The organism is Candidatus Saccharimonas sp., assembly GCA_015256915.3.
GTDB lineage: Bacteria > Patescibacteriota > Saccharimonadia > Saccharimonadales > Saccharimonadaceae > Nanogingivalis.
In genome coordinates, this window is record CP076101.2 from 346,029 (window position 1) to 576,714 (window position 230,686).

205 protein-coding genes, 20 tRNA genes, 3 rRNA genes and 1 other annotated feature (2 of these 229 only partly in view) are annotated in these 230,686 nt (G+C 35.7%); of the genes, 46 read left to right on the forward strand and 182 right to left on the reverse strand.

The window, feature by feature from the left end:
* The 32 genes from HXL38_001835 to HXL38_001990 all read right to left on the reverse strand — a co-directional run.
* Window positions 1-2,471, reverse strand: the 5' portion of a protein-coding gene (locus HXL38_001835; protein QWB90718.2) for a hypothetical protein. 358 nt of this gene lie to the left of the window's left edge; the window shows 2,471 of its 2,829 coding nt (coding positions 1-2,471); the start codon lies at window positions 2,469-2,471; the stop codon falls past the left edge of the window.
* Window positions 2,472-2,799: 328 nt separating this feature from the next.
* The gene (locus HXL38_001840) at window positions 2,800-3,792 is read right to left on the reverse strand and encodes a DUF3644 domain-containing protein (protein ID QWB90719.1); all 993 of its coding nucleotides are present in this window, start codon (window positions 3,790-3,792) and stop codon (window positions 2,800-2,802) included.
* A 49-nt stretch (window positions 3,793-3,841) separates the two neighbouring features.
* Complete coding sequence (locus HXL38_001845; GenBank protein QWB90720.1) at window positions 3,842-4,993, reverse strand: hypothetical protein; 1,152 nt, start codon at window positions 4,991-4,993, stop codon at window positions 3,842-3,844.
* 42 nt (window positions 4,994-5,035) lie between these two features.
* Complete coding sequence (locus tag HXL38_001850; protein ID QWB90721.1) at window positions 5,036-5,614, reverse strand: CAP domain-containing protein; 579 nt, start codon at window positions 5,612-5,614, stop codon at window positions 5,036-5,038.
* Window positions 5,615-5,682: 68 nt separating this feature from the next.
* Entirely contained in the window at window positions 5,683-6,081 is a 399-nt protein-coding gene (rpsI, locus tag HXL38_001855) for a 30S ribosomal protein S9 (protein ID QWB90722.1), read from the reverse strand.
* 2 nt (window positions 6,082-6,083) lie between these two features.
* Complete coding sequence (gene rplM, locus HXL38_001860) at window positions 6,084-6,530, reverse strand: 50S ribosomal protein L13 (protein QWB90723.1); 447 nt, start codon at window positions 6,528-6,530, stop codon at window positions 6,084-6,086.
* The gene (rplQ, locus tag HXL38_001865; GenBank protein ID QWB90724.1) at window positions 6,531-6,914 is read right to left on the reverse strand and encodes a 50S ribosomal protein L17; all 384 of its coding nucleotides are present in this window, start codon (window positions 6,912-6,914) and stop codon (window positions 6,531-6,533) included.
* Between the two features lies 1 nt (window position 6,915).
* Window positions 6,916-7,839, reverse strand: a complete 924-nt coding sequence (locus HXL38_001870; GenBank protein ID QWB90725.2) for a DNA-directed RNA polymerase subunit alpha — start codon at window positions 7,837-7,839, stop codon at window positions 6,916-6,918.
* 23 nt (window positions 7,840-7,862) lie between these two features.
* Window positions 7,863-8,480: a 30S ribosomal protein S4 gene (rpsD, locus tag HXL38_001875; protein ID QWB90726.2), complete on the reverse strand. Its 618-nt coding sequence runs from the start codon at window positions 8,478-8,480 to the stop codon at window positions 7,863-7,865.
* A 2-nt stretch (window positions 8,481-8,482) separates the two neighbouring features.
* Window positions 8,483-8,869, reverse strand: coding sequence for a 30S ribosomal protein S11 (rpsK, locus tag HXL38_001880; protein ID QWB90727.1), 387 nt, complete (start codon window positions 8,867-8,869; stop codon window positions 8,483-8,485).
* Between the two features lie 20 nt (window positions 8,870-8,889).
* Window positions 8,890-9,276: a 30S ribosomal protein S13 gene (rpsM, locus tag HXL38_001885; protein ID QXT26501.1), complete on the reverse strand. Its 387-nt coding sequence runs from the start codon at window positions 9,274-9,276 to the stop codon at window positions 8,890-8,892.
* A gap of 2 nt (window positions 9,277-9,278) precedes the next feature.
* Complete coding sequence (gene rpmJ, locus HXL38_001890; protein ID QWB90728.2) at window positions 9,279-9,395, reverse strand: 50S ribosomal protein L36; 117 nt, start codon at window positions 9,393-9,395, stop codon at window positions 9,279-9,281.
* A gap of 101 nt (window positions 9,396-9,496) precedes the next feature.
* Window positions 9,497-9,718, reverse strand: coding sequence for a translation initiation factor IF-1 (gene infA, locus HXL38_001895; GenBank protein QWB90729.2), 222 nt, complete (start codon window positions 9,716-9,718; stop codon window positions 9,497-9,499).
* Between the two features lie 265 nt (window positions 9,719-9,983).
* Entirely contained in the window at window positions 9,984-10,685 is a 702-nt protein-coding gene (locus tag HXL38_001900) for a class F sortase (protein QWB90730.1), read from the reverse strand.
* A gap of 12 nt (window positions 10,686-10,697) precedes the next feature.
* Window positions 10,698-12,104, reverse strand: a complete 1,407-nt coding sequence (gene secY, locus HXL38_001905; GenBank protein QWB90731.1) for a preprotein translocase subunit SecY — start codon at window positions 12,102-12,104, stop codon at window positions 10,698-10,700.
* A 46-nt stretch (window positions 12,105-12,150) separates the two neighbouring features.
* Window positions 12,151-12,978, reverse strand: a complete 828-nt coding sequence (locus HXL38_001910) for an undecaprenyl-diphosphate phosphatase (GenBank protein QWB90732.1) — start codon at window positions 12,976-12,978, stop codon at window positions 12,151-12,153.
* A gap of 110 nt (window positions 12,979-13,088) precedes the next feature.
* Window positions 13,089-14,273 carry an elongation factor Tu gene (gene tuf / locus HXL38_001915; GenBank protein ID QWB90733.2) on the reverse strand — a complete coding sequence of 395 codons (1,185 nt, stop codon included), beginning with the start codon at window positions 14,271-14,273 and terminating at the stop codon, window positions 13,089-13,091.
* 131 nt (window positions 14,274-14,404) lie between these two features.
* A complete protein-coding gene (locus HXL38_001920) occupies window positions 14,405-15,484 on the reverse strand; it encodes a hypothetical protein (protein QWB90734.1) in 1,080 nt (359 codons plus the stop codon).
* Window positions 15,484-16,629, reverse strand: a complete 1,146-nt coding sequence (locus HXL38_001925) for an aminotransferase class V-fold PLP-dependent enzyme (protein QWB90735.2) — start codon at window positions 16,627-16,629, stop codon at window positions 15,484-15,486. The genes HXL38_001920 and HXL38_001925 overlap by 1 nt, the downstream gene beginning before the upstream one ends.
* A gap of 88 nt (window positions 16,630-16,717) precedes the next feature.
* Window positions 16,718-17,296, reverse strand: a complete 579-nt coding sequence (locus HXL38_001930) for a hypothetical protein (protein QWB90736.1) — start codon at window positions 17,294-17,296, stop codon at window positions 16,718-16,720.
* A 118-nt stretch (window positions 17,297-17,414) separates the two neighbouring features.
* A complete protein-coding gene (locus HXL38_001935; protein ID QWB90737.1) occupies window positions 17,415-17,813 on the reverse strand; it encodes a hypothetical protein in 399 nt (132 codons plus the stop codon).
* Between the two features lie 77 nt (window positions 17,814-17,890).
* Window positions 17,891-18,901: an aminoacyltransferase gene (locus HXL38_001940; protein ID QWB90738.1), complete on the reverse strand. Its 1,011-nt coding sequence runs from the start codon at window positions 18,899-18,901 to the stop codon at window positions 17,891-17,893.
* A gap of 99 nt (window positions 18,902-19,000) precedes the next feature.
* A complete protein-coding gene (locus tag HXL38_001945; protein QWB90739.1) occupies window positions 19,001-19,438 on the reverse strand; it encodes an HU family DNA-binding protein in 438 nt (145 codons plus the stop codon).
* A gap of 265 nt (window positions 19,439-19,703) precedes the next feature.
* On the reverse strand, window positions 19,704-21,965 hold the full coding sequence (locus HXL38_001950) for an AAA family ATPase (GenBank protein QWB90740.1): 2,262 nt from the start codon (window positions 21,963-21,965) through the stop codon (window positions 19,704-19,706).
* A gap of 4 nt (window positions 21,966-21,969) precedes the next feature.
* The gene (locus HXL38_001955) at window positions 21,970-26,208 is read right to left on the reverse strand and encodes an Eco57I restriction-modification methylase domain-containing protein (protein ID QWB90741.1); all 4,239 of its coding nucleotides are present in this window, start codon (window positions 26,206-26,208) and stop codon (window positions 21,970-21,972) included.
* Between the two features lie 14 nt (window positions 26,209-26,222).
* A complete protein-coding gene (locus HXL38_001960; protein QWB90742.1) occupies window positions 26,223-27,101 on the reverse strand; it encodes an SAM-dependent methyltransferase in 879 nt (292 codons plus the stop codon).
* An 86-nt stretch (window positions 27,102-27,187) separates the two neighbouring features.
* On the reverse strand, window positions 27,188-29,278 hold the full coding sequence (fusA, locus tag HXL38_001965) for an elongation factor G (GenBank protein ID QWB90743.2): 2,091 nt from the start codon (window positions 29,276-29,278) through the stop codon (window positions 27,188-27,190).
* Window positions 29,279-29,756: 478 nt separating this feature from the next.
* Window positions 29,757-30,173, reverse strand: coding sequence for a ribonuclease HI (locus HXL38_001970; protein ID QWB90744.1), 417 nt, complete (start codon window positions 30,171-30,173; stop codon window positions 29,757-29,759).
* Window positions 30,173-30,709, reverse strand: coding sequence for a DUF3592 domain-containing protein (locus HXL38_001975; protein ID QWB90745.1), 537 nt, complete (start codon window positions 30,707-30,709; stop codon window positions 30,173-30,175). Before HXL38_001975 ends, HXL38_001970 begins: the two co-directional genes overlap by 1 nt.
* Before the next feature lie 94 nt (window positions 30,710-30,803).
* Entirely contained in the window at window positions 30,804-34,511 is a 3,708-nt protein-coding gene (gene rpoC / locus HXL38_001980; GenBank protein QWB90746.2) for a DNA-directed RNA polymerase subunit beta', read from the reverse strand.
* Entirely contained in the window at window positions 34,512-37,859 is a 3,348-nt protein-coding gene (locus HXL38_001985) for a DNA-directed RNA polymerase subunit beta (protein ID QWB90747.2), read from the reverse strand. It lies immediately after the preceding gene.
* A 179-nt stretch (window positions 37,860-38,038) separates the two neighbouring features.
* A complete protein-coding gene (locus tag HXL38_001990; protein QWB90748.1) occupies window positions 38,039-38,200 on the reverse strand; it encodes a hypothetical protein in 162 nt (53 codons plus the stop codon).
* A 123-nt stretch (window positions 38,201-38,323) separates the two neighbouring features.
* Between HXL38_001990 and HXL38_001995 the strand changes: the two genes are divergently transcribed.
* On the forward strand, window positions 38,324-38,962 hold the full coding sequence (locus tag HXL38_001995) for a hypothetical protein (protein QWB90749.2): 639 nt from the start codon (window positions 38,324-38,326) through the stop codon (window positions 38,960-38,962).
* Between the two features lie 27 nt (window positions 38,963-38,989).
* On the opposite strand, the gene HXL38_002000 is transcribed toward HXL38_001995, so the two are convergent.
* Window positions 38,990-39,589 carry an ATP-dependent Clp protease proteolytic subunit gene (locus tag HXL38_002000; GenBank protein QWB90750.1) on the reverse strand — a complete coding sequence of 200 codons (600 nt, stop codon included), beginning with the start codon at window positions 39,587-39,589 and terminating at the stop codon, window positions 38,990-38,992.
* Between the two features lie 9 nt (window positions 39,590-39,598).
* Window positions 39,599-42,085 (reverse strand): ATP-dependent Clp protease ATP-binding subunit, encoded by a 2,487-nt coding sequence (locus HXL38_002005; GenBank protein QWB90751.2) that lies wholly within the window; start codon window positions 42,083-42,085, stop codon window positions 39,599-39,601.
* 104 nt (window positions 42,086-42,189) lie between these two features.
* Between HXL38_002005 and HXL38_002010 the strand changes: the two genes are divergently transcribed.
* Complete coding sequence (locus HXL38_002010) at window positions 42,190-42,696, forward strand: methylated-DNA--[protein]-cysteine S-methyltransferase (protein ID QWB90752.1); 507 nt, start codon at window positions 42,190-42,192, stop codon at window positions 42,694-42,696.
* Window positions 42,697-42,724: 28 nt separating this feature from the next.
* Here HXL38_002010 and HXL38_002015 read toward each other — a convergent pair whose 3' ends face one another.
* From HXL38_002015 to HXL38_002040, 6 genes are all read right to left on the reverse strand, one after another.
* Window positions 42,725-43,675: a hypothetical protein gene (locus tag HXL38_002015; protein QWB90753.2), complete on the reverse strand. Its 951-nt coding sequence runs from the start codon at window positions 43,673-43,675 to the stop codon at window positions 42,725-42,727.
* A 102-nt stretch (window positions 43,676-43,777) separates the two neighbouring features.
* Window positions 43,778-44,974 (reverse strand): transcription termination factor NusA, encoded by a 1,197-nt coding sequence (gene nusA, locus HXL38_002020; protein QWB90754.1) that lies wholly within the window; start codon window positions 44,972-44,974, stop codon window positions 43,778-43,780.
* Window positions 44,975-45,067: 93 nt separating this feature from the next.
* Window positions 45,068-47,119 carry an ATP-dependent DNA helicase RecG gene (gene recG / locus HXL38_002025; protein QWB90755.2) on the reverse strand — a complete coding sequence of 684 codons (2,052 nt, stop codon included), beginning with the start codon at window positions 47,117-47,119 and terminating at the stop codon, window positions 45,068-45,070.
* A gap of 157 nt (window positions 47,120-47,276) precedes the next feature.
* Window positions 47,277-49,352, reverse strand: coding sequence for a ribonuclease J (locus HXL38_002030; GenBank protein QWB90756.1), 2,076 nt, complete (start codon window positions 49,350-49,352; stop codon window positions 47,277-47,279).
* Window positions 49,353-49,485: 133 nt separating this feature from the next.
* Complete coding sequence (locus HXL38_002035) at window positions 49,486-50,277, reverse strand: hypothetical protein (GenBank protein QWB90757.1); 792 nt, start codon at window positions 50,275-50,277, stop codon at window positions 49,486-49,488.
* 367 nt (window positions 50,278-50,644) lie between these two features.
* Window positions 50,645-51,397, reverse strand: coding sequence for a hypothetical protein (locus HXL38_002040; protein ID QWB90758.2), 753 nt, complete (start codon window positions 51,395-51,397; stop codon window positions 50,645-50,647).
* Window positions 51,398-51,478: 81 nt separating this feature from the next.
* Between HXL38_002040 and HXL38_002045 the strand changes: the two genes are divergently transcribed.
* On the forward strand, window positions 51,479-52,576 hold the full coding sequence (locus HXL38_002045) for a GTP-binding protein (GenBank protein ID QWB90759.1): 1,098 nt from the start codon (window positions 51,479-51,481) through the stop codon (window positions 52,574-52,576).
* A 36-nt stretch (window positions 52,577-52,612) separates the two neighbouring features.
* Here the strand turns inward: HXL38_002045 and HXL38_002050 are convergent, their stop codons facing one another.
* The gene (locus tag HXL38_002050) at window positions 52,613-55,144 is read right to left on the reverse strand and encodes a M1 family metallopeptidase (GenBank protein QWB90760.1); all 2,532 of its coding nucleotides are present in this window, start codon (window positions 55,142-55,144) and stop codon (window positions 52,613-52,615) included.
* Window positions 55,134-56,894 carry a phospho-sugar mutase gene (locus HXL38_002055; GenBank protein QWB90761.1) on the reverse strand — a complete coding sequence of 587 codons (1,761 nt, stop codon included), beginning with the start codon at window positions 56,892-56,894 and terminating at the stop codon, window positions 55,134-55,136. The genes HXL38_002050 and HXL38_002055 overlap by 11 nt, the downstream gene beginning before the upstream one ends.
* Before the next feature lie 93 nt (window positions 56,895-56,987).
* On the opposite strand from HXL38_002055, the gene HXL38_002060 reads away from it, so the two are divergent.
* Window positions 56,988-57,272: a hypothetical protein gene (locus HXL38_002060; GenBank protein ID QWB90762.1), complete on the forward strand. Its 285-nt coding sequence runs from the start codon at window positions 56,988-56,990 to the stop codon at window positions 57,270-57,272.
* Window positions 57,273-57,303: 31 nt separating this feature from the next.
* Here the strand turns inward: HXL38_002060 and HXL38_002065 are convergent, their stop codons facing one another.
* Window positions 57,304-60,054, reverse strand: a complete 2,751-nt coding sequence (locus HXL38_002065) for a penicillin-binding protein (protein QWB90763.2) — start codon at window positions 60,052-60,054, stop codon at window positions 57,304-57,306.
* Between the two features lie 123 nt (window positions 60,055-60,177).
* On the opposite strand from HXL38_002065, the gene tyrS reads away from it, so the two are divergent.
* On the forward strand, window positions 60,178-61,386 hold the full coding sequence (gene tyrS / locus HXL38_002070; protein QWB90764.1) for a tyrosine--tRNA ligase: 1,209 nt from the start codon (window positions 60,178-60,180) through the stop codon (window positions 61,384-61,386).
* A gap of 43 nt (window positions 61,387-61,429) precedes the next feature.
* Here tyrS and HXL38_002075 read toward each other — a convergent pair whose 3' ends face one another.
* The 15 genes from HXL38_002075 to gap form a co-directional block, all read right to left on the reverse strand.
* Window positions 61,430-61,768, reverse strand: coding sequence for a YtxH domain-containing protein (locus tag HXL38_002075; protein ID QWB90765.1), 339 nt, complete (start codon window positions 61,766-61,768; stop codon window positions 61,430-61,432).
* Entirely contained in the window at window positions 61,768-62,025 is a 258-nt protein-coding gene (locus tag HXL38_002080) for a hypothetical protein (protein ID QWB90766.1), read from the reverse strand. The genes HXL38_002075 and HXL38_002080 overlap by 1 nt, the downstream gene beginning before the upstream one ends.
* Before the next feature lie 106 nt (window positions 62,026-62,131).
* Window positions 62,132-62,506 carry a hypothetical protein gene (locus tag HXL38_002085; GenBank protein QWB90767.1) on the reverse strand — a complete coding sequence of 125 codons (375 nt, stop codon included), beginning with the start codon at window positions 62,504-62,506 and terminating at the stop codon, window positions 62,132-62,134.
* Complete coding sequence (gatB, locus tag HXL38_002090; GenBank protein QWB90768.2) at window positions 62,507-64,024, reverse strand: Asp-tRNA(Asn)/Glu-tRNA(Gln) amidotransferase subunit GatB; 1,518 nt, start codon at window positions 64,022-64,024, stop codon at window positions 62,507-62,509.
* Complete coding sequence (locus HXL38_002095) at window positions 64,024-64,437, reverse strand: hypothetical protein (GenBank protein QWB90769.2); 414 nt, start codon at window positions 64,435-64,437, stop codon at window positions 64,024-64,026. The genes gatB and HXL38_002095 overlap by 1 nt, the downstream gene beginning before the upstream one ends.
* Window positions 64,437-65,837, reverse strand: coding sequence for an Asp-tRNA(Asn)/Glu-tRNA(Gln) amidotransferase subunit GatA (gatA, locus tag HXL38_002100; GenBank protein ID QWB90770.1), 1,401 nt, complete (start codon window positions 65,835-65,837; stop codon window positions 64,437-64,439). The genes HXL38_002095 and gatA overlap by 1 nt, the downstream gene beginning before the upstream one ends.
* 7 nt (window positions 65,838-65,844) lie before the next feature.
* Entirely contained in the window at window positions 65,845-66,138 is a 294-nt protein-coding gene (gene gatC, locus HXL38_002105; protein QWB90771.1) for an Asp-tRNA(Asn)/Glu-tRNA(Gln) amidotransferase subunit GatC, read from the reverse strand.
* A 69-nt stretch (window positions 66,139-66,207) separates the two neighbouring features.
* Window positions 66,208-66,417 carry a hypothetical protein gene (locus tag HXL38_002110; GenBank protein QWB90772.1) on the reverse strand — a complete coding sequence of 70 codons (210 nt, stop codon included), beginning with the start codon at window positions 66,415-66,417 and terminating at the stop codon, window positions 66,208-66,210.
* Window positions 66,418-66,424: 7 nt separating this feature from the next.
* Window positions 66,425-68,401, reverse strand: coding sequence for an excinuclease ABC subunit UvrB (gene uvrB, locus HXL38_002115; GenBank protein ID QWB91281.2), 1,977 nt, complete (start codon window positions 68,399-68,401; stop codon window positions 66,425-66,427).
* 61 nt (window positions 68,402-68,462) lie between these two features.
* A complete protein-coding gene (locus HXL38_002120; protein QWB90773.1) occupies window positions 68,463-69,071 on the reverse strand; it encodes a hypothetical protein in 609 nt (202 codons plus the stop codon).
* Between the two features lie 10 nt (window positions 69,072-69,081).
* Window positions 69,082-69,534 carry a hypothetical protein gene (locus HXL38_002125; protein QWB90774.1) on the reverse strand — a complete coding sequence of 151 codons (453 nt, stop codon included), beginning with the start codon at window positions 69,532-69,534 and terminating at the stop codon, window positions 69,082-69,084.
* Complete coding sequence (locus HXL38_002130) at window positions 69,531-70,499, reverse strand: carbohydrate kinase family protein (GenBank protein QWB90775.1); 969 nt, start codon at window positions 70,497-70,499, stop codon at window positions 69,531-69,533. Before HXL38_002130 ends, HXL38_002125 begins: the two co-directional genes overlap by 4 nt.
* Before the next feature lie 2 nt (window positions 70,500-70,501).
* Complete coding sequence (locus tag HXL38_002135; GenBank protein QWB90776.1) at window positions 70,502-71,149, reverse strand: hypothetical protein; 648 nt, start codon at window positions 71,147-71,149, stop codon at window positions 70,502-70,504.
* On the reverse strand, window positions 71,150-71,605 hold the full coding sequence (locus HXL38_002140; protein QWB90777.1) for an RpiB/LacA/LacB family sugar-phosphate isomerase: 456 nt from the start codon (window positions 71,603-71,605) through the stop codon (window positions 71,150-71,152). It abuts the gene before it with no gap.
* Between the two features lie 8 nt (window positions 71,606-71,613).
* Window positions 71,614-72,621, reverse strand: coding sequence for a type I glyceraldehyde-3-phosphate dehydrogenase (gap, locus tag HXL38_002145; protein QWB90778.1), 1,008 nt, complete (start codon window positions 72,619-72,621; stop codon window positions 71,614-71,616).
* A 157-nt stretch (window positions 72,622-72,778) separates the two neighbouring features.
* Here gap and HXL38_002150 point away from each other — a divergent pair, with 157 nt between their 5' ends.
* Both HXL38_002150 and HXL38_002155 read left to right on the forward strand, forming a co-directional pair.
* On the forward strand, window positions 72,779-73,165 hold the full coding sequence (locus tag HXL38_002150) for a hypothetical protein (protein ID QWB90779.1): 387 nt from the start codon (window positions 72,779-72,781) through the stop codon (window positions 73,163-73,165).
* Window positions 73,166-73,220: 55 nt separating this feature from the next.
* Entirely contained in the window at window positions 73,221-73,412 is a 192-nt protein-coding gene (locus HXL38_002155; protein QWB90780.1) for a hypothetical protein, read from the forward strand.
* 47 nt (window positions 73,413-73,459) lie between these two features.
* On the opposite strand, the gene HXL38_002160 is transcribed toward HXL38_002155, so the two are convergent.
* The 5 genes from HXL38_002160 to HXL38_002180 form a co-directional block, all read right to left on the reverse strand.
* Window positions 73,460-75,016: a RelA/SpoT family protein gene (locus HXL38_002160; GenBank protein QWB90781.2), complete on the reverse strand. Its 1,557-nt coding sequence runs from the start codon at window positions 75,014-75,016 to the stop codon at window positions 73,460-73,462.
* A gap of 107 nt (window positions 75,017-75,123) precedes the next feature.
* Window positions 75,124-75,654 (reverse strand): inorganic diphosphatase, encoded by a 531-nt coding sequence (locus tag HXL38_002165; GenBank protein ID QWB90782.2) that lies wholly within the window; start codon window positions 75,652-75,654, stop codon window positions 75,124-75,126.
* A 55-nt stretch (window positions 75,655-75,709) separates the two neighbouring features.
* Window positions 75,710-76,597 (reverse strand): hypothetical protein, encoded by an 888-nt coding sequence (locus HXL38_002170; GenBank protein ID QWB90783.2) that lies wholly within the window; start codon window positions 76,595-76,597, stop codon window positions 75,710-75,712.
* 8 nt (window positions 76,598-76,605) lie between these two features.
* Entirely contained in the window at window positions 76,606-77,967 is a 1,362-nt protein-coding gene (gene radA / locus HXL38_002175; protein QWB91282.1) for a DNA repair protein RadA, read from the reverse strand.
* Window positions 77,968-77,994: 27 nt separating this feature from the next.
* On the reverse strand, window positions 77,995-78,987 hold the full coding sequence (locus HXL38_002180) for a hypothetical protein (GenBank protein QWB90784.1): 993 nt from the start codon (window positions 78,985-78,987) through the stop codon (window positions 77,995-77,997).
* Window positions 78,988-79,010: 23 nt separating this feature from the next.
* On the opposite strand from HXL38_002180, the gene HXL38_002185 reads away from it, so the two are divergent.
* A complete protein-coding gene (locus HXL38_002185) occupies window positions 79,011-79,688 on the forward strand; it encodes an HNH endonuclease family protein (protein QWB90785.1) in 678 nt (225 codons plus the stop codon).
* Here the strand turns inward: HXL38_002185 and HXL38_002190 are convergent.
* A complete protein-coding gene (locus HXL38_002190; GenBank protein ID QWB90786.2) occupies window positions 79,685-80,674 on the reverse strand; it encodes a ribonuclease HII in 990 nt (329 codons plus the stop codon). The genes HXL38_002185 and HXL38_002190 overlap by 4 nt on opposite strands.
* A 214-nt stretch (window positions 80,675-80,888) precedes the next feature.
* Here HXL38_002190 and HXL38_002195 point away from each other — a divergent pair, with 214 nt between their 5' ends.
* Entirely contained in the window at window positions 80,889-81,227 is a 339-nt protein-coding gene (locus tag HXL38_002195; protein QWB90787.1) for a hypothetical protein, read from the forward strand.
* 125 nt (window positions 81,228-81,352) lie between these two features.
* Here the strand turns inward: HXL38_002195 and HXL38_002200 are convergent, their stop codons facing one another.
* From HXL38_002200 to rplJ, 3 genes are all read right to left on the reverse strand, one after another.
* Window positions 81,353-81,853, reverse strand: coding sequence for a hypothetical protein (locus tag HXL38_002200; GenBank protein QWB90788.1), 501 nt, complete (start codon window positions 81,851-81,853; stop codon window positions 81,353-81,355).
* A 184-nt stretch (window positions 81,854-82,037) separates the two neighbouring features.
* Window positions 82,038-82,403: a 50S ribosomal protein L7/L12 gene (rplL, locus tag HXL38_002205; GenBank protein QWB90789.2), complete on the reverse strand. Its 366-nt coding sequence runs from the start codon at window positions 82,401-82,403 to the stop codon at window positions 82,038-82,040.
* 45 nt (window positions 82,404-82,448) lie between these two features.
* A complete protein-coding gene (gene rplJ / locus HXL38_002210) occupies window positions 82,449-82,958 on the reverse strand; it encodes a 50S ribosomal protein L10 (protein ID QWB90790.1) in 510 nt (169 codons plus the stop codon).
* Between the two features lie 80 nt (window positions 82,959-83,038).
* Window positions 83,039-83,126, reverse strand: a sequence feature (ribosomal protein L10 leader region).
* A gap of 533 nt (window positions 83,127-83,659) precedes the next feature.
* Between rplJ and HXL38_002215 the strand changes: the two genes are divergently transcribed.
* Window positions 83,660-85,609: a sulfatase-like hydrolase/transferase gene (locus HXL38_002215; protein QWB90791.2), complete on the forward strand. Its 1,950-nt coding sequence runs from the start codon at window positions 83,660-83,662 to the stop codon at window positions 85,607-85,609.
* 44 nt (window positions 85,610-85,653) lie between these two features.
* Here the strand turns inward: HXL38_002215 and HXL38_002220 are convergent, their stop codons facing one another.
* From HXL38_002220 to HXL38_002230, 3 genes are all read right to left on the reverse strand, one after another.
* Window positions 85,654-86,157, reverse strand: a complete 504-nt coding sequence (locus HXL38_002220; GenBank protein QWB90792.1) for a type II secretion system GspH family protein — start codon at window positions 86,155-86,157, stop codon at window positions 85,654-85,656.
* A 112-nt stretch (window positions 86,158-86,269) separates the two neighbouring features.
* Complete coding sequence (gene rplS, locus HXL38_002225) at window positions 86,270-86,686, reverse strand: 50S ribosomal protein L19 (protein QWB90793.1); 417 nt, start codon at window positions 86,684-86,686, stop codon at window positions 86,270-86,272.
* 75 nt (window positions 86,687-86,761) lie between these two features.
* Window positions 86,762-88,390, reverse strand: a complete 1,629-nt coding sequence (locus tag HXL38_002230; protein ID QWB90794.2) for a GspE/PulE family protein — start codon at window positions 88,388-88,390, stop codon at window positions 86,762-86,764.
* Window positions 88,391-88,487: 97 nt separating this feature from the next.
* On the opposite strand from HXL38_002230, the gene HXL38_002235 reads away from it, so the two are divergent.
* Both HXL38_002235 and HXL38_002240 read left to right on the forward strand, forming a co-directional pair.
* Window positions 88,488-88,829, forward strand: coding sequence for a hypothetical protein (locus HXL38_002235; protein ID QWB90795.1), 342 nt, complete (start codon window positions 88,488-88,490; stop codon window positions 88,827-88,829).
* Between the two features lie 67 nt (window positions 88,830-88,896).
* Complete coding sequence (locus HXL38_002240; protein QWB90796.1) at window positions 88,897-89,454, forward strand: TrmH family RNA methyltransferase; 558 nt, start codon at window positions 88,897-88,899, stop codon at window positions 89,452-89,454.
* Here HXL38_002240 and HXL38_002245 read toward each other — a convergent pair whose 3' ends face one another.
* From HXL38_002245 to HXL38_002255, 3 genes are all read right to left on the reverse strand, one after another.
* Window positions 89,455-89,991 carry an NUDIX domain-containing protein gene (locus HXL38_002245; GenBank protein QWB90797.1) on the reverse strand — a complete coding sequence of 179 codons (537 nt, stop codon included), beginning with the start codon at window positions 89,989-89,991 and terminating at the stop codon, window positions 89,455-89,457.
* Entirely contained in the window at window positions 89,992-91,311 is a 1,320-nt protein-coding gene (locus HXL38_002250) for a UDP-N-acetylmuramoyl-tripeptide--D-alanyl-D-alanine ligase (protein ID QWB90798.2), read from the reverse strand.
* A 181-nt stretch (window positions 91,312-91,492) separates the two neighbouring features.
* Entirely contained in the window at window positions 91,493-92,305 is an 813-nt protein-coding gene (locus tag HXL38_002255; protein ID QWB90799.1) for a histidine phosphatase family protein, read from the reverse strand.
* 114 nt (window positions 92,306-92,419) lie between these two features.
* On the opposite strand from HXL38_002255, the gene HXL38_002260 reads away from it, so the two are divergent.
* The gene (locus tag HXL38_002260) at window positions 92,420-93,235 is read left to right on the forward strand and encodes an alpha/beta hydrolase (GenBank protein QWB90800.1); all 816 of its coding nucleotides are present in this window, start codon (window positions 92,420-92,422) and stop codon (window positions 93,233-93,235) included.
* A gap of 25 nt (window positions 93,236-93,260) precedes the next feature.
* Here HXL38_002260 and gltX read toward each other — a convergent pair whose 3' ends face one another.
* The 3 genes from gltX to HXL38_002275 all read right to left on the reverse strand — a co-directional run bounded on the left by gltX (window position 93,261) and on the right by HXL38_002275 (window position 97,344).
* Complete coding sequence (gene gltX, locus HXL38_002265; GenBank protein ID QWB90801.2) at window positions 93,261-94,718, reverse strand: glutamate--tRNA ligase; 1,458 nt, start codon at window positions 94,716-94,718, stop codon at window positions 93,261-93,263.
* A 67-nt stretch (window positions 94,719-94,785) separates the two neighbouring features.
* Complete coding sequence (locus HXL38_002270; GenBank protein QWB90802.1) at window positions 94,786-95,790, reverse strand: hypothetical protein; 1,005 nt, start codon at window positions 95,788-95,790, stop codon at window positions 94,786-94,788.
* Window positions 95,791-95,895: 105 nt separating this feature from the next.
* Window positions 95,896-97,344, reverse strand: coding sequence for a sortase (locus HXL38_002275; GenBank protein ID QWB90803.1), 1,449 nt, complete (start codon window positions 97,342-97,344; stop codon window positions 95,896-95,898).
* A 71-nt stretch (window positions 97,345-97,415) separates the two neighbouring features.
* Between HXL38_002275 and HXL38_002280 the strand changes: the two genes are divergently transcribed.
* Window positions 97,416-97,503 (forward strand) — tRNA-Leu (locus HXL38_002280).
* A 350-nt stretch (window positions 97,504-97,853) separates the two neighbouring features.
* On the opposite strand, the gene HXL38_002285 is transcribed toward HXL38_002280, so the two are convergent.
* The 5 genes from HXL38_002285 to HXL38_002305 form a co-directional block, all read right to left on the reverse strand.
* A tRNA-Gly gene (locus HXL38_002285) sits at window positions 97,854-97,929 on the reverse strand.
* A 48-nt stretch (window positions 97,930-97,977) separates the two neighbouring features.
* Window positions 97,978-99,123 carry a M20/M25/M40 family metallo-hydrolase gene (locus HXL38_002290; GenBank protein QWB90804.1) on the reverse strand — a complete coding sequence of 382 codons (1,146 nt, stop codon included), beginning with the start codon at window positions 99,121-99,123 and terminating at the stop codon, window positions 97,978-97,980.
* An 8-nt stretch (window positions 99,124-99,131) separates the two neighbouring features.
* Window positions 99,132-100,076, reverse strand: coding sequence for a hypothetical protein (locus tag HXL38_002295; protein QWB90805.1), 945 nt, complete (start codon window positions 100,074-100,076; stop codon window positions 99,132-99,134).
* A 46-nt stretch (window positions 100,077-100,122) separates the two neighbouring features.
* On the reverse strand, window positions 100,123-100,863 hold the full coding sequence (locus tag HXL38_002300) for a hypothetical protein (GenBank protein ID QWB90806.1): 741 nt from the start codon (window positions 100,861-100,863) through the stop codon (window positions 100,123-100,125).
* 147 nt (window positions 100,864-101,010) lie between these two features.
* A complete protein-coding gene (locus tag HXL38_002305; protein ID QWB90807.2) occupies window positions 101,011-102,465 on the reverse strand; it encodes a PEGA domain-containing protein in 1,455 nt (484 codons plus the stop codon).
* A 97-nt stretch (window positions 102,466-102,562) separates the two neighbouring features.
* On the opposite strand from HXL38_002305, the gene eno reads away from it, so the two are divergent.
* Window positions 102,563-103,840: a phosphopyruvate hydratase gene (eno, locus tag HXL38_002310; protein ID QWB90808.2), complete on the forward strand. Its 1,278-nt coding sequence runs from the start codon at window positions 102,563-102,565 to the stop codon at window positions 103,838-103,840.
* Between the two features lie 54 nt (window positions 103,841-103,894).
* Here eno and dnaE read toward each other — a convergent pair whose 3' ends face one another.
* From dnaE to HXL38_002355, 9 genes are all read right to left on the reverse strand, one after another.
* Window positions 103,895-107,662 (reverse strand): DNA polymerase III subunit alpha, encoded by a 3,768-nt coding sequence (gene dnaE, locus HXL38_002315; protein QWB90809.2) that lies wholly within the window; start codon window positions 107,660-107,662, stop codon window positions 103,895-103,897.
* An 86-nt stretch (window positions 107,663-107,748) separates the two neighbouring features.
* Window positions 107,749-107,857: ribosomal RNA gene (gene rrf / locus HXL38_002320) — 5S ribosomal RNA — on the reverse strand.
* A 190-nt stretch (window positions 107,858-108,047) separates the two neighbouring features.
* A 23S ribosomal RNA gene (locus HXL38_002325) occupies window positions 108,048-111,144 on the reverse strand.
* A gap of 387 nt (window positions 111,145-111,531) precedes the next feature.
* Window positions 111,532-111,608, reverse strand: a tRNA-Ile gene (locus HXL38_002330).
* A gap of 53 nt (window positions 111,609-111,661) precedes the next feature.
* Window positions 111,662-111,736: transfer RNA gene (locus HXL38_002335), tRNA-OTHER, on the reverse strand.
* Between the two features lie 260 nt (window positions 111,737-111,996).
* Window positions 111,997-113,523 (reverse strand): 16S ribosomal RNA (locus HXL38_002340).
* The 16S, 23S and 5S rRNA genes sit together here with 2 tRNA genes alongside, the layout of an rRNA operon.
* Window positions 113,524-113,752: 229 nt before the next feature.
* Window positions 113,753-114,103 carry a hypothetical protein gene (locus tag HXL38_002345; protein ID QWB90810.2) on the reverse strand — a complete coding sequence of 117 codons (351 nt, stop codon included), beginning with the start codon at window positions 114,101-114,103 and terminating at the stop codon, window positions 113,753-113,755.
* A gap of 185 nt (window positions 114,104-114,288) precedes the next feature.
* Complete coding sequence (locus HXL38_002350; protein QWB90811.2) at window positions 114,289-115,821, reverse strand: lysine--tRNA ligase; 1,533 nt, start codon at window positions 115,819-115,821, stop codon at window positions 114,289-114,291.
* A gap of 657 nt (window positions 115,822-116,478) precedes the next feature.
* Window positions 116,479-118,275: a glycogen/starch/alpha-glucan phosphorylase gene (locus HXL38_002355; protein ID QWB90812.1), complete on the reverse strand. Its 1,797-nt coding sequence runs from the start codon at window positions 118,273-118,275 to the stop codon at window positions 116,479-116,481.
* An 82-nt stretch (window positions 118,276-118,357) separates the two neighbouring features.
* Here HXL38_002355 and HXL38_002360 point away from each other — a divergent pair, with 82 nt between their 5' ends.
* Window positions 118,358-118,642, forward strand: coding sequence for a hypothetical protein (locus HXL38_002360; protein ID QWB90813.1), 285 nt, complete (start codon window positions 118,358-118,360; stop codon window positions 118,640-118,642).
* 76 nt (window positions 118,643-118,718) lie between these two features.
* Here the strand turns inward: HXL38_002360 and rpsP are convergent, their stop codons facing one another.
* Complete coding sequence (rpsP, locus tag HXL38_002365; protein ID QWB90814.1) at window positions 118,719-119,057, reverse strand: 30S ribosomal protein S16; 339 nt, start codon at window positions 119,055-119,057, stop codon at window positions 118,719-118,721.
* 148 nt (window positions 119,058-119,205) lie between these two features.
* On the opposite strand from rpsP, the gene HXL38_002370 reads away from it, so the two are divergent.
* Window positions 119,206-119,562 (forward strand): hypothetical protein, encoded by a 357-nt coding sequence (locus HXL38_002370; protein QWB90815.1) that lies wholly within the window; start codon window positions 119,206-119,208, stop codon window positions 119,560-119,562.
* A gap of 16 nt (window positions 119,563-119,578) precedes the next feature.
* Here HXL38_002370 and HXL38_002375 read toward each other — a convergent pair whose 3' ends face one another.
* The 7 genes from HXL38_002375 to HXL38_002405 all read right to left on the reverse strand — a co-directional run bounded on the left by HXL38_002375 (window position 119,579) and on the right by HXL38_002405 (window position 124,283).
* Entirely contained in the window at window positions 119,579-120,496 is a 918-nt protein-coding gene (locus HXL38_002375; GenBank protein QWB90816.1) for a RimK family alpha-L-glutamate ligase, read from the reverse strand.
* Window positions 120,496-120,942 (reverse strand): RimK/LysX family protein, encoded by a 447-nt coding sequence (locus HXL38_002380; GenBank protein ID QWB90817.1) that lies wholly within the window; start codon window positions 120,940-120,942, stop codon window positions 120,496-120,498. The genes HXL38_002375 and HXL38_002380 overlap by 1 nt, the downstream gene beginning before the upstream one ends.
* 74 nt (window positions 120,943-121,016) lie before the next feature.
* Window positions 121,017-122,378: a flavohemoglobin expression-modulating QEGLA motif protein gene (locus HXL38_002385; protein ID QWB90818.1), complete on the reverse strand. Its 1,362-nt coding sequence runs from the start codon at window positions 122,376-122,378 to the stop codon at window positions 121,017-121,019.
* A 3-nt stretch (window positions 122,379-122,381) separates the two neighbouring features.
* Window positions 122,382-123,098 carry a ribonuclease III gene (gene rnc, locus HXL38_002390; GenBank protein QWB90819.1) on the reverse strand — a complete coding sequence of 239 codons (717 nt, stop codon included), beginning with the start codon at window positions 123,096-123,098 and terminating at the stop codon, window positions 122,382-122,384.
* Complete coding sequence (locus tag HXL38_002395; GenBank protein QWB90820.1) at window positions 123,098-123,595, reverse strand: NUDIX domain-containing protein; 498 nt, start codon at window positions 123,593-123,595, stop codon at window positions 123,098-123,100. The genes rnc and HXL38_002395 overlap by 1 nt, the downstream gene beginning before the upstream one ends.
* On the reverse strand, window positions 123,576-124,031 hold the full coding sequence (gene nusB, locus HXL38_002400; GenBank protein ID QWB90821.1) for a transcription antitermination factor NusB: 456 nt from the start codon (window positions 124,029-124,031) through the stop codon (window positions 123,576-123,578). Before nusB ends, HXL38_002395 begins: the two co-directional genes overlap by 20 nt.
* A gap of 72 nt (window positions 124,032-124,103) precedes the next feature.
* Window positions 124,104-124,283 (reverse strand): hypothetical protein, encoded by a 180-nt coding sequence (locus HXL38_002405; GenBank protein ID QWB90822.1) that lies wholly within the window; start codon window positions 124,281-124,283, stop codon window positions 124,104-124,106.
* 127 nt (window positions 124,284-124,410) lie between these two features.
* On the opposite strand from HXL38_002405, the gene HXL38_002410 reads away from it, so the two are divergent.
* On the forward strand, window positions 124,411-124,962 hold the full coding sequence (locus HXL38_002410; protein ID QWB90823.1) for a hypothetical protein: 552 nt from the start codon (window positions 124,411-124,413) through the stop codon (window positions 124,960-124,962).
* A gap of 28 nt (window positions 124,963-124,990) precedes the next feature.
* Here HXL38_002410 and leuS read toward each other — a convergent pair whose 3' ends face one another.
* The 10 genes from leuS to hisS all read right to left on the reverse strand — a co-directional run bounded on the left by leuS (window position 124,991) and on the right by hisS (window position 134,417).
* Window positions 124,991-127,432 (reverse strand): leucine--tRNA ligase, encoded by a 2,442-nt coding sequence (gene leuS / locus HXL38_002415; GenBank protein ID QWB90824.1) that lies wholly within the window; start codon window positions 127,430-127,432, stop codon window positions 124,991-124,993.
* Window positions 127,433-127,474: 42 nt separating this feature from the next.
* Entirely contained in the window at window positions 127,475-127,948 is a 474-nt protein-coding gene (locus HXL38_002420) for a hypothetical protein (protein ID QWB90825.1), read from the reverse strand.
* Window positions 127,938-129,959: an NAD-dependent DNA ligase LigA gene (gene ligA, locus HXL38_002425; GenBank protein QWB90826.1), complete on the reverse strand. Its 2,022-nt coding sequence runs from the start codon at window positions 129,957-129,959 to the stop codon at window positions 127,938-127,940. Before ligA ends, HXL38_002420 begins: the two co-directional genes overlap by 11 nt.
* Complete coding sequence (locus HXL38_002430) at window positions 129,946-131,025, reverse strand: hypothetical protein (protein ID QWB90827.1); 1,080 nt, start codon at window positions 131,023-131,025, stop codon at window positions 129,946-129,948. The genes ligA and HXL38_002430 overlap by 14 nt, the downstream gene beginning before the upstream one ends.
* Window positions 131,025-131,897, reverse strand: a complete 873-nt coding sequence (locus tag HXL38_002435) for a M48 family metalloprotease (GenBank protein QWB90828.1) — start codon at window positions 131,895-131,897, stop codon at window positions 131,025-131,027. Before HXL38_002435 ends, HXL38_002430 begins: the two co-directional genes overlap by 1 nt.
* Before the next feature lie 26 nt (window positions 131,898-131,923).
* Window positions 131,924-132,487: a LemA family protein gene (locus HXL38_002440; protein QWB90829.1), complete on the reverse strand. Its 564-nt coding sequence runs from the start codon at window positions 132,485-132,487 to the stop codon at window positions 131,924-131,926.
* A gap of 30 nt (window positions 132,488-132,517) precedes the next feature.
* Window positions 132,518-132,605: transfer RNA gene (locus HXL38_002445), tRNA-Leu, on the reverse strand.
* 50 nt (window positions 132,606-132,655) lie between these two features.
* On the reverse strand, window positions 132,656-132,967 hold the full coding sequence (locus HXL38_002450) for a hypothetical protein (GenBank protein QWB90830.1): 312 nt from the start codon (window positions 132,965-132,967) through the stop codon (window positions 132,656-132,658).
* 24 nt (window positions 132,968-132,991) lie between these two features.
* Window positions 132,992-133,065, reverse strand: a tRNA-Cys gene (locus HXL38_002455).
* Window positions 133,066-133,118: 53 nt separating this feature from the next.
* The gene (hisS, locus tag HXL38_002460) at window positions 133,119-134,417 is read right to left on the reverse strand and encodes a histidine--tRNA ligase (protein ID QWB90831.1); all 1,299 of its coding nucleotides are present in this window, start codon (window positions 134,415-134,417) and stop codon (window positions 133,119-133,121) included.
* Window positions 134,418-134,536: 119 nt separating this feature from the next.
* Between hisS and HXL38_002465 the strand changes: the two genes are divergently transcribed.
* Window positions 134,537-135,742 (forward strand): replication-associated recombination protein A, encoded by a 1,206-nt coding sequence (locus HXL38_002465; GenBank protein ID QWB90832.2) that lies wholly within the window; start codon window positions 134,537-134,539, stop codon window positions 135,740-135,742.
* 337 nt (window positions 135,743-136,079) lie between these two features.
* Window positions 136,080-136,379, forward strand: a complete 300-nt coding sequence (locus HXL38_03255; protein ID QXT26502.1) for a CPBP family intramembrane metalloprotease — start codon at window positions 136,080-136,082, stop codon at window positions 136,377-136,379.
* On the opposite strand, the gene sbcB is transcribed toward HXL38_03255, so the two are convergent.
* Entirely contained in the window at window positions 136,376-137,824 is a 1,449-nt protein-coding gene (gene sbcB / locus HXL38_002475; GenBank protein QWB90834.1) for an exodeoxyribonuclease I, read from the reverse strand. The genes HXL38_03255 and sbcB overlap by 4 nt on opposite strands.
* Window positions 137,825-138,001: 177 nt before the next feature.
* Between sbcB and HXL38_002480 the strand changes: the two genes are divergently transcribed.
* Complete coding sequence (locus tag HXL38_002480) at window positions 138,002-139,264, forward strand: insulinase family protein (protein ID QWB90835.1); 1,263 nt, start codon at window positions 138,002-138,004, stop codon at window positions 139,262-139,264.
* Here HXL38_002480 and obgE read toward each other — a convergent pair.
* From obgE to HXL38_002540, 12 genes are all read right to left on the reverse strand, one after another.
* Window positions 139,202-140,506 (reverse strand): GTPase ObgE, encoded by a 1,305-nt coding sequence (gene obgE / locus HXL38_002485; protein ID QWB90836.1) that lies wholly within the window; start codon window positions 140,504-140,506, stop codon window positions 139,202-139,204. The genes HXL38_002480 and obgE overlap by 63 nt on opposite strands.
* A gap of 78 nt (window positions 140,507-140,584) precedes the next feature.
* Window positions 140,585-141,640: a CHAP domain-containing protein gene (locus tag HXL38_002490; GenBank protein ID QWB90837.1), complete on the reverse strand. Its 1,056-nt coding sequence runs from the start codon at window positions 141,638-141,640 to the stop codon at window positions 140,585-140,587.
* Between the two features lie 378 nt (window positions 141,641-142,018).
* A complete protein-coding gene (gene mltG, locus HXL38_002495; GenBank protein ID QWB90838.1) occupies window positions 142,019-143,188 on the reverse strand; it encodes an endolytic transglycosylase MltG in 1,170 nt (389 codons plus the stop codon).
* Entirely contained in the window at window positions 143,188-143,604 is a 417-nt protein-coding gene (gene ruvX / locus HXL38_002500) for a Holliday junction resolvase RuvX (GenBank protein QWB90839.1), read from the reverse strand. The genes mltG and ruvX overlap by 1 nt, the downstream gene beginning before the upstream one ends.
* The gene (locus HXL38_002505; GenBank protein QWB90840.1) at window positions 143,601-145,211 is read right to left on the reverse strand and encodes a baseplate J/gp47 family protein; all 1,611 of its coding nucleotides are present in this window, start codon (window positions 145,209-145,211) and stop codon (window positions 143,601-143,603) included. Before HXL38_002505 ends, ruvX begins: the two co-directional genes overlap by 4 nt.
* A gap of 12 nt (window positions 145,212-145,223) precedes the next feature.
* The gene (locus HXL38_002510) at window positions 145,224-146,483 is read right to left on the reverse strand and encodes a rod shape-determining protein (GenBank protein ID QWB90841.1); all 1,260 of its coding nucleotides are present in this window, start codon (window positions 146,481-146,483) and stop codon (window positions 145,224-145,226) included.
* Between the two features lie 80 nt (window positions 146,484-146,563).
* Entirely contained in the window at window positions 146,564-148,447 is a 1,884-nt protein-coding gene (locus HXL38_002515) for an alanine--tRNA ligase (GenBank protein ID QWB90842.1), read from the reverse strand.
* A 391-nt stretch (window positions 148,448-148,838) separates the two neighbouring features.
* A complete protein-coding gene (locus HXL38_002520) occupies window positions 148,839-150,122 on the reverse strand; it encodes a hypothetical protein (GenBank protein ID QWB90843.1) in 1,284 nt (427 codons plus the stop codon).
* Window positions 150,123-150,132: 10 nt separating this feature from the next.
* Window positions 150,133-150,900 (reverse strand): triose-phosphate isomerase, encoded by a 768-nt coding sequence (gene tpiA / locus HXL38_002525; GenBank protein QWB90844.1) that lies wholly within the window; start codon window positions 150,898-150,900, stop codon window positions 150,133-150,135.
* A gap of 41 nt (window positions 150,901-150,941) precedes the next feature.
* Complete coding sequence (locus HXL38_002530) at window positions 150,942-152,258, reverse strand: phosphoglycerate kinase (GenBank protein ID QWB90845.1); 1,317 nt, start codon at window positions 152,256-152,258, stop codon at window positions 150,942-150,944.
* A gap of 423 nt (window positions 152,259-152,681) precedes the next feature.
* Entirely contained in the window at window positions 152,682-154,508 is a 1,827-nt protein-coding gene (typA, locus tag HXL38_002535) for a translational GTPase TypA (protein ID QXT26503.1), read from the reverse strand.
* Window positions 154,509-154,580: 72 nt separating this feature from the next.
* Window positions 154,581-155,030 (reverse strand): hypothetical protein, encoded by a 450-nt coding sequence (locus HXL38_002540; protein QWB90846.1) that lies wholly within the window; start codon window positions 155,028-155,030, stop codon window positions 154,581-154,583.
* Between the two features lie 129 nt (window positions 155,031-155,159).
* On the opposite strand from HXL38_002540, the gene HXL38_002545 reads away from it, so the two are divergent.
* From HXL38_002545 to HXL38_002560, 4 genes are all read left to right on the forward strand, one after another.
* Window positions 155,160-155,236, forward strand: a tRNA-Val gene (locus HXL38_002545).
* Window positions 155,237-155,432: 196 nt separating this feature from the next.
* Window positions 155,433-155,846: a hypothetical protein gene (locus HXL38_002550; protein ID QWB90847.1), complete on the forward strand. Its 414-nt coding sequence runs from the start codon at window positions 155,433-155,435 to the stop codon at window positions 155,844-155,846.
* A 263-nt stretch (window positions 155,847-156,109) separates the two neighbouring features.
* Window positions 156,110-157,507 (forward strand): hypothetical protein, encoded by a 1,398-nt coding sequence (locus HXL38_002555; GenBank protein QWB90848.1) that lies wholly within the window; start codon window positions 156,110-156,112, stop codon window positions 157,505-157,507.
* Between the two features lie 220 nt (window positions 157,508-157,727).
* Window positions 157,728-159,962 (forward strand): DUF11 domain-containing protein, encoded by a 2,235-nt coding sequence (locus tag HXL38_002560; protein QWB90849.1) that lies wholly within the window; start codon window positions 157,728-157,730, stop codon window positions 159,960-159,962.
* 76 nt (window positions 159,963-160,038) lie between these two features.
* Here the strand turns inward: HXL38_002560 and HXL38_002565 are convergent, their stop codons facing one another.
* The gene (locus tag HXL38_002565) at window positions 160,039-160,890 is read right to left on the reverse strand and encodes a bifunctional 5,10-methylenetetrahydrofolate dehydrogenase/5,10-methenyltetrahydrofolate cyclohydrolase (GenBank protein QWB90850.1); all 852 of its coding nucleotides are present in this window, start codon (window positions 160,888-160,890) and stop codon (window positions 160,039-160,041) included.
* 97 nt (window positions 160,891-160,987) lie between these two features.
* Here HXL38_002565 and HXL38_002570 point away from each other — a divergent pair, with 97 nt between their 5' ends.
* Window positions 160,988-161,539 (forward strand): hypothetical protein, encoded by a 552-nt coding sequence (locus HXL38_002570; GenBank protein ID QWB90851.1) that lies wholly within the window; start codon window positions 160,988-160,990, stop codon window positions 161,537-161,539.
* Window positions 161,540-161,594: 55 nt separating this feature from the next.
* On the opposite strand, the gene murB is transcribed toward HXL38_002570, so the two are convergent.
* The 4 genes from murB to HXL38_002590 all read right to left on the reverse strand — a co-directional run bounded on the left by murB (window position 161,595) and on the right by HXL38_002590 (window position 165,728).
* Window positions 161,595-162,641 carry a UDP-N-acetylmuramate dehydrogenase gene (gene murB, locus HXL38_002575; GenBank protein ID QWB90852.1) on the reverse strand — a complete coding sequence of 349 codons (1,047 nt, stop codon included), beginning with the start codon at window positions 162,639-162,641 and terminating at the stop codon, window positions 161,595-161,597.
* Window positions 162,642-162,693: 52 nt separating this feature from the next.
* A tRNA-Arg gene (locus tag HXL38_002580) sits at window positions 162,694-162,770 on the reverse strand.
* Between the two features lie 42 nt (window positions 162,771-162,812).
* The gene (locus HXL38_002585) at window positions 162,813-164,405 is read right to left on the reverse strand and encodes a glycosyltransferase family 39 protein (protein QWB90853.1); all 1,593 of its coding nucleotides are present in this window, start codon (window positions 164,403-164,405) and stop codon (window positions 162,813-162,815) included.
* 51 nt (window positions 164,406-164,456) lie between these two features.
* Window positions 164,457-165,728, reverse strand: coding sequence for a serine hydroxymethyltransferase (locus HXL38_002590; protein QWB90854.1), 1,272 nt, complete (start codon window positions 165,726-165,728; stop codon window positions 164,457-164,459).
* Between the two features lie 150 nt (window positions 165,729-165,878).
* Between HXL38_002590 and HXL38_002595 the strand changes: the two genes are divergently transcribed.
* Window positions 165,879-167,408, forward strand: a complete 1,530-nt coding sequence (locus HXL38_002595) for a UDP-N-acetylglucosamine 1-carboxyvinyltransferase (GenBank protein QWB90855.2) — start codon at window positions 165,879-165,881, stop codon at window positions 167,406-167,408.
* A gap of 28 nt (window positions 167,409-167,436) precedes the next feature.
* Here HXL38_002595 and HXL38_002600 read toward each other — a convergent pair whose 3' ends face one another.
* The 3 genes from HXL38_002600 to HXL38_002610 form a co-directional block, all read right to left on the reverse strand.
* Window positions 167,437-167,856 (reverse strand): hypothetical protein, encoded by a 420-nt coding sequence (locus tag HXL38_002600; protein QWB90856.1) that lies wholly within the window; start codon window positions 167,854-167,856, stop codon window positions 167,437-167,439.
* Between the two features lie 93 nt (window positions 167,857-167,949).
* Window positions 167,950-168,026 (reverse strand) — tRNA-His (locus tag HXL38_002605).
* A gap of 45 nt (window positions 168,027-168,071) precedes the next feature.
* Window positions 168,072-168,539 carry a hypothetical protein gene (locus tag HXL38_002610; GenBank protein ID QWB90857.1) on the reverse strand — a complete coding sequence of 156 codons (468 nt, stop codon included), beginning with the start codon at window positions 168,537-168,539 and terminating at the stop codon, window positions 168,072-168,074.
* 79 nt (window positions 168,540-168,618) lie between these two features.
* Between HXL38_002610 and HXL38_002615 the strand changes: the two genes are divergently transcribed.
* From HXL38_002615 to HXL38_002625, 3 genes are all read left to right on the forward strand, one after another.
* A tRNA-Gly gene (locus HXL38_002615) sits at window positions 168,619-168,693 on the forward strand.
* Window positions 168,694-168,803: 110 nt separating this feature from the next.
* A tRNA-Arg gene (locus HXL38_002620) sits at window positions 168,804-168,880 on the forward strand.
* Between the two features lie 581 nt (window positions 168,881-169,461).
* Window positions 169,462-169,538 (forward strand) — tRNA-Lys (locus HXL38_002625).
* 61 nt (window positions 169,539-169,599) lie between these two features.
* Here HXL38_002625 and HXL38_002630 read toward each other — a convergent pair.
* Together HXL38_002630 and HXL38_002635 are read right to left on the reverse strand one after the other, a co-directional pair.
* Window positions 169,600-171,969, reverse strand: a complete 2,370-nt coding sequence (locus HXL38_002630; protein QWB90858.2) for an ATP-dependent Clp protease ATP-binding subunit — start codon at window positions 171,967-171,969, stop codon at window positions 169,600-169,602.
* The gene (locus HXL38_002635) at window positions 171,966-172,433 is read right to left on the reverse strand and encodes a hypothetical protein (protein QWB90859.2); all 468 of its coding nucleotides are present in this window, start codon (window positions 172,431-172,433) and stop codon (window positions 171,966-171,968) included. Before HXL38_002635 ends, HXL38_002630 begins: the two co-directional genes overlap by 4 nt.
* Before the next feature lie 188 nt (window positions 172,434-172,621).
* Between HXL38_002635 and HXL38_002640 the strand changes: the two genes are divergently transcribed.
* Both HXL38_002640 and rny read left to right on the forward strand, forming a co-directional pair.
* Window positions 172,622-173,329, forward strand: coding sequence for a DUF3450 domain-containing protein (locus tag HXL38_002640; protein QWB90860.1), 708 nt, complete (start codon window positions 172,622-172,624; stop codon window positions 173,327-173,329).
* A 124-nt stretch (window positions 173,330-173,453) separates the two neighbouring features.
* Window positions 173,454-174,959, forward strand: coding sequence for a ribonuclease Y (gene rny, locus HXL38_002645; GenBank protein QWB90861.1), 1,506 nt, complete (start codon window positions 173,454-173,456; stop codon window positions 174,957-174,959).
* Between the two features lie 46 nt (window positions 174,960-175,005).
* On the opposite strand, the gene HXL38_002650 is transcribed toward rny, so the two are convergent.
* The 10 genes from HXL38_002650 to HXL38_002695 all read right to left on the reverse strand — a co-directional run bounded on the left by HXL38_002650 (window position 175,006) and on the right by HXL38_002695 (window position 187,595).
* On the reverse strand, window positions 175,006-176,226 hold the full coding sequence (locus HXL38_002650; GenBank protein QWB90862.1) for a hypothetical protein: 1,221 nt from the start codon (window positions 176,224-176,226) through the stop codon (window positions 175,006-175,008).
* A 2-nt stretch (window positions 176,227-176,228) separates the two neighbouring features.
* Window positions 176,229-178,712 carry a hypothetical protein gene (locus HXL38_002655; GenBank protein QWB90863.1) on the reverse strand — a complete coding sequence of 828 codons (2,484 nt, stop codon included), beginning with the start codon at window positions 178,710-178,712 and terminating at the stop codon, window positions 176,229-176,231.
* A complete protein-coding gene (locus HXL38_002660; protein ID QWB90864.1) occupies window positions 178,713-179,135 on the reverse strand; it encodes a hypothetical protein in 423 nt (140 codons plus the stop codon). It lies immediately after the preceding gene.
* Between the two features lie 106 nt (window positions 179,136-179,241).
* Window positions 179,242-181,824 carry a DNA polymerase I gene (polA, locus tag HXL38_002665; protein ID QWB90865.1) on the reverse strand — a complete coding sequence of 861 codons (2,583 nt, stop codon included), beginning with the start codon at window positions 181,822-181,824 and terminating at the stop codon, window positions 179,242-179,244.
* Window positions 181,825-181,893: 69 nt separating this feature from the next.
* Window positions 181,894-182,835 carry an FAD-dependent oxidoreductase gene (locus HXL38_002670; protein ID QWB90866.1) on the reverse strand — a complete coding sequence of 314 codons (942 nt, stop codon included), beginning with the start codon at window positions 182,833-182,835 and terminating at the stop codon, window positions 181,894-181,896.
* Window positions 182,828-183,517, reverse strand: a complete 690-nt coding sequence (locus HXL38_002675) for an FKBP-type peptidyl-prolyl cis-trans isomerase (GenBank protein QWB90867.1) — start codon at window positions 183,515-183,517, stop codon at window positions 182,828-182,830. The genes HXL38_002670 and HXL38_002675 overlap by 8 nt, the downstream gene beginning before the upstream one ends.
* An 8-nt stretch (window positions 183,518-183,525) precedes the next feature.
* On the reverse strand, window positions 183,526-186,021 hold the full coding sequence (gene pheT / locus HXL38_002680) for a phenylalanine--tRNA ligase subunit beta (GenBank protein QWB90868.1): 2,496 nt from the start codon (window positions 186,019-186,021) through the stop codon (window positions 183,526-183,528).
* Window positions 186,018-186,257 (reverse strand): hypothetical protein, encoded by a 240-nt coding sequence (locus HXL38_002685; GenBank protein QWB90869.1) that lies wholly within the window; start codon window positions 186,255-186,257, stop codon window positions 186,018-186,020. Before HXL38_002685 ends, pheT begins: the two co-directional genes overlap by 4 nt.
* Window positions 186,258-187,277, reverse strand: a complete 1,020-nt coding sequence (locus HXL38_002690) for a hypothetical protein (protein QWB90870.1) — start codon at window positions 187,275-187,277, stop codon at window positions 186,258-186,260. It lies immediately after the preceding gene.
* A 51-nt stretch (window positions 187,278-187,328) separates the two neighbouring features.
* A complete protein-coding gene (locus HXL38_002695) occupies window positions 187,329-187,595 on the reverse strand; it encodes a hypothetical protein (protein ID QWB90871.1) in 267 nt (88 codons plus the stop codon).
* 78 nt (window positions 187,596-187,673) lie between these two features.
* Here HXL38_002695 and HXL38_002700 point away from each other — a divergent pair, with 78 nt between their 5' ends.
* Window positions 187,674-188,510, forward strand: coding sequence for an aquaporin (locus HXL38_002700; protein QWB90872.1), 837 nt, complete (start codon window positions 187,674-187,676; stop codon window positions 188,508-188,510).
* Window positions 188,511-188,562: 52 nt separating this feature from the next.
* On the opposite strand, the gene HXL38_002705 is transcribed toward HXL38_002700, so the two are convergent.
* Both HXL38_002705 and HXL38_002710 read right to left on the reverse strand, forming a co-directional pair.
* Entirely contained in the window at window positions 188,563-189,663 is a 1,101-nt protein-coding gene (locus tag HXL38_002705; protein ID QWB90873.1) for a DNA recombination protein RmuC, read from the reverse strand.
* Between the two features lie 177 nt (window positions 189,664-189,840).
* Window positions 189,841-190,305 carry a GreA/GreB family elongation factor gene (locus tag HXL38_002710; protein QWB90874.1) on the reverse strand — a complete coding sequence of 155 codons (465 nt, stop codon included), beginning with the start codon at window positions 190,303-190,305 and terminating at the stop codon, window positions 189,841-189,843.
* Between the two features lie 102 nt (window positions 190,306-190,407).
* Here HXL38_002710 and HXL38_002715 point away from each other — a divergent pair, with 102 nt between their 5' ends.
* Complete coding sequence (locus HXL38_002715; GenBank protein QWB90875.1) at window positions 190,408-191,007, forward strand: AAA family ATPase; 600 nt, start codon at window positions 190,408-190,410, stop codon at window positions 191,005-191,007.
* 40 nt (window positions 191,008-191,047) lie between these two features.
* Here HXL38_002715 and argS read toward each other — a convergent pair whose 3' ends face one another.
* Window positions 191,048-192,733: an arginine--tRNA ligase gene (gene argS / locus HXL38_002720; protein QWB90876.1), complete on the reverse strand. Its 1,686-nt coding sequence runs from the start codon at window positions 192,731-192,733 to the stop codon at window positions 191,048-191,050.
* A 56-nt stretch (window positions 192,734-192,789) separates the two neighbouring features.
* Here argS and HXL38_002725 point away from each other — a divergent pair, with 56 nt between their 5' ends.
* From HXL38_002725 to HXL38_03270, 7 genes are all read left to right on the forward strand, one after another.
* Window positions 192,790-195,147, forward strand: coding sequence for a cation-translocating P-type ATPase (locus tag HXL38_002725; GenBank protein ID QWB90877.1), 2,358 nt, complete (start codon window positions 192,790-192,792; stop codon window positions 195,145-195,147).
* Window positions 195,148-195,172: 25 nt separating this feature from the next.
* Entirely contained in the window at window positions 195,173-195,526 is a 354-nt protein-coding gene (locus HXL38_002730; protein QWB90878.1) for a KH domain-containing protein, read from the forward strand.
* A 205-nt stretch (window positions 195,527-195,731) separates the two neighbouring features.
* Complete coding sequence (gene trmD / locus HXL38_002735) at window positions 195,732-196,373, forward strand: tRNA (guanosine(37)-N1)-methyltransferase TrmD (GenBank protein ID QWB90879.1); 642 nt, start codon at window positions 195,732-195,734, stop codon at window positions 196,371-196,373.
* 62 nt (window positions 196,374-196,435) lie between these two features.
* Window positions 196,436-196,512: transfer RNA gene (locus tag HXL38_002740), tRNA-Pro, on the forward strand.
* A 130-nt stretch (window positions 196,513-196,642) separates the two neighbouring features.
* The gene (locus tag HXL38_03260) at window positions 196,643-197,062 is read left to right on the forward strand and encodes a hypothetical protein (protein QXT26504.1); all 420 of its coding nucleotides are present in this window, start codon (window positions 196,643-196,645) and stop codon (window positions 197,060-197,062) included.
* A gap of 48 nt (window positions 197,063-197,110) precedes the next feature.
* Window positions 197,111-197,311 carry a hypothetical protein gene (locus tag HXL38_03265; protein ID QXT26505.1) on the forward strand — a complete coding sequence of 67 codons (201 nt, stop codon included), beginning with the start codon at window positions 197,111-197,113 and terminating at the stop codon, window positions 197,309-197,311.
* 51 nt (window positions 197,312-197,362) lie between these two features.
* Entirely contained in the window at window positions 197,363-197,563 is a 201-nt protein-coding gene (locus HXL38_03270; GenBank protein ID QXT26506.1) for a hypothetical protein, read from the forward strand.
* A gap of 110 nt (window positions 197,564-197,673) precedes the next feature.
* On the opposite strand, the gene HXL38_03275 is transcribed toward HXL38_03270, so the two are convergent.
* From HXL38_03275 to HXL38_03290, 4 genes are all read right to left on the reverse strand, one after another.
* Window positions 197,674-197,847 (reverse strand): hypothetical protein, encoded by a 174-nt coding sequence (locus HXL38_03275; GenBank protein ID QXT26507.1) that lies wholly within the window; start codon window positions 197,845-197,847, stop codon window positions 197,674-197,676.
* A 170-nt stretch (window positions 197,848-198,017) separates the two neighbouring features.
* The gene (locus tag HXL38_03280) at window positions 198,018-198,302 is read right to left on the reverse strand and encodes a hypothetical protein (GenBank protein ID QXT26511.1); all 285 of its coding nucleotides are present in this window, start codon (window positions 198,300-198,302) and stop codon (window positions 198,018-198,020) included.
* A gap of 385 nt (window positions 198,303-198,687) precedes the next feature.
* Entirely contained in the window at window positions 198,688-198,957 is a 270-nt protein-coding gene (locus tag HXL38_03285) for a hypothetical protein (GenBank protein ID QXT26512.1), read from the reverse strand.
* A complete protein-coding gene (locus HXL38_03290; GenBank protein ID QXT26508.1) occupies window positions 198,921-199,112 on the reverse strand; it encodes a hypothetical protein in 192 nt (63 codons plus the stop codon). Before HXL38_03290 ends, HXL38_03285 begins: the two co-directional genes overlap by 37 nt.
* A 119-nt stretch (window positions 199,113-199,231) precedes the next feature.
* Between HXL38_03290 and HXL38_002755 the strand changes: the two genes are divergently transcribed.
* A tRNA-Glu gene (locus tag HXL38_002755) sits at window positions 199,232-199,306 on the forward strand.
* Between the two features lie 194 nt (window positions 199,307-199,500).
* On the opposite strand, the gene HXL38_002760 is transcribed toward HXL38_002755, so the two are convergent.
* The 7 genes from HXL38_002760 to HXL38_002790 form a co-directional block, all read right to left on the reverse strand.
* A tRNA-Gln gene (locus HXL38_002760) sits at window positions 199,501-199,575 on the reverse strand.
* A 42-nt stretch (window positions 199,576-199,617) separates the two neighbouring features.
* On the reverse strand, window positions 199,618-200,358 hold the full coding sequence (locus tag HXL38_002765) for a glutamine amidotransferase (GenBank protein QWB90881.1): 741 nt from the start codon (window positions 200,356-200,358) through the stop codon (window positions 199,618-199,620).
* Complete coding sequence (locus HXL38_002770; GenBank protein QWB90882.1) at window positions 200,355-201,641, reverse strand: DUF1727 domain-containing protein; 1,287 nt, start codon at window positions 201,639-201,641, stop codon at window positions 200,355-200,357. Before HXL38_002770 ends, HXL38_002765 begins: the two co-directional genes overlap by 4 nt.
* The gene (gene tsaB / locus HXL38_002775; GenBank protein ID QWB90883.1) at window positions 201,641-202,018 is read right to left on the reverse strand and encodes a tRNA (adenosine(37)-N6)-threonylcarbamoyltransferase complex dimerization subunit type 1 TsaB; all 378 of its coding nucleotides are present in this window, start codon (window positions 202,016-202,018) and stop codon (window positions 201,641-201,643) included. The genes HXL38_002770 and tsaB overlap by 1 nt, the downstream gene beginning before the upstream one ends.
* Complete coding sequence (gene tsaE / locus HXL38_002780; GenBank protein QWB90884.1) at window positions 202,018-202,440, reverse strand: tRNA (adenosine(37)-N6)-threonylcarbamoyltransferase complex ATPase subunit type 1 TsaE; 423 nt, start codon at window positions 202,438-202,440, stop codon at window positions 202,018-202,020. Before tsaE ends, tsaB begins: the two co-directional genes overlap by 1 nt.
* 170 nt (window positions 202,441-202,610) lie before the next feature.
* A complete protein-coding gene (locus tag HXL38_002785) occupies window positions 202,611-203,906 on the reverse strand; it encodes a ComEC/Rec2 family competence protein (protein QWB90885.1) in 1,296 nt (431 codons plus the stop codon).
* Entirely contained in the window at window positions 203,906-205,162 is a 1,257-nt protein-coding gene (locus tag HXL38_002790; protein ID QWB90886.1) for an MFS transporter, read from the reverse strand. The genes HXL38_002785 and HXL38_002790 overlap by 1 nt, the downstream gene beginning before the upstream one ends.
* A gap of 85 nt (window positions 205,163-205,247) precedes the next feature.
* On the opposite strand from HXL38_002790, the gene HXL38_002795 reads away from it, so the two are divergent.
* Window positions 205,248-206,543, forward strand: a complete 1,296-nt coding sequence (locus tag HXL38_002795) for a hypothetical protein (protein QWB90887.1) — start codon at window positions 205,248-205,250, stop codon at window positions 206,541-206,543.
* Window positions 206,544-206,621: 78 nt separating this feature from the next.
* Here HXL38_002795 and HXL38_002800 read toward each other — a convergent pair.
* The 21 genes from HXL38_002800 to HXL38_002900 all read right to left on the reverse strand — a co-directional run bounded on the left by HXL38_002800 (window position 206,622) and on the right by HXL38_002900 (window position 224,340).
* Window positions 206,622-206,708 (reverse strand) — tRNA-Leu (locus HXL38_002800).
* 24 nt (window positions 206,709-206,732) lie between these two features.
* Complete coding sequence (locus HXL38_002805) at window positions 206,733-208,571, reverse strand: hypothetical protein (GenBank protein ID QWB90888.1); 1,839 nt, start codon at window positions 208,569-208,571, stop codon at window positions 206,733-206,735.
* A gap of 12 nt (window positions 208,572-208,583) precedes the next feature.
* Window positions 208,584-208,811, reverse strand: coding sequence for a preprotein translocase subunit SecG (gene secG / locus HXL38_002810; GenBank protein ID QWB90889.1), 228 nt, complete (start codon window positions 208,809-208,811; stop codon window positions 208,584-208,586).
* Window positions 208,811-209,170, reverse strand: coding sequence for a phage holin family protein (locus HXL38_002815; protein QWB91284.1), 360 nt, complete (start codon window positions 209,168-209,170; stop codon window positions 208,811-208,813). The genes secG and HXL38_002815 overlap by 1 nt, the downstream gene beginning before the upstream one ends.
* A gap of 75 nt (window positions 209,171-209,245) precedes the next feature.
* Window positions 209,246-209,322: transfer RNA gene (locus HXL38_002820), tRNA-Lys, on the reverse strand.
* 45 nt (window positions 209,323-209,367) lie between these two features.
* Window positions 209,368-209,832: a hypothetical protein gene (locus tag HXL38_002825; GenBank protein ID QWB90890.1), complete on the reverse strand. Its 465-nt coding sequence runs from the start codon at window positions 209,830-209,832 to the stop codon at window positions 209,368-209,370.
* 116 nt (window positions 209,833-209,948) lie between these two features.
* Window positions 209,949-211,049, reverse strand: a complete 1,101-nt coding sequence (gene dnaJ, locus HXL38_002830; GenBank protein ID QWB90891.2) for a molecular chaperone DnaJ — start codon at window positions 211,047-211,049, stop codon at window positions 209,949-209,951.
* A gap of 41 nt (window positions 211,050-211,090) precedes the next feature.
* The gene (locus HXL38_002835; protein ID QWB90892.1) at window positions 211,091-211,411 is read right to left on the reverse strand and encodes a hypothetical protein; all 321 of its coding nucleotides are present in this window, start codon (window positions 211,409-211,411) and stop codon (window positions 211,091-211,093) included.
* A 39-nt stretch (window positions 211,412-211,450) separates the two neighbouring features.
* Window positions 211,451-211,618 carry a hypothetical protein gene (locus HXL38_002840; protein QWB90893.1) on the reverse strand — a complete coding sequence of 56 codons (168 nt, stop codon included), beginning with the start codon at window positions 211,616-211,618 and terminating at the stop codon, window positions 211,451-211,453.
* Between the two features lie 39 nt (window positions 211,619-211,657).
* Entirely contained in the window at window positions 211,658-212,041 is a 384-nt protein-coding gene (locus HXL38_002845) for a hypothetical protein (GenBank protein QWB90894.2), read from the reverse strand.
* Window positions 212,042-212,148: 107 nt separating this feature from the next.
* Complete coding sequence (dnaK, locus tag HXL38_002850) at window positions 212,149-214,047, reverse strand: molecular chaperone DnaK (GenBank protein QWB90895.2); 1,899 nt, start codon at window positions 214,045-214,047, stop codon at window positions 212,149-212,151.
* Between the two features lie 616 nt (window positions 214,048-214,663).
* Window positions 214,664-217,030, reverse strand: coding sequence for a phosphoketolase family protein (locus HXL38_002855; GenBank protein QWB90896.1), 2,367 nt, complete (start codon window positions 217,028-217,030; stop codon window positions 214,664-214,666).
* Between the two features lie 225 nt (window positions 217,031-217,255).
* Complete coding sequence (locus tag HXL38_002860) at window positions 217,256-217,783, reverse strand: nucleotide exchange factor GrpE (GenBank protein ID QWB90897.1); 528 nt, start codon at window positions 217,781-217,783, stop codon at window positions 217,256-217,258.
* Between the two features lie 15 nt (window positions 217,784-217,798).
* Complete coding sequence (locus HXL38_002865; protein ID QWB90898.1) at window positions 217,799-218,542, reverse strand: transcriptional regulator; 744 nt, start codon at window positions 218,540-218,542, stop codon at window positions 217,799-217,801.
* A 216-nt stretch (window positions 218,543-218,758) separates the two neighbouring features.
* On the reverse strand, window positions 218,759-219,487 hold the full coding sequence (locus HXL38_002870) for a hypothetical protein (protein ID QWB90899.1): 729 nt from the start codon (window positions 219,485-219,487) through the stop codon (window positions 218,759-218,761).
* A 12-nt stretch (window positions 219,488-219,499) separates the two neighbouring features.
* Complete coding sequence (locus HXL38_002875) at window positions 219,500-220,078, reverse strand: hypothetical protein (GenBank protein QWB90900.1); 579 nt, start codon at window positions 220,076-220,078, stop codon at window positions 219,500-219,502.
* Window positions 220,066-220,749: a DUF2268 domain-containing protein gene (locus HXL38_002880; GenBank protein ID QWB90901.1), complete on the reverse strand. Its 684-nt coding sequence runs from the start codon at window positions 220,747-220,749 to the stop codon at window positions 220,066-220,068. The genes HXL38_002875 and HXL38_002880 overlap by 13 nt, the downstream gene beginning before the upstream one ends.
* Window positions 220,750-221,140: 391 nt before the next feature.
* Window positions 221,141-221,851, reverse strand: a complete 711-nt coding sequence (locus HXL38_002885) for a YebC/PmpR family DNA-binding transcriptional regulator (GenBank protein QWB90902.1) — start codon at window positions 221,849-221,851, stop codon at window positions 221,141-221,143.
* A 110-nt stretch (window positions 221,852-221,961) separates the two neighbouring features.
* Window positions 221,962-223,335: an FAD-dependent oxidoreductase gene (locus HXL38_002890; GenBank protein QWB90903.1), complete on the reverse strand. Its 1,374-nt coding sequence runs from the start codon at window positions 223,333-223,335 to the stop codon at window positions 221,962-221,964.
* 10 nt (window positions 223,336-223,345) lie between these two features.
* On the reverse strand, window positions 223,346-223,609 hold the full coding sequence (locus tag HXL38_002895; GenBank protein ID QWB90904.2) for a hypothetical protein: 264 nt from the start codon (window positions 223,607-223,609) through the stop codon (window positions 223,346-223,348).
* A 2-nt stretch (window positions 223,610-223,611) separates the two neighbouring features.
* Window positions 223,612-224,340 carry a hypothetical protein gene (locus tag HXL38_002900; protein ID QWB90905.2) on the reverse strand — a complete coding sequence of 243 codons (729 nt, stop codon included), beginning with the start codon at window positions 224,338-224,340 and terminating at the stop codon, window positions 223,612-223,614.
* Window positions 224,341-224,679: 339 nt separating this feature from the next.
* Here HXL38_002900 and HXL38_002905 point away from each other — a divergent pair.
* A tRNA-Met gene (locus HXL38_002905) sits at window positions 224,680-224,756 on the forward strand.
* Between the two features lie 101 nt (window positions 224,757-224,857).
* Here the strand turns inward: HXL38_002905 and HXL38_002910 are convergent.
* Both HXL38_002910 and HXL38_002915 read right to left on the reverse strand, forming a co-directional pair.
* Window positions 224,858-224,935: transfer RNA gene (locus HXL38_002910), tRNA-Met, on the reverse strand.
* 52 nt (window positions 224,936-224,987) lie between these two features.
* Window positions 224,988-225,428 (reverse strand): hypothetical protein, encoded by a 441-nt coding sequence (locus HXL38_002915; GenBank protein QWB90906.1) that lies wholly within the window; start codon window positions 225,426-225,428, stop codon window positions 224,988-224,990.
* A gap of 40 nt (window positions 225,429-225,468) precedes the next feature.
* On the opposite strand from HXL38_002915, the gene HXL38_002920 reads away from it, so the two are divergent.
* Window positions 225,469-225,544 (forward strand) — tRNA-Ile (locus HXL38_002920).
* 84 nt (window positions 225,545-225,628) lie between these two features.
* Here the strand turns inward: HXL38_002920 and HXL38_002925 are convergent.
* The 3 genes from HXL38_002925 to HXL38_002935 form a co-directional block, all read right to left on the reverse strand.
* A complete protein-coding gene (locus HXL38_002925) occupies window positions 225,629-225,835 on the reverse strand; it encodes a hypothetical protein (GenBank protein ID QWB91285.1) in 207 nt (68 codons plus the stop codon).
* Window positions 225,836-225,904: 69 nt separating this feature from the next.
* A complete protein-coding gene (locus tag HXL38_002930; GenBank protein ID QWB90907.1) occupies window positions 225,905-226,588 on the reverse strand; it encodes a hypothetical protein in 684 nt (227 codons plus the stop codon).
* Window positions 226,589-226,624: 36 nt separating this feature from the next.
* Window positions 226,625-228,184: an excinuclease ABC subunit UvrC gene (locus HXL38_002935; protein ID QWB90908.1), complete on the reverse strand. Its 1,560-nt coding sequence runs from the start codon at window positions 228,182-228,184 to the stop codon at window positions 226,625-226,627.
* A 466-nt stretch (window positions 228,185-228,650) separates the two neighbouring features.
* Here HXL38_002935 and HXL38_002940 point away from each other — a divergent pair, with 466 nt between their 5' ends.
* On the forward strand, window positions 228,651-229,538 hold the full coding sequence (locus HXL38_002940; GenBank protein ID QWB90909.1) for a helix-turn-helix transcriptional regulator: 888 nt from the start codon (window positions 228,651-228,653) through the stop codon (window positions 229,536-229,538).
* A gap of 58 nt (window positions 229,539-229,596) precedes the next feature.
* Here HXL38_002940 and HXL38_002945 read toward each other — a convergent pair whose 3' ends face one another.
* On the reverse strand, window positions 229,597-230,686 hold the 3' portion of the coding sequence (locus HXL38_002945) for a fructose-bisphosphate aldolase class I (GenBank protein QWB90910.1). The gene runs 809 nt beyond the window's last position; only the last 1,090 of its 1,899 coding nucleotides appear in the window; the start codon falls outside the window, past its right edge; the stop codon is at window positions 229,597-229,599.

Genomic DNA, 230,686 nt, shown 5'->3' on the forward strand with positions numbered 1-230,686 from the left:
GTATATTGAGCAAAAGCTTCTGGTCGGCCAAGCGCCATTTGTTCTAAGAGATCATATTCATCTTCATCCATCTCATCATATAGCTTAGGATTTCGCATAATCTCATCCATTCGCTTATTAGCCATAGCTTGAAGCTTGTCTGATTCTTGCACTGAAACAGTGTTTTTGTCATTTCTGCGAGTTTCAAGAATGTTATCACCATATTTATGTGCTGTATCTAAATTATCTGTAAAGAATGCTCCGTTTTCATAGTTGCCAGAATCTGCAAAGTTAGTTTGATTCTTAATAATCCCCCTACCAGTTTGTGCTTGACCACGATAGATTGGTGTTCCTTCGGTTTCGGTATAGTTAACTTCTGGTAAGTTAGAATTGTCGTTTGGTAGTCTATATTTTACGCTATCATTGACTTTTTGGTCATTTCGTGCTAAACTATCACTAGAAACATCGGAATAGGATCCAGTGGATGAGTTTTCTCTGAAGTTGGAAGTTCCGGTGTTTTCTTTTGTTGTAATTCCATATAAAGAATTTATATTTTGAGCATTATTTTTAGCAATATTTAAAGTATTATCAAAGCTTTTGCCGGCATATCGAGATTTTATATTTCGATAATCAAAACCATCTGGTGCTATACCATGGGCTTTAGAATCATCAGCACTATGTAGATATTGCGATTTTTCAATTACATCTTTTATTCTTGGCACTAGTCGTTGCTTAGCGATAAATTCAGTATCTGTACCTGTTCCAGTGGTGTAACTGGATATTTTTTTATTCCCCTTATTAGTCAAGCTAATTTCTTGCCCATCACCCGTCACATACGGATTATTCGCCCGTAAATCTTGAAGCATATTAAAGCTACGCTCACTCATTCGTTTGCGAGTATCACCTGTAAATCTACCAATTAGCTCATCTTTAGTAAAGCCTAACTGATCGCTATCTAAACGACCAATGTTTGTTTCTCTCCTTGGGGTATATTGCAAGTCTCCACCTCGGTTTTGCCTCTCCGCTTCTGCGAGGGTGATTTTTTCGCGCGTTGGAATTGTTGCATTTCTTTCTGCCTCATATAATGCTTTAGGATCATAATAGGTGTTTCTTTTAGTGTTGCCTAAAACTGCATCTGGGTGAAGTTTAGAGATACTCACTTCGCCATCTGCCATATTGTTGCTTTTATATGGATTCTTAACCGATTCCATTCCACCGAAGGCCATTTTGCCAGCTCCGCCCATAATTCCACCCATTAAAGCACTTTCAGCGACACCTTCGTGAATATCTTGTTTGTTGTCGAAAAGCTTTTTGGTGAAGTTTTCGGCATATTGTTGTGCACCTTCTTCACCAGCTTCGCCCAATGCACCAGTAATAGCTCGCCCAACCATATTTTTTGCAAATTTACCGCCAATTTTACCAGTAAGGTTATCAATTCCAAGCTTTTCAATTGCGGCTTGCACTCCAGCGTTAGCAGTTGAAGCTAAATAGCGCGAAGTAAAGCTACTTGGTGTGTATGTTTCACCTTTTGCTGCTGTTTCAGCCTTTTTGCGAGCTTCAATGTTGTCTAAGTGGTCCATCATATCTGAATGTGCCTCAACACCATGTACTACCGCTGGGGCGATACCACCAGTCACGGGGGTCATTGCAGCATCGATCGCCATTCTTGCTCCAGAACTACCTAAGCCATATGCCATTTTATTATCTTGATCAGTTAAGCCTGTTGCATCATTGAGTGTTTTTCGCACAATGTTCTTTTCACGGTCTGCTCGCACCCGTTTAATTAAATTGTTTGCAAATTGGTTGTCTTCATCAAATAATTTAATTGTATTAGCCCCAAATTCTGTAAGCGCTCCAGAAGTTTTCGGCACAAATTCTCCCACGGTATTAACTGCACCTTTCACTGCTGATACTGGCACAACAACTGTTTGTTGAAGATTATCATTATAATTTTTAGTGAAATCACTCACCGCTGTAGCATTTTTATTGATATTCTGGCTAGTTTGCGCAATATTTTGCTTCGCTTGCTGATCATCTGGTCCATATTTTCGGAGCATTTCAGCGTTCACCCGGTTTTGAATATTCTGGTTAATGGTGTTTTCTCGCATTTGGGCTGTTTTACCACCACTAAAAATATCATTCAAAAAGTTCGCCGCATGGTCTGACCCTTGGTTGTAGCGGTCTGTTTCTTCTTGCCGATACTTATCCGCCAACTGCTGGCGTTCTTGGTCTCGGTTCATTTGTGGTTGTGGTTGAATGGGTTGCACCGGTTTCACTGGGTTTAAGTCCACCGAACTCTTCGCAAATTCTTTTGGCTGTTGTGGCTGGGTGGGGTTGCTTAAATTATTCGCAAAATTATCTCCCAGTTTTGGTATGCTATTAAAACTCACCGCAGATTGTTGTTGCTGTGGTTGCTGTTGTTCATCTTCTCGCTTTTTCTTTTGGCCAAAAAGTCCACCAAAAAAGTCGCCAATACCTTTGAAAATATCCATCTCTTCTCCTTATCTTGTCGCTGCAAAATAAAAAACTGAGCGACGCAAATGTTAATATTTTGCTAATCGCTCAGCGCTCTGAGTGGATTATTTTATAATTTTATTATAACACAAAACCCATGTCTCTAACAATTTTTATTCTACTTATGTTTTGTCAATACCTTTTTTGGGCTTTTTTCGCCAATTTTATATCTGTAATTTGACAAAATGTATTGATTATTTTTTAATAGTGTGGTATAATAGAAACATAAAGATAGCCTGTAAAGGAAAAAAGCTGAGTTCCCGAATGGGAGTAAGACAACGGTCGAGAATTCTCATGCTCCTGGGGCTATTTTTCTTTTAGCTCTTCAATTGATCGCTTAAGATTTTCTATAATATTTTCAGGATCTTTTTTTATAGCTTCTATGATAATATTTACGAATTTATCCGAGTAAGCAAATCTATTCAGCCATTTAAAGCAATATTCGGGATTATCTTTAGCATTATAAAATTTCACAAATAACTGAAAATCATTAGTAGTAAAAATAGAGTTTATTCTCTCTTCTCCTTTTATTTTAGTTATTTTTATATTTTCGTTCTTTAACGCTTTATTCACCAAATTAACCACATTATTCGTAAAGCGTGGGTGAGTTTTCCGCGGATCAAGGATCTTATTAACCTGAACTACCGAATCGTCAGCATCTAGGCTAACAGATACAGACCAGTCAGCTTCGTCTTCATTCTTAGTGATAAATATTTTTGACTCGATCGGTATAGCAAATTTATCACCACTACTTTGAATTTCCTGTTCTATCTGATGTTTTTCCGATAATATCTTTTCGGCCATCTCTGGTGAATATTTGGCTCGGATCTCTTCATCTGTTGCTACATTTACTTGAGCAGATAACATAATAAACCCATGCGGTAAAATATTCAAAATATCTATCCCGTGATATTCTTTCATTTTATCTATATAATCGATAACATTTCGCTGAAAAATTTGAACATACATAGACTCGTGGTCTGTTGTAATAAAATGACTGCTCTTATTGCGCAGATTATTTATTGTATTTATATTTTTACGAAGAGGAGAATTCTTATTTGTTATAACTCGCTTAAGAGACTCTGGTAAAGAAAGCGTATTATTACTATTTTTGTAGTAGATAGGTTTTTCATCTTTTAATAATTTAGCTTTCAGCATAAGTTCCCAAGCATTGCATACGAAAAGAGCAAACCCCTCAACTCTATATTTAATAGTTGGTTTATTATAGATTTCTAAAGCCATAGTAAAAGCTTCAATACTTTTTTCTATCATTTTTTCAGAAAGTTGTTTATTATTCATACCTACTATTATACCATAACCAAAAGAAAGCCCTTTCGAGCTCCCTTTTCTACACCTGCAAATCCTTTTTCTTCTTATTTGGATCAAGCAACGCAGCAAGTCGTGGGTCAAGCTGGTCTTGGAGTCCCGCCTGATCCGGATTTCCGCTGTCCACTTTCACACCTTGCACATTTTCGCTATAATCGCTAAGCTTTGGTGCTTTAAATTCCACTTTTTCAAGGGCTTTTGGTGTTTCCTTGCTCAAATCCAAAATCTTGTTCTGGCTGTTGCTAATCTGGTTAGATAGATCCCGTGTTTGGTCTATCGCACTCTGCAACCCTTGGCCATTGGCAGTCTTCTGTTTCTGCCTTGCATCCATAATGCGGCTATTCAAGTCAATTCGGCTACTTTCAATTTGTGAGTCAACATTATTTAACGCATCTTGGCGGTTAGTTTCCCAATCTTTCTTGTTCTTATTGTACGCATTAGTTGCGCTAGCAAACTCCAAGTCTTGGTTTCGGCGATCTCGAGCGAAAGCATCTTGTGCGCTTCCAGCGTTTCGGCTCGCCTCCAAACCAACTGCCCAAGGAGCGACAATTTGTGCTGCGCTTGAATCTCCCGCTCCACCTGCTGCAAACATTTGGCGCAAAGCGTTGGTTTGATTGTTTGCATCTTCCATGATTTGTGAACGCACTGCACGGTTTTGGGCTTCTGAGTCTCGTTTGTTCATCTCATATGCGCCCTTGCTTTGGGTATAGCTGTTTTCAAGGTCATTTAGCTGGTGGGCGTAGTTATTTTCAACATTACCACGCCAAATATCTCGTTGGCGATCCAATCTGCCCAAACCTTCAGTTGCCACTCGTTCTTGCTCACGGTATTTCGCAATTTCATCTGCTCTTGCTTTTGCTTGAGGGTCGTAGGTTCCGCCTTGGCGTGGGTCTGAGTAGACTGGATCTGGTTTCTCCCTCTTGTTTTGATTTACATTATTCTTTTTCCAGTCATTATATAATCCCCTTACAACATTGCTAGTTCCAGCGTATTCAAACCCTAGGTCGTTAGCATCATTAAAACCAGTTCCGTCAGGATGATTAGCCCTAATTAGAGCATTTCTATCTACGCCACCGTCATTTCCGGTATATTTCAAGAAGTTATTAAAACCGTTCGCAGCCAAAAAACCACGAAAGTCATCCTTGCCGTTATAATTATTGTAGTCTAAAGCCATATCTTCCTCTATATGTTATTTGGGAGATAATGTTTGGCTTAGTTATTTTTTTTGACAAAAATGTTGAACAGCTATAGTATGATAATGCTTCTCTCTTCCACCGCGCGTTACATACATTCCAGCGTGCGTAAATTTAGGGTTTAAAATATTCTCTTTATGTCCTTGACTACCCATCCAGCCATCTACGAGTTGTTTTTCTACAGGGTAGTTCCAAGAGATATTTTCCCCAAGCCAGCTACACCTTAAATTAGGGTTTAAATCTACGATATAATCCATCCCATCATATCCGGTTTGCGGGTCTACATGGTCGGTGTTCTGAATATCCTGCATACGCTTAGCTTTTGTTTCGGCAGAAATATCAAGTTCATGAAGCCTTACTAAAGGTTTAACTCCAGCTTTAATTCTTTCTTCATTGACAAGCCTGAAGAGTTCGTCAGAGCTCAATTCTTTAAAAGTGTAATCTACTTTGGGCTCTTCTTTTTTCGCACATGTACCAGATAAGCAGTTGTTTATAAAATACATCGGAACGGCTATCAATACCACAGGTATCATAGCTATAGCTAAAATCATAAAAAATACTTTAAGCATTCTTTTTATAGCTATCTTTTGCACATCTTTCATATCTTGATATTACTCCATTTAATTCAAAAAACAACCACCCATAAAATGAACGGTTGTTTTTTTGTATATTAACGCTTTGAGAACTGTTCTCGTTTTCGAGCAGATCGCAAACCGTATTTTTTGCGTTCCTTTTCGCGAGGGTCGCGTTTTAGGAATTCAGCCTTTTTAAGAACTGGTCGCAAGTCAGCATGAGCAATAGTTAGAGCTTTCGAAATAGCAAGCTTAATTGCGTCAACCTGACCAGCCAAACCACCACCGTTAACCTTTACAGTAATATCAAAATCAGCTTGTTTACCAACTAAGGCGAGCGGATCTGTGATCTCAGCAAGCATAGATTTATTACCATCAAGGTATTCAATTGCAGTTTTACCATTAATAGTTAAATTACCTTTTCCAGCATATAGTCGAGCGCGAGCTGTTGCAGCCTTGCGTCGGCCAAGACCGTAGAAATATTTAGCTTCAGCCATAATTATTTAACCTCAACTTTCTCTGGTTTTTGAGCAGCGTGATTATGTTCAGCACCAGTATAAACTTTCAAACGTTTCATTCGATCTGCTTGAAGTTTATTCTTTGGAAGCATTCCATAAACAGCTTTTTCGATAATCATTGCAGCGTTCTTTTCACGCAATTCTTTTAGTGAAGCTTCACTCAAACCACCAGGGAAACCACTGTGTCGGTAATACATCTTAGCTTCTTCCTTATTGCCAGTAACTTTAACTTTTTCAGCATTAATAACAATCACATAATCTCCACCATCTGTGTGTGGGGTGTATGTTGGTTTATTTTTGCCTGTTAGTAAAGTTGCAATTTTTGCACTAAGTCGACCAAGTGTAGCCGATTCCGCAGCGTCGATCAATAGCCACTTTCGCTCAACTTCAGTTGGTTTTTGTGAATAAGTTTTCGCATTAACAGCCATTTACTTATCCTCGCTTTCATGTTTAATTTCATCAACAAACTCAATTGTAGCCATTTGAGCAGCATCACCGCGACGAATTCGAGTTCGTTCAATTCGCAAATGACCACTATTTCGCTTCGAAAGTTGTGGAGCAATAATGTCTACTAATTTATTTGCTGCGTCAATATTACCAAGTTTGGCCATAACTTGACGACGGTTATGTAAATCACCTTTTTTAGCTTTAGTGATAAGCTTTTCTGTGTAGCGCAAAGTCTCTTTGGCTTTTGGCAAAGTTGTTTCAATTTTGCCATGAATGACTAACGAAGTCGCTAAGCCTTTGAGGAGCGCACGGCGTTGGTCGCGTTCACGACCAAATTTTCGCCCTTTATATCCATGTCGGTGCATATTATAAATTTAACTCCGCTATTTTATCTTTTACTTCATCCAAAGCTTTGCTTCCAAAGCCTTTAAGTTCACGCAAATCTTGTTCGGTAAGGTTTACTAGGTCGTGAACAGTGCGAATGTCATTATTAACAAGCGCATTTGTTGTTCGAGCTGTCAAGTTTAAATCTTCAATTGATGTGTGAAGTTCACTTGCTTCATCCTCAAATTCTTCACCTAAAGCTGGAGCAGCTTCAATCGTTGTAGAACCAGCAAGTGCCGTATATTGATTTGCTAAAATTGCCGATGCTTGTTCGAAAGCTTCCCGTGGAGAAAGCGATCCATCGGTCTCGATAGTTAGATCTAATCTATCAAGGTTCGAAACCTGACCAACACGAGTATTATCAACTTTGTATCGAACTCGCAAAACTGGCGTGAAAATTGCATCAACCGCAATCATATCACTATGAATTCGGTCCTCACTAGATTCTTCAATAGTTTTATAACCATGACCAGATTCAACTACAATATCCATTACAAATTTAGTCTTTTTATCGTCAATAGTAGCGATAACTTGATCTGGATTTACTACTTCCATATCAGCATTTGTTTGAATATCACCAGCAGTAATTACGCCAGCACCAGTTTTTTCCAATCGAAGTTCAACAGGCGAATCAGTGTGAGCCTTAAATTTTATATTCTTAAGATTTAACATTATATCAACCACGTCTTCTTTCACACCTTCAATTGATGTAAATTCATGGCTAACTCCGTCAATCTTAAAAGCAACTATTGCTGCACCATTAATACTCGAAAGGAGCACTCGGCGCAAGCTATTTCCAAGCGTATTACCGTATCCAGGCTCAAGCGGCTTCACAACAAAAGTTGCAACATTTTCGCTTAAGTCTTGAATTTCAGCAAGCGCTGGGTTATGAATTAATTTTGACATATAAACTTTTAGCTCCTTACCTTTTATCGTGAGTAATATTCAACGATTAGCTGTTCATTAATTCCAGCTTCTGCCTCTTCTCGTTTAGGAAGACCTGAAATAGAAACTGTCATTTTCTTACTGTCAGCTTTTAACCAGCTAAGTGGAGCTGGGGCTGCATCAGCAACAACATCTTCAAGATTTGTGAAATAGCCAGATTTTTGGCTCTTTGGTCGAACAACAATCTCGTCGCCAGCTTTTAGTCGAATTGAAGGAATATCAACTCGTCGACCATTCAACAAGAAATGTCCGTGGCTCACCAACTGGCGAGCTTGTCGTCGTGAAGTTGCGAAACCTGCTCGATAAATAGCATTATCTAAACGAAGTTCCAAAAGCTGTAGTAAGTTTTCACCAGCCAAACCTTCACGGCGTGACGCTTCTTTCATCAATCGTGCAAATTGCTTTTCGAGAAGTCCATAAAGTCTTCGAACTTTCTGCTTTTCGCGCAATTGAACTGCATATAAACTTGGCTTTCCCTGTCGAGAACCTGAATGTTGACCAGGAATTCCACTTTTACGTGCCATAATTTTAGCAGCTTTTCGATGAAGGGCATAGCCTTCTCGGCGTGATTGTTTAACAATCGGAGATCTATCTCTCGCCATAATTAAGCCCTCCTTGCTTTCTTAGGACGAACGCCACCGTGTGGGACGCCAGTCACATCTTTAATACTTTCAACATTAATGTTTACATTCGAAAGTGAGCGAATCGCTGAATCGCGACCAAGTCCAACACCTTTAACGAAAACATCAACTGATTTTAGCCCATAAAGAGCTTGTACATTTTCGGCTGCTTTTTCAGTTGCAACCTGCGCTGCATAAGCTGTACCTTTTTTGCTTCCTCGGAAGCCACAAGCACCAGCACTTGCTGCCGCTAAAGCGTTACCTTTTTTATCCGTAAAAGTAATGATTGTGTTGTTAAAGGTTGCTTGAATATGCATTTGACCTGATGGAACAGATCGGCGCTGTTTTTTACGACTAACTTTTTCTGCCATTTTTCTATCCCTTTCCTAAATCAAGTCTTGCTTGCTGCTTTTGGCTGTGCTCCACCAACGGCGATTGCGCGACCCTTTCGAGTTCGTGCATTCGTTCGTGTGCGCTGACCGTTTACAGGCAACCCTGATTTGTGTCGCATACCTTTATAGTTGTTAATGTCTTTTAGACGTTTAATATTATTTGCCACGAGGCGTTGCAGATCACCTTCTACGGTATAATTATTATCAATAATTTCACGTAGTTTCTGTTCTTCAGCCTCGGTGAGATTTTTCACCCGAGTGGTCGGCTCAATATTAGCCGCCGCAAGGATGGTTCGCGAAGTTGTTTCACCAATACCATAAATGTAGGTAAGAGCAATCCAAACTTGCTTTTCTGCTGGGATTGTTACCCCTGCGATTCGAGCCATACTTAACCCTGCCTTTGCTTATTCTTAGGTTTTTTCTTATTGATAACACGAAGTCGACCTTTTCGGCGAACTAAAATGTCATCTGGACTGATTTTTTTAACACTTGCACGAACTTTCATAAGTGTATAAAAACTCCTTATCCTTTAGGTTTATATTATCTGCAAATCCCCATAGAAATAATAAGCCATTTCGAAAGCTGGCTTTTTCTATTTCGAACTTGCTAATCTCTTAGGCGGAAGCTGATTCTTCCCTTAGTAAGGTCATAAGGGGTCAACTCTACTTCAACCTTGTCGCCCGGCACCAATCGAATATAATGCTTTCGCATCTTTCCACTGATATGAGCGATGATTGTATGCCCATTCTGAAGTTCAACTTTAAACTGCGTGTTTGGCAAAGCCTCCACGATTCGTCCTTCCAATTTTATTACTTCCTTTTGAGCCATAAATCTATACCATTCTACATTATACTACTCAAAAAGTCAAGCCCTTTTTATAACTTTCTTAAAATTAAAAAGAACATTAAGTTATCAGTCTTCCTTTTTCTTTCGGAGATAATCGTAAATTTTAAATACTCTAGATCATATATTTCTAACGAGTTATTCTATCGATATTAAAAAAAACGATATTTTGCTTTGGCATATTTTCCACCCCTAAATTAAAAATGTACTACTTAATTGTAGTAGTACATTTTTAATATTTTTATTAATTTCAAGACTTTCTAACAGCCCTTAGCACCACTCGTTTATTGAAGGTATTTTTCGAATAATCCCAATCACCAACACATGTTATGATGTTCAATCCTTCTTTTGAAGACTCAAATGAGTCAAGCATCGTGCTCATTCCAAATTTATTATTTTCATCATTAATTTCATCAACAGTCATTTCACGGACATCTTTAACTTCATAAGTTATTTTTTGTCCATCACCCCTTTCAACTATTATATCTGAACCTTTCAAAAGGTTGCCAAGATTTTCGAAAATGCCCCCTTTAGTTGGACCTCCATTATGCCCATCTATGAGAAGTGCGCCTTTGGAGTTTCCCGGTAAGGCACTTTTCATATACCAACCAGCATCATGAATTGAAATTGGCGAATCGAGTTGGTTGGTATTTTTTATTAGTCCCAATTGAACAACACGAGCATTTGAGATTTTTAAGTTAGGGATTGATAAAAATCTCGGGAAAAGTGGATTAGGAACTTTATAAGAGTTTTTTTTCTCTTCAGTAACTTCAGTTTCATCAACTTGGTGAGTTAATGCTGAGCCACCTGGAATTTTCTGCTGATTTTTTTTAGGCTGTAGAAAATTATTGTATACATAAACTCCAGTATAGCCTATTAAACAAACCCAACAAATTATAAGAACTACAGACAATATTTTTTTAGCTTTTTTTCGAGAATTTTTAATCTTCATTTAAAGATCTCTTTATTTGTAATCGTCGTAAGTAACCATCAACGCTCGCGAATTTATCTGTCTAATAGTCTCGAGAGCAACAGTTACAATAATCAAGATTCCAGTTCCACCAATTGAAAGATTACTATTTTGAATTGAAGCTAGGTTATATAGGAGATAATCTGCAACAAATGGTAATAATGCAATCAGACCAAGAGCTACTGCACCAAACAAATTTAAGCGATTAACCACTTTATTTAAATAGTTTGCTGTCGAAATACCGGGGCGTATACCCTCAATAAATCCACCTTGTTTTTGAAGATTGTCAGCGATTTCATTCGAGTTAAATACAATCGAAGTATAAAAATATGTAAATACCACGATTAAAACAAAATATACGGCCGGATAAATAAACGACTCAGGAGAAGATCCGGTAAAAGTTCCTTGATTTGGGGCAGAAAACCATTTAATTAAGTTTTCAGCCAATGAAACATTAACTTTAGCATTCTTCATCACCTGACCAATAAACGCAGGAAGACTCAAGAATGAAACAGCAAAAATTACTGGAATAACACCGGCAACAATAAGTTTTACTGGCAATATACTTTTTATTCCACCATAAGATGAATTTCCATGAACTCGTTTTGCATAATTAATAGTAATAACTCTTTGCGCTTCATTAATCTTAACTAAAATATAAAGAAGAATTAAGCTTATTACTAGAAGTATCAATGTAACCATAAATGCAATACGATTAACAGGCAAAGTAAACCAACCGAAAACATCAAAAGCACCATCTTTAGTATCTGTAATTGAAGAAATTAGAGTTGCTAATGTTGTTGGTAGCTGTGAAATAATACCAGCAAAAATAACTAAGGAAATTCCATTTCCAACGCCTTTTTCTGTGATAATTTCACCAATCCACATCAAAAGAACCGAACCGGCGACCATTGCAGTTACGGCAACAATCCAGTTAGACAAACTCATGCCTTTGAAGCCCGCAGAGTTAGATTGAAGAACGGTTGTCTGCAATATGAAAATATAAGCAATAGATTGAATGATTGCCAAAGGAATAGTTAAAATTCGCGTCCATTGATTAATCTTTCGTCGACCAGACTCGCCATCATTATTTAGCTCTTCTAGTGATGGGATAGCTTTTGTCATTAACTGAGTAATAATTGAGGCAGTAATAAATGGGCTTAGACCAACAAGCATAATTGAAAAGCTTGTCAAAGCACCACCAGTTAGCAGATTGATAAATCCTCCTAAATCGGTGCTCTTAATAGCAGATTCAACAACCTCTTTCAAGTTTCCCGCATTAGCAAGAGGAATTGGCACATGTGCCAAGAATCTAAAAATTATTAAAAGACCAACCACTCCAAAGACACGCTTTTGCATATCTTTATTTTTCATCGATTTAACTATTATTTTCCAATTCATAATAACTATTTTACCATACTTTCAATCTTATTTAAAGATTCAATTCCTATTTAATTAAAAAATACCCAACTATTAATATTGCTAATAAAATTCTATACCAACCAAACATTTGAAAATCATTATTCTTAAGATAGTTAACTAGAGACTTTATAACAAACATTGAAACGACAAATGTTAAAATTAAGGCAACTGATAGGTAGAAAATCTCAGTATTAGAATATTTAAAGCCATGTTTAACAATCTTAAGCATACTCGAACCTAGCATGATAGGAATGCCCATAAAAAATGAAAATTCTACTGCGATTTTTCTTGAAACTCCCGTCAATAGCCCACCAATTATTGTCGATCCACTTCGAGAAGTTCCAGGAATAAGTGCTAAAATTTGGTATCCACCAATTTTAAGTGCATCCAAATAAGTCATCTCTCCAAAACTTTCAATTTTTGGCTTTATATTTTTATTTTTTCGAAATTGCTCTATAACAATAAACAAAATACCGTAAACCATCAACATCGCTGAAATAACCCACATATTTTCGAAATATTTTTCTATAAAATTATTAAATAGTATCCCCATAGCTCCTGCAGGAATTGCGCCAATTAATATTTTTTTCCATAATTCAATTGTATTCTTTTTTTCACGATGATTTTTGTGTTTATCAAAAGGATTTAGCTTAGACCAATAAGTAAAAATAACTGCCATTATAGCTCCGAGCTGAATAACAACCATAAATACAGATTTAAACTCACTCGAAAAATTAAGCTTAGTAAATTCATCAAATAGTAGCATGTGGCCAGTGCTTGAAATAGGCAGCCATTCGGTAACACCTTCAATTATACTAACTATAACGATTTTAAATAATTCCAAAATATCCATAACTCTAACATTATATCATGCTTTTGGTTAAATTAAAATAACAACAAATTTGATTATTTTAGACAAAATAAAGAACACCCCTCTTGGAGTGCTCTTTGAATTATAAACTATTATTTGATGATGTTTGTAACAACACCAGCACCAACAGTTCGTCCACCTTCACGGATAGCAAAGTTCAAACCTTGCTCCATGGCGATAGGTGCTTGCAATTTAACTTTGAAAGTTACATTGTCACCAGGCATAACCATTTCTTTATCAGCTGGAAGTTCAACTTCACCAGTAACGTCAGTTGTTCGGAAGTAGAATTGTGGTTTGTAACCCTTTGAGAATGGAGTGTGTCGTCCACCTTCATCTTTTTTCAAGATATAAACTTCAGCTTCAAATTCTGTGTGTGGAGTAATTGTGCCAGGAGCAGCAATAACTTGTCCACGTTCGATTTGATCTCGATCAATACCTCGAAGAAGAAGACCAGCGTTGTCACCTGCTTGACCTTGATCAAGAGATTTTTTGAAAGCTTCAATACCTGTAACAACAGTTTTTTGTGAATCTTTCAAACCAACAATTTCAACTTCATCATTAAGTTTAACAACACCTTGTTCGATTCGTCCTGTAGCAACTGTACCACGACCTTTGATTGAGAAAACATCTTCGATAGGCATCAAGAATGGTTTATCCATATCGCGAACTGGTTCTTCAATGTATGTATCCATAGCATCAACCAATTCCATAATAGCGTCTTCGTATTTTTCATCACCTTCAAGAGCTTTAAGAGCTGAACCTTTGATGATTGGAGCATTGTCGCCATCAAATCCGTTTGCTGAAAGAAGTTCACGAACATCCATTTCGATCAACTCAACAAGTTCTTCATCGGCCATATCCATTTTGTTCAAGAAAACAACAATCTTAGGCACACCAACTTGTTTTGCCAAAAGAACGTGTTCACGAGTTTGTGGCATAGGACCATCTGTAGCTGCAATCACAAGAACAGCACCATCAACCTGAGCAGCACCAGTGATCATGTTTTTAACATAGTCTGCGTGTCCAGGCATGTCAACGTGAGCATAGTGTCGGTTCTTTGATTCGTATTCTTGGTGAGAAGAAGCAATCGTAATACCACGAGCTTTTTCTTCTGGTGCGTTATCGATTTGGTCGTACGCAATTGGTTTGTTAACTTCTGATGGAAGTCGTTTTGCAAGAACTGCTGTGATAGCCGCAGTAAGAGTTGTTTTACCGTGGTCAACGTGTCCCATAGTACCAACGTTTACGTGTGGCTTTGAGCGGTCAAATTCTGCCATTTTTAGAATTTCTCCTTTTATTAATAATATTATGCGCGTCGCACGAGTCACTGTTTTAGCAAAACACACGACGCGACGCTACCTATAATTATACCTAATCTTCAATATTTTGTAAAGAGGTTTTATAAAAATTATTTTGAAACTTTATATAAACCCTCATGCCTCTGGTTTTCATAAATCAAAGTTGGAATACTCTTCGTCTTAATTTCTTCATTTACAACTCGAATATTCTCTTTAATACGCTCCTGGATTTCATTACTTTTAGCTTTTTTTGAAATTTCCTCAACTTGCGTATCTGAATAACCCGCATCTTTAAGCCAGCTTTGCAAAATCTTTTCAGTTTCCTCCGCCGTTGTTGAAGTTTGATTTTCGCCATTAAACTTCTCTTGAAATAAAACTCCTTTTTCATCCTTTTCAGTAAAAATCTTCTCAATAATCATCCATTCAGCCGAAATCTTCTTACCATTTTCAGGTTGAATTCCTCGAACAGCTTCAAGATATTTCGAAATCAACTCAGAATTTTTAAACTTTCCATCAATCGGATATGGTAAGAGATGGGTTTTATGATTTTTAAAGAATCCGCTATTTTTCTGATTTATAAATGAGCGCCGACAAACAATACAACCAGGGTCAAAAATATCAATCGCCACGCTCGCATCTTTCGAAACTTCATTAGAGAACTCACCACGATAAGTTGAATTTTTTACAACATAATCTTGCGCATTCCAACTTCGAAACTTTGCAGGCATCGCATTAAAGATCTGCCCCCAATCTGTAAACCATGAAACTATTGGATTTTCAGTATTTCCGCCATCGATTGAGCAAGCCTCAGTTGAATTTAGTGCACAAGAAGCCGGCCGTTGAATATCACAAGTTCCAAAAACAAATAGCGCTAAGGCTGATTTAATTACTGTTAGAACCGACCAAATTGTGATTAGAACAATCAAGCCAGCCACCGCCTCAATCGCCCAAGAAACTGGTTTTACCCATTTTTTGTGCTTCACAATTACTTTTCGAAGAATTGAATTTTTAATTTCATCTTTAAAATTCGAATCGCAAGCACGCAAAGTTACTCTTCGTGAGAAACAATGCATTGATTTTTTAAACATTTGATTGATTGATTTCGCTTGTTTTTTAAAGCCAAAAAGCTTCAAAGCGGGTGTAAATAACCAAATAATTAGCAAAACTATAAACGCAGCAATACAAATCATTAGCTAAAAATCCTTTCCAAAACTTCTTTTAATTTTACAACATCAGCTTCAGTATTATGTAAGCCAATTGAAATTCGCACTAAGTGTGGCAGTTTTCGAACCTCTTTTAAATAGTAATGCGCGCAAAAATAACCGCTTCGCACCATAATTCCTTCATCGCTCAAAGCTTGTGCAATCAAGTGCGCATCAAGCTTATCGTGATAAAAACTAATCACAGGAGCCGGCTTTTTATTTAAAATATTAACGCCCTTTTGGTTTTTTAAAAACTCGAAAATATCTTTCGAAAACTCATCAACTCGTGAAGTTTTCTTTTGCTTTTTCAGCCAATCAATCGCTGTTTTTAAAGCAATAATTTCGCCCCAAGCCTGCAAACCTGGCTCGAACAAAGCATGAATGTGCTCATCACCCAAAACTTCATAAGATTCTTTGGAGACACTTGAAACCATTCCACCACCAACAAAAGAGGTTTTTATAAATTTTGCAAAATCTTTTCGCACAACCATAATTCCAAGACTCGCCGAATACATCTTGTGCGCGCTCGAAACGATTGCATCAGCTGGAATTTTTTGAAGCAATTCATAGCTCGAACCTAGCGCTTGCGCCGCATCGATAATCACAAATCCACCCTGTTTTTTAATTTTCTTTACCAAATCTTTAATGTTTTCAAGTCGCCTTCCATCAATATTCGAAGCCGCATTAACTACAACCAAAGCTTTCGAAAAATCATTTTCAAGCGAAATCGAGCCATCTTCTTCACGCTCAAGCATGATTCGTTCAATTTGGTGTTTTTTAGCGAATTCAATCGTTGAAAGAAAAACCGAATTATGTTCAATCTCACTAGTTACCACTTTCGAAACTGGCAATTCAAGTTGCGAAAGCAACAAATTTAAACCATAGGTTGTATTAAGCGTAAAGCTCACAAAATAATCTTTTTCTTTTAGCTTTAATAAATCTAAAACCACCTCACGAGTTTCTTCAACCTTTTCATCAACTTTTCTACCCCAAGCGTATTTTACGCGCTCACCACAAGAGTTAAAATTTAAATAGTAATCATTTAAAGCATCTAAAACTGGTTGCGGGCGCAAAGACTGACACGCCGAATCAAAATAATGAGCATTTTCTGGCAAATATTTAAAATCGTCCAAAACTCAAACCTCCTTCTTTAACTTTTACCATTTTAACACAAAAAAACATAGGCGTAAAGAAAAACCGCCCAATCTGAGCGGTTAAATTTTATGCGAAGGCAATCCGTGTCGCCTGCTTTTTAGCGCGCTCAATCTCGCGAGAGCGCTTATAATGTTGGTCATGTCGAGTATTAATTCGACGACCATACTTCTTGTCTGTATGCTTAGTTTTTTGAACCTTTCGAATCTGACGATGATCGTCATTTTCAGCGATAGATAAGGCTTTAATTACTTGCTGGATTCCCGGAATTACTTCCTTGTCTGCATAATTTAGCACTTCTTGAATTGTTTCCAGATCTTTCAATTTCTTATAAATCTTTTCATATTGACGAGATGAAATATTCCTCAAATATTTTTCAGTTTTGAAAATTTCATCAATCAATTCACGTCGGCAGTTTAGCGCATCAGCTAGTTGAAGTTCATAAGACTCCAACTCTTCTTTTACAGAACAACTCTCAATTCCTTGAAGCGCTTTTTTTAGTCCTTTTCGTGTTTTACCTTTTGAAAAATCCCTAGGGATTTCTGGTACTCGCAAAGATTTAACTCTTTTTTGCAATTGCAAAACTTCAGGACTAATAGTTAAAATATCACCATCACTTCTTCTTTGTAAAACTTCTGTTACCCTCATAACGAGCAACCTCCTTGAATATTTTTAGTCAAAGTTCTAAGCTAAGACAAATCATATTTTAACACATAATCGTATTTTAGTCAATAGAAAATCGCCCTTTCTGAGCGATTTTTAAATTTTAAGTACTATTCCAGTCATATTCACTAAAAATTCGAGAATTAAGCAACTGTCTAATCTCTTCCTTTCCTTGTTGCAATTTGCGAATTTCATTGTTAGCTTCTTTATATCTTTTCGAAGCTCTTTTCGAACGACGCTTGCGATAATCAAATTCATCAACAAACCATTGATACTCACCACCATCAATTTTACCTTTCCGAAACTGTCTTTTAGCTTTCAAAAGATTACTTTTAGCTTCTTCGTAATCATTCCACTGATCGCAAACATCGTTCAAAGCCTCACTTCGATTAGAATAAGCTGAATTCATCAATTCACTAATCTCAATATCTTTTTCTGAAAGATTCACAACCCGATGATGATCTCGTTCGATATCTTCCATTCTTAAAAGTCTTCCAGCCATAATTTAGACCTGCCTTTAAATTTACTAAGGATAATCCTCGTATCTTTATTCTAATGCCTAAAATTCAAAATGTCAAACTATTTTCGAAAGATTTTGCTCAAAATTGTGCGTAAAAAATAACGTTTGCGATATTCACCAGCATATTCAATCGCCACACCGCGAAAACCAGCCTTAAAACGCAACAAGCTTGCCTTTGGTTCTGCCGTAATGCCATAAAAATTATATTTCGAAGCTCCCGCACGAATTGCTTCTTTAATCATATAATCTTGCAAAAATGTTGAAGCTGGAATTTTGCGATATTCTTGGAGAGTTCCACCCTCAAAATAAACAACTTCATTTTTCGAAAAGATAAACACGCCAGCAGAAATTAGTTTTCCTTCAAATTCCACACCCATAAAACGCGCTCGCTCACCAAAACAAGTTTTTAAATTATGATAATATTTCTCATCACGCGTGCCAACACCGTTTTTTTGGTTTGAACTCTTTAAAATCGCCACAAAATCAGTAAATTCACCCTCTTCAATCTTACGAACATTCACGCTTTTTTTTATTGCCGCGCGCAAATTTCGGCGTGTAGTTTGGTTATAAGTTGAAGCCACACTATCTTCGCTTAGCCCTGTTAGATCTTTCAAATAAACATGCATGTTTACATCCATATCAAACTCGTGTTTAAAGCCAGAATAATATTTAAAACCAGCTTTTAGTAGCGGTTTATTCAACCAATCAAGATTATTGCTTTCAATAATTTCAAGCTTATCATTACGAAGTGCACGCACCATTTTTGGCAAAATCCGGTAAGAAATCGCTCCATGCTCGCGTGCAAATTCTTCACTCTTAACCAAAAAATCCATAAAATCTGCTTGCGAAACGCCATTTTGCTCAACCATCACCAAATCGAAACGCTTATTTTTGTTAGAAATCAACCCAGCAACTTCAATATTTTCATCATTTTTTAACGCCACAAAATAGTATTCTGCGCCGCGCTTCTTGCGCATTTCGGCAAATTCTACACTTTGTAACCAGTCAATGTTTTTATCTTGGCAATAGTTTTGATATTCTTCTTTTGAAATCTCTACAAGGCTTTTCATATATCCTCTATTTTAACACAAAAAAACCAAATTTAAAACCAGACCGATAGCTGTTTTTACTATTCAAAGCTGGTTTTAAATTTTTTACTTTAGCTAATTTTAAGCACCCGCAGGTTTGTTTTCGGTTGGTTTTGGCTCAGTAGTTTTGGCTTTTTCAACCTTTTCAAAGTGTGCTGATTTTAGTTTATCTTTTAAGGCGTCACCCGCCACAAAACGAACTTTCACACCTTCAATCGAGCTTGCTGTTACACCAGATTCTTTAGCTTGACCTTTAGATTGAATAGTTGTATGAAAATAACCAAGTTTCCCAAGATGAACACTTTCGCCTCGCTCTAATCGTTTCAAAAGCTCATCTGTTAGTGCTAGCAAAACTGCATGCACATCAATATGACTCACCGTAGTTGAGGTTTCTGAAATACTATTAGCGATTTCATCTAGATCAACACGGCCAGATTCAGCTAGTTGAGCGTAAAACTTTTTTGGCTCTTCTCGTTTTGCAGGGTTTACAAGTTGAACAACTTTATATTTAAGACTCATTCTTCCTCCTTGAAAGGCTTTTGATTTGTTTTGCTATAGCAGTTAATTAAAAATGCTATAGATGATTCTTAAATGTGCTTAGCAAATTTTAAAAAGTGATGTAGCACTTTTGTTGGTTTGCTATAGGGGATTAAAGATTCCTCCTTTCACCTTACCAAAATCACCAAGTTATTCAATTAAAAGTGCTTGATTTCCTGCTTTAATTATAGCACTTTGAACGGGTTAAGGGCAAGCGGGATTTACGGTTTCATCATAAAAATTATAGTTACTTATTTACTTTTATACATAATTGCCAATGAGTATTAAAATGATCTATGGCACTATTATCATTAAAACACTTTTCTAGTATATTCTTAATATCCTCATTGTTCTTACCTGATATGTCAGTTGTTAAATCAAGAATACTACTATGAGAGTTTGCATTAAAAAGTCTCTTTGCATCCTTATTTTCCTTATAAAAATCTTTTTTGTTAGTAAAAGATATATAATCCTCTATGATACGCCGTGCCACGTTACACATCAATTCAGGCTTATCCATTTTGTATAAGAATCCTAGTTCAAACCAAAGAGATTCATATTGATTTTTAAAATCCTCCTTATCTTTTTGTATTTTTTGTATTTTGGTTTTACCTCCATAGGACATAAGCTTATAAAAATTGAATTCTTCATAAGGGTTTATAACACTGCCATCACTCTTTAATTTTCGGCGACATTCATTTTTTATGTCACGAGTAATATTTAAATAAAATAATACATTATGTGTTAAGATAAGAATCTTATCTTCTTTTTTAGATTTATTAACCTGCTTAACTAGATCCAGCATCTCGTCAACAATTAAGTATTGCATTGTATCATCATTTGAATTCATTGGGTCATCAAATACAATAAATTTGGGTTTATTAGAATTATTTTCTGAATCATCTAGACTTTCAATAAAATAAAGAAGCGCAACGATATTTTTTTCACCAGTAGATAGTTCCTGAACTGGTCGAGTTTTTTCTTCACCTTCTATTTTTTCCTTAATTTCATAAAATTCTCGACCCTGTTCATCTTTACGTTCAAGCGTAAAATTAGTATATTTTTCTAACTTTTTATTAATATTCTTAGCTAGTATTTCTGTATTTTTAGTTTTTGATAATTGTTCATTAATTTTTTCTTGCTTTTCCTTTTGCTCTTTCTCATAATCTTCAATATCATCTTTTACTACTTGGATCTCTTCTTCTTTACCATCTAGATCACTAATAGCGCTACTAAGCTCTGTCTTAATTTCTTCTATATTTGAATTCCTAATAATTTCTGCAATAGCATTATAGCGAAGCTTTTTTCTAGCTTTAGTTTTGTTATCTTTTAGGTTTTTAGTGTATTCGTTGTTTTCTTCAACTATTCCGTTATATTCTTCAATCTCTCCGACCAGTTTAGAAGGTAGTTTTTCTGATTCATATGATATAGTATCGAATAAATTCTTTTGTTTTTCCTCTAAAGAGTCTTTAAGTTTTTTCAAGAAGTTCTGCTGTTCAAGTTTATTTTTATCTACCTTTAGCAAAATCTCACTAATCGAGTTCTTAAACTCTGGATAAAAAACTTCTTCCTTTATAATGATTTTTTCTAATTTATTTTCATAGTTTTTAATTTCAATCAACTTATCGCTAAGCTCTTTAGTGAATTTATCAATTTCACTACCAGAAAAATATTTTTCAAGTTTCTGAAGTCGCTCGTTGGTAACTATATTGCCACAAAAAGCACAAGTGTCACCAGCACTATGGCAGTCTTTACCAGCTTCAGCAAATTGGCGTTTTTTATTATCATCGTCTAATTCTGCAATTTTTATGCTTGGTTGAACTGTTTTTAACAATAGGTTTTCAACATCCTCTTGTAAAACTGCAAAATCGATCTCATCTAAAGAGATTTTTTCTACTTCTGGTTTTGGGGTTGATTCTATAGTTTCTTTCAATGTTGCTATCTCTTCATCAGATAGAATAGGACTCTTAAGCGCATCTTCAATTTCACCCTGAAAAGAATTCTTATCGTAACCTGTTGCCTTCTCAACAATTACAGGGTCTTTCATATTAGCAATTTTGCTTGCACTATTGGAATAGAATTTTTGTTCCTTCTTTTCTTTCTTTTGTTTTTCCTCTTCTAGTTTAAGCTTTTGTGTATATAAGTTTTCGCTTTCATCTTGCGGTTTGACAATTTTAGCCCTTTCAGCATCTATTTTGCCTTGAATGTCGGCAATCTCGCTCTCATATTCTTTAATAATCTTATCTATTTTTGTATTTTCTTCGCCAAGAACAATAGCATTTAATTTTTGATCATCACTAATAACAGATTCAAACCCTTGAAAAATATAAGCATCATATCCGTGCTCACCATTACTATTTTGGCTCCTTATTAAATCACAAATGGATGATTTGCCTGTACCATTCTTACCAAAAACAAAATTAACCGACTTATCAAAATTAATCGACTCATCTTCAAATCTACTAAATTTATCATTGCCCGAATCTGTATCTTTTAAATCTACTTTCATGTTTCTATTCCATCTCCCTAACTTTTTCTTCAATGAACGCAATTTCTTTTTCGCTCAAACCGTATTTTTTATAAAGTTGCTGGTCGATTTGAGCAATTGATTGCGACCAGTCAATGTCAGAGTTGTTGGTAAAGTTTTGAAGAGGGACGTTACGCCAAGTATCTTTCTTATTGCTTTGCGTGATTTTTAGGGTGCCAAGCATTGTGCGCGCGAATTTAGTTTTTATGTATTTGAGCAAGTTTTCAGCCTCTTCACGGTTGTCAAAAGCTCCAAAACTTATAAATGTTTGCGTATGCCCGACAAGGGGTTCCCCGACAAGGGGTTCCCCGACAAGGGGTGTAGAGAGAACTTCGCCTATAGCGCCACTTCCATTGCTTCCAGGCAGCATAACTTTAAATTTTCGAAGATTTGGATGCTCTTCGATATATTCAGAATTGATATATCGCCACTTGCGCTTATTTTTTATAACGCCAATAAACTTAAAACTATTTTCAAACTTCTTATTTTCGGTGAAGATATTATCCAAACTAGTTAGAACGGAGCTTGCAACAGTCTTTTCATGCCCTTTCGAAAGCTTCTCTTTTGCTTCAGGAAAATCTTGATGCATTTTTTGAGAGAACTTATAACTATCGGTAGAATAATATAAAGAATCAAGAAAATCACTATTTTTATTTTTTTCAAGAACTTTATGCAAAGCAGAATTAAGCTCTTCAAAATGTGTAAATGTGCCAATTTTACCAAAGTTCTTCTTGGTGTCACGATAAGTTATAGCTACACCACCTTTAATATCAGTATTCGGGAAGACGTTACTTGAATCTTGCTCATAATAAGCCACCTTTAAATGTTTATCATTTAGCATTTTGGCGTTCCATTTTTTGGGTGTTTTACCAGCATTAAACAAGAATCTCGCAGGCGTAATAAAGCACACTTTATCTGCAAACTTATAAGCTTCACTCATAAAATAGTTATAAATTGGCTTATCACTAGTGTCTTTAGTTTCCTCCTGATACGGCGGATTTCCAATCACAACATCAAATTTCATATTTAGCGGCTCTCCTTTCTTGAACTGCTCGGTTAAATCTTTCTTTTTTAAGTTCTGGCGAGAGATTTCAGGGAATCCGCCATAAATATAGTTGGCTGCAATATCATAAACGATCTGGGTTGGCGCAAAACCAAAGAGCTGGTTTTCAAAAATATGCTTTAATCTTGCCTGCTCATCTGGAATTATATTTGCTAAACCATGGTTGAGCCTTTTGGCGGTTTCGGTTAGGAACAATCCACTTTTAATATGTAAATCACAAAAAGTAAGGTTCGGGTTAGAGAAAATCCCTGGGTTTTCAGCTTCGAGTATGTTAAGCATTTTGTTTACAACTTCGCGCGGCGTAAAAATTTGATTGCTTTTTTGCGCTGGAATGTAGCTAAAAATATCTTCTTTTGTTGTATTGTTCAAATAATCAGCAAGCCGTTCGCGTTTCTTTTCGAACTCTTGAATTGCCGCATTAAAGCGATGTTTTTCAAAAAAGCCATCGAAGTGAATAATTTCGCCGTTTTCTTCATAATCACCACCATCACGTAGTTCGATAAAATCAGCTTTCGTAAATCGATCTGGTGCATGGAGCTTGTCACGTTCATTGAATAGCATTTCAAAATCTTCATCACTCACCGCATCTTGTAGATTATCTATAGTAAGGTTCCTAGGATCTTTTGCCGCCATCACAAAGCTTGGGATTGCTCGTGAGAATGTTCGGAGCTTTTCACGAATAATATCAAGCTCGGTTTTAGCATTATCTTGATAAGCTTGCTCTTCACGATTATCAATCATATCGCGGGGTAGTTCTTTTTCAACAAAATCTGCAAGCTCAGCAATTGCCTTAGTTTTTTCTTTTTCTGTTTGAGGCGAATTTTTAAATTCTTCACTCACAGTTTTGATTTTCTCTACAATTTTTTCTTCAAGTTCTTTGATTTCCTTCTTACTTGGAGCATAAACTTCAACATATTTAGCAATAGGTTTGCTCAAAATATCTTCGTTAATTGCATCTGTTAATTGCTCCTCAAAGCTATCCATATCTTCTTGCGCACGCTCAAAAGCCTCACGAATTGGCTCGCCATAAACCTTTTGTCCCCAAATAATATCGCGATTAACAGAAATTCTTTTTTGTTTTTGTTCATCTCGCTCACGATTATTGGAAATATCACGTTTTTCTTTTTTATTTGCCGTGCCATCTTCTTTCGAATTTTGCACTTTATTAAGTTTTTTAACGATTTCACTTGGAAGATTAAAAACATTACCAATATCTTTAAATAGTAAGTTAGTGATAAACCTACGCTTAACAATATCGCTTGCCATTTTAGCTGCGGGCAAAGTTAATACTTGCGAAGCGTCAAGCTCCACCATTTTACCATTTTCGTCTTGCGAAAGAACTGGAAAGAAATTGAGAAGTTCTGCCACATTTTCTTGCCGCTCACTTTCTGTAATATTACCAATTGCGCTTTTTTCACTTAAAGAATTTGCGAGTTTATCATAAATCTCAAGCACACGATAAGGTGAAAAGTCAAAAACATAAGCCGACTTTTTACGATAAAGTTTGCCGTCTTTTTCATATTTATATGGGTTTTGTGCACGGAATATCGCCTGCGTGTAAAGAGTTTCTTTTTTCACATCACTCATCATTAGTACCGCCGACCATTCTTTAACCGTTACGCCCGTTGTAAGCTGACCAACCGAAAGTGTAATGGTTTTGTCATATTCTTCTATCGCCTTCCTTACGCGCGCTAAAGCTTTTTCATTCTTTTTAAAATCTTCAGCCTCCTCTTCAAAGTCTTCATTGTCCAAACTTCGGCCATCGCCGGCTGCTAAAATAATTTTATAATTTTCAAAAACTGGGTGTTTTTTAAGCAGCTTTTCCATTGCTTTTGCTGAATTTACGCGATTTCCTACAAACCAAAAAGTATGCTTTAGCTCATTGCGAAGTTCTGGAGTTGAAAACGGATAACCTTCATTCTCGGTAAGAGTATTTAAAAATCGCCAAATATCAGCTTCACGCTTAAATTCACCCTTTGAATTGGTTGCCAAAAAATCGTTAAATTCAAAAACTGGTGGAATATTGTCCCCATTTACATCAATACCTTCTTCGATCTGCTTAGCTGTAACATCTGAAATTTTATAATTAAACAACCTTAAATCCGGCATATCTGTGTGATCGCCCGATTCTTGACCATTCTTGAGCTCACTCTGTTTTGTTTTTTGCTCATCGAGATAAGTCCAGTTATAAATTTGTTCACTACTAAACTTACCTTCTGCCAAGGCTTTAAATGGCGTTCCTGAAAGATGAAGCGTAAATTTGCGTTTAATATTTTCAAAAGCCCTGTCCGTTTTATCAGTATCAACTGCTTCATGGGCTTCATCAATCACTAATAAATCCCACTCTAGGTCTGCAACCCACTGCAATTTGTCAAAGCTTCCACCAAAAACTTTTGCACCTTTTAAATCTTGCAAACTCAAAAAAGTTATTTGTTTTTTACCGAAACCTTCAATTTGATTAAACTCTTCACGAGTTAAGGTTTTCTCTTTAATAGAGTCCGCTGTTGAGATAAAATGATAACCGTCAATAAATTTCTTATAGTCATTATACCAAGAATCGGCAATTGCTGGACGGTTAGTTACGATTAGAGTTTTTGTTGCTCCAAAGCGTTTCATAAAATCATAAGTTGTTAACGTTTTGCCGAAACGCGGTTTAGCATTCCATAAGAATTCAGCTTTTTCATTTGGATTTTTAAAATCAGTAGTTTGATTACGTTCAGCATATTCTAAGGTTTGCTCGACTGCATCTTCTTGCTCTGGTCGTAAAATATAGAATTTCTTGCCATTACTATCTACAAAACGGTCTTGACAAAAAGCTTCAAAAAGTTCTATCGACCTCTCTGGCGTACCATTAAAATAAAACCATTCAGTTCCATGACCTTTATCTTTCGGAATTGCATTTTGCTGATAATAGCGATGAAGCTCATGGTCTTTGAACCATTTATTATTATTTTTTCTTGCAGGTCTAATCCATTTTATATCATAGGGTTCTTTATGTGAAGCGGTCTCGTTTTGTTCACGAATTCGAATTTTAGCATCTTTTCGCTCAGTATAGCCAATTTTTTGCCAGCCATCATTTTGGTGTCTATCTGGCAAAATATATGAATAAATTTGTGGATAAACTTTTTTAAATGTTTTGATCTGTTTTTTATCATCACTCATCTTAAACTCTCCGATTAATCTTTCTTATTTGCTACTTTTAGCCGTGTTTTCTTAGGTGTAAGTTTTGACGGCGATGCTCGCATCTGACTCATTACATCTGTTAAGTTTTCAAGGTTTGCAGATTTTATTTTCGAATAAGCTTTTTCAATATCTTGAAGTGAATGTTCTGAAATTTCGAAAGTCAAATCTTCAAAATTAGGCTTTAGATCGAAGAATTTAAGCTCATTTTTCTGCGTTAAAGTATTGCCAACAATAATATTATTACTTAGAATTTTATCAATTGTTTCAAGAAAAAAGAACGAGTTTTTGATATTTTTAATATGCTTATAAATGATTTCTTTTAGGCGTTCACGTGATTCTTCAACATTATCCTCTTGAATATCCACCGCATAAACATTTGATATTGCCAAAATTAAACAAAATTCATAAATCTCAACCTGAGCCTTTTTGCTTCTAGCATTCTTTTGCTTTTTTATTTTCGTATAAAAATCCGGAACCGAATTAAGTTTTCGGTTCAAAATTTCTACAAGAAAATTACCATTTCCACAAGTCGGCTCAAAGACTTTTTTATCTACTTGAGAAATTGTTGGCTCACATAAATCACACATCTGTTTAACAATGAACTCGGGCGTAAAAACTTCACCAAACTTCTTAACGCGCTTTTTTGACTTAATTAGATTCTCTTTTTGCTTTTGATTATTTTTAATGGCAGTTTTAGAAGTAGGGCTCATTTTTCTTTTACTAGATTCTTTTAGATTCTTAGTTGAAATTTTAGATTTTTTAGGATTCAAAGATTTTTGCTCTATTAAGCCGCCACCAAGTGAACCCTTATTGCTCGCAAGGTATTTTTTATTATCTTTTGTTTTATCCTCCGCATTCTCAGCTCTAGCCATAATAATTATATTTTACCAAATTTATCTATTTTTTGCAAAACAAAAACCACCTCCCGAAAGAGGTAGTTTTTAAGTTTTCGAAATTATTATTTAGCGTTTCGCTTTTCGATAATTTCTTGTGCAACGTTAGGTGGAACTTCTTCGTATTGCGCAAGCTCCATTGTTGAAGCTGCACGACCTTTACTCATTGAGCGTAGGTCTGAAGTGTAGCCAAACATATTTGCAAGAGGCACAAAACCTTTAACGAGCTTTGTTCCGCCCATCAAATCCTCCATAGCGTCGATTCGACCGCGGCGTGAGTTCAAGTCTCCGATTACATCACCCATGAATTCTTCAGGAGTTGTAATTTCAACTTTCATCACAGGTTCAAGAAGAACTGGGTTTGCTTTCTTGATACCTTCACGAGTTGAAAGTGCACCAGCCAATTTAAAGGCCAATTCGCTCGAGTCGACATCGTGGTAAGAACCATCGTAAAGTGTAGCTTTAACGTCAACTACTGGGTAGCCAGCAATCACACCGCCTTCAAGCGTTTCAAGCACACCTTGTTCAACTGGTTTGCGGTATTCTTGTGGCACAACACCACCTTTAATTTCATCAAAGAATTCAAAGCCTTTTCCTGGCTCATTTGGCTCAAAACGAATCCAAACATCACCATATTGACCACGACCACCAGATTGTTTTGCGTGTTTACCTTGAGCTTCAGCAGTTCCACGAATAGTTTCACGGAAGGCAACTTGTGGCTCACCAACATTAGCTTCAACGTTAAATTCACGCTTCATTCGGTCGATCAAGATGTCAAGGTGAAGCTCACCCATTCCTGACATAATTGTTTGACCAGTTTCTTCATCTGTGTGAACTCGGAAAGTTGGGTCTTCTTCAGCAAGTCGTTGAAGAGCAATTCCCATTTTTTCTTGGTCGGCTTTAGTTTTTGGCTCAACCGCAATCGAAACTGGAGGTTCAGCGAACTCAATACCTTCAAGAATTACACCGTGGTTCAAATCACAAAGAGTTGCACCAGTTGTAACATCTTTCAAACCAACAACAGCGGCAATGTCACCAGCAGCAACTTCTGAAATTTCTTCACGCTTATCAGCATGCATTCGAACGATTCGTCCGATTCGCTCTTTTTTACCAGTCATTGTATTGAGAACATATGATCCAGCAGTAATTTTACCACTATAAACACGCACGAATACGAGTTTTCCAACAAATGGGTCGGTTGCAATCTTAAATGCAAGTGCAGAAGTTGGTTCATCTACAGACGGTTTACGCTCAATAGCTTCACCAGTTTTTGCGTCAGTTCCTTTAATCGAAGAAACATCAAGTGGGCTTGGAAGGTAATCATTAATCAAGTCAAGAACTTTTTCAACAATCACACCACGGCCATCACCACCAGTTACTAAGAAGAAGTCACCAGCAAGAACTCGTTTTCGAAGCGCAGCTTTAAGTTCAGGAATTGTAATTGATTCCTCACCTTCTTCGAAGAATCGCATCATCAATTCATCATCAGCTTCAACCGCATTTTCAACAAGCAATGAGCGTGCGTTTTTAGCTTTTTCAAGCATATCTGCTGGAATTTCACCAACTTTCAACTCATGGTCAGCGTAGTTATCATAAGTGTAAGCTTTCATGTCAATAAGGTCGACAACACCATTAATTTCTTGTTCGAAACCAATTGGCAAGTGAATTGGGAAAGCTTGTTTGCTTAGACGGTCATGAATTGATTTAATAGATTTATAGAAGTCACCACCAGTTTGGTTAATTTTGTTGATAAAACAAACACGTGGCACGCCATATTTGTCGGCTTGTCGCCAAACAGTTTCAGACTGAGCCTCCACACCCATTTTACCGTCAAAAACAGTCACGGCACCGTCAAGAACACGAAGTGAACGCTCCACTTCAGCAGTAAAGTCGATGTGTCCTGGGGTGTCGATAATGTTAATTTTGTGATCTTTCCAGAAACAAGTCACAGCAGCAGAAGTAATTGTAATACCTCGCTCTTTCTCTTGAGCCATCCAGTCGGTTGTTGCACCATCACCTTCACCACGAACAACACCGATTTTGTGTGTCAAACCAGTTCGGTAAAGAATACCTTCTGTTGTTGTAGTTTTACCGGCATCAATGTGCGCAATAATACCAACATTTCGGAAATTTTCCAATGGAGTATTTTTATTCATTTGATTCCTCTTAAATTTATTATTTTATTGCTGTTTCACGCTAGTTTTGTTGTTTTTTTCGAAACCAGCACAAAAACAGCGCTTCGCTAACAATTTTATCATATTTTTTAAAATCTGTAAAGTAAAAATAGCCAAAAGAAAAAGCCAGATTTTTCTGACTCTATCAGTTAATAGCTATCTTTTTAAACAAGCATTAACTCGAACAGGAACAGTATTTTTTGGTTTAAAAACTTTTGGAAGCAAAAAGAGCGAAAGCCAAAAAAATCCAAACATAAATATTCCAAAATTCCAACTTGTCAAATAGGTTAAATAACAAGATAGACTAAAGACTGTAGTAAAGTACAAGAACACGAATAATGGTTCCTTTGCTTCTCTGAATGCTTTTTTCATAAGGATAATTTCCTCCAAATGTTCTATTTTCCACTTTTGAGCGGAATTTCTATTTTATCACAACTTTCGAAGAAAGTCAATAATGGGATTAAAGCTTCTCCCCGTTTCTTGCGCGATTCGCCCATTCATCAGCCATTTCATTAAACTCATGACCAGCGTGCCCTTTTAGCCATTTTAGCTCTACATTCGATTTTTTATAAAGCTCAAAAAGCGGCTTCACAATATCAAGATTCTTAATTTCACCATTTTTCTTCTTCCAGAAATTTTTCTCCCAAGCTGGCGCCCATTTTATTAAAACATTAACCCAAAACTCACTATCTGTTAAAATTTCAGCTTCTTCACCATCTAAAATTTCGAAAGCTTTTTTCAAAGCTAATCCTTCCATTCGAATATTCGTGCTTGCATTTTCAGCTCCCAAAGCAATCGGTTTTCCGTTTTCAATCACGGCAAAACCACCAGGGCCAGGATTCGGTGAAGCACTTCCGTCCGTAAAAATCGTTCGCATTACTTATTTTCCTGATTATTTTGCGGAATAAAATTCTGTACAAAGGCTGAAGTACTTGCTTGATTTTGCATCTTTTTAGCTTTTTTCATTCTTTCGAAAGAAATCATTGCTAAAACCGCACTAAGAATTCCAACAATCAGCAGTCCACTCGGAGCAACTATTTTAGTAATTTCAAAATCACCCTCAACGGCAGAGTTTGGGTCTTTTTCATCATAAAAAACTTTCACTTTTTCGCCTCTAACCGGTTCTTCATTCTTTAGCTCTGAATGAAGTTCAATTGTTTCGTTCTCTTTCACTGAAAAATCTATAACCGCAGAATATCTATATTCACCGGTTTTTTCATTTATAATCTTCTTTTCGAAACCATAAATTTGCCCTTCAGTTTGTTTCCAAGTTTGTCTTTTTAGAAAATCATTAAAAGGTTTTGCAATCCAAATTGATCCAGCAACAATTAAAATAATCGATAAAATTGCAAAAATAATTCCACGATTTCGAAAAGCTTTTACGCCAACTTTTTTAGCTTCATTAGAACTCATATATTCTCCTATTTTGTTTATGCTAATATTGTATCACTTTTCGTTCTTTAACGCAAATTAAAACACCGGCAACGAAGCCAGTGTTTTAAGTTTTTTATTCTTCTACTATAGAATCGTTAGTTTCGTTTTCAAATTCTTCTTTAGTTTCAACAGGTTCAGATTTTGTGTTAACCCGAGCGCCAGTTCCAACAGGAATTTTACGTCCGATAATCACATTTTCTTTTAATCCACGAAGTTTATCAATTCGGCCAGAAGTTGCTGCGTTAATCAAAACACTTGTTGTATTTTGGAAAGATGCAGCAGACAAGAAACTGTCGCTGAAAATTGAAACTTTTGTAATTCCAAGAAGTTGTTGTTTAAATTCAGCAGGTTTTTTACCTTCAGCTTCAAGAAGTTTATTTTCTTCAACAACGGCAGCTTTCGAAACTACATCGCCAATGATAAACGATGAGTCTCCGGCATCTTCAATTTGAACTCGGCTGAACATTTGACGAACGATGATTTCAAGGTGCTTCGAAGCAATATCTTGACCTTGAGCAGCATAAATTCGCAAGATTTCGTTCATAATATAGCGTTGAGTTTCTTCAACACCCTTAAATTCCATTAGGTCACGAAGATTGAGCGAACCAACAGTCAAACGGTCACCAGCCTGCACAACATCGTTTTTCGAAACAGCTAGGGCCGCAACATTTGGAATTTCGTAGCGAACTGGGTTTACATTTTCGCCATCTTCAGTTTGTCGTGGTGTAATTTGAACAATATTCATATTGCCATCTTCCCAGATATCAACCACACCAGAAACTTCAGTCATATAAGCTTGTCCCTTTGGTGAACGAGCTTCAAGAAGTTCTTCAACACGTGGCAAACCTTGTGAAATTGCACCAGAACCAGCAACACCCGAACTGTGGAATGTATTCAAAGTTAGCTGTGTTCCAGGCTCACCAACAGATTGAGCAGCAATCACACCAACCGGTTCGGCTGGATCAACAAGAAGCCCAGTTGCCATATCAATTCCGTAAGACTTTTGAGGAATTCCTGCAAGGTCTGGAGTTGAAAGAACGCTTTGAATTTTAACTTCTGTAATGTTTTCATCTTTTTCAATTGCATCGGCAATTTCTCGAGTGATTAGTTGATCAGCCTCAATATATCCAGGAACAGCTTCAGCCGTAAATCGACCATAAAGTCTATCACCGAATGAAATCATTGTCTCTTCACTTTCTGAGCGATAAATCGCAAATCCTGGATCAACTTCATTAGCTCTATCCTCAACAGAAAATACATCTTGAGCCACATCAACAAGACGGCGAGTTAGATAACCAGAATCGGCAGTTTTAAGCGCAGTCGAAATCAAACCTTGACGCGCACCACGAGTTGCCACGAAAGCTTCAAGCGAGCTCATTCCGTGAGTGTAGTTTGAGCGAATTGGAAGCTCAATTTCACGGTTAGTTGCATCCACCATAATTCCAGTCAAACCAGAAGCAAGACGAATGTTAGTTGCATTACCACGTGAACCAGAAACAGCCATTAATCCAACAGGCGAATCTGCACCTTCATGAGCTACACGCTCAGAGATTTCATCAGAAACTTCATCAATAACCTTGTGCCAGTTATCAATAATTAAGTTATAGCGTTCTTGATCAGTCAAAAGACCTTGATCATATTGCTCCTGAATCAAAGTTGTTTTAGCGTCACCACTAGCAATAATTTGAGGGATTTTTTCACTTTCGTAAACCGTGTAATCTTCCTTACCGATCGACAAACCAGATTTTGTAACAAATCGGAATGATAAACCTTTAATTTTGTCAGCAATTTTCACAGTCATTTCAGCACCATAATGTGCAAACATATCGGCCAAAATTTTGTTAATTTGCTTCTTAGTTTGTGGGTTGTTGTCGAATGGATAATCTTCTGGTAATAATTCGTTAAATAGCACACGGCCAAGAGTCGTATTTCGAATCTCACCTTTTACGAACACACGAATTGGTGTTTGAAGCGCAATTTCACCTTTATCATAAGCCATTTCGGCTTCAAAAACATTAGCGAAAGGACGCGGTTTTTTGTTCATTTCAGAATGCTTGTCGTAAGTGATGTAGTAATTTCCATAAACAACATCCTGATCAACAGAGAGCACAGGTTGACCATCTGCTGGCTTTAGCAAGTTGTGAGAAATACTCATTAAGTCACGAGCTTCTGCCTGAGCAGCATCAGAAAGTGGCAAGTGAACCGCCATCTGGTCACCATCGTAATCGGCATTAAATCCATTTGCTACAAGTGGGTGAAGCTGAATAGCTTTACCTTCAACAAGTTTTGGCTGAAAGGCCTGAATCGAAAGTCGGTGCAAAGATGGAGCACGGTTCAAAAGAATGTATTTTCCTTCAACTACAGCATCCAAAGCATCCCATACTTCTGCTTCACGAGCATCAATCAAACGAGTTGCCGAACGAATATTATGCGCATATTCTTTTTCAATCAACCAAGAAATTACGAATGGTTTAAAGAGTTCAAGTGCCATTTGTGTTGGCAAACCACACTGGTGGGCTTTCAAAGTTGGACCAACCACAATAACTGAACGACCAGAGTAGTCAACACGTTTTCCAAGCAAGTTTTGGCGGAAACGACCTTGCTTACCTTTTAACATATCGCTCAAAGATTTAAGCTTTCGGCGACCGCCGGCAGTATTAACTGAGCGACCGCTTCGTGATGCATTATTGTCAATTAGCGAATCAACAGCTTCTTGAAGCATTCGCATTTCATTACGCTTAATTACCATTGGAGCATTAAGTTCGATCAATTTCTTCAAACGATTGTTTCGGTTAATTACTCGACGATACAAATCATTTAGATCTGACGTTGCAAATCGACCACCAGTCAATTGTACCATAGGTCGCAAATCTGGAGGAATCACAGGAAGAGCTGTCAAGCATAAACTCCCCGGCTTAATTCCAGCAGCTTTCATTCCTTCGATTGTTTTTAGTCGTTTAAGAATTTTCTTCTCTCGCTGACCTCTTGCTTTTTCAGATTCTTCTTTCAAGCTTTCGATAAGCTCATCAATATCAATTTCGTCAAGCAAAGTTTTAATTGCTTCACCACCCATGCCAACTTCAATGATATCTTCATACTCTTCAGGAAGATTTCGAAAATCAGTTTCGCTCATTAGCGAACCTTTTACAAAACTATCAAGTTGATTCTTTTTCGAAACATAATTTGCGTTAAGCTCTTCAATTTCTTTAGTTTGTGCTTCAGCCAATGCTTTAATATCAGCGCCAGCTTCTTCGGCAGCCTTTTCATAGCGAATTTTAATTGCCATTCGAGCAGCTTTATCTTCAGCTTCAAGGTCGGCAATCATTTGATCACGTTTTTCTTCATCAACATTAAGAATTACATAACTTGCAAAATAAACAACACGTTCGATATTTTTAACTGTCATTCCAAGAAGAAGGCTCATTGCACTTGGAGCTCCACGCATAAACCAAATATGCGCGATTGGAGCTGCTAAAGAAATATGGCCCATTCGTTCACGGCGAACGATCGATTTTGTTACTAACTCACCATTTTTATCAACGGCAGCTTCACGAGAACGAACACCCTTTAGTTTATTATCATAAGGGTTAATATCTTTAGTTGGTCCAAAGATTTTTTCACAAAACAAACCATCACGCTCAGGTTTTTGAGTTCGATAGTTGATAGTTTCTGGCTTAGTCACTTCGCCGTAAGACCAGCTCAAAATATCTTCTGGGCTAGCAACTGCGAGGCGAACTGCATCGAAATCAGCAATCTGGTTTGAATTCACCACTTTCGCCATTTACGCTTCCTCCTTAATTTCTTCAATTTCATCAATATCTTGAATATTCATATTGTCTTCAAATTCACCGTCAGATTCATCTCGAACAGTTTCGAAATTTTCATCTTCTTCGATTATTGAACTCTCCGCATCTTTATTTCGTTCTGCAAGAAGTTCATCAGCGTCAATGCTTGAAGCATGTTGATCAAGCAAATCAACACGCAACCCAAGACCTTGCAATTCTTTCACAAGCACATTGAATGATTCTGGTAATTTTGGACCAACAATTTCATTATTTTTAATGATACTTTCGTAAGCTTTTGAACGACCAACGACATCGTCAGACTTAATTGTGAGCATTTCTTGAAGCATGTTAGCAGCACCGTAGGCTTCCAAAGCCCAAACTTCCATTTCTCCAAATCGCTGACCACCATTTTGAGCTTTACCGCCCAAAGGCTGTTGAGTAACCATTGTGTAAGGGCCAGTTGAACGAGCGTGGATTTTATCGGCAACCAAGTGGTGAAGCTTAATCATATGCATAAATCCAACAGTTGTTCGTTGTTCGAATGGTTCACCAGTTTGACCATCAAATAATTGAACTTTTCCATCTCGAGGAACGCCTGCGGCTTCAAGTTCATCACTCAAAGTTTTAGCATCGACACCGTCATATGAAGGAGTTGCAACTCGGTAGCCTTGAGTTTTTGCAGCCATTCCAAGGTGAACTTCAAAAAGCTGACCAAGGTTCATACGTGAAGGCACACCAAGCGGCGAAAGAATTACATCAATCGGAGTTCCATCTTCCATAAATGGCATATCAGCTTCTGGCAAAATTTTTGCAACAACACCTTTATTTCCGTGTCGTCCAGCCATTTTGTCTCCAACCATAATTTTGCGAGCCTCAGCTACAAAAATCTGAATTTGTTTAAGCACGCCAGCACGCATTTCATGACCATTTTCTTTCGAAAAGATTTTTACACCAATAACTTTTCCAGAACCAGTATTTTTCATTCTTTGAGAAGTATCACGAACATCTTTCGCTTTTTCACCAAAGATTGCACGCAAAAGTCGTTCTTCGCTCGAAAGTTCTTGTTCACCTTTTGGAGTAATTTTTCCAACAAGCACATCGCCAGGTTTCACCTCTGAACCAATTTGAACGATTCCGTCTTCATCCAAATGTCGCAAACTATATTCGCTAGCGTTTGGAATATCACGAGTAACAACTTCTGGCCCAAGCTTAGTTTCACGAACTTCAACCATATAATCTTTAATATTGATATTTGTTAGCATATCGGTTTTAACAAGACGGTCAGAAATAATCACAGCGTCGTCCATATTGAATCCACCCCAAGACATAAATGCCACACGGAGGTCACGGCCAAGAGCAATTTCCCCATCCTTAATACTTGCACCTTCCGCCAAAATATCACCTTTTTTAACTTTTTGGCCACGAGAAACTACAACTTTTTGATTATAACATCGGTCGTCAGCAGTTTTTTCGAAATGTTTTAGTTCGTATTTTACTGTGCCAGATGCATATTTAACCTCAACAGCAACAGAATCAGCACGAATAACTTCACCATCATCTTCAGCAACAATAATTTGACTTAAGTTTCGCGCAATATCAGCTTCAACACCAGTTCCAACAGTTGGGGCTTCATTCCAAAGAAGTGGAACGGCCTGCTTCTGCATGGCTGAACCAGTTAAAGCACGGTCGATTCGGTCGCGTTCAGCAAAAGGAATAAGCGATGCTGCTGCACCAAGAACCTGCCTGTGAACGGCGTCCATGAACGTTACTTCGCTTGAACTCACCTGCGAAGGAATTAAGTTCTTTCGAGCAGAAACCTGAGATTCAACAAAGCTTCCATCTTCGTTTAATTTTGAACCAGCATCAGCAATAATTTCGTGCATCTCATGATCAGCGTCAAGATAAACAACTTCGTCAGTAACTCTTCCGTCTTTAACCCGAAGATACGGAGCTTCAATAAAGCCATATTCGTTAATTCGGGCAAAAGTTGCGAGGTTTGTTACGAGTCCAACGTTTCCACCTTCTGGAGTTTCAACAAGACAAATTCGGCCATAATGAGTTGGGTGGCTGTCACGAACTTCAAGACCAGCACGGTCACGAGTCACACCTCCAGGGCCCATTGAACTCAAACGGCGCTTGTGAGAAAGTTCTGAAAGTGGGTTAGTTTCATCCATAACCTGAGCAAGCTGTGATCCAGCAAAAAATTCACGCACTGCAGCAACAACTGGGCGAGCATTCACTAATTGGCCAGGAGTTACAGTTTCAATATCAGTCATCGACATTCGGTCCATTGCATTTCGTTGCATTCGAAGCATACCAACACGGAATTGTCGCGCAACAAGCTCACCAACCAATTTAACTCGTCGATTATCAAGACTATCGATATCATCAACTTCACCCTGCGAATTATTCAAGCGAATAACTTCTTTAATAATTTCAAAAAGATCTTCCATTTGGAAAGAACGATTTTCAGTTGTGTTTGATGTTTCAAGCTTCAAACGTTTGTTAATTTTGTATCGACCAACGCGACCATAATCAAACCTCTTAAAGTCGAAGAACATTCGTTCAATCATATTTCGGGCATTTTCAATAGTTGCCAAATCTCCTGGGCGAAGGCGGCGGTAAACCTCAATCAAAGCTTCATTTGGGCCAGCTGATTGATCTTTTTCGAGAGTTGATTGAATAAACTTAACATCTCCGTTATCAACATCAGCAAAAATCTCTCGCATTTCAGCGTTAGTCATTCGACCAAGTGCACGCAAGAAAGTTGTTACTGGAAGTTTTCGACGACGGTCAATTTTCACGTAAATCACACCAGTTTTAGGGTCGGTTTCAAACTCTAACCAAGCGCCACGAACTGGAATCAATTTTGCGCCATAATATCTTTTTCCATCACTTCCGGTTTCAGCATTAAAATAAACACCTTCAGAACGAATCAACTGCGAAACAATAACACGTTCAGTTCCGTTAATGATGAAAGTTCCTTGGTTTGTCATCCAAGGGTAGTCACCAAGGTAAATTTCTTGTTCTTTAACTTCACCAGTAACTTTATTTGTAAGCTCAACTTGAACATGTAGCGGAGCTTCAAAAGTTAAATTATTTTCTTTCGCAAAATCTTTTGTTGTTTTTGGAGCTTGAAATTCATAGCTCTTAAATCGTAGAGCTAATTTTTGACCAGTATAGTCGTCAATTGGGTTAATCTCTTCGAAAATTTCGCTCAAACCGTTATCAACAAAATCTTTCCAAGATTCTTTTTGGTGAGCGATTAAATCTGGGGTTTCAAGAATAGCGTCTTCTTTCGAAAAGAACGCTCGTCCTGCAGCATTAAAGTGCTTTTTTGCCATTTTTCTCCTCGCATTTAAAGTGTTATTAGAATCGGCCCGAAGATTCTCCGCCTGCGACTTTCGAAATTTTGCCATCAATTTCGAAGTAAATTTCTCCGCAAGCACACTACTTCTTATCGTTCATTTTAACATATTTTTTAAAAAAAATCAATAAAAAACCGCTATTTAAGCGGTTAAAATCAATGGCTGATTAGCGAAGCATAATGATCTTGCTGCAACTTCGCTTTTTCACCTGCTAAAAGTGCTCTGTTTTCATCTGCGCCAATAGATTTACTTTTTGGCTTTTCGTGATGATGAAATCCAGTTTTTAGAACTTGTTCAAATAAATCTTTCGCTGTCATACAAATGACCTCCACTCCAAAAAATATTTTTTACCTAAGGCTTATATATTTTACGCCTTTTCAGTAAAAAGGTCAACACCTTGATTTTTTAATGTTTTCTGAGTGCGTTAGAAGGAACTTAAAATGAAGAAAATTATAAATAAAATCTTCGTTTTTTCTGCGATTTTTATCGCTTCAATTTTTATTCTTACCTCAAACAAGGCTTTTGCGCAAGATTTCCTGCCAGAAGCAGCAAAGATTTCAAATACTACTGACACGTTCAAAAAGTTTTTCGAAAAAGGTAAATCTTTCTCGAAAGATAAGTGGAGTAATTTTCAAACTGTTCGAGATAATTATTTCGAAGAGTCGATAGAGGCAAAAGGATTAACTTTTGTCGATAAAAATGGTAATCAAGTTGAGAAAGCTTATTTCTCAATCTCATCAAAGCTTAGGATTAATCCTATAATAAAAATTGTAGACGAAGACGGAAATGATGAAGTGGAAGTTTCGTCTTGGCAAGCTCGTGGCGAAAAATCTCAATTCCTTTTTATTGATACTGTCGGTTTTACTCGCGCTAAAACAAATTTCACTTCTGGCGATAATTTATTGTTACCCAAAGATAATTATTATGTTTTAGCGCTCAGAATTAAATCAAATGGAGAAAAAAACTCCCAAGAGATCTGGCCAGTGCCAGTTTCGAAAAATGAGTTTAAGCGGCTTAAGGCATTAAAAAAATCCGCCATTGGCGAAGAAGTTAAGCCAATTGACGGATATAATTACTAATAACTTATAATAGTCTCGTTCGTGAGGCTATTTTTCTTGCTTAATTATTTTATCAGCTAAGCCGTATTTTACGGCCTCCTCAGCGCTCATCCAATAGTCTCGCTCCATATCGTTTTTGAGTTTTTCCAAATCCTGACCACTATTTTTGGCCAAAATTTGTGCAAGTTTTTCTTTAAGCAATAAACTTTCTTTTAGGTCAATTTCTTGATCTGTAACTTTTCCGCGCGTACCACTTGATGGCTGATGAATCATTACTCGAGAATTCGGTAAAATTGCACGCTTACCTTTTGTTCCAGCCGCCAGCAAAAATGCCCCCATCGAAGCTTGCAAACCAATCCCAATTGTTTGTACATCTGGTTTGATAAATTTAATCGTGTCATAAATCGCCAAACCATCATAAACACTTCCGCCAGGACTATTAATGTAAAGTTTAATATCTTCATCTGGATTTTCGAAAGCCAAATGAAGAAGTTGCGCCACCACGACATTCGCCGTGTGTGAATTCACATCTTCGCCCAAAAAAATAACTCGTTCTTTTAAAAGTCGCGAATAAATATCGAACGCTCGCTCACCTCTATTAGTCTCTTCAACAACCGTTGGAACTAAATAATTCTCTGTTTTTCGCATTTTAACTCCTTAATCTTTCGAAACTTCAATTATAATTTCACCATTTTTTGCAATCGCCACAAATTGCGTTCCTTTTGATGGATTTTTTACCAAAATTTCCTCGGCTATTTTGTGCTCAAGCAAATCCTCAATTGCGCGCCTAAGCGGCCTTGCCCCATTTTTAGCATCATAGCCCTTTTCAATAATAAAATCCTTCGCTGATTTTCGAACTTTCAAATTCAAACCTTTTCGAAGCAATCGATTATTTAAGTCAGATAAAAGAATATCAAAAATCTTGCCAATTTCAGTTTTTGAAAGTGATTGAAATGTAATAATTCCGTCGAATCGGTTTAAAAGCTCAGGTTTTAGAACTTTTTCAAGAGCCTTTCGAGCAAATTTTTCATTTTTTGAATGATTCTTTTTTGAAGAACTTTCCGCCTCAAACCCGAGCGATTTTTCATTCATCATTTCGCTTGCGCCAAGATTACTTGTTAAAATTACAACAGTATTTTTAAACGAAACTTTTCTACCTTGCGAATCTGTTAACTCACCATCTTCTAAGAGTTGCAAAAGTAGATTGAAAGTATCTGGGTGAGCTTTTTCAATTTCATCAAAAAGCACTACGGAATATGGCTGACGGCGAATTTTCTCTGTTAAAGTTCCGCCTTCACCATAGCCAACATAACCAGCTGGCGCACCCAAAAGTTGCGAAGTTTTATGTTTTTCGCCAAATTCGCTCATATCAATTTTAATTAAAGATTTCGAACCGCCAAAGACCTCGTTTGCAAGCTGGCGTGAAAGTTCGGTTTTTCCAACACCAGTCGGACCAAGAAAGATAAACGAACCAATTGGACGATTTTCATCTGAAATCCCAGATTTATTGCGGCGGATTGCTTTCGAAATTTTCTCAATCGCCTCACTTTGGCCAATCACCTTTTTCGTAAGGTGTTTTTCAAGATTTTGTAGAATTTTTGCCTGATTTTTTGAAATTTTTTGAACCGGAATATTCGTTTTTAAAGAAATCGCTCGCGCTACATAATCGCTCGTTAAATTAATTTTTTTCGAACTTTTTGCTTTTTGCTCCTCTTCACTAAGTTTTTTTCTAAGTTGTGAAATTCGCGTTTTATAGAGAGCCGCGTCTTCAAAGTCTTCGTTTTCTGCCGCTCGAATTTGCTTTTCATTTAATTTTTCAATCTCACGCGAGAATTCTAAAATTTTATTCGGTTTCGACACCTTCTCGCTCGCAGCTAGCGCACCAGCCTCATCTAAAATATCAATAGCTTTGTCTGGCATTTGGCGGTCAAAAATATACCTCGCGCTCATATCAACGATTTCACCCAAAACTTCATCAGAAACTTCAATATTATGATATTTTTCATATTTTTCTCGCAAACCTTTTAAAATATCAATCGTTTCATTCAAGCTTGGTTCTTCAACCTGAACAGATTGAAAACGCCGATTCAATGCAGAATCTTTCTCAATCGATTTTTTAAATTCATCAAAAGTTGTGGCACCGATTAGTTTAATTTTTCCACGAGCGAGCGCTGGCTTTAAAATATTCGCCGCATCCATTGCGCCTTCCGCCGAGCCAGTTCCTGCTAAAAGATGAATTTCATCAATAAATGCAATTATTTCTTGATGTTTTTCAAGCGCTTTAATTACATTTTTTAGCCGCTCTTCAAATTGACCACGAAATTTCGTACCAGCCAACATTCCAGCTAAATCAATTTCAAAAATTCGCTTTCCAATTAGTTGTGATGGGACTTGTTCTTTCGAAATTTTTTGAGCAAGAAGTTCAACTACAGCGGTTTTTCCAACTCCAGCCTCACCAATCAAAACTGGATTTGATTTCGTGCGACGAAGCAGAACCGTAATTAATCTCTGGACTTCAGTTTCACGCCCAATTACTGGATTAAGTTCGCCATTTTTAGCTTTTTCTGTCAAATCTTCACCAAATTTCTTCAAAATTGCAATTTCACGGCTGGATTGTTGCTTCTCTGAATTCTTTCGAAAGCTTTTTTGCTCAATTTCATCAATTCCATCAGCTGAATTTTCGTTCGAAAATAAAATATCAAAAGCATTAACTAACCCCTCAATATCAGCCCCAGTTTGCCGAAGCACAACCTGCAATTTTAAATCTTTTTGCTTTAAAATTGAGAAAAGTAGGTTTTTTGTGCCAATTTCATTATCGTCACCAGAAATTAAACTCGCCATTTTTAATGCAAAAACTGCGCGGTCGGTTAAAGCTCGCACATTTGGATCTGCAAAATCTGGCAGACTTTTCGAAATTGGCGGATTTTCAACAAAAAAATCATATAAATCTTCAAATTTTAAGCCGTATTCATATGCTAAAGTTGCCGCCGAAGATTCGCGATTTGCTAAAATTCCTAACAAAATATGTTCAATTCCAATGTAGCCAGTTTTAAATTTACGAGAGAAGAATTCTGCTCGCTCCAAACTTTTGTGCGAATTTTCACTCATTCGCGAAATAATTTCTTGAAAGTCTTCAGGTATCATAACTCTATTTTATCATACTTTTAGCACTCTTACAATATGAGTGCTAATAATTTCTTATTTTATTTGACTTTTTAGGCTTTTTTATATATAATTGTCATATTAAAATGCGTGAACTAAAACTTTCTAAAATCCAAACGCCACTTGGCGAAATGACGGCAATCGCTCATGACGATGCTTTGGTTTTTTTGGAATTTCAAGATAATGAAAATTTCGAAAAAGATTTAGCTCAAATTAAAGAGTTTTTTGAAGTTGAAAATATTGAAGAAGGCGAAAATCTACCAATTAAACAGATACGCATTGAACTTGAAGATTATTTTAAACACCCTTTTGCAGGTTTTAAAACACCAATCGAAATGATTGGAACAGATTTTCAAAAACAGGTTTGGGAGGAGCTTCAGAATATTCGCTCCGGCTCAACCTCAACATATTCTGAAATTGCCGAAAAAATTGAAAATCCTAACGCCGTTCGTGCGGTTGGCAACGCTCTGAACGCGAATAAGCTTTCCATAATTATTCCATGCCATCGAGTTCTTACGAAAGATATGGATTTTGGTGGTTATAACGGAGGACAAAACCGTAAAAGCTGGCTTCTTCAGCACGAGGGAATTTAAAAAAAACGCTCAACTAGAGCGTTTTAATTTAGAGGCTTTCGAAGTATTTTATAACTTCTTTCAGATCTTTGATATATTTGTTACAGTTTCCAGAAGCCATCATCATTGCCGGAACCGCCAAAGCGTAGTCATAGCAATTTCCAGTATCGCAATATAATCCGTTAATACGAACTGCATAGAATTTCATTCCATCATTCATTGCATTTTGTACAGGAATCTGATACATTAGCTCGCCATTTCCGTCAAACTTTTTCTCGTAATCACTCATATATTTAATGAGTTTATTTTCGAAAATTGCTCCACGAACACTTGCGAGCTCACTTTTAGCATTTTCGAAACCTGGTTTTTCGTCGATTTTTTCAACCTCTAAGACCAAATTGTCGTCTTTGTATCGCGGACGATGAATGATTTCACCCACTACAATTGCATACTTTTCGTATTCATTATCATTCTGCACTTGCTTAACCGGCAAAATACTTCCACCAAACTTTTCATAAGCTTCAAAAATTTGCTCGAATTCATTTTTACCAACTGTTGCAAAGTTATCATCTGGGAAAAAGTAAGCAAAATCACTCTCACCAATGAAATCAATAACTTTAGGTGTGCTGAGTGGAGCTTGATTACCGTAGAATTTGCAATCTTGTTGGATAAATTTTGCTGGAGCTAAAAACTCAAGTCGTTCAACTTTTTCAGCAAAATCATGTTTGCCCTTACTTCGAAGTTCTTCGACAATTGCTTTTTTACTTTCGAAAACACTTTTTATTGAAGTTTTTTCAGGACTAATAACGATTGCAATATTTTTAACCGGTATTCCAGCTTGAACTAGTTTTTCCACCAAAACCACAATCGAATTCTGCAAAAAGCTTTCAAAAGGTATTGGTAGTAATTCTTTGGCGAATCCTGTAGTCGCTGGATATCCACGCGTACCATTTCCTGCCGCAGGAATGATGACTTTCAATTCTTTACGTTTCTTTCGCATATCTAAATGCCTCCTTTTTTAAGTACTTTGGTCGCCCAAAGCCAATGCAATAATTATAACACGAGAAAAGCTAGCAGTCAACCCTGCTAGCTCTTAAAATGTTTATTGTTCTTCTCCGCCGAATTTCTCGCGGTCGCTTTCATCTCCGTCGAGGTTTTCAACAACTTCACTTTCAGTCGCTTCATTTAAAGCACTGAACAAGCCATCTTCAACATTTCCACGTGGTTTTTTTTCGGTAGATTTAGCAAGTTCAATATCAAGCTCATAGCCCGTTAGTCGACTTGCAAGGCGAACATTCTGCCCAGCGCGACCAATTGCAACACTTTGTTGATCTTCACTCACAAGCACAGTTGCTCGTTTGCGTTCGTTTTCACCAGTTTCTTTAATTTGAACTTCAACAACTTCTGCAGGACTTAACGCCTCACGGATAAATTCGCTTGGGTTTTCGCTCCAAGTTACAATATCAATTTTTTCACGTTCACCAATTTCATTCATAACAGATTGAACTCGCACACCACGACTACCAACAAAAGTTCCAACTGGATCAACACCGTTCATAATTGAACGAACCGCCATCTTAGTTCGGCGACCAGCCTCACGAGCAATAGCCACAATTTCAACCATTCCAGTTTCTAGTTCTGGCACTTCTTGTTCGAAAAGAATTTCAACGAATTTAGCATCTGCACGTGAAAGAATCAACTCCGGTGCACGACCTTCACGTTCAATTTCTTTAATAAGAACTTTAATCCGCTGGCCAACACTAAAATATTCACCATTAATTTGTTCGCGGAGTGGCATAACTCCATTTGCTTTTCCTAAATCAATTCTCACAAATCGTTGGTCAATTTTCGAAACCGAACCACTTACGATAGTACCAACTTTATCTTCGAATTCTTCAAGAATAATCTCACGTTCAGCTTCACGGAGTCGTTGCAAAACAACTTGCTTAGCAGTTTGGGCGGCCACACGACCAAAAGTTTCAACTGGGAATTTCTCTTCAACAATTTCGCCAATTTCAGCATTTGCATCAAGTTTTTTTGCATCTTCAAGAGAAATCTCGTTATTAATATTATAAGCTTCTTCGCCGTCAACAACTTCATATTGAACAAAAACTTCAGCATCACCAGTTTGAGTATTTAGCTCTGCTCGAACATTTTGGTCACGATTTCCGTTCTCGCGTCGCCAAGCAGCCGCAATCGCCATTTCAATAACTTCTAAAACTTTTTCTTCTGGTAAATTTTTTTCAGCTGCAATTGTTTTTGCCGCCAACATCATTTGTTTAATATTTAAATCTTCCATTTTATCCTTTCGAAATAATTTCTTATGAAAAATGCCGACCTGGTGGCCGACTACCTTTCAATTTTAGCACAATTTATTTTTTTCGTCAAGCTTCTAATTTAATAAAGTTAATCTTTGGTATTTTTCAAGTGATTTTGGCTTTTCTCTCAAATATTCTTGCCAATATTTTTGATTTTCGAACAAAAAATCCACCGCAGATTGTGCTCGCGAAATCATTTTTGTGTCACCGATACTTGCGAATTCCAGATTAATTTCTCCACTTTGTGCCTTGCCGTAAATTTCACCAGCACCACGAAGTTCTAAATCCTTTTCCGCCAAAATAAATCCATCATTGGTTTTCGAAATTTCTTGGAGCCTCTGTGGCGGTTTTGCATTTGAGCTCATTACAAGATAACAAAAAGCATCACCACCACCACGACCAACTCGCCCACGAAGCTGATGAAGCTGTGCTAAACCAAAACGATCCGCGTTCTCAATAACAATTACACTCGCATTCGGAACGTTAATTCCAACTTCAATAACGGTAGTTGAAAGCAGAATATCAGCTTTTTTTGCCAAAAAATCTGCCATTATTTGCTCTTTTTCTTCCGACTTCTTTTTACCATGAAGCTGTAAAATTCTAAATTCCTTAAAATCACGCTTTAATCGTTTAAATTCTGCCTCAACACTTTTAATTTCCTCGTTTTTTCCTTCTTGAATTGCCGGAACAATTACAAAAACTTGCCGTCCATTCGAAATTTCATCTCTAATCCTTGCATTCATCGGCGCACGAGAAGCTGGTGAGATGATTTCAGTTTGAACTGGCTTTCTCCCTTCAGGCTTTTCTTTCAATATTGAAATACTCAAATCACCAAAAAGTGTTAATTGTAACGATCTTGGAATTGGCGTAGCAGTCATTGCAAGTAGATGTGGCATTTTTTGGTGAGATTTTTCAAGAATTTTTTGCCTTTGAGCAACACCAAAACGGTGCTGTTCATCAATAATCACCAAACCGAGATTCAAAAAATCCACTTTTTCTTGAATGATCGCACTCGTACCGACTAAAATATCAAGATTACCATTTTTTAGATTTTCGAAAAGTGTTTTACGAGCCTTTCCTTTTACCTTTCCTGAAAGAAAGCCAATCGAAATACCACACCAAGCCAAAGTTTTTGAAAAATTTTCAGCTAATTGCTGTGCAAGAATTTCAGTTGGCGCAAAAACTGCCACTTGATAACCATTTTTTACCGCATTTAATGCCGCAATTGCCGCCACGGTTGTCTTTCCGGAACCAACATCGCCTTGCAAAAGCCGGTTCATCGGAAAATCCTGACTCATATTTTGCATAATCTCCCAAGAAGAAAGCCTTTGCGATTGCGTCAAATCAAAAGGTAGCTTTCCAACAAATTGCTTCACATCTTGGATTTTTGGCTTGATATTGTATCCACGAAGTTGCTCATTTTCAATTTTATTTAATTTTGCAGCCAAAATTAGCTCAAAAATTTCATCAAAAGCAAGCCGTTCAAGTGCTAGATTAAATTCTTCTGCCGAACCAGGAAAATGCACCCATTCAATTGCTTGTGCGCGTGAAATTAGTTCTTCTTTTCGAACAATAATTTCAGGCAAAGTTTCAGGCAGAATCTTCATCATTGGTTTTAATTCTGTTAAAATTTTTCGAATTGTTTCAGTTTTTAAACCTTTTTTTTGCGGGTAAATCGGTACAATTTCTCCACCTTTACCTGAAAAATTTTGATTTTTTGGCAATTCTTCGCGCTTCATTAAACTTGGATTCGTAATTTGATAGCGATTATAGTTAAAATCATACTTTCCTGAAAAGAAAAATTCTTCTTCATCTTGAAGCTGTTTTACGCGGTATGGCTGATTAAACCAAATTGCTTTAATTTTATCTTTCCCGTCAGTTAAAATTGCCTCGGTTATTGTCATTCCACGCCGAACTCGACGCATCGAAACTTTTTCGGCATGAGCTTTAAAAAGAACCTTCCCTGGTTTAATCTCACTTAAACTAGTTAAACTTGCAAAATCCTCATATTTTCGTGGAAAAAACTCCAAAATATCACCAACAGTTCGCAAATTAACACTTTCGAGTTTCTCGAGAGTTTTTTCACCAACACCCTTTACCAAACCTAACGAAGAATTTAAATTCATTACTAAATTTTAACATCTTTTGGAGTTTTTTTCAATTTTCGAAAAACATCTAATTATTTGCTCCTGTTTTTAGGTGGTTTTATTTATATAATAGTTGCACCAGATAAAATTAGTTAATAATAAAAAATCGCCCGTTTTGAGCGATTTTCGAAACAGATTAAACTTTATTTACTACTGGAATAACAATTGGCGTATGACCAGTCGAATCAAACAATAGGTGCGAAATATCATCTTTGATTTCTTGTTTCATGTCAGCAATTTCAACTTTTCGTTCAACTTCGCGGTCGATTTTAATCCGCAAATAATGACGAATTTTACCAATCAATTCTTCGCTATCTTTTAGATAAACAAATCCACGCGAAATCACATCCGGCGTTTTAAGAAGTCTGCCAGTTTTCTTGCTAATTGTTAGCACGATAATGAAAATACCTTCAGTTGAAATATGCAATCGGTCTTTCACAACAGCATCATGAACCGTATTTCCAGTGTTATCATAAAGAATTGAACCAACATGAACACGACCACCTTTTTTAATTTTCTTTTCTTTTGTAAGCTCAATGATATCACCACTGTCAGCAACAAGAATTTCTTCTCGTTTTAATCCAAGAACTTTCTGCGCCATTTCAGCATTATGTTGGAGCATATAAAATTCACCATGAACTGGGAGGTAATTTCTTGGGCGAATAGTTTCCACCAATCGAACGTGGTCATCGTAGTAAGCATGCCCTGAAAGATGGAGTGGACCAATGCCGTGATAATGACCGCGACCGTGCTGAATTACGCCGGCACCTTCCCGCAAGAGCCCATCAACGGTCGAAGCTACACGAGGCTCATTTCCTGGAATCGGACTTGAAGAAAATACCACAACATCTGTTGCTTTAATTTTAACAAATCGGTGAGCGCCAGTTGCCATTCGGTTTAGAACAGCGTTTAATTCACCTTGTGAGCCAGTGCAGACGATCGTAACTTTCGAATCATCAAGCTTCACGATATCTTCCATTTTTACAATAACATCTTTTGGAACTTTAATTTTTCGTGACCTCAATGCAATTTCAATCGCATTAATCATTGAAAATCCAGCAAACGCAACCTTGCGGTCGTGCTTTACTGCTTCATCTAAAATTAATTGCAGGCGGTAAATCTGGCTTGAAAAACAAGAAAAAATTAATCGTGCATGTGGATACGCCGTCATCACTTCGCCAACACTTTCACCAATAGAATACTCACTGTGTGGGTGTGTTCCTGGTGTATCAATATTAGTACTTTCGTTCATCAATAGATCAACACCTTCGGTTTGCGCAATTTCAGCAAGCCGTGGGAGATCGAATTGAGTATCAACCGGATCGTTTTCGAAACGCCAGTCACCCATATGAACAATATTCCCATTTGGCGTACGAATAACCATTGCCACACAGCCAGGAATCGAGTGTAAAACATGCACAAATTCAAGTGTCATATATTTCGAAATTCTAATTTGCTCATGTTTGAATGGGTCAACAATTTGATAATTTGGCGAAACTTCGACAACCGCCTCTTCCATCTGGCGTTTAATCATTCCAATCGTGAAATCGGTTGCATAAATTGGAATATTATTTCCAAATTCAGGTAAAAGCTGGCGGACAGCACCAATATGATCAAGGTGAGCGTGCGTAAATGCAACAGCCTTAACTTTGTGCATGTTATCTTTTAGATAAGTGATATCTGGCGTCATGAAATTTACACCAGGGTAGTCTTCATTCGGAAAAATCGAACCCATATCAATCACTAAAATTTCATCCATATATTCAATTGCGAACATATTTTTACCAATTCCAAATTCACCCAAGCCACCGAGCGGAATTACTCGCACACTATCCTTTTCTGGGCGAAGTTTTTTCAATTTTGAAGCTGTTAGCTGCTCACCATTAAAACCGTTAAAAAGTGATTTATTAACAGGAATATTAACAATATGCTGAGTTGCGCGCATATTAATATCATTCGAAATCATTCGTTGAGCTCGCACAACCGCACCACGACGCGTTGTTGTTGGTAAATTCACCTTTTTAGTGTCAGATTTTTGAACTCGAGTTTGCTTTGAAATATTCTTAGCTTTTTGAGCGATTTTTGCATTCTTCTCATTGCTTTCATTTTTAGTATTTCCAACATATTTATCTCGATTTTTTTGCAAATCTTGAGCTTTTTTCTGCAAGTTAGCACGCTTTCGAGCCTGCTTCTCATTAAAATTATCAGTCATTTTTCTCCTTAAATTAAAGCGTTCGAAAAGTTATTTTTAGGTCGGATTCTTCGAACAAGTAATATTTTAGTATTCTTATTTTATCAAATTTCAAGTTTAAAGTCAAATAAAAAAGAGCCCGTGGGGCCCTAAATCATAAGCGTGAAGCACGGTATCTCTCAATTAAGCTGAACTCATAGCCTTTTTTAGTAAGAGCCTTATAAGCTCTTTTTAGATCCTTCTTCAAATTATTGTCAAGCTTTCTAATTTCAGTTTTCGAGCACAAAATTGAAGAAAGACCGCGATAGATTATCTTATCAAGATGAGAATTACATCCTCTTATAAATTGGTCGATAGACCATTTGTAATTGCTACTTATAATAATCACAAAATTTATACCATAGGTATTGTATCTTTCACAGATACTCAACCCCGTGAAATATATATTGTTCATGAGCCTTTCAATTTCAATTTCACTTTCACTTTCGCTTTCACTCTCAATTTCACTCTCAATTTCGCTTTCACTCTCACTAGCTAACCTATCAACAATAGGTCTTAAGGAGTGGAGAATTACCACAGATTCCTCAAATCCAAGCTGATCATCTTGCGTGATCAAATTGATAATATTTCCAGCAATAGCAGATGCCATTTGCTTTGGAGTATTTAGGATGCTTTTGTCAACCGCTTCAGAAAACCGCCTCTTGAAACTTTCCAGAAAATTCAAAACTTTTTCTAATTTTTCTCGATCTTCATCGTATTCCTCACTATATTCAACATTGCTATGGAATTCTGCCGCAATTGTTAAAATAGTCTCTAACTCTTCAATATCGCAGTCTTTAATCGCCGCCAAAGCCATCTTAACATCTGAAACTAATGGGTAAAGATACAATTCGCCCTCACAATAATTTCTACTTTCCTCTTTAAAAAGAACTTCATATAATAACATTTTTGTTACCTCCAAAAATATATAGAATATAAATATTATACCTATTTTTACATTTTTTGTCAATTGTAAATTCCCTACTCAGCAAGCAAAGATATATAAACTATTCTAAAGAAACAAGAAAAATGATAAACAAAGAATAAAAGCAATCCTTCGAGTTTTAGCAAGATAAAGACCTAACCCTTTTATATTGTTAAAAAGGTAGGTTTTAATAAAATATCTCTTTTTTTGCATAAAAATACGCTTCTAAAGTCCTTTTGTAAACTATGAATTAAAATATGTTATACCAGATTTTCAAAAAAAGAAGACCCCGCATAATTAGCAGGGCTTTAGATGAAAAAACTTACAATCTTTGATGAGCGAACTCAACCTATTCTTCAATGACATAATTGCCATTTAAAGAAAATTCTAATGCATTATCATTGTCAACTCTTGGAGAAACATTATAGCGCATTCTTGCTTTTGTTCTAATGAAACAGCGGATTGCCCAGAGGTAAAACTCCATAAGAACCCATAAACCTGCGACAATAATAAGCGATATTTTGTCTGGCTGACTTTCAACTATTAAAAGCATTGTTGCTATGAGCAATAAAGTTAAAGCAAAAGCTAAATGAGAAAAATAAAATCTAATTGCGAATTTATTTATCTCTTCGAAAGCTCTCTTTTCAAAGCTACAATCTCTTTTCTCCACTTCCGTGCAGTTCTTATGCGACTCAGCTTTTTTATTATAAACCCACATCCAGTTGGCTATTAGCCTTTTTTTAATGTTGAGAATTCCCTCACCGAAGAAGTATAGCTTAAAGATCGGGAAATTAGCAACGATCGTTATGGTCGTTAAGCTTGCAAATATTAATACCGATAAAAGATCATAATTCTGACTGATTTTTTCGAATATTAATAAAACAATCAAAATCAAAAACCATATAATAAGCGCAATTTTTAGCCACAGATTATCAATAAATACCTTATTGATAATATAGTCCTTTTTTGGAAAATTAAATTCACGAATTTCCTTCGTGCTTAATTTAATTTCCTCATTTTTGCTAGTATCCAAGTTTTTCATCGTTACGATTTTTGAAATCTTCATAAGATTCCACCTCATCTTTCTAAAATTTCTTTGCAAAATGCAACTTTCAAATTATACCATATATTCTCTAAAAATGCAAATCTTGCAGGCTTTCTAAAAATCTGTTAAACTGGTTTTATGAATAATGAAGATTTTGACATTTCAAACTTTTCGAAAGATATTTTTGATGATTTTTCAAAAACAGAAATTAAAGCAAAAAAACAAAAAAATCGAAAAATTCCAGTTATAATGATTTCTGGTTTTTTAGGATCAGGCAAAACCACACTTTTAAACCACATTTTAAAATCAAGCCCAAACCTAAAAATTGGTGCAATTGTGAATGATTTTGGCATAATAAATATTGACAGTAAATTAATTTCTAATGGGATCAATGAGCAAAAAATTGAGCTTAGTAATGGCTGTATTTGCTGTATGATTGGCGATAACGGATTAAGCGAACCACTTTCGAAATTAGCAAATAAAGATTCGCAACTTGATGCAATCATAATTGAAGCTAGTGGAATTGCTGAACCTTACGATTTGCTTAAAACCCTGCAATATTCTGGAAATCAATATTCTTATTTCGGTGGAAATATTTATTTAATTGACGCTCAAAATTTCGAAAATTCCAAGAAAGATTTTCCAACACATTTTAAAAAATGTCTCAAAGCGAGCGACATTATTGTTTTAAATAAAACCGATTTAATTTCAAAAAATAAAATTCAAGAAATCCGTAAATTCATTAGAAAATTAAACCCAAATTCACCAATTATTGAAAGTCAAAACTCAAAAATTAATCCTGATTTAATTTTTTCTTGGCAAAAATCCGATCAAAAGAATAACGAGAAAAATGAAGAACACGAGCATGATCACAAAGACCACATCCACAATCAATTTCAATCTTTAGCCTTCGAAACGGTAAAACCACTAAATCCTCAAAAATTCCTAAGTTTTCTTGATAATTTACCTAAAAATCTTTTTCGAATGAAAGGAATTTGCTACTTTGGGATGAAAGGGTACGAGCAGAAATATATAGTTCAGCTAGTTGGCAAAACTATTGATATTTACAGCGAAGATTGGAAAGATGAAACGCCAAAAACTGAACTCGTTCTAATAGGCTCTAAAATTGATAAAGCTAAAATTCTTGCAAAGTTAAGCGATCTAGAAGATAAAAACCCAGATGAAATCACACCACAAAATATGGTAAATTTCGAAAGATTCTTTTTATCAAAATAAAGTAAAACCGACCGTTGAGTATGGTCGGTTTTAAGTTTAAATATTTTGTAAAAATTTATCAATAGCAGTTTTGTCTCGTTTAATCAAATCAACTCGCCCGGCGATTTCTCGCTCGCCCATCTCGATCGCCCTAGTTAAACTTGGGTCGTTTTTTAGGGGCTCAAAAAACTCTTTAAATTCTTGGAGCTGTTTCTCGGTTCGCAAAATCGCACCTGAATATCGCGGAAAATCATTATAACTTTTATCGCCATCAAATTTTTCCTCAATTAATTTCCAATTTTCACGTAGCCACTTCCATGCTAGCTCTCGAGTCTTCAAATTTCGGAGTAAATGAACATACCAGCTTAAGATATCCTGCGTTCGAATTATATCATTCTCAAGCATTTTTTCAAGAAGTAATTTACCAGTTCGAATATTCTTAGTTGAAGTTAAAGCTACCATAATATCATCTCGATAATCAACATTTGAAGTATTCTTATAATTTTCGAGCATTCTTTGCACTAATTCTGGAGATTCTTCGAAACGAATCTTTGCAGTTAAAATTAAACTTCGAATTTCCGAATCAATATCTTCCATATTCGGCGAATTTTCGAAAATATCTAAAGCGCCTGAGATAGCTTTTTTATTTTCAGCATAAATCATGTGAGCCAAAATTGAGCTACGTTTTTGCGTATCCTCTTCATCTTCGCCAGTTTTTTTGATAAATCCAAGTTTTTCAAATTCATTTTGAGCTAAATTGCCAACAAATTTTTTCATTTTTTTCGAACTCACAGAATCTTCATCAATAAAAATTTTCAATTCGCCAATTAAAAGACTAATCATGTCCCAAACCGTTAAAGAAGTTTCTTTATCATAACTCTCTAAAGTTCGCAGCAGCTCAACGCTTGGAATTTCGCCACCGCGTGAGAGCAAAGAACGCTCCTGAAGAATTTGAAGGCGAGAAATTGTATCTAAATCACCATCTCTAACCTTTTCAAGCAAATTTTCGAAAAGATTTTGGCTGTAATTTGTAATAAAATGAGCAACATTCCCTTGATTTAGCTGAACAAAATCTGAACTTTTCTTACAAGTTAAATCTTTCGAATCCATAATCTCAGGCAAATTATTTTGATTTGAGCCAAGTAAAATTGGCCAAATTCGCCCACTATCTTTACCTTCACCAATAAAAAATTGCTTTTGTGATAATTTTAATTCTTCACCATCTCCTTCAGCTAAAACACTCGGATAGCCACTTTTTAAAAGCCAAGGATTCATAAAATCTGCGACATTTTTACCAGAAGCTTCGCTCAGGCAATCCCATAAATTCTCGCCAATTGTATTTTGATATTTAAACTTATCAAAATATCTTTGCAAACCTTTTTGAAATGCATCGTTCCCAACATATCTTCGAAGCATATTCATTAAGCGAGCACCCTTTGCATAAACAATTGCACCATCAAAAATAGTGCTAATTTCATCTGGATGATGAACTGGGACATGAACCGCCTGAACACCGTCAATCGCATCACGGCGCAGACTTAAAACAGCTTCATTAACTGCAAACTCTTCCCAAATTCTCCATTTTGGTTCTAGAGCGTCAGTTGCTAAATATTCCATCATCGTTGCGAAAGATTCATTTAGCCAAAGCTCATCCCACCATTTCATTGTTACAAGGTTTCCAAACCATTGGTGTGAAGTTTCATGCGCAATCACTAACGCGACATATTTTTTTGAAGATATAGAGGAATTTTTACCAGCGAGCAATGCAGTTTCACGATAGGTAATTAAACCCCAGTTCTCCATCGCACCACTAGAAAAATCTGGCAAAGCAATGTGGTCGCATTTTGAAAGCGGGAACTTTTGACCAAAAAAATCTTCATAAAATTCTAAAACCCGCACCGCAAAACTAAGTGGAAATTCCATTAATTCAGACTTTTGAGCTTTTGTTGCCAGAACTGAAACTTCAACACCACTTTTAGTCTTTTTCGAAACTCGTTGAAAATCGCCCAATACAAATGCTAATAAATATGTTGACATTTTTGGTGTTTTAGCAAATCTGACCTGCTGGATATTGCCATTTTCATTTTTTTCGATAATTTCAGTATTCGACAAAACTTCAAGATCGCTCAAAGCTCTAATCTCTAATGAAAAAGTTACCTTTGCTTCAGGCTCATCAATACACGGAAAAACCTCACGAGCATGATGGCTTTCAAATTGAGTTGCAAAAAGCTCTTTTTTCTCACCATTTTCTTTATAGTAGCAAGGATATAATCCATGCATCGCATCTGTTATTTTACCAGAAAACTCAATTTTAAGTTGGATTTTATCACCTTTTTTAAAGTTAAGTTTTTCAATATTCACTAAAATTTCATCATTTTCAGCTTTCGAAAAGTTCAATTTTATGTCGTTAGAAGAAATAATATTTTTGATTTCTAAATCTTTCGAATGAAACGTAATTTCTTTTTCATTATTAATCTCGCCAAAAATATCAACAATTCCATTAAATTCACGATTTTTTACTTGCGTTAAATCAAGCTTTAATTCATAATGTTCGGGCTTAAATTTTTCTACTAATCGATTAACACTCATTTAAAATCCTCTCCTTAAAATCACTTAAAATATTCTCAATCTTTACACAATCTTGTTTATTTTCGAAACGCCATTGAGCATAAATTTTCATTTTTGGCTCAGTTCCGCTTGGTCGAATTGTAATTCTTCTATCTTCTGAATCAAAAATAAAACTTACCGCATTTCCATTTTCCAGCATTTTAAAACTATTTTTTTTATTTGTTGAAAAATCTAACTCAGTTAAATTTTCGAAATCTCGCATCTTTAATGCACCAAAATTTTTATTTCCAATTCGCATTTTTTGCATAATTTCTTGCATTTTTACAAACCCTTCAGCGCCACTAAATTCAAGAGATTCGGTCTTTTCAACAAAATATCCATTTTCAGCATAAATTTCATCAAGCCTCTCACCCAAAGTTTGATTTTTAAGCTTTAATTCCGATGCAAGCTCGGCTATCATCAATCCAATTGTTGCAGCATCCTTATCTCTAGTCTGTGAACCAATAAGCCCGCCAAGGCTTTCTTCAAATCCAGCAATAAATTTCTCTCCAAGCGTTTCTTTTTGTGATATTTTTTTTCCAATAAATTTAAACCCAACCAGCAAATCATCATAAATTTTTACGCCATATTTTTTAGCTAAAACATTTAGCATATCAGTAGTTACAAAACTTTTGCAAATAAAGTCACGATTCCCGAAATAAAGTTCAGCATATTTATTTCGATCCTTTTGCTTCTTTGAAAGAATATAATCAGTCACCAAAATTGCAGTTTGATTGCCTGAAAAACTTCGAACCTCCCCATTTTTTTCAAGACTCATTACACAAATTCGATCAGCATCTGGGTCAGTAGTTAGGGCAATATCTGCTTGTTCTTTTCTTAATTTTAAAATCACCATTCTATTTGCAGAAAGATTTTCCGGATTAGGTTTCCTATCTTGAAGTGTTGAAAAATTACCATCAAAATTTATCTGCTCATCAACAATAATGATATTTTCGAAACCTACAAACTGAAGAGTTTTTAATAAATTAGTCGTTCCAGTTCCGTGAATCGGTGAAAAAATAATTTTTACATTTCTATTTTTTGATAAAGATAATTTCGCATTAGCCTTGATATAAGAATAGTCATTTTCTTCACCCAAAATTTTAATTTTACCGTTTTTTACAAATTCATCAAAATTGCCAGTTTTAAATTCTTCAATATTTTTAGCAATTTTCATTAATTTTTTGTCGTGTGGAGCTGAAATTTGTGCGCCATCATTCCAGTAGATCTTAATTCCATTATCTTCTGGCGGATTATGACTGGCTGAAATCACAATTCCCGCTGAAGTTTTAAGATTTCGAACTGTAAAAGATAATTCCGGAGTCGAGCGTGGAGTATCAAAATAAAAAACTTCAATATTATTTGCGGCTAAAATTTCAGCACATTTTTTTGAAAGCTCACAAGAGGAATTTCGAACATCCCAAGCAATTGCAATACTTGGTGAATTAATATCGAGCGATTTTAAATAATTCGCAAGAGCCTGTGCACTTTCCGAAATTGTAACTAAATTAATGCGGTTAGAGCCAGCACCAACTTTCCCACGTCGGCCAGCCGTACCAAATTCCAAAATTTTAAAAAATGAGTCCTCAAGCTCATCCCAATTTTCGTTTTTGATTAAATTCAAAATTTGCGCTTTAAATTCATGATATTTTTCATCTAAAAGCCATTTTTGTAAATTTTCGAAAGCTAACTTCGATAAATTAGATTCGGCTTTTATTAATTCTTCGCTCATTTAATCCAACTCCTTCTGTATCTATTTTATCACTATCTCTCAATAAAATCAAAGAGCTTGCGTTTTTAGAATATTTATGTTAAAATAATTCCGATGAATAAAATTCTAAAAAAATCTGCAAAAAAACTAGCCGACGACAATGCGCGCGGAGCTCAAATTGGTTTGCTTGAAGAAGTTTTTAACGATATTTATCCAAGTCGCTGGACGATTTATAAAGTTAATTTCTTTCGCGGAATAGCTTTTGGATTCGGTAGCGCTATTGGTGCAACAGTTCTAATCTTCTTGTTAATTTGGATTCTTAACTTTTTTGTTAACATTCCGGGCGGAATTGGTGACTTTATCCAATCTATTATAAATGCGATGCAAAATCGGCGATAATAAAACTACTCCATCAGGAGTAGTTTTATTTTTAGTTTGAAGAACCCGTTGTATTTTCCGTACCTATAGTGGAAGGGCCTGTATAACTTTTGGAAACTTTATAACCACCAGAGTCGGTAACTTCAACTGTAATATTTTGACTAGCTTTATTAAACGTATAATCTGTTGAGAGTATATTTCCAGTTGGAAGAGCAGTACTAATTGTTGCGCCATCAACCTTAATCACTACCGAAGTTATATCAAAATTCCCCTTTGCAATATTTATATTTATTCGATAAGTATTTGAATTTGCGTGCCTTGAGTATGAAACACTTGAGATAGATGGCTGTGAATCTGAACAGTTATGGATATTATCTTCTTCGTTTACATCATAACCTTCTGGCGCAGTTATTGTCTTCTTTTTAGAAACCGGGTCAGTTGTTTCAAAAACAGTTAGTTTAACTCGAGTAGATTCTGGTGTACATTTAGTTGCTTTCTTTTTCGAAATACTATCAAACTCAATTTCTCTTGAGACTGAACCAGTTTTATTTTTATCCCACCAAGATGGGCAAATGTCATTCTTACCATTTATTGTACAGTTTCGAATTCCAGATGGTCTTTCAATTTTATCACCAGATCTCCATTTACCGTTAGAAGCGTAAACTTGATGGTGAACATCGCGCATATATTCATTAATTACTCTACGCACAGGGCTATTATCAGGAGAGCGCAAAGCCCGACCATCATGATTTCCGCTCCAAACACCTGTTGCAACTACAGGAGAATAACTCATCATCCAGGAGTCCTTGGCAGCACCTTTTCCGTTATCTGTTGTTCCAGTTTTCGAAGCTGTCCAAACCCCAGGAACCGTAAATCCATAACTTCGACTTTGACCGCCAAATGTAGTTGTTCGAGCACTTGGATCAGCAAGAATATCGGTCAATTCATATGCGGCCTGCGAATCGATCACCTGTTTTGATTCGTCTTTCCACTCAAAAATCTTTTGATTTGATGAATTTTTAACTTCGGTAAAATATGTTAATTCTTTATAGACACCACCTCGGGCAATAGATGCAAAAGCGTTTGTGTGCTCATCCTGATGAACCGAACATCCACCACCAATTGCAGCAGAAAGACCAGCATTACTATTTTTACAATAAGATTTATCACCAAGCTGTTGTGCGACACTCAAACCTTCATCAACGCCAACAATACTCAATGCCTTAACCGCTGCGATATTCAAAGAATTTCCAAGACTAAACCTAATTGGTACACTACCGTAAAATTGTTTCGAAGCATTCCTTAGCTGACAAGCTCCATATGTTCCATTACAATATTGCGAATCGATATTTTCGTCCTTTAAAATTGTTCCTGGTGTATAAACTGTATCTTTCTTATTAAATAAAGCCGCGTAATCGACAATAGGTTTGATACTTGAGCCTGGATCAAGAGATGAAGTTGAAGCATTAGTTTGACCATAGCCAGCTTTATTATAATCAACCGATCCAACTTGAGCAATAACTTGCCCAGTTGCAACATCAACAGATGTCATAGCAATATTATCAGCGCCACTAACATATAAAGTTTTAGCACCAGCGTTAACGGCATTTTCAGCAATAGACTGAGCCTTTAAATCAACTGTAGTTTTAACAGTTAAACCACCAGCACCAACAACCTTAACACCAAGTTTTTCTTCAAGCTTCTTTTTAACCTCTTGAACAAAATGTGGTGCCTTAATATTTGTATATTGGTCTTTTTCTGGCTTAATTGTTGCAAGAATATCGAATTCTTTAGCTTCTTTTGCTTCTTTTTCAGTAATAAATCCACAAGAAACCATATCATTCAAAACCTTATGCTGGCGCTCAATCAAGCTCTTATTATAACTTATATTATATGGATTATAAACTGCTGGATTATTAGGGATAGAAGCTAATAATGCGGCCTCAGCCAAAGTTAGATCTTTCGAACTTTTGCCAAAATAAGTTCGTGCACCAGATTCAACTCCGTTTCGACGGCCACCATATGGAGATTCATTCAAATATAATGAAAGAATTTGGTCTTTATTATACATTTGTTCAACTTGAACCGCAAGAATCATCTCTTTAATTTTTCGAGGAACTCCACTGAGTCCACGATCGCTAGATTCATTAGAGAAATAAACCTGTTTAATAAGCTGTTGTGTCAAGGTTGAGCCACCCTGAGTTGCTCCACCCCTAAAGTTATTTACAAAAGCACGAATAATCGCAGTTAAATCAACACCCTTATGCTTATAAAAATCTCGGTCTTCAATAGCAACAGTTGCTTTTTTAACATAGTCTGAAATCTCAGAATTATCAACAACTAGCTTATAATCACCAGAACCCTTATCCTCCCACAAAAGCTCACCATTTCTATCATAGTATTTCGAAACTGTAGTCTGGACTCTCTTAGCTAATTCTTCTGGTTTGATTTGATTTAAATCTTTCGAAACATAGGCGAAAGCTGCTGCGATTCCTACCACAGCGACAACAATAAATACTGCGGAAATTTTTAAAGCCATAAATAAACCGCGCTTACTAAACCAATACTTTAAAACTCGTTTTGGATGAAGACGATAAAAAAATCTCTTCACTGGGTCTTTCGGTAGGCTTGCAAGATACTCTGCTCGCTCCCGAGCTTTCGAATCTTTCTTTTCTTTCCTTCGATGAGCTAAATTTGTATATAAACTTAGGTTATTCTGTTTTTTTAGTGAACTCACTTTTTTAAAAGCAGTTCGTTTTTCAACAGATTTCCCATCTTTATTGAGTATTTTTCTTCTATCCATATTACACTCAATTATACCGCAATTGCTTATGGTTTTCAAGATTTTTTAATTTTTATAATACTGGAAAAAAAGCTTTTTTTGTGTTAATATAGTTAATAATAAAATATAATAATGGGAGAGTAAATGAAGTTATCAGAGGAGCTAAAATGGCGTGGTTTCTGGAATCAAACCACTTTTCAAGATTCAAAAGTTTTAGATGGTGAAAAGCGAACCATCTATCTTGGCGCCGACCCTTCCGCTGACAGCCTTCATATTGGTCATTTAAGTGTTTATATGATGGTTAGGCGATTTCTTGATCATGGTCATAAAGTAGTTCTTCTGATTGGTGGTGGTACTGGAATGATTGGTGATATGCGCGACACTGAAGAGCGTCAACTCCTCTCGCCTGAAATAGTAGCTAAAAATACCGAGGCTCTCAAATCTCAAGTTTCGAAACTTTTTGCTGGGCAAGATTTTGAAGTTGTAAATAATGCGGATTGGCTTTCAAAAATAGAGTTAATACCTTTTTTACGTGATATTGGTAAAAACTTTAATATGGCGGAACTAATAAGCCGAGATTTTTTCAAAAGTAGAATAAATAATGGTAGTGGATTAAGTTTTGCAGAATTTACATATACTCTTCTCCAAGGTTATGATTTTTGGTATTTATACAAAAATAACGGCGTTTCACTTCAAATTGGAGGAAGTGATCAGTGGGGAAATTTACTTTCTGGTGTAAATTTAATTCGAAAGAAAGAAGGCGCTGAAGTTTTTGCAATGACAGCCCCTCTCCTTATTAATCGTTCAACTGGCCGAAAATTTGGTAAGTCAGAAGGCGGAGCTTTATGGCTCGATGCTTCAAAAACATCACCATTCAAAATGTATCAATTCCTTCTTAACTCAGATGATCAAAGCGTTTTCGAATATCTAAAAATTCTAACAACGCTTTCAAAAGAAGAAATTGAAACAATTGAAAAAAATCATCAGGAAAATCAGCACTTACGAATTGCTCAAAAAGCATTGGCAAAAAATGTCGTAGAAATTGTTCATGGAGAAGAAGTTGCAAAAAATGTAATTTCTGCAACAGAAGTCCTCTTTGGCGGAAAAGCTTTCGAAAATCTAACTAAAGCTGAAATCGAAGTATTAAAATATGAAATTCCTGTTGCTCCAAAAGATAAAACTGTTAGCGAAATATTAATTGAAACGAATCTTGCTAAAAGCAAAGGTGAGGCCAAAAGGTTGATTTCAGCAAATTCAATTTCATTTAACGGTAATAAACTCAAAGAGGATATTCAAATAACTGAAAAAGGTCTACTTAAAAAAGGCAAAAATAGTTTTATACTAATTGATTAATAAAATAAAAATCGCTCAAATTTGATTGAGCGATTTTCTATAATTAAACTTTCTTTTCAAAACCTTTTTTAGCACCTTCGAAAGTATTTAGGGCGCGTTTTTGAATTTTACCAGCTTCTTTTTTTGCATTTTCTACAACTTCACCAGTTTTACTTTTAGCGCCTTCGGCAAATTCAGTAACTTTTTCTTTAGTTTCTTCAACGAATTCACCTGCGTTTTCAGCAACTTCACCGGTTTTTTGAGTGGCTACATCAGCAACTTTTTTAGCTTTTAATTTTAAATCTTTTCGAGTTTCTTCACCACTTTTAGGAGCAGTTAAAATTCCAGCAACTGCGCCAACTAAAGCACCAACAGCTAATCCTAGTCCAAATTTTTTACTCATTATTTTTTCTCCTTTTTAGTTTTAAATTTATTAAAAATGTCAAAAATTGTTTTTCCGATAATTATCGGTGAAGTCACCTGAGCGACATTTTGTGCGATTCCATCAATACTTGCTGTTATATTTTGCATTTTTTCTGCAACATCACCAATTTGGCGAGTTACACGAATTACTAGAATAAAAGTAACAATTCCAAGCGTGATGAAAACTGCAAGAGCTATAGAAAGAAAAACAACTAATATTTCTGCAGCCGAGCTCATTCTTCTCCTTTTTATTTTTTTATTTTATTTATTTTTTGATTTTATTCAAATCTATTTTGTATTTTACCATAAAATAATTCTTATGTCAATAGTTTTTTGAAAAAATCTAAAAATATCCCGACACAATCTTGTTTACTTGAGTTCGAATATCCAATGAAGAATATCCATTTATAGTAAAATAATAGAGATTTCCATCGAGCATTTCAATCTCAATTCGACAAGATTTTTTCTGCCAATTTTTTGGGCGACCAAAAGCTAACATCCCTAAAAATAGAATTCGAAAAATTCCCGGCTGATAAACTTCGTCAGCAGCATCAATAAAATCAATTGATGCAATTTCGGTAGCATTCAAATGAAATTCAAGCGGACGAGACAGTGCGAAATCTTCATAGAATTCTACCCCGCTAGCTGAAAAAATCAAACTACCAGAAATATTTTTATCGCCATTAAAATTAGCTTGAAATTCAAACTTTTCTTCCACTTACAACCTTTCGCGAATCAATTTTTGCGCCAAAGCCGGATTTGCCTTACCTTGCGATTTTTTCATAATCTGACCAACCAAAAAGCCAATTGCTTTATCGTTGCCACTTCGAATATCCTCAATCGCTTTTTGCGAAGCCACATCACTCATTACTTCATCAACAATTTTCGCAATTTCGCCTTCATCAGAAACTTGGAGAAGATTCATATTCTCAGCGATTTTTTCTGGCATGAATCCTAAATTATCATCATCAAACATCGCCAAGAAAATTTGATGACCGCCATTTGAACTAACTTTTTTCTCATGAACCAAATGAGCGAGAAGAGCTAGTCTACGAGGACCAAGATAACCTTTGTAGAGTTTCTCTAAATCAAGCTCTTCGCTTGGAGTTGAAGCAAACCAGTTGAAAATTCGCTTCATGTTTTCTTTATGCTCTTCAAGAGTGTAGCCCTCGATTTCTGCAGAATTATAGAGTTCAATTTGAGATTTTTCCCAAGGACCATCACCCCAAGTTGCAAGGAGTAGTTCAGCGATTCGATAATCGCTCAAGGCGTACTCAACCACAGAGCTATCAAGCTCGAAAACACTAAATTTTTCACGGAAATAATCTGGCATAATTGGAAATTGTGCTTGCATTTTCAAAATTTCTTCATCATTCAAAACAATCGGTGGAATATCTGGATCAGGCATATATCGGTAATCTTGAGCCTCTTCTTTGCTTCGTTGCGAAACTGTTTTTTGCTCGTCGTCAATCCAACCACGAGTCTCCTGCTTAATTTTTTCACCTTTTTCAAGCAATCTCACTTGGCGTTCAAATTCATATTGAGCCGCTCGTTCAACACTTCGAAAACTATTTAAATTCTTAATTTCAGTTCGCGTTCCAAGCTTTTCATCACCGATTTTTCGCGCTGAGATATTCACATCAAAACGCATATTCCCTTGATATAAATCACCATTTGTAACATCTGCAAAAACCATTCGCTTATGAAGCTCTTCAGCATAAGCGCGCGCCTCTTCAGCCGAATGAATATCAGGCATTGACACAATTTCGATTAGAGGTGTTCCGGCTCGATTCAAATCAACTAAAGAATGATCACCAAAATGAGTGAGTTTTCCAGCATCTTCTTCGAGATGAGCATGCTCAATTCGAACTTTTACTTCACCGCCGCTAGGAAGTGGTGCAATAATCTCACCCTCACCAATAATCGGCTGATAAAGCTGTGAAGTTTGATAACCTTTTGGTAGGTCTGGATAAAAATAGTGTTTTCGATCAAAACGACTCACATTGGCAATTTTTGCGTTCAGCGCTTTTCCAGCTCGTACGGCTAGACGGACCGCCTCTTTATTTAAAACTGGCAACATTCCAGGCAAACCAAAATCAATTGGCGAAGTTGCTTCATTTGGTAATTTTTCTCGTGAATCGTTATCACTTCCACTAAAAAGCTTGGTTTTAGTTTTTAGCTGAACATGACATTCAATCCCAATTGTCATTTCATATTTTTTAAAAATATCTTCCATTAAATTGCTCCTAAATCTTTCAAAGCTTGTTTAAAACTATTCATCGCTCGGCGAGTTTGGTCGAAATTAATTTGTGCGTCATTCTCATGAGCGACTACATTTCGAAGTTTGTGGGCGTGCCAAATTGAATTCGGGCTTGAAAATTTATCTTTCGAATTTTTCAGCCGCTCGCCCATCGTTTGACCAGAAATTTGAAGCTCCCGCATCGCCGTATCAACAAGTTTATCGGCATTAATTAAAGCCAAGTGCCAAGTTGCAGGTTCATCTTTTTTAATCGAATTTTCTATTTTTAGCCAATCACCCTGAAACTTTAATTTATCAAGTTGTATTTTTTCAGTTTTTGTAATTCCGATAAAGAAAAACAAAAGACCAGCGCAAATCAAAATAGAAACCGAAAGAATGACTAGATCCATTAGTTTTTCTCCAATTCGTCAGCCAAAGCCAGAATTTTTGCGTCCGATTTCATCTTTCCAATAATTTGCACACCAACAGGTAGACCATTTTCAGTTTTACCAGCCGGAACAGAAACAGCAGGAAGTCCAGCAAGTGAAGCTGGTACGCTCAAGATATCAGCTAGATACATTTTTACTGGGTCATGAGCATTTTCACCAATTTTAAACGCAGGGGTTGGCGCAACAGGGCCAACCAAAAAATCAACTTCTTCGAAAAGCTTATTAAATTCGTCGATCAAAAGAGTGCGAGCTTTTTGTGCTTTCAAATAATAAGCATCATAAAATCCACTTGACAAAACATATGAGCCAATCATGATTCGGCGTTTATTTTCAGCTTCAAAACCTTCATCGCGAGACTTACCAAAAACCTCACCCAAGTCTTGAGCATTTTCTGAACGTAAGCCATAGCGAATTCCATCATATCGCGCTAAGTTTGAAGAAACCTCAGCTGGAACAATAATATAATAGATAGCGAGCGAATACTTACTCATCGGTAGAGAAACCTCCACAATCTCGTGCCCAGCTTTTCGCATTTTATCAATATAATCTTCAGTTATTTTTCGAACTTCCGAGTCAACCCCTTCACTAAGGAATTCTTTAACTACTCCAATTTTTGCCTTTTTTGAAACTTGCTCTTCTTGCCAAAAATCAGGCAAAGTCATTGCATCACGCGCGTCAAGACCAGCCATAATGCGCATTACAAGGTCACTTTCTTTAGCAGTTTTTGCAAAAACACCAACCGTATCAGTTGAAGAAGCCATTGCTACTACACCAAATCGTGAAACCGTACCATAAGTTGGCTTTATACCATATACACCGTTAAAGCTTGCCGGCTGACGAATTGAACCGCCAGTATCAGTTCCAAGCGCAAAAGGCACGATGTTAAGAGCCGTAATTACCGCCGAACCACCAGATGAACCACCTGCAACTCGAGTTTCATCAATTGAGTTTTTAGTTACACCAAAAGCTGAGTTCTCGGTCGATCCACCGTGAGCAAAAGCGTCTAAGTTTGATTTTCCAATACAAATCGCACCAGCTTTTTCAAGTTTTTCAATCGCAGTAGCCTGAATTGGTGTTTCGAAATCTTTCAACATTTTACTCGAAGCCGTCGAAGGTGAACCAAACACCAAAAAATTATCCTTCGCCACAAAAGGAACACCTGCAAGCTCACCAACTTCTTTACCTTTTGAAATCTTATCATCAATTTCTTGCGCTCGTGCTAAAGCTCGCTCTTCGGTCAAGCTCGTAAAAGCATTGAATTTTTCAGTATTTTTTGCCTTCGAAATAGCTTCTTTAACAAAATCAACTGCAGTCTTCTTTCCAGATAGAACTTGTTCTCTAATTTCAAAAATATTCGTCATAATTCTCCTACAAAACCTTTGGGACTTTTACCTGATTATCTTCAACATTCTCACCCGCCAACTTTAAAAGCTCATCTCGTTTTACACCATAATCATCAATTTCATCTTCTCGCCAAACATTTTGATTTTTCGAAACCGAATAAGTTGGTTTAACGCCATCTGTATTTAATTGGCTAAGTTGCTCAATATATTCAACAATATTTCCCAAATCAGTTTGAAGATTCGAAATTTCTTCTTCACTTAGCGAAATACTAGAAAGCTCCGCCAAGTGTTTAACTTCGTCTTTTGATATTTTTTCCATACACTTAAGTATATCACTTTTCGAAAAATTTTTAAAGTAAAAACTCCCAAAAACTGGAAGTCTCTAAGTTTATTTTTTCTTAAGTTTTTCGATTCGTTGATTTAGCTCGTTTATTAAATTCATTTGATTTACATTAATTTCACCCGAACTCTTAATATCGTTATTAATTCTTTGGTGAAGAAAAATTACTTCAGTCGAAAGAATTAAATTCCAAACAACAAACAGAATAACTACAACTATCTTAAGGAAACTCTTGTCTTTTTTGCTAATAAATTTCATGAATCTCCTATTTCACCATCTTTTTCCGAATATCCGCAATCTGATCTCGCAAATCCGCCGCCTCCTCAAAAAGCAAATTCGCGCTAGCAAGATTCATTTGATTTGTTAAATCTCGCACCAAATTTTCCCACTCTTCACGAGGAATTTTCCTTAAATCCAATTTTGGTTTTTTATCTTTTTGCGGAATGATCGCACGCAAACCTTCACCAATCTCACTAGCCACACTTTTTGGCGTAATTCCATTTTTGAAATTATATTCTTGTTGAATTTCTCGCCGCCGATTTGTTTCATCAATTGCGATCTTCATTGAGCGTGTAATTTTATCAGCATACATAATCACATTGCCGTCTTCGTGCCGAGCTGCCCGCCCAATTGTTTGAATCAACGCACTTTCTGAACGCAAAAAACCTTCTTTATCAGCATCCATAATTGCTACCAATGAAACTTCTGGCAAGTCCAGCCCTTCACGCAAAAGATTAATTCCTACCAAAACATCATAAACGCCGCTGCGCAAATCACGCAAAATATCACCACGCTCCAACGTGTCAATTTCGCTATGAATATATGCTGTTTTCACACCATTTTCTTCTAAAAATCCGCTCAAATCTTCAGCCATTCGCTTGGTTAAAGTTGTTACTAAAACACGCTGGTTCTTCTGAATTCGCTTTCGAATTTCTTCCATCAAATCATCAACTTGACCTTCAATTTTTCGAACTTCAATTTTAGGATCAAGCAAACCTGTTGGGCGAATTACCTGCTGAGCTGGTTTTGGCGAATGTTCGAGTTCAAAATCACCAGGAGTTGCTGAAACATAAATCGCCTGATTGATATGTTTATAGAATTCTTCGAAAGTTAGCGGCCGATTGTCTAGTGCTGACGGTAAACGAAAGCCATTATCCACTAAAACTGTTTTGCGAGCACGGTCACCATTAAACATTCCACGAACTTGTGGTAAAGTCATATGAGATTCATCAACTAAAAGCAAAAAATCATCAGGAAAATAATCAAGCAAAGTTGCCGGCTGCTCACCAGCTGAACGCTCAGTTAAATAACGCGTGTAATTTTCAATACCTTTAACAAAACCAGTTTCACGGAGCATTTCAAGATCATATTTAGTGCGCTGTGTTAGGCGTTGAGCTTCCAAAAACTTCTTATTTTTTTCGAAATATTCATGGCGTGCATAAAATTCCTTCTCAATTTGCGGAATTGCACTCTCAATAATTTCCTTTGGTGTAGCATAATGTGAATTTGGGAAAATATCAAAAAACTGTGGCTTTTCTAGAATTTCGCCCGTAAGTGGATTCAATATAATTAAGCGGTCAATTTCATCGCCGAAAAATTCCACTCGCACTGCCAGATCTGAGCCAGCCGTAAAAATATCAACCGTATCGCCACGAACCCGAAAAGTTCCACGTGCAAAATCTACATCATTTCGCTCATATTGAATATCTTTTAGATGTCGCAAAAACTTCTCTCGGTTATATCGCATTCCAGGCTTAATATGAAGCGCCATTTGCATATAACTCGCCGGCGAACCGATACCATAAATACAGCTCACACTCGAAACAATAATTGTGTCACTTCGAGTTAAAAGCGCCTCGGTTGCGGCGTGCCTAAGTTTCTCGATTTCTTCATTAATTCGCGAATCTTTCTCGATGTATGTATCTGTGCTGGCAATATAAGCTTCGGGCTGATAATAATCAAAATAGCTCACAAAATAATGAACTTCATTTTCAGGAAAAAACTTTTTAAATTCACTGTAAAGCTGTGCGGCAAGAGTTTTATTATGCGCCAAAATTAAAGTCGGCTTTTGAACTGCTTGAATAATATTCGCCATTGTAAAAGTTTTACCCGAACCAGTCACACCAAGCAAAGTTTGCTCACGCTCACCTTTTTTCAAACCGTCAACTAATTGCGAAATTGCTTGGGGCTGATCTCCAGTGGGATGATATTTTGATTTTAATTTAAACTCGCGATATTTCATTATTTCTATTTTATAACATATTTTGTTAAAAAGCAAAACCGCCCAAATTGAGCGGTTGGCCTTATCCATTTCCAGCACGTTTTTCTGAAAGATGTTCATCATCTTGTGGTGCAATAAAATCTGCATTTTTTTCATCTAGTCGTGCAATCACTTTTCGAACGAGCCGTTCCGGGTTATTATCATAAATGATATCTTTCGTTCCTGGCGCTTCAACATTTTGAAGAAGTGTTGGAACATAATCTGCTAAAGCAGTGCTTCCGAGCAAAACACCACAAACCTTGCGAGATTCTAAAGCAGTCGCAAGTTCATGAAGCGAGCCCATTCGACCACCAACCGTAATCACCGCATCACTCGAAAGAACCAAATGTGTATCACGCCCAACATAACTCATTCCCGTAAAATTAATATAATCAAAAGGCTTAAACGGTAATTTATAAGTATTTACATGCTGCCGAAAACTTGAAGCCGGCGAAAAACCAATACTTAATCCCGTTCGCCCCTTAACGCTCACTGCGCCCAAAGCTGCGTGGTGCGGTAGGCCAACCGTTGCACCAGTTGTTAGAATTTTCCCCTGCCGAACAATTTCTTGCCCGAGCCTAAAAGCTAAATCTCGTGAAGCTAAAACACTATCACCCGTTGCCGCTCCCGAAACACAAATTTGATATCTCATTTTTCTCCTTTTAAAATAATTTTTCTTCTATTTGCTTGATTGAATAATTTGAAAATTCCTGCTGATATTTTTCAAGAATTTGTTGTTTTAATTCTTTTTCGAAAAAAGTTTTTGAATGTCCAGCCAAATTCATTATTCTTTTATTTTTTTCAACATCTTTTTTGTTTGCTGAAACCAAACCATCTTCCGCGAAAAATATTGCATTGCCAAATTCAGCCCAAAATTCTTCATCATTCAGATGATTAACTAAAGCCGAAAAAGCTTCAATCATCAAAATACTATCACCAGAAAACCCCAGCCTTTTCTCAATATTATGTGATTTTCGATACAACTCCGCCATAATTTGAGCTGAAACACTCTTTAATTCTGGTTTTTTAGCTTCCATTTTCGAAACACCAAAATCAAATTTTCTTGCATAAGCACCACTCAATCCGAGTAATTCCGAGAGTTTATAACTTCTCATAACCGAATCTCCTGCATTGGCATTGAATGAAGCTTGGTATTTTTATACAAAATCCCTTTTTTTGCGCCCATGTATTGAATTACTGATGTTGAATTTGCACTAGCGAATAAAATACTTTCTTTAATATCAGCGCCCTGAGCCCACTGGCTCACAAAGCCTGAACCAAACGCATCACCAGCACCAGTCCTATCTATTGACGGTACGTCTTCATACATTCCAGCACGAATAATTTTGCCATCAGAAGCTGCCCAAACACCATTCGCTCCATCTGTTAAAATTGCAACTTCCACAAAACTACAAGCATTTCGAACCAGCTCTTCAGCAGAAACTCCCTCAAAAATTAAACTTGCTTCCTCTTTGTTTACAATTAAAACTTCGACATCTTGAAGTAAAGTTCGAACTTTTTCAGGCTCTTGGAGTTCTTTCTTGCCAGGGTTCCATGCTATTCTTGCGCCTTTTTTTATAGCTTCTTTAAAAATTTTTAGGAGTGCATCAAATCTGCCAGATAAGTTCGAAACATAAACCCAATCGAATTCACCATATTTTAGTTCAAAATTTTCAGCGTAAATATGTTCCGAGGCACCACGATAAGTTAAAATTGTTCGTTCACCATTTGGCGCTAAAATAATAGTTGAATAGTCTGTATTAAATCTTTTCGAAAATTCAACACGCGAAGTGTCAATAGATTCTTCATCAAGCATTTTTAAAATTTGTTCGCCCGAAGAATCCTCTCCAACCACACCCATAAAACTTGAAATCAAACCTTGCCTCGCAAAAGTTGTTGCAGCATTAGTAGCGCCACCACCACTCGAAATATCAATATTTTGAATATCAATTTTTGAACCAAGCTGGAATTCAACTACATCTTGGTTTTCCGCCATTGAAATCAAACGAAATTCAGGCGAATTACTCAAAAAAACATCCTGAGTAGCCGCTCCAATTGATAGAATTTTTGGCAAATTCACTTTTAAATTGCCCCTTTTCGGTTAATCTCGGCTTCCATCTGTTTATAGCTTTGTTCAGGATTTTGTGAATTCATAATTGCTGATCCAACATTTACAACATCAACACCAGATTGTGTTAAATTGAAAACATTCGAAAGATTAGCTCCGCCATCCCATCCAATCTCAACATTACTATTAATCTCTTTAATTAAGCGAATTTTCTCTAGTTGCATCATACTTGCACGACCACCCATTTCGCCCAAATTTCCGCTAAAAATCAAGATATGCTCAGCTGCCTGAATTGCGGGCGCGACAGTTTCTGGAACAGTTGAACGAAGCAAAGCTAAACCAGGTTTAATCATCGTTTCATTTTTAAGCCTTTCGAAAATTGGCACCAAATCTTCCTCAACTTCAGCATGAAAAATTACCATATTTGGATTAAGCTGAATAATTGTATCAATATGTTCGCTTGGGCGAGCAACCATCATATGAATATCAACCTTCCATTCTTGAGGCCACCAAATTTGCGTTTCGGACAATGTTAAATTAGGAGCAAAATTACCATCCGTTACATCAATATGAACTCTTTCTGCAAAAGGAAAAATTGCCTCAACTTGAGCTTTATATTCATCTGGATTAGTTGCTAAAATTGCTGGTACTATTATTGACATCTATACCTCATCAATCTGTTTATTTCTTCTTACAAATCTTGGAGCAGCTGCAAATGGAGTTTTCAACCAAACATCAACTGTTTCTTTCCACTTAGCTTCAGCTTCATCTTTATCGAAAACGCGGGCCGGTAAACAAATTATATTACTGTCATTGTCATTGCGGGTCCACTTAGCTTCTTCTGGTTCCCAAACAACAGATGCACGAATACCTTTAAAACGATTTGCAGCCATTCCCATTCCTTGAGCGCCACCACAAATCAAAATCGCTCTTGGATCATATTTTTCATTGGCTCGTATTTTCGAAACCGCTACGCGAGCGAATTCAGGAAAATCATCATTTGGGTCATATTCAAAACCACCAATATCTTCAACATCGTATCCGCCCTCTTTTAAGTATTTAAAAACTTTCTCTTTTAAGTAAAAACCTCTATGGTCTGCGCCAAGAAAAATCTTCATTTCGCTCCTTAAATATTAGCTGCAACATCTGCAACAATTTCTACCAATCTGTTAGAATATCCCCATTCGTTATCATACCAAGCAACAATTTTAACCAAATTTCCACCAACAACATTAGTTAGTTCAAGGTCAACAATAGAGCTGTGAGAATTTCCTTTAAAATCTGTAGATACGAGCGGTTCTTCAGTCACAGTTAAAATACCTTGATAAAAAGGATCAGCCGCAGCACGCTTAAATACTTCATTAATTTCTTCTTTCGTGGTATTTCTTTTCAAAACAGCAGTAATATCGCTTAACGAAACTACCGCAGTCGGAACACGCACAGAAAGACCATCAAATTTACCAACTAAAGAAGGAATAACTTTTGCGGTTGCAATAGCAGCACCAGTCGTTGTTGGAACAATATTCTCGGCCGCAGAACGAGCTTCTCGCAAATCTTTTGCAGGAGCATCTAGAATTCGCTGGCTTGCAGTATAAGAATGAACTGTTGTCATCAAAGATTTTTCAATTCCAAATTCTCGTTCAAGAATTGCCATAACAGGAGCAATACAGTTTGTCGTACAGCTTGCATTCGAAATAATATCATCTTCACGAGTGAGCTCATGTTCGTTCACGCCAAGCACAATAAACTTTGCACCTTCACCTTTTGCAGGAGCTGAAATTACAACTTTTTTAGCGCCGGCATTAATATGCGCTCGAGCTTTTTCTGGTTGAACAAATAATCCGGTGGCTTCAATAACAACATCAACACCAAATTCTCCCCAAGGCAAAAGTGCTGGGTCTTTTTCCGCTAAAACACGAATTTGTTTTCCGGCAACAAAAATCGAATTATCATCATAAGAAACGTCATGATGATAAGTTCCATAAGTTGAGTCATGTTTTAAGAGATGAGCTAGGGTTTTTGTATCTGTTAAATCGTTGATAGCAACAACTTCAATATCATCTCTTTCGAAAGCTAATTTAAAAGCATTGCGACCAATTCGCCCAAATCCATTAATTGCAATTTTTTTAGACATTTCGTCTCCTTTTTTATTAAATTTCCTACAACTATTTTAGCATAAACGCTTTCAAAAATCCAGATTTAAAATCGTTGACTTTTGATTAAGCTTATGCTAGCATTGTTTTGTTGATATAAAAAATCAACAAATAGTACATTTCAAGGAGGATTCAAAAATGGATCTTAAGAAAACCGTAGCTTATAGCTTAATTGCAGCAGGTGTTGCTGGAGTTTTAGCTTTTTCCTCAACCAAAGAAGTTCATGCCTCAAGTGGAACCGTCTATATGCAAGAAGGCAACAAAATGACCGGTATGTGGGTTCATGTTGAGGGTGGTAGGTCTGGCTGGGCTTATTGGCGTCATAAGTTTGGAAACCAATATGAGTGGAGATATGACACTCAAGGTAAAAAATGGAAAGCCGATGTAGGTGTAAATGGCACACTTCAATCATGGGCTATAAATGCCCGTGGTTTCAACTGGACATATCGGCAAGGCGACAATATACCAATATGGGTAAATCAGGGAGGTCATTACGGCTGGAGAACGGTTCTTCCTCGCTCCTAACAAAATAGTCCTGAGTAAGACTTAAAATTACTCATTTTAACATAAAGGAGAATATATGAAAAAGCCACAAAGTAAAAAAGATATTGTAATTATTTCATCAATAATGTTAGCTTTTATATGGTTAACTATATTAACTGGATTATTTATTTGGCACTACAAAGGCTCTGAAGAAAATTATTGGAATACAATGGTTGAAGTACATAGTAATAGAGATAAAATAATAAAACTTGAAGAAAAAAATAAGTAAAAATCTTTAGCAAAAAAGACATTCGCCTGAATGTCTTTTTATTTTTTCTATTTCTCGTTGGATTTTCTTGCTTTAATTGCCTCTGCATTTTTAATCGGCTCTAAATCACCCCTTTGGCGAAGTTGTGAACGAAGCTTAATCCTTGCGTGCGAAGTTTTAACTAATTCCAACCAATCAATTTTTGGCTCAGAATTTTTTCGCGTCAAAACCTCGACAACATCACCTTTTTCAAGCGGCTTATCGAAAGCGTGAATTTTCTCATTAACCCGAAAAGCATAAGCATGTTTACCGATATCGCTATGTACCATATAGGCAAAATCAAGCGGCAATGCGCCTTCTGGTAGATTATAAATATCACCTTTTGGTGAATAAACAAAAATTCTATCACCAAAAATATCAATCTGAAGCTGCTCTGGGTCAATCTCCTCACCATCTCTTAAGCGTTGCGCCACATCTTGGAGTTGAACAATCCACTGTAATTCGTTTGAAAGCCCGCCGTTGCCTTTAACTTCACTCCGCTTTTTCGAAGTAGCCCCAGAAATGTAATCTTTACTCGATTTCTGTTCATGATAATGGAAACTCGCCGCCAAACCGCGCTCGGCAAATTCATGCATGTCGCGAGTTCGAATTTGAAACTCCGCAATCAGTTTCGAAGGAGTAATTACTGTTGTGTGAAGTGATTGATAGCCATTTGGCTTTGGCATTGAAATATAATCTTTGATTCGTTCAATCATCGGTTTATAAATCGAATGCAAAATCCCCAGAACACGATAGCAATCATCTTTCGAATTTACAATAATCCGCAGAGCCATCAAATCATAAACTCGGTCAATATCACCTTTTGTCTTTTTTAATTTTTTATGAAGTGAATAAACACTTTTTACGCGGCCAGAAATTTCAAAATCTAAACCAGCCTTTTTCAATTCCTGTTCAACCTCTTCTCGAACTTTTCCTAGTTTTCGTGTGCTTTTACCAAGACGCTTTCGAATTTCATTTTCAAGCCGTTTATATTCTTTCGGGTTTAAATACAAAAAAGCTTGCTCTTCCATCTGCATTCGAACTCGCCCCATTCCTAAACGATCGGCGATTCTTGCGAAAACATCCAAAGTTTCACGAGCGATTTTTTTCTGTTTTTCGGGCGACATATATTGCAAAGTTTGAACATTATGCAATCTATCAGCCAACTTAATAATAACCACTCGCACATCTTGCCCAACAGCAATCAATAATTTCGAAAGGTTGTCTTTAGTTTGAGGTAGATAGGTTTCAAGATCACCCATTCCAGCACGTGCTTTACCAACTTTAGTTACACCGTCAACCAAAAACGCAATATCGTCATCAAAATTTTCAGCAATTTCATCAAGGGGAGTTTCAGTATCTTCAACAACATCATGCAAAACACCAGCAATAATCGTGTCAATGTCCATCCCCCATTCAACCAAAAAACTCGCAACTTTCAAAGGGTGCGTTATATATTCTTCACCAGATTTTCGCATTTGGCCTTTATGTTTTTCGGTAGCAAATTCAATCGCTTTTTCTAGTCTTTTTATATCTTCCGCCGAATAAAACGGTTTTGCAATTCTCAAGAGTTCTGCCTTTTCCATATATTAATTATACACTTTTTTTGATAAAAGTAAAGCTTTTACATTTTTAGCAGAATTTCACTAAATAAAAACTGAGTATTTTTACTCAGTTTCCAATTTATTTATAACTATTTTTCGTTCCAGCGAACAATCGATTCGGCAATAACTTCTTTTGCTTCTTCTATGTCGCCAAATTTCTCAACTTTTGTTGTGCCAGCTTTTTTCAAATCTTTGTAGTGATTAAAGTGAAATTCAATCTGTTTAATAAGTTGCTCTGGTAAATCAGCCAAAGTTTTATAAGCATTTCCAGTGTTACGGTCGTCGGCGGGAACGGCAATAATTTTGTCGTCAACTTCTCCATCATCAACGAATTTCATTACACCTAAGATTCGTGCTTCTAGGAAAATTCCAGTTGTAAGTGGATCATTTGTAATAAGTAAAACATCAAGCTCATCGCCATCTTCATCCAAAGTTTGCGGAATAAAACCATAATTAGTTGGCTTTGCAAAAGCTTTTGGTTCCACGCGATCAAGTTGCATTACAGCCAAATCACGATTCCATTCAATTTTGTGAGTTGAGCCAGTTGGAATTTCCACCACAACATTAATAATTCCATTTTTATAATCACCAGGAGTTAAAATTTTATTAAAATCTGCCATATTTTCCTTTCTTTTATTCTTTAATTTTAGCAAAAAAACTTTAAAAGTTCAACCGTTAATCACGATTAGCAAGCTTAACTAAACTATCTTCTACCGTTTTTTGAGTTCGATGGCGAGTTTGAGTTTTAGTTTTAGCTTTCGAATTCTGCTTAATATTTTTTGATTTTTTAGAAGATTCTTTCGTTTTTTTTCCGCCTGTTACATTTTTTAAAACTGGTGCTCGCCCTTTACTTTTTTGAGTCTCAACTTTCGAAACCTTAACACTAGCAGGTCGTGCAAACATCATCTTTCCTGCGGCAGTTTGAAGCGAACGAATAAATTCAACTTCACTAATCGTACCAATCAATCCTTCGCCATTTTCAACTACAACCATCGTACCATCTGGTAAATGCCCAATTCCTTGTTTTTTCTCATTACCTTTTTGAGTAATTTCAAGCATAATTTTTTCGCCTGGTAAATAGTCTGCACGAACTGACTGAACCAACTCATTAATATTTAAAACTTCAATTCCCTCAACTTTTGCAACTTTATTCAAGTTGTAGTCTGCCGTTAAGATATCAGCATTCATTTTTTTGGCGAGCGAAATCAAACGATTATCTACCCCTTCTTCTGCAGAATTTCCATCCGCCAAAATGCTTACAGTTATTTTTTCTTCATTTTGAAGAGCTGAAATAATATCCAAGCCATATCTTGCACGAACTCGTTTTTCATCATCGCCACCATCCGCCAAAATTTGAAGCTCACCGACTACACTCCGCGGAATCAGAATATCAAAATTAATAAATCCAGTTCTCGCTACTGCTAAAAATCGGCCATCAATTAAAATTGATGTGTCAACTAGTACTTGTTTTTTTGTTTTCGAAATCAACGGTTTATCATTTTTCGAATCAAACCAAATTCCGCAAACAATAAATAAAATTAAAAATAGTAAAAATGTTTCCATACTTTCCTTTATTGTAAATATTTAATTAAAGCTTCTCGCAAATCACGAACAGATGTCACAATGCTATCTTTCGAAGAATTTTTTGGAGCAAGAACATTGTTAAACCCAAGTTTCTTTGCTTCAGAGATTCTTCTTTCAGTCTGAATCACTGTTCGAATTTCGCCGCCCAAGCCAACTTCACCAAAAACTACTACACCATCAGAGAGTTTTCGCTTTGCAGCTGCCGAAGCGATCGCCATGGCAACAGCCAAGTCGGCTGCTCGGTCGTCAAGTTTTAACCCACCAACCACATTTATATGAATATCTTTATCACTTAAATCAAGTTTAGTTCGTCGCTGAAGAACTGCGATCAATAAATTGAGGCGATTTATATCAAATCCACTTGCTGCCCGTTTTGGATACCCAAAATTTGAGGTTGTTACTAAAGCCTGAATCTCAACCAAAATCGGGCGAGTTCCTTCTAGAGTTGCCATAATTATTGAGCCATCCGTATTTTGGCGCTCAGCTAAAAGTGCCGCTGAAGGATTTTCGACAATTTTCAAACCATTATCAACCATTTCAAAAATCGCCGCCCCACTAGTTGAACCATAGCGATTTTTTACCGCCCGTACAACTTTAAAGCCACCATATCGGTCTCCTTCGAAATTTAAAACTACATCAACTAGATGTTCAAGTGTTTTTGGCCCAGCGATTGAACCTTCTTTTGTAATATGGCCAACCAAAATAACAGCCGTTCCAGAACTTTTTGCTGCTTGAATTATTAAATTAGAAGAATTCGTAATTTGCGAAACCGTTCCTGGTGCGCTCGAAATTTCTTCCATCGCCAAAGTTTGAATTGAGTCAATAATCACTAGGTCAAAGCCGCTCTCACGAATTGTTGCTGAGATATCATCAGCCGAAGTTGAGGCAGCAAATTTAAGATTTTTGGCTTTAGAAGCACCAAGCCTTTTTGCACGTAATGCTACTTGCTCTGCCGATTCTTCACCTGAAACATACAAAACATTTTTCGAACCAGCAATAAAAGCTGAAATCTGCATTAAAAGCGTAGATTTTCCGATTCCAGGCTGTCCCGCAATCAAAAGTACTCCTGCCGGCAAAATTCCACCACCCAAAACAATATCAAGATCTCTTATACCGCTCGAAATTCTTTCTTGTTTTTTTTCAGAAATAACTTCATTCAAATCTTGCACATTCAAAATACGACCAGTTTTCGCACTTTTACTGATTGCGTTTTTTCCTAAAGCCTCTTCAACTTGCTCAACCAAGGTATTCCAATGGCCACAGTTTTCACATTTTCCCGACCATTTAGGATAAGAAGCTCCACAATTTTGACATACAAATTTTGTTTTTAACTTCGCCACAACTAATATTTTATCACAATAAATCTTTTTTGAAAACTATAAACTTGGTGAATTTAAATTTGAATTTATACTTTTATAGAGTTCATTTTGCTGGACTGAAACTTCATTAAATTCATTAATTTTCGAATTGTAACTATTCACTAAATTATTAATTTTCAACCTTGAATTTTCAAGATTTCGAATTCTTTGCAATAATTTTGCACGGTCAGCGTTAAATTCCGCCCGAGTTTCATACTTTCCAGTTTTAGCATCATTATTAAACTCGGCAATATCTTCCTCCAATTCTCTAGAATCTTCAGAGTATTTTTTCGTAGATTGTTCGATCTCTGACTTCATTTTTTCAAGCTCTGCGGTCAAAGCTTCTGCTCGATTCTTTAAATCTTTAAAGTTTTTATTATAACTTTGATAGATCTGAGCGATTTCTCTACGATTTTTAAAAAACTTAGCATAATGTTCTTCAAGCTCTTTCGAGATTTCCAGCTGCTCAGTACCAATTAAGGAATGAAGCTCATTGATTCTCTCACCAGGCTCAGTCCGATCATAAGATTGCATCAACTTTTCGAAATCTGCATCTTTAACCCTCTCATACTCAGCATTAAGCAGTTTGCCAATCTTATCTCGTTCGCTCAAGCTCATTCGCTCCCAAATTGCATGCAAAAGCTCGTGAGCCGCCGTTACCTCTTTTATACCGTCAAGTTTCAAGTTTTTTACATCATAAAGATGAATTTTACCCAACTTATAACACCCCAAAATTGCTGAATCTTCTTCACGATTTTTGCAATTTTCATTAAATTTCTCTGAATCTTCAACCTTTGGGTTAGAAGCGTAAAAAATTGTCTTAGCATTAGTGGTTGGTTTAATTTTATTTTCTATTTTTAAAATTTCAGAATCTGGCTTATAATTTTGTGCTGCAAAATAATCACGGATCCCGTGTTGATTAAATAACACAAAAAATGCTGCACTACCAAGAATAGCAATAACTACTAAAGTTCGAGCTACTCTCCAAAAAGTTTTATGTTGAAAAATCATATCATAACCATTATAATATTTTTATGAGAAAAAAGCAAAGTATTTTTCGAAGAAGGAGAATTTTTGGTTTATTTTTTATAGCCATAATCGCAATTGCATCAATTTTAGCAAATCCAGATTTTTGGCAAACTTCAAAACTAGATTCAAATAAAAAATCAGATTCTCAAACTTCTTTAACTGATTTAAACTCACTTGAAGTTAAAGGTCGTTCACCAAAAACTGGTTATTCTCGCGAGCAATTTGGTAAAGGCTGGACAAAAGATTCTAGCGGTTGCGATACACGAAACCGTATTTTAAAACGTGATTTAATAAATGCTGTAGAAAATTCGGATTGCAAAATTTTAAGCGGAACCCTAAAAGACCCTTATACTGGCAAAGAAATTAATTTTTCACGTAAGCAAAATGCTTCTGCTGTTCAAATAGACCACGTCGTTGCACTTTCTGATGCTTGGCAAAAGGGCGCTCAACAATTTTCGAAAGAAAAACGAATCGAATTTGCGAATGATCCGCTAAATCTTTTAGCTTCAGATGGCCCAGCCAATCAGCAAAAAGGTGATTCTGACGCCGGCTCTTGGCTTCCTTCAAATAAAGATTTTCGCTGTGAATATATTTCTCGCCAAATTTCAATCAAGAAAAAATACTCAATTTGGGTAACTGCCTCTGAAAAATCAGCAATGCAAAATATTTTGCAAAATTGCTAATCAGTAATTTCAAACCAATCAAACTTTTTAAAATTCTCGCCCTCAACTATTGCCGCAGCAAGCCGCATCTCGCTATTTTTTATATTATTTTTGTAAGCAAAAAATTCTGCCGCAAATCGCATTTGATCCACTTTATTCTTTGAAATTGCAGCCTCTCCACCACCAAAATCATTATTTTTTCGAAATTTAACCTCTGTAAAATAGTAATTTTCACCATATTTCGAAATAATATCAATTTCACAAAATTTTGTTCGCCAATTTCGCGCCAGAATCTCGTGTTTCTCTTGCTTTAGAAATTCCGCTACAAAATCCTCAGCTTTATCACCAAGCTCTTTTGTAGTAATTTTTTCAGCTTTCTTCACCTTAAAGGTATTCATGTTCTTATTTTGAGAATTTTCTAAGAATTCCGCTATTGGCTTAAAACTTTTGCGATGTATTTTGCTCACTCCAAATTCAGACAAAGCTGCCCTATGTTTTGGTGTTCCATATCCTGCGTGATTTTCAAAGCAAAAAGGTGCAAGCTCAGGTTTTTTCGAAAGTTCTGCCATAAAATTATCCCTCGCAACTTTCGCACAAATTGCAGCTGCAGAAACGCTTAAAATTAGTAAATCAGCCTTTTTAAGAGTGGAGGCATATTTTTCAAGTGGTGTGCCAGCCAAGAAATTTACAGTGCCATCAATTATAATTTCATTAAATTTGATATTTTGTTTTTTACATTTTATCTGCACTTCCTTAACAGCTCGCCTTGTTGCAAGTTTTAAAGCAGCGCTCAAACCAATTTCATCAAGCTCATCGTTCGAAACCCAACCCAAGCCAATAATTGCAGAACTTTTAGAAATCTCTGCCGATAGCTTCTCTCTCTGCTTTTTTGAAAGAGCTTTTGAATCTGTTAGTCCTTTAATTTTAGCACCATTCAAAACGCAAGCACCCACAACCAAAGGCCCAGCCCACGCTCCACGACCAACTTCATCAATCCCGAGAACCATTTTATTTCCTAAATACATGAAAATTACAATAAGAATCAGTTTTTAACTATTTTAACGAATATCTATGTAAACATACTAACAAAAAAATATGCCTTAGTCAATAAACTTAATTTTTAGGAGATGATATAATTAAAACTATAAAAAAGCATAATTGCAATTATTGAAGTTGTTATAGTTATTGCAGTGGCTGGGCTGATATTTTTAATGGTGTTTCTTGCAGTCCCTACTCTTGGGCGATCTCAAAGATATACGGCAAAAAAATGATGCCCGTAATCTTTTAGTTGCAATTATTCAATTTAAGACTAATAATGGCGGCAAGGTTCCCTTTAATGAAAATAACGATGCATGGACAGAACTTAAACCTTATTGGAATAAAAGCCCGTACTTAAATGATCGTCCTAATGGTTATATTGACAACTTCGGCTCCTTTAATTCTACCACAACTCAAATTGCTACATATAGTAGACTTGATAGTGGTTGGCGTAGGCTGGGCAGTTGGAGTATCGTTCTTGGCGCGATTTGCAAAAAAGCGATAGCGACAGATACTGTTTAAAATATAGCGGATCTGTTCCAACTAAAGATATTGCTATATTGGTAAGTATAGCTCGAGAGTGTTCCTACTAATAACAGTTGGGGATACTGCATAGATTCAGAAAGTAATTAAAAATAGAAGAATGATTATTCTTCTATTTTAGTATTTTTGTGGTTTAGCTGATTTTTAAGAATATCTCGTACCCAAAAAATAGTTTTGAGCTCTTCGCTAATATGCTGCTCTTCCACTCCAAAATCCAAATAATGCGCACTTGCTACTTCAATATTATCGGTATAAATCGTTAGATGCTGATCACCCATCCCGAAATCACCTACATTAAGATCGTGGCTTAAAATTTCATATCTTCCATCGGAATATAACTCCCAGGGTTGATCATAACCACCACCGTCACGTGCTAAATCTGGGTTATAGCTTTCATTTAGTTGCCCTTCATCAATAAGAGCGAGATTTGATAAATCTAAATCATCTATTGCTCTTTTAACATTTTCTGGTGATGATTTCAATGTATAATATTTGTTATAAGACGGTTGTTTTCGAAAACCCTTATTTGCGTTTAACGCCCATTCAGCATAAGCGTTATCTAAAAGATATTGTTGAGTTTTTGACTTGTTTAAGCTTTTTTCCACAAGATTCCTTTGATGAGACTTTATAACCTTCGCCTAAAGTCATCTCAAACTCTAGGATAGTATAATAACATAATAATAGAATAAAGTCAATAGTAATAATACATTTTTATAAAAACAAAAAATCGCCCATGTTCTGAGCGATTTTCGAAAATCTTAAATTAGGTCGATTTAATTTATGTTAAAATTAAGCAAGCTCAACAGTTGCGCCAGCTTCTTCAAGTTTCTTTTTAGCTTCTTCAGCTTCATCTTTAGAAACTTTTTCTTTAACTGGTGCTGGAGCACCGTCAACGATAGCTTTAGCTTCACCAAGTCCAAGACCTGTGATTTCTTTAACTGCTTTAATAACAGCAACTTTTTGAGCACCAGCGTCTTTCAAAGTAACTGTAAATTCTGTTTTTTCGTCAGCAGCGTCAGCAGCACCGGCAGTAGCGGCAACAGCAACAGCAGCTGGTTCAATTCCGTATTCCTCTTTGAGGTGTTCTTTCAATTCGTTAGCTTCAAGAATAGTCAATTTTACCAATTCTTCAGCCAATTTTTTAATGTCAGCCATTTTTGACTCCTTTAAAAATTTAAGTGGTTAATATTCTAAAATAAATTAATTGGTTGCTTTTCGAAATTCCAAATCTTCGTTTGTAAGACCACCAGCAATCGCGTTGATTGGCGAAAGAAGTGTATCCACAATTTGACCAATAAGTTGATCTTTGCTTGGAAGTTCTGAAAGTGTCGTAACAGTTGCAGTATCCATTACATCACCATTGTCAGCAAACGCACCAACAAGTTTCATTTCTGGGTGATTTTTTGCAAATTTACCCAAAACTTGCGCAGCAGCAATCTCATCTTCGCTTGAAATTGCGTAAACGAGTTGACCTTTTAGTGCAGAAGTGTCAGATTCTTTCAAAGCTTCAACTTCTTGCATCGCAACTCGCACAAGGCGGTTTTTAACAACTTTGATTTGAACACCAGCCTCGCGAGCTTCTTTTCGAAGTTCTTGAAGGTCGGCAACTGTCAAACCTTTATATTCAGCAAAAGCTGTCATTTTTGCGTCTTTAAGAGCGGCGCTTAATTCAGCAACCAATTGGTTCTTTTTATCGCGTGATAATGCCATAAAAACTCCTTTTTTGGTTAATATTCTTCGACCTAATTGTTAAGATTCTGGCGTTTTGAAAGCCTCCCTTCAAAACTCGTTGGCAGATAGAAAAAGTATTCCTCGGTAGCAGATTAAGCCTAGCTAACGCGAGGCGGCTACTGTCTCTGGCAACTTGTTTTATTTTAACACAAAAAAACTAAAATTTCAAGCATTTTAAGCTCAAAAATCTTGCAAAAATGTCTAATTTCATCATTGACAAGCTAGAATATTTTTGCTATAATTTAACAGTTATCACTTATTGAAAGTTTATTTTAGATACGATGGATATAAAGAGGACGAAGAAGTATTCATCGAGGATATTGAAAGATAACGCAATAAATGATAACTAAAAAACTTCCGAAGAAAGGAGATAGTTCTTTTATCAAGTAGTTTTATAAACTATGGCGGTAGTTTATAAAATGAATCACATCTTCGCTAGTGAGAAGTTATTTATTCATTACGGTTACGGTTACGCTTATTCTTGCGTAGCCTTTTTTACTGCATAAAATTAAGCCGCTCCAAACCCAGAACTAGAATAAACTCCAACAGAATATTAGCTGCACTACTACCGTTTTTAGCCACCACTGAGTTTTTTCATAGTAAAATAAAATGTTTAAAATCTAAAAATTCTAAGAGCAACTCTCGCCAACTTTTCTAAAAAATGTTATAATTAAATTATTATGAAAAATTTAAAAAAGCTTGATTTCAAAAAATACTTTAAAGAAATTTTTAAAAAATATTTATCTGAAAAATCACAAAAAAACGTTATAAAATACGCAAAAATTAGCAAAAAAATCATTCAAAGCAAAGCTACTTTTTTGATATTTTCAACGATTTGTATTTATTTATTGGGAGCCTTTCTTGCAAAATATATTTTAAATCTCCAATTTGGTGGCTGGGAAAAGGCTAACGAATTCCTTTCGAAAAATCCAAAAATTGCCGAGTATAGCCAGATTGTAACAATTTTAATCAGTTTTTTGTTTGTCGGAATCTTTCGAAACTGGCGAATTTCAATGGGCATTTTGTTTTCACTCGCCACAATTGTGATGTATATCAATACTGAAAAAATGGCCTCGCGCAATACGCCGTTTTTGCCTGAAGATTTGGCGATGTCTGGTGAAGCTGGCGGACTAGCCTCAATGATTAATTTAGAACGATTTTTAAATATGCTTTTTACGATTGCGATAATTATAATCATAACCATTATTGTAAATAAAATTTCAAAAAAAATCTGGCATTTTAAATTTTCAAAAAAGCAAAAAATAGCAATCTTTATTCCACAAATTGCTCTAATTCTAATTTGTGCGCACTTTTTAAATTTACACACTTTAGAAATTCGAAATCTTAGTGGAAAAGGCACTTTCATTAAAGTTGAGAATCTCGAGACTTCTATTGACTTCACCGATCAAGCTTATAACTACCGAACCAATGGCTTTATTTTAGCAACAATCTCAAACCTTCAAACTAAAACTCAAAAACAACCAGAAGGTTATTCTAAAGAAGCCGTACAAAAAATTGTCCAAAAATATAAAAAAATTGCTGAAGAAAATAATAAAAATCGCAAAAAATTAAGTGATGAAAAAGTAAATGTCGTTTATGTGATGAGCGAGAGTTTTATCGACCCTAAGCTTGGTAAGCATCTTTATGATTACGGAAATAAAGAGCCAATTCCATACACACAAGAAATTAAAAAATCACAAAGTTCTGGTTGGGCTGCTTCAAGCGAATATGGCGGCGGAACAGCTAATGTTGAATTCGAAGCTTTAACAGGATTAAGTAATTTCTTTCTAAATTCAATCCCCTATACTTCAATTGTGTCTACAAATAAAGACACACCTTCAATCGTGAAGAATTTTAATGAAAACGGCTACAAAACAATCGCAATGCATCCGTATAATCGTAATATGTATCGCCGCGAGGTTGTTTATCCAAACCTTGGTTTTCAAGAATATAAGAGCGCTGATAATTTCAAAAACAATTCGAAAATTGATAACTCGAAATATATTTCAGATGAATCCGCCTTTAATGAAGTTTTAGCTGAACTAAAAAATAGCCAAAAGCCTGAATTTATCCACCTCGTAACAATGCAGAACCATATGCCCTATGACAACAATTTTTATTCGAAACATAATTTTAGCGTTGAAGCGAAAAATGGCGCAAATCCAGAAAATGCAAAAACTATTCAGGCTTATCTTGAAGGAATTTCACATTCAGATAAAGCAATGAAGAATTTTCTTTCTGAAATTAAAAAATTAAATGAAAAAACCATTGTGGTTTTCTGGGGTGATCACTGGCCAGGAATTTATGGCGAAATGTTCGAAAAAGAATTAAATAAAAACGATATTCGCCGCACACCACTTTTTGTTTATTCGAATTTTAAAAAAGAAAAACAAGATTTAGGAACCTCAAGCTTGATTTATAATCAAATCTTAGCTTTAAATTCTTTTGATTCAAAACTTTCAGCATTTCAATACTTACTAAGTGATTTGCGAGAAAAATATCCCGCCTTAACTAAACAATTTGTAAAAACAGACGAAAAAAGTGACATTTTAAAAGATTTCGAAATGATTGAATACGACATTTTAAGCGGAAATAAATACAGCCTTGGTGATTTTTATAAAATCAAATAATCAAAAACTCCTTTATGAGAGGAGTTTTTAAATTTTTAAAAATCTTAATTTGAAGATGAAAAACAATATAATCCGCCAGTTTCAAGTCTTGTAAGTAAAATGAAATTCGTTGCATTGAAAGGTTTATCAACGAATCTCCCAACCTCGCAATCAGCATTTGAGTTATAGTAAATTTCACCAATTTCAAGATTATCTTGGCCAACCCCTGTTCCACAATTTACCTTACTTCCACACTTTAAAAACGTGTAAAATTGCCCTGTACTTGGATCCAAAAACTCACTCTCGTGGGGCCTTAGATAGTTTTTAATAAAATTTTCAAGCTCATTATTAGTATCATAATCACTCACGTAATTACCTTTATTGTTCGTTCTCGACTCCTCTAAAATTGCCGCAATTTTCGAAATAACCTGTTTTCTTTGGGTGTCCCTCTGCGAACGCTGCAATGTAGGTAGAGCCAAAAATACCATTAGAAATATCAGGCCAGCAATCGCAAGAACTAAAACAACCTCAATAATTGTAAAACCACTATTTAGCTTAAGCTTTTTCATACTCTTCAATTATAGCACACTCTCTAAAAAAGTCAATTAAAAATCGCCCAAAATTTGAGCGATTTTAATTTTATAAAAACAATTAAGCTTATTTGGCTTCTTCAGTTTTTTCTTACTTAGCTTCAACTTTTTCTTCCGCTTTTGGAGCTTCAGGCAAAGTATTTACAGCTTCACGGTCAAAAGAAACTTGTTTAAGACGAGCACTTTTACCGCTTCGGTTTCTTAAGAATGAAAGGTAATTTCGGCGAACTTTCGAACGGCGAACAATTTCAATCTTTTCAATTAACGGGCTATGAAGAAGGAAAGATTTCTCAACTCCAACACCGCTAGCAATTTTCCGAACAGTAATTCGAGAAGTATGTGATTTCTTGCGGTCAGTTCGAATAACTACACCTTCGAAAATCTGGATTCGTTCTTTATTACCTTCTTTAATTTTTTGGTGAACGCGAACAGTATCGCCACTTTTAATATCAAGAACGGCTTCTTTTTTCTGTGCGTCATTAACTTTTTTGATTAACTCAAAACTCATATTTTCCACTCACTTTTAAATTTAATATATACAATCAAGATTCATTATATCATACTTTTTAGTTTTTGTGAAGAGCTAAATTACACGATTTACTTCTTCAATAGTTGTATCACCACGAAGTGCCGAAATCACGCCCTGCTGTAAAAGGGTTAACAAGCCATCTTTGCGAGCTTGAGCCTCAATAGCTTCAGTTGAAATCACACCTCTTTCACCACGTAAAAATGCTGCAATATTATCGTTTACAACCATCATTTCCATAACCACAATTCGCCCCTTATAACCAAACGGACTATCTTCTGAAGCTACTGGTTTCCAAAGTTTAAAATCTCCAGAAATATCTTGTGGAAGTTTTTCAGCTGGGACACCCTCAAGAACGTTTCGAACCCATTTTTTAGTTGCTTCATCTGGGATATATTCTTTAGCATTTTTGTCAAGTTTTCGAACAAGTCGCTGAGCGATCAAAAGTCGAATTGCGCTCGAGAAAATTGGATTCATACCAATCATATCAATCATACGCGAAAAAGCCGCACTCGTTGAATTGGCATGAAAACTTGAAAGCACCAAGTGGCCAGTAATTGAAGCCTGAATTGCAGTTTTCGCCGTGTCATTGTCACGAATCTCACCAACCATTACAACATCTGGATCAAGACGCAAAACAGAACGTAATCCGTCAGCAAAACTAGCTCCATGTGTTGTATCAATCGGGATTTGTGAAATCCCACCAATACCATATTCAATTGGATCTTCAAGCGTAATAATCTTACGATCAAGCGTATTTAAGGCATTAAGCATAGAATAAAGAGTTGTTGATTTACCGGAACCAGTTGGACCAACCATTAAAACCATTCCACGCGGGTGCGAAATAATTTCATCAATTTCAGCTCGCTCTTTTGGCGCAATTCCAAGTAAATCAAGCTGAAGCATGCTTTCATCAAAGTTAAATAAACGCATCACCGCATCCATTCCATACATTGTCGGCACAGTTTCAACACGCAAATTTAAAAGATGCGAAGTTCCATCACGATAAATATCCTTCTGCATATGGCCAGACTGGGAAGTTTTTGAAGCGCTTGACACCCCCGCTCGCGAAGAAAGTTCACCCATAATAACACGGTATCGATCTCGCCCAAGCTCAGCAACTGGGTGAAGCGCACCATCAACACGCATCCGGATTCGAATCGTCTGGCGTTGATTTTCGATATGAATATCACTCGCGCCGAGCCTATCTGCTTGATCAATCAGATAATCAAAAACCTGATCGGAAGCAACATTTGCCAAAGTTTGACTAACCTTCTCTAAAGTAGCACTATCGCCCTCACCAGCAATTTCAATATCGTCATAAACAACCTTTTTCGGCGGATCATAACGCCGCATAATATTCTTCCATGCGCTTTCAGAAACCAAGAAAAGCTCAAGAGTCTTGCCTTCATCTTGATATTTTTTACTCAATTTTTGAATAACTGAGCGTGGAGTTAAACTGGTGATCAAAACTCGCCAAGGCTTATTTTCATCAATATCACCAATTTGAAGTGGTGCCAAAAATGCCCGATACATCTGCTCATTTGTGAAAAGATCTCTTGCGAGAGGAAAAATATCTTCGAAATCTCGTGTATCAAGATACGTTAGCCCAAGGATTCTAGCTCGTTGCTCGGTCGCTTCTTCTTCCTTTTGCCTACGCATTAGCTGAATTTTATTTTCTTCCATTAACTTAATTTTACCACAAGCACTTTATTTTTTCAATCAAAAATGCTAAAATATTCTCATCGCTTCAAGCGAAATTTTTAGAACGAGGTAAGAAAAAATGCACCTTAAAGAAACAATCGAGCAAGCTATTTTCGAAAGTTGCCCAGAAGTAGAAAAAGAGATAAATATCCCATTCGAAAACCACTCGAACATTTTTCTAAAAATCGAAAACTCTTTTCGCGCAAAAATTGGCATACTTTCAAAATATTCTGCTTTTGTTAAAGTTGAAGAACTAGAAACTGACAACAAAAGCTCATCGTTGGTAACTTTTAAAAAAGGACTTTACGAAAGCGAGTATACTTTCGAAATAATAAATACCGGTGGGGTTTCACCAGGGCTCGCAAAATACACCTATGAAATCATCGGTCGAACATTATCAAAACTTAAACGCCATAAATAACAAGCGTTAAAATTCGAGCCTTTGGGCTCTTTTTATTTTTTAAAAAATCTGCTAAAATAAAAAAATAATGAAAAATCCTAACTCTTTCGAAAATCAAAACCGTGTGCAAAATCGTAAAATCGTTGTTTTAGCGCACAATATTCGTTCAACTCATAACATTGGCGCAATCTTACGCACTAGTGAAGGCTTTGGAGTTTCAAAAATTATCTTCAGCGGATATTCGCCCTTCCCAATTTTAAAGGACGAAAATTTTCAAAAAACTGGCCGTTTGCCACACATTGCACAAAAAATTGATTCACAAATTCATAAAACCGCGCTTGGGGCTGAAAAAATTGTTCCAGCTGAAATTTCTGAAGATATTTTTAAAACGATTCAAAATCTAAAAAGTCAAGGTTTCGAAATCTTTGCGCTCGAACAAAGCAAAAAATCAATTTTCTTAAAAGATTTTGTAGCCGATAAAAATGCCAAAATTACACTGCTTTTGGGAGAAGAAGTTGAAGGGATTTCGAAAGAATTACTCAATTTATGCGATAGAACTCTTGAAATTCCAATGTTTGGCCAAAAAGAAAGTTTCAACGTTTCAGTTGCAACCGGAATAGCCCTTTATAAAATTGCTTGCGAATAATTATTTTTCAATTTTTTCTCGGGCTTTTTCAAGAATTTTTAATGTAACTTCTGGTAAATCCGTAAAATCTTCAGGATGTTCTTTAATCATTTTTTGAAATTCTTTAAAATTCACTAGCTTAATTTCGGCAACTTCATCACGCGCAATCGCTAGATCTTCAAGATTAAAATTCATTTTTGCAGCAAAAACTTGCATAAAACGACGCTTATTTTCTTTGGTATGAATAAAAACCTTTTCAACTTTAATGAAATCTTGAAATCGCAAGTTCAAGCCAATTTCTTCAATAGTTTCACGATGAATCGCGTCCAGATAACTTTCACCAATCTGAACATGGCCAGCCGCTGCCGAATTTTGCCATTTTCCAGCAAATGTAGCTTTCGAAAAAGATCGCCGTTGAATCAAAAAATCACCATCTAAATTAAATAAAATTAGTGAAACCGTTCGATAAATTCGCCCCGTAGTTTTATCAAATTCAGCCTTATCAATTTCGTCAATAATTTTATCATTTTCATCAACAATTGGTAAAATTTCTTTCATCTAAACCTCATCTTCAGCAACTTCTGTGAAGCTACTAAAAAAGTCATCTTTGGTTTTTTTCCATTTTTCGTCCTGACGAACCAACCATTTTTCATCATCTTTATTTAAGAGTAGGATTTTTGTAGCCTCCTCTAGGTAAATTTTACCTTGAGAGCCTTTAAGTAGAACTAGAGTACCTCGTTCCATAATCTTATGAACAAAAGTTCCTGCATCAATTGCATTTTTTGCTTCATAAACCTGACAGCCCCGCAATCTTGCAGCTGGAGCAAGAAACTTATTTGCATGTTCACCAACAGTAACCACCCAGGAAAGAGAAACCCCATCAAGCATTTCACCTATTTTTTGATGTTCAAAAGCAGAATCCTCACCAAGCTCATTCATACTTCCAATAACTGCAATTTTCGAAGGTGCAGAAAGAGAATAAAGTGTTTGGATCGCAGCTTCTAATGCGGCCGGACTCGAGTTATAAGTATCATCAATTAAAACAGAGTCTTTAACGCCTCGCATAAAATTCATTCTACCAGGAACTGGTTTCAAACTTGCCAACCCACCTACAATTTCTTGCGGGCTCAAGCCAAGCTTAATAGAGACCGCTACTGCACCAGCAATTGGCCTAAGAGAATGTTCGCCAAAAACTTTTACTCGAACATTAATTTCACCATATTCTGGAGTTTGAATTTTACCGCTAAAGCCATCAAGTAAAGAGAAATTATTAGCTATAAAATTATAGTTAGCTCCACCAACCGAGCTATAAGTTGCAATATTCGAATTTCGAATATATTTAAAAAAATCTGGCGAGATATCATCTTGATTTAAAATTGCCATTTCAGCAAAATTCCCAGCTTCAAGTTCTTCTTGCGCAACAGCATCGATACTTCCAAAAAACTCCATATGTTCAGGAGTAACAGATGTAATTACTGCTATATTTGGAGCAAGATATTTGCTAAACCGTTCGATATCACCGGGGTGGTCAGTTCCAAGTTCTTGAATGATAATTTGCGGCTCTTGATCACTAGGTGATTTAATCCGCTTTCTTGCAGCCTTAAAAACTCTATGCCATTCCCAAAAATTACGAGGATTTCCAGGAAAATTTATTCCTAAAATCGCTAAAGGAGCACTCAAATGTGTATTGTGGTTTCCTTCGTGTAATCGTACACGATATTTTTGACTCAAGATAGTTGCAATTGCAAGTTTTGTACTAGTTTTTCCAACAGAACCAGCAACCGTAATTAATTTAATATCTGGATGAGTTTCGAAATATTTTCGAACATATTTTTCAAGTTTTCTTTGAATTCCTTTTTTAAACATAATCTTATTCATTATAATATAAAATCACCACTTTTTCAAGCAGTGATTTATTTGTTGATGTGTGCCCACCCTGGGCGGTTTTTGTTATTTATTTTTATTTATAAGTGTTATTTAGGGGAGAAAACAAACATCGCCCTTGATAACACATCAACTGTAATAGAATTATAGCAAAACGTTTAAGCTTTGTCAATAACTATTTTAAAAAAGGTTTATTTTCATTAATTTGAGCTAATAATTCATCATTCGAAAATTCTCGGCGAATATCAAATTCTTCCCAATCTCCATATTTTCCGTCAGCTTCGCCTAAATTCAAAACCCTCCGCCAAGCAAAATTTTCACGAACATCACTCGCATTCATTGGATTGATTCTTGAATACTCAATTGCTCCCAAATTTGGCACATCGTAAATATCTCGTATTCGATTATCATTCCAATGTTCAGGCAAAAATCCTTCAATTAAATAACAAGCAGATTGAATCAACTGTTTATGAGAAACAATCAAAACATTCTGGTTTGACTCATCTCTCTTTAGACGCTCACAAAAACTTCGAAAACGCAAATAAACATCAAAAATGCTCTCACCGCCATCAAGCCGCATAAAAAATGGATCATTATAGAGGTATCTCATTGTAATTGGAAAATTATCAACTCGCTCATTCATATCTACACGACCAAAAATCCCCCAGTTTCGCTCTGAGAGTAAATCATCAATCTTCCAGAAATGGCAATTTTCTCCACTTAAAATTGCAGCAGTTTCTCTTGCTCGAATAAAAGGTGAAGTATATTTCGAATCAAAAAAATCCAAACTTCCATAAATTTTCGAAAGTTCTCTCCCTGCCTTCTCGGCTTGCTCTTTACCTTTCGGCGAGAGCCGCTGTCGCCAATCTGCACGCGCCTCAACCTTTTTTTCTAGATCAATTTTTTGCCCGAGCTTTTGCGCATGCTGAACAATATTAGCCTCACTTTGCCCGTGACGAATCATCACTAGTCGCAGTGGATTTGCCATTTTTTCCTTTCTTTTTATTTAAAAATTCTTAAGCTTTAGATATATTATATCACAGCTTATACTTTTTCGAAAGTGCATTTTGTAATTAGGCCTCAAAAATGGTACAATTATATAATGAATCTAAAATCTTGGCGAAGAGAGCTAAAAAATGAATTTATCGATATTGACGGTAATAAAATTTCAATATATAAAAATTTAGAAGAAAGTAAACCAATTGCCGTTCTTTTTCATGGTTTTGGTGGAAACTATTTTGGATTAACTCCACTTGGATTTGAGCTTTCAAAAAAATATTCAATTATTATTTGTGAATTACCGGCTCATGGTAAAAGTTCACTTAATACCTTTCAAAATATCGATATTTTTCGAATTTTCTACCAGAAGATGATTTCAAAACTTAGTAATTTTGGTAAAATTCATCTTATTATTGGCCACTCTTTTAGTTCTTATTTTATCAGCGATGATGAGATTTCGAAAAAAATTCCAACCATTATTATAAATCCAGTTTTTGAGCCTAGCGATTCATTTTTAGCTGGAATGAAATTATTAAATAAATCTAGATTTTTAATGATTTTTTCAAATCTACCAGTTTTCTCACCTTTCAAAGCAGCTACTCTCCAAAAAACTTGGTCGCTTGAAGCAAATAAAAATATTTATCAAAACATGTTTTTATGTCAAAACTCAGCAAGGAATTTACTCGCGCAAAAATCAACAATCCCAATAGCACTTGACAAAAAAGTGTTCAAAACCGAGAATTATATCAAAATTGCTATTATTGGCGATAAAGATGGAACGGTTCAGCCTTTTAATGAAGAGGAATTTCGCAAAAACTTCCCTAAATCAGATTTTCATATCCTTGAAAATTCTGGCCATTTGTCGCCAATGGAAAAACCGCGAGAGATTGCTAAAATTATTTTCGAAAATATTAAATAAACTCCGTTTGTCGCGGAGCTTATTTTTACATTTTCTCAATTTCTTGTAGTGAATTTTTAAGGCGTTTTGCGCTTTCGTCCTTACCGATTACTCGTAGAGTTTGATTCAAGGCTGGTGAAAATGGCGCCCAAGTTAATGAAATTCGAATAATCTGGAATAGAATTCCCGGTTTCTGGCTAGTCTTTTCAAGCAACCTGTTTAGCAATTCTTGGATTTTATCATCATTCCATTCCTCAAGCTGCTCCACCTCAAAAATTACTAAACTCAAAAGCTCTGCAACTTGCGATTTTTCAAGTTTTTTAAGCTGCTTATTTTTCGAAATCATCTCTAAATCAGATTGTTGTTCAGCAAAAAAGTATTCGCTAGCAAGCGGGAGATCTTTAAGTGTTTTTAAGCGATCAAAAACTAGACCAAGAACTTCTCTTTTGTATTCTTCACTAGCATTCTTAGCATTTTCTCCCCAAAAATCTTGCACACGCTTAAATAGATCTTCAAGAGAAATTTTGCGGATCCACTGACCATTGAGCCATAAAAGTCGCTGTTCGTCAAACCTTGCACCAGATTTTTGCACACGATCAAGGGAAAATTTTTCGATTAATTCTTCTTTAGTAAAGATTTCTTGTTCAGTGCCATCGTTCCAGCCAAGTTGAGCCAGAAAGTTCAGCATAGCCTCTGGCAAAATTCCATCTACTCGATATTCGCTAACACTTTTTGCACCGTCGCGTTTACCAAGCTTCTTATTACCTTCCGGCGCCAAGATATGCGGTAAATGAGCTAAAATTGGTGGTTGAATTTCAAGCGCCTCATATAACGAAAGATATTTTGGAGTGCTGGCAACATACTCCGAACCACGAATTACATGCGTAACTTTCATTTCAAAATCGTCAACAATATGTGCAAAATTATAAGTTGGAAGACCATCCGCTTTAATCAAAATAAAATCATCTAAAGCCTCAGGACCAGCTGAGAGTTCACCCATCACAGCGTCATGCCAAGTATAACGTTTAATTTCTGGTGTCTTAAAACGAAGTGGCATTCCGAGTTTCCATTCTGGTGGATTTTCCGGGCGATGGTTACGGTATAAAAATGCACGTTTTTCAGATTTAGCTTTTTTTCGAAATTCCTCAACTTCCTCTGGTGAATATGGGTCGGCATAAGCTAGGCCTTTTTCGATCATTTTTTGCGCCCATTCAAGATATTTTTCGCGGCGCTTAGTTTGATGATATGGCCCAAAATCACCTTTTTCTTCATTTTTTTTGCTATAAATTGGACCTTCATCCCAATCTAGACCGAGCCATTTTAGAGTATCAAGAATTAAATCCTCCGCACCATCGACAAATCGAGCTTGGTCAGTATCTTCAATTCGCAGAATAAAATCTCCGCCGGTTTGCTTGGCGATCAAATAGGGGTAAAGTGCGCTTCGAACATTTCCAACATGAATATATCCAGTTGGACTTGGCGCAAAACGAGTTCTTGCTTTCATAATTATCTATTATACTTTAATTTTTATTTTTTCTCAACCCAAAATGAAAAGTAGCTAAAGCTACTTTTCATGCACTAAGACTAGTTGCTATTTTTCGAATTTCTTCATCCGAAATCTTATTGCCAGAGACCTCAACTTTATAAAGTTTTCCATTATTCACCCAAACAGATTCCCCACGACGATTCGAATAAATTGTTAACCCATTGCTGTAAGTTGTTGAATAATCTTCACTCCATTTTTTTGTAACATAATTTTGCAATAATGCCGAACTATCCCAGCCACTTTGCGATTGTTGAACCTTATAATTAGAATCACCTTTTTTATATTCAAAATTAACATTTTTTCCATCAAAATAAGCTAGGCCTTTTGGAGAGTATCCATTTGCAATATAAGCAGGAGTTTCGACTGCTATACCAGATTGGAAAGCTGTAATCCTACTTGCAATATCCGGTAAGTTAACATAAGTTAGATATCCAACGCCAAAAATCGCAACAGCAAAACCCATCGAGAAACTAATAAACTTCTTGCGCGCAAAAAAACTCTTTCGATGAATTCCACGGCTTTTTTTGCTTTCTTCGCGAGACTTTTCAATTGCTTGACTAATTGCAAATTCTTTAACTTCTTGGTTTGAAATTTCTTGTTTTTGAGATTTTTTCGCTCTAAGTTCTTCATTAGCTTTTTTAGCAAGTGGATGCTCTTCGAAAGGTGCAATCTTCTCAGCTTCTTTAATTTGTTCTTTCGTAATTGGCGAGATTGTTTTAGAATTTTTCGAAAAACGTGAAATTAAAATTCGGTCTTGTTGAGTCTCTTTTGCTTCACGTGCGCGTAAAATCGCCTCTTGATAATCGTGGCGACGCTTAAACTGGCTAATCATTTCATCTTGGCGAAGAGAAACTCCTTGTCTCTTTGGAATTGTAACATATTTACGGTTTAAAGTGCTTGAACGCTGCAAATTATTATGAATTTTCGAAATATCTTTGTTTTTAATATCATAATTATTTTTTGGAGCACTTAAAAGTTTACCCGTAATTGCATCATATTTTTTTCCATTTATGATAATTTCGTCTCTCATTTTATTCCCTATTTAGCTTATGTATATTTTACTTTATTTTTACTAAATTTTCAAGGGTTTTAAAAAAATAAATCGCTCAAGTTTAAATTTGAGCGATTTATTATCTTAATCCCATTTCCAACTAAATAATCTTTCAAAAAATGTTAGAGAATTCCTAGGAAGCGTTACTTCTTTATTATCAGAATTCTCCTGGCTGGCTGGTTTTTCAGCTTTGGTTGGATCTGGAGAAACTTGTTCGGCAAAAACGAGCAAACGCTTTTCAGCAGTTCCAAGAGGTACGCAAGTAATCAAAGTTAGCATTGGTTTATCTGTCCCAATTTGAACTCTATTTACTTGATTTGGCATTACAACCTCTGTTTTTGTTACATTATAAGTATATCGTTTGCCGTTATAATTAGCATAAATTACATCACCTTGTTTAAGTTTATCAAGCTGAGCAAAAATAAATTTATAATCGCCTGTATCAAACAGATCATTGCTTGAATGCCCGCTCAAAACGGTATTTCCATTTTGCCCCGGAACCGCATTTGCGCCTGGAATTGAAAAATGTGCAACACCCTTTTCCATTGCTTTCAATTGAGATGCGCTATCATTCCCAACACCATAAACAACTGGAACATCAACATTAATTTTCGGAATAATCAATTTTGGCTCTTGCCCAACCGAGTTAGAAGAATTCGGGCTATAAATTGTTTGAGTAGCATTCGAATTTCCCGGCGCAACATAAGCTTCAACTGAAGCAAAAATCAATCTATTATATTGCAAAAATAGAAACAAAGCTACCACAACAATTGCTGAAAAAATTGGTACAAAATGACGGGATTTTCGAATTTTCTCAGTTTTCTGACGCGCTTTTTCTGAAATATCTTTTCGAAGCTTCGCCAAAGCTCGCTCTTTTTTCTGGCTTTCCGTTAAATCTTCCACAACTTCTGATTGAATATTTGCCGTTTGCTTTTTTTGCTGCTTCAAGGCCGCCGAATAATAGGTTTCGTAATACTTTTGATAATAATTCTGCCAAGCCGCGTGGTATCGTTTCCATTGCTCACTTGGCTGATTTTCTTGCTGGATATTATATAAATTTTGAACAGCTTGCTGAGGCTTATATTTTATCGCTCCTAAATTATGTGAGTTTTCATCAACTTTTACAATATCTTGCTTATTCTGGAGCGGTTGAATAACTTTTTGACGAGTCTTAAATTCGTCAGTCTCTTGACCAACACCAGAATTAAAACTAGCTTTTGGTTGCGGCTGAAATGGTTTCGAAACTTCCTCAATTGAGTTTTTAATTAATTCTTCTCGCCGCACATCAACTTTTTTAGAGTTATTTTGATTTTTTAAATATTCTGCCAAGTTAATTTTCTCTGGCTGATTTTCTTTTTTGCTTTGCTGAATTTCTAAAATTTGTTCAGTATTAGCTTTTTGATAAAGCTGTTGAACTTTTTGCCTTCGAAATTCAATCGCAGCACGATTTCTATCATTTGAAAAAGTACTCTGCAATTGCCTCTCAGGTATATTCAATCCATTGTTTTGATTTTTTGTATTATTATCATTCATTTCTCTTGATTTTTCCCTACTCTTAGTATACAATAGATAATGAGCTATGTAAATAGTCAAAACCATAATAAGCCGCGATGGTGGAATTGGTAGACACGCTAGACTCAAAATCTGGTGAGCATTACGCTCGTGCCGGTTCAAGTCCGGCTCGCGGTACCAAAAAAGGAACAGCTACTTGATGGGTAGCTGCTTCTTTTAGTTTATAGAAGGATTAGACCTACGGGGTCAGATGGCCGTAGGTCTATTTTGTTGCTCCAATTGAGGCGATTCCATGTAAATCACCTCTGAGGACTAGCAAAACCTTCAAATGTGAAACTTAACAATCTGGCAATTATTTAATAGAAGCCTTCCCTTTCGAAAGCAAGCTAATTAGTAATAATTTAGAACTTAAGCAATAAGATTGAGAAACTTTAAAATATAAATAAACTAATCGAAGGATATTGAAAACTTTAGTAGCCTATACTGTTATAAAATAAAGACTGCCTAAGCAGTCATTTTCATATCCATATTGGTGCGGGTTAGGAGACTCTAACTCCTGGCCTCTTCCATGGCAAGGAAGCGCTCTAACAACTGAGCTAAACCCGCGTATGTTTTAATTTTACCAAAAAGCATCGTTCAAGTCAATACTTTCAATTAAAATTCTTTCAAAAAATCAATAATCCAAGTTTTATATTTCGAAAGCTTATCTATATATATAAATTCATTCTGGTGATGAGCTTCATCCCATTCACCCGGCCCAAAAACAACTATTTGAGCATTTTTCAACCCATTCACGAATTCGCCCTGATCGGTTGCTCCTGGACTAACCATAATCGATTCTTCATTTAATTTTGAAACTTTCAAAATATTTTCAATAACCCTTGATTTTTTTGAAACAAGGCTTGAAGGAACCGGCTCACTATGATACTCCCACTTAAAATCATATTTTTCAGCCAATGAATTGAAGGTATTTTTAAAATCAGAGTCAAGTTCAGGCGTGGTCCGAATATCTAGAATCAATTCAGCAGAAGGCGCAGTTTTATTTGGACTTTTATCTTCACCAGATTTCAATGAAGTTGGGACCAAACTTGGCGAACCTAAAAAATCGTTCGAAAAACTTTCTTGCCAATTTTTAAAAATATCATCAATTCGTGACAGAAAGAATGAAGCTTTCGAAAGTGCAGATTTCTGAAAATTCGCCTGTTGTGAAGCGTGGCCACTTTCGCCTTTAAATTTTAATCGAACAAAACGATTTCCACGATGACCAATTTCAATATTTTCACAATTTGTTGGCTCGGCAATTACTCCAAAAAATTCGCTATAATCAAATTCTTTTTGTTCATTCAACCATTTTACAAAATTTCGACTTCCACGGCCATCAATTTCTTCATTAGAAACTGCAACCAGCCAAAGGTCAAAATTACTTTCAAAATTATTTTCTTTGACAAATTCAAGACCAGCAATAAATTGAGCCGCTAGCCCACCTTTCATATCACTCGCACCCAAGCCAATAATTTTTCCGTTCATTTCAGTCGCTTCCCAAGGTGATCTCTCCCAGGCTCGCAAATCACCAGCTGAAACGGTATCAATGTGCCCTGTCAAAATAATTGCTCGACTACTTTTCGAAAACTCATTTCCATTTGTTCTAATTCTTAAAACGCCAGCCGCAAAATCTTTATTTTGCCAAACTTCGGCCGAATTCTCCCTTAAAAAATCTGCCAAAAATTCTAAAATCTCTGTCTCATTCCCAGAAACGCTCTCGATTTCAATAAGTTTTTTTGTTAGCTCAATTTCGTTCATTTCAACCTCTATAAAATCTCAATTATTTTATCGCTTATCTTCGCTTCAATAGTTTGCACTTTTTTAATTTTGCAAACCTCGCCTTCAATTTGAATTACAATATTTTGCGGTTTTCGAAAAGCTATCTCTACACGATCAACCCTTTTAAGCGGAATTTTACCAAAAAAACCTTTTATTAAGAACGGAGAATTCCGTATAAGTCCTGCTGAATTTAAGACTTCAAATCCAAAATTATCACTATCATTTTTATTAATTGAGCTTCGCATAATCCTAGCCATCCTTGGCCCATTCATAAAAACAATATCAGTTGGATTTTGTGGAATATTTAAAAAATCTTCATCGTTAATTTTAATTTTCGAAAGATTTAAAATGTGATTACGGCAATGTTTAAAATAAAATCGTGTTGCAGCAGAAAGCGAAAGAATTAAACGTATATTTCGATTATAAACCTTTTTCAAAACCTTTCGGATTCTTCCACCTTCAAAAATTTCAGCCATTTCAGCAGTCAAGCCAACCGTTGCGTAAAGTGGCGCATATCTAAAAAATTCACCATTAATTCTTAATTCAATTGGTCTAATTTTAGCTTGAACCTTTAATGTTTCAAAAGACTTAATTGCCGCTTTTCCGCTATTTTTTGAAAAACTATGAGCATAATCGTTGAAGTTTCCAAATCCTGTAAATTTGATTTTTATGTTCTTTTTTTCAGAAATAGCCACAGCATTTGCTGCAATATGTGCCGTTCCATCACCACCAGCAACTAGAATAATATCATCATCCTCTAATCCTTTTGCCATTTCATGAGCATTTTCCATAGGTGAAGTTGGTTGAATTTCAAAAGTTTTAAAACTACCTTTTTCAAAATGAGTTTCATCTAAAAAAGGCAAAATCTTTTTTCGAATCAGTTCGAAACCGCTTGAGCGAGGATTTACAACAAGTGTAAGATTTTTCTTCATATTGGTATTATTTTACCATATTTTTGTTTTTTCAACAAATATAAGATTATTTCTTTTTTAGTTCAAGCGTTCTCGGAGCAACAAATCCAATCAAAACAATCGCCATCAAAACTGCAAAACCGCACATAATTGACGGAATTCCTTCAATCGTGGATGGGTTTACAATATTCACAATTGTTGTTGGTAAAATAAACGCAATATACCCGCTGATCAGCCATTTTAAAGCTGATATTTTTCGAAGGTTTTCACTATTTATAATTTCATTAAGTTTTTTAGAACGTGAAATAAATATTCGTAAAATTCCACGATTATTTTCTCTTGACATCTTCGAAATCTGACTCCAGCAGAAAAATACCGCTACAAAAAGCCACCCATAATAATAAAGCGTATAAAGCAATGTTGCAACTCCATTTGGCGTGTTAAAAACTGAATAATTCGCTCGACAAGTATTTTCTCCGGTAAAAACGCTTCTACTTACAAATACAAAATAAATCGAAAAAAGTACACAAGTTAAATAAGAAGTTTTTACCAAAATACCTGCTTTTTTACCAGAAATTTCGTGTGCTAAATGCAAACCAAGTGGTGGTAAAAGCGTTATTGCAAGATAGCCAAACCTAGCCCAATCCATTCCAGAAAAATGCTCTGTCCCACAAACCATGAATTCAGCAGCTTGAAAGCCTGCCAAACTCATTAAAAGTAAAATTATTAGTGTGCGAATTTTACTTGGCTTATATTTAAAAATTGCAAATGCCGCTGAAAAACTTTCGAAAATAAAAGTAATTAACATTATGGTTGGCGAGAAGCAATAAAGTCTAGATGATTTTTTATTCATAATAATTAAAATTTTATATTAAAATCGGTAAAAAATCAATAAAAAACACCAAAAAATGAACATTATCATCAGCTTTTAGATAAAATTCTAAAAAGAATATTTCTATTCTTCAATTGTCATTTTTAAACGGTTCAAAGAATATCCGCCAGAATTATTCTGAATAAAACTATAAATATATTTATTATCATTAGAAAGCGTAAATGGAAGATTCGAAATTGCTCGCGAAAGAATTTGTTTATTCATTCCATCAAAATCATAAATCGCCATTCTTTCACCTTCAAAATCACCTAAAATAAAATCATCAAGCCATTTTATCTTACCATCATTTGATACCGAGAATTGATATTCATTCCGCGTTTCAATATCAAAAGAATAAACATCTTTGCCCTTTTTCGCAACTAGAATCCGAGACTCACCATTTAGCTTTAAATAATCTGGCGAGAATTTCAAATTAAGCGTTTTGGTTAAATGCATTTTTTCTGTCCAGCTAGCAGATTTATAAATATCAATTTTCGAGTCTTGCCCAATATAAACGTAACTCTCTCGATAATATCGCCCAATCGCAACCTTTGGTTGATTTTTTATATTTTTCGCAATTTCAATATTTTTATCATTTTTTCGAAGACCGACCGAAAAATCGTTACTCGTTGTTTTTTTCTCAACATAAACAATATTCTCTTTGTCATAAAGTTCAAAATCAACAACATCACTTAAAATTGCTGCGGAAATTGTACTATTTGAAAGATTGATTTCTCGCAAATCTGATCCAGAAATTCCAATGAGTTTATTTAATTCATCATTTGAAGGTATAATTTTCGAAAAATCAATATGGAATTTTTGAGTTAAATTAATAGATTCATCTGGATTTTCAAAATTCAAAATAAGCCATTCAAGTTTATTGCCATTTTTAAAACTTAAGAGCGCTTTTTTATTATCATTTGAAGCTTTCGAAAATTGTAAATTTTCTGCAATTTTATAAAAATTGGTTTGGTTTATACTTTTATTATTTTGCGAATCGCGCTCAAAAATATTCAAGTTAAAATTAATTCTTGAGATTTTTGGCTCCCTTAAAGAAATATCAATCAGCCAAAAAGCCGCTTCACCATTGTTGTCTTCAGAAATTACAAAAATCTTCTTTTTATCTGGTGAAACTTGAGCAGATTTTAAATTTAAAATATTTAGAAAACTCTTTTCATTAAGTTGTTTTGGAACTAATCTTGCATAATTTAGCCACAAGATTTCACCAACTTTAACTTCAGCACGCCGCCACCAAGTTTTATAGCCTTCTTTCCAGATTGAAAATTCGTGATTTCCTGGTTTTGCGAGTATTTTTGTAGGTGTTCCTTCTGACAATTTTTTTTTGTCAATTTCGGCAATTGAATTTAAAACTGAAGAATTAAATTGAACTAAACCAGTTTGTTGAACTTCAAATTTTTCATCAAGCCGCCAGCCTTGTGTTAAAAAAACTAAAATTAAAACAATACTAAAAACAGTTGTCGTCATCGCAAGGTTTTTGAAGAAGACGAGTGCATTTTCCTTCTTTCGAGAAATCTTCATATTAAAATAATTATACCATAGTTTGGCCACTTTTAGCAAATAATATTTTTGAAATAAAACTCTTGCGAAAGGCTTTTTTTGGTGCTAAAATGGAAATATGGAATACACAATTAAAGACATTAAAGGACGACAAATTTTAGACTCTCGTGGCAACCCAACAGTTGAGGCGGATGTAATTTTAGAAAACGGAGCTTTTGGCCGAGCCGCGGTTCCGAGTGGGGCATCAACAGGTTCGGGTGAAGCTCTTGAACTTCGTGACGGTGGTTCAGCTTTTGGTGGAAAAGCCGTAACGAAAGCAGTTTCAGCTGTGAATAACCAAATTCGTGGAGCCCTAGTCGGCAAGAATGCTGAAGATCAAGAAGCGATTGATAAAATCATGATTGAACTTGATGGCACAGAAAATAAATCTTCCCTCGGAGCAAATGCAATTTTAGCAGTTTCACTTGCTACTGCAAAAGCTGTTGCAAATGCGAAAGGTGTAGAACTTTGGCAATATATCGCTGAAAAAACAAATTCAACACCAAATCTTCCTCTTCCTATGATGAATGTGATGAATGGTGGTGCACATGCTGGCTGGGCAACTGATATTCAAGAATACATGATTATGCCAGTTGGTGCAAAAACTATTTTCGAAGCAGTTCAAATGGGTGCAGAAACTTTCCACGCTTTAGCAAAAGTTTTGAAAACTAAAAATTACCCAACGACTGTTGGCGACGAAGGTGGTTATGCTCCAAAAGTTCAAAATGGCAATGAAGAGCCGCTTGAATTGATTTCAGAAGCTATTAAAGACGCTGGATATGAACTTGGCAAAGATATCGCCTTTGCTTCAGATCCAGCTTCAAGTGAATTCTATAAAGAAGAAAAGTATGATCTAAAAGCTAACGATGCAATCCTTTCAAGTGAAGAGATGATTGAATTTTATGAAAATCTAACTTCGAAATATCCTTTTGTTTCAATCGAAGATGGCTTAGCTGAAAATGACTGGGATGGATGGAAGATTCTTACCGAAAAACTTGGTTCAAAAATTCAGCTTGTTGGTGACGACCTAATGGTTACAAATTCGAAACTTCTACAAAAATCAATCGATTTAGGTGTCGCGAACGCAATTCTTATTAAACCAAACCAGATCGGCTCTTTGACAGAAACAATCGAAGCTGTAAAATTAGCACAAAATAATGGCTACAATACTGTTATGAGCCACCGTTCAGGTGAAACCGAAGATGTAACAATTGCGCATTTAGCTGTAGGATTGGGCTGTGGGCAGATCAAGACTGGTTCACTCTCACGAACTGATCGAGTTGCAAAATATAATGAATTAATGCGAATTGCAGAAGCTCACCCAGAACTTGAACTTGCAAAACCTTTCAAAAAATAATAATTTAGAATAATTAAAAATCTCCAGAATCTAACTGGAGATTTTATTTTACTTTTAATCCTTAAGAACAACGCAATCTTCGCCTAGTAATCTCACTAGCTCTTTTGGCAAATCTGAATTTGAGTCAACTTTAAATGGCATTCGAATTGCAGATTTCTCAACCTCGCCGAGAACCAAAATTATCTCACTCATACCTGGGAATTTTCCACAGATCTTCTTTACTGAAAGCAATGATTCATGATCACTTGGATTTTTAATATGTACGAAGACTCTTTGTATTTTTTCAGCTTGATAGTTTTCTGCTGATCTCGACGGATTTGATGTCGACTTTTCTGAAGATCTATTCAAAACCGCACTGCTATTATTTTTAGGAGTAAATGCTTTTTTCTGTATATTTGAAACATTTTGCGAAACTGTTTTCGTTTGAGGAACTTTTCTCGCCTTTAAGTCATCTGCCCTACGACCAGTAGATTCATAATTTTCCAATTCTTCATCTGTTATTATCGAAACTGTTTCTGCTATAATCTGAGCATCAGATTTTAAATTACCTTCCCTATCGCGGGCGGAAATTTTTCCTTCAATTTTTAAAACCGCATCAATTTTAAGCTTTTCGCTAATTTCAGAATAAAGATTCGGGAAGATAATCACCTCTCCTTCAGAAGTTTTGTCTTCCATCTTCACAAACGCCATTTTTGTTCCAGATTTCGTTATAATCGTTCGAATATCAATCACAATTCCACCAATAGTCGCTTTTTGACCGTCAGTATTCGGTTGAACCTGTGAAAGTGGCTGAGTTTGCTCTTCGAAATATTTAACATATCTGTCGAGTGGATGCGCTGAGACGTAAAGCCCTAAAAGCTCACGCTCCCAAGTTAGACGCTCCTTGTCGGTGTGTTGTTTCGGCGCGTTGATTAATTCAATTGATGATTCAACTCGCATATCTTCAGCACCCGCAAAGCCGAATAAATCAGTCTGGCCTGAAAGTGCCTCTTTTTGAGATTTCGAACCATATTCCTGGATTCTTTCAAGATTAAAAAGCAAATCTGAGCGAGTTCCAAATTGGTCAAAAGCCCCAGTCATAATTAATGAATCCCAGGCCTTTTTATTAAATTGGCGGGCGTTAACACGTTTTGCAAAATCTAAAATTGAAGTAAATTTACCGTCAGCTTTTCGAGCATTCAAAACTGCATCAACTGCACCACTACCAACAGCCTTCACCGCTAAAAGACCAAAACGAATTTTATTCTCGTGTGGTACAATTGCAAAATCCTTGAATGATTCATTTACATCTGGACCAAGAACCTCAATTCCCATAGAACGGCATTCGGCAATCTCAATCGCTAAACGGTCGGTGTCATCAGAGTCGGCTGTCATTAATGCCGCCATGAAAGCATCTGGGTAATGTGCCTTAATATAAGCTGTCCAATAGGCAATTAAAGCATAGCACGCCGCATGCGACTTATTGAAACAATAGTTAGCAAATTCCTCCAAATGTTCCCAGAAAGCCTCAACTTTTCCTCGGTCGGCGTTAGAATGTTTTACTGCTCCTTCAATAAACTCGCCCTTCATTTTCTTCATCAAGTCGATTTTCTTTTTACCCACGGCCTTTCGAAGCGTATCCGCCTGACCACCAGTAAATCCGCAAACTTCCTTCGAAATCTGCATAAATTGCTCCTGATAAACCAAAATTCCATAAGTATTTTTAAGAGCATTCTCCATATGATCTTCATAGTAAGTAACTGGCTCTTCACCGTGTTTTCGAGCAATAAATTTTGGAATTTCGCTCATTGGCCCAGGTCGATAAAGTGCAACCATGGCGATAATATCTTCAAACTTTGAAGGTTTAAGCTCCCGCAGATATCGCTTCATTCCAGCGGATTCAAGCTGAAAAACACCGGTTGAATCACCACGAGCTAATAATTCATAAGCTTTTTTATCATCAAGGCCAAGTTTCGAAAGGTCAAGGTCAATACCATATGTTTTTTTGACAATTTTTTGCGCAGTTGAAATAATTGAAAGGTTTTTAAGTCCCAAAAAGTCCATTTTTAAAAGACCTAAATCTTCAACCTGGCCCATCGGAACTTGAGTTGCCACAACACCTTTTTGTGCCATTTCAAGAGGTAGATATTTCACCAAATCGTCTGGCGCGATCACAACGCCACAAGCATGAACACCGTGGTTTCGAATCGTACCTTCAAGCTGCATTGCAAAATCATAAACAGTTTTAGCAGTTGGATTAGTTTCATATTCATGCTTTAAATCTTGGTCATTTTCGAGCGAAACTCGAAGTGGTATATGGCGGCCTTGGTTTGGATCTGGAACTAATTTAGCCATACGATCGGCTTCAGAATAAGGAACCTCCAAAACTCGCGCCACATCTCGCACGGCGTTTTTCGCCATCATTTTACCAAAAGTCGCAATATTCGCCACACGATCAATACCATACTTATCAGTACAATATTGAATAACCTCATTTCGACGCGTATCTTGAATGTCAACATCGATGTCTGGCATTGAAATTCGATCAGGATTTAAAAACCTTTCAAAAAGCAAGTCATATTCAAGCGGATCAAGATCAGTAATATGCAGAGCATAAGCAATAATCGAACCAGCAGCCGAACCTCGCCCTGGCCCAAAAACAATTCCTTGAGACTTTCCCCAGTTAATAAAATCTTGCACAATCAAGAAATAACCATTATAACCCATTCCATCCAGAACACCAAGCTCCATATCAACTCGCTCAATAACTTCTTTCGAAAGTTTCTTACGAATTTCAGGAATCGTCATCTTCTTCACTTCATCAACAGGAATTCCAGCATATCTTTCACCTAAACCTTGAAAAACTAACTTATCTAAAAAGCCTTTTTCACTTTCTTCACCTTCTGGAAGTGGAAATTTTGGAATTAAAATCTTACCAAATTCAAACTCAAAATTAACTTTTTCTGCAATTTTTTTGGTATTCAAAATGATTTCAGGGTCAACTTTTCCCCATCGCTCGATAATATCTCTCGGGTCAGTGACAAAAAGGTCAAATTCTTTTAGACTCATTCGCTTTTCGTCATTTAAGTATGAGCCCGTTCCGACACAAAGAAGGATTTCATGCGCATCTTGATTTTCATGGGTTAAATAGTGTGAATCGCAAGTTACAACCATTGGAATATCAAGTTCTTCATGAAGCCTAAATAGACCGTCATTAATTTCTTTTTGAACCTCCCAGTGATTAGGGCATTCTGGGTGACCATGGTCTTGTAATTCAAGATAAAAATCTTCACCGTAAACCGATTTGTACCAGTTAGCGAGTTCTTTTGCTTTTTCGAAATCTCCAGCCCGAATTGATTCTGAAATTTCAGAACCAGCACAGCCACTCAAGCAAATAATGCCTTCTGAATGCTCTGCCATAATATCATGATCTATTCGCGGTTTATAATATTGACCCTCAACCCAAGCCTTGGTTGTAAGTGAGCATAAATTCTGCCAACCAATTTGGTTTTTTGCCAACAAGACTAAGTGATAACGCGGTTTATCGTAGGATGGATCTCGATCAAAGCGAGTTCGTGCTGCAACATAAGCCTCAATTCCTAAAATAGGCTTAACACCTTTTGAAGTTGCCTCTTTAAAGAATTCGATAGCACCAGACATTGTCCCATGGTCAGTTATAGCCACAGCTTCCATTCCACTCGCTTTAACATTGTCAACCAAATCGTCAATTTTAGTTAAGCCATCAAGCAGTGAGTGATAAGTATGCGTATGTAAATGCACAAAATCACTCGGAACAAGTTCTTCAAAAGTTTTTGTTGTTTTTATTTTCTCCTCCAATTCCATATATTTATATTATATCATACTCTCAATTATTTTTTCAACAAATCTCAACACGAAAAAACTCCACCGGTTAGGAGGAGTTTCTTATAATTCGGCACCGTGCTATTTTCCCACTTTCGTAGTATGCTCGCCGCTACTGGGCTTAACTTCTGTGTTCGGAATGAGAACAGGTGTTTCCCCAGCGCCATGGGCACCGAAAAAAGGTTTTGCGCTTCAACTCGCCACAAATTCCTAAGCGGTGAGCCAAAACCTCATTTCGATGTCCTTGGTATCATTTGGTAATGCCAAGATTTTAGATTGACTAGCGATTATCTTTGATAATCACCAAACACTAGTTAAGTCTACCATATTCACGCCAATAATACAAGATTATTTTAATGAATATGGACATAAAAAGGCGATTGGACTATTAGTACGCTTCGGCTAGCCTGTTACCAGGTTTACACCTTGCGCCTATCAAAACAGATCATCTTTCGTGTGTCCTCATGGGATTCCTAATCTTGGAGTCAGTTTCGCGCTTAATATGCTTTCAGCGCTTATCTTAACCGAACATAGCTACTCGACGCTGCGGCAGGTGGCCACAATCGATACACAGAGGTTCGTTCATCTCGGTCCTCTCGTACTAGAGACAAATCTCCTCAAGAATCCTTACGTCCATGCCGGATATAAACCGAACTGTCTCACGACGTTCTGAACCCAGCTCGCGTACCACTTTAATCGGCGAACAGCCGAACCCCTTGGAAGGTGCTCCTCAGGATGTGATGAGCCGACATCGAGGTGCCGACCGCGCCGTCTATGTGAACTATTGGGCGCGATAAGCCTGTTATCCCCAGGGTAGCTTTTATCCGTGTGCGCTGTCGATCCCACATTCAATGAACAATGTTCTTACAGCGGGTCACTTGCTCCGTGTTTCCACTCTGGTCGAATTGTAATTCTCGCAGTCAAGCTGGCTTTTGCGCATGCACTATCACTTCGATTTCCATCCGAAGCTGTAACTTTGAACGCCTCCGCTACTCTTTAGGAGGCAACCGCTTCAGTTAAACTACCCACCTCTACGGTCCCATTACCGGATAACGGCAATGGTAAGACAAAGACTACATCAAGGGTGGTATTTCACCTGTGGCTCCACAAATACTGGCGTATCTGCTTCAAAGCCTCCCACCTATGCTACACATGATGTAACCCGTGTCAATGTAAAGCTGTAGTAAAGCTCCATGGGGTCTTCTCGTCCTGGCATGGACGGACAGCATCTTTACCGCCAATGCACTTTCACCGAGTCCTTCGCCGAGACAGTGCCCACATGATTACTCCATTCGTGCGGGTCAGAACTTACCTGACAAGGAATTTCGCTACCTTAGGACGGTTATAGTTACCGCCGCCGTTCACTGGGGCTTCAGTTCGCACCGTAAAGCACTCCCCTTAACCTTCCAGCACTGGGCAGGAGTCAGCCCCTATACATCCACTTTCGTGTTCGCAGGGACCTGTGTTTTTGGTAAACAGTTCCGTGGGCTCTTTTGCTGCGGCCTCCGCATCGTTTGATACGAGTTTGCCACGTTCCAAGCTAAGCCATTTGACTTGTTCTATCTCGGTAAAGAGTTTAAGATACTCATATATACCATTAATCTTAACCTAATTGCTTGAAACACGACTCGCATCGAATGATGCGGAGGCAATTATCAAGTTACGGTCGCTGTTTTGCCGAGTTCCTTAGCGAAGGGTCTCTCGTAAGCCTGAGTCTACTCGACTCGAGCACCTGTGTTGGTTTGCGGTACGGGCGGCTATAACCACGCGTATATCTGCTTTTCTAGCCAGTACTTTCATCAAAATCGTTAATCCGTAGATTAACTTTCACTCCTTTTGCGTTCCCGCTAAGTTGGACGGATATATACCAATAATCCGCTTCGACTAATTTACCGTACACAGTATACAAATTATAACCGGTTCAGGAATATTAACCTGATGTCCATCGCCTACGCTGCTACGCCTCGGCTAGGCCGACTTCTTGAGGGATTATTACAGTAGCCCTGGAAACCTCGCTCTTACGGCCGAAAAGTTCTCACCTTTCTTATGGTTACTCATTCCAGCATTCTCACTTCCTAACGCTCCACCCAACCTTACGATTGAGCTTCACTGCCGATAGGAACGCTCCTCTACCACTCCGTTAAACCCGTAGGAATAACGAAATCCATATCTTCGGTATAACACTTTAGCCCCGTTACATTTTCCCGCAAAATCTCTTGACGAGTGAGCTGTTACGCACTCTTTAAATGAATGGCTGCTTCTAAGCTAACATCCTCACCTGTTTAGAAATTTCACCTTGTTTCCCACTTAGTGTTAATTTAGGGACCTTAGATGATGGTCTGGGCTGTTTCCCTTTTGAGCACCGAGCTTAGCCCCGATGTTCTAACTGCCATGGTACCACCAACGGTATTCGTAGTTTGTTAACGGTGGGTACAGTTGCCCCCAGTCGTTTACAGAGCTCTACCCCCGTTGGCTATATTACATGACGCTAGCCCTAAAGCTATTTCGAGGAGAACCAGCTATCTCCGAGTTCGATTGGCATTCACCGCTAACCACAAGTCATCCAAATGCTTTACTGCGCAATGGTTCGGTCCTTCACTGCGTGTTACCGCAGCTTCAACCTGCTCATGGTTAGGTCACCCGGTTTCGGGTCTAATCCCATGCACTTATCGCCCTATTCAGGCTCGCTTTCACTGTGGCTCCGTCACTTGACTTAACCTGGCGCATGAAATTAACTCGCTGGATCGTTCTACAAAAGCACGCCGTCACAGTATAAATACTGCTCCGACTCCTTGTAGGCACCTAATTTCAGGTTCTATTTCACTCCCCCCGGGGTTCTTTTCACCTTTCCATCGCTGTACTAGTTCACTATCGATCGTATATTATATTTAGCCTTGGCTGGTGGTCCAGCCGGATTCAAACAGGGTTTCTCGTGCCCCGTCCTACTCGAAAAAACATATATAAGGTCTGCGTCGTTTTCGCGTACACGGCTTTCACGTTCTTTGGCTAGTCATTCAAATTATTCTGCTAACCACGCAAATTTCTTACCTTACTAAAAGTTGATAGCCTTTTATCGCAAGTCAGACTACTCAACAAAGTTAAGCATTCTGACTTGGTCTTATGTAATTTCACAACCCCTTATTAAGTATTCGCCTATCAGCTTATCTACAAAGTAGAAACTTAAAAGGTTTGGGCTCTTCCAGTTTCGCTCGCCACTACTCCCAGAATCATTATTTATTTTTCTCTTCCTCACCCTACTAAGATGTTTCAGTTCAGGTGGTTCCCACTACACAACCTATGTATTCAGTTGAGAGCAACACGACATGACTCGTGCTGGGTTTCCCCATTCGGAAATCTCCGGATCAAAGCTTGTTGACAGCTACCCGAAGCTTATCGCAGTCTTCCACGTCCTTCATCGGTAATATACGTCTAGGCATCCATTGTGTGCCCTTGAGTACCTTTTATGCATTGACTTAACTAGTAATTGGTAACAACCAATACTTGCCGTCAATCTTAAATTCTTATCTTCTTTTACATCACCAAATTGTTAAATTTCTCGCTCCCATTTTAAGAGCAAAACCATAAGTTCAACTTTCGAAAGATTCGAACTCACTATCCTGATCTTAAACGCTTTACTATTATATATTTTTGAATATTTTTTGTCAATAGTTTTTTGCAATTTTATTTATTTTCTATTAAAATGCATTTTCTACTGATTTAATAAATATTCTCTCCTGAGAGGTTCAGGATGAACGTTCGCTAAGTAAATACTATTATATATTATTTTACATTTGAATGCAAGAGTTTTTAAAAGTTTTACAAAATAAAAACACTCCCTCTTGGGAGTTCTATGGTGGGCGATGAGGGACTTGAACCTCCGACCTCGTCATTATCAGTGACGCGCTCTAACCAGCTGAGCTAATCGCCCATATTCGGCTTTTTGCCAAAGAGAACTTTCGAAAAATATTCAAAAGCTTTCTTTGGTGGAGATACAGGGACTCGAACCCTGGACCCCTGCTTACAAACAGGTGCTCTAGCCAACTGAGCTATATCCCCAGATTTTAACGAATACTATAATAGTATATATTATTTATTAATAAAATGCAAGAGTTTTTTTCTTATTAATAAAAATAGCCAATCTTTCGAAAGGCTATTTAGTTTTAACAATTTAATTGTGCAATCTATCTCAATCTGTGGTAAATTTTAGTCTTACCTTTAGAAGGCTAAATTCGAAAGTAAAATTTACAGAAACTTTCGAAAAGACCGACCTAGCTTCAAAGGTTGATTTCTCAAACCTTTGGCATAACTCTCCCTAGAAAGGAGGTAATCCATCCGCACCTTCCGGTACGGATACCTTGTTACGACTTAACCCCAATCATCCCTCCCACCTTAGGCCCGACGAATCGGACTTCGGGTGTTAGTGACTTTCATGGTTTGACGGGCGGTGTGTACAAGACCCGGGAACGTATTCACCGCAGCATGCTGATCTGCGATTACTAGCGATTCCGACTTCATGCAGGCGAGTTTCAGCCTACAATCCGAACTGGGACTAGCTTTGATGCGATTTGCTTCACCTCGCGGCTTCGCTGCGCATTGTACTAGCCATTGTATCACGTTTCTAGCCCAGGACGTAAGGAAATACTGACCTGACGTCATCCCCTCCTTCCTCCCCGTTACCGGGGCAGTCTCAGTAGAAAAATACAACTACTGACAAGGGTTGCGCTCGTTGATGGACTTAACCAAACATCTCACGACACGAGCTGACGACGGCCATGCATCACCTGTCACTTGGCTCTTAAAAAGCACTCTCTCATTTCTGAAAGATTCCAAGGATGTCAAGACCTGGTAAGGTTTATCGGTTATCATCGAATTAAAGAACATGATCCACCGCTTGTGCGGGTCCCCGTCAATTCCTTTATGTTTTAATCTTGCGATCGTACTCCACAGGCGGGATACTTAACGCGTTAGCTTCGCTACTCAGGGGGTCGATACCCCAAACAGCTAGTATCCATCGTTTACGGCGTGGACTACCCGGGTATCTAATCCGGTTCGCTCCCCACGCTTTCGTGCCTCAGTGTCAGAAACAGCCCAGTAGCCTGCCTACGCCATCGGTGTTCCTTCTAATATCTACGGATTTCACTCCTACACTAGAAATTCCAGCTACCTCTTCTGCTCTCGAGTTCAACAGTTCGAATAATAATCTGAATGGTTGAGCCACCAGCTTTCACTATTCGCTTATTGAACCACCTACGCAACTCTTTACGCCCAGTCACTCCGGATAACGCTCGGATCCTACGTATGACCGCGGCTGCTGGCACGTAGTTAGCCGATCCTTATTCATAAGTTACTGTCATAATCCTCACTTATAAAGCAGTTTACAACCCGAAGGCCTTCATCCTGCACGCGGCGTTGCTCCATCAGGCTTTCGCCCATTGTGGAAGATTCCTCACTGCTGCCTCCCGTAGGAGTCTGGACCGTGTCTCAGTTCCAGTCTGACTGATCATCCTCTCAAACCAGTTAAAGATCGTCGACTTGGTAGGCCATTACCCCACCAACTATCTAATCTTACGCAGGCCGTTCCCAAAGCGCCCGAAGGCTTTAATCCGAAGACCATATGCGGTATTAGCACACCTTTCGATGCGTTATCCCTCACTTTGGGGTACGTTCCCACGCGTTACTCAGCCGTCCGCCGCTCGCCGACATTTTACACAAAATTCTTGAATAAATCTTCTCTTTCAACTAGAAGCTTCCAGAATTCAGTGTAAAACTCGCTGCCGCTCGACTTGCATGTGTTAGGCACGCCGCCAGCGTTAATCCTGAGCCAGGATCAAACTCTCCATAAAAAGAATTATCAAATTGATAATCTATAAAATAGACTGACGATAAATTTGCACAATTAAATTGTTAAAGTGTTCGCTAAACTCCGTTTTTTACTCCATTTGTTTAACGCTATACTATTTTACCTAATTTTTTTTATAATGTCAACAGTTTTTTGGAACTTTTTTAAAGTTTTTTCAAAAAAAGAAAACCTCGCATTTTTGCGAGGTATAAGGATTTTTCGAAAGCCAAAAATTATTCAAAAAAGCTCAAACTACGATATCCGATGAAACTACCATCTTCACCATATGCAGATTCACCAACTATCAATAAATCAGAAATTGTCCGGCCTTCAGCTCTTGCGGTATACGCAATCTCAAAATCTACAATATAGAGTATACCAACCTTGAAGGGCGGTAAATCTCTTATTTCAATAGATTCAACCTTTGACATTGGAACCCCTCCAAGTGCTCCATTGTCGGAGATCTCAATCTCTATTTTAGGACTATAACATTCTGATACAATTTTTAATATAGTTATATTGTCTTCATCTACAATATTAATTGTATGCTTCGTAAGATTAAAGATTTCAATATTGGCCATCATTATGACCTCCTTTTTTTCCATTTTTGCTTTTCAGCACCGAATCCATAATTTTTTATAGACTCAGCGCCAAAAAGCAAACTTCAAAAGAGTTTTTTAGCTTTCGAAAAATAAAATGTACGAACTATAACTTTTAAAAGCTTAATTCGTACATTATTTTAACATATTTCTTGAAAAAAGTCAATATACTAGAGATTTAACTCTGGGTAAATATCTTTCGTAATTTCTGAGATTTCATACTTCAATTGTGGGAAAGGTACGCCTTCGCGTGCAGTAACACCTTCGAAAATCCAAAAGACACGCTCTGAATATCCCATTCCACAAGCTGGCGGCATTCCGTATTCTAGCATCTCAACATAATCAATATCAAGCATCATCGCTTCATCATCACCGTTATCTCGCATTTTTTGTTGTTCAACAAAACGATTCAGCTGGTCAATTGGATCGTTCAATTCGCTAAATAAATTACACAACTCTGAACCCGCAATCACAACTTGTGCTCGCTGCGTCATTTCTGGTGAATCTGGATGAGTCTTTGCGAGTGGTGAAATAAATGTCGGCGTATTAACCAACCAAATTGGTCCAACAACATCTTTTCGAATATTTTTCCATAGTTTATCAATTCCACGAGCTTTATTTTCAGTCTGTTCAACCTCTAAATTATTAGCTTTCAAAGCCGCTTTAACTTCTTCAAGCGAACAATTGTAAGGATTTAGACCATATCGTTTTTCGATAGTTTCAGCATAATCCCATTCCTCCCACTTTTTCGAAAGGTCAACATCAAAACTACCAAGCTTAAATTGTAAAGTTCCAAAAGTTTGCTCCAGAACATATTTAAACATCTCTTCTTGAAACTTCAAACCATCTCGCCAATCCCAGTAAGCCGCATACCATTCCATCGCAATGTGCTCAGGCAAATGTTCATCTGAATAATTTTCATTTCGAAAGCGTGGGCCAAGATCATACACTTTTTCAAAACCAGCACCAAGCAAACGCTTTAACGGCAACTCATGACTAATTCGAAGATAAAATTGTGCATTATCAAGTGCATCCATATGTGTTACAAATGGATTAGCGTCAGCCCCACCAGTTGTATGTTCGAGAACGGGAATATTGATTTCAAAGAAGCCTCTTGCGTTCAAAAAATCGCGTGTTGCTTGCCAAAACTTCGAACGGCGCACAAAACGATCACGAACTTCAATATTTACGTTCATATCAACATAACGCCTTCGAAAACGCTCTTCCTTATTCGTAAAACCATCTTGCTCAGTTGGCATCGGGCGAAGAGATTTAGAAAGAAGCTTTAACTCTTGTGTTTCAACTGAAATTTCACCAGTTTTCGAACGAATCACTCTTCCGTTCGCCTGAACAAAATCGCCAACATCAAGTAGATTTAGATCTTTCAAACCAATTAGATTCTGATCTTTCGAGGTTTCAGCTATATTTTGAGCCGTGATAAAAAGCTGAATTTTCCCTGAAAAATCCCGCAGAACAATAAAAGCAAGTTTTCCAAATTTGCGAATTCCAGCAATTCGCCCAGCAATTTTCACTTCTCGGCCTTCCATTTTTTCGAAATTATTCACAATTTCGCCAGCCATTGCCGTTCGTTCGGTTTTGGCAGGATATGGATTTAGCCCAAGATTTTTAATTTCTTCTAATTTTCTCAATCGCTCTTCGCGTAATTCTTTCATTGTAGCCATAATTAACTCATATTTTAGCATATTTTCGATTTTTTTTCAATTTTATAAAAAATACTTGACTTTTTTATTTTTTAGTGATATTATATAAAAATCAGTCCACGGACTTAAAAACAGGAGGAATGCCAATGGCAGAAAATGCAGTACATTCATCAACCGGTGGCCGCCCACATCAATCTCAGCAAAAAGAATCTTCATCATCCTTGAATAGAGTTCCCCATTGGGACTCAGCTGAAGAGAGATAAGGATCCGCTGCACTTCACCCTCGAAAATTTTCGAGGGCTTTTTATTTGACTTTATTTATTTTTTATGTTATTATAGTGAAATCCCATAGCCGAAAGGCTTAAAATTATTGGAGGTACCTTTATGTTTCTTAGGCATGATATTGTACAGGTTCTATTTAGTAAAGACCAAAAAGGTAATTCTTGTATAACTATTGCAACAATAAAAAAAGTATTACCAGAACAAAAATGCGCTATTCTTGAAGGAGTAATATCTTATCGGGGAAAATTTCCGCTTAAAGCTTCAGAGTGTGCGTCCACCGTAGAAGAGGGTGCGAAAATCTCACTCAAGAGGCTTGTAAGAATTAATAAAAATGATATGCCCCCCATCTTGTCCATTATAGAATAGAGTAGCACAAAAATAACTAAAAACCCGCATCTTCGCGGGTTTTAAAAATTATTATTTTCCAAAAATAAGTCGCAAATAATCTTTCATCATTCGAGAGCCAGAGACCACAGGAACATAGCCTTTTAGCTGTTTTCGAATTTGTTTTTCAAGCAAATAATCATCTTTAAAAATCTGCCCAGCCCGATTCATTTGAAGATACAAAGACTTCAATTCGTCATTATAATTTGCGCCACTAACTTCTAAACAAGGTGCCGGCGAAATATCCGCAACACCACCATCAGCCGTTGAAATTAGCATTTTAAGATTTGCTAAATCTTTCATAAACGAAGTTCCGCAAGCTTCTAGCCCAACAATCGGCACATTTATCGAAACATCTGAACCAACAGCCAAGGCTAAGCCTAATTCTTCATCATAATCTTGAATAAAATGAACTCTTTCACGCAAGAAATCATCTGATTCAATTTTTGAAAGTACAGAATTTAAAGTAGCTCGCATTTCAGTATCGCCTTGATGAACTTTTCCTGCCAAAATATAATGAGCGTTATTTTCTCGCAAAATTCGGCGAAGCTCTTCCATGTTTTCAAAAGGCATCCAAGGGCGTTTATAAGATACGAATCGCCGTTTAAAATCAAAAAGCATCGCATTTTCAGGGATTTGTACCGCATGGCCATATTGATCTTTTCTATGAGCTAAAATCTGGTTTAGTTTTCTTCGACCAATCTTTCGAAAATCTCGAATATCTTTTGCACTAATTTTTGCTAAATTTTCTTTATAATTCTCTGTTGGTAAGTCAAATTTATCAAAAATATCTTTATTTCGAAAATCTTCTAAAATCTCAGGCAAAACCCAAGTTGGTAAATCAATTCCATTTGTTATAGCTTTAAATTTAATTTTATCACCATTAATATCATGATAATCTGCAACATTTGCGTGAAGCCGCGAAACACCATTTTTTGCTTCAGCGAGTTCGATTGTAAGCGTTGAAAGCTTCAACCTATCATTTCGAAAAAGCCCAAAAATCCAGGTCTTCAAAGCTGAAGATTCGATGTTTGGCATTACAATTCGGTTAAATTGGTCAAAAGAAAATTCACTTTCTGCTGCTTGAACTAAAGTGTGATTTGTATAAAGTGTGTGTTTTCGGACATAAACAATCGCCTCGTAAAGATTCATTCCATTTCGAACGAGCTCATCAAGCCGAGCAACGGCTGCAAAAATCGTGGCGGTTTCATTTAATTGAATAACTGAAGGCTTTAACCCAACCATCTTCAGCGCTTTATAGCCACCGAAACCGAGTGAGACTTCTTGATAAAGTCTGTGGTCGCCAGAGCCATCTCCAGCATAAAGCTCACCAAAATTACTCTCACCCATTGTCAAAAATCGTGTTGAGCCAAGAATTTTTTGAAAAATATTTAGGCGGGCTGGTGGCATATTTTCAGTGTAAATTTCAACATCATCAAGATATTCAAAGCCGAAATCTCCTGGATTAACCGAAATAAATTCTTCTCTTTGGTCGAGATTATGAATTGATTGATGAAGCTCTCTTCGGTAAAACGGCGTTACACAAACAAATGGGATTTCAAGCTTTTCAGCCACTCGCCGAGTATCAGCCGCCAAAACACCCAAGCCACCACCACCTTTAATACCGTTACTTTTGTCGTAAACTTCCATTGTAAAATAAACATAAGGGCGTTCAGGAGATAATTTTTTAGTTAAATTCGCACGCTCAATCGCCTCATAGAATTCACTAACATCTTCAATATTTTGGCCGACTCGCCGTCGGTTAATTTTTTCGAAATAATTTTCCACCACTTTTCCTTTTAGATTATTCTTATGTTTATATTTTATCAAATTTTCAAATTTTTATCAAATAATTGACAAAATAAACCAAAAGTGTTATTATTTATATATTCTATTTTGGAGGTACATTCTTATGAATGAAAAACATAAAGACGATGCTGCTACATTCTTTACTTTTTGTATATATATGTGCGCCATATTAGCCCTAGTCTCTTTCTGGGCTAAATTTCAAAATTTGCCCGAGCTACAAAAAGAAGAGCAAAGAAATCAAATCAAAGCAGAGCTTGTTAAGAAAGGTGATTTAATTACAGTTAAAAATAACGAACTGGAAGATTATATAGCAGTTCTTAACAGTATAGGTCTGAGCTACGATCTAGAAAAGAATGACAGTCAAACAGTCATTCATGTTAATCGTTAGTATAAGTCAGCAAACGCTGGCTTTTCTTTTTCGAAAAATAAAATCACCTTTCGAAATGAAAAGTGATTTTTTAGTTTTAAGCTTCTTCTAAAACTTCTTCTTTTGGTTGGTTACGGCGAAGCTTTTCGGCGTTTTTGATTGCACGAGTTTTTTGTGCAGGTTTTTTAACCCATTTTGGCATTTCAATTCCTGCTTCTTCCAAAAGTTTTACAACTCGTGGAGTTGGTTGAGCACCATTATAAAGATATTTTTCAGCCAATTCTTTTTCGATCTTGGCTTCTTTTGTATGTGGGTTATATGAACCAACATAGCTAACTACGCGCCCACTCGACGGATGCCGATGCGCTTCCTGAACCGCTACGCGATAAACAGGATAACCTTTGCGACCTAATCGCTGTAATCTGATTGCTAGCATTTAGATTATTTCCCTTTTATTAACTTTTATAGCTTTCTCATTTTAACAAATTTTATAAAAAAAATCAAGGGTTATTTACGATCATTGACTTTTTATTAAAATCATGGTATAATCTTGAAAGTTTAGTACATTTATTTGGAGGTGTAACATGATTTCGAAAGAAAAATGGGCAGAAATCAAGCTTGATTGGAAAAGATATAGTGGTGAATATATAGCCCTTATCTTCTGTAGCTTGCTTTTTCTTATTGCAATTTGGTTTTTTATATTTAGTCCTATAATAGAAGGCGTTCATAGAGAAGAATTAGCTTCACTTAAAACTAAAATTTTGCAAAAAATCGTAAATAATTCTGCGACTTTGGAGTTCTCAAACGAGAATGAAGCTAAGAAAGCAGAAGTAAATCTCAAGGAAATTTCAAAAAGAGATAAAATTTATTTCGAAAGTGTTAAAATCCATAAAAATGGTGAGAATTTCGAAATAAAAATCAACTTCAAAAGCGCAAAATAGATTGCGCTTTTTTCTTTTATGCTCCAATTTTATCTTTTTTATTGCCGCGTTTTGCATTTCGCTCAATATAATCAATAATTTTACCTGCAACATCGCGATAAGTAACTTTTTCAATCCCGAATCCTGGGCTCGCATTAACCTCCAGAACCAACGGACCACGTGCTGAACGCATTAGATCAACACCAGCGATAGTCAAGCCCATTGCTTTTGCTGCCCGAACTGCCATTCGCTTTTCTTCAGGTGTAAGTTTAATCGGCTCACCTAATCCACCTTTATGCAAATTTGAACGAAAATCATCATCCAAACTTTGACGTTTCATACTTGCCACCACTTGAGATCCAACCACGAAAGCGCGAATATCCGTTCCTGCCGACTCTTTAATAAATTCTTGAAGAAGTACGTTAGTTCCATCAGAATTTGTCAAATAGAACGCTTGAAGCACTGATTTTGCAGCCTTTTTAGTTTCCGCTAAAACCACACCATTGCCGTGCGTTCCACGAGCAAGCTTAATAATTGCGGGTGTTCCACCAATTTCTTCCAAAAGATCATCAATATCATTCGAATTTCGAGAAAACACCGTTTTTGGGATCGAAACACCATATTTTGCCATAATTTGAGTTGAACGCAACTTATCTCGCGCACGCATAATTGCGATCGAACGATTCATAAAAAATGCTCGTGGATACGCCGCCTCAAGTTGACGAACAACAGACGTTCCATATTCGGTCATATGACTAGCAATTCGCGGAATAAAGGCGTCAAATTTACCAATATTCTCACCATCATACATCACTTTTGGATTTTTTTCATCAATCGAAACATAACATTTTCCATAGGCAATAACCTCAACTTCATGCCCGCGACTTTCTGCCTCTTCTCGCAAACGTTTTGTTGAATAATTTCCCGGCCCATTTGATAAAATTGCAATTCTCATTATTGTTTTTCTCCCATCTGTTCCCATTCTTCATCAAGATTAATTTTTTGGCACGAATCAACCAAAACATTATTTTTAATCAAAAATGCGCGGCCAATCAGCATTTCAAATTTCATTTCCGAACGGTTGTCTAACCCAAATAACGCTTCAAATCTTTTGCCCTCAATCAAAATTCCAAATTTCACCAAAAAACGCTTTTTCACACCACCATGAGTGTTTCGAACATTTCGAAACCTAAAATCTTGCGTTTCAAAATGAAGTTTTTCATCACCGAATAGATCAAAACTTAAAATACCATCTTTTTCGAAAATTTTTTCAGCATGAACAACTCCTGAAAAAGCTCCTGTATCAATTTTGGCGATAGTTTTAACTTCCGAGATCTTTTCTCCTGAAACATCAGTGAAAGTCACATCTTCAAAAGTTCCAAAAATCACTTTTTCTTCCATAAAAGAATCACTCCTTGCTGAATTTATTATTTAAAATTATCTAAATTTTACCACGTTATCTAATTTTTGTCAAATTATTTCTTACCAACTTTAAGTTCATAGATCTGCCTTTGCTGGTCTAAATTATGTATATTATTCTTCCCGCCAAGCAAAAAATCATCAATCAATGTCGGTGAATCAATATTTTCTTCAATATATTTCCAAATCTCTTGGCCACCATTAAAATAGCTCAGATCTTTAAACCAAGGTAACTCATCAGTTCCACGAAAAATCCTCTGTGTATTTCTATAAGCAATTTGACGTTTTTTATCGATATTCTCTTCCGAAAAATTATTTTTGCCGTCTAAAATACCCATTCTCCAATTAGCTTCGAAAGCTTTACGAAAATTCATATTATTAAAATAAGCAAAGCCTGCCGTCAAATAATGTTGAACACCCGCTTCTTGATAATCGCCTTTTACGGCCATTTCCATAGCACGAGCGATTCCTTCTTCAGTGTTCATATATCCATCAAGCCCAGTCCTTAAAGCTTGATTATTATAAGCCTCACCCATTTGAGCACGCATATAGTGCGTTCCAATTTCGTGCACAACCAAACCTTCAAGCTCTTTTTTTGAAACTGGTTTTCGATTTTTGGGAATAAAAATTTTCTTATCTTTTGCCGAAACCGCAATCGCACCAGAATCTTCCCATTCAACATTAAATTTCGAAAATCCATCTTTTTCAAAACCTTTCAAAATATTTTCGAAAACTTCAAAAATCTCATCCGCTAAATATCTATCATCATCTTTTTTCGGAATAAGTTCTAATTGTTTTGAATATAAGTCTTTAATAATCTCACCAAAATTGTGAAAAACTTCATCGCTCGGCTTAAATCTTTCTATGTTTTGATTTAAAATTTCATCCTTTTTGATTAGTTCATAAAACTCTGAACGGATTTTTTCACCTTTGTCATCAAGCTTCAAAGTATCAATTTTTGTAATTTTATCTGAAAGTAGAGAATGGAATATCTCAAAGTCTGGCTCACCATAAACTTCAATATTGTTTTTCATGAATTCTTCTTGAGCTTTTTGTTTGTCTGCTAAACTTTCAGCTTTTCGAAAATTACAGGCCGCTTCGAGCATTTTAACAGTTTTAATTCTTGTTTCGAGTTGAGTATTGTACATTTCTCGCTCGATCTCACCAAGTGAATTATCGTTTTCAACCACTAAAATTGCATTCGAAATATTTTGGTAAAGATTTTCAATTTCACTACTATTTAACTTTTCATATTCATTATTTGGGTGAGAAAGATTATCATTTTCAAGAAATTCAGACTTTGCTTCATTTGCATTTTCTGGAGTAAATGTTGAAATGATTTTCGGCTCCGACTCTTTAAAAATCTCCCTTGTATCAAGAAGTTCATTTTTACCAAAATTGCTTTCGAAATTATTCACAACTTATCTCTTTTCGTTATTCTTATATTTTCGAATTGCCTCTCGAGCTGCTTCTTGTTGAGCAGTTTGTTTACTTGGTCCTTCACCTTCACCCATTTTTTTATCACCAACAAAAACACCAAGAGTGAAATTCTTATCGTGATCTGGACCATCCTCTTTAAGAACTTTATAAATTGGAGTAAAACCATCTCTTGCTTGTGAAATCTCTTGTAGATAACTCTTTGGATCACGCCAAGATTCTTCCTCTAAAATTTGCGGCAGAGTACTCAAAATATTATCTGTGATATATTTTTTTGCAGCTTCGTAACCCTTATCAAGATAAATAGCACCCGTAGTTGCTTCGAAAGCATTTGCCAAAATCTGCTGGCGAGCCCTTGCAGAGCCTTGTTTTTCACCACGGCTCATCCGAATTAGTTTTTCATAACCGAGTCTTTCGCCAGCCGCACCAATACTTTCAGTTCTAACCAACGCTGAACGCCAAGCTGTTAAAATTCCCTCAGGTTTATCATAGTTCGAAAATAGAAAATCAGTAGTAACGAGCTCTAAAACCGCATCGCCCAAAAATTCAAGTCGTTCATTATGTTCACTTGCTGATTTTTTATGTTCATTTAAATAGCTTCGATGTGTTAATGCAGTCACTAATAAATCAATATTTTCGAAATCATAGCCAAGTTTCTCTTTCGCCCATTCATGATAAGGCGCCAATAAAATTCCACTCATTATAAGTTCTCCTGTCTAATTTTTTTCATCGCAAGCAAAATTAGCTTACCGATATCTTCATATTCAATCTCATCCAATGCATCAGAAAAACTAAACCATCTAATACCATTCATCCAATCTTCTTTTTGGATCGCATCAGTATTACCAAGTGCTTTAACTAAAAAAACTTGAGTTGTCATTAAAACAAGCTTATCGATTCGCCTATATCGAAAATTTATTTTGCCAAGCCAGCCAATAATTTTTACATCATGAAGACCCGCTTCTTCCCCAATTTCACGCTTAGCAGTTTCTTGAGCTGTTTCTCCTTCTTCGATATGACCTTTCGGAATCGTCCAGCGGTCTTTCGAGTCTTGAATCAGCAAAATTTCAACTTCATTTTTTTGATTACGACGAAAAATTACGCCACCAGCGGTCGGTTCACGAACAATTTCCTGAATTGAAGATCGGCGTGTTCTATGAAAATATTTTCGAAAATGTTCAACCTTCTTGTTCGCCATTTTGTTCCTCCACAAAAAGCTTATACGCCGTTCCTAATACGCCGTTAATAAACTTACTTGAATTATCGGAACCAAACGCTTTAGCAAGCTCAACTGCTTCATTTATAGCCACTTTTGGTGGAACCGTTTCCCGAGAATAAAGCAATTCATAAAGCCCCATTCTTAAAACATTACGGTCAATTCGCGCAATCTGTGAAATTGGCCATTCTGGTGCCATTGGCTGAAGTTTCGTATCCAGTTCAACCTGTCTTTCAATAATCCCGTTTAATAAATCTTGAACGAATTGCTTATCTCCAATCGCTTCCTCATATTGCTTCATATTTCGAAAAATAATCTCAGCCAAGTCAACAGTTTTATCTTGCGCCTGAGAGCGAAATTCATATTCATAAAGTGTTTGAAGAACAACAATCCTTCCTAAATGTCTATTTGATGCCATTTTTACGTAAGGTTCTTTCCTATATTAAAATATTATTATTTTTTGTCAAATAAAAATTAAAACGCCAGCAAATTAAGCAGCTAGCGTTTTGTTTTCTTCGAGTTGCTTGTTTAGAGCTTTACCAGATTGTTTTTTAGTTGTGTAAACTTTCACTGGTGATTTTTTATTAACTCGACGAGCTAAATCCAATCGTAAGTGGCTGCGTCGCAAACCAGTCTTTCGAGGACTACTCTGTTTCTTTGGCTGTGCCATTTAAAGTTTCTCCTTAGGTTTATTATTTTCCTTCAACATCAATTATACCTTAATTTTAAAGATAAAGCAAGCTTTTTATGAATCTATTATTGACTTTTTATTGTTTTTATGCTATAATAAAATCATTATGAAAAATTATGAAAACAAAAAAAATCAAATTCAAAATAATGAAATAGTAAAAATTAGTAGAAAAAAGTTAAAGCAATTTGGCACTTTAGCGATGCTCGCCGGAGCGCTTGGTGGTTGGTTTGGCCACGATACTTATAAAAATTATCAAGAAAACCACCCGCCAGAGATTTTCCAAAAAAGCCAAACTAAAGGTTTAGACAACTCTGAAATGGATTTTTCAAAATTTAAAAAAATTTCAGATAATGGCGGCGTAATCCATCTACAAAAAGGAGACGCTATAAGAAGCTCAACTGGCGAATATTACAAAAACCCTGAAAATTACACCCTCAGTGAATCAAACCATTCAGCAATTGGTATTATGAATGCAGACAGGGATTTTACTGCTAAGGGCGAGGTTTATCTAGAAGATGGGGATAATCCAAAATTAATTACCAGAATTGAGAATTTTGAAAAAACGTCAACTGGCGAAAATACTAAAATTGATATAAATATAGATAAAGACGGTTGGGTTGCAGTTGATGCAAATAGAGAAGACTTTCAGCAAAAATAATAAAATGGAGGAATAAACCTCCATTTTATTATTTAACTACAAAGTTAATTAATTTATTCGGAATGAAAATTTCTTTCAAAATCTCCTTGTCTTGCAAGAATTTTGAAACGTTATCTTCTGCTCTTGCAATAGCAAGAATTTCATCCTTTTCAGAGTTTGCCGAAACTTTAATTTTCCCGCGAAGCTTTCCATTAACTTGAACAATAATTTGAATTTCATCAGTTTTCAAAAGCTCTTCATTCCATTTTGGCCAGCCAGATTTTTCAATAAAGTCATTATTTCCAAGCTGCTGCCAGAGTTCGCTTGAAATATGTGGAGCAAATGGAACAAGCATTTTAAGTAAATCTTCTAAAATAAATTGCCAATCGTTCGAAAAACCTTCAAGTTTCAATTTATAAAGATCATTTACAAATTCCATCAGAGCAGCAACCGCAGTATTTAGGCTTTCGCGGTGAAAATCTTCAGTAACTTTCTTGATGGTTTTATGCTGGATTTTTTGGACTTCAGCAAAATTTGAAAGATTTTCAGCAGATTTTTCAGATTCAATAAACTCTTGAACCAAAACCCAAATACGATTCAGAAAACGATAAACTCCAGCTATACCTCGTGAATCCCAAGAAGCGTCAACTTCATATGGAGCAATAAACATTTCATAAGTTCGAAGTGAATCTGCACCATATCCTTGGTCAATGACTTCAAGCGGATCAATAGTATTCCCCTTTGATTTACTCATTTTCGAACCATCTTCCGCATTGATATATCCGTGATAAAGGAGTTTTTTAACTGGTTCAGCAAAATTAGTTAGTCCCAAATCTCTAAAAACATGAGTCCAAAAACGAATATACAGTAAATGCGCAACCGCGTGGTCGCCACCAACATAATAATCAACCGGCGCCCAGTAATTTACAAGCTCAGGATCCCAAGCTTGTTTAGAATTTCGAGGGTCAGCATATCGCAAAAGATACCAGCTTGAGCATGCATAACCATCCATCGTATCGGTTTCACGAGTCATTTTCTCGCCATTAATTTCAACTGTAATGAATTCTTTACTCTTAGCAAGGGCCGACTTTCCAGAATCATCAGGCTTAAAATCACTCAAAGTCGGAAGCATCACAGGCAATTGATCCTCGGGGATTAAATGCTCTTTCCCATCTTTGTCATAAGCAATAGGAATGGGGCAGCCCCAATAACGCTGCCGAGAAATCAACCAATCTCGCATTTTATATGTAGTTTTCGAGCGACCAAATCCAGATTCTTCAAGCCAGCCTAAAATCTGTTCGCGAACATCCTCTGATTTTTGACCGTTAAATTCACCAGAGTTAACCATAACTCCTTCTCCATGATAGCAAGAATCATCATCCGCCATACTCTCAGGCTTCTCAACAACTTTTATAATATCCAAATCAAATTTTTTAGCAAATTCAAAATCTCGCTCATCATGAGCAGGAACCGCCATAACAGCCCCTTCACCATAGCCTCCAAGCACATAATCACTCACCCAAATTGGGATTTTCTTACCATTCGCTGGATTTATTGCATAACTTCCAGTAAAAATTCCTGTCTTTTCTTTATTTTCTTGGCGCTCAATTTCAGATTTTTTAAGTGATTTTTTCTTATATTCTTCAAGTTTTTCTCTAGTTAAATCAGTAGAGAGTTTTTCGAGCAATTCATGTTCTGGTGCAATAGTTAAAAATGCCACGCCAAAAATAGTATCTGGTCGAGTTGTAAAAACTTTAATTTTTTCACCTTTTGCATTTCCGTCAGCAATTTCAAATTCAATCTCAGCACCCTCAGATTTTCCAATCCAATTTCGCTGCATCGTTTTAATCTTTTCTGGCCAATCTAATTCGTCAATATCAGCCAAAAGTTCGTCAGCATATGCAGTAATTTTAAAGAACCACTGAGTCATTTGTTTTTTCGAAACTTCTTCACCACAACGCCAGCATCGGCCATTTTCAACCTGCTCATTTGCGAGAACTGTTTTATCATTATCACACCACCACTGATAGCTTTCTTTACGGTAAGCTAGACCTTTTTTATACATTTCGCGAAAAATCCACTGTGTCCATTTGTAATATTCTGGATTTGAAGTGTTAATTTCTCGCGACCAATCGATTGAAATTCCAAGTCGTTTAAACTGTTTTTTAAAATTTTCGATATTAGTTTTTGTGGCTTCTTGTGGAGATATTCCAGTTTTAATTGCATAATTTTCAGCCGGCAAACCAAAAGTATCCCAACCGATTGGGTTTAAAACATTTTTACCCTGCTGGCGATAAAAACGCGCGATCGAATCAACAATCGTATAGCTCCTTGCATGGCCTGTGTGAAGCCCTGCTCCACTTGGATACGGAAACATTCCCGAAATATACATTTTCTGTTTCGAAGAATCTGCTTCAACCTCATAAAGCTTTGATTCATCCCATTTTTTTTGCCACTTTTCTTCAATTTCAATCGGATTATATCTTTTCATACTATCTAGATTATACCAAAAATAGTATAAAAAATCAAAAAATCACCATAAAGCAATCTTATCGCAAATATATTCATTCTCATCAGTTAAATAAACCTCAACTAGCTCATTATTTTTGTAAAATTCAATTCTGTTTTGAAGATTGCTAATTTCCGGCTCAATAACACTATTCCACCAACTTTTACCAGAACGACATACAACACGCCTTTTATACTCTTGCATCACTCTTTTTTTAAAAATATTTGGTAAAATAAGTATAAAACTAATCTTTTTTGAAAGTAGTCGCTTTAAAATCTCATCGTCTTCACTAATAAATATAATTTCGAAATTACCCGAATAATATTCTTCTTCAATTTTCTGTACACAAAAATCAAAAAAATGAGATCTTTCAGCTTCATTCATCATTTTAGTTTTACTACTTTCGTTAAATTCCATATCTAAAAATCGCTTTTTAGATATTTTTGAAAGAGTAGTTTTGCCCAAACAAGGATACGCTGCAATAATTTTAGTTTGCATTTATTTCTTTCAAGAATTCATCTTCATCCATAACTTTTACACCTAGTTTTTCGGCCTTCGAAATTTTTGTTGCACCAACTTTTTCGCCAATTACCAAAAAATCTGTAGTTTTCGAAATTGTTTTTTGGAATTTTCCACCCAACTCTTCAATTTTTTCTGCAGCTTTTTCACGCGCCATTGTTTTTAGCGTTCCGGTAATTACAAAATTTTTACCACTTAAGATCCCTTCATTTTTTGCAAAATTTTGCACTTTCACGCCAAGATTAAACATTTTTGTTAAAACTCGCAAATTTTCATCATCATTAAAATATGCTAAAATACTTTCAGCAACTTTCTTACCAATACCATCAATTTCAAGAAGTTCTTCAAGCGTTGCATTACAAATATTTTCAAATTTATTAAATCTCTCCGCCAAAAGCTTTGCTGTTTCGCCACCGATATGTCTAATTCCAAGAGCTGAGATAAATTTTGAGAGTTCTGGACTTTTCGAAGACTCAATAGCTCCTAAAAGATTATTAACTGAAGTTTCTCCAAAGCGTTCAAGGTTTAACAAATCACTTTTTTGAAGATTATAAATATCAGCCAAATCTTGGATTAACCCTTTCTCAACCAACAAATCAACATTTTTTTCACCAAGATTTTTAATATCCAAACCTGCTTTCGAAGCATAAAAGGTGACCGTTTTTTTCAAAATTAAGCTCGAATTTAAACCTTTTGCACGATATGCAACCTCACCATTTGGTCGGTAAAACTCGATATCTGGGAACTGTTTCTCGAGCTCTTTTTTAAAATCGAAAACTTTAGCATTTTCTGGTCGAAGCTCCGGCAAAATCCGTAAGATTTTTGGAATAATATCGCCAGCTTTAAAAACTACTGCCGTATCACCAATCCGCACATCGAGTCGCTTAATTTCATCAGCATTGTGTAAACTTGCATGCCGAACAGTTGTTCCAGCAAGTTGAACCGGTGAAAAGACTGCAACAGGAGTTGCAATACCAGTTCGCCCAATAGAAATAACTATGTCCGAAATCACCGCCGTAACTTCTTCAGGGGAATACTTAAAAGCAATTGCTGCACGAGGCTGCTTTCCAACAATTCCAAGTTTCGAAAAATGCTCACGATTATTAATTTTTACAACTAGCCCATCAGTATTAAATGGTAATTCTTTTCTCTTTTCACTCCAAAAATCAATAAACTCAATAACTTTTTTTAAACCGTTAATTTTTGAAGCTTGCTCATTTATCGTAAAACCAAGATTTTTTAATGCTTCATAAGCGAACTGGTTAGTAGGGATATCTTGTGGATTTTCACGAATTAGATCATAAGCTCGAAAATGTAGAGGTCGAGAAGCCGCAATTGAAGGATCAAGCTGGCGAATTGTACCTGCGGCCAGATTTCGTGGATTAGCAAATTCTGGTTCACCATGCTCTTTTCGAACAAGATTTATCTTTTCGAAATCTTCCTTCAAAATAACAATCTCGCCGCGAACCTCAGTTCTTCCATTTTTAAAATTTTCAAATTTACCACTTGCCTGTAAAAAAAGCGGAATATTTTTAATTGTTCTAATATTGCTTGAAACATCTTCACCAACAAAAGAATCACCTCGAGTAACAGCTCTCACAAATTCACCATTCTCAAAAATAAGAGAACAAGCTAAACCATCCATTTTAATATCTGCAAAAAAATCCTCTTCAATATTTGGTTCAAGTTTTTTAATTCTCTCAAACCAATCAAAAATTTCTTTACTACTAAAAATATCATTTAAACTTAGCATTCTACTAGCGTGAGAAACCTTAATAAACCCACCCTTAACCGTATTTCCAACTCTTTGTGTTGGTGAGTTTTTTGATATTATTTCTGGGTTTTCAGCCTCAATTTTCTTAAGCTCAGAAAAAAGTGAATCATAAACTGAATCTGGAACACTTGGATTATCAAGAGTGTGATATTCGAAAGAATAACGATTCAAAATCTCTAGCAAATCTTTATATCGAGTATTTTTATCTGTCCCCATCAACAATCCTTCGATATAAAACGTAAATATAAACCGAACTTAAAACACAAGAAAAACAACTCATTAGGAGCATCGATATAGGTACGATCGGAATATTGACAAAGAATCCATTAATTGAAATAAGCCAATTCATCAGCATAATTATTGGAATTATTATAATCGACCAAATTAAAGCAAGTATAAATATTAAAAATAGAATTCTCTTCAATATTGCAAGCCTCCTTTGAGAAACCATATCACCAGCAATTTTTAGAGCCTGTAGTGGATAGGTTCCTGGAATTGTGACAATAATCATTGCGAAAATTGAGCCCATAACCCAAAAAGCTGAGAGTGAGAATAGCAATAGTATTGCACTAAAAAATACAGCTTGTTCTATTCCGCTCGATAAAAAACTTGTTGTTTTCGCAGCCGCACCAACAATCGTTGCAATAAATACAGGAACTAATTGCATTAATATTACAATAGCAATAACCGTCATTGGGATAATAGGAGCTCCACAAGAATATAAAGCATCTCTTAAATTTAGGTTCTTTTTTCCACTTAAAATATTTCTACAAATCTGAACTGTCGCGAGCCAAATAAATAGCACTATTATGGCAAACATCATCTGTTGAATTTCACTTGGTGATTGCACCAAGCCACCACTATTAAACGTTGCTGCCATGATCAACCCGGCTTTGCCAATTTCACCAAAAAAGCCTTCGAAATTTCCACCGTTAGTAGTATCAACAACAGCTTGCAAGCTCGAAACAAAATTTTGGTCCATTAGCCCAATGAAAACAATACCAGCTAAAGCTGAGACTAAAACAAGATTTCGAAAAATCTTTTTGTTATCCCGAATAAGCTTAAAAACAAGACCTAACAAATTCCAATAGCCCCCGATTTTTAAGGGTCGAACATAATCTATTTTTCTTGAAATTTTAAAGCTTCTATGTGGCCTGCGCGCTTTAAACTTTCTAAACCTTTCCAATATATTTTTTCGTAAATAAATTCTAATTCTTATATACCAAAAATAAACTAAACTGATTTGTTCTTCATTCGAACTTAATATTTTCTTTCTAAACATTAAAACCTCGTGCTATTTTCTTTCAATCTGCTAATTCTGTCATCTAAAGGTGGATGTGTTGAAAATAATCTCTGAAAAAAGCCCTGTTTCATAGGATTGGAAATAAATAAGCTTGCCGTTGTTGAGTTTTGTCTTTTTAGAGGCTTGTTATTTTTCAACTTTTCAAGAGCGCTAATTAAACCATCTGGATACCTAGTTAATGAAACAGCAGTCGCGTCAGCCAAAAATTCACGCTGACGAGAAATTGCAAGTCTCGTTATTGTAGCTAAAAGCGGCGAAATTAAAACAAAAAATAATCCCAAGATTAAAGTGATTGGATTTTTCGAATCATCATCGTCGTCATTTAGAAAAATAAACCTTAAAACAATATCGGAAAGCATCCCAATAACAGCGGTTAAAGCAACCGCCGCCATTGAAACTCGAATATCATAATTCTTAATATGTGAAATTTCATGAGCCATCACACCTTCAATTTCAACCTTATCCATATTTTCAAGAAGCCCTGTTGTTACACAGATCACAGAATTCTCAGGATTAGTTCCAGCCGCAAAAGCATTCATCGAAGAATCATTAAGAATATAAAGCTTTGGCATGGGTAAACCAGCAGTAATAGACAATGATTCAACTATTGAATAAAATTCAGGAGCGTCTTTTTTTGAGATCGGCTCAGCACCATTCATTTTTAAAGTAATTGCTGTCGAAATCTTATATTGAAATAATGCATAAAAAATAGCAAAAATTAATGTAAAAATAAAAATTGTTAAATCGTTATAGACATAAGAAAAATATAGCCCAATCCCAGAAATAATCGCAATAAATAATGAGAAAATAATCACAGTATTACGCTTATTCTGAGAAATTGAGCTATACATATTTAATAAAACCTCTAAAAAATAAATTAGAATTTTACTTGAGGCGCAGATTCAACTACTTTTCTATCTTCCACTTCGAAGAATTCCCTCTTTTCGAAACCTAATTTTTTAGCAAAAATATTAGTTGGGAATACTTTAATCTTAATATTAAGGTCTCGAACGCCACCATTATAAAATCGGCGTGCACCTTGAATTTTATCTTCAATTTCTTGCTGTTGTTGTTGAAAACGTATAAAGCCCTCATTAGCCTTTAGTTCAGGGTAGTTTTCAGCAACAGCAAACAAGCGGCCAAGCGCTTGTGAAAGTTCACCTTCAGCTTTAGCAGCGTCAGAAACATTGTTTCCAGCACCTATCAACCCAGCTCGTGCGCTACTTACATTTTCGAAAACTTCTTTCTCATGAGCTGCATAACCTTTTACAGTCTCAACAAGATTTGGGATTAAATCTGCTCGATATTTTAGCTGAACAGCAATATCACTCCAAGCTTCTTCAACTCTTTCATTAAGCCGCACAAGTGCGTTGTATTGGCTCCAAACAAAAAGCCCAACAAGGACAAGAACAGCAATAATTACAATAATTGCAATTGTCATTTTATTATACTCTCCTACTATTGTTAAATTTGGTGCGCAAGGCGGGAATCGAACCCGCACGACTGTTTAGGTCAAGGGATTTTAAGTCCCTCGCGTCTACCAGTTCCGCCACTCGCGCATATTTATATTTTACACGCCTTAACTACAAAAGTCAAGGCGTGTTTAAACTTAAGCTTCATCTTTATCAAGAAGTGGAGCAATAATCATAATAAATAGAGAAAAAGCACCAAGCACTAAGAATGTAGCCCAAGCTTTTCCCATTAATTCGCCTAGATTATTATCTAACCAAATATATACTAGGCTGATTAAAGCACAAACCATAGCCGTAAAAATATTAAACCAAATGCAAATTTGTCGAATACTTTTCACTGTTTGACTATATTTCTTCTTTTTTGATACTGGAGCAACAACTACTGGGCGAACATTTGACTCATTCTCACCTTTTCGAATTTCTACAACTCTTTGATTTTCTTCTTTCATATGGTTTCCTTTACTTAAATATTTTGGAGGCACCTACCGGATTTGAACCGGTGTAAACGGTTTTGCAGACCGCTGCGTAACCACTCCGCCAAGGCGCCAAAGTGATATAAAATGATTATATCACATATTTTTTAAAAAATAAACAATAGCACTATTTTTTTAGAATTTTGACCAATTCTAGCTTTTCGCCAGTCTCCATATCTTTAAAAATAAATGAATTTTCAGAAATCTCCTTTTCACCAATTACTAAAGTATATTTAACACCTCGCTTATCAGCAAATTTAAAAGCTTTTTTCATAGTAAAATCTTCAAGCAGAACTTCAGTATTTTTACCTTCTTTTCTTAATTCACCAGCAATTTCGAAAGACTTTTGAAGCTCGTTTTTACTCATTGGAACTATTAAAAATTCCGCGGTTGAGCGTTTTGAAAATTTAAGCAAGCCTAAGTCTCGTAGGCACCAAAACAATCGCGTTAAACCAATTGAAGCACCGACTCCTGGTAGTTCTTCTTTCGAATAATATTCGCTTAAATTATCATAACGACCACCACTAGAAACTGAGCCAATTTCTTTGAAGTTGTTTAAATTTGTTTCAAAAACTGTTCCCGTGTAATAATCTAGACCACGAACGATTAACATATCGAGTTTGAAATATTTTTCTTCAACACCCATCATTTTTAACAATTTAGAGACTTCTGAAAGCTCCTTAATTCCTTTTTCGAATTGTTGATTTTTAATTTTTTGAGAAAGATTTTTTAGCTCACATATAACATTTTCAGCTGAACCTGAGATTTTAATAAAATCAGAAATTATTTGAGATTTTTCCCCTAAATTTAAATCAGTAAGTTGCTCTGAAAACTCCTCAGCTGAAATCTTCTCAGCACGATCAATCAAAGCCATAATTTTAGCTGATTTTTCAGTTAATCCAAGCCCTTCAATTAAACCACTTGTGATATTTCGGTTATTAATTCGAAGAGTAAAATTACCAAAATTTAGCTCTCGAAAAATATTATAAATTACTGCAATAACTTCAGCATCATAAGAAATACTTAACTTGTCTCGCCCAATCACATCAATATCGCATTGATAAAATTCACGAAAACGACCTCGCTGCGCCCTTTCGCCGCGATAGACTTTACCAATTTGCGAACGTTTAAAAGGAAATTGCAACTGACCAAAATTCTCTGCAACAAATCTTGCAGTAGGTACAGTTAAATCAAACCGCAAACTTAAATCGTTATCACCTTTCGAAAAACGATAAATCTGTTTCTCAGTCTCACCACCAGCTTTTGCAAGAAGGGTCTCCGTTCGCTCGATTACTGGCGTATCAATCGGAGTAAATCCGAATTTTTCATAATTTTTCTGAATAATTGCCATAATTCGATTAAATTCGAGCTGTTCTTCTGGTAATAACTCCATCATCCCAGGTAATGGTTTTGTATTAATTTTCATAATTCCTCAAATTCATTTTAATTGACTATTTAACTAAATGATACCATAAAATAGCGTTTTTTTCAAATTTCAAAAAGGCCATTTTTGCAGTTTTTGCACTAAAATGGTAAAATATAGAAATGGATTACCAACAAAGAATTCCCCTTGCTGAAAAAATGAGGCCAAAAAAGCTTGATGAAGTCGTTGGCCAATCTCACCTTATTGGTAAAAATGGAATTTTACGAAAAATAATTGAAAACAAAGAACCTATTAGCTTAATCTTTTGGGGGCCAGCTGGAACTGGCAAAACTACCCTTTCAAGAATTTTGGCGAATGAAGTCAATGCAGACTTTATTGAAATTTCAGCCGTCACTAGTGGCAAAAAAGATATCGAAAAGGTTATTGAACATGCTCGCCAAAACTGGAACCTAGGGACGCGAACAATTCTTTTCGTTGATGAAATTCACCGCTTCAATAAATCGCAGCAAGATGCTTTTTTGCCGCATATTGAAAGCGGCTTAATAAATTTGATTGGGGCAACAACCGAGAATCCAGGATTCGAAATTATCACGCCGCTACTTTCAAGAAGTCGAGTCCTGTCGCTCAAGCCTTTAAATACTGAGGAGATTTCAAAAATCATTAAAAATGCACTTGAAAAAGTTTCGCCAAAAACAAAAATAGATCCAGAAGCACTCAAAATTCTCACTAAAATAAGTAGTGGCGATGCTCGAAATGCACTTGGAAATCTCGAGCTAATTTTAAATTTTGAAAAAAATAACATTACACCGGAAGTTATTAAAAATTCAATCGAAAATCCAACCTTAATTTATGATAAAAATGGCGATTCTCATTATGACACAATATCAGCTTTTATTAAAAGTATGCGAGCCAGTGATGTTGATGCAACTGGCTACTATCTAGCTAAAATGCTAAACGCTGGCGAAGACCCAAAATATATCGCCCGCCGAATGATTATTTTTGCAAGTGAGGATATTGGGCTAGCTGGAAATGGCGCCCTTAGTTTAGCAAATTCTGCTTTTGATGCGGTTGAAAAAATAGGAATGCCAGAAGCTAAATATAATCTATTCCATGCTGCAATAGCTTTAGCAAAATCTAAAAAATCACGCGAAGCCACCGGAATTATGTATCAATCTTACAACTTAGCCCAAAAAGCTCCGAACGCCCCTATTCCTTTACACTTAAGAAATTCTACTTCTAAAATTACCGAGGAGCTAGGCTATAATAAGGGATACCAGTGGACGGCAGGTTTCAAGCACCCAGAAGATAATCTGCCTAAAGAGGTTCGCGAGCTTATATCATTAGATAAGCAAAATAAAAAATCTTAGATGGTGAATGGTCACCAGAAATTAAAGAACTAACGAAATGACATACAAAAGTAACAGATTAATATTGTTTCTGATATTCACTTTCTACATAATTATTCCGTTTTTATTACTAATTAATCCATTATTTTTTAAAAATAAATTCATAATTTTAACTATCAGCGGAATTTTAATTTATATTCTACTCAGATTATTAGGTTTCAATAACAGCTCCCTCGGCATCAAACCGGCAAAGACCACACAGTCAATTCGAGATATTTCAGCGATAACACTTATTCTTATAGTTGTTGGAATTATTTTATCCAGCTTTAAAATATCAAGATTCCAGCCAAGCGAAACTTTGTCTTTTTACTTATTTTATATTTTTATATCTTCGCCTATTCAAGAATTTCTTTACAGGGGAGTATTAACGAGCATTTTACAACAAATAAATTTTCGAAAATTTTCAATCATCTTGACTTCATCGATTTTATATAGCTTAGCGCATTTAGGCTATAAAGATCTCATAACCTGCATATTAACATTTCTAATTGGTCTATTGTGGCATCAAAAATATCTCAAAACCAAGAACCTCACTGGAGTAATCATTAGCCATGCAATCTTAGGAGTTATCACAATTTTTATTGGGATCATTGATTAGTCAGTTTCTGGTAAAATATTTTCAAGCCAAAGTTTAATTTCTTCTAAAATATATTCTTCTTGTGAGTTTAAATTTTGGTTATTTGCAATCTCTTGGAATTCTTTCATAAAATTGGGCATCATTTTTTGTAAATTTTCTACCCGATACTCTTCCCAAAGCTCTTTTTCTTGAGAACTTAAACTTTTCGGAAAATTCCTTGCTTTATAATGAAGAAGTAGATCCGTCAATCGTTCGTCAGCAAAATCTGGATGAAAATCAGCAAGCTCACGATCAGTTGAATTTCGAACAGCTTCAATTTTAATATCATCACTTCTTGAAACAAAACCTTCAAAAAGCCGAGCTTCTGGAGCTGTTTTTTCTGCACTACTCTTATTTTGAAAGACTTCACTTCGCCTTTCAAAAGCAGATCTAAGGTTTTCAGCAAAGTGCGGATTATTTCGTAAAATGTCTAAATTTTTTTGAATTTCAGCTAAATTAATCTTCAATCTTTGCTGGTCCTCATCAGTCAAAACGCCCATTGGCGCAACTGCTGGACATTTATTATACTGCAAAATCTTTGCTGCAACAGGTTCGAAATCATCACTCGAACGTGTTTCGAAATCTGCCGTAATATTTTCAAGAATTTGATCCTCACTCCAATCAATAAATTTTTCAGGAGAAAACCGCAAATCCCAAACAATTACATTTTGATTTTTAGCCGGCGCAATAGGAAACGCTACGGTAGTTTTTTCAAACTCAACTTTAAATCGGCCAGAAGTATAAACAAATGGTTTCGGATTCTCAAGATTAACTAGTTTTTGCACTTCATTCTTTGAACGAATTTTAAAGAGATAATCAAAAATCTGCGGCTGTTTTTCTTTCAAGAGTCGTGCAACATCTATCAAACCATCAACATCACTCATTGCATCATGAGCATTCTCATGCAAGATTCCGTTTTCTTTAGTTAAAAGCTCAAGCTTATTAGCCGCAAATTTTTCACCAGTTTCTTCATTTATAATAAACGGCCAATTAATACCTTCCGGACGAAGAGCGCGAATCATTCGCACAACATCAAGTAAATCCCAACGCGAGCGACCATCTTTCCACTGCCAATCATATGGTGGGTAGAAATTTCGCCACAAAAGATGCTGAATATGAACATCGTCAAATCGAACATTATTATATCCGACAATCACTGTATCTGGCGTAAAATATTCTTCAACGAGCATTTTCGAAAATTCAGCCTCAGTATAGCCTTCTTCAACTGTTTTTTGTGGGCTAATTTTTGTAACCATTAATGCACTCGGGCTTGGCAAAACATCATCATTCAATCTAACTAAAATATTAATAGGCTCACCAATTCGATTAAGGTTTTCATCTGTTCGCTGCCCTGCAAATTGCATAATTCGGTCGTTTTGCGGACTAAATCCACTGGTCTCTAAATCATAAAAAAAGAAAGTCTTCATGGTTATATTTTACTCTATCTCTCCATTTTTTTCAATTTTCTTTACTTTTTAGTAATCTTACCTTACAATTATATCATACCGGTGATTATGAATACTAAATACCTTGACATGGATGTAACACAAATATTAAACCCATAAACTATGTCACTTATGGCGTCTTATTCAGGAAAGGATTTTATGAAAGCAAAAAAAATGATTATCAATAATATAGAGCTACTCTATATAAAAAATTCAAACCCCAATACTTTTCATCTGGAGTTCAACTTTAATGCGGGCTATAATCATTCACAAAAATCACAAGTTCCACATATATTAGAACATCTGATTGCCACTTTTCCAAAAGAAACTAGCGAAAAATTCTTAAGATTTGGCGCCTACTCAAACGCTAATACTTTCTACGAACGAACAAGATTTTTTATCACATCGCCAAAAGAATTTTCAAAAGAATGTTTTGATATTTTAGTAAATTCAATTTCAAAAATGCCAAACTATCAAGAAGATTTTAAAATTCAAAAGAAAATCATTGAAACTGAAATTACAAATAAATCCATAAGGCCATCAATTCAAATTTTCGAAAAAGCTTTAAAAGAAACTTTTCCAGACATAAAAGACACAAAAGAACATCTTGGCGAATTGGGATCTATAAATATTACAGATATTCAGGAATTTTATCGTAAAAACTATACCAAAAATAATCTTCGAATAATTATTTGCGCTGATTTTTCAGATACTGAACTTGAATATTTTATTAAAGAAATTGACAAAATAAATCTACCTTCAGGAAAAGCACCGATTATAAATCTCCCCGCAATCAATCAAAAAGATTTTTCAACACTTAATAATTCAAAAACTGTTGATGAAATCTGTAAAATTTTTCATACAGATCAATCTCTAACTGAAAAAGAGCGAGCTGCATTTTATATTTTAATGTCATACCTTTTTCGCCCAAAAATTGGCAAAGCCTTTTTACGAGGAAGGAATACAGGTATTTTATATGGGATTAATTTTAGTCCTCACCTTAATACAATCCGAAACCACCCCTTCTTTGTGATCGGCTCAAAAATTAAATCAGAGAATAAAAACAAATTCAAAAAGATAATTAATGATGAGTTTTCGAAAGTCAAAAACAATAAAATTGACGTTCAAGCTTTTGAAGTGATTAAACAAAATATCAAAAATAGCGAAAAAATAACTCGCGAATCAACTGAAAAAATCGTAAATTTTTATCGTGAAGATTTTTTTACTTACGGAAGAGTTCGGAATTATCAAGAATCTTTAAAAATTCTTGATACAATATCAATTAAAGATTTAACACATATTGCAAAAAAAATTTTATTTCTAGAAAAATGCGATTATAAAGCATTGCGCTTTTATATTTTAATCTTCCCAATTCGAATCAACAAGCTCAAATTGATTGCCAGCAATCGAAATTATGCTTGAATTTTCTGCGCCCATTCGGCGAAGTTCATGTTCAATTCCCATTTTTCGCAAGATATCACGCAAGCGATTCACGCCGTGTATATTCATAAAATTAGTTCGGCGAGCAAATTTTTCAATTTTTTCACCATGAACTTCAAAGATATTTTCTTCTTCATTAAATTCAACCGACCAAGCCTTATTAATTTCATCTTGAGATAGAGATATTACGGCAATGTTTCCATCTTCTTCCTCATCAACTTCAATTTCAGATTGCGAGCTCCTAAAATCTTCAACTTGTTTTCGGAGTGCACGAAGAACCTCTTTTAAACCTTGATGCGCACTTGAAGAAATTGCAAAAATCTGCGAGTCACCAGCTACTTTATGAAGTTTCGAAATTTGAAAATCAATCATTTCAGTGTCCATTCCCTCCGCTTTAGTTAAAGCGATGATTTCAGGTCGATCTAAAAGCTCGGGTTGATATTTTTTTAATTCTTCACGAATAATTTTATATTGTTCATCTGGGTTTTCTTCATAAATATCAATCAAATGGAGCAAAACACTTGTTCGTTCAACATGACGTAAGAATGCATCGCCCAAACCTTTACCTTCGCTCGCACCTTCAATTAAACCTGGAATGTCCGCAATTAAAAGATTAAAGCCATCAATTTCTGCAACACCAAGATTTGGGGTTAATGTAGTAAAAGCATAATTAGCAATTTCTGGTCGCGCGTTAGAAACAACGCTCAAAAATGTAGACTTTCCAGCATTCGGAAAACCGACCAACCCGACATCGGCGAGTAGTTTTAGTTCTAAATCAGCTTCAAAAGTTTCACCAGCTTCGCCAAGTTCAGCAACGCGTGGAGTTTGTCGAACCGAAGATTTAAAGTGAGCATTACCAAATCCACCATCACCACCACGAGCAACAATAGCTTCTTCACCATCAAACTTTAAGTCAGCTAATATTTCCCCATCACGCTTAACTAAAGTCCCCACAGGAACCTTAACAATTAAATCTTCACCAGATTTTCCAGTCTTATTCCTTTTCGAACCATTTTCGCCATTTTTAGCTTTAATTTCTGGCTTATAACGAAAATTCAAAAGCGTATTCAGGTCTTTAGTTGCTCGAAAGACAACATTACCACCCTTTCCGCCATCGCCACCATCTGGGCCACCTTTTTCGATATAAAGTTCCCTTCGAAAACTGACCGCACCATTTCCACCGCGGCCGGCTTGGACAAAAATCTTAGCTGTATCTACAAACATATATATATAATAACACAAAAAATATAAAAAATCCAATTTTAAATGAGCGCTCAAAACAGTAACGCTCATTTAAATATTTTAGTGTATATAGTTCGAAACACTACTTGCAGGTACTGTTCGAGTTGTTACAACATTTAGTTTTCCAGCATAATTCATATCTGAAACAGTGATTGTTCCATCAGAATTCACAGATTCAACAATAGCAACATGTCCGTAACCCCAGATGTATGAGTTTGCGTAAGCATTCCACTGAGCAATTGCACCTACAGATGGATTTTGGTCAACTTTATATCCAGCAGCTCTAGCACTAACCGCCCAAGTTGAAGCATTACCCCAGAAACTTCCGATATCTGGACGGCGATTATATGCATACCAAGTACAGTTTCCCCAGGCATAAGCATTTCCAGCTTTGACATTGTAATTAGAAGATAGAGATACTGGCGATACATTCACAGAACTAGAAGATTTTCGAGAATTTGAAGTTGTAGAAGTTGAGAAAACCTTAGATTTAGGATTATAATCTGGTCGCTCTTCTTCAGGCAAGATACCACCAGGAATTACAATCTCAACGCCTTCTTTAGGCTCTTCGCCATCTTTAAGCTTATTATAAGAAATCAATCTCTCTAAATTGGCTTGGTATTTTTCTGCTACAGATTTAATACTATCGCCAGATTTAAATCGATAAACAATTCCATCTACAGGCAGAATCCTTAGTTCTTTATTAGCCTCAACTTTATCACCCTTCAAGCTATTAACCCATTTAATAGTTTGAGCAGTTATGCCATATTTATCAGCAATAGCTTGAATAATCTCTTCTGAAGTTGTAGTGTATTTAATGATTTCACGTTTTTCAGAAGAAACCTCAAGAACTTTAGGCTTTTCAACAGAAGCAGCAGCTTGAGGTGAATCCTGAAGTATCGCAGTAGATGTTGAAAGACTCGCTACAGAAGATGCGATTGCTAAATCAGCAGACTCCGCAAGATTAGCAACAACACCAGACTCCGTAACTTTGTCTGCTACAGAATATTTCTCATTACTATTTTGAGTATTTTCAACAGATTTTGAATTAATTTGATTATTTAGCTCAGTCGATTTTTTAATATCTGGCTGACTACCCCCAAATACAGCAATCATAACCACAATAATAAAAATAGAAGAATAAACAACAGTTGATTTTAAACTTAGTATATTAATTATCTTTAGAAAAGTGGAATCAGAAACTTTATTATTTCTATTCTGTATGATTTCAATCTTAGGAGATTTAACTCCTTGTTTTTGACTACAAATAATTTTTCTCCCGCAAACACATTACTGTGATGCACTACCTTAATAATACCCTTTCTTTTCGAAAATTAGCATAATGTCGACCTTTTTAATTAATATTATAGAGTTAAACGAATGCTATAAAGTATTTTCTGGTAGGTGCCTTAATATAAAAATACACAAAACATCATTTTTATATTAATTTACATATAAAATTCTATCAAATATTAATGAAATTGTCAAGCTTAATTATAAAATCAAGCACTTTTTTGCACAATATTTTTTAATATTATTTTGATGCTCTATATCTGTTCTACCGTAATAAGTCTTATCATCATCTCCACTCAAAAAGAATAAATAATTATGCTCAGCCGGAGAAGCTGTTGCCTTAAGAGTAGACAGCCCCGGTGTTGCAATTGGAGTAGGTGTTAAACCTTTATATTTTCGAAGATTATAAGGGCTATCTAAATTTGGAGTTCTTTCAACTCCTATTTTATCCGCGATATATTGATATGTCACATCTGAGCCAAGCGTCATCCCAGCTTTCATTCTATTATAGAAAACACCTGCAACTTTTTGTTGATCTTCGAAATCGCTCAAGGTTTCTTTTTGAACAATTGAAGAAAGTGTGATTCCTTCATATAAACTCAAACCTTTTTGTTTGAATTTATTCTCAAGGTTTAATTCTTTAATTTTAGCTTCAAAGTCTGCAAAATATCTCCGCAAAATATTTTCAACTCTTGTGCCTTTCTTAAAATTATGAGTTTGTCCATAAAGAAAACCTTCAAGATCCGTATTTTTTGGCTTACCAGAGAAAAGAGTTGGAAATTCTCCAGAATAATCTTTCGAAAAAGCATCATCAATTTCATTTTTCGAATAGCCAGCTTTCAAAAGAGCGTTTTTGGCCATTTTTACCGTTCCACCAGGTAAAAAGGTAATATTGAAACTATCAACAGCTTGGCCTTTATTTAAAATATCCAAAACCTCAGGAATTGTCATGCTTGAAGATAACTGATAACTACCAGCTAAAATATTTCGCTTATTATTCATTCGTGCATAAAAAATAAATGAGTTTTTAGAAATAATTATTTTTTTATCAGCCAATTTCTGAGCAATTAAATCTAAAGATTCGCCCTTGCTAATATTGAAGTTAACTTTTTTAGAATCGTTAGTTTTATAATTTATTGCGCTATTATAGCTTAAGAATAAAATTCCACAAAAAGAAATAAAACAAAACAATAAAACCGTAAAAATAACTAAAATCCTCTTTTGAAAAACTCTTTTTTTATTATTTTTTACATCCAAGATAACAGCAGCTTCTCTTTCACGCTTAGATATTTCCTCAATAGCTCTTTCAGCACGATCTTCTATTAGCTCCCGATCATCTCTATTTACTGGCGGTTTTGTAATTTCATCCATTAAAAATTCTCCTCCAAATAATCTTGTAAAATAATTGAAGCCGCATTCATATCAATATCACCTTTTGAATATGGCTTTCCATAGCTTTTTAGCCTGTCCTCAGCCTGAATACTCGTCAAGCTTTCATCTTGAAAACAAATTTTATCGACTGAATATTCAAAATTTTTTACAAATTCTTTGGTATAAGCAGTTTGCGAAGTCTCTTCACCACTCTGATTTCGTGGCAGCCCAACCACAAGAACGTCGATTTCTTCTTTCGAAATTATCTCAATAATTTGTTTTATTGCAGAATCTATATCATTATTAATTTCAACAGTAGTAAATGGTATTGCTATTTTAATAAAGGAGTCAGCCAAAGCAATACCAATCCTCTTAGTACCAACATCAAGCGCCATTAACTTTAAAGATTTCATCATTTATCAACCGTAAACTTGATATTAATTTTTTTATCATCGTTCGGTACAGTATTTACCCAAAAGAATGAAAACTTCACATCAACATTTTTTACACCCTCTTTTGCTTCAATTAAGCTTCGGACTTCACCAGATTTTTTACCCTTAATTTTATCTTTCAGATTATCTATATCAATAACTGGGCCAATTTTTACATTTGATGAAATTTCTACACTATTACCACTAAATTTCGAAAATGAGACATCTTTCAAGCCATAATCATAAATTTTTTGATTATTTAAATCACCAATTTTATTTTTAGCAAGAGAAGAGATAATTCTTTCAATACTTCTATTCTCAATTGCTAAGATTGAATATAGATAAGTTGCTTTTAGTGTAGCCTTACCGTTTGGAGCCTCTTGATTGACGGCAACGGAAGAAGAAATCTCACCCTCTTTCACAGAGAAACTATCGTTTAATACAGTATAATCTGAGCTGAATTTAGCTTTTAGAGAACTCTTAATAGAATCCATATTTTCTGTATTGATTTTAGCTTTTGCTGCATTTATGTCATTTTGAGAAACAACTTTTAAAGTTTTTTTCGAACCACCTGAAAGCTGACCACCACTTGCCGAAATACCTTTAATTGACGAAACATATTCTTGCGCCGATAGATTACATTGCTCGCCAATAGTCGTCGCCTTAATTTTAACACTTGCTTTTCCATTGGAAATCACACCGCCTTTAATTTTTACTCCTGGAATAGTAACAGATGAGGTTGTAATAAAATTACATTGCCCAGCCGAAAATGCAGAACCTTGCGCCACGGTAATAGGATCACTATCACCACTTTGAGAAAGATTTAAAGTTCCTGAAGCTGCCTCACCCTCTTCACGAGTTCCAGTAGCTTCAAAAGTAATTTCATGATTTTTTTCAATAGTTTCAGTTTTTGAAAGTAACGAATTTTCACTTGTGCTATTAGAAATCGAAGCAACACCTTTTACGTTGGTAGTCGAGGTTTTTGCAGCAATCGTGATATCCGCAAATGGAGCAAAGAATATCGCCCAAATCATAAATACTAAAAATACAGAAAATACCCCACCAATAATGAGAATTTTTTTTCGAAACTTTGAAAAATCTGGAACTTTCAATCCTTTTCTGGATTTATTAGTCTTCTCTTTTTTAAGCTCTGGATTAATCTTGTTAAAATTCTTGTTATCATCAATATCAATTCCTTCAAGAATTTCAGCCTCCTTCTCATCGGAAGTTGGGCCGCTAAATTCCGAAATTGGCAAGCTTTCACCATCAATAACATCATCTCCTTCAACTTCTAAAATATCAATTTCTGGTATCTCTGGCTTACTTTGAAGGGTTTTCGAAACTGGAATTTTTACCGCTGCCGACATAGTCTTTAATGCAGAATTATTAGTAATAAAAACAATTTTCTTATCATTTTTTTGTGCAGCTCGAGAAAGCAAGCGAATATTTACAGCACTCCTAAAAATACCCAAACTTTTTGGCGGGACAATTGCAATAATTCTCTCTTTCGAAGATTTTATTTTATTAACAACATCAGTAATATCATCTTCAACGTCAACATAGATTACATCTTTTTTAACTTTTTCACTCATATCTTACCTCTTTTAAGCTCGTAAAATCCTGTTTAGTTTATCACGAAAACTCTCGCTAGCATTTTCATCAGTACTGTAAGTATCATATCCGACCCGTAAAAGCCCCATTGCTGTAATAAATGTATGGTCGTTAATTTTTCCAGATTCATCAATAACTCCCGAAACTTCAGAAGGCTTAATATGCTTTACTATAGGCTTTTTATTGAACGGTAATTCCTGCCACCAATCATCATCTTCCAATCTTTCAACAAGAGAATTTAAGCTTGAGCCACCACCACATAATAAAATCTTACTTGGCAAATAATCAACATTTTCAAAATCACTTAAAGCTAGTTCAACACCAGAGATCCAAACGTCCAAAGTATTGTCAATTGCATCAATCGCCTGCTTTGCAATGGTAGACTTGAGTTTTTCATTCGAAAGGTTTATCTTTAGTTTTTCAGCGTTCTTGTAAGACAATGAGAGTTCGTTCGCAATTTGATTTGTAAAACTTCGACCACCAATTCCGAACATTTTAGTTCCTTCAACACCACCATCATTCACGACAGCAATATCAGTTGTTCCACCACCAACATCAGCTAAAATTGCAGTAAAATTACTTGAAGAATCTGAACCAACAACACTTCTAGCAACCGCAAAAGGTTCAGCCGCTACCGCAATTAAATCAAGCGCAAGTTCATTCGCAACACGCTCAATAGCACCAATATGAACAGTTGGTGCAAAAGCTGTATAAATTTGAATTGAAACATCTTTCCCCTGAAAACCGATCGGATTTGAAACCTTATAGCCATCGATATGGATCCCAACAATCGCTGAATTAACAAGCTTAATTTCAGCTTCTTGATTTCCCGTCTCAAGAGCAATCTCTCTTTGAGCTTTAAGCTGAGCTCTTTCTTGAATTTTATCAATAATAAATTCCATTTCAGCTTCATCAAGAGGGCGATTTGGCTGCGGACGACGATATTTAATTGTATTTGTCGCCCCTTTAACCAACTCGCCAGCAATTCCGATTACTGCTTTTTTGGCTTGAATCTCCGCTTGGTCTTCGGCCTCAATCAAAGCATTCTCACAATTTTGAACAACACTAGCAATATCAGCAATCGCACCCGAATGCATATCCGCCACATTCTGCCGTGCACGCCCAACACCAATAACACGAATTTCATCACCATCAATTTCAGCTACAAGAGCCTTCACGAATTCAGTTCCAATATCAAGGGCAACGATATGATTATCGCTTAAATCTTCTTTTTGTTTATTATTGAATAACATACTAACACTATTATAAACCGTTTAAGGTTTTTTTGCAAATTTTCGAAAGAAAAATCAGCCTTTCGGCTGATTAATCTATTTTATCTTAAAACTGCTTTGATTCTTCGTACACCAGCACTTGAAGATTGCTCTTTAACAATCTTGAATTTCTTACCACCCTCGGCAAGTTCTCGTGTATTGTCAACATGAGGCCCACCACAAATTTCAACACTAAATGGCGTTTCACCTTCGGCTTTCATCGTATAGACTTTAACAGTCTCACCGTATTTATCACCAAACACACCAATCGCTTTTAGCTTATTTAAGGCGTAATCTGTTGGATATTCCGCCCAAGAAACTTCCAGTCCTTTCGAAATTTGATCATTAACCGTATCTTCAATCTGCTGTTTTTCTTCATCAGTTAGTTTTCGATCAAAAGTAAAATCAAAACGGAGCCGCTCAGCATTAATATTTGAGCCTTTTTGCGCAATTTGTCCCTTAAACATATTATGGAGTGCCGCATTCATCAAGTGAGTAGCTGTATGAAGCTTGCGGTGTTCAAGGGTTTGCCCTTCAAGCCCGCCTTTAAACTTACCTTTTGAAGCCGTCTGCGAGCGTTCACGTTGCTCTTTCATTTTAATGTCAAATTCCTCACGCCAGTTTTTCGAAAGTGATATTTTGTGTCGGACAGCTTCTTCAGTTGAAAGCTCAAGCGGAAAACCAAAAGTATCATAAAGCTGGAATAATCCTGCACCCGTTAAACCCTCTTTTGAGAATTTTTCAAGCTCTCGCAAACCCTTTCGAAGCGTTCGACGGAAAGCTTTCTCTTCTTTCACCATAACTGCAATAATTTCATTAGATTTTAAAGCAACTTCCTTATAGTCTGGTGCATAGATATCGACAATTACTGGCACAATCTGTTCAACAAAATTATCTTCTACGCCCAAATCAAAAGCCTTAGCCATCGCGCGACGAATAAATTTTCGCATCACATAGCCTTGCTCTTTATTTGAAGGAATACATCCATCAACTGCCAAAAATGTTGCACTTCGCAAGTGGTCGGCAATCACGCGCATCGAAACCTTATTCTCATCGTATTTTTTACCACTAATTTCTTCAAGTTTTTCGATAATTGGTTTCATCAAGCTAATTTGAAATACATCTGGATTGTTAATTTTCGCCGCAGCAATCCTTTCTAAACCACCACCAAAATCAACGTTTTTCTTTTCAAGTGGTTCGAAAGAACCATCTTCCGTTCGTCGATATTGCATAAAAACCTGATTGCCGATTTCCATAAACCGACCGCTGTCGCTCGCTGGATGAGCCTCACCGAAACTAACATCATGATTTTCTTCACCGAAATCATAAAAAACTTCTGAATCCGGCCCACAAGGATCACCAATTGGTGTTGAATCCAAACCACCACCACGGCTCCACCAGTTTTCTTTATCGTTATAAAAGAAAATTCGTCCGCCTTGAAGCCCGAGCCTATCACCGTTTTCGGCCGTGTCAAGCTCAACAATTTTTGCATCAATACCTTTTTCAGCAAAAACCTTTTGCCAAATCTCTGCTGATTCGTCATCACGTGGAATATTGTATTTTTCGTTACCAATAAAACAAGAAACGTATATTTTCGAAGGGTCAAGACCCACTACATCTGTTAAGAATTCAAAAAATTGCCGAATTTGCTGCTCTTTAAAATAATCACCAAGAGACCAATTTCCAAGCATTTCGAAAAAAGTTGTATGGCGGTTATCGCCAACATCATCAATATCTTGCGCCCGTAAGCAGGTCTGGCTATCTGTTAATCGCACACCCTTTGGATGTTTTTCACCCAAAAGATACGGTAAGAGCGGTTGCATTCCACTCCCCGTGAAAAGAGTTGTTGGGTCATCTTTTAAAATTAAAGAAGCGCGTTCGATTACTTCATGGCCATTTTTTTGACAGAATTCTAAATAAGCTTTTCGGATTTCTTGTGCATTCATATTCTTTCATTTTACCAAATTTTAGCGTTTTTAGCAAATTGTTAATTTTTGCAATTATATTTTATATAATTTAAATATTCTATTATACTTTGAAGGCACATTATGAGTGGAATAAGAGCTTCTCGCTCATTTATAGTTTGTTTTTTACTTTCAGTTTTTATAATCATTTATATCGGTATACTTATATTCGCCATTTCGAATAATGAGTCCAACAACAATCAGACCAATGATCCAAAAAATGAACAAAGAATTGAAAAATTAGAATAAAACTACTATATCTAGACTTAATTATTTTCGAAAGTCAGTACATACTGACTTTTTGTTTTTTATAATAAATAAAACCACTCTTCAATTTTAGAAAAGTGGTTTAATATCTTAAGACTACAAAATTCTATTGAAATGCCACCAGATACGCTACTAATCCAGCACCAGCACCAAGCATTAGAATTGCAATTATAGCTAGCACAACACCCCAGCCAGATTTCTTTTTATGCTTAATAGGTGCAGAATATTCATCGCTCGAAAGAATCGGTGCTGACATTTTTGCTCGCCGAAGTTCCTTTGTAATCGTTGCAGATTTTTGCTCGTAGTTAGAAACCGGCTTTTTAAATTCGAAACCTTTAGCCTGATTTTGATTTGTACCTAAAGGTCTTTTTTCAATTTGTGGATTCTGTACGAAAGGTGTTTTTGGCTTTTCAATTTCATCAACAGGCTGAATTATCACCTTTTCCGAAGCTTCATTTTGTTTTGAATTTTCTTCAATTCTTTCATCAACCTCAAAAATATCTATTCTTTTATTATTTTCTTTGATTTGCTCTGATTGATTTTTCAGCCCAGTCTTAACTTCAATCTTTGAAGCTTCGGTTTCAGCTTTGTCATCTATATCCTTTTTAATTTCATCATAATTATCAAGAGTAATCGTATTACCACTGGCTTTTAAGCTTGAAATTTCTGGCATAACTTTTTCTGGCTCATTTTCAAGATTTAGATTTTCAAAATTTGAACTAGAAACTTTTCGCTCTGGAATTTCAACCGTATGTTCGCCATGGAAAACTCGAAGTTTATTGCTATCATCACCAATCCGATAGACACCAGCATAAAACTCCGCCCGACTTGGCGTGGTGGTTTTTTGCTCCGCAATATTAATTTCATTTTTTTGAGATTGAACTTCGGTTTCTTTTTTTACTTGAGCTTTTTCATTTTTTGAAACAACTTTTTTTCGAATCGGTGAATTTTCAAGCTTTTTGATATTTCGAATTGGTTTTTCACCGCCATATGTTTCTAAAATTGGGCTTTCGAAAGCAATTTTCTCTTCTCTTGCCAAAAGTGAAACACCAAAATTGTCGCGGTGATGTTCTGGTGGAACGGGCGCACTAAAATCATCCAAAATTCGAACTCTTGGTTTTTTATAAACAGATTTTTTCTCATTTTTTGGTTTTTCAGCGACCTTTTCAATATTTCGAATTTGTGCTTTTTCGTTATTTTGATGCAATTGGTTTGCCGGCTGCGGAGCTTTTCGTGCAAAAACCATTTTTTGTTGCTCACGAGAATGCTCAATCTGGCTTTCGATTTTCGAAAAAACCTCATTATTTTTCTCTTTTGAATTTGGCACAACACCATTTTCAAGATAGCTTCCAACTGCTTTATCTAATTCTTCAAAATCTATATCTCGCATATTTTTCCTTTTACTTTTTTATTGTTTCAAAAACTTTTTCTGCAATTTTAGCAAATTTTTCAACGCTCAAGCTTGCTCCGCCAATTAGCAAACCATCTATTCCTTTAATATTTGCATAATCCGTTGCGAATTCTGGCTGTACACTTCCACCATAAACTACTTGAATATTCTCAGCAGTTTTTGCGCCATAAAGTTGTTTTATTTGATTTCGAATAACTTTTACCGCTTTTCGAATATCATCAGGGTTAGCATTCACGCCAGTTCCGATCGCCCAAACCGGTTCATATGCAATAATCACTTTCGTAATATCTTCACTCGATACATTTGCAAGCCCGCCAATTAGCTGATCATTCAGAACTAAATCAGTTTCATTATGATTTCGCTCATCAGATGTTTCACCAATACACAAAATTGGTCGAATATCGTTTCGAATCGCTGCAGCAACTTTTGCACGTATATCTTTATCTGTTTCGTGAAAAATATTTCGCCTTTCAGAATGGCCAACTAACGCATATTGGACAATTCCGCGGAGCTGTGAAATTGCTATTTCGCCAGTAAAAGCTCCGTGATCTCGCCAATAAAAATTCTGTGCTGCTAACTTAAATTGCCTATGATTAACTTGCAAACTCAAAGATTGCAGAGTGAAAGTTGATGGCGCGAGAATAATTTCCATTCCACGATGAGCTTGAATTTTATCACTCAATTTATGCAAAAAAATACTCGATTCCTGCATATTTAAGTTCATTTTCCAGTTGGCGATAACAAGTTTTTTATCCATAATACTTTTATTTTATCATTTTATTTTATTTTTGTAAATTCTTATGCTTTATTTTCTAGAACTTCAAATCCTGGTAAAATTTCGCCACTCATCAATTCAAGAGCTGCACCACCACCAGTTGAAATTAATGAAAAATCTGCATTTTCCGCATTTTGACTCGACCAATCCAAAACAAAAGCTGAAGTGTCACCACCGCCAACTATTGATTTTGCACCATTTTTTGTAGATTTCGAAATTGCAGAACAAGTTCGAGAAGAGCCTTTTGCAAAATTCTCAAATTCAGCATAACCAATTGTTCCATTCCAAACTATCATTTTTGCATTTAAAATTTCATTTTCAATTCTCTGAATCGATTTTTCCCCTAAATCAAGGATGATCTCGTTTTCTAAAACCGCCGTAACAGGCTTTTCGATTCTCTCAGCATTTTTCGAAAACTCACTCGCCACAGCAACATCTTCTGGCAAAATTATGAAACTTCGCAAACCATTAAACCCAACTTTTCGCTCCGCAAGTTTAAAAATCTGTTCAATAATCTCATTTTGGCCATCTTCAATTCGACTTTTTCCAACTTCAACATTTAAATATTTTAAAAAAGTATTAGCCATAGCTCCAGCTACGATAATTTTATCGGCTCGCTCAATAAATTTCTCAATTAATGGTAATTTGTCAGACATTTTCGCACCACCCATTACCGCCACAAATGGTCTTTCGGGATTCTTAAAAGCTTGCAAGATTGTCGAGTATTCTTTTTCAAGTAACAAACCAGCTATGCTTGGCATTTTTTTAGCAATTTCACTAGTTGAAGTATGCCCACGATGAATAACGCCAAAACCATCTTGCACAAATAAGTCCGCACCAGTAACCTGCGCTAACGCTTCCGCAAATTCTGGTAAATTATTTTTTTCAGCCTTTGAAAAACGCAAATTCTCTAACATTTCAATCTTATAGTTATCATCCGCATCTTTCATTGAAACCGAGTATCGTGTTCGCGGAAAGATTGGCGTAGTGTGAAAATTCATAGGAAAATTCAAGCCTTCAGCTCGTAGAAGCTCGCGCAAATTATTAAAAACTGGTCGCAAAGAATATTTTCGAGTTCCATTAGGCAAATGTTCAAGTTCATCTAAATCGGCAATCCCTTCAACCGATTTTGGTCGCCCCATATGCGAAATAATAATTATTTTTTTAGCCCCTCGTTCAATCAGATTTTTTATTGTTGGTAAACTCGCCCGAATTCGATAATTATTCAAAATTTTCGCTGAGCCACTTTCTAAGTATTCAATAGGTACGTTATAATCTGCACGAAGTAAAATTACTTTTCCTTGCACATCAACGTCATTTATAGTTTTTTTATTAAACATTTTGTTCCTTTTTATTTTGAAAATATTTTACACAATTTTAACATAAACTCATTAATTATTCAACTATTTTATTTCATAGGCTATATATTTTATATTACCAAAAAAATAGCAAAACTCCGCTCCAGTCATATCTAATTCTATAAAATATGTTACACCAATTTTAATAATAATCTATTGACATATAAATAATTTTGTGCTATAATGATAACATAATCATCCAAAAAATAAAAAGTATCAAAATAAAAAATGATTATAGAAAGGAAACATTTTGTTTAAAGTTATTCGAGTAAACCAATCCGAAGAATCTTATTCGGTGAACGTTCGAACAAGTCGCAAAAAATAATTAAGACTTTCAAAAATCTAAAAAATCGCCCGCTGTCCTTGGGGCGATTTTTAAATATTTTAATAAATTGTCAAGTGTTATTATTTAGTAGATTTCGCCATTCGTTTGCGTTCATTTGAGTCGAGATAGCGCTTTCGAAGACGCAAATTCTGTGGCGTAACTTCAAGAAGTTCATCATCTTCAATAAAATCAATGCACTGTTCAAGACTTAAATCCGTAAATGGTGTTAACTGAACCGCACCATCAGAAGATTTTGAGCGCATATTTGTTAGATGTTTTTCTTTCACAACATTAATTTCAAGGTCTTCTTGGCGGTTATTTAGCCCCACTATCATTCCGGCATAGACTTCAGTTCCTGGGCCGATAAATAATTCACCACGGCTCTCCGCACTTTGAAGTGCATAAGGTGTTGATACTCCTTTTTCGAAAGCAATCAATACGCCATTTCGGCTTGAAGGAATTTTAGCTCCCATCTCTTGATAACCGTGCGGTAAACTATTCATAATGATAGTACCTTTTGTAGCGGTTAGCATTAGATTTCGAAGACCAATCATTGCACGTGTTGTAATAATATAAGTTAAGCGAGTAGCTCCTGTTGGTAGGCTTTCTTGAGCACGCATTTCCGCTCGGCGAGTTCCCATCTCTTGGCTCACCGCACCGACAAATTCCGGCGCAACTTCAATAATTAATTCTTCAACTGGCTCTTTTTCGATACCGTCTTCCTGAATTGTAACCACTTGTGGGCGACCAACTTCAAACTCAAAGCCCTCGCGGCGCAAGGTTTCAATCAAAACAGAAAGGTGAAGTTCACCACGACCTGAAATAATAAAACCAATTCCACTTTCTTCAACTTGTAGCGAAACATTTGTTTCGAGCTCTTTCTTTAGTCGATCGCCAATTTGACGTGAAGTTGTAAACTCACCTTCACGACCTTTCATTGGGCTAGTGTTTGGGCCAAGATACATCGAAAGAGTTGGTTTTTCAACCTCAATTGTCGGCAAAGCTTCAGGATTATTTGCATCAGCCAAAGTTTCACCAATCTCAGCTTCAGAGACACCTGTAATTGCAACAATGTCACCCGCAAAAGCCTCTGTAATTTCTTCACGATGAAGCCCTCGATACGCAAAAAGCTTATCGATTTTTGACTTTTTAACAGTTCCATCACGCTTAATTAAAGCAATTTGTTCTCCGGCTTTAACTTTTCCGCGAGAAATTCGCCCAATCGCATATTTTCCTAAGAAATTATCGTAAGTCAAAGAAGTCACAAGTAACTGGAAATCACCTTCAAGTTCAACTTTTGGTGCAGGAATTTCATTAATAATTGCTTCAAAAATAGGTTCGAAATTTGCTTCAGCTTCTGGATTCTCTGGAACCTCAGGCCAAGCCTTACCATCGCGACCAATCGCATAGTATGTCGGATATAGAAGCTGATCATCATTTGTTGCTAATTCTAAGAATAAATCTGAAACTTCGTCGTTCACTTCTGTAATTCTGCGAGCCGGCTTATCAATTTTATTCACTACCACAATCGGCTTCAACCCAAGTTCAAGCGCTTTCGAAAGAACGAATTTAGTTTGCGGCATTGGACCCTCTTGAGCATCTACCACCAAAATCACGCCATCCGCCATATTTAGCGTGCGTTCAACCTCGCCAGAAAAATCGGCGTGTCCCGGAGTATCAATAATGTTAATTTTGTAATCGCCATGATAAATTGATGTCTGCTTTGCGGTAATCGTAATTCCGCGTTCTGATTCTTGATCTCCTGAGTCCATCAAAAGAGTTTGACTCATTTCAGCCTGATTTTCACGAAAAGTATTACTCTGTTTTAAAAGACCGTCCACTAAAGTTGTTTTTCCGTGGTCAACGTGAGCAATAATCGCTACATTTCGAATATTTTCTGATTTCATATTTTCTCTCTATTAAAAATTATTATAAAACTTTAAATATTCTACCACTTTTTTCGCTAAAAATCAACCAAACTATTTAGAGAAATTACGCCACCAAAGAATTTTATTTGTAACATTAAATAGCCAACGCACTCGCCGATTATAATTTAAAATTATCAAATGCGTGTGCTGATGCTTAACAGTTTTTCGAACGTTTTGCGCTGCACGAGCGTAAATTGAAAAACCCCGAGCTTCGTATTTTGACAAAATTTCAAAATATTCTTCCTTTTCTGCTGGCGAAAAATTACTAATTGTATCTGTAAATTTCTTTGGAATTAGAAGTAAATGTTTTTCAACTTCGAACCCATCCCAAATTTGATACGGAAACAAGTTTTCAACCAGTACAAAATGTTCAAATTTTTCTATAACCAAATTATCGCGTATTGCTCTGTTGTAAAAATTATAATCTTCGCCCTCATGTTTTTTATTTTTTGCATATTTTTCATATTTTTTACCAATCCCGTTAGGTTTTCTTGTGTCCATTCTTTTTTATTTTACCTTTCGATTATGCACATTTATCTAAATAATCTTAACATAACTTTAATATTTTTTCAAAAAAATGAAAAAAGTTGTTGACTTTACAAAAAGAGTCTGCTAAAATGGTAATTGTTCGGGTGATTAGCTCAGTTGGCTAGAGCATCTCGTTTACACCGAGAGGGTCTGGGGTTCGAGTCCCTAATCACCCACCAATTGAAATTATATCAAAAAGCTTCAATTCTGGAGCTTTTTTCTTTTTTTCGAAAGCTTTACTCATTGACTTTTTAAGCTTTTTATGTTATTATATAAGTATTCTAGTACCTTTCACATACTGGAAAATTCAGAAGAAAGTGAGGGGTTGAAAAAATGATCAACCTTCTTGTAAATTTTATTTTATTTGTTTTGCGTATGTTTAACGCTGCTACTTTTGGCCTTATCGACAATCTAGCAACAGTTTACTCAATCTTAGTTTTTTCAACTTTTTTTGTTATTTTAAAACTTGATTCAGCAATACAGATTTGTGATTTTTGGCGAAAATCAGGGAAATTTATCAAAGTATTATTGCTTCTCGGAGTTCTCCTTAACTCATTACCTCAATGGTATTTATGGCTTATCGGAATGATTCTAATTATTCTAGCCTATTTTATTAAGCCAAAAGAGGGTAAAAAATCTTCCCTATTTTCGAAGATTAAAGCTGTTGTGGTTGAAGAATATCAAGAAAGTGATTTCAAAGAGAAGACTTCAAGCACAATTCAAAAAGTAAAAAAAGTTTCGAAAAATAAATCAGGAACAAAACCTATGAAAGAGCTACCTCCAATATAGCTCTATAATCGCCTTAAAATAAGGCGATTTTTCTTTATTTTTTCGAAAAAAATAAAGCGCTTGCGTTTATTTAATATATATTATATGCTTATTGACTTTTTTATACTTTTGTGCTATAATTCTAGCAGTTGACATATCATAATCAGCAGATCTGTCAATGAAGCTTAAAAATCGGGTTATTATGAGGTATGAATCGTGTACCTCAGTGTTCCTTATTATTTTGGCCAAAATAATAAAATCTAAAGGAAGGAAGGTGGATAATAATGAACACTACTAACAATAAAATCAAAGAGCTGCTGGGAGAAATTAAAAGTCTCATAGGAGATAGTCAAAAGTCGATGGAATGGTTTGACAGAGTTCAAGCTAAAGCCTCCTCTTTTAAAACTCATCAAGAAGAACTAGAATATCTTGAAGATATTCTAGATAAGTTGAAAAAAAATGATGGTGAAGCTGCTAATGAAGCTACAAAATCAAATACGTGGCCAGCAATAGCTCTAGGGGTCGCGCTGTTTATACTTGTAGTTGGCGGAGCGGCGTTATACTTTTTGTTTTTAGCACCAAAGAGTGCTAACACTCCAAGCAGTAGCACAACTGCTGCTTCTTCTACAATTTCATCTGTGAATCTTCCGAAGGAAGATTTCCAGATCTTTGACTATAAGGTCGACGGCGATACTGTAGTTTACGACAGTCAAATTGCAAATACGCAACACAAAGTATTTGCAAATGGCTCAGCTGAGAACACTCTTTCAGCAAACGCTGAGAGCGCGGTTAACGAAATGGTTCAGTACATGAGTCACAATGCAACTGCATTGAAAGAGAAAGCCATGACTTTTGGTATTGTCGATGCAAAAGCCGACGTCAAAGACTGGCTAGAAAAGGGTAAAGACGGAAGGGTTCGTTACAATAACAAGGGTAAGGACGTTTTCTATCAAACGAAAGCGTTCCTTTCTAGAAGTCAAACTTCTTCCAAGAGAATGGAAGAAGGCTCAAACTACTACACTACCGGAGTCAATGACAAAGGTGATGTAGTAGTGAGTAAAAATTCTCAGAATTTATCAGGACAAGAATATGTTGAAGTCTCAAGTCCAAAAGACTCAACTGAAAAGTATTCTTACCGTGTACTCATTTACTGCGGTAATACTGTTCTGAAAAACAAGGTTCCTGGGATTCCGACAGAAAAAATCGAGATTCCTCCTACAAAACCAGGAAAACCTGACAAGCCAAGCGAAAGCAAGGTTGAGAAAAAAGACCCTAGCAAAGACCCAGCTAATCAGGGCAAAGCCCCTGTTGGCGGAGGTCAAAACGATGGATCAAATGGTTCAGAAACTCCAAAAGCGAGTCTTCCTGAGAAATATGTAGCGCCTAAAGCTCCATCTTCACAAAGTTCTTCTTCAAGCTCAGCCACTACTCCAGCACAAGATGCTCGTATTAGCGAGCCATCTCAATGGTCTGGCGCTGGCAAGATAACAGATTCTAATGGCACTACAACAGTGACCAATGATGGGTCTGTGACCACCCCTGACGGTCGGAACTATAGCGGATTAACAAATCCAAGCTCAGTTCCACCAGTAGAGTCTGGAGCAAATGGGACTACAGCCCCATCAAGCTCTGCTAATTTTGCAGGCAATGGCTCAATGAGCGAGCCTGCAATTGATGACTAACGACTAGCTTTGATTTTAACGATTGCACTTTGTCTTTCGAGACTCACGCTGGGCGGTTTTCCGCCGCCTGGCTTTACATTGATACTTCTTAATAACCCGATTTTAAGTTTTAACAATTCGGCTAAAGCGAAGAAAACAAAATATTGACAAACAGAATTATGATGATACTAATAATAAATTCTAATAAGTGGAGATTAGAAGGGAGAAAATGAGGGACCAAATGAAAAAACTCATTAATTTTATTAAAAACCATTCAATAATCTCTGGTTCAGTTTTGGTGGCAGCAATAGCTCCAGCCCTAGTTTGGGCTTGGGGTCCATCTCGGCCATCATTCACTATTGAAAAACCAGCAGATTATATTACATTTAACTCAATCACAAATAACCCTGTGATTGGCGGAGACGAAAAAGATTTCGTTGGAATCCGTGAAGTTGGCTCAAACGCAAAATGGACAAACAATATGAAAGTCCAAAATGGCAAAGAATATTACGTTCGAATGTACGTTCACAACAACGCGGCTTCGAACTTAAATCTTGTTGCCGAAAACGTGGTAGCAAAACTTAACGTTCCAACAACAACAGCAAAAAATGTGACTGTTCAAGGTCAGATTTCGGCTTCAAATGCAAAGCCTAACACAGTTTGGGATGAAGCAACTTTTTCAAGTGATAATGACTTTAACTTGGCTTATGTTGCTGGTTCTGCCCTTTTCGAAAATAACGGAATGGGTACAACTAAACTTCCAGACAGTATCGTAAATAATACTGGGGCAAAACTTGGATATGATAAACTTGACGGAAAAATCCCTGGATGTTTCCAATATGCAGGCTATGTAACCGTTAAAGTTAAAGCTCAAGTTAGCCAACCGCAAGAAAAAAATAATATCGACCTTGCGAAAACAGTTCGAAATAAAACAAATGGCGAAAAATCTTGGGTTGAAACTGCAAACGCAAAATCTGGCGACACAGTTCAATTCCAAATTCACGCTAAAAATACAGGTTCTACAGGAATTCAGAACTTAGTAATTCGCGATATTCTACCAAAAGGTTTGAATTATGTTGCAGGCTCAACAAAGCTCTACAACACATCAAATCCAAAAGGATTGAAAGTTAGCGACAATGTCATTCAAAATTCTGGAATCAATATCGGTTCATATCAACCAAATGGCGACGCTTATGTTCGGTTTGACGCAACTGTTTCAGCTGAAAATAGTTTACCAGTTTGTGGAGATAACACTTTAACTAACATCGCTCAAGCAAGTGACCAAAAAATTGTTAAAAACGACACTGCAAGCGTAAAAGTTACAAAAAAATGTGAAACTCCTAAAAATCCAATTTACAAATGTGAAGCTTTAAGTTTGAACATTGTTCGAAAAGACGAAAAACAAATTACTTATGCGGCTGACACAAAATATTCAGTAAAAGACACAGAGTTTACTGGCACAAAATATGTAGTAAAAAATTCAAAAAATGAAGTTGTTGCCGAAAAAGTTGTAAATGGTGGAACTAAATTCGAAATTACCGTTCCAAACAATGTGAACGAAAAATACACAGTTACTTCAACAATCATCACTAAAAACGGTGAAAATTCAAATGCTAACTGTGAAAAATCTTTCGAAACTAAAGCTCCAACACCAATTCCATCTAAACCAGAATTAGTATGTCGAAATATTACAATTAACCAAATTTCTCGAACAAAATTCGAATTTAACACTTCTTATACTGTAAATAACACAACATTCGTTGGTGTTAAATATATCGTAAAAGATCAAAGTGGTAAAGTCGTAATTGAGAAAACTGTAAATAACGGCTCAAAATTGACGCTCAACATTGAAATTGTTGGTAAATTCACAATTTCTTCAACAGTTATCACAAAAGATGGCGAAAACTCAAATTCAAATTGTGAAAAATCTTTCGAAGTTAAACGTGAAGAGAAACCTTCAATCCTTATCAAGAAAACTGTAAATAATCAGAAAAATACTAAAGTTGAAGCGAATACTGATTTTAACTACGAGATTACAGTTTCGAATAACGGAAATGTTGATTTGAAAGATGTTGTTGTAACCGACCGTGCACCAGCAAATATCACTTTTGTAAGTGCAGATAACGGTGAAATCAAAGATAATACTTTAACTCTAAAGATTAGCTCTTTGAAAGTTGGTGAAAGTAAAACTATTACAATTAAATCACAAGCAACAGCAACAGGAATAACTACCGTAAATACAGCTTGTGTAGATACACCAACAATTCCTGGTGATAATGATGGTTGTGATAGCGCGAAAGTGGAAGTTCCAAAGAAACAAACTCCACCAACACCTACACCAAACAACCCAACACCAAATATTCCAACAGAATTGCCACAAACTGGTGCAAATAGTATTTCTGCAATTCTTGGATTAACTTCGATGGTGACCGCCTTTGGTTACTACTTTACTAGCCGAAAAGCTGCAAGATTCTAAGCTGACCGCTTCTCAATGGAGCGATCAAGCTTCAAATCTAAAAAAATAGACTTCCACTTGGAGGTCTATTTTATTTTTATAAATCTTGCTGGCCTTTTTTATCAGCAATTTTTCTTGCTGCTATAATTACATTATCAATTAGTGAAGCCACCGTAAGCGGACCAACACCACCCTTCACAGGGGTAATTATTAAGTCTTTTCGAAAATCACGAACTTCTTCAGCTACATCGCCTTTAATTTTGCCATTTTCGCTTGCCGTTCCGGCGTCAACAACCACAGCTTTATTTTTTAGCATTTCTGAAGTTATTAAATTTGGCTTTCCAACAGCTGTAATTACCACATCAAAATCTTTAAGTTGTTCTTTCATTTCTTTCGAATTAAATTCATCAAATTTCGAAACTGGCACACCAGAAGCCTCAAGCATTTTTGAAAGTGGTGCACCTACAAGTTTACCTTGACCAACAATAGCAACTTTTTTATTCTCTAACGAAATATTATACCCCGCTAAAAGCCAATTTATCGCCTGGGCTGTGGCTGGCACAAAAGCACCATCATTCAAACCGTCAACATCTTTTTCTTTAGATATTTCTGATAAAATTTGCTCAGTTTCTTCTTTCGAAATTTTCTTACCATTTATATCTTCAAGTGGAAGCTGAACAATAATTCCATGAATATTTTCATTAAGATTTGCTTTCTGGATTTCTTTTTTCATAAATTCAACAGCAACTTTTCTCCGTTCAACCTCGATTAAAATATCTTCACCATATTTTTCTTTAAGCCGCATATAAGTTTCAGTTACAGGATTTTTCGAAGAGTAAAAAATTAATAATTTTGGAAAAACCCGCCAACTTTGCCGCAAAGCCCGCACTTGCTTAGCTTGACGCTCTTTAATAAAATCGCGGAGTTCTGCACCATCTAAAATTCTCATTCTTTTATTATACGCAAATATATTGAAAAATTCAATTTTTTAATATATAATTTAACATATAATCATTACAGAAGTTAATCAAAGAAAGGATTTTTGAATGTATAATTATAATAGCTACCACACATATAGGTACAAAAATTACAGCCATAGCGCAGATGATGAAGCTATTGCTGGAATATCTATTGCATTCTTTTTAATTTTCGTGCTAGTTGCTGCAGTTATAGGATATGTTATTAGCTCTCTTCTATACATGCTAATTTTTAAAAAGGCTGGAATCGATACCAAAAAAGCTTGGATTCCTTTCTATAACAGATGGACGTTTTTCGAACTTGGTGGACAAGAAGGTTGGAAATCTCTTTTAACTTTCGTTCCTTATGTTGGACTAATAATCTCATTAGTTTTCGAAGTTCTTGCAGTTATTGAGATTAGCAAAAAACTAGACAAATCACCTGCCTGGTCTGTTCTTTTCATATTTGCAGCCCCTATCTGGTTCTTAATTCTTGGCCTAGATAGTTCTCGCTGGAATGATATAGCCGGTAAAGAAAGCCTTGCAAAAGGAACTATACTTGGTTATAAAATCGTAGAAGAAGAGAAAGAAGCAGAAGAAGAAAAAACTCCTGAAGCCAAAGAAGAAAAAACAGAAGAATAATTCTTTTTTAAAAATTAAAACGACATTCGATTCAAGAATGTCGTTTTAATTTTTATTAAATCTCCAGTGGTTCTTGTTCAATTTTTAAACCAAATTTTTCAAAAACTCTATCCTGAATTATTTTTCTTGCTTTAGCCAGCTCATCATAGTTTTTAGCTGAAATATTTGTTAAAACTAAAGCATTCTCTGGATGAACTTTTATTCCAAAAAATTCTTTTCCCTTCAATTCCACTTGTTCAATAAGCCAGCCAGTTGCAATTTTGTATTTTTCACCCACTTCAAAGAGTGGTACATTTTGATATTTTTTGCGAATCTCTGCAGCTTTCTCTTTCGAAATTATTACATTCTTGAAAAAACTTCCAGAATTCGGAATTTCCTCTGGGTCTGGCAATTTTTTTGAACGAATTTCAGCCACCATGTTCATTACATCTTTCGCTGTTAGATTTTCTTTATTTTTGCCAATATTCTCAAGTTTCTCCTTTAAAACCTTATATTCAGGCATTTCTGGTTTAGATTTTGAAAGCTTCAAATTTACCGAAACGATAAAATATTTTCCTTTAGCATCATTCTTAAAAATACTATCACGGTAGGCGAATTCACATTCACTTTTTAATAAAGTTTTGATTTCACCAGTTGAGATTTCGAAAACTTTAACACTTTTTAAAATATCAGCAATTTCCTGGCCATATGCACCAACATTTTGGATTGGTAGAGCTCCAACCGTTCCGGGAATCATCACCATTGCTTCACAACCGCTAAAACCTTCCGAAACTGCAAATTTAACAAAATTATGCCAATTTTCACCAGATTTTATGCGGAATTCAATATTCTCATCATTTTCGAAAACCTTTTCAAAACCTTTAATTTCATTTTTTATCACTATTCCTGCAAAGTTTTGATCCTTCACAATCGTGTTGCTTCCGCCGCCAAGAATAAAAATCGGCAAATTATTTTTTTCTGAAAACTTAATCGCATTCTTAAAATCTTCGATATTTTTTACTACTGTAAAAAAATGAGCTTTTCCACTAATTTTCATAGTCGTAAGTTTACCAAAATCAATATTTTGCTGAATTTTTAGATTTTCGAAAATTATTTCCTTCATATAAATCAATTATATCATAAAAAATAAAACCCGCCAAAAGCGAGAAGATCTATGGTACACCCGGCAGGATTTGAACCTACAACCGCCTGGTTCGAAGCCAGGTACTCTATCCAGTTGAGCTACGGGTGCTTAATAAATAAATTATACCACACTTTTTTTATTTTGTGAAGACTATTTTTTAATAAATTTTAAAATTTTATATAAAGAATCACCGTTTAATGAATTGTTATAATCCATTTCTTTTGAAAAATTATAACCAGCAATTGGTGATTTTTTATCAGCGCTATTATATGGGGAAATTATAAAAAACTCTTTATTTTTCAAAAAACTACTATCATTTTCAATCTTTGGCGTGTAATCAGCTCGAATCATATCGCCAGAACGATAAATTGGTGGTTCGCCATAAAACCAAATTTTACTTTCATTATTGGAATATTGTGCTGCTGAATAATATAAAAATCCGCCAACAGCAATTGCTGCATTATTTTTTTCATTTCGAACCTTTTCAATCGCTTGCCGAATTTCAGTAATTTCTCCACCATTTTTAGAAATACCCTTTTGTAAATTAAGCTGAAAAATTCCAAAAATATGCGAAAAAATAATCAAAATAATCAATAAAATTGAAATGCTCTTTTTATTTTCAAAAAATTTAACCGCAATAATTGCCATTAAAATCGACACAAAAACTTCAGCCATAAGTAAATATCTGTCAACAAAAATTGAACTAAATGGTGGTAAACTTGCGATATAAAGCAAAAATATAGGAATCACTGAGACTGAAAAAATCAGCCAAAAAATACTATTATTTTTTTTGCTCCTCCACTTTTCGAATGTAAAAAATACAATAATCAGAAGAATAACCATAGCCATCAAAGATAGCCAACCGTTAGTTTTGCTAGCATCAAGATAAAAAAAGAAATTCGATACCATATTTGATATTGTTGTAAAATCAAGTGCAGGAATCCAGAACTTAGCTTTAACATAAGTAGCTTGCGAAACAAAAAATGGAACCCAAGGAGTATATAAAAATGCGATAATCAAATGTGAAGACAGCCATTTTTCAGCAAAAAAATTACCAAAAAACTGTCCCGTACTATTCTTCTGCTTTTGAAATTTCAAACAGCTAAAAAGATGAAATCTATTGTTCTTTTCTTGATTCTTCGAAATATAAACTGCTCTAAAAATCCATAATGAAATTGGAATCAAAGCATAGAGATACTGCGTCCAAATTCCAGCGCAGACAGTAATAATATAAATTATTCGCCATTTTTTCTTACTTTTCATCGTATTTTCGGCAACCCAAGCTTCATAAAAGGCCCTCACCGTTAAAACACTCAAAAATGCTACCATAGTATACATTCTAGCTTCCTGCGAATATCTAATTAGCATCGGTGAAATTGCAAGAAAACCGCTTGCCAATAGTGAAATTTTCTTATTATAGAGTCTTTTTACCAAAAAATATGCCAAAATTATAGTTAAAATACCAAAAAATACAGATAGACTCCTCAATGCAAAGTCGCTAGAGCCGAAAAATACACTCCAAATCTTCAATAAAAAATAGTAAAGCGGTGGATGAACGTCAACAGATGTGTAATGCCAAATCTCAGCAAAATTAAAACGAATTATGTAAGCCGAAAAAGCCTCATCGAACCAGATTGAGGCTTTCGAAATTGTTAAAAAAACAAGGGTTAAAAATCCTGAAATAATTCCCAGAAAAGCAATTTTAGAGCGGCACTCTTTAAATCTCGAAAAAACCATACCCATGATAAATCTATTATATCATAGCTTTTAGCTTTTCGAAATATTAAAAATTACCTATAAATCGCTTGGTAGCGGAAAATTTCTAGCAAAATCTGCAACTTCTCTTTTAATTTCGGTAAGTTTTTTAGAATCTTCACGGTATTTAATTGCAAGATCCATCCATTCAGCAATTTTTGCCATCTCGATTTCCTTCATTCCACGCGAAGTTACAGCTGGCGTTCCAAGTCGGATCCCGCTTGGTGCGAACATAGACAAAGTATCATTAGGAATCGAATTAGCGTTTAAAGTTAGGCCAATTGCATCCATTGCGCGTTCGGCAGTTTTCCCATCAATTCCAAAACTTGCATAAATATCAACTAAAATTAAGTGATTTTTTGTACCTCCGGTCACAAGTTTAAAACCTCTTTTCGAAAGCTCTTCAGCCAAAAAATGAGCATTCTTTACTACCTGTTGAGCATAAATTTTAAATTCAGGCTGAAGTGCTTCATAAAAAGAAATTGCTTTTGCCGCAATTGAGTGCATTTGTGGGCCGCCTTGAGTTCCCGGAAAAACACTGCGATCAATTAAAGTTGGTAAATTTTCAAGAGTTTTTTCTGGTTTTTTGAGTGGATTCCCCACTTTTCCATTCGAAAGAATCATTCCGCCACGAGGGCCACGGAGGGTTTTATGTGTTGTAGTTGTCACAACATTAAAACCATACTCAAATGGGTTTTTCGAAACACCTCCAGCAATCAATCCAGCGATATGTGCTACATCCGCCATCAACATTGCTCCATATTTTTTGCCAATTTCAGCAATTTTAGCATAATCAATTTCGCCAGGATATGCAGAAAATCCCACAAGAATAATTTTTGGCTTATATTTTTCAGCTAATTCTTCAATCTGCTTATAATTAATTTCACCATTTTCATCTAAGCCATATCGCACAAAATTATAAATCTTACCACTACGCGTTACTGGTGAGCCATGTGTTAAATGACCGCCCTGAGATAAATCCATACCTAAAACCGTATCGCCAACTTCTAGCCAAGCATTATAAACCGCCTCATTAGCATTTGCACCACTATGTGGTTGGACATTCGCATGATCACAATTAAAAAGCTGTTTTGCGCGTTCGATCGCTAAACTTTCAATGATATCAGTATTCTCCTGACCGCCATAATATCTTTTCCCTGGGTAGCCTTCAGAATATTTATTCGTTAAGACCGAGCCAAGCGCCGCCAATACTTCTCTTGAAACATAATTTTCACTTGGAATTAATTCCAAGCCTTCTCGCTGACGATTTTCTTCATTTTCAATTACGTCAAAAATCTTTTCATCAAACATAAAAAACTCTCCTTAAAAATTAAACTTTTTGAAACTAAAAATATAAAAAACCGTCGCTATATCATATTTTTAAGTATACCATATTTTTTAAAAATAAAAAAATTCTTAGAAAACTTGTTTTTATTATACCATAAGTGATATAATTATTTTATGAACGAAGAACAAGCCTATTTAGAAAAAATCGGGAAGCTTATTCAAGAATCCCGCTTACACAAGAATTTAACTCAAGTTGAGCTTGCTGAAAAAATTGGTACCTCACAAAGCGCAATCAACCGAATTGAAAGCGGTAAGCAAAATATAACTATTGAAATGCTTGCAAGGATTTCAGAAGAACTTTCGAGCGAAATTATATCTGTCAATTCAAATAAGAAAACTAATTTTCGTGTTCATGGTGGCCGCGAACTTTCTGGTGAAATTGAAGTTAAAACTTCAAAAAATGCCGCCGTCGCTCTACTTTGTGCTTCTCTTTTAAATAAAGGAAAAACGATTCTTCGCCGCGTTGCTCGAATTGAAGAAGTTAATCGAATTATTGAAGTTTTAAATTCGATTGGCGTAAAAACTAAATGGCTAAATGATGAAAATGATCTCGAAATTATACCTCCTAAAGAATTATCTTTCGAAAATATGAATATTGAATCCGCCAAAAGAACACGTAGTATTCTAATGTTCCTTGGTCCACTTCTTCACCAATATTCAGACTTCGAAATACCTTTTTCTGGTGGGTGTAATTTAGGAACACGCACAGTTGAGCCACACCTTTCTGGATTAAGATATTTTGGCGCAAATGTTACAGCACAAACTGATTTTTACAAAGTTTCGAACAAACCAAAAAAAGTTGAGAAGCCAATACTTTTGACCGAGCGCGGAGACACAACAACCGAAAATATAATTATGGCCGCAGCACTTTCTGGCCAAGAAATTACAATTCGAAATGCTAGCCCAAACTATATGGTGCAAGATTTATGTTTCTTTCTCGAAGAGCTTGGCGTTAAAATTGAAGGAATTGGAACAACAACCTTAAAAGTTCATGGATTAACAAAAATCGAGAAAGATGTTGAATATTATGTAAGTGAAGATCCTATTGAATCTTTAACTTTCGTGGCGGTTGCGCTGGTTACAAATTCTGAAATCACTATCAAACGTGCGCCAATCGAATTCAACGAACTTGAACTTGCAACCCTCGAACAAATGGGTGCGAATTTTGAAATTAGCCCCGAATATTTTTCGAAAAATAAAAAAACGCGCCTCGTGGATATCAAAGTTAAAACATCAAAACTTCATGCCGCAAAAGATAAAATTCACGCGCTACCATTTCCTGGTATAAATATGGACAATTTACCTTTTCTTGGATTAATTGCAACTGTCGCGGAAGGTCGAACCTTGATTCATGACTGGAGCTACGAAAACCGTGCAATTTATTTTACCGAGCTCTCCAAGCTAAATGCCAAAATTGAACTTGTTGACCCGCATCGTGTTTATATTTCTGGCCCAACAAAATGGAAACCTGCAGACGTTATTGCGCCAAGCGCCCTTCGCCCAAGTGTTGTAGTTTTAATCGCAATGCTCGCTGCGCCAGGAATTTCAACCTTGCGAGATGTTTACAATATTAATCGCGGCTACGAAGATTTTGCAGAAAGATTAAATTCACTCGGCGCAAAGATCGAAACTTTATTTTCATAGTTAAAAAGACTCCCAAATTGGGAGTTTTTCAATTATTAAATCCTTTGTGCAATTCACAATAATTTATCGTATTTTCAAGAATCGAGTTCGCAGCAGGAAACTCAAATGTTGATCTATCTTCAAGTTTTTTAACAAGAAAATAAATAAACTTCAAGTTAAATTTGATACAAGAAATCCCGCTCGGTTTTTCACCACTCAAAATTTCGAAGATTGTTAGAAGTTCAATATCGACATCAGAGCTTTCCGCTCCACAGTCCTCTTCAAGCAGAACTTCAGCAGCCTGAATTAGTGAACTTTTAATCGCCTCCAAGAGATTATTCTCATTTTGATCATCAAGACTACTGCAAAAGCTTGGGTGATGAGCCCTAAAACAATCAAGAGTATCTTGAAAAGCCTCATCCATCTTTTTTGATATGATTTCTGTAAGGTTCAATTTAAATTTAGCCATTTTTATTCCTCCTTGGCAAAAAATCTATATAATACTATATCATACTTTAAAATTTTAGTCAAATAAAAAAAGAGCCTTAAGCTCAAATTTACTTGGGGCGAATGATGGGGTTCGAACCCACGGCCTCCGGTGCCACAAACCAGCGCTCTAACCAGCTGAGCTACATCCGCCACAACTTCAACCATTTTAACACATTAAAACCTGAAAATCAAGCTTTAAAATTTTGGCTTAATTTGTGGGCGAAAACTTTGCGCAACATTTTGAGAGCTTGAAGTTTGCGAGCTGTAAAAACCCGCTATTCCGGTTTGCTGAACCTCGCCGAGACCACTTTTCGTCATTCTTATTTTTGTCGACCGATCAATCTGATCATTCGAAAGTGTATTTTTTTGTCTATTTAGATTTTGCTGAAAATAATTTGAAGCCCTTTCTTCTCTTTTGGCTCTAATCTGATCAAGAGCCGATCTTAAACTTTCCATTTTAGTTTTTTGTGCCATCCTTAATTGACCGAGTTGAGAATCTCGATATGAGCGTACTTTCGAATTTCTATAATCAATCGCTTGGCGCTGTGCAAAACTTTGTGAGCTTGCAGCGCCAATTCTTCCACCAGACTGAGCTTTAGCGTATCCGCTAGAATGAGAAACTTCTTCAAGACTTGATTTTACAACATAATCATTTAATTTCATAATACTATATTAGCATAAACGTATTATTTTTTCAAAAAAGTCTTGCTTTTATAAAAAATGTTTGTTATAATAATCTCATGCGGGCGTCGTATAACGGCTAATATACCTGCCTTCCAAGCAAGTGATGAGAGTTCGATTCTCTCCGCCCGCACCATTTGATCTTTTTTGTTTTAGCACAAGCCTCCATTTTCTGGAGGTTTTTGCTTTTAGAAAAATAATCATATAGACTTTTTTAAAAAAACTTGATATAATTGTTCTAGGTACGCCCCCGTAGCTCAGTGGATTAGAGTAAGAGGTTTCTACCCTCCTGGCCGTAGGTTCGAGTCCTACCGGGGGTACCAAATTATTTTATTTTATGGAAATTATCTTTTACTCAATATCATTTATTATCGGCATAATTATTGCCGCTTTTCTTTTAACTATATTTTTTTGGCGCACCGTATGCCCCAACATATAAATCAGATCTTTTCAAACTCTTCGAAACAATAAATCTTTCTAAAGAAGACGTCCTCGTAAATATCGGTTCTGGTGATGGAGTTGTTTTAAAAGTCGTAAACAATTTTAATGCAAAAACTATAGGTTTTGAAATTAACCCTTTTCTGGTTATAATTTCAAAAATTAAACTTAGAAAATATCAAAACTACCAAATTTATCTTAAAAATTTTTAGAAAGCCTTCCCGATTTCAAACATTACTGTATTCTATACTTTTGGCTACGCCGAGAGGATTGAAAAAATGCTAAAGCTTGATCAAATTCAGGCAAATTTTTAAAAATACCTCCACTTTTTATTAACTATGGTTTCGAAATTAAAAATTTAAAACATTTTAAAATATCAGGCACACATTATATTTACAAAATTCAGCCAAAAAAATAATCAAAAAGTCTTTTTTTTCACAATTAAATATGCTATAATGTGAATATTGGGCCAGTAGCTCAGCCGGTTAGAGCACCTGCCTCTTAAGCAGGGTGTCGAGGGTTCGAGCCCCTCCTGGCCCTCCAAAATTTGAAAAAAATAAATCAGCAAGAATATCTATCTGCTGATTTTTATTTTATATTAGCTTTACCGAACTATCTCTGGAGTAATTTCAATGTTCGAACCAGCTTGAGCTTCGCCGGAAAGCATTTTTCGTGCGATAGTGTTTTCCACAACTCGCTGAATAACTCTTCTCATTGGTCGAGCGCCAAGTTTTGGATCATAACCCAGATTTGCAAGCAATATTTTAGCTTCTGGCGTAACAGAAACTGTAATTTTTTGACCAGCAAGAGTTTTATTTACTCCAGCAATCATCAAATCAATAATTTGCATCAGATTTTCTTTTGTAAGTGGTTCGAAAACGACAATTTCATCAAAACGGTTGAGAAATTCAGGGCGAAATTCACGACTTGCAATTAAGTCATTTACAATAATTTCTTCAGCGCTTGTCGAATCATAACCACGAGAAATCAACTCTTGAATTCGCTCAGAGCCAGCATTTGATGTTGCAATAATAATCGCATCTCGAAATGAAACCTCACGGTTTTTTTCATCCCTCAAAATACCTTCATCTAAAACCTGCAAAAGAGCAGTTAGAACATTTGGGTGAGCTTTTTCAATTTCATCTAAAAGAACAACCGAGAAAGGCTTTTTCATCATTTGAGCAGTTAGAGAACTCGCATCACGCGCACCATCTGCAATCAATCTTGAGACATCTTCAAGATTTACAAACTCATTTAGATCAAGACGAACAATATTATTTTCACCATTAAAATAAACTTCTGAAAGTGCCTTTGAAAGCTCTGTTTTACCAACTCCAGTTGGGCCAAGAAATAGAAATGTTCCAATCGGTCTGTTTTGGTTTCGAACACCAGTTCTCGCACGGCGCAAAGCATTTGCCACAGCCGAGACTGCTTTTTCCTGGCCAACCATTCTGGCGTGTAATAAATCTTCAAGGTTCAATAAAGTTTCTTTCTCTTCATTAACATTTGCAGTGGCGATTTTTACATTCATTGTTTGCTCAATCGCTTTTTCAACTGAGCTCGCCGTTACAATTTTATTATCGGCAAACCCTGCCGCCATCTCTAACAAGCGCACCGCCCGCCCTGGCATTTCTAAATCAAATACATATCTTTCGCTTAGTTTAAAAGCTTCTTTAAGTGCTTGAAACTGATAAAACACACCATTTTGATGTTCGAAAATCAACAACTTGTCTTGCATAACTGCCAGTGTTTCATCATAATTAGCTGGTTTAACTTGCAACCTATTCATTGCCTGAGCAAGTGCTGGGTTCTTTGCTGAAATTTGCAAAAATCTCTGTTCATCAAGAGTTAAGATTAACCTTAAAGCACCAGCCTGAATGATAGGAAGAAGTAAATTCGAAACATCAACCGAACCAACACCATCTTCAAAAAATAGCTGAGCATTATCAAGACAAATAATTATATTTTTAGCAGCATAAGCTTCATTCAAAACATAATTCAGCAAATTTTCTATTTCACCTCGCCCCGGTGCTGCCGCAATCAAAGATGCAGCATCAAGAGAAACAACCTGTCTAAATTTTAAATTTGAAGGGATCTTCTCACTACCATTTGCAATTTTTGCAGCGAAAGAATTTACAACAGTAGTTTTACCAGCACCATCAGCACCAATCAAGGCAATATTCTGCTTTCCATTGCTACTGAACTGTTCAATCATTTTCAAAACTAAATCTTTATGTTGCTCTAAATTTGAAGACATTAAAATATTGTTCGAAACCTGATTTGTAATATTCACTCCAAAACGATTCAAGGTTGGAGTATAGCCAAACGACCAATCGCGGGCGATTCCACCAGTTTTCATTGGAATTTTAGATTGACTTATTAGTGAAAAAATATGATCATGCCACAAAACACCACGTTCTAAATCTTCAAAGTCAAGATAAAACTGCGCAAGAAGCGTTTCATAATTCGGAAAATTTCGAATTATTGCAAGAGTTAGAACCGAACCAGAAACGGTTTTAGTTTTTAACTTTTGCTGAATTTGTAGTGCAGTTTGAAAAATATTTTCAGGTGAATTTTGCGGAATCTGAACCAAACTTTCAATCGTAGTTTTTCCAAGTCCAAAACGTGAGACAATAAACTTTCCGCCGGAACTTTCTAAAACTACTTTTGCTATCTGCTCGCTTGTTGGATTTTTCGAAAGTTTTCCTAAAATATTACTAGCTAACCGTCCTTCAATATTTAAATCTTTTGTTGGCTCCAGCCTATGAAGTTCTCCATTCCACCAATGAACTAAAATTGTGATTATTGATGAAAATGCTAAAATTAACCAGCCAAGATTCGAATCCATTAACATTAAACAAAATCCACTCAAAATTCCAACAATTTTTAGAATCTTAAGTAGGAACAAAAACCCCCTAAGCCCGTTCATTAAACGGGATTTTTTTGCGCGCAAATTATTGTAATCAAAAATCATAAGAACCAACTCCTTTTTGTTTTATTTGGTTTAACTTCTTTTAACGGAGCATTTTTTTGCAAATTTTTAAAATCGTCCTTAATTTTTGGAATAATTTTTGGTGTCCAACCAGTTGTAAAAATTACAGCAAGGATAATTGGTAAAACTGGTGAAATCAACCATAAAATTAACATTATTAGACCCCAAATTGCTTTAAAGCTAATAAAAAATACACCAATTATCATTATTATTGTTCGCAAAAAAGCACCAATGAACCGAGAAAAAAGCTTGTCAAAAAACTTCTTGATTCGAACTTCAACTGAAGCGTTCGAAACACCTAAAGCATCAATTTGCCGAAAAGGTGCAAACCAAGTTTTTATTAAAAGACCAAGCGAAAAAGTATCAATCGAGCGTTCGATTCCATCTAAAATCTTCTCAGCACGCCAAGCCAGCCCTTTCCCATACCACCAAGTTAAAAAAGACATAAACATAATTAAATTATACACAAATCTGCAAATTTTTACAAGCTCGCACCAACCGAACTCGCCAAAAAAACAAAGCAGGATTAATTCTTCAAAAAACTCTATAAACTTTCATATACATATTTTCCCTACCACTTTTTTTATATTATATGTTATAATTATATTATCAAGTCCAATAGGAGGAACCTTTCATGACTAAAAACAACATATCCTTAAGCGATATTAAAGACATCTCCAAGTCGCTATACAGCGAATGTATAGAACATGGGCATAAAATAAAATACCCATTTGGAGAGTTTCAGCTACATCCAATCACCGATCTCACAATCGCCATTTATAGCCGTGGTGAATTCACGAAAAACGTAGGAGAAATAGACCCCTTTAGTTTTGTTGGCAAGAATTTTCAGCCGATATCTGAAGGAGTTAATATGTGCTGCAATACCCTAGAGATCGAGAGAGTTATCTTTAAAGGTATTGCCATACTGCTAGAAAATGGCGCAGTATTAATTCTGAACAAACAAGATCGTACTGTGCAACAAATAATCTCAGTGAATGAGATTTCAGAGATCTTGAATAATCGCTATTCAATGATGGACAAGTCTTTCGACCTTGATCCATGTACTTCAGAAAGATATTACAACCAAATGCTGGGCTATAAATTTATAGATATCAGTAATGAGGCTCCAGAGATACTAGAACAACTAGAAAAATGGCTGAAAGAAAGACAGCAGATTCTAGATAAAATTGAAGAACTGGAAGAATGGTTGAATAACTTCAATCAAAAAGTCGAAGATAGTAAAGACATCACTTCACAAGAATTAAACGAATGCGACTCTAAAAAATCAGAGCTAGATTCGCTGAAAAATAAGCTGGAAAATATAAATTTCAGACTGACATAAAAATTAGCCCTTCGGGGCTTTTTAAATTGCGCCAAAATTCTGCCCTTTTCTTGTTTTTTATGCTATAATTAAATAAGGCATTAGCCGTTGAATTTTTATTTAATTTATTGATGAAAGGAAAAATATGGAAATAATTATAGCTACGCTTGGCGTTTTGTTTGGCGGTGGTAGCGCTTTTGCATATCAAAAAGTAAAAACTGCAAATGCAAAAAATAATTCAGATAAAATTATTGCTGAAGCCCGAAAAAAATCAGCTGAAATCTTAGAACGTGCAAATGAAAAAGCCTTAAAAATTACTGAAAAGGCTAACGAAGATGAGTCAGAACGCAGAAAAGAAATTCGAAAAACTGAAAATCGTCTTGCAGAACGAGAAGAATCTCTCGACCGAAAACTTGATCAGATTGATTTACGAACCGAGAAACTTCGAAACAATGAGCTTGAAGTTGAAAAACTCAAAAATGAGATTAAAGAAATTCGCAAAAAGCAAGATGAAAAACTTGAAAAAATTGCGAAGCTTTCAAAAAAAGAAGCGGCTGAAAAAATTATGAAAATTGCCGAAAGAAATATGGCTCAAGATATGGTTAATCTAGTTGCAAAGCTCCAAAAAAATGCAACCGAAGATGCTGAAGAGCGAGCTCAGGCTATTTTAGTTTCAGCAATGGAACGAATTTCAAGCGAAGTAACAGCTGAACGAACAGTTACCGCATTAAAACTCCCTGATGATGAAATGAAAGGTCGGATTATCGGCAAAGAAGGTCGAAATATTCAAGCACTTCAGCGCGAAACTGGTGTAGATATCTTGGTTGATGATACTCCTGGAATGGTTGTTCTTTCAAGTTTTGACCCTGTTCGCCGCCAAGTTGCACGACTTTCGCTCGAGCTTTTAATGAAAGACGGACGAATCAATCCGGCAAGAATCGAAGAAGTTGTTGAAAAAGCTGAGCGTGAAATAAACAAGGAAATTAATCGTGCTGGTGAAGATGCTGCTCGTGAAGTAGGACTTTCAGGTTTACCACATGAAATGTTGCGACTACTTGGCGAATTAAAGTTTCGAACAAGTTATGGCCAGAATGTTTTAAAACATTCAACAGAAATGGCTAATGTTGCAGGCTTAATTGCCGAAGAAATTGGTGCAAATGTTAAAATTGCAAAAACTGCTGCGCTCTTCCACGACATCGGAAAGGCCGTAACCCATAAGATTGAAGGAAAACACGCTCAAATAGGTGCTGAACTTGCCGAAAAATATGGAATGGATCCCCGAGTCGTAAACGCAATTGCAGCACACCATGAAGATGTCGAAGCTACAACAGTTGAGGCAATTATTGTTAAAATTACTGATGCAATGAGTGCCTCTCGACCAGGAACTCGAAACGCTTCTGCTGAAAACTTTGTAGAGAGAATGCGCGAGCTTGAAAATGTTGCAACTAGCTTTAAGGGCATAAATAAGGCTTATGCTATTTCGGCTGGTAGAGAGATCCGTGTAATAGTTTCACCAGAATCTATCGATGATCTTTCAGCAATAAAAATGGCACGAGATATTGCAGATAAAATTGAAAGCACAATGCAATATCCAGGCGTAATCAAAGTTAATATAATTCGCGAAACACGCGCAATCGAATATGCAAAATAATAATTTCAAAATATAATAAAATAGCCTTTATAAAGGCTATTTTATATTACATTTTACAGTTTAATCCACCATTTTTAATTTTAGTTGCTGAGAAATCTTTGCAAATCGGCTCATCTCCTTCAGTTTGAGCAGAAAATAAAGGAACTGGGAAATTACTATCATGGAATCCAATTCGACTTTCAATTCTTCTAAATTGACTATTTGCTCGACCAGTTGAATCAACTTTTGGCTGAATACCTTTAAAATCTACAATATTACCATTATTCATAAGCTCAATTTTAAATTCAGCATTATTCATTAAAGGTGTCAACCGAGCATACAAAACATCAGTTGGAGAAACATTTCGACCAATATTTATTACCATTTCGCAAGCATAGGTATTTGAGCCAGCCCCAAGATCGTCTGAACATTTCGTAAAAGTATAGTCATTGGTTGACTGTATAGAATTTTCGTCTCGACGAACAGTTGGCAGATTCGAACTATTAACAACTCGAGAATCTAAGCCTGAAGCAGGATAAAATAGCATTTCACTCGCACCATTTCCATCATCTGGATAAGGTGTATCCATACTTGTTGATGAATTTCTATTATGTCCAGGAACATAACCATATAATTGGGTTTTTAATATGGCTGGTCTATTTTGAGCCTGCCAATCTTTCAAAATATTAGGGCGAGCATTAGGATTATTTATTGAATCTAGCGATATTTTTGAGCCATTCGCCATATTATTTTTGGTGTGCCACTTAACACGAATCTGGTTAAAACTCGAAACACCTTTTAAGCTAATAACTGAGGGCGTGCCTTCATTACTTTGACCCAAAAAGTCAGAAGTATCTGTTTTAATTTTAACACAAGTATAGGCCTGGTTTAAATCTCGATCAGTATTTCCTCCACCAGAACTTGTTGTGGTTTGCACTATAGTTTCACCACCATTAGTGCCAATTCCGGCAGTTGCTAAAACATAACAATTACCAGACAAAATTGCCTTTGTCATTTCACTACAATCATATGTCTTACCTTCGAAAACTTTCTTACCAACATCTGCGCCACCGCAGGCACCTTTATAAATTCGTAAAAATCTTTTAGCATCTTCAACTCCCGCCTGAGCACTATCATAAGCACTCTGCGAAAGATCTAGCCTACTAGCCTGCTCTTGGTCTCGGAGCATAATCCGCAAAAAGCTTGCAGACATAATCGAAACCAAAATACTAACCATAATAACAATAAAGATTGAAACACCGCCTTTTTTAAACTCTCTATTTGTCATATTTAATACCTCACTGGAAGTTCTTTAGTATAAGTTGTAACAATTTTACCAACACCACCAGATTGAGACTGAGCCCACAAGTAGGTATCTGCCGATTGGTTAAAAATTTCAGCAGGATTAGCTAGCGTATCTTTTGCAGTCCCATCAGAGCCAGCAGTTCGCCATAATCGCAATCCTTTCGAAGCCGTTCCACCACGCACACGCAATTGATTATTACAATTTTTCATATTAACATCATTAGCATTCTGAGCACCATTAACCGCACAAGTATTTATTACTCCTTGGGCAATCAACCATGCGTCAACTCTTTTTACTCCTTGGTCAATAGTAATATCTCCGTCAGCAATAATTATAATCTGACGAAAATCTGAATCATTATTTACGGCCCTATCAGCATTCACGATATCGCCAGAAATCCGAATATTTTTACCATAGATCACTCGAGTTTGCTTATCAGCCGAAATTGAACCAAGTTGTTTGTTCGCATCGCCATAAACTTCAACTTTTGTATTTGCATCTTCGAAATTCTTTTTTGGAAATTTTGAAGAAATGTTTGAAATTAATGAATTAATACTCGATTTTCCTTGGCCAAAACTACTTTTTGAAGAATAATCTTCAATTGCCAACTTTCGCGTGCTTTGCGAAGATTCAGTTCGAAAATCCTTAATTTTCACACCCGAGAGTGCTTCATATTCAACCCAAGAGCCGAGAACTCCTTGTTTAGTTGTAGATAAACTTGTTCGAATACCCGATTTTGAATAAACGCCATTTCCCCAAAATTGAACTTTAGGTTTCTTAACTAGCTTAATACAGATTGGCGCACTATGCCGCCAGTCTAAATTTTCTCGTTCTTGCTTGGCTTGTTCAGCCTGACTTTGATTTGAATTCATCTTATATGGCGAGATAGAAAGCGCCACACAATAACGGGTTCCCGCCTCGGCACCATCTTCAATTGAAGGTATGAAGTCGGCAACTCGAGTATCTTTATTAAATTTTCCAGCTCCATCTTTAACGACACGACAATTCTCGATTCCTTGATAATCTTGATAATAAAAGTTTGAAGGTGAACAGGTATCGCTATTCGTATTATCTCTCTTATTATTTTGAGTTACAAAACTCTCTTTATCTGAAGGAACACGCCAAGTTGTAATTTTATATCTTATTGATGAAGTTTCAGTTCCGCCTCCCGGAATATTAATTTCTTCACCATCATTAGGGTCGTTTGGCACTTTACCATTAGTAGGAACATCTAAATCGCCACCAGAGCAGTTTCGAATTTTATCAATTTTAACACAAGGTGTTATTTCAAAATCATAAGGAACATAGACGCAAGCCTCATTGGTAGTTTTATTATGCCTATTAACATTATCAATACCCCCCGCAGCAACTCCATATGACATTTTCGAACATATTGTCTTTCCGGCCATATCTCTGGTTACTCTAAAGATCTCCCTATCGGTGCTTACTGCATTAATTGTATCCCAAATATTACCTTGATTAATTATTGTAGGCCTACTATCCCACGATTCTTTATTCCATCTAAAATTATAATTATTTACCGAATAATCGCCATGTCCATCATTTCTGAAAGTTTGATAATGACCACTGCCGCTAACATTGCTTTTGTTAAAATCTTTACCTGTAACTTTGTGCCTAAAAGAAACCCATTGGCCAACTTTAGCAGTTTGAGGATTATAGCGACCATTACTCTTAAATCTTGAATCATCTGAATTAATTCTCTGGCTAGAATTTAAAACTGCAGCTTTAGTATTTCCTTCAACATTAAACTTAACTGGAGCTTTGATTCTTATGGTAACTTTATGAGGATAGCAATACCCTGGCCATTGATTGAAAACATCATCATCCCAACCATGATTCCCTTCTTTATATCCATTCCAACACTGCCACACATTAAAATGTATGTAATCTCCGTCCGAAAGTTTATCTATTTCAGATTCTTTAATAGTTATTTTGGTAGGCGGAGCAATACGACCATATTTTTTAGCTTCCAAATCAAAATTATAATAAGTTCCTTGGGCTCTATCACCAAAAGTAACAGAACCATCTGTTTCAAGTTTATTATAGTCCAGTTCTTTCATAATCCTAATATTTGTAGCCGAAGCTAGAGCTCGACTATGGCATGCAATTGCGGCAATATTAAGATAGAAACTTCTATTCTCTTTACTTACTTGGAACTCATGTTTTTCATAAACAGAACTGATAAGTTTCTTACCTTCAGGATCAGCAGATATCCAGTTTCCTGTTAATGATCTAATACCAGGCGGGTATGGGCTAAATTTTTCTTCAGTCCCATCATAGTTCTTTTCTTTAATCCATGTGTTATTCGAATTGCAAGAATCTATAAGCCTCTTAGCAACATTTTTTGGGATTTCATCAGAAGCAGCATTCGTATTTTTTTGAAAAAATACAGAATTAAATACAAAAGAAAACAAAACAGCAAAAAATAAAATATTAAGTTTACTCATCTAGAATAAATCTCCAGCATCTTGATACTTCAAGCTTGCAGGCTTAATATATTCAATGTAACTAGCACCATTAATCTTTAAGCTTGGGTTCTGGCCCTTATTAATCATTTCTTCAAGATTCTTAAATGTTTGTTCCTGATTTTCTGTTCCAATAAAAAGCCGCATCATTACGCAGTTAGAATCTTTCTCATTTCCTGCCTTTTTCGAAATCTCATCACCTAAAGCTTTAGCGTTTTTAGTATATTCTTCTTTTCTACCTTTGATATTGTTATATCTATTAATAATATCATCCCCACAAACCGAACCAACAGGGTTTTTCATTGCGGCAATATCATTTTTATTTTTAATTACTTGCACCACGTTTAGCCCTGCACTCAAAACAGCAATAGCTAAAACTACGCCAAATAATATTTTATGTTTCATTATCTAAGTCCCTCCACCTTAAAAATATTTCCTAAAATAATTATAAACAAAAGCGTTTTAAAAATCAAGACCACACCGCAAAAACCTATCTTACAATATATATTTATTACATATTTAGCCAATCTTTGCCAATAGAAACTTCAACCTTTAATTTAACATTTAATTCTGGAGCCACGCTCTCCATTTCTTGTTTTAAAATTTCTGCCACATTTTCAGCATTTTCAGCTGGAACTTCCACCAAAATTGAATCATGAATTTGTAAAATTTGTTCACCGAGCCCAGCTTTTACAATTTTTTCATCAACAGCCAACATCGCTCGCTTCATTAAGTCTGCCTCAGTACCTTGAATTGGCATATTCTGCGCTGCTCGCTTTGCCATCTCACGAATCATAAAATTACTCGATTTTATATCTGGCATTGGTCGCCTTCGACCAAAAAATGTCTCTACAAAACCTTCATCCTGAGCTTTTTTTAATGTATTATCCATAAGCTCCCGAATCGGTTTGTGCGCATTGAAATACTCTTCAATATATTTTTTCGCCTCATAAAAACCAACTCCAATCGTACCAGAAAGATTATGAGCTCCAACACCATAAAGAACACTGAAATTAATAATTTTTGCAACGCGTCGTTGCTCTTTCGAGACTTCATCAATCGGAACGCCAAAAACCTCACTCGCAGTCTTTGCGTGGATATCTAAATCTTTTTCAAAAGTCTCAATCAAAGGTTTGTCGTTCGCCAAAACTGCCGCCAATCTTAATTCAAACTGTGAATAATCTGCTGAAACTAGTAAATTTCCCTTTTTCGCCACAAATCCCTCACGAATACGCCGACCAAGCTCAGAACGAATCGGTATATTTTGCAAATTAGGATTACTTGAAGAAAGCCGCCCCGTTGTTGTTACATCTTGCGCAAAATTGCTATGAATCCGATTTTTTTCATCTGCAAGCTTCGGCAAAGCATCAACATAGGTACTTTTTAATTTTGAAAACTCACGGAATTGCTCAATTTTTTCAACAATCGGACTATATTCTCGTAGTTTATCAAGCTCTTTTTGCCCTGTCGAAAAGCCATTTTTTGATTTTTTAATACCTTTTGTCGGTAGGCTTAAATCTTCAAAAAGAACTTTCGAAAGCTGCAATGGACTAGCAACATTAAATTCCCGCCCAGCAATTTCAAAAATTTCCTTCTCAATCTTTGAAATTTCACCAGCAAATTCCACACTCATCTTAGCAAAAATCTCTGGGCAAATTTCAACACCAGCTTTTTCCATTTTAAATAAAACCAAACTCATTGGGAAATCTAATTTTTCAGCAATTTCACGAATTCTTGGTAAATCTTCAAGCTTTTTTTGTTGACGCTCAAAGATAATCCGCATCGCTGAAATTCGAACCTTCGAATCATCTTCATCTATTTTTTCGCCATAAATTCCACTCAAACTTTTATCGCGGATTAAAGCATTCAACAAAAATTCCAATTGCTCAATATCGTAAATTTCACCCCAATCTTCAAAATCACTACCAGCATTAAAAATTTTATGAAATGCTTCTTTCGCATTAAAGAAGACTGTTTTTGTATTTTTGAAGAAATCAGCAAATTTCGAAAATTCCATAAAATTAAACTCTGCAATATTTTCAAAATTCGAAACTAGAATTTTTGATTTTTTAGTATCGAAATCAAAGAAAACCAAATCTTGTGGTTTTTTGAAAAACTTTTCAGCAGAAATTTCTGGCAAAATATTAATCTCAGAAGGTTTCAAAACTTCTTCAAAAAGCCTAATTTGGTTTCCATTTTTTGTTTCAAAATCCTCTGAGCTAGTTTTCATCTCTTTTGGAATTTTTCGCACCAAAGAGTTAAATTCAAGCTTTCGAAGCATTTTTAAAACTTCTTCATAATTAAAATTATGGATATCAGCATCTTCAAAGTTAAGCTCAACTGGTGCATCAAGAAAAATTTCAGCAATTTTTTTACTCATAAACGCCAAATCTTTGCCATCTTCAAGTTTTTTTCGCCAAGCTGGTTTGATATTTTCAAGATTTTCATAAATTCCCTCAAGCGTAAAAAACTCTTGCAAAAGTTGCGTAGCAGTTTTTGGGCCAATCCCTGGCACACCTGGAATATTGTCGCTAGAATCACCTTGAAGTGCTTTTAAATCTAAAAATTGAGATTGTTTTAAGCCATATTTGTTTTCAAAATATTCAAGATCAAATTCTTCGATGTCCGAAAATCCGCGCTTCATTGCAAAAACTTTAGTATTTTCATCAATCAATTGCAACATATCAAGATCAGAAGTAATCAAATTTGCTTCAACTCCAAGCTTATTTGCCTGAACCGCTAGAGTCCCCAAAATATCATCAGCCTCATAGCCATCAGTTTCAAAAAGAGGCCATCCTAAAGTCTTCAAAAAATCCTTTAAAAGCGGAATTTGTTCATAGAAATCATCTGGCGCTTTTTTTCGCCCAGCTTTATATTCAGGATAAATTGCACTTCTTTTTGCGGTTGAAGTTCCTTTTTTATCCCAAGCCACAACCACATAATCTGGTTTTAATTTTCGAATAACCTCAAAAGCTAAACTGGCAAAACCATAAACACCACCTGTTGGCGTTCCGTCTTCAAGACTCAAATTACCCATAGCGTAGTAGCCCCGATAAAATACACTTTTTCCGTCAATAATCACTAACTTTTTCATTATATTCCATTATATCACGCTTGAGGATATTTTTCACTTTTTCAAAAACTAAAATAGGGCAATATAACCCTATTTTTCATTGTGTAAAAATTCTGAGATTTTTATTGCTGCTTGAGCACCGGTTGCTGCAGCCACCACAATCTGTTTTTGTGCATTTTCAATTATATCGCCAGAAGCATAAACTCTTGGAATATTTGTTTCAAAATTGCTATTTACAACAATCTCACCATAGTTATTAACTTCAACACCAGATTTTTTTGCAAAACCAGAATTTGGGATCAATCCAATAAATTCAAAAATTGCCGCAGCTTTAATTTCAAAAGTTTTTCTACCCTCTTCAGTTTGCTGTTTTATGAGAGCACCAATAATTTTTTCACCAAAATCAGTCTTTTCGAAAAGGAATTCCTCAATTTCAGTTTTCAAAAATAACTCAATTTTACCGGATTCAACTGCTTCAAAAAGTCGCTCTTGCAAGACCGCTTGTGCCGAAATTTCACCCCGAACTAAAAGCTTAACTTTTGAAAATCGGCTCAAAAATAGAACTTCAGTTACCGCAGAATTACCACCACCAACTGCAATCAAATCTTTTTCAGCATAAAATGGACCGTCACAAGTTGCACAAGTGTGAACGCCTCGCCCAAAAAATTCTTCTTCTCGCGGCAGACCAAGCATTCTATATGAATTTCCCGTTGCAATCAAAACTGTTTTTGAATCAAATTTTTCGCCATCAATATCTAATCGTACGAAATTGCCAATATTTTCAAAACCTAAGACTTCACCATAATCAAATTTTGCACCAAATTTTTCAGCTTGAACTCGCATCTTTTTTGAAAGCTCAAGCCCAGAAATTCCTTCATCAAAACCTGGATAGTTTTCAATTAAATCTGAAGTTGTCGCAATTCCGCCAAAAGCCGCTTTTTCAAAAACTCGCACGCTCAGGCCATCTCGTGCAGCATAAATTGCCGCACTCAACGCAGACGGGCCTGAACCAACAATAACCAAATCAGTCATTTTGGTTTTCCTCAAGACTTGGTTGTGGAATTTCTTGAAATTCAGGAATTAACATTACAATAAATTTTAAAGGTGTATTTGGACCAATAGTTTTCGAAGAATCTTCCTGATTTACCGAGCCCTGAGCACCATAAGCCTTATCCGCAGGAATAGATAATTCACGAATTCCGCCAACTTTCATTCCTTTTAGACCTTCACTCCAGCCTTCAATTAAGCCCCATTTTTTACCCTCTTTACGAAAGACTACTGGCGATTTTAATCTACCATTTTCAAAGCTTCCATCAAAAACTATACCATCGGGTTTCCAGCCGATGTAATAAGCCTGGAATTTCGTTGTTGAATCTGTAAATTCTTCACCATTGCCCTCTTTTAAATCTTTTTTCGTAAGTTCTTTTACGCTCGCAGCATTAAATGCAACTGGAGCTTTTTCATATTCCTTAAAACTGTCGTAATATTTGGCCGAAAGTTCTTTCGCCTGCTCTTCAACCTTTTTTCTGTAATCTTGGTATTTTTTCAAAACTTGCGATTGCTTTTTTTGTGCTTCTGAATTGCTTTCAGTCTGCAAGAATGAAGAAACATAAAGTGCCACAGTTGAAACAATCGTTAAAATTAAAATCACCCAAATTGAATATCTCTGCCAAGCTGGTGTACCAGTTTGTAATGAATTTTTCTTTGTTGCCATCTTTTCTCCTAAATTATCTTTCCGCCATTTTTTATGGCTTTTTCTTCAATTTTTTGCATAATTTCCCGAATCTCTTCACCGTTCAAAGTTTTTTCGAAAGGCGTAATCTTAAATCGAATTGAAATATTTTTTGAGCCATCACAATTATTAAAAATATCAATTGGTGAAGTTTCAATATCAATTTTGCTAAATTCATCAGAAATATTCTCAAAAATACTAAAAATTTCAGCAAATTTGCGATTTTCTTCAACATTAATCGAAATATCGCGCTCAACAGATTGGAACTTTGAAAAATCCCTAATTTTTACATTCGAATTTTCAATATTTTCAAGTAAAATTTGCAAATTAAGCTCAAATCCAGCAGTTGATTCTGGCAGTTTTAGCGCTTTTTGAACTGGTTTTCTAAACTCACCAATCACTCCTAAAATTATCTTTTTGCCATTTTTAGAAATTCGCATTAAAGCCGAACGTTTTGGTTCAAATTCAGTTGAGAGTGGTGATTTTTCAGTTTCAAATTTCACAAATTCTACATTTAAACCAAGCTTTTTGAATAGAAATTCTGCATAATTCTTCACTTCATAAAATGCATTTTCACCCTTATTTTTTGTATAAACGAACGCCAATTTCTTCTGTTCAACTGGCACATTTTCATCATTCAGGCCAAGTGACTTTTCAGTAATTTTATTCATTTCGAAAATTGCAAATTCACCAAAACCTGCACGAATATTATGACTAATTTTAGAAAGCAAACTTGGCATTAAAGTTTGGCGATAATATTGTAAATCTGGCGAGATCGAATTGATAATCTTGTAAGAGTTTTGTGGATCTTGGCCAACCTTTTCAAGCAAATCACCGTGAACAAAACTATAAGTCAAAACTTCATTTGCACCGCTTGCCGCTAAAATATTACGAATTTCGGATTGAAGCAAGTCGATTTTTGCTTTTTTTACCGCTTTAAAAGTTCGACTTGGCAGCTGCAATTTAATATTATCATAGCCATTCAATCTCCCAACTTCTTCAATTAAATCCTCCTCAATATGCAGATCATTTCGCCAAAATGGAATCATAAAAGTTTCAGGATTTTCATTTTTTGCTAAAATTCCAACATTTTCTAGAGTTTGTTGAATTTCTTCATTCGAAAAATCTGTTCCCAAAACTTGGTTAATTTTATCTTTCGAAACTGAAATTTCAGTTTTATTGTAATAAAAATCACCATTTGAATCTACAACCTCACTCAAAGGTTTTCCGCCAAGTTCCAAAATTCGCGCACCAAACAAATCAAGAACTTTTCGCGATATCATTTCTGGAACACCTTTTGTGAAGCGCGTAATTGCCTCCGAGAAAATTCCATGACGCATTTGTGTATTTCGCAAATTATAAAGATTAAATGTAGCGCTTTCCGCTAAGATTCGTGTTGTATTTTCATCAATTGCGGTTGAAGCTCCACCCATTGCGCCAGCAAGTGCCACGGCTGTTTCAGCATTTTCACCAATTGCAATCACGATATCTTGGTTGTTCATTTTGATTTTTTTGCCATCTAAAAGCTCTAATTCTTCATTTTCGAAAGCTTTTCGAACGGTTATTTTAATGTTTTCGCTACCGTTAATTTTTACTAATTTATCAAAATCAAATGTGTGGAGTGGTTGACCAGTTTCAAGCATAAGTTCATTTGCTAAATCAGTTATAGAATCAATTGGCCGCATTCCAGAACGCAAAAGATAAGTTTTTACAATTGTTAAGTTTGGATTTTTAAAAATTTCAGAGATATCAAAAACTGCCGCCGTGTAACGTTCACAAATTTCAGGATCTTGAATTTCAACTTCAACCATTTTATTGCTTTGAGCTTTAAAATTTAAGCCTCTTATAAAATCTGGCTCAACAAATTTTTGCCCCAAGATTCCCGCAACTTCACGAGCAAATCCAACAATCCCAAAACAATCTGGGCGATGAGTCAGACTTTTATTTTCAACTTCAAGCAAAAAATCATTTAATTCAAATTTCTCCGCAAAAGAATCACCTGCCTGAACGCCGTTTTCGAAAACCTCTGGTGAAATTTCAAGAATACCATCATGTTCTTCACCTAAACCAAGCTCGCGAAGGCTCGCTATCATTCCGTTGCTCATATAACCCATCAGTTTTCGTGCGCCAAGCTTAAAGTTTTCACCACCAAAAGTTTCTGGCACGATTGACTCCGGCGGAAGCCAAGCCACAAAAATACCGGCTCGCACATTTAGTGCACCACAAACCACCTGAATAAACCCATCTTCATCGCGAGTAATATTTTTTCTTACACCACCATCATCAATCTTGCATAGATTTAAATGATCAGAATTTTCAACTTTCTGCGCAGAAACAACCTTAGCAATAATCACATCTTTATACTTTTCGCCCAAATTTTCAATACTTTCAATTTCAACCAGCCTTGCACCAATCAATTTCGAAAGCTCACCAATATCTGGCAAATCTGGAACAAATTTTTTAAGCCAATTTACTGAAATTATCATTTATCACTCCTTCTTAATCCAAAAATATTTCTAATCGTATCAGCAATGGGTTTTTCGAAAATCTTACAATAAAAACGTTGCCTTCCCCTACTAAAATCCTCACAATGAGTATCTTCTTCTGCAAAGGCTGAAACTCCGGCGAAAAATACAATAGCTACAGCAAAAAATATCAAAGCAGTCTTTAAACCAGACAGAGATCTCTTATTATCTATTTTTCTCCATTCTTGCTCGGTCATTTAAAATTCCTTTAGAAATTCTAATTTTGCGCTTTCAAAATAACGAATATCCGAAATTCCATATTTAAGCATTACAAGGCGTTCAATTCCTCCACCCCAAGCAAAACCACGATATTTTCTGCTATCAATTCCAGCAGCCTCCAAAACATTCGGGTGAATCATTCCGCAGCCAAGCATCTCAAGCCATTCACCTTTTTTGCCACCAAGTGCCTCAGGTTTCTCAATTAAAAACTCAAGGCTTGGTTCAGTGAATGGAAAATAGCCTGGCTGCGTGCGAATTTCTAGTTTTTGACCATAGTATTCTTCAAAAAAGGCATGAAGAGTGCCAAGCATTTGCGCAAGATTCGCAGTTTCGCTCACAAAAACGCCCTCACATTGATAAAAAGTATGTTCATGAGTAGCATCTAAGTCTTCATTGCGAAAAACTCTACCATAAGAAACATGCGCAATTTGACCCTCTTCTTTAAGCTGCTTTTTACCATGCTTCAAAACACGGTTTTGCATTGTTGAGGTGTGAGCTGGCGGAATAAAGTTTTCTTCTGTTCGAAAAGTATCGTAGCCATCTCGTGCTGGGTGGTTTTCAGGAAAGTTTAACGCGCCAAACATATTCCAGTCGTTATCGATCTGTCGAGATTCTACTGCCTCAAAGCCCATTCGTGTATAAATATCCACCACTTTTTCAAGCTCTTTTTGGAGCGGATGCTTCGAACCATTTTCCGCACTCAAAAGCTGTGGTTTTTGAGAAATCTTATCACGCGAGCTTTCTGCAAAAGGTGCCGAGATATCAATCTCTTCAACTTCAGCATTCTCTTTTTCTTCAAGTTTTTTCGAAACTTCAGCCTGAATTTCATTTTTCAAATCATTCACTTTTGCGCCAAATTCACCTTTTTGCTCATTTGGCAAAGTTGGAATAATTTTATAAAGTTCTTTAATTTTTGGCGATTTCAAAATATCGCTAGGGTTTTCAAGTGCCTGAAGCTCCGCCAAAAGTTCATTTCTAATCTGTTGAATTTGTTCCATAATTATCTTTAATTATACCATAACAGTATCTTTTTGTCGATTTTTTAAAAATTAAACTCGCTGTGATGCCACCCAAATATAAAGCCCAAGCGCCACCAAAACTGCCACAAAAACTAAAAGCCATATAAAAGCTAGCCCTGTGGTTTCTTTTGTCCCTTCAAGATACGCGCTATCTTCAGGCTGAACGATTTCGCCTTTACTATTTGGAGTTTCATCCCCCTCTTTGAGTGAGTTTTTAATCTGTTTTTCACGAAGCTCTGCTGCAATCTTTTCTTGCAATTCAGTTCGATTATCATCTTGTTTTACATATAAAGCCATATCTATATTGTATCAGATTTTGACATTTTCGAAAAGTTTATGATAAAATATAAACATAAGTTAAAATAAGGAGGGAAAATGGCAACAAAAAAAGCCAATTTAAAGAAATCTTCAGAAACTGCTCGCAAAAAGGTAACTGAAGAAGTTTTGAAAGTTGAAAAAACGGTTAAAGCTATCGTTAAGAATGATAAGAAAACTGACACTATCTTTCTTGAGGAAATTTCAAAACCAAGTTTTATTTCAGCAGTAGTACTTGAATTTATTGGAACATTTCTACTTGCGGCTGGTATTATTATTAGTCAAGGTCAACCAATCGGTGTAATGTTTATTCTTATGTCGATTGTTTTGATTGCTGGAGGAATTAGTGGAGCTCACGTTAACCCATTAATTACAATCGGCGCTTGGGCAACTCGCAGGATTAACACAATTAAAGCTATCTTTTATATCGTAGCTCAAGTTTTAGGTGCGATGGTTGCTTTTATGCTTTTGAATGCCTTCGTCGGCACACAAGATACTCTACAGTCATATGGTCAAAAACCGACTCTATTCACTGCAAACCCTATCCCAAAAGATAAGGAAATGCTAACACTTGCCGCTGAATTTATTGGCTCATTTATTTTTGCATTCTCTGTCGCAACCATAACTTCAAATAAAAAGAACGGAAATATGGCAAAAGCGCTTGGCGTTGGCGGTGGTTTATACTTGGCGGTTTTAATTGCAGGGTCTCTCGCAACATTAATCGGATCTTCAGCAATAATTAACCCAGCAGTAGCATTCGCACTTCAAGCTTTCACTATAAAAAATCAAAACGTTCCTTATGCAATTGCAATCTATATCGGTGCAGCATTAATTGGTGGAATCCTTGGCTTTGCGCTGAATCACCTAATCCAAAAGTCAACTGAAGAAGAAAAATAATTACCAACAATAAAAAGAGCAGCTTTCGAAAGTTGCTCTTTTAAATTTAGTTTTATTCACGAGGTTTATCAAGTATTTGTGGCTCAACTCCAGTTTTATTATCTTCGCCCGAAATTTTCACCACATCTTTATCAATTTTACCAAGCTCTTTATGAGCATTATTAAAATGATTGACAGTTGTGCCAAGCGATTTTCCAAGACGCTGCATTAGATCTTCGTATTTCGAAATATGCACGCCCAGCTGGCCAACTCGCTTTTGAATCTCTCTGCTCTGCTCTTCAATTTTTAACGACTTCAAACCTTGCAAAACAGTTTGAAGATACGCCATAAAACTAGTTGGGCTAACCACGATCACGCGCTTATCACGAAACGCATATTCGATCAAATCTCGTTCTGACCCCTGCGATCCAACAACTCCAGTTAGAGCATCATAATACAAACTTTCACTAGGAATAAACATAAAAGCAAAATCCATGGTGTTTTCATTCGGGCGAATATATTTTGAGGTTTCATCAATCCGCATTTTTAAATCATCGCGAACTCTTTTCGCTAAAATCTTTCGCTCTTCACCTTCAGATTCGACCATCCGATTATAATTTTCGAGGCTAAATTTTGAATCTACTGGCAAAATCTTATTTTTATCAAGAAAAATAGCTGCATCGACAATTTCGCCATTTTTAAATTTATATTGAATTTCAAAAGCATTCGGCGGCAAAACGTTTTCAAGAACTTGCTCAAGATAAAACTCGCCTAGAACGCCACGTTGTTTTGGATTCTGCAAGGCATTTTGAAGTGTTTTTAGCTCGTCTGCAACATTCACAACGCGGTTATTTGTTTCATCAAGCTTTGTAAGCCTTTTCGAAACCTCTTCAACAATTTTCGAACTCTCAGAAATCTGTTTGGCCATTGAATTTTGAATTTGAAAATTATTCCTCTCAAGCTTTTCTGAAACTTTCTCGTTAAAATTGGTTAGGTTGGCGTCAATATTTTCACGCATTCTATTTAAGCTTTTATTCAGCTCAATTACATCCATTTTTAGCAAATTTACACTTTGGTCTTCATTTTTTGAAGCTACAATTTTTGAAATTCGAAAAGACTGAAAAATTAAAACCGATGTTAAAATTACAATAATAATTATTAGTCCAATTTCCATTTATTTCCTCCTTTTAAAACATAAAATACCTAATAAAAAATGCGCGAACGATAATATAACTAACCATAATTACTGTTGCAAGTATTGCCAATAAATAAGTTAAAACATAACCATAATAAATTATAGCATGTTTCAACAAAAATAAAAGGCGCATTTAACGCCTTTTTAAGTTCAAATTTAGCGAATCGCCACAAGAGTCATATTCATACTTTGAGAATTTGCCGTCCAACTAATAATTTCGTTCACTGTTCGGCCAAGTACGCTTTTGCCTAGAGGGCTCTCGGCGGAAATCTTGCCAATAAGCGGATTTGCTTCTAAGCTTTCAACAATTCGAAATTTCATAATTCGTCCAGTTGCACGATCGAAAAGCTCCACAAATGAACCGATAGAAACCTTCGAACTAATTTTCCTGCTCCTAGGTAGAATTTTTGAATTATGAATTTGAAAATTCTTTTCATTAATTTCACTTCGAATTGCATCAATTCGTGCGAAAATATCATTTTGCCTTAATAAATCCTCTTTAACATCGCCGTCACGAAGTTCCATCTCAAGCATTCTTTGTTCATGCTCAAGCTTTGCAATTTTCTTTTTTAATTCTTTAAATCCTTGTTTGCTCAAATAAATTTTAGTGGTATTTTTCATAATTCCTCCTTTTGTAGCAATGCTACGTTATTATTATATCGAATCATTCTTAAAAAACGCTTAAATTTATTGTTTTGTATTTTTATGATATAATCTAATTATATGAATAAACAAATTTTAAAACTTAAAAACCAAAAAAAGAGCGATTCTGTAAAAATTATTGCATTAGTAGGATTGGCCGGAAGTGGCAAAAGTACCGCTACAAATTATCTAAAACAAAAAGGCTATCCGAGCGTTTATTTTGGTGGAGTTGTAATGAAGGCGCTAAAAGATGAAAATCTTGAAATTACACCAGCGAATGAAAAAATGATGCGCACAAAACTACGTGAAGATTTTGGCAAAGATATAATTGTAAATAAAATTGTTGAACAAATTCAAAATCTCATTAAGTCTGGCCAAAAACGTATTATCGCTGATGGTCTTTACACTTGGACTGAATATAAAATTCTCAAAAAACACTTTCCAACTGAACTAAAAGTTATAGCATTAGTTCCACCAAAAAATCTTCGTCACAAGCGAATTTCCTCTCGCCCCGAGCGAGCAATGACTTTAGCCGAAATTAATGACCGTGATTTTAATGAAATTGAAGTTCTTGAAAAAGGTGGCCCAATCGCAATTGCTGATTATTTCATCGTAAATAAAAATTCAAATCTTCAAACTCGCCTCAAAATCGATAAAATTCTTAAAGAAATTAACTTTTAAAAAACTCGAGATTTATTTGCTCGAGTTTTATTATTCTAATTTACATTTTTTCTGGAATTTCAATTCCTAACAAATCTAAGCCGTTCTCGAAAGTTTTCGAAACTTTTTTAAGAAGAGTTAATCGTGCAGATTTTTCAATTTCTGGAGCATTAGAAACTCGTGTTTTTTCGTAATATCGGTTCATTTCGCGCGCTAAATCATAAAGATATTTCGAAATTTTATGTGGTTCTAAATCTCGAACCGCCATTTTAACTGTTTCAGGAAAGGCTAAAAGTTGTAAAATAATATTTTTTTCAGCTTCAAAATTGTATTCTTCAAAATCAACAAGCTCAAAATTTTGCTCTTTTCTTAAAATATTATTCACACGAACCGCCGAATACTGAACATATGGGCCAGAAAATCCAGTTAATGCAAAAATATTTTCCCAGTCAAAAAGGATATTAGTTCGCCTATCTGCTGTAAAATCTGAGAATTTAATCGCACCGAGTGCAATTTTTTTTACATCTTCTTCACTAACATCTCGGCCGGCAACAATTTCACGAGCACGCTCTTCAGCCTTATCAAGTAGCTCTTCCATCAGAACGACACCTTTTCTTGAAGACATTTTCTCACGAGTCCCATCTTCATTAAGCTGATCAATCACACCGAACCAAAGATGATATAGATCAGTTTTAATACCAAGTTTTTTCGCCATTGCAAAAATTTGCGAGAAATAGAACTGTTGCTCTGCACCGACCGAATAAATAACTTTATCGGGAGCGAATTCTTCTTCCCGGAATAGAATTGTAGCAAGGTCGTTTGTAGCATAAAGTGCTGCACCATTGCTCTTCTGCACTAAAAGTGGTACATCAAAACCATATTCTTCAAGAGGAACAATTACCGAACCGTCTTCATTTTGAACCGCAACACCGCTTTCAATTAATTTTTGAACCGCTGCTTTTCCTTTTGGCGCAAAAAATGCTTCACCATATTCATAATCTGTTGAAATTTTTAATCGTGCCATCACATCATGAATATGTTTAAGGCTAATTTCTTTAAATTTATTCGAATAATTTAAAGCTTCTTCATCACCATTTTCAAGCTTCAAAAGCCACTCTTCAGCCTTTTTCTCAATTTGACCACCTTCACCCTGCTCTTTCATTGCGGCTTTAGTTTTAATATAGACATCACCAAGCTCATAAACTCCACGCTTAGCCAGCCTTTCTTCATTTGAAAACATTTCGAATCCAACAACCCAAATTCCAAAAGGTGTACCATAATCACCTAAATGATTATCCGTAATAACTTTCCATCCAGAAAATTCAAGTAATTTTTTAGCCGCCCAACCTTGGTTTCCAGGTCGCAAGTGTCCAACACTGTAAGGCTTCGCCATATTTGGACTTGGCCCATCAATTAGAGCAAGTTTTCCTTCGCCTTCATTGTTTGAACCAAATCTATCGCTAAATTCCTGACTTAATATTTTTTCAAGTTTTTTTGCTGAAACTCGCAAATTCAAAAAACCTGGCCCAGCAATTTCAACATTTTCAAAAATTTCGTTTTTCGAAAGTTCACCTGCTAGCTCTTCAGCAATTTCGCGTGGATTTTTCGAAAGTTTTCCTGCAAGCTGCATTGCAATATTTGTTGCAAAATCACCAAACTCTGGCCGTGGCCGCGTTAAAGAAACCTCAGTCTTAATATTAAATTTTTCTTCAATTAATTGGTTAATTATTTCTGCAACTTTATTCATATAGTATATATTAACACTTTTTATAAAAAAATAAAATATGTTATAATAGAACGTATATGGATAACAGTAAAAAACTAAATGGACTAACCGCCGCTGAAGTTCGTAAAAGAATCTCGCAAGGCTTGGTGAATGATTTTAAAATTGATAACAACAACAGTTTTTGGGAAATTGTTAAAAGAAATATTTTTACACTTTTTAACTTTTTAAATTTTGCAATTGCAGTACTTTTAGCATTAGTTGGCGCTTGGAGTAATTTGATTTTCTTCGTTGTGATTATATTCAATGCAATCTCTGGAATTGCCACAGAAATTCGCGCTAAAAAAATGATCGATAAACTCAATCTTTTGAGTAAAGAAAAAATCACCGTAATCCGCTCTTCTCGCGAGCAAAAAATCATGCCAGAAGAAATTGTAATAAACGATATTCTTAAACTTTCTGCTGGCGAGCAAGTTCCATCTGATGCGGTTGTCTTGAAAGGTGTTTCTGAGGCTAATGAAGCCATGCTCACTGGTGAAAGCGATCTCGTTCTAAAAGAAAAAGGAACAGTTTTGCTTTCAGGTAGTTTTTTAGCGAGTGGTTATGTTTTAGCGGAAGTTGTACATGTCGGCGCTGATAATTACGTCTCAAAATTGATGGTTGAAGCCAAAACTCACAAACCAATTAATTCAAAAATTCTTAGTTCTCTCGATAAAATTGCAGGATTTACTAGTAAAATTATTATCCCATTTGGTTTAGCTTTGTTTTTCGAAGCGCTCTTAATTAAGGCTCTTCCTGCTAAAACCGCTGTAATTTACATGTCAACCCCGCTTCTTGGAATGTTACCAAAAGGAATCGCTCTTCTCACAATCACCTCTCTTTTAACGGCGATTATTAAACTTGGACTTCGAAAAGTTCTTGTTCAAGAAATGTATTCCGTTGAAACACTCGCTCGTGTCGATACTCTCTGCCTTGATAAAACCGGTACAATCACTGAAGGAAAAATGAAAGTTGAAGCAATCCATAATCTTTCGAAAAAGTTTTCTGAGGCTGAAGTTAATGATTTTCTTGCAACTTATATGAATTTTAGCGAAGACAATAACCCAACCGCACAAGCAATTCGCAAATATTTTTCAAAGAATAAAACTACCTTAGAAGCAACAAATATAATTCCTTTTTCAAGTGATCGAAAATGGGGTTCAATGGAAATTGAAGGAATTGGAACACTTTTTCTAGGCGCACCTGAAATGATTTTTGGTGAAACCCTAAAACAAGCAAACGAAGCGCTTTCTCGTGGCTCACGTGTTTTAGCTTTGGCTTTCTCAAAAGAAAAAATAGATAATAAAAATATTAAAATACCTGCAAAAATATCAAAACTCGCCTTAATAGAAATCACCGACCCAATTCGCGAAGGAGCACGCGAGACACTCGAATACCTACGCTCGCAAAAAATTGATCTCAAAATTATCTCTGGCGATAATCCGATAACAGTTTCAAATATCGCAAGAAAAGCTGGTTTTGATAATTTCGAAAGTTATGTTGATTGCTCAAAAGTAAAAGATTCTGAGCTCAAAAAAATCGCTGTAGGAACTGCAATTTTTGGTCGAGTTTCACCGCACCAAAAAAAGCTAATTGTCCAAACTCTTAAAAAAGCGGGCCGCACGACTGCAATGACTGGCGATGGCGTGAATGATATTTTAGCCCTACGCGAGGCGGATTGTTCAATTGTGATGGCTGAGGGTGATCCCGCAACGAGACAAATCGCAAACCTCGTCTTGCTCAATTCTGATTTTAATGATTTACCAGAAATTCTTTTTGAAGGGCGCCGAGTCGTAAATAATATTGCTAGAATTGCACCAATTTTCTTGATTAAAACGATCTATTCATTCATTTTGGCGATTATCTGTATTTTAAGTGCTCTATTATTTGATAAAAATCTTCTCTTAATTTTCCCGTTCATTCCAATTCAAGTTACATTGATCGACCAGTTTGTTGAGGGCTTCCCACCTTTTGTTCTCACCTTCGAGAAGAATATTCAACCCGTTGAAAAAGATTTTATTAAAAAATCACTCCTAATGGCCTTACCTAGTGCGTTAATGGTGGTATTCTCGGTTATTTTCGTAAGAATTTGGGGTTCACTTAATGGCTGGATTCCTCAAGAAATTTCGACAGTCTTGTATTATTTACTCGGTTCAATCGGAATGCTCTCAGTAATTCGCGCTTGCCTACCACTTAATTTCTGGAGAATCCTTCTTATTATTTGGTCAATCAGTGCGTTTATAGTAACCGCAATTCTCTTTAGACCACTGATTGAAATCGGCGTGCTTTCAGGGCGTACTTTCGAACTTTACGCAATACTAATGATATTTTTTGCCATAATTTTTATTGTGATTGAGTGGTTGAAAAAACGTTCGAAAAGTGATACAATTAAAGCATAAACTGAATAAAAGGAGTATCTGAAAAATGACAATAGACCAACAGTTTGTTGAATATATCGTTAAGAATTTAGTTGAAAATCCAGAAGACGTAAAAGTTGAACGCACAATTGACGAGAAAGGTGTTTTATTAACTTTGACCGTGAATAAAGAAGACCTAGGCCGAATTATCGGTCGCCGTGGAGCAACTGCACAAAGCCTTCGTGCGCTTCTTCGAGCTCTGGCACTAAAAAATAATGCTCATTATAATCTAAAAATTAGCGATAGTAAAGAAAAAACTGAAGCTGTGGAAAATTCAACAGATACACCTGTGGAAAACACAAACACTTTCGCAGAACAAACTCGAAAAGAGCTTGCAGAATTAGACGACATTGCGTTATAATATAAACAGTTCAGTTCGAAATCTGTTGTGGAGTTTTAGATTTCGAAAGAACTGCGGAAAAAACAAAAAAGTCAAAGCTCTATGCGAGCAAACTAAGGAAAGTTTGAGAGCTTATACTTGTTAAAAATCTAGCCATAATATCTTGGCTGGATTTTTAGTTTGTCTATTTTGCAAAAAAATCTAAAAAATGGTAAAATAAGTTAATATGAAAATTCAAGTAATCACTCTCTTCCCTGAAATGTTCGAACCAGTTTTAAATAATGCAATGATGTGGAAGGCACAAAATCAAAATGTAGTTTCTTTTGAAATTATTAATTTACGTGATTTTGGTATTGGGATGCGCAAGCAAGTTGATGACATTCCCTATGGTGGAGGAGATGGAATGCTCTTAAAACCAGAACCTCTTTTCGAAGCAGTCGAGTTTGCAAAAAAAAATTCACCAAATGCAAAAATTATTGCAATGACTCCAAGTGAAAATGTCTGGAATCAAGAAAAAGCCCAAGAAAAAGCTAATTCTGGCGAAGATTTAATTATTTTATGTGGACGATATGAAGGGTTTGATTCACGAATTTTCAAAATTGTTGATGAAAAAATAAGTATTGGTAAATTTATTTTAACTGGTGGTGAAATTCCTGCAATGGCAATAATCGATAGTGTAGTCCGCCTGATTCCCGGCGTACTTGGTGGCGAAAAATCAGCTGAAATTGAAAGCTATTCAGATGGTGATAATCTGGAATTTCCACAATTTACAAGACCGGCAGATTTCCGCGGAATGAAAGTTCCAGAAGTTTTATTGAGCGGACATCACGCTAAAATCGAAGAATGGCGAAAAAAATATTCAAAATAGATTTTTTTGCTTGATTTTTCGAAATATATGCGTTATAATGGTTGTATATTTCGAGTTAATCTCGGGGTGTGGCGCAGTTGGCTAGCGCGCGCGGTTTGGGACCGTGAGGTCGAAGGTTCGAGTCCTTTCACCCCGACCAATACAAGATTGTTACAGGCATAACTTTGACGAGTTATGTCTTTTTTATTATGGAATAATATTGACTTTCTAAAAAACTTATGCTATAATTTACTTTATATTATTAAATTAAAAACAAAAAGGAAAAATAAATGTCAAAAATTGTTGTTGCACTTGGTGGCAATGCTTTACAAAAAAAAGGTGAATTAACTGCAAAGATTCAAGAAGAAGTTGCAAAAGAAACAGTTCAAAAGCTTATTCCTCTCATTAAAGACGGTCATGAACTAGTGATTGTTCATGGTAATGGCCCACAGGTTGGAAATCTAATCCTTCATGAAGAAGCCGGAAATTCACCTTCAACCCCTGCTATGCCCCTTCATGTTAGCGTGGGAATGACTCAGGGAATGATTGGCTATTGGATCCAAAAATCCTTAAAAGAAGAACTTTCAAAAAACGGAATTTCGAAAAATGCTACAACCATTTATTACCAAGTGGAAGTTTCGAAAAATGACCCAAGCTTTCAAAAACCCAACCAAACCAATTGGCCCATTCTATTCAGAAGAAGAAGCTAAAGGTTGCAGCCAAAAAGGCTATGTCGTTAAAGAAGATTCTGGTCGCGGATGGCGGCGAGTTGTTCCTTCACCAAAACCAATCATATTCTTGAGAGTGATGCGATTATTGACTTTATGAAAACTGGCGCAATTGTTATAGCGGCCGGCGGTGGTGGAATTCCAGTGATTTCAAATGGAGAAAATTCTTTCGAAGGAGTTGACGCTGTGATTGATAAAGACTTCGCCGCAGGGCTTTGGCTGAAAAATTAACGCCGATACACTATTAATTTTTAGCAGTGGTCGATAACATTATGATTAATTATGGAAAAAGAAAATCAACAAGCTTTGGGTGTAATTTCAACAGAAGAAACGAAATATAAACAACGAAAACCCAATTCGGTGCAGGCTCAATGTTGCCAAAAGGTCAAGCTTCATAAATTCACAAAAACTGGTGGAAAAGCCCAGTTGTTACGACCTCGAAAATACTCAGGATGCAAATTTCGAAAAATCTTGGAACAGTAATTACACAATAAAACCTAAAATTAGCCTTTCGAAAGATCGGCTAATTTTATTTGATTAATATAAATAAAAATAAGCGTTCCTACTTGAAACGCGCATCTTGTTTTATAAAATTAGATTGTTCGAACGCGAATTGTATCGGTTCCACCAACTAATCCAGGTTGACGGCCAGAAACAATAGCAACTGTTGCTTTTCTTTGACACCAAATGTTCCATTGGCACCAGTTCTTTTGCAAGTTCAAGACCAGCAAATTCACCATCTGGGCGGATGAAGCTTCGGGTTGCATAATTCAAAACAAGTTGTTGGGCAACACGATTGGAGCTTGTTACAGCATAAATTGGAAGTGCTGGGCGGTTTTTGCGGCGGCGATTGCAGCAGTTTGTCCAGATTTAGTTTCAACGATTAAAGCATCTGCATTAATTTGCTCAAGCTCAACTGCAGCAAGAGAAATTGCATTTAAACTTCATCTTCACCGCGCTCAACAATATCATCAATTGGTGAAACTGCTGCAAGGTACTCTTGAGTATACATAATAACATCACGCATAGCTTTCACAGTTTCTTCTGGGTATTTACCAGTCGCAGACTCATCTGAAAGCATTACAACATCAGCACCTTGAATTACAGCGTTAGCAACGTCAGAAGCTTCTTGCACGAGGTTGTGGTTAATATCAACTTCATTGAACCCATTGTTTGAGTTGCAACAATTGAAATTTTTCCATGCTTCCGACAAGAGCAACAGCTTTTCGTTGGATAATTAGCACACAACTTCTGGAGCAACTTCATAGCCATGCGTCACCACGACAATCATTACACCATCCGCTGCGAGAACGATTTTCAAGTTCTTCATCAGAAACGGCTTTTTGGTTTCAATTTAGCAATAACTTGTGCTTCGCGCTATTATTGCTTGCAAGAAGCTGACGAACATTTTCAGCTATCTTCGGCAGTCTGCACAAAAGCTCATTGCTACGTAATCGATATCTTGAGTTACCGAATTCAAGATCGCATGTCTTTTTCAGTAATAACATCACCGCCAAAGTCTGTATCTGGCAAGTTTAATTCCTTTTCGGCTCATCAAAGTTCCTTTATTCAAAACTCGCAATTTAATTGCAGTATTTGAAGGAACTTCAATAACTTCTGTTCGAACTTTTTTGTAACATCGAAAATATAAACAGGCTCACCAACTTTAACCTTTTCAGCCAAATTGTATTGAACTGGCAAATTAGCCGAACCATGTATGTTGCTGGTGCATAGTCAAGAACCAATTCATCGCCTTCATTAACTTCAAAACGATTATCCACAATATCTCCAAGACGAATCTTTGGACCTTGCAAATCTTGCAAAATTGCAATTTCGCGACCTAGCTTTTTGCTAATTTCGCAGCGAACTGCTTTAATTTTTTTGCAGCATGCTCTTCATATGAACCGTGAAGAAATTCAATCGAGCTCCATTGATTCCTGCGTTGATAAGTTTTTCGATCATTTTCAGGGCTGTCGCTTGCTGGGCCGATCGTAGCCAAAATTTTTGTTCGTTTGTAAACATTATTTTCCACTCTTTACCCTTATATATTATACCACTTTTATTTTTATTAAAAAAGGGGTTGCATTATTTTTTAAAGTTTGCTATAATTAAAACGAGTTGTTGCTTTATCACCCCAAAGCTCAGCTCAATGGTCTTATCGTCTAACGGTTAGGACACCAGGTTTTCATCCTGGCAATCCGGGTTCGATTCCCGGTAAGATCACCAAAAAGAAATTATTTAAAATCACTTTTCGAAAGATTAGTGATTTTTTTAGCTTATCTTAATCTTAAAAAATATATTCCTTAATATTTATTAAAAATTCTAAATGGAAAAATATATCTTGTAAAAATAAATTTACGTCAATGCATTATGAAAAATAAAAAAGCCAAGATAAAGTGTTTAAAATAAACATTTTATCTTGGCTGGGATGGAGGGATTCGAACCCCCGAATGCCAGGACCAAAACCTGGTGCCTTACCACTTGGCGACATCCCAATACCCAACCATTTTACCAAATTATAATCTAAAAATCAAGTACTATCGTGGACATTTTTTAGCAATTTCACGCGCATTTCTGGTGATTTGATCAAGCAAATTTGCTTTTCGAATATTTTCATAAAGAACTTTAGGCATTTCATAATCTTTATTTTTCAAAGCTTGTTCAATTAAAAATAACGAAATTTTTGGATTTTTTGGTAAAATTGAGCCGTGTAAATATGTTCCAATCACATTTTTATAAATCGTACCCTCAAAATTTCCGTCAGGTGTATTTCCTGCACCACTTTTAACGCGCGCCAATGGCTCATTCTCTTTCGAAAGATAAGTTTTTCCGCTATGGTTTTCATAACCAATAATTTCACCAAATTGATCAGATTCTTCAACGATATTGCCAATCATTCTCTGTTCACCGCCAACCGTTTTAACACCTTTAAATAAGCAAATACCCTTAATTTTATTGCCATTTACAGTTTCAAAAGAATCACCAAAAAGCTGGTATAATCCACAAACCATTAGCATTGGTACACCTTTTTTGGCAAGCTTCCGTAAATTTGGTGCAATTTTCAGCAGATCATCTTGAATTTGATTCTGACCCGAATCCTGACCACCACCGCCAATAATAATATCAACATCATCAGGAAAATCATCTCCAGGATTATATTCAACAATTTCGTATTTTATTCCACGAAGCTCCATCTGTTTTTTTAACGCTAAAATATTGCCATAATCACCGTAAATATTCATATTTTTAGCATAAAGCCACAAAATTTTTAAATTCATAAAATTTTCTCCACTTCTGAAATTTTCGAAAGTTCTTTTCGAATTTCCAACATTGCCGTATAAGTCGCATAAATCCGCTTATCTTTTTTTCCTTTTTCGATAAAATCAATAACAGATTCAGCGATATCAAGATTCACATTATCTTCCTCAAAATCAACATCATCATGAAAAAGTCGAAGCGCCATATCATAAGCTCGATTACCTGAAATTGTTTGGACGCCAGAGTGCTTCAAGACTGAAAAATCTACATCCCAAAGCCAGCTCATATCACGGCCATCTGCATAATTATCATTAACCGCAATCATTGTATCATATTTATCAGGCTCAAAATTTCGCAAATTTATTCGAAAACCAGCCGGATTTTTAACTAATATAATCTCAACTTCTTTACCATTAATTTTTATTTTCTCACCTCTACCAAAAGCCGGCTGAATTTTCTCTGCCGTACAAATTACTTTTTGTCGATTGATTTTAAGTTTTTCAGCATTCAGAATCTCTTCAACCAAAGCGATCGCAGCAGTTAAATTTAAAATATTATGAATCCCACCAATTTTGAGCTTAAACTCATCAGTTTTTCCACCCCAAGAAATTTTTGCAATATTATTCGAAAAATCCTCAAGCAAAACATTTGCTGAAATTTTTCGACGTGATTTTTTAGAATTTGTTAGATAAATCTCATCATCATTTGGGAAAAAATCTGCCAATTTTTGATTAAATCCAAACTTAACAACTTTCGAAAATTCTTTCGAAAATTCCTTTTTACCCAAAAAATTATCGTTAGCATTCAAAACGACTGAACCAGAAGTATTTTCACCAATCTTATGCAATAATTTTGCAGTATAGTCAATTTCACCAAATCGATCGAGCTGGTCGCGCATCACATTTAAAAGAAGCGAATACCGTGGCTGGATTAACTTTACAAAATGAGTCGCATGAGCTTCATCAAGTTCTAGAACGGCAATGTCGGCCTCAAGCTTACCGCTCCAATTAGCTTCAGAAATAATTGCCGCACCCACACCACGAACAAAGTTCGAACCAGTTTTATTCGAAAATACATTTAATCCTTGGCTTTCGAGTAGTTCAACAACCATTTTTGTAGTTGTAGTTTTTCCATTCGTGCCACTAACTACCACAACACCATATTTTAAGCCATTTAACATGTTCGAAATAAAATTTGGATCAATTTTTTCCATAATAAGCCCAGGCAATGCTGAACCACCACCTTTTAATCTTGAAATCGCCTGAATAATTTTTCCAATAATTATCAAAATTCTATTTTTCATTATTTCCTCGGTTTTGTTATGTTTGCATCTCTACCATAAAAAGGCAGCGCAATTTTGTCATTTTTACCATTCTTCAAGCTTTTGAAAGCAATTTCTCGCCAATTTTCATCACTTTTCACTGCGACAATTGGAATTTCTAAGCCATCAGCTAAAGTGTTTGCAACTGAAGCTCCAATTCTTAATCCCGTAAAACTCCCCGGCCCCGCAAAAAAACCAATTCCAGTAAAATCTTCATATTTTTTACCAATAGAATTTAAACATTCCTCTAAAAAAGCCAGAATATCTCGCGCCATGTTTCGGCCTAGTTCTTTTTCGAAAAAGTTTTTATCAAGCCAAATTTTGCATTTCTCTGTTGATGTATCTAGAAATAAAATCATTACACTTCTCTCACTTTAACTTTTCTTTGATTTTCATTTAAACTTTCAAAAACCAGCTTCAAATGTTTTTTTGGTAAAATTTCAGCTAGATCACCAGCCCATTCAACCACTGTTACATTTTTTGGATTACTTAAATTTTCAGCAAGCTCCATTTCCATAATTCCATAATCATTCAATCTATAAAAATCATAATGCGAAAGCGTTAGTTTCCCTCCTTCATAAACCCGTAATATCGTAAAAGTCGGGCTTTGAACCGTTTCGGAAATGCCCAAACCTTTTGCCAAGCCTTTTGTAAAAGTAGTTTTTCCAGCGCCAACATCACCAATAAGTTCTAGAACCATTCCTTCAGAAATTTGCCTGCCAATTTCTTCACCGAAAGCAATCATTTCATCTGTTGAATTTATTTCTTTTTCAAAATTCATAATAATATAATTATATCACGTTTCAGGATTCATTCAAAATATCAAGTATTTTATCCTTTCGAAGCTTAAAATCAATCAAAATAACTGCCAAAATTAAGCAAAAATAGCAAATTAGCATTTCGCTAAAGCCAAGGCTGATTTCTAACTGCGCTCCTTTGATTTTTGAAAATTCACCAATTATAAAAATTGAGTATTTTAAAATCAATTCTGCAATAAAGCCAAAAAAAATGAGCAATTGGCGAAAATATTGCAAAAATTCCCGTTAAAAAAGTTGCGAGCATCGCACTTGGTACAAACGGCAAAATTAGCATATTCGCAAATATTGATATTACGCTTACTGTGCCAAAAGTAAAAATTATCAGAGGAAGTGTTGTAATTTGAGCACTAAAAGTTTCGAAAAATAATTTTAAAGCAGAATTTAGTTTTTCTGGCTTTTCGAAAAAGATTTTTTGTAATAGTGGCGAAAGAATCAAAACGCCAAAAAATGAAGCAAACGATAATTGCCAGCCTAGATTAAGTAGGTTCGAAGGTTCGAAAATTAAAGTTATCGCCGCTACAAAAGTTAGAAGAAAATATGCTCGAGTTTTTCTACCAAAATACCATAGAATTAAACCAAAAATCGCCACAATCCCCGCACGAATCATTGATGGCGTAAATCCAACCACAAAAACAAATCCTAAAACTAGTAAAATCGCTACAAATAAAGCTATCTTCCTTGAAATTTTATTAAAAACTCGCTGGGCCGCCATCACTAAAACAGTTAAATTGTATCCACTCGCAACCACAATATGTGTTAAAGCTGTGATTGTTAAGGCTTTAGAAATCTCCTCCGGCAAAGAATTTTTTTGACCTAACAGATAGCCAAGACCCAAATCAACCTCTGGTGAAGGAATAGATTTTCGAACCCCTTCAGCGAAAGAATCTCGCATATCGCGGATAAAATCACTCTTTGGGGTAATTTTCATAAGTATTCCTCGATGAATTGAAATCACAAAGTCACCAAAACCGTCAGAAATTTTCCCCTTTATTAAAAGTTCATCACTCCTACGAATTTTCTGATTTGTTTTCAAGCTAATAAAAGCCTTTCCGTTAAATTGTTCGTTCAAAATTCCTACAACTTTTGCACGAATTTTTAAACTTCCATCCTCCTTAATATCTGGATCTTCAAGAACAACAGCTCGAACAGTTACATCTTTTTTAATATTTTGTGCGATCTTTAAATTTTCGAAATTATAAACTGAGCCTCGCCACAAAGAAAGCAAAATTCCGGCGATCAAGACTAAAATTAAACAAAACTTTCGAGCAAAAATCCAAGAGAATAAGAATAAAATTGTTGCTAAAATTAGCCAAACAATTGATTTAAGACTTGTATTTTTCGAAAAAACTGAAAAAATAGCGCCAAAAATAATTCCACCAAAAAATACAAAATTAAGATAAAATCGGTGAATATGAGCTTTAGGTTTCATCATTCTTGGAATTGACGTTTTTTATTTCGATAAATACGATAATTCACGAAAGTCATAGGTAAAGCTGCAAGACTTGAAATTAGAATCGTAATTTGCATCGATATTTTGCCCGAAGAGTCAACATTATTTAACGCAAAAAATAACCCTAAAAGTATAAATGAACTAAAAATTGAAGCAATATTTGTTCCTAATTCGTAGAGGAATAAATACTGAATTCGCATTCCAGATTCATCAGCTTCGCTATACAACCCCTTAAAATTTGCCATATTGAAGCCACTTAATGAAATTCCTGCGAATATTTCAGAAATTCCAATAGATATAGGGTTCATAAAAATGAAAGTTCGAATTGAATAAACTATTCCCAAAATGATCGAATTGATCTTTAACAAACCACGCTCTTTATTTTTATCTATAATTTTACCGTAAATAAAAGCTGCTATCAATGCTGAAATTGAAGAAATAGAGGCTAAAACTCCAGCTGAGCCGTAAGAATTAATACCTTTAATTAAAAAGACTGGCGCAAAAAAGCTCCAAATAAATAAAGAATTCCACATCATTCCACAGCTAAAACAGATAACCAAAAAATGTTTATAATTCCGCCAAGGAAAACCTTTGAAGCTTAACTTTTTATTAATTTTAACTTTTTCTTTGGTTGTAAGCAGCGGAATTGTAGTCAAAACCAATATAACAGATGAAATTATGAAAAGCTTCTCTACACCAAAAAATATCGCAAAAAAACCACCAATTGCAGGCGTAATACTGCTTGATAAATTTTCTAGAATATACGCCCAACCAAGCTGTTTGCCAACTTTTTTAACATTTTTAGCTTTCGAAAAATTGACATTGTAAGAAAGATTTTCAATCGAAACTGAAATTCCTTTAAAAATAACACCTGTTAAAGCTACGATTAAGCCTAAATCCTTACCAAAAAGTTCCATTGAAGCCATTAAAACTAAAGCTGGGATATACAAAATATTTGCAAGCAACATTCCATGCTTTGGACCATTTTTTGAAATATAGAAAAGAGCAATTATCGAACCTACAAATTTTGCAATATAATGAATTAAAATGCAAACGGGAATAATCCAAATTGAATGCACAAACTTATAGATATAAATTAGGCTAAAAGTGCTTGTTAATTTTACCGCGAAAACTCGCATATTTTTTGAAATATACAAAACAGCCATTTCATTAAAAGAAATATATTGCCAATAATTTCGAATTTTAAAAAATGGTTTTAATATTTTTTCAAGCATAAGTATTTATATTTTATCATATTTTACTAGCCTTAAAAAGGTTTAAAAGCTTTATTTTTAAATTAATAAGTGATAAAATTAAAGAATGAATATTTATTTTTCTGGAATTGGTGGCGTTGGAATTGGCGCTCTTGCAAGTATCGCCCACAGCGCTGGCTATGGTATTTTTGGCAGCGACCAAAATTCAAGTTTAATGATTGAGGAGCTTTCAAAAAAAGATATTGAAATTGAAATCGGCAAACAAGATGGACATTTTTTAAAGCAAAAATTCATCGAAAACGGTATCGATTGGTTTGTTTATACTGCAGCCCTACCCAAAAATCATCCCGAACTTTTAATGGCAAAGAAATTAGGAATAAAAATTAGTAAACGTGACGAACTTTTGAACGAAATTATCAATTCAAAAAAACTCAAACTTATAGCAATTTCCGGTACTCACGGTAAAACCACAACCACAGGAATGGCGATTTGGGCTTTTCAGCAATTAGGAATTCCAATAAGTTGGTCGATTGGCACAACGATATCCTTTGGTTCTAGTGGTTTCTTCGACCCGGAAAGTGAATATTTTATCTATGAAGCTGATGAATTTGACCGAAACTTCTTGCATTTTACGCCATCAGTTAGCTTAATCACTTCAATTGACCACGATCACACTGATATTTATAAAACTGAGAAAGATTATTTTGAAGCTTTCGTGGAATTTGGATCGCAAAGCGATTTTATTATTTCTTGGAGAGATCAACATCCAGAAATTTTCGAAAATCTAAAGAACAAGGTAATTTTATCTCAACCAGAAGAAAATATTAATCTTCCTGGCATCCACAATCGAAAAAATGCCAGTTTAGTTCTTGAAACTATTGATTATTTAGTTGAAACCCAAAATCTTAAGGCTCCAAAAGATTTTTATGAAAAAACAATTTTAGCATTAAATAATTTCCCTGGCACAAATCGCCGTTTCGAAAAAATAATAAACAACGTTTATTCTGATTACGGTCATCACCCAAAGGAAATTCAATCAACGCTTCAAATGGCAAAAGAAATAGCTGAAAAGCAAGGATTTTCTGGAGTATCATTAATTTATCAACCGCATCAAAATATTCGACAAATTGAAGTTCAAGATGAATATACGCCAGAAATCTTTGAAAATGCCAATGAAGTTATTTGGCTACCAACATATTTAAGCCGTGAAAACCCAGATTTCGAAATACTTTCTCCAGAATTCCTTTCAAGGAAAATATCAGAAAAAACAACAATTTTAGATTTTTCAAATAATCCAAAAGAATTAATAGAGAAAATTTTAAGTTTAAAAGCAAAAAACCGATTAATTCTAGCAATGAGCGCTGGCTCACTTGATGGCTGGATTAGAAAAAATATCAAATAATTTAATAAGATTGCACCAAAAATATGGTGCAATTTTTACAAAATAAAAAAGCGGAAAAAAAACCGCTTAAAATTCAAATGGTGCGCACGAGAAGACTTGAACTTCCACGAGCCGAAGCTCACTAGCCCCTCAAGCTAGCGCGTCTACCAATTCCGCCACGCGCGCAAAACCATTTTAATTATATCAAAACTACGGCGTCTTGTAAAGAGTTGATTTTGAAGCAGACCAATATATTACATCTGCATATCTATTGAGTTCTGTTACAAAAGTATTATTTACTGAATATGGCTGAACTGATTTTCGAAAAACATAACTTGTTTTAGTCTGACCAAGACCAATGGCAACCGAATTAGCTAACCAACGTTGAGTAAATTTAGTTATTTGCAACTTTTTCTCATTCGAGCTTTGAGCGGTTCTTGAATTTAGCAAAAGATCATCAGCAACAGCATCATTATAATTTGAGAAGTTCAACCCCTTTTGCCCAGATTGTGAAGAATGCCAAAAAGCGTATATATCAGGATCGGCGCCAAGATCAATCTCATAAACCAAAATACTATAGTTTCTTGGCTGGAGTATTGATTGAACGAAAGCTCCGGTTTTATCATCTTTATCAATTATCGTTAACTTTGCATCAAATCCGAGTTTTTTAAGCTGACTCTCAATTTCTTCAGCAGCTTTCTTATAGTTATAGACACTAGTTGTTGCAATATTTAAAATAGCTGTCTTACCATCTTTTTCTAAAATACCGTTAGAGTTTTTCTTCCAGCCAGCTTCATCTAATATTTTTTGCGCTTGATCGAAATCATATTTAGGAATGCTCAAATCTTTAGTATTCAAAAACTGATTCAAAGTTGGAAAATCAAGTTTATCAACAAATTCCATTTCTTTTCGAACTTTCGAAATATCAACCCCAGTTTGAATAGCTTTTCGAACCTTTAAATCTTTCAAAACCGAATCAGAATTATTCAAAAAAGCATAAATTCCACGATTAACATTAGTTTCTCGAGATTTTAATTTATCCCGCTCAGATTCTGAAAACTCACTAATTTTAAGACTTGGCGATGCAACAATCTCACCAGAGATCAAAGCATTTTTAAGTTTAGCTTCATCTTTAAAGGCAACAATGTCAAAGTTATCAATATAGGCCTCACCCTTATAATATCGCTTGTTTTTAACTAATGAAATAGTAGTTTTATCACCATCATTCTGAACAGATTTAAAATTAAATGCACCAGAAGTTATTGGATTCTTCGAAAAAGCGCTTTCGCGGATCTTCTCTATTTGAATATCTTTTAAAATATGCTCTGGCAATATTGAAAAATTAAAACTATACAAAACAGAAGAAGAACTTGACGGCACTTTAACGCTAAATTCATAATCACTATTTTTCGAAATCTCAACGTTTTTCCAGGCTTTAAAACCAGAAGGATTAATTGATTGCTCCCTCAATAGTTTTATAGTGAAAATTACATCATTAGCTGTTATTTTTCGGCCATCAGACCAAACGGCATTGTTCCGCATTTTAATTTTAAAGTTTTTATAATTGTCAGATGTTGAAACGCTTTCAGCTAAATCGCCCTTCAAATTTCCCGTTTCATCAATATCATAAATACGAGAAAAAGCAATTTGTTCGAAAGATCTTTCAGTATTAGTCGAGGTAAATAAAGGATTCAAGGTTTTAACTTCGCCCAAAATTCCTTCTGAATAAGTTCCTCCTCTATAAAAAATATTCTCACTATAGTTTTCGACACTTAACCCGCGAAAAATACCAACAGAAAAAATCAAAATAGATACAACACAGATCCAAGAAATAACAATTTTTCGAACATTTGATAAATTCTCAAAACGACCAAAAAACATTTTTTTCGTGTGAGAAGTTATAGCCTTTTCAACTAGATCTGCTCTTTCAGCTAAAGTAACCTTATTATTAAAAGTTTGAATTGTTTTATTTTTCGATACCTGATCTCTATTTTTTTGAGAAATAGCAGAAACTCGTCTAACCTTTTTAGGGCTATTTTTAAAGTCCATTAAAACTCCTTTTTATTTAGGCAAAAGCAAAGTTGTAAGAATTGATGCAACAAAAATAAATGCAAAGAAAACTGTTGCCCGAAAAATACTCTTTTCAACACCGCGTCGCTCAGTATAAAGCTCGCCAGAAGCCCCAAACCCTGCCCCTAAAGTTGCTCCTCGTTGTTGTAAAAGCACTAAAATCATCATTAAAACACCAGAAATAACAGTTGAAAACTGTAAAATAATATCAATATTCACTATAAAATCTCCTTTTCATCTTCAATTCTTAAAAATTGACTCAAACTATAATTTAGCAAGCTCATAGCCGCTCCTACAATTACAGAATTCCAAAATCCAATTGAAATATTTGGTGCTAAAAGTATCGAAATCCAAACAATCATACCATTAACTATCAGTGTAAAAAAACCAAAAGTCAAAATAATCATTGGAAGTGATAAAATTGTAAGAATAGTTTTAAGTGTGCTATTTACAATTGAAAAAATTAAACCAGCAAGAAAGAAAGTTCCCGCACTGTGGTTGCTAACATTTCCAAAAATAGAAATTAAAATCCATAATAAGAAACTATTCAAAAACCACCGATTTATAAATTCTATCAATTGCTTCTTCACATATATAATTTTATCATATTTTAGCAATAAAAAAAACACCTTTTGGTGAATTTTCTAATATATTGGAGGGTCTGATGGGGCTTGAACCCATGACACCCTGCTTAAAAGGCAGGTGCTCTAACCAGCTGAGCTACAGACCCACTCACTGAATACATATTAAAGTATATATCAATTATTTTTAAAAGTCAAGGGTTTTTCTCAATTTTCTTAAATTTAAATGAGGTTATATTTAAAATAGAAAAAATAACTCCCGCCAAAATGACCCAACTAGCCCATTTTTCAAGCGGCTGCGAAATACTTTTCGAAAGTAAATCTGGTAAAAAAACTTTTTCGAAATACGAAAGTGACACTAAATATGTAAAAATCGCTGAAAATATCGAAGAAAGTATACCAAAAAGCCATTTTTCTTGTTTTGGATTTTTTGCTAAAATTACCAAAGCTGGTGCTAAAATTAAAAACAAACCAACAATTCCGCTCAAAGTTGATTCTGGAATTACTAAATTTGAAGTTGTTAAAAAAATAGTAATATCTTTATTCCAATATCTATTCAAAACAATTCCCGCGAGAATAATAAGATTAAAATAGCCCATTTTACGCCGAGAGAGCGTTAGGAAAATTGAAAGAATTACAATAAAAATAATTGCTGTCATAGCAATATTATAGCATAAGCTATAAGGATGCTCAAATTATTTTATAAAAATAAAACAACCGTGCTAATATATTACCTCATAAAATAGCCGAGCTATTAAATAACTCGGCTAACTACTTAAAATAATGATTTTTTAGATTTCTTAAATTCTGCCAAAAGTTCTTTTTGTTTTTTCGAAAGCTTTGTAGGAGTTTCAACAATAATCGTCACAATTTGAGCACCTCTTCTTTCAGTTCGAAGGTTGGGTACACCGTGGCCCGAAAGCTTAAAATCAGTATGGCTTTGTGTTCCGGCTGGAATCTTCATCGTTAGCATTCCATCAATCGTTTCAACCTCAATTTCAGCACCAAGTGCAGCGTCAATCATTGAAATTCTCTCTTCGCTTAAAATTAAATCACCTTCACGCGTAAATTTTTTATCAGCCTTAACATAGATGTTTACATATAAATCACCTTTTTCACCACCTTTAATTGCTTCACCACGACCAGAAAGTCGAATTGTTGCGCCATCGTCAATTCCTGCTGGAATTTTAAGCTTTATTGTTTGCTTTTTACGCAAGATTCCAGCACCACGGCAAACTGAACAATTTTGCTTTGGAATCTCACCACGACCATCACAAGTTGGGCAAGTTATAGTTTGTTGAATTGGACCAAAAAGAGTTTGAGTGGCGCGAGTTTGCTGACCGCTTCCATTACAATCTGGACATTTTTGCATTCCGTGACCAGGCTCTGCGCCTGAACCATCACAATGCTCGCACTCATCATCTAGATTTAATGAAATTTCAGTTTCAGTCCCAAAAACTGCCTCTTTAAAATTCAAAGTTAGATCTACTTCAACATCGCGGCCTTTTTTATTTTTCGAACCACGACCATTCGAAAATCCACCGCCAAAAATTCCGTCAAAAATATCACCAAATCCACCGCCAAAATCAAAATTAACATTCTGGCCTGAAAATCCGCTAAAACCTTCAAAAGGACTTCCACCAGAAAACCCACCAGAGTTTCCACCAACACCTGCGTGACCAAACTGATCATAGCGTTGTCGCTTTTCTTTATCTTTTAAAACTTCATAAGCTTCATTAACCTCTTTGAAAGCCTTTTCATCACCACCTTTATCTGGGTGAAGTTCAACTGCTTTTTTTCGAAAAGCCTTTTTAATTTCATCAGCACTGGCGTCTTTTTTTACACCTAAAATATCATAATAATCTGTTTTGCTCATATAATATATTATAGCAAATTAGCACTTGAAGTGCAAGAGTGCTAATTATTATTTTCAATATTTTTTAGCTTAAATTCCAGCCCATCAATCTGAACGTCAATTTCATAAAATTTTGAATCGTATGCACGCATTTTATCTTCAAAAATGCCACTCATTGATTCGTAAATATCCTGATTATCCATTTCATCTCTATTAGCATTGCGCATATATTGAAGCTCCTCGCGCATTTGTTTTTCAAGATCTAGTCTCTGCTCTTCAAGCATTTGAATTTGCGCCTCAATCACTGCCCGTCGGTCCTCCACTGTAATTTCCCAGCCAGTTTCTTTGTTTTCATTTTGATTATTTTGATTAAAATTTTCCATAGACTATATTATATCACCAAACCAGCTTTTCATCAAAAATTATTCCGATTTTTTCTTAGAATTTTCTTTAATTACACTCTCAATATAGCCGTTTAAATTATTGTCAATCCGATTAATTTCAAAAGTTAGATAAGCTAACCATCCAAATATAATTAATGTCAAAATAACAGTAATAAGTTTTTTGTCATTTTTATCAATAAATTTCATATAAATACTCCTCGATTAAATAGCCCACCCTTATAAAAGCTATTTAACAGTAACCGCAACCGCATCGTGCGGAACATAAACATTTCGAGTAAATCTACCCATATTTATTTTACCAAATATCGTTCTATAGTAAAAAACTCCTGAAACCTGAACCGTAGTTCCCCTGTTCACCCTTAATCTTCTTGTCGAAAAATCCCTCCATTGCTGAGGGCCATTATAGGAAGGGACCGCATCAAAAAGATTCGAAACTATAACATTCTGGTGAAAGAATGTACTACCGGCCAAGCTATTATCGAGATGAAAAGTAACATCACGAGTATCTGCCTTAGCTACAGAAGAGAAACCAAGAAGTGATAAAATAACCACTCCAGCAATAAATATCTTTTTAACCATAGAAATACCTCTTTCTAAAAGTGCGAGCATCGGGTGAGCGTATCTTCATTCTATCAAACAAAATTAAAAAAATCAATACGCAAAAAATGCCCAGTTTAACCTGAGCATTTTTACTTTTCGAAAGGTGGATTTTCGAATTATTTCTTATCAATAACTTCGCCTTCAACTGGCTCGTCATTATCTTTTTTGTGAGAAGTTTTAGCTTTATCGCCAGCTTCACTTGTATTATCTGCACTTTGAGCTTGATACAATTTTGCACCAATTGGCATAATTGCATCTTGAAGATCTTTAGCAGCTTTCTCAAGCTCATCTTTACTCTCAGCATTTTGATGTTTTTTAGCCTCTTCAACAGCTTTCGAAATTGCTTCTTCATCTTCTTTCGAAATCTTATCTTTGAATTCGCTTGGCATTTTTTCTGCTTGGTAAATAGCATTTTCGAGCTGATTTTTAGCATCAATCAATTCGCGCTTCTTTTTATCTTCATCAGCGTGAAGTTCAGCTTCTTTTTGAGCCTTTTCAATATCTTCTTTACTCATATTTCCTGAGTTTTGAATTGTGATATTATTCTCTTTACCGGTTCCTTTATCTTTAGCAGTAACCGTCAAAATTCCGTTTGCATCAATATTGAAAGTAACTTCAATTTGTGGAACTCCTCGTGGCGCTGGTGCAATTCCTGAAAGTACAAACATTCCAAGAGATTTATTGTCGGCAGCCATTTCACGCTCACCTTGAAGCACATGAATCTCAACTTGCGGCTGATTATCAGCATAAGTTGAAAAAACTTGTGATTTCGAAGTTGGCACAGTCGTGTTTCGATCAATCATTGGAGTTCGAACACCACCAGCAGTTTCGATTCCAAGTGTCAAAGGTGTAACATCAAGAAGTAGCACATCTTTAACATCTCCAGCCAAAACACCACCTTGAATTGCAGCACCAACAGCTACAACCTCGTCAGGGTTAACACCTTGAGTTGGTTTTTTACCAAAGATTTTTTCAACTTTTTCAACCACAGCTGGCATTCGGGTCATACCACCAACCATCACAACTTCAGCAATATCACTAGCTTTTAAGTTAGCATCACTCAAAGCTTTCTCGACAGGATCAGCTAATCGATCGATTAAATCAGCAACTAATTCTTCAAGTTTTGCTCGAGTTAGAGTGTACTCGAAGTGTTTTGGACCATCTTCATCAGCTGTCAAGAACGGTAAGTTCACTTCATAAGATGTTGTTGAAGAAAGCTCTTTTTTAGCTTTTTCAGCTTCGTCCTTCAAGCGCTGCATTGCAGCAGAATCATTTTTAAGATCGATTCCTTCTTCTTTCTTAAATTCGTCCAAAAAGTGGTTCACAATGCGGTTATCGAAGTCTTCACCACCAAGGTGTGTATCACCGTTTGTTGAAAGAACTTCAAACACACCATCAGCAATATCAAGAACTGAAACGTCGAATGTTCCACCACCAAGGTCGAAAACAGCAATTTTTTCATCTTTTTTACCGTCTAAGCCATAAGCAAGTGCGGCTGCAGTTGGCTCGTTAATAATTCGTTTTACTTCAAGACCAGCAATTTTACCAGCATCTTTAGTTGCTTGGCGTTGACTATCATCAAAGTAAGCTGGAACGGTAATCACAGCTTCGGTAACTTTTTCGCCCAAGAAAGCTTCAGCATCAGCTTTAATTTTCGAAAGAATCATCGCCGAAACTTCTTCTGGCGTATATTCTTTGTCACCCATTTTTACAGCAACGCCACTGCCTTTTTTCACAATCTCATAAGGCATGATTCCAAGATCTTTTTGGATCTCATCATCAGAATACTTTCGGCCAATCAAACGCTTTACTCCGTAAATTGTATTTTTTGGATTTGTTACGCGCTGACGTTGTGCTACCTGCCCAACCAAACGATCACCTTTTTTATTGATTGCTACAACTGATGGTGTAGTTCGATTTCCTTCTGCGTTTGTAATAACCTCAGGTTTTCCTGCAACCATATACGCAAAAGCGCTGTTAGTTGTACCAAGGTCAATTCCAATAATTTTTCCCATTTTCTCCTTCTTTCTTTATTAAATTTATCTGTTCAATAGCTTTCCTAGTCAATCTCGAATCTCTTAGCCTATTCGGATTTTTCAGAAAGTTTCTCGAAAGTTATTAACTATTCTATAAAGCGCGCCTCGCAATTCGTTTCACGCTTATATTTTGATTATACGCTTTTAGCACTCACAAGTCAAGAGTGCTAATGTTGTATTATTTACAATGTTAATGTAAAAATAGCCTCTTGACATACTCAAAATAATATAGTATAATTGGTACATATAAGTCGGAGTCCTAAGAATTGGAATGTTGACAGTTCTTTCACAAAATTTTCTTTCGAAGATTAAATTTATTTAAAGATAACTGAATTTGGCCTTCGAAAGAAAATTTCGAAATAATAGAAAGGAGACAAAGTGATGCATAAGTTCCCTTGTCCAAAGTGCGGAGCAGGCGATATAAAAATTTCACCTGCTACAATTTCCGGACCAGACTTATTCACAGCTTCTTACGGGTTTACGAAATATAATTATACCTGTAATAGCTGCGGTAGCTCTGGCTATCACTGGGTAGACCCTTCTTAAATCTCATCATAAAATGATGAGATTTTTCTTTTTAATACTGTATTTTCAATCAATTAGAAAAACTCGAATACTCCCAATCCTCAATCTCTGGCGCATCTACTGAATTTTCTCGCGCAAAGTGTAAATCATCATTTTGGCGTTTTTGATATTCTATTGCAAGTTTTTCAAAAACTTCAGCGCCTTTATTAACCAAATTTAAGGCCCTCACTGCAATATCATATCGCGACACCCTATTTCTCGCTAACATATCAAAAGGTGTTGTTGTTGAGCCTTTTTCTTCATATCCATTAATTTGAATACGTGCTGGATTTTCATAATCAAATAAAATCGATTTGAGAGTTTTAGCATATCCATGAAAAGTAAATATAACCGGCTTATCTTTGGTAAAAATCTTCACAAAAATGCTTTTCGAAAGTGTATTTTCGAAAGTTCCAATTCCTTTTCCGCAAAGTGCTTGAGTATAAACCAAGCGAATTTTAACTTGCGGTACATCATGAAGTAAAACTTGGAGCGCCGCAACTGTTTCCTTAAAAACATAATCACCACTTGCCGCCAAAATTAAATCTGGCTCATCATCTTCTGTAATTAAATTCCAATCTGTAATTTCCTGATTCTTCCAAGAATCAAAAACAAATATTCCGCCATTTTCAAGCTGTTTTTGTGCACTTTCAAGAGAAAAATATCTTGGTTCAGGCGTTTTTCCTGCAACCAAAACGTTAATATTATTTCGGGATTTTAGCATTTTCGAAATCGCTACAACTGCTGAATTATCGTCTGCTGGCAAAAAAATCTGCCCGATTCCATTTTCACGGCGTAAAACTTCATCAATAAAACTTGGATTTTGGTGCGAAAATCCATTGTGGTCTTGCCGCCAACCAGTTGAAGTTAAAATATAGTTTAAACTTGCCAGATCACCTCGCCATTTTACTTCTTTAGATTGAGCTAAGAACTTCGCGTATTGATCCATCATTGAAGAAATAATCGGTGCAAAGGCTTCATAAGAAGTTAAAACTCCGTGTCGCCCTGTTAAAATATAGCCCTGCAAAAGCCCCTGTAAGGAATGCTCACTCAAAATTTCCGTCACGCGACCGTTTTTCGCCAAATCTTTTTCCCACGGTTTAATTTCTCGCTGCCAAGAACGTGAAGTTACTTTAAAAATAGCATCTAATTTATTTGAATAAGTTTCATCAGGACTAAAGAAGCGGAAGTTCTCTGGATTTTTTTTGAAAACTTCTTTCAAAAAATCGCCAACTGCATTCATTGTGAGTGATTTTTCACTTATTCTTTCACGAATTTCTGGCAATCTTAATTCTGCAAAATTCAAATTTGCATCAACAAAACGATTTTGCCCAATTCTGCTTGATTTTTCCGGTAAAAAATCATCAAGCCAAGGCTTAAATTCACCTTTTTCAAAATCAAAAAGCTCTTCGAATTTATAAGATTTCAACCATTCTTCAAGTTTTTTAAGCTCTTTTTCATCGCTCTTGGCATTTAAAAGCGGAACTTGATGAGCAAGCGAATTTCCTTCGATTTTTTCACCATTATTTTCAGCAACACCGGAGCTTCCCTTTTTGCTTCGCATAATAATCATTGGTAGCCGCACAAAACCGTTTTTTCGGCCAAATTTTATTCGTGAAATATCTCGAAAAGCACTCGAAAAAACTTTCGAAAGTTCAAAATCGAAATCTTCGGCAGAATATTCATCAACAATTTTTGGTTCCCAGCCCGCTCCGTGAAAAAATTGAATCAATTCAAAGTCACTCATCGAGCCAAAGATTGTCGGACCAGAAATTTTATAACCATTCAAATGTAAAATAGGCAAAACTACTCCATTTTCAACTGGATTTATTAATTTATTTAAATGCCAAGCTGCAGCAATTGGGCCAGTTTCAGCCTCGCCATCACCAATTAAAGTGGTCATTACAAGATTCGGGTTATCCAAAACCGCCCCAAAAGCAGTTGAGAGCGAATAACCAAGCTCACCGCCTTCAAGAATTACACCTGGTGTAAAAGGGCTTGCATGCGATGGGAAACCACCTGGCCAAGAAAAGTTTTTCGAAATATAAGCAATGCCTTGTAAATTTCGAACTGCATTTTTATCGATCTTAGAAAGAGTTTCTTCAATAAAAAGATTTGCTTGAAGTGCTGGAAAAGCATGGCCAGGCCCAAGCATAAATGCTGTCTTCAAGCCGCTTTTAGCAAAATCAAGCTGTTTTTGAATATTTAAAAGATGAGCGTAAACATGATTTACACCGGGGCAGCTACCCCAATGACCAAGAAGGCGTGGTTTAATATCATCAAATTTCAGCTCTCGCTCTAATAAAAAATTGTCTTGCAAAAAAATTTGCGAAACCGTTAAATAATTCGCCGCACGAATAAACTTTTTAATATTTTTAAGATTTTGCCCACTATTCATACGTTATATTTTATCATATTTATGCTTAATTTTAAAGTTTTTTAAAATTAAAAACCGCCTAATACTAGACGGTTTTAAGGACGAATCCTATGACTAAACAAAAAGTACAGACTCTAGTTTTTATATTATTATGCTAACCCGCGAGTCCCAACCTTCTAAAATAAGGCGAAACGGGTTAACATACACAATAATATCATATTACCAAGAATATGTCAACAAATAAAACTACTTTCGCCCAACTTTTACCATTGCTGCTCGTAAAACTTCACCCTTTAAAGTATAACCTGCTCGAAGCTCTTCAACAATAATTTCTTCTTCTCCTTCCGATTCTTCGTCGAACTGAATCGCTTCATGGAGTTCCGGATTAAAAGTAACACCTTTCGAAGAATTAATCTTTTCAACTCCAAGTTTTGAAAGATTTTTTTCCAAATTTTTGCTCATTTTTACAACATTTTGCGCCCAAGAATTTTCTGCCAATTCTGTTGGTAAATGTGAAATTGCGCGCTCAATATCATCAATCATCGGAATCAATGCCAAAATTGCCTTTTTCTCGCCCAAATTTTGCGCATTCGAAATTCGGCCCTCAACGTTTTTGCGATAATTTTCAAAATCAGCACGCGTACGCTGCAAATCATTTTTTAGTTCTGAGTTCTCTGCTTGAAGCTTTTCGCACTTTGAATCTTTTTTAAAAAATCCTGATTGCTTCTTATCTTTTACACTATCTTGATTTTTCAATACATTATTTTCTTCCATCTTTTCCTCCTTAAACTACAATATCTCTTCTAAAAATTCACCTGTCTTTTGAACCAATCGTACCACTTTTCCGTAATTTTGACGAGTTGGTCCAAGCACACCAATGTAAGAATTTTCCGAAAATGGGCTTTCGAATTTTGAAATAATCAAACTCGCACCAGAACTTTTACCAATTGGATTCTCGCTGCCAATATAAACATTGAGCGGTTCATTTGGGGTAACTTCACGAAGCCATGGTTCAAGATTATCAAGAAGCTGTGCAACAGATTGGACCGCTTCACCACTTTCAAATTCAGGCTGAGAAAAAAGATTATAAATTCCATTAATGTAAAGTTGATCGCCAATTGTAGCAAGACCAAGATTACCAGTAAGTTCAACTAAAGAATCTACAGCTGAACGAATTGCATGGTCGGCGCGGTCATTCTGAGCTGAAACTCGTGAAGAAATTGCCCGAAATCCGCGTAAGCTATCTTTCGAATTATTAGCGTTTAGTAAAATTTGTTCATCTTCGCCCTCGCTTTGAGCAGTTAAACGGTTTACATAGAAACGATAACCTTTATCGGTTGGAATTCGCCCGGCAGAAGTGTGTGGTTGTGTAATTAAACCAAGATCTTCAAGTTTTGCCATTTCAGAACGAATTGTCGCACTTGAAACATTAAAAAGCTTCGCCAAAGTAACACTACCAACCGGGCTGGCAACTTCGGCATATTGCTCAATAATTGCTACCAAAATTTGCGTTTGTCGTGGTGTAATATTCATATTTTAAGTTTAGCACAAATTAGCACTTAGGTCAATAGAGTGCTAATTCTATATTTTTAGTATCATATTTCCAAAATATCTCTAAAAATATTTGACTTTTTATCTTTTACATACAGTTACAGAATATTAATAAACTCAAAAATAGATAAAGATAAAGCGATACTCTGCAGACTATAACTCTTCTAAGCCCGCAAAAATACAGGCTTTTCTTTTAGTCTACTTTGATAATTCTAAGAATTTAGCTTTAATATCTTCCAAAAGTTTTCTTGCTCGCACACGCACTTCAATATCTTTATAGTTAAATTCAACATCTTGGTGCATAATTTGGTTAATAATTCGCGCCGTGTTTCGAAAATCATCATTCAAAATAAAGTGAAAATATGGTACTTCGAGCGCCTGCTCTAATGAAGAAATCGCTTCTGGCAAACGTTTTTCGAAATCTTTTTCGAATTCTTCTGCATTTGAATATCGGTTTGCAAAACGTGCTCGCCAAGTTTCGAAATCTGGTGGCAAAATAAAAACCGCAACCACTCGCTCGCTCATTTTTTTATATTCTGCAATTCCTTGTATATCAATATCCGTTACGGAAATCTGCCCGTTTTGGTTCGCTTTTTCAATCTCTACAACACTTGTACCATAAATCCTATCGTGAACAAATTTCGCCTCAATAAACTCACGTTTATTAAGCATTTCTTCAGCCTTTTCAATCGAAATAAAATTGTAGTCAATACCATTTTGTTCAATTTTGCCATTATTTTCACGAGGCTGGCGCGTTGTGTGGCTGACAATATCACGATATTCTTCATTTTTTAAAAGATGTTTCTTGGTTGTATCTTTTCCTGCGCCAGAAATTCCCGCAAGTAGTAAAATGCGAGAATTTTCAACTAAAGTAATAGCTTCAGGTGGCGTTTGATAGTTTTTTACAAGAAATTCAAGGTTATTCATATTAAAATTATACTATATTTTCTGAATTTCGTCAAAAATTTCCTGCTCAGAAATTTCATTTAATTTTCGGTTTTTTATAATTTTCGAAATAATTTTAGCTGCAAAAAATCCAAGAAAATTCTGCTCAATTTTATTTTCACCATTCATATATTTATCAAAATCATAATTTTCAGCATTTTTAGAAAATTCCAAGAAATCTTTTTTAATCTCTGGTGAAAGTTTAATATTTTTCGAAATTCCAGCCAAATAAAATCCTCCACCAACCGCCAAGATATCCATTAAAAATTCGTTTTTAAAATTTAATTTCCGCAAATTTTCACTCGTAACAGCTCGAATTATCGCGTTTCGAATATCAATATTGCGAATATCTCTAAAAACTTCGCAAATCTCAAAAGCAGCATGATTTTGCCTTCTATAAAAATCAATTCCATCATCAGAATAAGTCCAAATTTTTCGACAAAAAACCAAATCGTAACCTTTATTTTCACCAAATTGTGGTCGTAAAATTCGTAACGCTTGCCTATAACTTGAGCGCAATTTCTTGCGGAAAACTTTATTATTTTTAAAATTTCCCAAAATTATTTTTCGCATTTTAAAATCTCCTTTTTGGCAAATTTAATAAATTCCATTGTTGGAATTCGTACAGCTTCGATCGGTTTAATCTTATGAAATTTGCAATATTCGCCAACCAAAAAATCACCAATTTTATAGCCCAAATTGTGCGGAAAATCAGGATTTTCACCATTAAAATTATATAGCCATGCATTATAATTATAGTCTTTTTTATTTTCGCAAATATCAATTGCTTCAGCAAGCCGCTTTAAGATCATCGCCTTTTCGTTTTCGAAATAGTAAAACGGCTTGTCTTTCCAGAAAATGCCAGTTTCAGTTCTAACTTGTTTCTCAAAACTTACCGCTAAACCCTCAGTAACAATATCCACCATTAACCAAAAATTACGTTCATAAAAACCTCGAAATACATGATTTAATTCGTGAAAAATATTCTGAACAAAGTCTGCTTCAGAAAAATCATCTTCAAAGATTACAAACTCCATAAAATTATCTTTAAGCTGAGCAATACCCCAAACTTTTTGGTTTTTACTTATCTCTGGGTTAGCCTTTTGAGCATGTGAAAAATAAATATCTACATCACTCATTTTTGGAAAATATTGCAAAAAAGCATTATTATATTTTTCAAAATAATTATGAATTTTAGTTTTTAGCGAATTACTTATATCAGAATTAAAAATTAAATTAAACATGTTTTTACCTATAAAAATAGGGGCTTTTGCCCCAGATACGGAAAGAGTTTCAACTTTCAATTTTTACTGTACTTATAAAGCAGCTAAACTTATTCTAATTGCGACGACCGCCACCATTAGTTCCGAAACCAGAACCTTGAGTAGGGTTTCCGCCATTATTGCCATTATTTCCTTTAGCCATAACAGTACCAACTTTCCATAAAAAATTCAAATGAACTCCGGTAAAAAATGTAATTTTCTAATTTTATTTCACAACAATATCAGAAAAACTACGCCTAAGCACCTACCAGTATTACTTAAGTATTTACGATTATAACAAATAGCTATAGTAATGTCAAATAAATTTTTAAACAATAAAAAGCTCTCGAAATCTTCGAAAGCTTTTTATTGTTTAATCTATTTTAGCGTTCGTATGAACATTCACCACGTCATCAACGTCGTCAAGTGCATCCATCAATTTTTCAACTTTCGCACGAGTTTCGTCGTCAGTGATTTCAACTTCCATATTTGGCACGTATTGAAGTTCGGCTTCTTTTACAGTTAAACCTTTTTCAATTAGTTCTTTTCGAACTTTCATTAAATCTTTTTGGTCGGTATAAACCATAATTTCGCCATCTTCTTCAACCGCGTCTTCTGCACCAGCATCAAGAATTTCAAGTAGTGCGTCTTCGCCCGTTGCTTCAACCAAAATTACACCTTTGCGAGTAAACTGAAACATCACACTACCCGCGTCAGCAATTCGGCCACCATTTTTTACTAAAGCAGTCTTAACTTCAGGGAAAGTTCGGTTGCGGTTGTCGGTTGCGGTTTCAATAATCAAACCAATTCCATTTGGGCCATAACCTTCGTAAGTAATTTCCTCAAGTATTGCCGAGTTTTTATCTGCTGCGCGAGCAATTGCACGCTCAATATTTGCATTTGGCATATTCACAGCGCGAGCTTTTTCAATTGCCAGCGCCAAACTTGGGTTCATGTCTGGATCAGCACCACCACGAGCTGCAATTGCAATTTGATTTCCAATTCGTGTAAAAATTGCACCCCGTTTTGCATCATTTACACCTTTCTGTCGTTTAATTTTTGACCATTTATTATGACCAGCCATAATTCTCCTTAATTTTTATCTGTAAATCTATATTAATTTTACCATTTTTTGCTTGAAAATTCAAATTTCGAAAAATAAAAACGCCCATTTTAACTTTTGAGCGTTTAGTTTTATTTAATTTTATGGGCTGCCACACGAATAATCTCGCTCCAGCTTAAAAATGGTTGTGGGATTTCGGCTAAATCGTGTGCTGTCATTTCATTTCGAATCGCCAAAGAAATCTGCGAAATCAAGTTTATTGCATCTGGCGATACAATACTTCCGCCAATAATCTTTCCCTTCCTATCACAAATAATTTTAGCAAATCCACTACTGAAATTCTCGACATTACTTTTTGCAATTAAATTAAGTGGCGCAATTGCAGTTTTATATTTTAAATCTCTCTTCAAACAATCATCCTCAGTTAAACCAACCGTGGCAATTTCTGGCCAAGTTGAAATTGTACGAGGCGAAAGCGGAAACTTAACCTCAATTTTTGAGCGTGAATGTAAAATATTATAAGCAACCGTTCGGCTTTCAAGGAGAATCTCTGCCGTTTGAGCTTGTGGATTAACCACGCCACCAACCGCAAAAATATGCTTCATAGAAGTTTGCGAAAATTCATTTACAGCAATTCCATCTTTCGAAAAATCAATATGGGCATTTTCTAAGCCTATGTCTGTATTAGGTATTCTTTCACCTACAACCAGAATTTCATCAACTCGCACAAATTTCTCGGTTCCGCCTCGTTGAAAGATCACTCGCTTCATCAAGCCGTCTTTTTGCACTGCTACCACTCGAGTTTGCGGTAAAACATAAACATGACTTTCTTCAACTAAAATATTTTCAATAGTAATTCCAACTTCTTCGTCTTCTTTTGGCAAAAGTCGTGCTGAAACTTCACTGATGTAAACTTTCGTACCAAAAATAGCCAAAATTTGAGCAATTTCAACCGCCTCAGCTCCACCACCAACAATAAAAATGCTTTTAGGTGGGCGAGCAATATCAAAAATTGTTTTCGGCGTATAGTATCGCACATTTTCAATATTTTTAATATCTGGAATTGAGATTTTCGAACCAGTTGCAATCAAGAAATTCTTTGCTGAATAATGCTTTTGATTAATCGAAATCTCATTCGGAGTTAAAAATCTGGCTTCACCGCGAAAAGTTTTAATCCCCATACTTTCGAAAAATTTTTGATTATCATGAGCACCGGTTCGTTCAATCACATTTTTTTTCCAAGCAGAAATTATCGGAAAATTATAAGTTAAATTTGCCGAGCGTAGACCCATTTTTTCAGCCTTTTTCGCCTCAAAAAAAGCTTTTTTAACCTTCGAAATTGCCGCCCGTGGAATATCACTATAATTTGGTGATTCACCACCAAAAAGATCATTTTCAACAATCGCAACATTTAGCCCGGATTTTGCTGCAATATTTGCTGCTGCCGAACCACCCGCTCCACTTCCAAGAACAATTAAATCAAAATCAAATTTTCTTTTAGCCATTTTTCACTCCTTAAATTATGCTCTTGAAATTTTTATAAATATACGCTGCCTCCGGATGGACTTTCTGTAGAATTTCTCCGGTTTGTCTTCGAATATCACCACTTGTAATTTCTGGTTTGTTTCTTTGCCAATCTGCAAATTCGAGAAGAGTTTTTCGAACAAATTCATTACTTTGCCCTTCTGGAGATCTAACAATTAAGAAAGTTTCACTCAAGGATTTTTGTAATTTTTTATAATCAAATTTCTCAACTTCTCCATCAGATTTTACAACCATTCTCATAGCGAAACCCCTAAGAATTCTGGCATAAAAATTACAACACCAGTTATAAATGCTAAAATTATCATTCCCAGACCTGCTGAAAATTGCATAAAACGCTTATTCTTATTCCGCCAAGCTTGAATTTCTGAAATTGGATGTCCACCAGAAATCATACAAGCAATACTAAAAATTGGTAAATTAGAAATTAAAACATAAATTACTAAAATAGCAAATTGAAGGGCCGGTGAAACACGTGAGGCTAAAATTGCCGAAATCGCCAAAGATGCAAAATAAAACAAGATTTCACTCAAAACACTCACAATTCCTAGCGAAAATGCTTCAGCCGAATGAACAGTTTTACTTGCTCGCTCGTTAAGAAACTTTGCCATTGAACGAGGAATCCAAAGTTCCGTACTATTTTGTATGTTTTTGCCTCTTCGATAATAAAAAATCCAAGTTGAGATCCCAGCAGCAACTAAAATACCAGCCAAGACTGCCCAAGCTACTTTCGAAAATGCAATATTATAAAATATTCCAGCAAAATATGCAAAAGTTGAAAAAATAAGAATAGTTGCAAAAACTGATCCAAAAACTAAAGACATAGATAACTTTGTTAATTGTAAATGCGACTTTTTCTTGCTTAAAGTGTGCCCACTCAAAAGTGTTAGAACGCTAATACTCAAATGAAAACTAGCATGCACCATTGCCGCTAAGATTACTACTAATAAAATCATCCGAATTTCCATAAGCTTCATTTAAATTATATTATAAGCACAAGCGAAAATCAAGAAAAATGTTTAAGTTTTTTCGAAAAAAGTCTTGACTTTTATATTTTTATATGTTATTATAAATAACGTAATATTATTTAAAAACAAAAAGGAAAATAAATGGCACGACACGAACGAATGTCCTCATGGGATAGACACCGAACTAAAAAAGAACTCCGAAACTTCATTGATGCAAGAATTTCACGATTCAATGAATTTGATGAGTTCGAAGATTTAGTCTAAGAATATGAAGCTCGCAAAATTAGCGAGCTTTTCTCTTGAAAAAAGTTTTTCAATGTGCTAAAATATAAACATTATGGTAGCGTAGCTCAGTTGGTTAGAGCGTAGGACTCATAAGCCTAAGGTCGCAGGTTCAATCCCCGCCGCTACTACCAGAAATTATATAGAAAATCGTTGCAAATTTTGTAACGATTTTTATTTTTATAAATAAAAATAACCTTCCATTTTTGAAAAGTTATTTTTTGAAATAATTTCTTGGTTGCGGGAGTAGGATTTGAACCTACGACCTCTTGGTTATGAGCCAAGCGAGCTGACCAGACTGCTCCATCCCGCGATATCTGCTTTATATTTTATCACGCAGATATTTAAAAGTCAAGGGTTTTTGGCTATTTCGTTGCCTTTTGAGCATTTCCACCAAAAATAAAGTTAATCCATTGTGTAAAATTTGAAGGTTTTGGCGTTTTAGTTTGCTCTTTCTTTTGTTCTTCTGGGTATTTCGAAAGAATCAAAACATGTTCACCTGGCATTGCAAGACCAAGTTTTTCACGTACAGCAAGCTCTTGGTATTCAGAACTTTTCAGATATTTTTGCTCATATTCAAGTGTTTTATAGCTAATTTCATCAATTAAAGCCTGGCGCTGTTTGAGTTCTAGCTTTTTTTGAATTGAATAATTTTTTTCCATCGCCGCAATATTCCCCCAAACCCAAATTATCGAGATAAAAATAACACTGGCCATAACAATATTACTCAAAGTTAAAATATCGTTCGAAAAATAATATTTCGCACGGCGAGTTTTAGTTTTTAAATCGTTTAAGTTTAATTTCACTATTTAATTTTATCACATTTTCTGATATAATTAAATAGTCGGGGGATTAGCTCAGCGGTTAGAGCAGTCGTCTCATACACGATTGGTCGCTGGTTCGAACCCAGCATCCCCTACCAAAATCGCCTAATTGGCGTTTTTATTTTTATTTTGAATTTAACAAAACCGCCCCATCTGAATGAGAGGCGGTTTTTATAAATTGATTATTTCTTGCGAGAAACTGTCAAGAAGCCGTTTCGTGGATTTTCTTTTACAATTCGGTCTTCTGGAAGGTCGCAAGGCTCACCCTTATCGTTCTTTTCTTTTTTAGCAAAGAAGTAAATTGTTTGTGGTTTTCCGCCACGCAAAGTTACTTCACTTTTGTGCAAATAATATGTAATTCCTTTTGAATTTGTTTGACTATAAGCCATTTCTATCCTTTCATTACTACTGTTATATATTTTCATTGTATATCAGTTTTAAAGTGGTGTCAAGCCTTTTTACACTTTTGGTGTATATTTTTTCAAAATAAGCTTAAGAATTATAGTTGTTATCATTTTTATTATAATCATAAAAATTAAAATTATTGCTACTAAAGTTGTCCATCCAGCCAAATCTGGTGACCAAATTGGTGCGACAAAACTATAAGTATATTCTGAAATATTTGGGTATTCAGCCTTAACTTGACCCTGACTACTTGCAGGATATTTATTTTGCTCATCTAAAATACACTGTTGATATGCTAAAGAATATCCGCCACGGAACCTTGGCCGGCAAGCTTCTTCCGCCTTTTTAAAAATATTTCCATTCGGATTATCACTTTCAGCTTCACGAGCAACCTGCTCGGCTTTTCTCATATCACTTTCATAAATATTCGCCCATACAATTTTCACTTCTCGGTTCATTTTGAACCAGTGAGTTTCATCACTATAAAAAATTCCGCCACTATTCATATGAGCATAAACGTAATTAGCTAATTCAATTGTTGCTTTTCTGGTAGCTTCAACATCGCCAGATTTATCAGCCGTTTCAACAGCCTCTCTTCTACGAATCATTCCCACATTATTCAAACGTAAAGCTGTTAAATTTACAAAAATCACAAGTATAAGTAAAATAAACAATTGCCAATTTTTAAGCGATTGTATCTGTTTAAGACGTTTTTTAATTCTGCCTTTACCCACCATAATACTTATGTATATTTTACCAAAATTCCAAGAAAATTACAAATTTTGCTTAATTTTTTGAGCTAATTTTTCACCAACAATTTTCGAAAGCTCTTGCACAGGGGCTTCGCGAATTTTCTTTAGCGAACCAAATTCTCGCAATAATTTTGCCCGCGTTTTTATTCCTACACCATCAATTTTTTCTAATGCATTCTGAGTTTGCTTTTTAGTTCGCAAATTAGAATGATAATTAATTGCAAATCGGTGAGCTTCATCACGAATCCGCTGGAAAAGCTTGGTTAAATCACTAAATTCTGAGTTACTTTCACCTAGCAAGTTGCGGGCGTGGCCGTGTGAATGGCTTTGCAAAAGGTGCAAATTTAGTATCAAAAAATCGCCCTCTCGCCGAACCGAAAAATCTCTATCATTTTTTTCGAAGTTTTTATCTAACCAATTAGTTTTGAGGTTTGGATTTTGCGTATCAAAAATAATCTCTTCATCACGCTTAGCAATTCCAATTGCTAAAATATCTCTTGGCAAAACTTCTCGCACTGCACTTAATTGACCTTTTCCACCATCAATCAAAACTAAATCAGGCCATCCCCATTTTTCGTTTCGCTTCGAGAATCTCCGTATTAAAACTTCTTTCATATGAAGAAAATCATCATTTCCGCCAGTTGTCATTTTAAATTTTCGATACTCTCGCTTGTCGCTAAGCCCATTTGTAAAAACCACCATCGACGCCACATTGTTTTCTCCACCAGTGTGCGAAATGTCATAAGCCTCAATTCTCCTCAGTGGAATTTCAAGCGAGAGAATTTCCGCCAATTTCGCTAATGCGTGGTCTTTTGAAATATCCAAAAATTCCTCGTTCGAAAAAATAACCTGTTTACCAAGCTCACTTAAATCTCGCAGTTGGTTACGTTTTTTTGCAGCCATTTCGAAATTCTGTTCATTCGCAAAATCGAGCATTTCTTTCTCAATTTCAAGCTGAAGCATTTTTCGCTCACCTTTTAAATATCGCGAGAGCTGGCGTAAATTACGTTTATATTCTGTCATTTTTTGTTGATATTCGGGCAAATTTGGTTCAAAATTTTCCAGCCCAGGAGTTAAACCAATCTGAAAATCTAAACTATTTCTAGCTGGCATTTTTTCACTCAAATAATACGGAAAGACTCTTCGAAGCAATCGGACCGATTTTTTCACTGCATTAGAATTATAAAATGGGCCAAAATATTCTGCTAAATCATCAAGCGGATTTTTAGTGAAACTAACATGCGGAATTTTGTCACGAAAACCAATTCGCACGTAAGTTGGTGATTTATCATCCCGCAAAAGTATGTTGTACTGTGGCTTGTAGCGCTTAATCATCTCGCTCTCTAAAAATAGCGCATCAATTTCAGTCTCAACCTCAATCCAGTCAGTCATCGCAATTTCTGATACCAAAGCTTCAGTTTTTGGATCTTTTCCGCGCGAGTTTTGAAAATATTGCCGCACACGATTTTTTAAATTTGCCGCTTTTCCAACATAAATAATCTCATCTTTCGAATTTTTATGAAAATAAACGCCAGCGGAATTTGGCAGTTCTTTTAGCTTTTTCGAAAGTTGTTTGTTCATCTCTTATTATTATATCATTTTATATTTTTTATAAAAACTATTTTATTATATTTAATAATATGCTATACTCAGAATATAGATTATACTCAAGATAAAATATATCTTGAATAGCCTTGAACTTTAGAAAGGGGTATATAATATGGAACAAACCGAAACTAACAAAGTAGAAGAACCTTGCCATATCAAATTGTTCACCGGACAAATTGTGATCTTTAGACCCTGTAACGAGCAGTCAAAAAAAGAATAATACCCAAAAACCTTAAGCCACCTAATTTTGGTGGCTTTAAATATTTTTTCAAAAAAATAAATTTGATAAATTCATTATATGTTATTAGCTAAATCAAGCAAATTTAACATGATTTTAATCTGTTTTGTTAAAAATATTGGCAACAAAATTAGCAATTTTCAAGAAAACTTGGTAGTTGCAAATGAGCATTTTTTATATAATTGATGTATAATAATTAATATGAAAGGACAAAAAATGTTTAATCAGAATTTACAAAAATTACGAGCCGAGAAAAATATCTCACAAGAGCAACTTGCTGATAAAATTGGCGTTTCGCGACAATCAGTTTCAGCCTGGGAGAGTGGCAAATCTTCCCCTGAACTTGACAAACTAATTGCCCTAAGCGAACTCTTCGAAATTAGTTTAGATGAACTAACCGGCGAAATTTCAACCAAAAAAGCCAATTTTAATAAAAAAGAATATGAGAAATCATATCAAAAAATTGCACTAATTCGTGCGCTTGGTATGCTTATTCTTTTTACCGGCCTTGCAATAGCAGCATATTTTTCAGGATCAACAGCAAGTTTTAATGTTTTAGCAGGGGTTAGCTTAATGCTATCCTTAGCAATATCAGTTCCCCTACTAATTTTAGCTAAAAATTTTGATAATTCAGAAATTGAAAACCTACTTGATTATACTATAAAAATTGACAAATTTTTTTCAAAAAATGAAATCAGACAAGCCAAAAATATTAAAAATAGCAGTGCTATGGCACTGGTATCAACAATTTTTACAGCTATAGCAACTCATCAAATAATTTATCATTTTTCTGATCTTGGCATTAATTTAGCTAATGCTATATTTATGGCCCTATTAGGAATTGGAATCTCAGCATCAACTTACGGAAATTCTATTTTTTCGAAAATTAATAACTTTTATGAAATCGAAAATAAAGATGAAGAAAAAGATTCAAAAATAGGATTTTTTGCGGCAATAATAATGCTTTCAATCACAGCAATTTATTTAACTTACAGTTTTATTACAAATAATTGGGAATCGGCTGAACTATTTTACCCGGTTGGCGGAATTGCAATTGCAATTTATGCTATTTACGTAAAAAAGAAATAATCATCAAAACAAAACGCTCAATAACTAAAATTTTGAGCGTTTTTAATATTTTTGATAGTTAATTCTTATACAAAGCGTGCGAATTTGCCGCGACTCGCTCCAAGAAAAGTAACTGAGCTTGCTGAACATTTTCTGGTTTTCCAACCCAAGCTTGAAGCGCTGGCATCTGTAAAGCTCGCGCATAACTATAGGTCAATCCCCAGTCAAAAGGTCCGAGATTGGTTATTTCTTGGAGATTATCAGTTGCCTGAGTTGTGGTTTGTCCACCAGAAAGGAATACGATACCTGCCAATTCTTTTGGAACTATTTTCTTAAAAATAGAAACGGTTTCTCGTGCAACCTCTCTTGAAGAAGATTGAATTTCATTTTCAGAGCCAGCAAGAACCATATTTGTTTTCAAGACTGTTCCTTTAAGATCAACCTTAAATATTTTTAGTTCCTCAAAGAGCTTTTTAAGAATCTTTTCCGTAACTTCTCGGCACTGTTTAATAGTGTGTTTCCCAGAATAAACCACCTCTGGCTCAACGATTGGTACAATTCCATAATTCTGGCAGGCTTTAGCATATTGTGCCAAAACTCGCAAATTTGAAGCGATCGCAGCTTTGCTCGGCGTTCCTTTTTCTTCATCAATTTCAAAAGCAACTCGCCATTTCGCAAAATCAATTCCTGCTTTTGAATATTTTTGGAGTTTTTCAACCAAAGAATCAAGTCCCAATGAAATCGTCTCGCCTTCAAATCCAGTTAAAGGCTGCAAACCACCGTCAAGTTTCACACCAACCAAAATTCCGCGATTTTTCAAATACTCAACAAAATTAATACCTTCAGAAGTGTTTTGTTCGGTTGTCTCTTCAAAAAGAATAATTCCACTTAAATAATTTTCAATATCTGGTGTTTTGAAAAACATCTCACGATAGGCTCGGCGATTTTCAAAAGTATCTTCAATCCTAATCGTTTCGAATTTTTTATGAATATTCCCGCCAGACTCATCTGCAGCAAATATTCCTTTTGGCCGCGTAACTAATTTTGCAGCAGTTTTGTGCAATCGTGTTTCAATATCTGGCGTATTACTCAAAACATCAACAGGTAATTCATAATTTTTGCGATTTAAAATTTGATGCGCATAAAAAGGCTTCAATATATCATTAAAA

What these genes read in the sequence shown, in the direction of transcription:
- gltX (QWB90801.2), bottom strand. Translation starts at nt 94,718, where the DNA reads ATGAAAGCAAGAACTCGTTTTGCGCCAAGTCCAACTGGATATATTCAT.
- HXL38_002215 (QWB90791.2), top strand. Translation starts at nt 83,660, where the DNA reads ATGAAAAATTTAAAAAAGCTTGATTTCAAAAAATACTTTAAAGAAATT.
- HXL38_002555 (QWB90848.1), top strand. Translation starts at nt 156,110, where the DNA reads ATGAACACTACTAACAATAAAATCAAAGAGCTGCTGGGAGAAATTAAA.
- rnc (QWB90819.1), bottom strand. Translation starts at nt 123,098, where the DNA reads ATGAGTGGAATTTTATTGGCGCCTTATCATGAATGGGCGAAAGAGAAA.
- rplS (QWB90793.1), bottom strand. Translation starts at nt 86,686, where the DNA reads ATGAGTTTTGAGTTAATCAAAAAAGTTAATGACGCACAGAAAAAAGAA.
- HXL38_002110 (QWB90772.1), bottom strand. Translation starts at nt 66,417, where the DNA reads ATGAAATTTATTAGCAAAAAAGACAAGAGTTTCCTTAAGATAGTTGTA.
- rpsD (QWB90726.2), bottom strand. Translation starts at nt 8,480, where the DNA reads ATGGCGAGAGATAGATCTCCGATTGTTAAACAATCACGCCGAGAAGGC.
- HXL38_002670 (QWB90866.1), bottom strand. Translation starts at nt 182,835, where the DNA reads ATGACTGATTTGGTTATTGTTGGTTCAGGCCCGTCTGCGTTGAGTGCG.
- HXL38_002570 (QWB90851.1), top strand. Translation starts at nt 160,988, where the DNA reads ATGTATAATTATAATAGCTACCACACATATAGGTACAAAAATTACAGC.
- HXL38_002010 (QWB90752.1), top strand. Translation starts at nt 42,190, where the DNA reads ATGCGTGAACTAAAACTTTCTAAAATCCAAACGCCACTTGGCGAAATG.
- HXL38_002505 (QWB90840.1), bottom strand. Translation starts at nt 145,211, where the DNA reads ATGAGTGAAAAAGTTAAAAAAGATGTAATCTATGTTGACGTTGAAGAT.
- rpsI (QWB90722.1), bottom strand. Translation starts at nt 6,081, where the DNA reads ATGGCTGAAGCTAAATATTTCTACGGTCTTGGCCGACGCAAGGCTGCA.
- HXL38_002170 (QWB90783.2), bottom strand. Translation starts at nt 76,597, where the DNA reads ATGGAAACATTTTTACTATTTTTAATTTTATTTATTGTTTGCGGAATT.
- typA (QXT26503.1), bottom strand. Translation starts at nt 154,508, where the DNA reads ATGAAATCAGAAAATATTCGAAATGTAGCGATTATTGCTCACGTTGAC.
- HXL38_001840 (QWB90719.1), bottom strand. Translation starts at nt 3,792, where the DNA reads ATGAATAATAAACAACTTTCTGAAAAAATGATAGAAAAAAGTATTGAA.
- gatC (QWB90771.1), bottom strand. Translation starts at nt 66,138, where the DNA reads ATGGAAAAAATATCAAAAGACGAAGTTAAACACTTGGCGGAGCTTTCT.
- HXL38_002380 (QWB90817.1), bottom strand. Translation starts at nt 120,942, where the DNA reads ATGGAAGAAAAAGTGATTTTTGGAACTTTTGAAGATGTGACTTTCACT.
- HXL38_002360 (QWB90813.1), top strand. Translation starts at nt 118,358, where the DNA reads ATGAATGAAAAACATAAAGACGATGCTGCTACATTCTTTACTTTTTGT.
- HXL38_002660 (QWB90864.1), bottom strand. Translation starts at nt 179,135, where the DNA reads ATGAAACATAAAATATTATTTGGCGTAGTTTTAGCTATTGCTGTTTTG.
- HXL38_002790 (QWB90886.1), bottom strand. Translation starts at nt 205,162, where the DNA reads ATGCTTGAAAAAATATTAAAACCATTTTTTAAAATTCGAAATTATTGG.
- infA (QWB90729.2), bottom strand. Translation starts at nt 9,718, where the DNA reads ATGGCTCAAAAGGAAGTAATAAAATTGGAAGGACGAATCGTGGAGGCT.
- eno (QWB90808.2), top strand. Translation starts at nt 102,563, where the DNA reads ATGGAATACACAATTAAAGACATTAAAGGACGACAAATTTTAGACTCT.
- HXL38_002560 (QWB90849.1), top strand. Translation starts at nt 157,728, where the DNA reads ATGAAAAAACTCATTAATTTTATTAAAAACCATTCAATAATCTCTGGT.
- HXL38_002855 (QWB90896.1), bottom strand. Translation starts at nt 217,030, where the DNA reads ATGAATAGTGGGCAAAATCTTAAAAATATTAAAAAGTTTATTCGTGCG.
- HXL38_002565 (QWB90850.1), bottom strand. Translation starts at nt 160,890, where the DNA reads ATGAGAATTTTAGATGGTGCAGAACTCCGCGATTTTATTAAAGAGCGT.
- HXL38_002520 (QWB90843.1), bottom strand. Translation starts at nt 150,122, where the DNA reads ATGCGAGATATAGATTTTGAAGAATTAGATAAAGCAGTTGGAAGCTAT.
- HXL38_03260 (QXT26504.1), top strand. Translation starts at nt 196,643, where the DNA reads ATGTCAAAAATTGTTGTTGCACTTGGTGGCAATGCTTTACAAAAAAAA.
- HXL38_001910 (QWB90732.1), bottom strand. Translation starts at nt 12,978, where the DNA reads ATGGATATTTTGGAATTATTTAAAATCGTTATAGTTAGTATAATTGAA.
- HXL38_002120 (QWB90773.1), bottom strand. Translation starts at nt 69,071, where the DNA reads ATGAGATATCAAATTTGTGTTTCGGGAGCGGCAACGGGTGATAGTGTT.
- HXL38_002345 (QWB90810.2), bottom strand. Translation starts at nt 114,103, where the DNA reads ATGATGGCCAATATTGAAATCTTTAATCTTACGAAGCATACAATTAAT.
- tsaE (QWB90884.1), bottom strand. Translation starts at nt 202,440, where the DNA reads ATGAATTTTGAAAAAGAAATAAATTCAACAGATGAAATGATTGCTTTC.
- HXL38_002035 (QWB90757.1), bottom strand. Translation starts at nt 50,277, where the DNA reads ATGTTATTATATGAAGTTCTTTTTAAAGAGGAAAGTAGAAATTATTGT.
- HXL38_001850 (QWB90721.1), bottom strand. Translation starts at nt 5,614, where the DNA reads ATGAAAGATGTGCAAAAGATAGCTATAAAAAGAATGCTTAAAGTATTT.
- gatA (QWB90770.1), bottom strand. Translation starts at nt 65,837, where the DNA reads ATGACGAATATTTTTGAAATTAGAGAACAAGTTCTATCTGGAAAGAAG.
- HXL38_002490 (QWB90837.1), bottom strand. Translation starts at nt 141,640, where the DNA reads ATGATTGCTGTATTTGGGGGTAGTCAGCCAGATATTAAAAAATCGACT.
- HXL38_002015 (QWB90753.2), bottom strand. Translation starts at nt 43,675, where the DNA reads ATGCGAAAGAAACGTAAAGAATTGAAAGTCATCATTCCTGCGGCAGGA.
- HXL38_002930 (QWB90907.1), bottom strand. Translation starts at nt 226,588, where the DNA reads ATGGTGGGTAAAGGCAGAATTAAAAAACGTCTTAAACAGATACAATCG.
- HXL38_002065 (QWB90763.2), bottom strand. Translation starts at nt 60,054, where the DNA reads ATGGATAGAAGAAAAATACTCAATAAAGATGGGAAATCTGTTGAAAAA.
- HXL38_03270 (QXT26506.1), top strand. Translation starts at nt 197,363, where the DNA reads ATGGAAAAAGAAAATCAACAAGCTTTGGGTGTAATTTCAACAGAAGAA.
- ligA (QWB90826.1), bottom strand. Translation starts at nt 129,959, where the DNA reads ATGGGGACAGATAAAAATACTCGATATAAAGATTTGCTAGAGATTTTG.
- rplQ (QWB90724.1), bottom strand. Translation starts at nt 6,914, where the DNA reads ATGCACCGACATGGATATAAAGGGCGAAAATTTGGTCGTGAACGCGAC.
- fusA (QWB90743.2), bottom strand. Translation starts at nt 29,278, where the DNA reads ATGAATAAAAATACTCCATTGGAAAATTTCCGAAATGTTGGTATTATT.
- HXL38_002710 (QWB90874.1), bottom strand. Translation starts at nt 190,305, where the DNA reads ATGAAAAATACCACTAAAATTTATTTGAGCAAACAAGGATTTAAAGAA.
- HXL38_002190 (QWB90786.2), bottom strand. Translation starts at nt 80,674, where the DNA reads ATGGTTCTCGGGATTGATGAAGTTGGTCGTGGAGCGTGGGCTGGGCCT.
- HXL38_002245 (QWB90797.1), bottom strand. Translation starts at nt 89,991, where the DNA reads ATGAAAGAAATTTTACCAATTGTTGATGAAAATGATAAAATTATTGAC.
- HXL38_002550 (QWB90847.1), top strand. Translation starts at nt 155,433, where the DNA reads ATGTTTAACGCTGCTACTTTTGGCCTTATCGACAATCTAGCAACAGTT.
- tuf (QWB90733.2), bottom strand. Translation starts at nt 14,273, where the DNA reads ATGGCAGAATTTGACCGCTCAAAGCCACACGTAAACGTTGGTACTATG.
- HXL38_002250 (QWB90798.2), bottom strand. Translation starts at nt 91,311, where the DNA reads ATGAATAAGATTATGTTTAAAAAAGGAATTCAAAGAAAACTTGAAAAA.
- HXL38_002045 (QWB90759.1), top strand. Translation starts at nt 51,479, where the DNA reads ATGAATAATGAAGATTTTGACATTTCAAACTTTTCGAAAGATATTTTT.
- HXL38_002030 (QWB90756.1), bottom strand. Translation starts at nt 49,352, where the DNA reads ATGACTGATAATTTTAATGAGAAGCAGGCTCGAAAGCGTGCTAACTTG.
- HXL38_002900 (QWB90905.2), bottom strand. Translation starts at nt 224,340, where the DNA reads ATGGAAATTCGGATGATTTTATTAGTAGTAATCTTAGCGGCAATGGTG.
- HXL38_002885 (QWB90902.1), bottom strand. Translation starts at nt 221,851, where the DNA reads ATGGCTGGTCATAATAAATGGTCAAAAATTAAACGACAGAAAGGTGTA.
- HXL38_001935 (QWB90737.1), bottom strand. Translation starts at nt 17,813, where the DNA reads ATGGCTGGAAGACTTTTAAGAATGGAAGATATCGAACGAGATCATCAT.
- HXL38_002890 (QWB90903.1), bottom strand. Translation starts at nt 223,335, where the DNA reads ATGGCTAAAAGAAAATTTGATTTTGATTTAATTGTTCTTGGAAGTGGA.
- dnaJ (QWB90891.2), bottom strand. Translation starts at nt 211,049, where the DNA reads ATGAGCAAAACAGATTATTATGATATTTTAGGTGTAAAAAAAGACGCC.
- HXL38_002395 (QWB90820.1), bottom strand. Translation starts at nt 123,595, where the DNA reads ATGGCGAACAAGAAGGTTGAACATTTTCGAAAATATTTTCATAGAACA.
- HXL38_002350 (QWB90811.2), bottom strand. Translation starts at nt 115,821, where the DNA reads ATGCTAAAATATGAGTTAATTATGGCTACAATGAAAGAATTACGCGAA.
- HXL38_002050 (QWB90760.1), bottom strand. Translation starts at nt 55,144, where the DNA reads ATGAGTGTTAATCGATTAGTAGAAAAATTTAAGCCCGAACATTATGAA.
- HXL38_002095 (QWB90769.2), bottom strand. Translation starts at nt 64,437, where the DNA reads ATGGATCTAGTCATTCTTTCGGTTTCTATTTTGATTTGCGCTGGTCTT.
- HXL38_002685 (QWB90869.1), bottom strand. Translation starts at nt 186,257, where the DNA reads ATGACCGAGCAAGAATGGAGAAAAATAGATAATAAGAGATCTCTGTCT.
- HXL38_002805 (QWB90888.1), bottom strand. Translation starts at nt 208,571, where the DNA reads ATGGACTTTAAAAATAGCCCTAAAAAGGTTAGACGAGTTTCTGCTATT.
- murB (QWB90852.1), bottom strand. Translation starts at nt 162,641, where the DNA reads ATGAAGGAAATAATTTTCGAAAATCTAAAAATTCAGCAAAATATTGAT.
- HXL38_002935 (QWB90908.1), bottom strand. Translation starts at nt 228,184, where the DNA reads ATGAACAAACAACTTTCGAAAAAGCTAAAAGAACTGCCAAATTCCGCT.
- HXL38_002880 (QWB90901.1), bottom strand. Translation starts at nt 220,749, where the DNA reads ATGTTTAATTTAATTTTTAATTCTGATATAAGTAATTCGCTAAAAACT.
- HXL38_002185 (QWB90785.1), top strand. Translation starts at nt 79,011, where the DNA reads ATGAGAAAAAAGCAAAGTATTTTTCGAAGAAGGAGAATTTTTGGTTTA.
- HXL38_002000 (QWB90750.1), bottom strand. Translation starts at nt 39,589, where the DNA reads ATGCGAAAAACAGAGAATTATTTAGTTCCAACGGTTGTTGAAGAGACT.
- HXL38_001985 (QWB90747.2), bottom strand. Translation starts at nt 37,859, where the DNA reads ATGGCAAAAAAGCACTTTAATGCTGCAGGACGAGCGTTCTTTTCGAAA.
- HXL38_002230 (QWB90794.2), bottom strand. Translation starts at nt 88,390, where the DNA reads ATGGAAGAAAATAAAATTCAGCTAATGCGTAGGCAAAAGGAAGAAGAA.
- HXL38_002700 (QWB90872.1), top strand. Translation starts at nt 187,674, where the DNA reads ATGGCAACAAAAAAAGCCAATTTAAAGAAATCTTCAGAAACTGCTCGC.
- mltG (QWB90838.1), bottom strand. Translation starts at nt 143,188, where the DNA reads ATGGATGAAATTACAAAACCGCCAGTAAATAGAGATGATCGGGAGCTA.
- HXL38_002290 (QWB90804.1), bottom strand. Translation starts at nt 99,123, where the DNA reads ATGAACGAAATTGAGCTAACAAAAAAACTTATTGAAATCGAGAGCGTT.
- rplJ (QWB90790.1), bottom strand. Translation starts at nt 82,958, where the DNA reads ATGGCATTATCACGCGATAAAAAGAACCAATTGGTTGCTGAATTAAGC.
- HXL38_002300 (QWB90806.1), bottom strand. Translation starts at nt 100,863, where the DNA reads ATGTTAATTACTTTTATTTTCGAAAGTTTTTCAGCGGCATTTGCAATT.
- HXL38_002275 (QWB90803.1), bottom strand. Translation starts at nt 97,344, where the DNA reads ATGAATGATAATAATACAAAAAATCAAAACAATGGATTGAATATACCT.
- HXL38_002480 (QWB90835.1), top strand. Translation starts at nt 138,002, where the DNA reads ATGAAAGCAAAAAAAATGATTATCAATAATATAGAGCTACTCTATATA.
- HXL38_002650 (QWB90862.1), bottom strand. Translation starts at nt 176,226, where the DNA reads ATGACAAATAGAGAGTTTAAAAAAGGCGGTGTTTCAATCTTTATTGTT.
- HXL38_03265 (QXT26505.1), top strand. Translation starts at nt 197,111, where the DNA reads ATGGCGGCGAGTTGTTCCTTCACCAAAACCAATCATATTCTTGAGAGT.
- uvrB (QWB91281.2), bottom strand. Translation starts at nt 68,401, where the DNA reads ATGAAATATCGCGAGTTTAAATTAAAATCAAAATATCATCCCACTGGA.
- HXL38_002150 (QWB90779.1), top strand. Translation starts at nt 72,779, where the DNA reads ATGGATCTTAAGAAAACCGTAGCTTATAGCTTAATTGCAGCAGGTGTT.
- HXL38_001970 (QWB90744.1), bottom strand. Translation starts at nt 30,173, where the DNA reads ATGCGAACGATTTTTACGGACGGAAGTGCTTCACCGAATCCTGGCCCT.
- HXL38_002240 (QWB90796.1), top strand. Translation starts at nt 88,897, where the DNA reads ATGAAAAATCCTAACTCTTTCGAAAATCAAAACCGTGTGCAAAATCGT.
- HXL38_002865 (QWB90898.1), bottom strand. Translation starts at nt 218,542, where the DNA reads ATGAATATTACACCACGACAAACGCAAATTTTGGTAGCAATTATTGAG.
- HXL38_002875 (QWB90900.1), bottom strand. Translation starts at nt 220,078, where the DNA reads ATGCGAAAAATAATTTTGGGAAATTTTAAAAATAATAAAGTTTTCCGC.
- HXL38_001990 (QWB90748.1), bottom strand. Translation starts at nt 38,200, where the DNA reads ATGACAGCGAAAGATTTATTTGAACAAGTTCTAAAAACTGGATTTCAT.
- HXL38_002595 (QWB90855.2), top strand. Translation starts at nt 165,879, where the DNA reads ATGAACGAAGAACAAGCCTATTTAGAAAAAATCGGGAAGCTTATTCAA.
- HXL38_002530 (QWB90845.1), bottom strand. Translation starts at nt 152,258, where the DNA reads ATGTTTAATAAAAAAACTATAAATGACGTTGATGTGCAAGGAAAAGTA.
- HXL38_002160 (QWB90781.2), bottom strand. Translation starts at nt 75,016, where the DNA reads ATGGAAAAGGCAGAACTCTTGAGAATTGCAAAACCGTTTTATTCGGCG.
- HXL38_001975 (QWB90745.1), bottom strand. Translation starts at nt 30,709, where the DNA reads ATGAGTTCTAATGAAGCTAAAAAAGTTGGCGTAAAAGCTTTTCGAAAT.
- HXL38_002635 (QWB90859.2), bottom strand. Translation starts at nt 172,433, where the DNA reads ATGTCTTTTTTAACTTGGTGGTATGGGAAAGGGCTGGCTTGGCGTGCT.
- HXL38_002180 (QWB90784.1), bottom strand. Translation starts at nt 78,987, where the DNA reads ATGATTTTTCAACATAAAACTTTTTGGAGAGTAGCTCGAACTTTAGTA.
- HXL38_002135 (QWB90776.1), bottom strand. Translation starts at nt 71,149, where the DNA reads ATGTCAATAATAGTACCAGCAATTTTAGCAACTAATCCAGATGAATAT.
- HXL38_002860 (QWB90897.1), bottom strand. Translation starts at nt 217,783, where the DNA reads ATGGAAGAAAATAATGTATTGAAAAATCAAGATAGTGTAAAAGATAAG.
- dnaE (QWB90809.2), bottom strand. Translation starts at nt 107,662, where the DNA reads ATGGAATTGGAGGAGAAAATAAAAACAACAAAAACTTTTGAAGAACTT.
- HXL38_002840 (QWB90893.1), bottom strand. Translation starts at nt 211,618, where the DNA reads ATGAAATTTATTGATAAAAATGACAAAAAACTTATTACTGTTATTTTG.
- HXL38_002785 (QWB90885.1), bottom strand. Translation starts at nt 203,906, where the DNA reads ATGAAACCTAAAGCTCATATTCACCGATTTTATCTTAATTTTGTATTT.
- HXL38_002080 (QWB90766.1), bottom strand. Translation starts at nt 62,025, where the DNA reads ATGAGCTCGGCTGCAGAAATATTAGTTGTTTTTCTTTCTATAGCTCTT.
- rpmJ (QWB90728.2), bottom strand. Translation starts at nt 9,395, where the DNA reads ATGAAAGTTCGTGCAAGTGTTAAAAAAATCAGTCCAGATGACATTTTA.
- HXL38_002450 (QWB90830.1), bottom strand. Translation starts at nt 132,967, where the DNA reads ATGAAAGAAGAAAATCAAAGAGTTGTAGAAATTCGAAAAGGTGAGAAT.
- HXL38_001950 (QWB90740.1), bottom strand. Translation starts at nt 21,965, where the DNA reads ATGAAAGTAGATTTAAAAGATACAGATTCGGGCAATGATAAATTTAGT.
- HXL38_002125 (QWB90774.1), bottom strand. Translation starts at nt 69,534, where the DNA reads ATGAGAAGTTATAAACTCTCGGAATTACTCGGATTGAGTGGTGCTTAT.
- HXL38_002870 (QWB90899.1), bottom strand. Translation starts at nt 219,487, where the DNA reads ATGAATAACCTTGAATTTCTTGTAAAAAACTATCAAACGCCACCTGAA.
- HXL38_002295 (QWB90805.1), bottom strand. Translation starts at nt 100,076, where the DNA reads ATGAAGAAAAATCTTACACTTGTTGTAAATCCTCGCTCAAGCGGTTTC.
- HXL38_002610 (QWB90857.1), bottom strand. Translation starts at nt 168,539, where the DNA reads ATGAAATTAAATGATTATGTTGTAAAATCAAGTCTTGAAGAAGTTTCT.
- rny (QWB90861.1), top strand. Translation starts at nt 173,454, where the DNA reads ATGGAAATAATTATAGCTACGCTTGGCGTTTTGTTTGGCGGTGGTAGC.
- HXL38_002600 (QWB90856.1), bottom strand. Translation starts at nt 167,856, where the DNA reads ATGGCTAAATTTAAATTGAACCTTACAGAAATCATATCAAAAAAGATG.
- HXL38_001930 (QWB90736.1), bottom strand. Translation starts at nt 17,296, where the DNA reads ATGAGGGTAACAGAAGTTTTACAAAGAAGAAGTGATGGTGATATTTTA.
- rpoC (QWB90746.2), bottom strand. Translation starts at nt 34,511, where the DNA reads ATGGCGAAAGTGGTGAATTCAAACCAGATTGCTGATTTCGATGCAGTT.
- sbcB (QWB90834.1), bottom strand. Translation starts at nt 137,824, where the DNA reads ATGAAGACTTTCTTTTTTTATGATTTAGAGACCAGTGGATTTAGTCCG.
- gatB (QWB90768.2), bottom strand. Translation starts at nt 64,024, where the DNA reads ATGGAAGATATTTTTAAAAAATATGAAATGACAATTGGGATTGAATGT.
- HXL38_002410 (QWB90823.1), top strand. Translation starts at nt 124,411, where the DNA reads ATGAAAAATTATGAAAACAAAAAAAATCAAATTCAAAATAATGAAATA.
- HXL38_002725 (QWB90877.1), top strand. Translation starts at nt 192,790, where the DNA reads ATGGATAACAGTAAAAAACTAAATGGACTAACCGCCGCTGAAGTTCGT.
- polA (QWB90865.1), bottom strand. Translation starts at nt 181,824, where the DNA reads ATGAAAAAGTTAGTGATTATTGACGGAAAAAGTGTATTTTATCGGGGC.
- HXL38_001945 (QWB90739.1), bottom strand. Translation starts at nt 19,438, where the DNA reads ATGAGTCTTAAATATAAAGTTGTTCAACTTGTAAACCCTGCAAAACGA.
- leuS (QWB90824.1), bottom strand. Translation starts at nt 127,432, where the DNA reads ATGAAAAGATATAATCCGATTGAAATTGAAGAAAAGTGGCAAAAAAAA.
- argS (QWB90876.1), bottom strand. Translation starts at nt 192,733, where the DNA reads ATGAATAAAGTTGCAGAAATAATTAACCAATTAATTGAAGAAAAATTT.
- HXL38_002055 (QWB90761.1), bottom strand. Translation starts at nt 56,894, where the DNA reads ATGAGCGAAGAATTAATAAAAGCCGAATCTAATTTATCGAAGTTAGCT.
- tsaB (QWB90883.1), bottom strand. Translation starts at nt 202,018, where the DNA reads ATGATTTTATTTCTAGATACATCAACAGAGAAATGCAAAATTTGGCTT.
- HXL38_002585 (QWB90853.1), bottom strand. Translation starts at nt 164,405, where the DNA reads ATGGGTATGGTTTTTTCGAGATTTAAAGAGTGCCGCTCTAAAATTGCT.
- nusA (QWB90754.1), bottom strand. Translation starts at nt 44,974, where the DNA reads ATGGAAGATTTAAATATTAAACAAATGATGTTGGCGGCAAAAACAATT.
- trmD (QWB90879.1), top strand. Translation starts at nt 195,732, where the DNA reads ATGAAAATTCAAGTAATCACTCTCTTCCCTGAAATGTTCGAACCAGTT.
- HXL38_002770 (QWB90882.1), bottom strand. Translation starts at nt 201,641, where the DNA reads ATGAAAAATAGAATTTTGATAATTATTGGAAAAATTATTCAGGCGATT.
- HXL38_002420 (QWB90825.1), bottom strand. Translation starts at nt 127,948, where the DNA reads ATGCAAACTAAAATTATTGCAGCGTATCCTTGTTTGGGCAAAACTACT.
- HXL38_001960 (QWB90742.1), bottom strand. Translation starts at nt 27,101, where the DNA reads ATGGCTAGAGCTGAGAATGCGGAGGATAAAACAAAAGATAATAAAAAA.
- dnaK (QWB90895.2), bottom strand. Translation starts at nt 214,047, where the DNA reads ATGGGAAAAATTATTGGAATTGACCTTGGTACAACTAACAGCGCTTTT.
- HXL38_001845 (QWB90720.1), bottom strand. Translation starts at nt 4,993, where the DNA reads ATGGCTTTAGACTACAATAATTATAACGGCAAGGATGACTTTCGTGGT.
- HXL38_001920 (QWB90734.1), bottom strand. Translation starts at nt 15,484, where the DNA reads ATGATTTGTATTGCTGCGTTTATAGTTTTGCTAATTATTTGGTTATTT.
- HXL38_002730 (QWB90878.1), top strand. Translation starts at nt 195,173, where the DNA reads ATGACAATAGACCAACAGTTTGTTGAATATATCGTTAAGAATTTAGTT.
- HXL38_002165 (QWB90782.2), bottom strand. Translation starts at nt 75,654, where the DNA reads ATGGCAGATTTTAATAAAATTTTAACTCCTGGTGATTATAAAAATGGA.
- HXL38_002630 (QWB90858.2), bottom strand. Translation starts at nt 171,969, where the DNA reads ATGATTTTTGATTACAATAATTTGCGCGCAAAAAAATCCCGTTTAATG.
- HXL38_002835 (QWB90892.1), bottom strand. Translation starts at nt 211,411, where the DNA reads ATGGAAAATTTTAATCAAAATAATCAAAATGAAAACAAAGAAACTGGC.
- HXL38_002255 (QWB90799.1), bottom strand. Translation starts at nt 92,305, where the DNA reads ATGGCAAATCCACTGCGACTAGTGATGATTCGTCACGGGCAAAGTGAG.
- ruvX (QWB90839.1), bottom strand. Translation starts at nt 143,604, where the DNA reads ATGATGAAATCTTTAAAGTTAATGGCGCTTGATGTTGGTACTAAGAGG.
- rpsP (QWB90814.1), bottom strand. Translation starts at nt 119,057, where the DNA reads ATGCTAGCAATCAGATTACAGCGATTAGGTCGCAAAGGTTATCCTGTT.
- hisS (QWB90831.1), bottom strand. Translation starts at nt 134,417, where the DNA reads ATGAAAATTAATACAAAACCATTACCTGGGATGATGGAGTTATTACCA.
- HXL38_002220 (QWB90792.1), bottom strand. Translation starts at nt 86,157, where the DNA reads ATGAAAAAGCTTAAGCTAAATAGTGGTTTTACAATTATTGAGGTTGTT.
- rpsM (QXT26501.1), bottom strand. Translation starts at nt 9,276, where the DNA reads ATGGCTCGAATCGCAGGGGTAACAATCCCAGCAGAAAAGCAAGTTTGG.
- HXL38_002705 (QWB90873.1), bottom strand. Translation starts at nt 189,663, where the DNA reads ATGGAAATTGGACTAATAATTATTATTGTAATTTTAACATCGGTTTTA.
- obgE (QWB90836.1), bottom strand. Translation starts at nt 140,506, where the DNA reads ATGTTTGTAGATACAGCTAAGATTTTTGTCCAAGCCGGCCGCGGTGGA.
- HXL38_002675 (QWB90867.1), bottom strand. Translation starts at nt 183,517, where the DNA reads ATGGCAACAAAGAAAAATTCATTACAAACTGGTACACCAGCTTGGCAG.
- HXL38_03275 (QXT26507.1), bottom strand. Translation starts at nt 197,847, where the DNA reads ATGCAACCCGAAGCTTCATCCGCCCAGATGGTGAATTTGCTGGTCTTG.
- HXL38_002640 (QWB90860.1), top strand. Translation starts at nt 172,622, where the DNA reads ATGACTAAAAACAACATATCCTTAAGCGATATTAAAGACATCTCCAAG.
- nusB (QWB90821.1), bottom strand. Translation starts at nt 124,031, where the DNA reads ATGGCATCAAATAGACATTTAGGAAGGATTGTTGTTCTTCAAACACTT.
- HXL38_002155 (QWB90780.1), top strand. Translation starts at nt 73,221, where the DNA reads ATGAAAAAGCCACAAAGTAAAAAAGATATTGTAATTATTTCATCAATA.
- tyrS (QWB90764.1), top strand. Translation starts at nt 60,178, where the DNA reads ATGAAGTTATCAGAGGAGCTAAAATGGCGTGGTTTCTGGAATCAAACC.
- HXL38_002845 (QWB90894.2), bottom strand. Translation starts at nt 212,041, where the DNA reads ATGCTCGCACTTTTAGAAAGAGGTATTTCTATGGTTAAAAAGATATTT.
- HXL38_002515 (QWB90842.1), bottom strand. Translation starts at nt 148,447, where the DNA reads ATGAATGCACAAGAAATCCGAAAAGCTTATTTAGAATTCTGTCAAAAA.
- HXL38_002655 (QWB90863.1), bottom strand. Translation starts at nt 178,712, where the DNA reads ATGAGTAAACTTAATATTTTATTTTTTGCTGTTTTGTTTTCTTTTGTA.
- HXL38_001955 (QWB90741.1), bottom strand. Translation starts at nt 26,208, where the DNA reads ATGAGTGATGATAAAAAACAGATCAAAACATTTAAAAAAGTTTATCCA.
- HXL38_002765 (QWB90881.1), bottom strand. Translation starts at nt 200,358, where the DNA reads ATGAATTTAAAAATTTTGTGGCTTTATGCTAAAAATATGAATATTTAC.
- tpiA (QWB90844.1), bottom strand. Translation starts at nt 150,900, where the DNA reads ATGGATAAAAAACTTGTTATCGCCAACTGGAAAATGAACTTAAATATG.
- HXL38_001900 (QWB90730.1), bottom strand. Translation starts at nt 10,685, where the DNA reads ATGAAGATTAAAAATTCTCGAAAAAAAGCTAAAAAAATATTGTCTGTA.
- HXL38_002825 (QWB90890.1), bottom strand. Translation starts at nt 209,832, where the DNA reads ATGACAGCAATTATTTTTATTGTAATTCTTTCAATTTTCCTAACGCTC.
- HXL38_002140 (QWB90777.1), bottom strand. Translation starts at nt 71,605, where the DNA reads ATGAAGATTTTTCTTGGCGCAGACCATAGAGGTTTTTACTTAAAAGAG.
- HXL38_002305 (QWB90807.2), bottom strand. Translation starts at nt 102,465, where the DNA reads ATGAAGATTTCTCGAAAGAAGGAAAATGCACTCGTCTTCTTCAAAAAC.
- HXL38_002895 (QWB90904.2), bottom strand. Translation starts at nt 223,609, where the DNA reads ATGGTTGTAAAATCTGATGGAGAAGTTGAGAAATTTGATTATAAAAAA.
- HXL38_002060 (QWB90762.1), top strand. Translation starts at nt 56,988, where the DNA reads ATGAATAAAATTCTAAAAAAATCTGCAAAAAAACTAGCCGACGACAAT.
- HXL38_001995 (QWB90749.2), top strand. Translation starts at nt 38,324, where the DNA reads ATGAAGAAAATTATAAATAAAATCTTCGTTTTTTCTGCGATTTTTATC.
- secY (QWB90731.1), bottom strand. Translation starts at nt 12,104, where the DNA reads ATGAATTGGAAAATAATAGTTAAATCGATGAAAAATAAAGATATGCAA.
- HXL38_002440 (QWB90829.1), bottom strand. Translation starts at nt 132,487, where the DNA reads ATGACAATTGCAATTATTGTAATTATTGCTGTTCTTGTCCTTGTTGGG.
- HXL38_002590 (QWB90854.1), bottom strand. Translation starts at nt 165,728, where the DNA reads ATGTTTGATGAAAAGATTTTTGACGTAATTGAAAATGAAGAAAATCGT.
- HXL38_002695 (QWB90871.1), bottom strand. Translation starts at nt 187,595, where the DNA reads ATGGCTTTATATGTAAAACAAGATGATAATCGAACTGAATTGCAAGAA.
- HXL38_002795 (QWB90887.1), top strand. Translation starts at nt 205,248, where the DNA reads ATGAATATTTATTTTTCTGGAATTGGTGGCGTTGGAATTGGCGCTCTT.
- HXL38_002235 (QWB90795.1), top strand. Translation starts at nt 88,488, where the DNA reads ATGCACCTTAAAGAAACAATCGAGCAAGCTATTTTCGAAAGTTGCCCA.
- HXL38_002370 (QWB90815.1), top strand. Translation starts at nt 119,206, where the DNA reads ATGATTTCGAAAGAAAAATGGGCAGAAATCAAGCTTGATTGGAAAAGA.
- gap (QWB90778.1), bottom strand. Translation starts at nt 72,621, where the DNA reads ATGTCTAAAAAAATTGCAATTAATGGATTTGGGCGAATTGGTCGCAAT.
- HXL38_002925 (QWB91285.1), bottom strand. Translation starts at nt 225,835, where the DNA reads ATGGCTTATAGTCAAACAAATTCAAAAGGAATTACATATTATTTGCAC.
- HXL38_002510 (QWB90841.1), bottom strand. Translation starts at nt 146,483, where the DNA reads ATGTTATTCAATAATAAACAAAAAGAAGATTTAAGCGATAATCATATC.
- pheT (QWB90868.1), bottom strand. Translation starts at nt 186,021, where the DNA reads ATGATAATTTCAGTAAATTGGCTTAAAAAATTTGTTCCAGATTTGCCA.
- HXL38_002715 (QWB90875.1), top strand. Translation starts at nt 190,408, where the DNA reads ATGAATAAACAAATTTTAAAACTTAAAAACCAAAAAAAGAGCGATTCT.
- HXL38_001870 (QWB90725.2), bottom strand. Translation starts at nt 7,839, where the DNA reads ATGTCAAAATTAATTCATAACCCAGCGCTTGCTGAAATTCAAGACTTA.
- HXL38_002465 (QWB90832.2), top strand. Translation starts at nt 134,537, where the DNA reads ATGGATTACCAACAAAGAATTCCCCTTGCTGAAAAAATGAGGCCAAAA.
- HXL38_001940 (QWB90738.1), bottom strand. Translation starts at nt 18,901, where the DNA reads ATGAAAAGCCTTGTAGAGATTTCAAAAGAAGAATATCAAAACTATTGC.
- rplM (QWB90723.1), bottom strand. Translation starts at nt 6,530, where the DNA reads ATGGCTGTTAATGCGAAAACTTATTCACAAAAACCAACTGAAGTTGAG.
- rplL (QWB90789.2), bottom strand. Translation starts at nt 82,403, where the DNA reads ATGGCTGACATTAAAAAATTGGCTGAAGAATTGGTAAAATTGACTATT.
- HXL38_002435 (QWB90828.1), bottom strand. Translation starts at nt 131,897, where the DNA reads ATGTATAGCTCAATTTCTCAGAATAAGCGTAATACTGTGATTATTTTC.
- HXL38_002690 (QWB90870.1), bottom strand. Translation starts at nt 187,277, where the DNA reads ATGGAACAAATTCAACAGATTAGAAATGAACTTTTGGCGGAGCTTCAG.
- HXL38_002005 (QWB90751.2), bottom strand. Translation starts at nt 42,085, where the DNA reads ATGATACCTGAAGACTTTCAAGAAATTATTTCGCGAATGAGTGAAAAT.
- HXL38_002405 (QWB90822.1), bottom strand. Translation starts at nt 124,283, where the DNA reads ATGGCACAGCCAAAGAAACAGAGTAGTCCTCGAAAGACTGGTTTGCGA.
- HXL38_002260 (QWB90800.1), top strand. Translation starts at nt 92,420, where the DNA reads ATGAATCTAAAATCTTGGCGAAGAGAGCTAAAAAATGAATTTATCGAT.
- HXL38_002940 (QWB90909.1), top strand. Translation starts at nt 228,651, where the DNA reads ATGAAAGGACAAAAAATGTTTAATCAGAATTTACAAAAATTACGAGCC.
- HXL38_002540 (QWB90846.1), bottom strand. Translation starts at nt 155,030, where the DNA reads ATGGACACAAGAAAACCTAACGGGATTGGTAAAAAATATGAAAAATAT.
- HXL38_002375 (QWB90816.1), bottom strand. Translation starts at nt 120,496, where the DNA reads ATGAGAATTGCAATTTTATCAAATGGGCCGGGAAATTATTCAACAAAA.
- recG (QWB90755.2), bottom strand. Translation starts at nt 47,119, where the DNA reads ATGAATTTAAATTCTTCGTTAGGTTTGGTAAAGGGTGTTGGTGAAAAA.
- rpsK (QWB90727.1), bottom strand. Translation starts at nt 8,869, where the DNA reads ATGGCAGAAAAAGTTAGTCGTAAAAAACAGCGCCGATCTGTTCCATCA.
- HXL38_002075 (QWB90765.1), bottom strand. Translation starts at nt 61,768, where the DNA reads ATGAGTAAAAAATTTGGACTAGGATTAGCTGTTGGTGCTTTAGTTGGC.
- HXL38_002430 (QWB90827.1), bottom strand. Translation starts at nt 131,025, where the DNA reads ATGTTTAGAAAGAAAATATTAAGTTCGAATGAAGAACAAATCAGTTTA.
- HXL38_002270 (QWB90802.1), bottom strand. Translation starts at nt 95,790, where the DNA reads ATGAGAGACGAAATTATCATAAATGGAAAAAAATATGATGCAATTACG.